This is a genomic window from Mesorhizobium sp. C277A (assembly GCF_040324395.1).
GTDB lineage: Bacteria > Pseudomonadota > Alphaproteobacteria > Rhizobiales > Rhizobiaceae > Mesorhizobium.
The window spans coordinates 4,055,009-4,260,000 of record NZ_JAMYVW010000002.1; the positions used below are offsets into that span (position 1 = coordinate 4,055,009).

The window sequence follows — 204,992 nt, forward strand, 5'->3', positions numbered from 1 at the left end:
AAGGTGACCATCGCCCGCTGGATCGCGGCGGATGCCCGCACCATCCTGTGCTTCGACCCGACGCGCGGCATCGATGTCGGCACCAAGCAGGAGATCTACAAGCTGCTGCGCGAACTCGCCGGCAACGGTAAGTCGGTGCTGTTCTACACCTCGGAGCTGGAGGAGGTGCAGCGCGTCTGCGACCGCGTCATCGTCATCTTCGGCGGCCGCCTCGTCGACATTTTTCCGGTCGAGGAGGCCGACGAGCCGGCGCTGATGCGCGCCGCCTACGGCCTGCCGCGCGGCGCCAAGGCCGATATCGGCATATTGGCTGATCCGACCGCGAACACTTCGGCTTCGCCGGAGGCCGCGCCATGAGCCATTTCCTGCGCCGCCAAGGCTGGGTCGTCGGCCTGTTCGCCCTGCTCATCGTCCTGTTCATCGCCACCAGGATCATCCAGCCGGCCTATGGCAGCAATGATTTCGGCTCGCTCGCCCGAGCCGTTCTGCCCTATGCCTTCGCAGTCGCCGCGCAGACGGTGGTCGTCATCGCCGGCGGCATCGATCTGTCGGTCGCCGCCATGATGGCGCTGACCAGCGTCACCGCGGCGTCGATGATGAATGGCGCGAGCGAGGAATACGCGCTATTCGTGGTGCCCTTCGTGCTCGCCATGGGTTTCGTGCTCGGCGCGCTCAACGGCCTGCTCATCGTCGTCACCCGCGTGCCCGACATTGTCGTCACGCTGGCCATGCTGTTCGTGCTGCAGGGCGCTGCCCTGCTGGTACTCGACGCGCCGGGCGGCGGCATCGCCGAATGGCTGAAGGCGCTGATCTCTGGCACCGTACCGATCCCCGGCCTGCCCGACGCCATAGACGCCTGGCTGCCCAAGGCGCTGCTGGTGCTGATCGTGTGCCTCTGCGTCATCTGGATACCGCTGCGGCGCTCGCGCCTCGGCCTCTCCATCTACGCCATCGGCTCTAGCGAACTGGCGGCGTTCCGCTCCGGCGTGCCGGTCAAGCGCACTCGCATCATCGCCTATGCGCTGTCCGGCCTGTTCGCCGCCTTTGGCGGCCTGGCGCTGACCATGAGCACCGGCATCGGCGCCCCCATCCCCGGCCCCTATCTGCTCGCCAGCGTCGCCGCCGTGGTGCTGGGCGGCGTCGCGCTCGGCGGCGGCAAGGGCGGCCTGCTCGGCCCGATCGTCGCCGTCTTCGTGTTGCGCCTGGTGCGCACGGATTTGACGCTGCTTGCCATCGACCCGAATGTCACCGCCATCATCGAGGGGCTGATCATGGTGGCGGTGGTGATGTTCGGGGCGTTTATCACGATGCGGGGGCGGCAATGATGGGAGGGCTGTCGCAGAGAGACGTCGGCGTTCCTTCGCGCCCCCCTCTGTCCTGCCGGACATCTCCCCCACAAGGGGGGAGATTGGATGTCGCGACGACCTTCGCCAATCTCCAACCTTGCACGAATGAGCGAGGCGCTGAAGCTGCCAATCTCCCCACAAGTGGGGGAGATGGCCGGCAGGCCAGAGGGGGGCGCCGTAGAGCACTGTCCTCGCCAACTTGCCGCACCTTGCAAACCTCATCGCGAGCAAGAGCCGCCCCATGAGCACCACCGCCATCACCCCCGTCCCCTTCGGCCGCCGCATAAAGCGCTTCATGGCCGATCGCCCGCTCATCCCGCTGATCGTCCTGCTCGCCATCTTGGTTATAATCCTGCAGGTCCTGCGCCCCGGCATCGTCAACGAGCGCTGGATCGCCAACACGATTAAATTCGCCATACCGCTGGCGATCCTGGCGGGATGCCAGACCATGACCATGCTGACCGGCGGCATCGACCTGTCGGTCGGCACGGTGGCGACGATGAGCGCCTTCATCATGGCGACGCAAGTGGTCAACCAGGACCCGGCGGTGGCGTTCCTGCTGGCGATGATACCGGCGGTGCTGATCGGCCTCGTCAACGGCATCGGCGTCGGTGTCTTCCGCGTCCACCCGCTGATCATGACGCTGGGCACCAGCCTGATCGGCACCGGCTGCCTGCAGGTCTACCAGCGCACGGTGATCGCGTCGGGCGCAAAAATCCCCGACTTCCTTGCTTGGCTCGGCACCGGCGTGACATGGGGCTTCCCCAACGCGCTGCTTTTGTTCGTGCCGCTCGCCGCCCTCATCGTCTTCACGCTCGCCCGCACCGGCTTCGGCCGCCTGCTCTACGCCGTCGGCGACAATGAGCGCGCGACCCGCCTGTCGGGCGTGCAATACTGGCAGGTCATCACCGCGCTCTACGTCACCTCCAGCGCGCTCGCCGGCATCACCGGCCTGCTCTATATCGGCCTGATCAAGGCGCCGTCGCTGTCGCTCGCCGAACCGCTGGTGCTGCCCTCGGTCGCCGCCGCCGTCATCGGCGGCACCTCCATCTTCGGCGGCCGCGGCGGCTACACCGGCACCATCATCGGCGCGCTGATCCTGACCGTGCTGACAACACTGCTGACCATCCTGCAGATGCCGGAGGGGGCACGGCGGATCTTGTTCGGGCTGATCGTGCTGTTCGTGACGGCGGCGTATTTGCGGATTGTGGAGGAGCGGTAGGGGGCCGAGGCCAGCGCCAGCCCCCACTCCGTCTCGGCTCGCCGAGCCACCTCTACCCCCACGTCCGTGGGGGAGAGGAAATGCCAAGCTTTTCGAGCGAAGAAAAAACTCAACACTGTCGAGGCCGCAACCTCGAAAATTAGCGTTTCCTCTCCCCCACGAATGTGGGGGTAGAGGTGGCTCGGCGAAGCCGAGACGGAGTGGGGGGCACCCTAAGCGATTGCCATCACCCTGGGCGCCTGTGCCCACCCAGAGCTCGCCCGCCCCCCTACTTCAACGAAATCGCCATCCCGCTCAAATCTGCATTCACCTGCAGCCCCACCTGCCGGCCCGTAAGCTCGAGCTGGGCGCCCTTGTCGTTGGTCATGACGATCACCTGCGCGCCCTTGCCGAGCGCGCCGCCACCGCCGGCCGCGCCATAAACCCCGGTCGCATCGCGGACCCTGCGGATGTGCCGCACGGTGCCCCGGAAATACGTCTTGGAAACGCCAAAGGCGAGGCCGCCCGAGACGCCGCCGATCGAGATCGGATAGGTGCGGCCATGTAAGGTCAGCGTGCCCTCGCCGCCCGAGCCGCCGACGAAGAAGGCCGCCTTGTAGACGGCAAAGCGGATCGTGCCGCTATCGGCACGCGCGGCGCTGGCCGCGCTTACGGCAACAGTGGCGATGGCCGCAACCGCAAGCGAACGAAAGCTGGACGAGATGGTCATGGTGGGAGCTCCTCAAGTGCGCCGCTCACCCAACCGGCAGGGCTCGTCGGCGTCGTAACCAACTTGAACAGTTTAGGCTTGGATTTGGTTCCAGGGAGAGCCCTCGGTGGGTCAAGGCGCAAAGCTGGTGGGGAGAGCGGAGGAGCGCTTCATACAGAGCTGGCAATGCCAATGCCTCGGGGCAAGGGCTATCGCATATGAGCTTGTACGAAGAGGACCACCACTCTAACTTGCCGGGGCGAGCCAGGGTTTCGCCCGTCCTTCGGACCCTCACAAGGCGGAGGGAACGCTGCCGCACGCCCAGCCCTTTTTTAAGTCGACTTAGACGGTTTTGCGGAAATCAGCGCCAACCTAGTCTCCCTCCCCCTTGTTGGGAGGGATTGAGGGTGGGGGTATTCGTAGGGCGCAAGCCTCCGCTATTGTCCCTGTGCAAACCAATCCCAGCCCTACGGATATTTCCCCGGCTTTGGTGCGTAGATTTGCGGATCGAAGTCCAAATCCTTCGGCAGCGGCAGGCTTGAGCACTGCAAATGCACCTCGCGCGCCAACAGCCTTCGCTGCTGCTGCTCATGCTCCTTGATCGCCGCCACGAGACCCATGCTGTAGGGCCCCAGCACGACGCCGGCGGCCCATCCCGGATGCTCCTTCTCGCGCGCGTCATAATTCATGGCATCGGTGCGGGCCTGCTGGCATTCCGGCGTCGCCCATTTCGGGTCTTGGGTCGAGAGCGAGGCTCCATACTGGACCGGAGACGATACGCACCCTGCCACTGTCGCAGTCAACGCGACGACCATTGCAATTCTCATCCGCAAGCCCCTCCTAATGTAGGACGCGACTACAAGACGATTCCAGCGGGAAAAAGGCAGCTTCAGGATGCGGATTTTGCAGGGGCCGCTCACCCCAGCAGGTTGCGCGCCGTGCGCATGAAGATCTTCGAACCGATCGGGATCAGATCGTCGGGAAAATCATAATCGGGGTTGTGCAGCGAAGGATGGCGCTCGCCGGCGCCGAGAAAGAACATGGCTGAGCTCGCCTTGTGGCCGAAGATGCCAAAATCTTCCGAAGCGCGCATCGGCAAGGCTTCCTCGCTGCGCGCGACGCCCTCTTCGTCCAGCGCGCGGTTGAGATGTTCCACCGCGTCTGGAGCGTTGACGCTGGCGACGAAGATCTCGTGATAGTCGCAGCGCACGGAAAGGTGATGCTCGGCCGCGATCCTGGTGGCCAACGCTTCCGCCGCCGCGACCAGTTCCGCCATGCGCTCGTCGCGCCTTGTACGCAGCGTCGCCCACACCTCGGCGTGAGCAGGCGCGATGCCGAACACGGCCTCGCCCATCGTCGCATGGGTGACGGTGACCATGCTGAAATCATCGTCGGCAAAGGTGCCGCGGCCGAGCGCCGGCAGCAGCGGCATGAGCTCGCTCACCGCCAGCATCGGCGACACGCCGGTTTCGGGCATGGACGAATGCGCGGTTTTGCCGTCCAGCACGATGCGTATGCCGCGCGAGGCGCAGTTGACCACGCCGGGCTTGAGGCGAACCTCGCCGAACGGCACGCCCGGCAGATTGTGCAGGGAGAAAGCAAAATCCGGCGCGATCTCGTCAAAGCGCGCATCGGCGACGACGCCGGCCGCGCCATTGCCGGTCTCTTCCGCCGGCTGGAACATCAAGACGACGCGGCCGCGCGCCGGCCGTTCTCGTCCGAGCTGGCGGCCGAGTGCGGCCAGGATCGCGGTGTGGCCGTCATGGCCGCACATATGCGATTTTCCCGGCACCTGCGAGGCATGCTCGACGCCCGAAAGCTCCTCGATCGGCAGCGCATCGATCTCCGAGCGGAACAGCACCGTCGGCCCCGCCTGGCCGCTGTCATAGACCGCCGCCACGCCATGACCGCCGAGGCCGGTCAGCACCTTGTCCGGCCCTGTATCGGCGAGGAAGCTGACGACTTCCTTGGCGGTCTGTTCTTCCTCGTTGGAGATTTCAGGCCGCTGGTGCAGCTTGCGGCGCCATGCCGTCAGCTCGATGATATCGCGATTGGTCAGGGTCATGGCTTGGGCTCCGCTTTGGTGCTGCAGGTTACACAAACACGATAGGGTTTTTCTCACGCCGTGCCATACTGATCAATTCCACTAGTCCATCGGCAAATTCCCGAACCCATGGGTCGGTGCTGGATTCGATCAGTCGCAATTCGCGCTCAAGCTCGCCGAAGCTCGGCTCCTCGATGACGTCTCCAACACCGCTGGCTGAAAGGAGGACCATCCGTTCCAGCGCTGACCCTTCGCCGAGAAGACCGGCAATCAGCTCCCCGAGCGCCGCAATGTGGGCTATGTTTCCGACACGCCAGTCACGCGTTGTGACATCGTCCCAGGTGAGAGTCACGTCTTCGGGATGGATCACCTCGCATTCGCCGTTTTCCGGATCCCGCTGAAAGCGATAGCCGGGGAATTCCCGCTCCATGGTCGAAACGCTTTTAAAAACCGCCAAGTCGAGACCCATGCTCCCTCCCGCCTAACCGAAGATCATCCTTACATTCGGCTCCAACAATCGGTCAAAGCTCTTTTGGACCTATTCTCGAAACATTGGAGAAGAGATGGCCGACCGGTTGCACACTAAGGTCGTCAATCTCATCTCCGACATCTGGCGGCCAATCCTGAGGGGCATGGTGCTCGAGTCCGTGCCAATCTTCAGCAACTAGGCTCCATCCACCCGAAGGAACGGTTTCGGAGCAATAATGGCCAGGCGGTTTGCGTTTCTCTTGGTTCGCGACTTCACGCTGTCGCCGCTGTCGCTGTTCATCGACACGCTGCGGCTGGCCGGCGATGAAGGCGACCGCAGCCGCCGGATCGAGTTCGACTGGGAGATCGTCGGCGAGCGTGGCCTGCCGATCCGGGCGAGTTGCGGTGTCGAGTTGCTGCCGACCAAGGCGATCGGCAATCCGCAGGAGTTCGACAATGTCGTCGTGGTCGGCCTGCTCGACACCAACCGCAGCCTCAGCTCCGAAAAGGAGGCCTTCCTGTTGCGGGCGGCCGAAAAGGGCGTGCCGCTGACGGCACTCTGCACCGGCAGCTTCGTGCTCGCGCGCTACGGTCTGCTCGATGGCTACAGTGCTGCCGTCAGCTGGTTTCACATCAAGGATTTCCGCAGCCAATTCCCTGATGTGAACGCCCATGCCGACAGCCTGTTTTCCGTCGATAGGGGCCGCTCGACCTGCGCCGGAGGCACGGGTGCGGCCGACCTTGCCGGCCATTTCGTGTCGCAGTTCATCGGCCGCAAGGCTGCGGAAAAAGCCGCCAAGACCCTCGTGCTCGACCGCATCCGCTCGAGCCTGGATGTGCAGCCCGTCGGCGATCTCTTTCCGGCCGCGTCGAGCCGAGCGGTGAAACGGGCGCTGCTTCTGATGGAAAGCAATCTCCAGGAGACGCTGTCGGTCGCCGAGATCGCGGGCCGGTTGCATTTATCCCGGCGCCAGCTTGAGCGGCTGTTCGGCGCCGAGCTCGGCATCGGCCCGATGGCCGCCTATCTTGCGCTGCGCGTACATCAGGCCAAGTCGCTGCTGGAGGGGAGCGACTTGGCAATCGGCGACATCGCCTACCGCTGCGGTTTTCCCAATGCCGGCCATTTCAGCCGTGTCTTCCGCCAGCAGACCGGCATCACGCCGACCCATCTCAGGCATCCGAACCGAATGTCCGGTGTCTTTGCCGACGCCAAGGGGAGCGGTCCCTAAGCCTATATTGGGGCGTGCGATCTCGCCGTTGGTATGATAATATCATACCAACCTGATAGGAGGGATCCATGTCCGCCACCGAAAAACGCACCTTCAGCCTGCCGGCCGAGCAGGCTGCTTTCATCGACCAGCTCGTTCGGTCCGGCACATACGCGACCAGCAGTGAAGTGATCCGCGCCGGTCTTCGCGCATTGCAGGAACGCGACGCCGCTGTGGAGCGCTGGCTGCGTGAGGAGGTCGCGCCGACCTATGATAGGTGGAAGGCAGACCCCTCCCAGGCCATCCCGGCCGACAAGTCTTTTGACAGCATCCGCGCACATCACGCAGCTCGCCTCAAGGGGAACGTGTGAAGCGCCGGCATGTTGTCCTTTTGCCGGAAAGCCCAGACGGACCTGTTATGGATATACGATACGGTCGCTCACGCATCCGGCAACCTCACCGCCCTTCGCTACATCGAGCGGATCGAGCGATTTTGCCTGGGTCTCGACTATGCCTCGGAACGCGGAACCGTAAGGGATGATGTGCGGCCGGGGCTTCGCATCGTTGGCTTCGAGCGCCGCCTGACTGTGGCCTTCACCGTAGAAGGCGACCAGGTGGTGATTCTCAGGGTGTTCTACGGCGGCGTCAACTGGGAGGACGAGTTGGCGCCTATCGCTCCGTGAACGCCCGCGCGAACGAGTCCAGCATCGGCCGCGCCAGATATTCGAGGAAGGTTCGGTCGCCGGTGCTGATAAACGCCTCGACCGGCGTTCCTGGGTAAAGCTGCTCGGCTTTCACGCCCTGCGGCAGCGTGTCGGTGATCTTCAGCCTGGCGCGGAAATACGCCTCATGCGTGGTTTCATCGATCAGCCGGTCGGCGGAAATTTGCGTCACCGTAGCCGGGACCTCAGGGGTGAGGCGCGCGTTCAGGGCGGACAGCCTGAGCTTCGCCGGCTGGCCGACGCGAACCAGGTCCACGTCTTTCGGCCGCAGCTTCGCGTCGACGATGAGGCCCGACGCGGTCGGCAGGATCTCCATGATCTTCTGCCCCGGCGCAATCACGCTGCCTTTGGAGTTGTAGATCGAGGATACCACGATGCCGGCTGCCGGCGCCTTGATCGTCGTGCGCCCCAGCACCGCCTCGGCTGCGGTGATCTGTTCGCCGATGTCGGCCAGGCTGGTGCGAACCTCGTCGAGCTTGGTCAGCGCGTCCTCGACGCGCTGCGTGGTCGCGCGCTCGACCTGCGCCTGGGCTTCGACGATCTGCGTCTTGGTCGCTGCGATATCCGCCTCCAGCGCGCCGGCCTGGCCGACCAGATCGGCCTCGCTGCGCAGAAGCTGCGAATATTCGCTGCGGTTGGTGAGACCCTTGTCGAGCAGGCCGGTCTTGATGCCGAGTTCCTTCTTCACGATCTCGGCCTGTTGCTGGATGGCGAGTTTCTGCGCCTCCAGTCCCAGCGCCGACTCACGATGCATGGCGACGCGCTGCGCCAGGATCGACTGCTCGGAGCGGAACCGGGCGAGCCTGGCCTCGAACTCCTTCTGCTGTTCGTGCACCAGATTGTCGAAATCGCGCTGGAACGGCGCGGGTGCTGCTTCGGCGATCGGCGCCAGCCTGTCCGATCCGTCGCGCTCGGCCTCAAGTCGCGCGGCACTTGCCCTGAGCGCGATCGTCTGTCTGGTCAGCCGGTTGAGGTCGGTCTCGGCCGCCCTGCGGTCGAGCAGGACCAGCGGTTCGCCTTGTTGCACGCGGTCGCCTTCATGCACCAGCAACTGCTCGATGATGCCGCCCTCGGGGTGCTGGATGAGGATGTTGCCGCCCGTCGCCGAGATCGTGCCGGAGGTGATCACCGCGCCGGAGAGCGGCGCGTTCGCCGCCCAATAGCCGAAGCAGCCGACGAAGAGCGCTATGGCCACGTAGCCGACGACGGCCAGGCGGCGGAAGTCGGTGCGCGGTCGACCTTCGAAGGCGAGGCTCTGCTGCATCATCGTCTATGACCCGAAGCGGACGCTGTGCGGGCGCACGGTCGGCACGAACGAGCCTGTCACCACCGCGCTCCCGGCCTTGCCGGCCGCCGGTTGCCTCAGCACCTCGCTCGCAGGGCCGAAAGCTTCGACCATGCCGTTGCGCAGGACCATGACGCGGTCGCAGGCCGCGGCGATCGAAGGGCGATGCGTGATGACGACTGTCGTGACGCTTACACTTCGCGCGGCCGAAAGCATCCCTTCGAGCGCCGCCTCCCCACTGCCGTCGAGATGGGCGTTGGGCTCGTCCAGCACCAGCATGCGTGGCTTGCCGTAGAAGGCGCGCGCCAGCCCTATCCGCTGGCGCTCGCCGCCCGACAGCACGGTATGCGACGGGCCTATCATGGTCTGATAGCCGTCGCGCAGCGTGAGAATCAGCTCATGCGCCTCGGCGCGCCTGGCCGCTTCGACGATCGCGGCGTCATCGGCATCGGGTTCGAAGCGGGCGACATTTTGCGCGATCGATCCCGGGAAAAGCTCCACCTCCTGCGCGAGATAGCCGATATGCCTGCCAAGCTGGGTTTCGTCCCAGCTCCTCAGGTCGGCGCCGTCGACCCTGACCGCGCCGCCGGTCGGCTGCAGCGCGCCCACAAGCAATTTCGCCAGCGTCGATTTGCCGGCCCCGCTCGGGCCGACGATCGCCACCGCTTCGCCGGCGCCGATGGCAAAATTCAACCGCTTGAGGATGGGCTCCGTGCCGAAAGCCGCAGTCGGCGCGATGAAGAACAGATCCTGCACCGAAATCGCGCCCAATGGATCGGGCAGTGCGAGCTTGCGCCCCTGCGCTGGTTGCGCCGCAAGGGCGGTGTCCAGCCGCTTCCAGCATCGCTTGGCGTCGACGATCTGCCGCCAGGATCCGATCAGCTGGTCGAGCGGCTGCAGCGCGCGCGAGGACACCAGCGACGAAGCGAAGATCATGCCGGCGGTCATCTGCCCCTGCAGCACCAGCCACGCGCCGGCGCCGAGGATCGCCAGTTGCAGCATCATGCGCAGCGCCCGCGACGTCGCGCTGAAGATCGCATTGGCGCTTCCGGAACGGTCATGCAGGGTCAGCGCCTCAGTGACGTGCTGTCCCCAGACCGCGGCGGCATTTTGCACCATGCCCATGGCGCGCAGCGTGTCGGTGTTGCGGGCAAAGGCCTGCTCCGCCTGGCTGGCCACCGCCGAGCGTTCCGCCGACATGGCATCGTTCCTGCCGATGGCAAGCTGGTTGGCCACAACCAGGAGAAACAGCAGCACGGCGCCGGCGAGCGTCAGCCAGAACAGGACGGGATGGATGAAATAGAGCAAGGCCAGGAAGACGGGCGCAAACGGCAGGTCGAACAACACCGCCACGCCGCGCGACCTGATGAAGGCGCAAGTCGTGGCAAGGTCGTTCAGCGGCGACAGCCCGCTGCCGGCATGTCTGGCGCCAAGCGAGGCGGCGAATGTCCGCGCGCCCAGTTTCAGGTCGACGGTGGCCGCAACACGTTGCGCGTAGATGGCGCGGACCGCGTCCAGCAGGCCGAGGAAGGCGAGCGCGAGGACCGCCATGGCCGAGAGATAAAGCAGCGTCTCGACGCTGGAGGACGGCAACACCCGGTCATAGACCTGCAGCAGATAGAGCGGGATCACCAGGAGCAGGATGTTGATCAGCAACGAAAATATGCCGATATCGGCGATGCCGCGCAGGAAAACCGGGCGCAGGCCGATGGCCGCATCCCTGAGTGGCGCGCGGTCCCGTGACATCTAGACCGCGTGCTCGGCTGTCGTGCTCAGATGGCTCTGCTGCAAATCGTTCAGCGTATAGGCGTGGATATAGTCGATCTTCATTTGCGCGGGCGTCGCCAGATGGTCGGGCGGCGCGCCGGCTTGACCGCCGACCGCAAGGTCGACCAGCATATACATGGGCTTGTTCATATCGGACGGCGTCGCCGCTTCCGCGACCTGGACGCCATCATAGGTCCAGACCAGCTTGTCCGGCGTCCACAACAGGCCATAGGTGTGATAGCCGTCGGTGTTGGAGACATTCACCGTCGACCCGACCGTGGTGTGGGTTCCCGTCTCATTTGTGTGCGCGGTCATGAGAAGCGCATTCGGGTTCTGCCCATACATTTCGATCACGTCGAGTTCCGGGGGCCATGAACCGTCTTCGGGCAGAAGCCAGAAGGCCGGCCACGCGCCGGCATTTTCCGGGAGATCGGCCCGCATTTCGAAATAGCCATAGGTCTGCGAGAAGGTGTCGTGCGTCGTCAGTATGCCGGAAGTGTATTCGTAATTGTTGATCAGCGGCTTGATGTCGTCGGGCGCATGCGCCGCGGTTATGGTGAGCACGCCGCTTGCGACGCTGAACGGATGGACCGAGCTGGTCGGCGCATAATTGGCGTCGATATACCATTGCAGCTCGCCGTTCTGGGGCTGCGAGCTGCCGTTCTGCGCCCCCCACCAGAAATTGGAATCCCAGATGCCGCTCTGGCCGTTCCACAGGCTCAGCGTGTTGAAATCGTCGTTGAAGGACAGCGTCATGCCGGTCTTGTCGATCGGCAGCTCGAACTGGCCGGGCTGAAACTTGTCGATCGTGGTGTTGTGGAACACCAGCACCTCGCTCGAGCCGAGGTTCAGCTGCACGTTCGATCCCACCTGGACCATATTGGCGTGGACGGCCTCGAACGAGGTGAAGGCATAGCCGTTGAGGCGCACCGTGTCGGTCGCGCCGAAATCGGAGATAAGGTCGCTGCCATTGCCCTTGGTGATGATGAAGGTGTCGGCGCCGGCGCCGCCGATCAGCACGTCATTGCCCTTGCCGCCGTCCAGCGTCTGGCTGCCAGCGCCGCCCGTTATGATGTTGTCCTGAGCATTGCCGAAGGCATAGTGGCCGTCGCCGGTGACGACGAGGTTCTCGAAATTGGCGGGCAGCTTGTAGCTCATCCAGGTATCGATCGTGTCGACGCCCGCGCCGTAGTTCTCGACCGCTTTGTTGATCGTCGAATAGAGATTGTAATAGTCGTCGCCCGCGCCGCCATACATGGTGACCTTGACGTTGGTGTCGCCCCAGAAGGAATCGTTGCCCGAGGTGCCGTAGCGGTAAGGCGCGCCTCCAGTCGCCGAGAACCAATGGGTGGAAGCGCCGGTATAGGGAAGTGGAATGCCTTTGGCGTTGAGGACTGTGGTCATTCCGACACTCCTTGCGCGTGCTGCCTTGGTCGTTCGACAACCTTCGAGCGACCATTCGGATCAACTCTTAAATTGATCCGTCGTTCCAGGGAATCATTCTATAGTACACCAAGGAGATCGTCGCCCATCATTTAATAGATAATGCCGAAGGCGTTAAGCTGATCCTAATACAACTTTGTAGGAGAGACTTACAATTTTAATAAATTGTGAGATCCGCGCCGAAAGGTTAGGCAATGACGCGACACGACCGCCTGCCTGAGGCGGCGACTCGAAGTCGCGGGCGGATGGCTGCCGGCAAAGGGCTCAAGAAAATTTGACAGGCTATGTCGGACCGGGTGAGGTTCACCCGTCCTTGGGGCATCGAACAACGAACCACAAAGGATACCGAAGAGATGCCAAGCACCGTACGTTTGCACCGCGTTCTGACGACCAGCCCGGAGAAGGTCTACCGCGCATTCACAGAAGCCGACGCGCTGGCGAAATGGCTTCCGCCGAACGGCTTCACTTGCACCGTGCACAGCTTCGACGCGAAAGTCGGTGGCGCCTTCAAGATGTCGTTCCGAAACTTCACGACGGGCGGCAGCCATTCCTTCGGCGGCGAATATCTCGAACTCGTTCCCGGCGAGCGCCTGCGCTACACCGACAGGTTCGACGACCCCAATTTGCCCGGCCAGATCGAAGTGACCGTGCTCCTGAAGAAAGTGTCGGTCGGCACGGAACTCGACATCACGCAGGCCGGCATTCCGGACGTTATTCCGGCCGAAGCCTGCTATCTCGGCTGGCAGGAGTCGCTGCGCAATCTGGCAAAGCTCGTCGAACCCGAGATCAATCAGTAGAGCCCATCGGATCGGCGGCGCCGCCCAGCCAGTCTGCGCCGCCGACAATGCCGAGCCGAGGACTCATCCCTCACGGCCCGGTGCAGATCGGCAACGGTTGTGGCGGCGGTGGCGGGTTGTCCTTGGCGTATTGCGCGATGATCGGCTCAAGGCTCTTTCGCGGCCAGAATTTCGGCTTGCCGATCTCCTTCAGGCAGGACGCATTCCAATAGGCGCCCGATTTACCAACGGCGGTGATGTCGCGCGATTCCGGGTAGATATAGAGCGTCGTCGGATTGCCCTTCACCATCGAAATGATCTGGTCGGCGTCGGACGGCGACCAGCTGGTGCAGCCATTGCTGCGGCCGCCGGCATAATCCACCAGCTTGCCGTATGGCACGAAGCCGTCATGGTCGGCATAGGAGCTGTTCGGGTTCTTGCGCAGGCACATGCCGCGCAACAGCCGCGCCGCGTGGCCACCGATCACCCGCTGCCTGGCATTCGCCGTCTCCCCCTCACCGTCGAACTGGATGAAGGTGCGCAGCAGCGCCTGGTCCTTTTTTGCGCCGATGCGGTAAAAACCCTTGAATGAGATCTTTGCCTCGCCGGTCATATAGGCGCCACCGGTCGTCAAGGACGAGTCCAGGGCATTGCCGAAGTTTTTCGCGCAGCGTTTGCCGTTGGAGAAATCGACCACGCCTTTCAAATTGCGGCCGCCGCCATGGCCCGACGAGATCGCCCTGAACGACTGCTTGGCCTCGCAAATGACGTAGTAGCGCCGCCCTAGCACGCCATTGCCGAGATCGCCGGGGCGAGTCGCATCCATGGCGAAATAGCAGCCATTGTGGACCGCGCCTTGCGCGACCTTCTTCAGGTAAAGCGCGCGCGCCCGCTCCAGCACCACTTGCGAAATCTCGCCGTCGTCATTGCCGACATGGGCCTGCAGCCAGGCCGGTATATCGGAGGACGCGGCAAAAGACCGGGCAGACATCGTCAAGGCGATGCCGGCGACGGCGAGGAGGCCAAAGACAAAGACAGCCAGAGATTTCAACCGCACCGGACAACCCTCCCGCCCGAACCGTTCTGCGATTCTCGGAAACCCATCATAAATCGTCGCGCGCCGATCGGCGAAACACATCTTGTTCAGAACCGCGCAAGCAAGTCAGGTAGCTGCCTGTTCGCCTTTCACAGCGCCAGGCTGCCCTGTTCCGCCTCCGCGGCATTGGGGTCGCCCGGCGCCGTCGCCCAGGCGAGCTCGACCAGCGTCACCGTGCGGCGGCCGGTGCCGTCGAGCTGGCAGACGATGAGGCCCTGCTCCTCGATATAGGTGAGCAGCCGCCGGGCGCGCCGCAGCGAATGCGAGCCGTAGGCGCGCGCGATCGCCGCGTCGCTCGGGCACGGCCAGCCCTCCTTGGCGGCGCGGGCGATCATCATGAACACGCCCTGCATGTCCTCGGGCAGCAGCGAGGCGCGCACGGAAACGTCCTGCCAGGCGTCATCGCCTGCCATGTCGGCGCCGAGCCCGGCGCGGGCACGCGTCAGCATGCGACGGAATTCTGAGAGGTCCGGCACCACCGAAGCGAGGCCTTCGATGCGGCAGCGGACGACGAACTCCTGATAAAGCACGCCGATGACGCGGAAACCCGCATCGGGCTGCGCCAGGATGGCGCGCAGGACACGGTCCACCCGCTCTCGCCGGTCGGCGATATCCTCGGCGCTTACCGCCGGTTCCGCAGGTTCCGGGCGGATCTCCATCGCCGCAGACTTCGCCGCCATCAGCTGGTCGAGCAAATCGGGCGACGCCATCCGGCGCGGCGCGCGCATCGTCTCGGGCGGCGGCGCTGCCAGGATGATGGCCCGTGCGTCCTCGAGCGCTGTTTCCGGCATTGCCATCAGCCGCGGCGTACCGTTGCGCGGGCTGGTCTCGGTCTGGCCGATGCGCACGCCGAGCGGGCGGCGCGACAGCGCCGGTCCCAGCGCCATGAAGTGCCCGCGCTCCAGATCGCGAAACGCCTCCGCCTGGCGCCGTTCCATGCCCAGAAGGTCGGCGGCGCGCGCCATGTCGATATCGAGGAAGGTACGGCCCATGAGGAAGTTGGACGCCTCCGCCGCGACATTCTTGGCGAGCTTTGCCAGCCGCTGCGTGGCGATGATGCCGGCAAGGCCGCGCTTGCGGCCGCGGCACATCAGATTGGTCATGGCGCCGAGCGAGAGCTTTCGCGCCTCGTCGGACACTTCGCCTGCCACGGCGGGCGCGAACAGCTGCGCTTCGTCGACCACCACCAGCATCGGATACCAATGCTCGCGGGCAACCTCGAACAACCCGCCGAGAAAGGCAGCGGCGCGGCGCATCTGGTTCTCGGCATCGAGCCCTTCGAGATTGAGCACGGTGGAGACGCGATGGATGCGCGCCCGCTCGCCGGCTGCTTGCAGGCCACGCTCCGTATGCTCCTCGGCATCGATGACCAGATGGCCGTAATGGTCGCCCAGCGAGACGAAATCGCCTTCCGGGTCGATGATGGTCTGCTGCACCCAGGGCGCGCTCTGCTCCAGTAGCCGGCGCAAAAGGTGCGATTTGCCGGAGCCGGAATTGCCCTGCACCAGAAGCCGGGTGGCCAGCAGCTCCTCAAGGTCGAGCGCCGCCGACGCACCCGCCGTCGTCTGTCCCATCTCGATGGCTACGGTCATGTCACGACTCTCCTTGCGGACAGGGCTTATCAACCCGGCCGCGAGCCGTCGAGCGCGCCATGGCAACTCGCCCGCTGTTCCACACCTATGCTGCCAAAGCGCCACACATCAGCCCATCTGCCCAAAGGGAAGGCACGTCAAGCGGAGTTGACCGGCGGCAGAAGCGGCGCGTCCAGCCCGTCGAAGGGATCGCGCCAGGCATCGATGGCTTCGAGCCGGCGATACCAACCCAGAACATAGGGATAGTCCGCCAGCGGCAGGCCGGCTGCATCGTTGAACGGCAAAAACGTCGCCATGCGGAAATCGGCATAGGAAAGCGACTTGCCCACAAGCCATGGCCGCTTGGCGAGCTCCGCCTCGAGAATCGCTGCCGCGATGCGGAACTCCGCCAGCCCCTCCTCGACCTTGCCCTGGTCGACAGGCCCAATCCCGTAGCGCTGCTTGGTTCCGCGCTCGAAATGCACGGTGTCGCAGGCCCGCACGAAATTTTCCTTGCCCCAGCTCAGCCAGCGGATCATGTCGGGTTGGTCGCCGCCGCCGCGCCAGAAATCCGAACCCGCTTCGCGCGACAGAAGGCAGGCTATGGCGTCGGCTTCCCACAGGCTGCCGCCCGTCCATGCCAATATCGGCAGGGTAAGATTGGGATTGAGCTGACGAAACCGCTCAGCCTGCCCGGGCGCCATGGGTGCCGCGAACTCACACTCGACCTTGGCCTGCAGATGACGTGCCGTTGCTACCGCAAGGCGCGGATTGGGATTGCGGCTGAAGTACAGTTTCATATCCGGTCCTGGACGCTGTGGGCTCGACCTTATCAAACACGCAAACGTGCCCTCCCGGCAATCTGGTCGGACCACGATTCCGCTGGCACACGCCGTTGTTCGGCGTATTATTTCCTTCGGGAGAGGGTTCTTGGCAGGAGGAAGCCATGAACGTAGTGCCGAGCGTACCTGTCATCGACGTGACAACCCAGAACCTTGTTTCCTCTGCGCTTTCCAGATTCCGCGCTGGCGATACCGTCTCGACTAGAGCGGCGCTCGATGCCATCCGCCGCATGGATCCAACCTGTGTCGACAGCGACGACGATCTCGTCGAACTCGTCGTCATGGCGGCAATTGGTAAGACCATGGCGGTCGTGTTCGACCACCGCTCCCGCTAGCCCTGTGGGACGAACCTGTGCCGTTCAACTCGCTTGAGCTCGAGTGGATTCGGTTGGCGAGCTTTTACAACTGCAGCCCGGGAGGCGCACGTCTTCGTGCGCGAAGGCCGGCAATAGCATAAGCGGGCAAGACTCAGATCCCCAAGGGATGCGGCATGTAGCCGACGAAGCCGCCGATCTTCCAGTGGCCCGCCACCTTCCTGCAGAAATACAGCGTCTGCCATTTCAGCTTGTCGACGCTGCCATCGGCCTTGGCCACCGAGCCGTTGAACTTCTTGTGCAGCACGGCGCGGTCGCCATCGACGTCGATGTCGCGCATGTTGGTGACGCGAAACAGCGCCTCGCGCAGCGGCTCGGCGAATCTGGCCGCCGCCGTCTCCTTGGCCTGGCGCAGCCATTCGTCGCGATAGACGGCAAGGCTCGGGAATTGCAGACGCCAGGCGTCGGCATCGCTGAGGAAATGCGCATGCATGCCGAAGAAGCTGTCGGCGAGGAAATCATCCTCGACCATCGACCAGTCCTGACCGATAAAGGCGTCGATGTCGCGCCGCACCAACATTTCCCAGAGCGCGTGGCGATCGGCATCGCCCTCTGGAAACGGGTTCTTGTCGAAGGTCATTGAAATCTCCTGTCGGGAAAATGCGACGCGCAAGATGCTGGCGAGCCTGCGATAAAGCAACACGCGTTTGGAAAAATGTTGCTTTCCAAAAAGCCCCCTATGAGGATCACCGGGACAGGCGTAGAGCGGTCGTCGAAAACGGGGCGCGGCCCGCCATTCTGAACAGGAGTTTCCCTTGCCCAAAGAGTGTTTTGGAACATCCCACGTGCCGCTGTCGCCGGCCGTGCGCGCCGGGGATTTCGTCTACATCTCAGGTCAGGTGCCGGTCGACGGCGACCGCATTGTGGTCAAGGGCGGCATTACCGAGCAGACCGAGCAGGTGCTGCAGAATGTGAAGGCAGCACTCGCGCTGGCCGGCTGCACCATGGACGATGTCGTCAAGACCACGGTCTGGCTCGAGGACGCGCGCGACTTCGGCGCCTTCAATGCCGTCTACGCCAAGCACTTCCCGAAAAATCCGCCGGCCCGCACCACGGTCGAATCGCGGCTGATGATCGACATCAAGATCGAGGTCGAAGCCGTCGCTTACCGGCCGGTTTGACCAGTCGGGGCATGATCCCGAAAAGTGGAAACCGGTTTTCTCGGACAAACGGAAACCGTTTTGTCCAAAGATCATGCCCCGAAACAAAGAGAGAGGCAGGCGCCGATGCAGTTCGATCTCCTGATCAAGGGCGGCCGCCTGATCGATCCGGCCTCGGGCCTGGACGCGCCGCGCGATGTCGCCGTTACGGGCGGACGCATCGTGGCCATCGAGGCGGCGATCGATGCCGAGCACGCCACCAAGATAGTCGACGCTCGTGATTGCATCGTCACGCCCGGCCTCATCGACCTGCACAGCCATGTCTATTGGGGCGGCACCTCGCTGGGCGTCGACGCCGACCGGCTGGCGGCCAAGAGCGGAACCACCACCTTCATCGATGCCGGCAGCGCCGGCGCCGGCAATTTTCTGGGCTTTCGCCGCCATGTCATCGAGCGCTCGAAGGTGCGCATCCTGGCCTATGTCAACATCTCCTTTGCCGGCATATTCGGCTTCTCGCAAAGCGTCTCGGTCGGCGAATGCAGCGATCTCAGGCTCTGCGAGCCACGCGAGACGGTGGCTGCGGTGCGCGAGCACGCCGATGTCGTCGTTGGGGTAAAAGTGCGCTCCGGCAAGCATGCCGGCGGCGCCAGCGGCATCGCGCCGGTCGATCTCGCGCTGGAAGCCGCCGACCAGGCCGGCCTGCCGCTGATGGCGCATATTGACGAGCCGCCGCCCGGCCGCTCCGAAGTGCTGCCACGGCTGCGCCGCGGCGACATCCTCACCCACTGTTTTCGCCCGTTCCCCAACGCGCCGGTGTTCGCCTCCGGCGCGGTGCGGCCGGACATGCGGCTGGCCCGCGAACGCGGCGTCATCTTCGACATCGGCCACGGCATGGGATCGTTCGACTTCGCCGTGGCGAAAGCGATGCTGGCCGAGGGCCTCGCGCCCGACGTCATCTCCAGCGACGTGCATCTCTATTGCGTCGACGGTCCGGCCTTCGACATACTGGTCTGCATGTCGAAGCTAATGGCGCTCGGCATGCCGCTGGTCGAAGTGCTGCGCGCCGCCACGCAAAGGCCAGCCGAGGCGATCGCCAGGCCGGAGCTTGGGACGCTGAAAGTTGGCGGTGTCGGCGATGTCGCGGTGCTGAGACTGCGCCCCGGGCGCTTTACCTTCGTCGATGCGGTCGGTGCGGCGCTGATCGCGGATCAGCGGCTGGTCTCAGAAGGCATTGTTATCGGCGGTGTCTGGTGGCCGAACGAGGCGCCCGACCACAACGAGACCGAGCGCTTCGAGCCGCATGCGGCACATACGCATGTCGAGGTCGCGGCACGGCATTTCGGGCGTGGATAATCTCCCTCCTTGATGGGGAGATGGCCGGCAGGCCAGAGGGGGTCGGTTCGACCGGACGCAAGCTCCTCGCGGCAGCTGGAGGTCAGCGCTCCACGCGCGGCGCCCCCCTCTGTCGCCTTCGGCGACATCTCCCCCACAAGGGGGGAGGAGATCGCTAGCGCCCTGCGTTACTCACCGCCCCAAACACCGGCGTCGCAATCCCTTCCATCCGCGCCTTGATCTGCAGCGCCACATATTTGGAGTAAAACCGCGACAGCGCCAGATTGCCGCCGTGGAACCACAGCGCGTCCTGCGCTGTCGGCTTCCACATGTTGCGCAGCTCGCCTTGCCAAGGACCGGGATCGCCTTTGACGCCGGAGCCGAGGCCCCAGCATGGCCCGACCTTGTCGGCGACCTCACGCGAGACGATGGCTGCCACCGTCTCGTTCATCGACTGGTAGCCGGTGCAGGCGACGATTGCATCGACCGCCAGTTCGCTGCCGTCGTCGAACAGGATGCCGGTCGGCGTCAATGAACTGATGCCGACGCCGCTCCTCACTTTGATCTCGCCATTGATGATCAGTTCGCAGGCGCCGACATCGATGTAGTAGCCGGAGCCGGTGCGGTAGGCCTTCATCAACAGCCCGGTCTCGTCCTCGCCGAAATCGATGGCGAAGCCGGCGGCGCGCAGCCGGTCGTAGAAGGACGCATCGCACGCCTTGATAACTTCGTACAGATCTCGCTGGCCCTTGGGCACCAGCGCGAACGGCGTCGACGCGACGATCAGGTCGGCTCTGTCAGTGGTGATGCCGCGCGCCAGCGCATTCTCTGAAAAGATCTCGAAGCCGACCTCCATCAGCGTGTCGGATTTCACCACTGTCGTCGGCGACCGCTGGATCATGGTGACGTCTGCGCCGCTCTCCCAGAGGTCGACGCTGACATCGTGCCCCGAGCTTGCCGCGCCGATGACAGCGACACGTCTGCCGCGGAATTTCTCGCCGCTTGCATACTGGCTGGAATGCTGGAGTTCGCCCTTGAAGGTCTCGGCGCCGGGCAGCGCGATCTGGCGTGGCGGGCCATAGGCGCCGGTGGCAAAGACAATGTGCTTCGGCTTCAGCGTGATCTGCCGGCCGACGCGGTCGACCACCACAGTCCACACCTTCTCGGTATCGTCATAGCTGGCGCTGACGCATTTGGTGGCGACCCAGTAGTTGAGCTCCATCACCCTGGTGTACATCTCCAGCCAGTCGCCCATCTTGTCCTTGGGCGTGAACACCGGCCAGTTCTCCGGGAACGGAATGTAGGGCAGATGGTCGTACCAGACCGGATCGTGCAGCACGAGCGAGCGATAACGGTTGCGCCAGGAATCGCCGGGGCGCGCATTTTTCTCGATGATGATCGTGGGCACACCGAGTTGCCTCAGCCGCGCGCCGAGCATGATGCCGCCCTGCCCGCCGCCGATCACCAGGCAATAGGGCTGCTCAGTGGCGCCGAGATCGCGCGTCTCGCGCGCCCGCGCCTCCGCCCATGTCTCGCGTGCAGGGTCGGCCTTGTGGCGGATGCCGAGCGGCCGCGCCGGTCCCTTTTTCTCCTCGAACCCTTTGAGCTCCCGCACCGCCGTGAACAAGGTCCGGCAGCGGCCGTCCGTGAGGCGCACAATCCCTTCGCCCCGCGCGACCGACGTTTCGAACGTGAACCAGGCCTCGACGGTGCCCTCATCCGAGGTCGCCTCGCCGGACAGCGTCCAGTGTGAGGGCTTCGCTTCCGCCAGCGTCGCTTGCAGCATGTCGCGGATCGCACCGCGGCCTTCCATCGTGGTGATGTTCCAGGTGAAAGCCAGCAGATCGCGCCAGTAGCAATCCTCGACGAACAGGTTGGCGGCCGCCTCGGCGTCATCAGCTTCCAGCGCCCGTGCAAGCGCGCAAAGCCATGTCGCCGCCTGTTTCGATGGTGCCATGTCGAGCATCTGTTTTTCCCTCGTTTTGCGTTCCCATTGTTTCGAAAGACGGCGGCGCCGCAAGAGGGGTCGCGATATCATGGCCTCGGTTTCTAGCGGCCCGGAACGGAGCCATCTCCCGGAAATCTTTATAGGAATTTTATATCTTTCCTCCCGGCCCCGTCTCGAACCTTTATGGCGATCGGGTCCATATTCCATCTCGAGCAAAACGCTGCGGACGCCGTGACCCCAGAGTTACGGCGGGCCGTTCTCATGGAATTTCTGGCTCGCCAGTCGCTGGCGCCAAATACAAGCAGAAGCAAGGACCAACACACATGGACATTGTCGTCATCGGGATCGAGGTTTTGTTCTTCGGTCTTTCCCTCGCCTACATCAAAGCTTGCGACGCTCTTTAAGCGGAAGGATCGCACCATGCTTGTCGATTACATCCTCGGTGGCGGCGTGACCTTGTTCCTGCTCGTCTACCTGACATACGCCCTCGTTCGCCCAGAACGCTTCTGAAGCAAGGCACGGAAAGCCATGACACTCAACGGATGGATACAGATCCTGGTTTATTGCGGGATCGTCGTTTTGCTGGTGAAGCCGCTCGGCGGCTACATGTACCGCGTCTTCAATGGCGATCGCACCTTTCTCTCGCCCATACTCGGGCCCGTTGAGCGCGGCCTCTACCGCATTTCGGGAACCAGCGAGCGCGAGGAGCAGCACTGGACGACCTACGCGGCAGGAATCATCTTCTTCAGCCTTGCCAGCTTCCTGGTGCTGTACTTTCTGCAACGCCTGCAGGGCGTCCTGCCTTACAATCCGGCCGGGATGGCATCGGTCGAACCCAATCTCGCCTTCAACACTGCCGTCAGCTTCGTCACCAACACCAACTGGCAGAATTACGGCGGCGAAAGCACGTTGTCCTACCTCGTGCAGATGGCCGGCCTGACCGTGCAGAACTTCATGTCGGCCGCCGTGGGCATTGCCATCGCGGTGGCGCTGATCCGCGGCTTCGCCCGCGCCTCGGCCAAATCGATCGGCAATTTCTGGGTCGATATGACCCGCTGCACGCTCTACATCCTGCTGCCGCTCAGCATCGTGCTCACCCTTGTCTATGTCTGGCTCGGCATGCCGCAGACGATGGGGCCGTATGTCGATGCCACCACGCTCGAAGGCGCCAAGCAGACGCTCGCCCTTGGGCCCGTCGCCTCGCAGGTTGCCATCAAGATGCTCGGCACCAATGGCGGCGGCTTCTTCAACGCCAATGCCGCGCATCCTTTCGAAAACCCCGACGCCATCTCCAACATGATCCAGATGGTGACGATCTTCGCGCTGGGTGCTGCACTCACCAACGTCTTCGGCCGCATGGTCGGCAACCAGCGCCAGGGCTGGGCGATCCTGGCCACGATGGGTGTGCTGTTCATCGCTGGTGTCGTTATCTGCTACTGGGCGGAAGCCGCGGGCAATCCGCTGGTCCATGCGTTGGGCGTCGACGGCGCCAACTTGGAAGGCAAGGAGAGCCGCTTCGGCATTGCCGCTTCGGCACTATTCGCCGTCATCACCACGGCTGCGAGCTGCGGTGCGGTGAACGCCATGCATGACTCGTTCACAGCACTTGGCGGCCTGATCCCGATGCTCAACATGCAGCTCGGCGAAGTCATCGTCGGCGGCGTCGGCGCCGGCTTCTACGGCATCGTCATGTTCATCGTCATCACCGTGTTCGTCGCCGGCCTGATGGTTGGCCGCACGCCCGAATATCTCGGCAAGAAGATCGAGGCCAAGGAGGTCAAGATGGCAATGCTCGCCATCCTCGCTCTGCCGTTGGTCATGCTGGTCTTCACGGCAATAGCGGTCGTGCTGCCAAGCGCCGTCGCCTCGATGGCCAATGGCGGTCCGCATGGCTTCTCCGAGGTTCTTTATGCCTACACTTCGGCGGCGGCCAACAACGGCTCGGCCTTTGGCGGCCTTTCCGGCAACACGCCCTGGTACAACATCACGCTCGGCATCTCCATGTGGGTGGGTCGCTTCTTCGTCATCATTCCAGCGCTTGCCATTGCCGGCTCGCTAGCGACGAAGAAGACGGTTCCGGCTTCCGCCGGCACCTTCCCGACCGACGGCCCGCTGTTCGTCGGCCTGCTCGTCGGCGTCATCCTGATCGTCGTCGGCCTGACCTTCTTCCCGGCACTGGCGATCGGACCGATCGTCGAGCACCTGGCTGCCATCAACGGCCAGACATTCTGAGGCTTGTCATGTCCTGGTTCTACCCAAAACGCATGAAGGCCCGGCCGCGAGCCGGCCCACGAGCCGGCAATGAGGGGGAGGAAACGCCCCCTCCCTTCCCCAGCGTATCTACCTTCCTCGGCCTCGCGGCAGTCATGATCGTGATCTGGCTGCTGGCCTATGGTCCGCCGCCCCTCTTTTCGGCATCCGGTCGGTCGGTGCCGGCCAACAGTTCAGATTCTGGAGCCATCAAATGAGCCAGTCCAAATCCGCGGTCATCATGGATGCCCGCATCCTGTGGCCGGCCATCGGCGGCGCCTTCAGGAAACTCGACCCCCGCACGCTGGTCAGGAACCCGGTGATGTTCGTCGTCGGCATCGTCTCGCTTCTTACCACGGTCCTGTTCGTCAAGGATCTCGTCACCGGCGGCGGCGATTTCGGCTTTACGCTGCAGATCATCATCTGGCTGTGGTTCACCGTGCTGTTCGCCAACTTCGCCGAGGCCGTCGCCGAAGGCCGCGGCAAGGCGCAGGCCGATTCGCTGCGCAAGGCGCGCACCGAAACCCAGGCCAAGCTGCTTGCCGGCGAAGACCGCTCCAGGTTCAAGCTGGTGCCCGGCACCAGCCTGAAGGTTGGCGACATCGTGCTGGTCGAAGCCGGCGACATCATCCCGTCCGACGGTGAAGTGATCGAAGGCGTGGCCTCGGTCAACGAGGCGGCAATCACCGGCGAGTCCGCACCCGTCATTCGCGAATCCGGCGGCGACCGTTCGGCGGTCACCGGCGGCACGCAGGTTTTGTCCGACTGGATTCGCGTGCGCATATCAGCCGCCTCCGGCCACACCTTCCTCGACCGCATGATCTCGCTGGTCGAGGGTGCCTCGCGCCAGAAGACGCCCAACGAGATCGCGCTCAACATCCTGCTCGTCGGCATGACGCTGATCTTCGTGCTGGCCACCGCCACGATCCCGAGCTTTGCCTCCTATTCCGGCGGCTATATCCCGGTGACAGTGCTGGTCGCGCTGTTCGTCACCTTGATCCCGACCACCATCGGCGCCCTGCTGTCGGCCATCGGCATTGCCGGCATGGACCGCCTGGTGCGCTTCAACGTGCTGGCCATGTCCGGCCGCGCCGTGGAAGCGGCGGGCGACGTCGATACGCTTTTGCTCGACAAGACCGGCACCATCACGCTCGGCAACCGCCAGGCCACCGAATTTCGGCCGGTCAAGGGTGTGACCGAGCAGGAACTGGCCGATGCGGCACAGCTTGCCTCGCTCGCCGACGAGACGCCCGAGGGACGCTCGATCGTCGTGCTGGCCAAGGAAAAATACGCCATCCGCGCCCGCGACATGGCGACATTGCACGCCAGTTTCGTGCCCTTCACCGCGCAGACCCGGATGAGCGGCGTCGACATCGACGGCTCGTCGGTGCGCAAGGGCGCCGTCGATTCGGTTCTCGCCTATGTCAGCCAGTCGACATCGGCCACCCATGGCGCGCGCCCCGGCAGCGACACCGTCAAGGATCTCCAGGCGATCGCCGACGAGATCGCCAAGGCCGGCGGCACGCCGCTGGCCGTCGAGCGTGACGGCCGCCTGCTCGGCGTCGTCCACCTCAAGGACATCGTCAAGGGTGGCATCCGCGAGCGCTTTGCCGAACTGCGCAAAATGGGCATCCGCACCGTGATGATCACCGGCGACAATCCGATGACTGCGGCGGCGATCGCAGCCGAAGCCGGCGTCGACGATTTCCTCGCCCAGGCCACGCCCGAGGACAAGCTGAAGCTGATCCGCGACGAACAGGCCAAGGGCAAGCTGGTCGCCATGTGCGGTGACGGCACCAACGACGCGCCGGCCTTGGCGCAGGCCGATGTCGGCGTCGCCATGAACACCGGCACGGTTGCCGCCCGCGAGGCCGGCAACATGATCGACCTCGATAGTGACCCGACCAAGCTGATCGAGATCGTCGAGATCGGCAAGGCGCTGCTGATGACGCGCGGTTCGCTGACGACCTTCTCGATCGCCAACGACGTCGCCAAATACTTCGCCATCATCCCGGCCATGTTTGCCGTCTTCTACGTTGCGCCGGGACATACAATCGGCCCCCTGCAAGCGCTCAACATCATGCACTTGGCGACGCCGCAGAGCGCCATCCTGTCGGCCATCATCTTCAACGCGCTGATCATCATCGCTCTGATCCCGCTGTCGCTGAAAGGCGTCAAATACCGCGCCATCGGCGCCGGCGCGCTGCTCAGCCGCAACCTCCTGGTCTACGGCCTCGGCGGCATCATCGTTCCCTTCGCCGGCATCAAGGCGATCGACATGATCGTCACCGGCCTCGGCCTCGCTTAAGGAAATACGTCCATGCTCACTCAGATAAGACCCGCTGTTATCATGATCGTCTTTTTCACCGTTTTGACCGGCCTGATCTATCCCCTGGGCATGACCGGCATCGCCCAGGCGCTGTTTCCGCACCAGGCCAATGGCAGCTTGATCGAGAAAAACGGCACGGTCATCGGCTCCGAACTGATCGGCCAGGGCTTTGCCGACGACAAGTATTTCCATGGCCGCCCCTCGGCTGCCGGCGACGGATACAACGCCGCAGCGTCCAGCGGCTCCAATCTCGGTCCAACCAACCCCAAGCTGATCGACCGCATCAAGGGCGATGTTGCAAAGCTGAAGGCGGAGAACCCGAACCAGCCGGTGCCGATGGATCTGGTGACGACGTCCGGCAGCGGCCTCGACCCCACCATCAGCCCGGACGCCGCCTATTTCCAGGTCGCTCGGGTGGCCAAGGCCAGGGGCTTCGACGAAGCCAAGGTCAAGGCGCTTGTCGACAGCCATGTCGAAGGCCTCGAACTCGGCTTCCTCGGCGAGCCGGTCGTCAATGTGCTGGCGCTCAACCTGGCACTGGACGATACCAAGCAGTGAGAGACAATCTCTGAAGCCAGGGGCCAGGGATCGACACGATCCTCGGCGCCGTTCATGATCGAGCCTGATGCCGGACGCCAGAAGCAACTATACCAGACCCTCTCCGGACGCGCTGCTCGAGCATGCGGAACGGGAAGAGCGCGGCCGCCTGCGGATATTTCTGGGTGCTGCACCCGGTGTCGGCAAGACCTACGAAATGCTGATGGCCGGCCGCGCCATGCTTGCCGACGGCATCGACGTGGTCATCGGCATCGTCGAAACCCACGGCCGCAAGGAAACCCTGGCGCTGGTCGAAGGCTACGAGGTCATCCCGCGCCAGAAGGTCGACTACAAGGACCGCGTGCTGAATGAGATGGACATCGACGCCATCCTCGCCCGCCGGCCGGCGCTGGTGCTCGTCGACGAACTCGCCCACACCAACGCACCCGGCAGCCGCCACCCCAAGCGCTATCTCGACGTCCAGGAAATCCTTGCGCGCGGCATCGACGTCTACACCACGCTCAATATCCAGCATGTCGAGAGCCTGAATGACGTCGTGGCACAGATCACCCGCGTCAGGGTGCGCGAAACGGTCCCGGACTCCATCATCGACCAGGCCGACGACATCGAGATCATCGACCTCACGCCCGACGACCTGATCAAGCGGCTGAAAGAGGGAAAGGTCTATTTCCCCAACACTGCCCAGCGCGCAGTCGAAAACTATTTCTCGCCGGGCAATCTGACCGCGCTTCGGGAATTGGCGCTGCGCCGCACCGCCCAGCGCGTCGACGAGCAGTTGCTCAACCACATGCAGTCGCACGCGATTCCCGGCCCTTGGGCGGCGGGCGAAAGGGTGCTCGTCTGCGTCGATGCGCGTCCGGGCGGAGCGTCTCGTGTCCGCTATGCGCGCCGGCTGGCCGACCGGCTGCGCGCACCGTGGACGGCGCTGCATGTCGACACGCCGCGTTCGGCCGCCATGTCGGAGGAAGACAAGGACCAGCTGGCCACGCTCTTGCGCCTGGCCGAGCAGCTCGGCGCCGAGGTGACGACCATTCCGGGCCAGAACGTCGCCCAGGACATCGTCCGCCACGCCACGGCCAACAACTTCACCCATATCGTCGTCGGCAGGCCGACCCGCTCGCGCTGGCGCGAACTGATCGAGGGTTCGCTCACCTACGATCTGATCCGCAATGCCGGCGATATCAGCGTCCATGTCATTTCAGGAACGGAGCGCGACAACGAGGCCACGTCGAGGGTCAAGGCGGCGGCCGAGCAGACGCCATTTCAAATCTGGCCTTATCTTTTCTCGACGGTCTATGTCGCCGGCGCGCTTGCCGTCAGCGCCGTCCTCGATCAGTTCCTCGACGTTCGCAACCTTGCCAGCGTGCTGCTGCTGGCGGTGCTGACATCGGCAGTGACCTTTGGCCTGTGGCCGGCGCTGTACGCCTGTTTCCTCAGCGCCATTGCCTTCAACTTCTTCTTTCTCGAGCCGCGCTACACGATGACGATCCGCGATCCGGAGAGCATCGTTGCCTTCGCCGTCTTCCTCGTCGTTGCCGTCATCGCTAGCAATCTGACGGCGCGTGTGCAGCGTCAGGCAGCCGCCGCCCGTTCACGCGCCCGGGCCACCGAGGACATCTACCTCTTTTCAAAGAAGCTCGCCGGCGCCGGCACGCTCGACGACGTTTTGTGGGCCACAGCCTTCCAGATCGCCTCGATGCTGAAGCTGCGCGTGGTGCTGCTTTTGCCGGAAGAAGGCACGATCACCGTCAAGGCCGGTTATCCCCCCGATGACACGCTGGCCGAGGCCGACATCGCGGCTGCACGCTGGGCTTGGGAACACAACCGGGCTGCCGGCCGTGGCGCCGATACCCTGCCCGGGGCAAAACGCCTCTACCTCCCCTTGCGCACCGCACGCACGGCCGTCGGCGTCGTCGGCCTCGACAATGACAAGCAAGGCCCGCTGCTGACGCCCGAGCAACAGCGCCTGCTCGACGCGCTGGCCGACCAGGCGGCGGTTGCCATCGAGCGCATCCAGCTGGTCGCCGATGTCGATCGCGCCAGGCTGGCGGCCGAGGCCGACCGCTTGCGCTCGGCACTGCTGACGTCGATCTCGCATGATCTGAAGACGCCGCTGGCGGCCATCATGGGCGCGGCCGGCACGCTCAGGGAATTTGCGCCGGCACTGCCCGAGAACGATCGGGCCGAGCTGCTGACCACCGTGCTCGACGAGTCCGAACGGCTGAACCGCTTCATCGCCAATCTGCTCGACATGACCAAGATTGAATCGGGCGCCATGGAACCGAATTTCGCCCTGCACTATGTCGGCGATGTCGTTGGCTCGGCCTTGCAGCGGGCACGCAAGATCACTGCCGGGCACAAGACCGAGATCGATATTCCGCCCGACCTGCCGATGCTGAAGCTCGATCCGGTGCTGTTCGAGCAGGTGCTGTTCAATCTGTTCGACAATGCCGCGAAATACGCGCCACCGGGATCGACAATCCGGCTGCAGGGCTGGGCCGACAATGGCTCCGTCGTGCTGCAGATCATGGATGAGGGACCGGGCATTCCGCCCGCCGACCTGGAGCGCGTCTTCGACAGCTTTTACCGGGTGCGCAAGCGCGATCAGGTCCAGGCCGGCACCGGGCTCGGCCTGTCGATCTGCCGGGGCTTCATCGAGGCGATGGGCGGCACTATCATGGCGGCGAACCGCAGCGATCGCCAAGGCGCGGTCTTCACCATCCGCATGCCGAAGCCGGCACGATCGCCCGGCCTGGACGAACGGAACGCGGACGGGCAAAACTCTGGTGATCCGGCATGACAAATTCCAACGTCAGCATACTGGTCGTCGACGACGAGCCGCCGATCCGCAAACTGCTGCGCGTCGGCCTCGGCAGCCAGGGTTATGCTGTCAGCGAAGCGCCCAACGCCAACGCTGCGATCGAACTCGTCGATGCACAAAAGCCGGATCTGATCCTGCTCGACCTCGGCCTGCCCGGCATGGGTGGCCTCGATCTCCTGCGCAAATGGCGCGACGACGGCCTCGACGTGCCCGTGGTCATCCTGTCCAGCCGCACCGACGAAGCCGGCATCGTCGCGGCGCTCGAACTCGGCGCTGACGACTACATCACCAAGCCGTTCGGCATGAACGAGCTGGTCGCCCGCATCCGCGTCGCGCTGCGCCACAAATTCCAGCAGCATGGCGAAAAGCCGGTGTTCCACACCGGCGATCTCAGCGTCGACCTGGTCAAGCGCATCGTCAAGGTCGAAGGCAAGGAGATAAAGCTCTCCCCCAAGGAATACGACATATTGCGTATTATGGTGCAGCATGCCGGCAAGGTGCTGACCCACCATTTCCTTCTGAAGCAGGTGTGGGGCGATTCGACCGACGTGCAGTATCTCAGGGTCTATGTCCGCCAGCTCCGGCAGAAGATCGAAAAGTCGCCCGACCAGCCGCGCTACATCACCACCGAAACCGGGGTGGGGTACCGGCTACGCGAGGTTGAGTGACCGCGCGCTTGCTGCTCAGTCGACCGACAATTCCGCCGTCCGTGCCAGTGCGCCGCCGAAGCCGTTGAGCGGGATGGTGAAACTCACCGCTTGACCGGTGTCGGCCGCGAAGGCGTCGATCTTCAGCGTGGTGGCTGCCTTGAGCAGCGGCGTGACGCTGGCATCGAACGCCACCGGCACCAGGCAGCCGACGGCCTGGCAGGTGTTGAACGGCAGGCTGCCTTCCAGCTTCTGGTCGTCGATGGTCAGGCTGACGCCTTTGGCGAGCGCCAGGCCGAACGGCAGCGCCAGCGTTCCGGTGGCATCCTCGCCGCTCTTGCTCGACAGCTCGATGGCCAGCAGGCGCTGGTTGGACTGCTTGTTGAACTGCTGATGCGACAGGCTGCAAACCTTGGCCGTGCCGGTTACCTGGCAATTGACCGTCCAGTCGCCATGTGTCTCGGACAGCGCCGAGGCGCCGCCAGGCAATGTCGGGCCGGCAGCAGGGGCGGGCGCTGCGGCGGCAGGCGCCGCCTTGTCGGTCTTGGTTTGCGCCGCGACTGCCACGGAGCCAAGAATACAGATGCTGCCCAGTAGCGCCGCGAAATATACTTGCCTGCTTTTCATCAATATGCTCCCGATTGTGCCTCGAGTCAGCCGCGATTGAGGCCGAGATCCGCGCCCGATAGAGCGGTCAATCGATCTTTTCTGTCAAGTGCGGCAGGCCGCATCCTCAGGGATTTCGCCAACCCGTGGCAGATCGGCCCATGGCAGACCCGCCCATGGCAGATCGAGACGAACGCCCTATATAGAGAGGAGGTTATATCTGTACGGGAATGAACTGATGTCGACGCTTCGCCTATCGACAGTTCTGATGTCGGCAATGCTGGCGGCGGCAACGCTCGCCGGCATCATGCAATCTGCTGCGGCTCAGTCCGTCAATCCCAGCGCCAACCGGCTGATCCAGCAGAACCAGCTGCAGCAATTGCGCAACAGCCTGCAGCGGCAGCAGTTCCAGCAACAGCAGCAGCAATATCGCGAGCAGGACCGTCGGATCGTGCCGCAGCCGCGCCCCGAAGTGCCCGTCGTCCGGCAAGCTTGTCCGATTCAGATCGTCAACAACCAGATTGTGCGTGTTTGCCGTTGATATCGGTCGCTTGCGATTTACTTAGTCGACTTATTTACTAAAAATGCCTCATTGCCTCGCGGGCATATCAGGGGTTTGCAGGCGGCGTGCGGCGGTGCGCCCGCCGACCGGATTTTCAGCACATGGCGACGACCAAGAAAAAGGCGGTACGCAAGGCAAGGCGAGGCGAACGCATTCGCCAAGTCGCCGCCATTCCCTTTCGCCTGGACGTTTCAGGCAATTTCGAAGTGATGCTGGTGACGTCGCGAGCGACGAAGCGGTTCATCGTGCCCAAGGGCTGGCCCATGAAAGGCAAGAGCGGGCGCAAGGCCGCCACCATCGAGGCGCGCGAAGAAGCCGGCGTGCTCGGCAAGACCCGCAAGGCGCCGGCCGGCAGCTATTCCTACTGGAAACGGCTGGAGCACAATTTCGTGCGCGTCGACGTCGTCGTCTATCTGTTGGAGGTGTCCGAGGAACTGGCCAACTGGCAGGAGGCCAAGAGCCGCCAGCGGGCATGGCTCAAGCCGCAGGACGCGGCGTTGCTCATCGATGAGCCGGATCTCTCGACGCTGATGGCCAACCTGGCGCCGCCTCAGCCGGCAGTGCCGGACCCGGCCTGACCAACCTCACTTGCCCTCGTCCCCTTCAGCGGGACCCTCATCCCCCTCAGCGGGAAATGGTCGCAGCGGCGTGCCCGTATAGGCCCACAGCCATTCGCGCGGCAGCGGCCCTTTGTTGCGCTCGCTTTGCTGCGACTGTTCCCATGCATGCGCCAGGATGCCCACCGAGCGCGAGAGCACGAACAGGCCGCGCGTCAACGGCGGCGGAAAGCCGAGCTCGCCATAGATGACGGCGGTGGCGCCGTCGATGTTGAGCGGTATTTTCTTGCCCTTGCGCCGTGCCACCTCTGCTTCGACGGCCTCGGCGATGTCGGCGAAGCGTCCGCTGACGACGCCGCGCGCGGCAAAATCGCGCGTCACTTCGATCAGGCGCGGCGCGCGCGGATCGACCGGGTGGAAGCGATGGCCAAATCCCGGCACATAGCCTTTCTCCTCGGCGAAGAAACGGTCGAGCCGTGCGGCTACGGCTTGGTCCAGCGCAACACCCTGGTCAAGTGCCACGGCAATGTCGCCATAGAAGGACAGCGCCTGTTCGCCGGCGCCGCCATGCACGTCACCCAGCACGTTGACGGCGGACGCCATGGCGCTGTTGATGCCGACGCCGCAGGTGATGGCCATGCGGGCAATGGCGATCGACGGCGCCTGCGGCCCGTGGTCGACGGCCGCCCCCAGCGCAATGCCGAGCAGCGCCGCCTGCTCCTCGCTCGGCAATTCGCCGCGCAGCATCAGCCAGATCGTGGCCGGAAAGCTGACGCGGCCGATCAGCTCCTGGATTTCATAGCCGCGCAGCCGGATGATGCCGGGGCTCATCTCGATGATGCCGGTCTGCCACCATTCCTCGCCGCGTTCGCGGCCGGTTTTTCTCTCGCTCACGCGCTTCTCCTGGCGCGCGGCGGCAGGGTGGAAAAAACCTCGTCCATATGCTCACCCAGCACCGGTGGCGGCAGGACCGGCAAGGGTGCCGCGCCATCGACCATGAAGCCGCCGCGCACCACGGTCAGCGGCTGCGCCATGCCGGGCAGACCCTGGAAACGCGTGGTCATGTCGCGCTCGACGACCTGACGCTCGCCAAGCACTTGGGGGATCGTCAGCACCCGGCCCGCCGGCACGCCGGCGCGGTTGAATTTTTCCTCCCAGGCTGCGGCCGAGGCGCTCGCCAAGGCCGTCTCGATCAGCACCTTCAGCACAGCGCGGTTCTGCTTGCGCGTCTCGCGCTCGGCAAAGCGCGGATCGTCGGCCAGTTCCGGCTGGCCGATCAGCCGGCAAAGCATGACGAACTGCTCCTGCTTGTTGGCGGCGATGTTGAGCAGGCCGTCGCCGGTGCGAAACGCGCCGGAGGGCGCAGCCGTCATGTTCTCATTGCCCATCGGCTGCGGCTCGACGCCGGCGGTCAGATAGTTGGACACCGGCCAGCCCAGCGCCGACAGCGTGCATTCGAGCATCGAGACATCGAGAAACGCGCCCTCGCCCGAGGTCTTCTGCTTGACCAGCGCCGCGGCGATTGCGAAGGCCCCGACCAGCCCGCCCAGCGTGTCGGCGACGGGATAGCCGACCCGCAAGGGTGCTGTCTCCGGCGTGCCGGTGATGCTCATGATACCGGACAGCCCCTGGATGATCTGGTCGTAGGCCGGATTGTCGCGCATCGGCCCGCTCTGGCCGAAACCGGATATGGCGCAATAGACGAGACCGGGGCGGACCGCTTTCAGCACCTCATAGCCGAGACCCAGCCGCCCCATCACGCCCGGTCGAAAATTCTCGACCAGCGCGTCGGCCGAGGCGACGAGATCGAGGAAGCGTTCGCGGTCGGCTTCGCTTTTGAGATCCAGCACCACCGATCGCTTGCCGGCATTCTGCGCCAGGAACGACGCGCCCATGCCGGCTTTGTTGAGCGCCGGCGAGGCGCCGAGCTGGCGCGCCAGATCGCCGCCTTGCGGCGTCTCGACCTTGATGACATCGGCGCCGAGCAGCGCCAGCTGATAGGCACAATAAGGGCCCGCCAGCACATTGGTCAGATCGAGGATGCGGATGCCGGCAAGCAGATCGGTCATGATGCTCCAGGTTGCTCAGGCATCGCCCGGCACATGCTCCGGTCCGCGACGGCGCCGGTGCTCGATGAAGGCCCAGATATGCGGCCCGGCTAGGCCGATGAAGGCGAGGATCAGCAGCACCAGCGACAGCTTGTGGGTGTAGAACACCGACCAGTCGCCGTTCGAGATCGTCATCGCCCGGCGGAACTGCGTTTCGGCGAGCGGCCCCAGGATCATGCCGATGATGACCGGCGCTGTCGGGAAATCGAAGCGCCGCATCAGGAAGCCGGCGGCCCCCAGGAGATAGAGGATGACGAGGTCGATCGGCGATTGCGAGATGCCGTAGGTGCCGACGGTGGCGAACACCAGGATGCCGGCATAGAGCTGCGGCGCCGGGATTTTCAACAGCCGTACCCACAGCCCGATCAGCGGAAGGTTGAGGACGACCAGGATGACGTTGGCGATGAACAGGCTGGCGATCAGGCCCCAGACCAGATCGCCCTGCGTCGTCAACAGCAGCGGTCCCGGATTGATGCCGTAGCTCTGGAAGGCCGACAGCATGATTGCGGCGGTCGCCGAGGTCGGCAGGCCAAGGGTGAGCATCGGCACCAGCACGCCGGCGGCAGACGCATTGTTGGCGGCTTCCGGTCCGGCAACGCCCTCGATGGCGCCGACCGTGCCGAACTCCTCCTTGTGCTTCGACAGCTTCTTTTCGATGGCATAGGACAGGAAGGTCGGGATCTCGGCGCCGCCGGCAGGCATGGCGCCGATCGGGAAGCCGATAAAAGCGCCGCGCAGCCATGGCTTCCACGATCGTCCCCATTCGGCCGCTGTCATGTAGAGCGATCCCTTGAGCGGCACGATCTCGTCCTTGCCGGCATAGCGGCGCGAGGCCATGTAGAGCGTCTCGCCGACGGCAAACAGGCCGACCGCGGCAATGATGACATCGACGCCATCGAGCAGTTCGTTCATGCCGAAGGTGAAGCGCGGCTGTCCCGTCTGCAGGTCGACGCCGATCATGCCGATGACGAAGCCGATGAACAGGCTGGTGAGGCCGCGCACGGAGGACGAGCCGAGCACCGCCGAAACCGTGATGAAGGCGAGCACCATCAGCGAGAAATATTCAGCCGGCCCGAAGGCCAGCGCGAACTTCACCACCACCGGCGCCAGGAAGGCGACGCCCATCGTGCCGATGGTGCCGGCGACGAAGGAGCCGATCGCCGAGGTCGCCAGTGCCGCGCCGCCGCGACCCGAGCGGGCCATCCTGTTGCCTTCCAGCGCGGTGACGATGGTGGCGCTTTCGCCCGGCGTGTTGAGCAGGATCGAGGTCGTCGAGCCGCCATACATGGCGCCGTAATAGATGCCGGCAAACAGGATGAAGGACGCCTCCGGCGCCACCTGGTAGGTGATCGGCAGCAGCAGCGCGATGGTCAGCGCCGGCCCGAGGCCGGGCAGCACGCCGATGGCCGTGCCGAGCGTGGTGCCGACCAGGCACCACAGCAGGTTCATCGGCGAGAAAGCGACGGAAAATCCGTGGGCGAGATGGCCGAGCGTCTCCATGGCGTCAGCCCCTCGCAGTGGCGATGATCGCGTCGATCACCGTGTTCAGCTGGTTTTCGATGAAGCCGGCGCCAATGTTGACGCCGAGCGCCCTGGCAAAGCCGAAATAGGCGGCAAGCGCCAGGATCAGGCCGGTCAGCGCATCGCGCAGCGTGTGCTTGCTGCCGAAGCCATAACAGACGAGCACGAACATGATGACCGAGGCGGCGGTGAAGCCGAGCGGCTGGATCAGCACCAGATTGGCGACCAGGCCGGCAACGACGATGCCCATGGCCTTCCAGTCGGTCGGCGTTTCCTTTTCCTCCTGCGGCTGCCAGCCGCCGCGCAGCGCGGCGACGATGAGCAGCAGCGAAAGCACGATCATGCCGGTCATGGTGATGTAGGGAAAGACGGTCGGCCCGACCTTGGAATAGAGCGGCGAAACCGGGATCGCCAGGGTCTGCCACGCCACGGCCGCAGCACAGGCGAGAAGCCCGATGCCGATCAACAATTCGGGCATGGCAAGGCGCGGGGGCGCCGGCTGCTGGTCGCTGGTGCTCATCGATGTCCTCCCGAGATGGCCGGCATCCTCCCGCCGGCCGCATCCGCAGTTTCACTCCCAGCGCATGATATGTCCATGCCGCAGGCGAATGTCGGAAGGGGCGGCCGTGGCCGCCCCTGAAGACATCAGGCGAGGCCGAGATCCTTGAGGATCGCGGTGATGCGGGCGGTGTCGTCGACGAGGAATTTCGCATAGTCGTCGCCGGTGAGCAGGATGGGCGTCCAGTTGCGGTTCTTGCATTCGGCTGCCCAGGCATCGCTCTTGGCCATGGTCTCGATCATCGTGACCATCGCCGCCTCATCGGCGTCGGAGACGCCTGGCGGTGCGAAGACGCCGCGCCAGTTGAACAGTTCGACGTCAATGCCGGCTTCCTTCATCGTCGGTGCGTCGATGCCGTCCTGGCGCTTGTCGGCGGAGATCGCCAACAGCCGAAGCGCGCCCGCCTTGACCTGCTCGGAGAACTCGCCGAAGCCAGAAATGCCGGCCGCCACCTGGTTGCCGAGCAGCGCCGACAGCGCCTCGCCGCCGCCGGCGAAAGGCACATAGGAGAGGTTGGTTGCCGGAACGCCGACCGTCTTGGCGATCAGCCCGAACAGGATGTGGTCGGAGCCGCCGGCCGAGCCGCCGGCCACGGGAACCTTGGTCGGATCCGCTTTGAGCGCGGCGACGAAATCGCCGGCCGTCTTGAACGGCGAATCCGCCGGCACCACCAGCGCCTCGAACTCGCCGGTGAGGCGGGCGATGGGCGTCACTTCGGAAAGGTTGTTGGCCGATTTGTTGGCGATGATGGCGCCGACCATGACCATGCCGGCCACCATCAGCGAATTGCCCTTGCCCTTCCACTGGCTGATGAACTGCGGCAGGCCGACAGTGCCGCCGGCGCCGCCGACATTGGTGATCTGCGAGCCGGAGATCAGTTTTTCACTGCGCAGCACCTGGTCGATGGTGCGCCCCGTCTGGTCCCAGCCGCCGCCGGGCGCGGCCGGCACGAAGATCTGGATCTGCGGTGCATCCTGAGCGAAAGCGGGCGTCAAATGCGTTGCGACGAATCCGGCAGCGCCTGCGGCCGCGGTGCTCATCAAAAATCTGCGTCTGTTCAGCATGGGATTCCTCCAAATCACGACACCTCCTCCGGTGCCTGCCAGAAACGTAGCCTGAAAACAGACCCGCTCGGCAAAAATTCATGCCGATTTCGGTACGTTCTGTCAACAGGAACGCTGTTCTACTAGACAGAACCATGGATGTGCGGCACAATCACTTCGGCCGGCCTTTGTCCGAGCAGGTAAACTGGAATGAAACTGTTCGTGAGATGACCGAAGCGCGATCCCAGCCGTTGCCGGCCGATGGCGTTGCCGCGCTCGACCGCGCGATCGCCATTCTCGACGCGTTCGCGACCGCCGACCGCTCGCTCAGCCTGGCCGAGATCGCGGCGCGCACCGGGCTCTACAAAAGCACCATTTTGAGGCTGGCGAACTCATTGCTGCGCGGGCAGTTGCTGGAGCGGCTCGACGATGGCCGCTACCGCATCGGACCCGCCACCTTCCGGCTCGGCGCGCTCTACCAGCGCTCCGTGGTGGCGGTCGACATCCTGCTGCCGATCATGCGCGATCTCGCCGAGCGCAGCTGGGAAAGCGTGGCGTTCTATGTCCGCTCGGGCGACGCCCGCACCTGTCTCTACCGCGTCGAATCCAAGCATCCTATCCGCTACACGATCCGGGAAGGCGACCTGCTGCCGTTGCTCACCGGCTCGGGCGGCCGCGTGCTGGCAGCGTTTTCAGGCCAGCCGGGCGAACCATACGAGACCATCCGCAAGGCCTGCCACTATCTGTCGATCGGCGACCGCGACCCTGAGACGGCGGGCGTCTCGGTGCCGGTGTTCGGACCGGGCCGCGTTCTGCTCGGCGCCTTGACGCTCGCCGGCCCGTCGACACGCGTCGATACGGCGTTCCTGCGCCGCATGACACCGGACCTGCTGGAGGCCGCCGCTCGCGCCACCCGCGCCTTCGGCGAGGATGCCTCGATGCTGGAGCAGGCAGCGCGCCTAGCCGGCGCTGAAACCGTGATCGGCCTCAGTTCGCCTTGACCAGCACCACGCGGCGGTTCTTGGCGCGGCCGGCTTCGTCGTCATTGCTGGCGACGGGCGCCATCATGCCGGCGCCGGCGGCGGTCAGCCGGCCGCCATCGATGCCGTATTTCGAGACCAGCGCCGCCTTCACCGACTGCGCCCGCCGCGACGACAGATCGATATTGTAGTCGAACGCGCCCTGGTTGTCGGTATGACCGACGACGATCACCGCCATGCCGGGCTCGTTGGTCAGAAGCGTCGAGATCTCCTTCAGCGTCGGTTCCGATTCCGGCTTGATGTCGGCCTTGTCGGTGTCGAAGAAGATGCCGTAGAGCGAGATGGAGCCGGTGGCCGACAGCGAATCCGCCATCTTGGCCGCTTCGACCACCACCATCTTCTTGTCGCGCGCCTTGGGCTCCAGCACCTGAACGACGGCAATGGTGCGGCCGTTGAGTTCCTTGCAGTAGAGGTCGTCGATCAGCGAATAGGCCTGAACCGTGACATAGGCGTCGCCGCCGTCCTGCGGCAGCTTGGCGGCGAAGAAGCGCTGGTCGTTGATACCGGTGGTTACCGCACAGGCGCCATTGGAAAAGGCCGCGTCCTGACGTCGCTTTCATGGAAGAAATACATCATCAGGCTCATGTCGCCGCCGCCACCGCTCGACGACCGGTCGGCGGCGCCGCCGCACTCTTCCTTCTTGCATTCGAACAGGACTTCGCCGCCGGCGGCCGCGATCACATCCTGGTAGTTGCGCAGCACTTCGAGCGGGGAGCGCTCGGCCGGCAGCACATAGGCGATGCGGGTCAGCGCGCCTTCGACCTCAGCCTTCTTGTCCGGCGCGAACACACGGTTGTTCATCGTGTCACGGGCCTCCGGATCGGCGCTCGGCTTCAGCGGCGACAGCGGCACTGTAAAATCGGTATAGGCGAATTTTTCGTAGGAGACGATGAACGACCCCTCGTAGCGCTTGGCCAGATGATTGTCGGCACCGCCCTCGATGTCGGCGGTCGGCACCGTCGCATCGGCGCCCGCCAGTTGCACGGCCGCCAGCAGCAGCAGCCCCGCCCAGAAAAGCTTCAGAAATATCGCATTGATCGCACGCATGGTCGGCTCCCCCAAAGAGCAATTCCAGGAAAAGTGTGAGCGGTTTTCCCACAGGAATTGCGTAGCTAGATTAGAATAGCCAACCCTGGCAGAACGTGGAAATTGCGTCGATGAAGCGCTTCACACCCGCCGTTCGAGCAGGATCGTCAGCCCGTCGTGATAGGTGGTTTCCAGGACCTTGGTGTAGCCGCACTTTGCCGCAACGTTCAACGAACCGGTGTTTTCCGGATCGATGATGCAGACGGTTCTCGCGCCGGCAAAGGTGTCGTCGCCCCAGGCCAGGGCCCTTCTGACGACTTCGCTGGCAAGACCCTTGCCATGCGCTTGCGGCGCCAGCGCCCAGCCGGCTTCCGGAATGCCCTCGAGCGACGGCTCGATGTCCCGCTTCAGATCGTGGAATCCGGCCTCGCCGATGAAGCGACCGCTGGCCTTGTCCTCGACCGCCCAGAAGCCGTAGCCGAGCAGCGACCACAGGCCGGCATGCCGCAGGAACCGCATCCAGCTTTCCTCCCGCGTCCGCGGCTTGCCGCCGATGAAACGGGTGGTGACGGGGTCGGCCCACATGACGGCATAGTCGTCGAAATCTTCGATCCGGTGCGCCCGCATGATGGTCCGTTCCGTTTCGAGAACCGGGACGCCGGCTGTTTTTGGACTGCCCATGAAACTCTGCCTCCGTTGACGGTCAGCGCTTAGCAAACCAGCGCGCCCGGACAAGGGCCAAGCCGGATCATCATTCAGCCAGGGAAGCTTCCGAACGGCCTGGCGCGACCAGGCGGTCGAAGCGAACAGCGTCGGCTTACTTTCAGCCGTGCCAGACCATCTTCATGTAGAGCCCACCGCGCCGCAATTCGTCCAGCATCTGGTCGAGCCGCTTCTGCCTGGTGTCGCTGCGTTTGGCGCGGGCGACCCAGCCGAGATAGTCGTTCTTCTGGTAGTCCGGCCGCGCCTCGTAGGCCGCTGTCAGTCCTTTTTCGGTCAGGGCGATGCGGATGTCGTCCGGCATCGGGTTCAGGGCGCGCTTCAGTCCGGTCATTTCAGAAAACCCCAGCTGTCAGGATGGCGACGCCGATGGTCCAACCCAGGTCCGCCTCTGGGAATTCTGCCGAACGATGCTACCTTTCGCAACCGGTCCGGCAAGGGCCGGTCTCGATACCGCCAATGGGAGGAGAACGCCATGGACACCACCGATCTCGTGCTTGCCATTTTCCATCATCTGCTGGTGTTGTCGCTGGCCGGCATCATCGGCGCCGAATTTGTCCTGATCCGCGGCGACCTCTCCGCCGCCACGCTCAAGCGGCTTGCCGGCATCGACCGCCATTATGGCATCATCGCCATGCTGATCATCATCATCGGCATCTGCCGCGTCATCTACGGCCTGAAGGGCTGGGAATTCTACGTCTACAACTGGGTGTTCTGGGCCAAGATGGCGGCATTCGGCATCGTTGGCCTGCTGTCGATCATCCCGACCATCCGCTTCATCTCCTGGAACCGGCAAGCCAGTGCAAATCCCGGCTTTCAGGTGCCGGTTGCGGAACTCGCCTCGGTGAAGACCTATGTGCGCGCCGAAGCCTTCATCTTCCTGCTGATCCCGATCTTCGCGGCGGCGATGGCGCGCGCCTGCGGTTATTGAAGCAACGCCAACACCAAACCCATCTCCTCCGGGCATACTCCCCACTGATCGCCATGGTTGCGCACGACTGTATTTTGCAGTTTGCGTCAGGCGACAATCTGTTAGCTTGCCTTTGTTGCACCCTCGCTGCCTGACCTGCACAGCGATCGGAGATTGATATCCTGGGAGGAGAATTACGATGAGGAAAATTGTAGCCGCCCTGGCCGCCGCCGCGGCCGTCACGCTTTATTCGTTCACCGCCAGCGCACAGACCTATCCCGAGCGCACCATCACCGTCGTCGTGCCGTTTGCGGCCGGCGGTCCGACCGACACGGTTACGCGGCTCGTCGCCGAAGCCATGTCGAAGGATCTCGGCCAGCAGATCATCGTCGAAAATGTCGGCGGCGCCGGCGGCACGCTGGGCGCCGGCCGCGTCGCCAACGCCGACCCGGATGGCTACACGCTGCTCCTCCATCACATCGGCATGGCGACCAGCGCGACCCTCTACAGAAAACTCGCCTACGACACGCTGAACGCCTTCGAGTATGTCGGCCTCGTCACCGAGGTGCCGATGGCCATCGTCGCCCGCAAGGACCTGGAGCCGGCCGACCTGAAAGGGCTGGTCGAATACGCCAAGACCAACAAGGACACCATCACCGTCGCCAATGCCGGCATCGGCGCTGCCTCGCATCTGTGCGGCATGCTGTTCATGAGCGCCATCGGCACGCCGCTGGTCACCGTGCCCTACAAGGGCACCGGTCCGGCCATGACCGACCTTCTCGGCGGCCAGGTCGACATTATGTGCGACCAGACCACCAACACCACCAAGCAGATCCAGGGCGGCACGATCAAGGCCTATGCCGTCACCACGCCGGAGCGCCTCGACGTGCTGAAGGACGTGCCGACGACCATCGAAGCCGGCCTGCCCGCGGTGCAGGTCGGCATCTGGCACGGCCTCTATGCGCCGAAGGGCACGCCGGCCGAGATCACCGGCCGACTGTCGAAATCGCTCCAGGTCGCGCTGAAGGACCCCAACGTCATCGCCCGCTTCGCCGAACTCGGCACCAAGCCGTCGTCCGAGGCCGACGCGACGCCGGCAGCGCTGAAGGCCAAGCTGGAAGGCGAGATCATGCGCTGGAAGCCGATCATCGAAGCCGCCGGCCAATACGCCGACTGAGGCTTGAACGGGGCGCTGCCGGCGCCCCGTTTTCGCTTCGACGTCCGTTTTCACATTTGCAACGGCAAGCCCGTTGCAAGGGTCAGGGGAGGACCGCCATGAAACCTTTCGCCATCGACAGGGCAAACGGCCTGTGCGCCGCGCTGTTCATCTTTTTCGGCGCCTTTTTCGCGATACAATCGCTCGGCCTCGAAATCGGCACCGCCTTCCGCATGGGACCGGGCTATTTCCCGCTGGTGCTGGCGATCGTGCTGATCGTGCTCGGCGCCATCATCCTCGTCCAGGCGGTGCGCGTCGAGGGCGAGCCGATCGGCCCCATTGCGTGGCGCGGCATGCTGTTCATCCTGCCGGCGCCGATCTTTTTCGGCATGACCGTGCGCGGCCTCGGCTTCGTCCCGTCGATCTTCCTGACGGCGCTGATCGCCTCTTTTGCCAGCGCCCGCATGAAGCCGCTGACGGCACTTCTGCTGTCGGCCGGCCTGACGCTGTTTTCGGTGCTGGTCTTCAGCTACGCGCTCGGGCTGCCATTCCAGCGCTTCGGCCCCTGGTTGCCCCAATGGCTGGCATTGTGAGGCGCTGAGATGGACCTCCTCAGGAACCTCGAACTCGGCTTTTCGACGGCCACCACGCCGGCCAATCTGGGTTTTTGCCTCATCGGCGTTCTGCTCGGCACGCTGATCGGCGTCCTGCCCGGCATCGGCGCCACCGCAACCATCGCCATGCTGCTGCCGATCACCTTCCAGATCGGCGACCCGGTCTCGTCCCTCATCATGCTGGCCGGCATCTACTACGGCGCCCAGTATGGCGGTTCGACCACCGCCATTCTCATCAACATGCCCGGCGAATCCTCCTCGGCCGTGACCGCCATCGACGGCTACCAGATGGCCAGGAACGGTCGCGCCGGGGCGGCTCTGGCGATCGCCGCGATCGGCTCGTTCTTCGCCGGCACGGTGTCGACCTTCCTGGTCGCCGTCTTTGCCCCGCCGCTGACGGCAATAGCCCTGCAATTCGGCGCGGCCGAATATTTTTCGCTGATGATCGTCGGCCTCGTCTCGTCCATCGCTCTCGCCCATGGCTCGATCGTCAAGGCGCTGGCGATGGTCGTGCTCGGCCTGCTGCTCGGCATTGTCGGCACCGACATCTACACCGGCACGCCGCGCTTCACGCTCGGCATCCGCGAATATGCCGACGGGCTGAACTTCGTGGCGGTGGCGGTCGGCGTCTTCGGCGTCGCCGAGATCCTGCGCAATCTCGAAAACGAGCACGAGCGCTCGGTGATGATCAAAAAAGTCTCCGGCCTGATGCCGACCCGCGACGACTTCAAGGCGATGGCAGCACCCATCGTGCGCGGCACGATCATCGGTTCGGCGCTCGGCATCCTGCCCGGCGGCGGCGCGGTGCTTGCCGCCTTTGCCTCCTACACGGTCGAAAAGCGCGTGTCGAAACACCCGGAGGAGTTCGGCAAGGGCGCCATCGCCGGCGTCGCCGGACCGGAATCGGCCAACAATGCCGGCGCCCAGACCTCCTTCATTCCGATGCTGACGCTGGGCATTCCGGCCAATCCGGTCATGGCGCTGATGATCGGCGCCATGATAATCCAGGGCATCGTGCCCGGCCCCAATGTCGCGATCGAGCAGCCGGCGCTGTTCTGGGGCATCATCGCCTCGATGTGGATCGGCAATCTGATGCTGATCGTGCTGAACCTGCCGCTGATCGGGCTATGGGTGAAGCTGCTGACGATCCCCTATTATGTGCTCTTCCCGATCATCATGGCGTTCTGCTCGATCGGCGTTTACAGCGTCAACACCAACGCCTTCGATCTCTACGCGGTCGCATTCTTCGGCCTGCTCGGCTACATCCTGACCAAGCTGCGTTGCGAACCCGCACCCCTGCTGCTCGGCTTCGTGCTCGGCCCGCTGCTCGAGGAAAACCTGCGCCGCGCCATGATCCTGTCGCGCGGCGACCCCTCGACCTTCGTGACGCGGCCGATCAGCGCCGGCCTGCTGCTCGTCGCACTGGCCGTGCTCGTCGTCGTCTTCCTGCCGTCGGTCAAGAAGAAGCGCGAAGAGGTGTTCGTGGAGGAAAGCTAGTTGTCGGGACGCCGGGCGCCGCGATTTCCACGAGCGGCGCCGGCACGTCTGTCGTCTTCACCTCGGCCTTGCAGAGATCGGCGATGACGCAGGCCGGGCAATCGGGCTTGCGCGCCTTGCAGACATAGCGGCCATGCAGGATCAGCCAGTGATGCGCATGGCGCATATACTCGTCCGGGATGATCCGCAGCAGCCCTTGCTCGACCTGTTCGGGCGTCTTGCCTGGCGCCAGGCCGAGGCGGTTGCCGATGCGGAAAATATGGGTGTCGACCGCCATCGTGTGCTGGCCGAACGCCATGTTGAGCACGACATTGGCGGTCTTGCGCCCGACCCCCGGCAGCTTGACCAACTCATCGCGCTCGCTGGGCACCTCGCCGCCGTAATCGCGTATCAGCGCCTCCGAGAGCGCCACGACATTCTTGGCCTTGTTGCGCCAGAGTCCGATGGTGCGGATGTACTCGCCAACCCTGGCTCCGCCCAGCGCCAGCATCTTTTCAGGTGTGTCGGCGACCTTGAACAACGCCCGCGTCGCCTTGTTGACGCCGGCATCGGTCGCCTGCGCCGACAGCACCACGGCCACCAGCAGCGTGAAGGCGTTGACGTGCTCGAGCTCGCCCTTCGGCTCGGGCCGCTGCACCGAAAACCGCCGGAAGATCTCATGCACCTCGGCGGCGCTGTAGAGCGAACGGAGCCGCGCCGGCCGCGGTCGCGGCTTGGCATTCGAGCCGTCGCGCCGCCCGGGCGGCAGTTCACTTTTGGATAGGGAAAGATTTTTGGACTTGGGGCTGGCCATTTCCCTCCTATAATATCCTGGGATGAGCGACACAAACGCCTCGTTTCAGGCCGACGAGCCATTCTTCCAGGCGCTGCTGACACCGCACCGCTCGCTGGGCCGCACCGGCTTTGCCGTGCTGATGGGCGCGCTGCTGTTCGGCTGGGTGGTGACCGGGGCGTTTTTCCTGTCGCGCGGCGCCTGGCCGGTGTTCGGCTTCTTCGGCCTCGACGTCATCGCCGTCTACATCGCCTTCCGCGCCAACTATCGTGCCGCCCGTGCCCGCGAGGAAGTGTCGGTGTCGCGCACCAGCCTCGACATCCGCAAGACGGCGCCCTCGGGAAAGTCGGAAGCGCATCGCTTCAACCCGTTCTGGGCGCGCTTTTCCGTCGCTCGCCATGCCGAGATCGGCATCACCAGGATGACGGTGGAAGCACAAGGACAGAATGTGCCGATCGGGTCATTCCTGGACCCTGACTCCCGCGAGAGTTTTGCCACTGCGTTTTCACGTGCTCTGACAAAAGCCAGGACGCGCTAGAGCCGCCGCATTAGAACCGGTAGCGTAAAATCCTGCCGACCTTGCGCAATGCGGGAATGTGTCTCCACAGTCCGATGAACAGTTTCGCGGACCAGCCCATGTGCGCGGTGCGTTCGGCGCTGTAGGCCGAGATGTCATCGACAAAGCGCAGCTTCGGAACGGCACGCTCCAGTACCTGCGGGTCGTCGATCGCCCAGTGAACCTCGGCGCCCGTCGCCCTGATGGTCGGATTGAGGCGCAGCATCTTCAGGCCGAAGTGGCTGTAGGCGTCGAACATCAGCTCGCCGCCGGCAAGATGCGCGACAAGGCGGGACAGCAGCCGTGGCCCCTCCTCTACCGGGAGATAAGGCGTCAACCCCTCCATCACCACGACGGCCGGACGATTGCGCGGCACTTCTGCCAGCCAGTCTGGGTCGGTTACCGAAGAGCCGACGAGGTGGTAGTGGTCCCGGGACGGGTAAAGCTTGCGCCGGAGCGCGATGACATCCGGAAAATCGACATCGAACCACTCCACGCCTTCGGGTGGATCGACACGGAAAATGCGCGTATCGAGCCCGCAGCCGAGATGCAGCACGATGGCGCCGGGATTTCTGGCGATGAAGTCCTGAACGCGGACATCATACGTCTTGGCCCGGATCGCCAGGCCGATGCCGAGATTGGTGTCGACCTTGAGGCGCGAGAAATCATAGTCGATCTTGCGCACGGCCTCGTCGGCGAAGCGATCCCCGAGCAGCGAATGCGGCAGCCGGCTTTCCAGTGCCTTGCCATAAAGCGTCATCAGCAAGGTTTCCCTTGCTCCGCTCAGATTCACCCTTTCGCCGGCCATTGGCATCTCCCGGGGCGCAATCCAGTATTTATCTGGTAACAGGCGGCAACAAGGCAAGTTTCGGGTGGCTGCAAGGGGCGGAAAGACCGATATTCGCGGTCAAGGAGATATTGCCATGAACGCCCAGATGACCATGAATACGCAGATGAAACCGACAGCGATCCTGCAGCACGACATCACCCCCGAGGGCAGCGACTACGAGGTCGTGCGCCGCGCCATCGAGAAGATCAGCCTCGACTATCGCGACCAGCCCTCGCTGGAAGCCCTGGCAGCCGATGTCGGCGAGACACCCACGGGCCTGCAAAAGCTGTTCACCCGCTGGGCCGGCCTGTCGCCAAAAGCCTTCCTGCAGGCGGTCACCCTCGACCATGCCCGCAAACTGCTCGATTCCGGCATGCCGCTCCTCGAAACATCGTTCGAACTCGGCATGTCCGGCCCCGGCCGGCTGCACGATTTGTTCGTCACCCACGAGGCGATGTCGCCGGGCGACTACAAGACGCGCGGCGCTGGCCTGACCATCCGCTACGGCTACCACATCTCGCCCTTCGGCATCGCCCTGATCATGGTCACCGACCGTGGCCTTGCGGGGCTCGCCTTCAACGATCCGGGCGGCGAGCGGGCGGCGTTCGCCGACATGTCGGGCCGCTGGCCGAACGCCACCTATGTCGAGGACATGAGCGCCACCCAGCCCTATGCGGCGCGCATCTTCGATCCGACATTGTGGCGCGCCGACCAGCCGCTGCGCGTGGTGATGATCGGCTCCGACTTCCAGCTGCGCGTCTGGGACGCGCTGCTCAGGATCCCGATGGGCAAGGCCTGCACTTATTCCTCGATCGCCTCCAGGATCGGCGCGCCAAACGCCAGCCGGGCGGTGGGGGCGGCGGTCGGCGCCAACCCATTGTCATTCGTCGTCCCTTGCCATCGGGCGCTGGGCAAGTCCGGCGCACTCACCGGCTACCACTGGGGCCTGACCCGCAAACGCGCCATCCTCGGTTGGGAAGCGGGCCAGACCGCGTCCTGAAGCTGCCCGCATCAAACAACACCGGCGAAATCCCTTCGCCGGTGTTTTTCTTTTTGCGAGCTCCCGGCGCAAAACATCCGCACGCTCTGGCAAGCCGCCGGCTTACAGGTTAGCTTCCCGCGCATTCCGCAGGAGGCTTTCTTGATCATCGTTGTCGGCTCGATCAACCTCGACCTTATCGCCAATGTCGACCGCCTGCCTTCGCCGGGCGAGACGGTCCGCGGCTCCGGCTTCACCACCGCGCCCGGCGGCAAGGGCGCCAACCAGGCGCTGGCTGCGGCGCGCGCCGGCGCCAAGGTGCGCATGGTCGGCGCCGTCGGCAAGGACAATTTCGCAACCGAAGCCCTGGCTTTGCTCGTGGCCGGCAAGGTCGATCTCTCCGGCGTCGGCCAGAGCTTCGCCTCCACCGGCACGGCGCTGATCCTCGTCGGCGCCGATGGCGAGAATGTCATTGCCGTGGTGCCGGGCGCCAATGATTCGGTGCTGCCCGGCGATCTCGCCAAGGCTTTCCTTGCGAAGGGCGACGTCGTCCTGCTGCAGCACGAGATCCCGTTGCAGACTGTCGGTGCAGCGCTTGACGCCGCACGCGCCGCCGCCGCGGTCACCGTGCTCAACACCGCGCCGTTCCGTAGCGAGGCGGCAGCGTTGCTCGGCAAGGCCGACTACGCCGTCGCCAACGAAACCGAATTCGACCTTTACGGCGAGGCGCTGTCGCTGAAAGGCCGAGACCGCCCGGCGCGCATGCGCGACTTCGCCGGCAAGACCGGCCGCACCATCGTCGTCACGCTCGGCGGCGACGGCGTGCTGGCGGCGACCCCGGAGGATTTCCTGACCGTGCCGGCGCTGAAAATCACGCCGGTCGACACGGTCGGGGCCGGCGATACTTTTTGCGGTTATCTCGCTGCCGGGCTGGCGTCCAACCTGCCGCTGGAGCAGGCTCTCACCCGCGCCGCAGCCGCCGGCTCGCTCGCCTGCCTGAAGCCCGGCGCCCAGCCGGCCATCCCGCTGGCCGCGGATGTGGACACCGCCCTGCGCAACAACGCCGGATGACTGCCCTGCGCCCTACAACGAAGCACGCCGTGCCCCCCGCCGGCGACATCTGCCGGATGTCCGCTGTCGACCTGGCCGAGGCGATCCGGCTGCGCCGCCTGTCCGTGCGCGAGTTGGTCGCCGCATTCCTCGACCGCATCGACGCGGTAAACCCGCTGGTCAACGCCATCGTCTCGTTGCGCGAGCGCTCCGACATCCTGCGCGAGGCCGACGCGGCGGACGCGCATCTAGCGCAAGGCGGGCCGGCCGGCTCGCTGTTTGGCCTGCCGATGGCGATAAAAGACCTCGCCATGACGCGCGGCTTGAGGACCAGTTTCGGCTCGCCGATCTTTGCCGATTTCGTGCCGCAGGAGGATGATTTCTTCGTCGAGCGCATCCGCAAGGCCGGCGCCATCATCATCGGCAAGACCAATGTTCCCGAATTCGGGCTGGGATCCAACACCTATAACAACGTGTTCGGCCCGACGCTGAACGCCTTCGATCCGGCGCTCACCGCAGGCGGGTCGAGCGGCGGCGCTGCGGTCGCCCTTGCACTCGACATGGTTCCGGTCGCCGACGGCAGCGATTTCGGCGGCTCGCTGCGCAATCCGGCGGCGTGGAACAATGTCTATGGCTTCCGCCCGTCGCAGGGCCTTGTCCCCGGAGGGCCGGACCTGGAAGTCTTTCATGCTCAGATGGGCATAGACGGGCCGATGGGCCGCAGCATCAGCGACATGGCGCTGCTACTCGATGTGCAGGCGGGCTACCACCCGCACGCGCCGCTGTCTTGGGAGAAACCCGGCTCATTCCTCGAAGGGCTGGCCACGCCGGCAAGCGGCGGCCGCGTCGGCTGGCTCGGTGATCTCGGCCGTCACCTGCCGGTAGAGCCTGGCATCCTCGATCTGTGCGAGGCCGCACTCGGCCGCTTCGCGGAGGCATCCTTCCTGACCGAGCCCTTGCTGCCGGATTTCGATTTCGAGGCACTGTGGCAAGCCTTCGTGACGCTGCGGCAGGCGAGCAGCGGCTCGGCGCTGAAAGTCCATTATGACGACCCGCACAAGCGCGCCCTGCTGAAGCCGGAAGCCGTCTGGGAGGTGGAGAACGCCATGCGGCTGACGGCGCCGCAGATCCGCGCGGCCTCGGTCATCCGCACCTCCTGGCACCGGACGCTGCTGTCGCTGTTCGAGCACTTCGATCTCATCGCGCTGCCGACGGCCCAGGTCTTTCCTTTCGAAGTCGGCACGCATTGGCCAAGTGAGGTCGCCGGACGGACGATGGACAGCTACCATCGCTGGATGCAGGTTTCGGCCTTCGCCACGCTCGGCGGCTGTCCGGCGCTCAACGTGCCCGTCGGCTTCGACGACAAAGGCCGCCCCTTGGGCATGCAACTGATCGGCCGGCCGCGCGGCGACCTCGCCGTGCTCAGGGCCGGAGCGGCCTATGAGGCGACCTTGCCTTGGCAGGCTGGGGCGTCCTGACGCGAGGGGCGGCCGGTCTGCGACCGGCTTGCACCAGCCCCGCCGCCATGCATTGATTGCAGCCAGCCGCCTAAGCGCATCCTCGAGGAAATCCCCATGTCGCTGGAACTCTACGCCGCCTATGTCCTTGCCTGCATCGTCATCATCCTGGTGCCCGGTCCGACTGTGACGCTGATCATCGCCAACAGCATCCGCCATGGCTACCGCGCCGGGCTTGCCAATGTCGCCGGCACGCAGGCCGGGCTTGCCATCATGATCGCCATCGTCGGCATCGGCCTCAACACGCTGATCGCGGGCATGGGCCACTGGTTCGAATGGGTGCGTCTGATCGGCGCCGCCTATCTGATCTGGATGGGCGTGCAGATGTTCCGCGCCAAGGGCACGCTGAACGGCGACGGCACGGCGAGAAAGCCGCGTGGCGGCTTCTTCCTGCAGGGTCTGCTGGTGGCGCTCAGCAACCCCAAGACCCTGGTGTTCTTCGGCGCCTTCTTCCCGCAATTCATCGCCCCGCAGGGCAATTACACCCTGCAGATCGTCGTCATGGGCCTTACCGCCATGATCTTTGCCGCCGTCTCGGACTCGACCTACGCGCTCGCCGCCAGCCGCGCCGGCCGCCTGCTCTCGGCCAGCCGCATCAAGCTGATGTCCAGGATCAGCGGCAGCTTTCTGGTCGGCGGCGGCCTGTGGCTGGCGTTTTCCAAGGCGAAGTGACGACCGCCAACGGTCGTTCCCAACGGAGCCGGTACGTGAAGGCTGATTGAAAGTCAGTCTTCACGCCACCACATGAATCGGCGTGGGGGGATTCACGTCGATGTCATGGACTTACGCTGGCATAAAAAGGGACGCGCCCGGCGTGATCCTGATCGTCGTCCTGTTTGCGGTGATGGTTCCTTCGGCTCTCTACAAATGGACGAATGATGCGAGCCCCATCCGGTCGGTCGAGCCAATCGACGCAACGGTCAAAAGTACCCATTCAGACAACGGCCGCACGCTTTATCTGGTTGCACTCGAAACCGGTTCGTCCATTCTTGTCGAAGACGACCTCCCGCATCTGATCGGCGCGCCGGCAAGATTGGAGCGCGTCACGCGCGAGAATGGATCGACCTTCTACAGGTTCGCAAATTGAACTACCGCCGGTCACGATACCAATGAAACGCAGCGTCCTTGCTGTCAGGTGATACGCATTGGCCAAGGCTCGGCATTCCCTTGCCTGGATGACCCTGCAGGAGAACCTCAGGGGCATCCTCATCACCATCCTCGTCGTGGGCGTTTGCGCCCTTGCAATTGGCATCCCGATTGCGAGGCAAAGCAGCCCCATCGTCAATGTCGAACGCCTGACCGGTACAGTGGTCAACGTTCTCAACGCTCCTGCAAGTCCCGAGGTCGCGATCGGCAGCGGGTTCCGTTACTTGTATGGAATTCGCCTCGATGAAAATGACGGCCTGGTGTTTGCATATGACAACACGACAGTGCCGAGAGCCATTGGCTCCAAGGTTTCGATCGAGCGGCAGCGTCGCCGCAACGATACCGAAACATACCGCCTGCTTCGCGAATAAGTGCACAGGTATCGCCCAGAAGCGCTAAGCCCCTGGGCGAACGATCTGTATCAAGGCAGGCTTAAAGCCGAGCCAACCGCTCCACCAGCAGCGCAAAGAACGCGTCATGGTCGATGTCGCGCATCACCATGGCGTTCTTCGGCCGCTTGGTCACGCCCCACCAGTCGATCACGGTCATGCCCATGGTGAGTTCGGAGGCGGTTTCGACGGTGACGTTGCAGTTGCGGCCCTTGAACAGCTCCGGCTTCAACAGATAGGCGATGACGCAGGGGTCGTGCAGCGGGCCGCCATCGGTGCCGTATTTCTCCTCGTCGAAGCGCTCGAAGAACTCCAGCATCTCGGCCGTCGCGGTGCCGACCCGGGTGCCGAGCTGGCGGATGGCCTGCGTGCGCTTGGCCGTGGTCAGCGCCTTGTGGGTAACGTCGAGCGGCATCATGACGATCGGAATGCCGGATTTGAACACCAGGTCGGCGGCTTGCGGATCGACATAGATGTTGAATTCTGCGGTCGGCGTGACATTGCCGCCTTCGAAGAAACCGCCGCCCATCAGTACGATTTCCTTGATGCGCGGCGCGATCTTCGGCTCACGGATCAGCGCCAGCGCGACATTGGTGAGCGGGCCGAGCGCGCACAGCGTGATCGTGCCGGCCTCTTCCTTCATCAGCGTCTCGACGATGAAGTCGACCGCATACTGGCCCTGCAGCTTCATCTTCGGATCGGGCAGTTGCGGGCCGTTGAGGCCGGTCTTGCCATGCACTTCCTCGGCGGTGACCAGCTCGCGCGCCAACGGGCGGATGGCGCCTGCATAGACCTTGATGTCGGGCCGGCCGGCCAGTTCGCAGATTTTCCTGGCGTTCTTTTCGGTCAATTTCAGCGGCACGTTGCCGGCAACAGCAGAGATGCCGACGATCTCCAGCTCGGCGCTGCCGAGCGCCAGCAATATGGCGACGGCATCGTCCTGGCCGGGATCCGTGTCGATGATGATCTTGCGGGTCTGGGGCATTTCATTTCCTTATGCGGGGGAGTCTTTTTGGCGGGGGTGTTCGGCGGCTTGAACTTGGCCGCGGCGCGGACCATATCAAGACCATCGGGAAAAATGCCATCCGGGTTTTTCCAGTTTATGTCGCTCCAAAGAGGACAGTGTAACATGAGCCGAATGACGCCCTTCTCCAGCCCGCTTCTCCTTGGTTTCGATGCCATGGAAAAGACCCTGGAACGACTGGCGAAATCCGGTGACAGTTATCCTCCCTACAACATCGAGCGCCTCAGCGGTGCTGACGGCAAGGCCGAAAGGCTGCGCATTACGCTGGCTGTCGCGGGTTTCGCCGAAAGCGATCTCGATGTCACCACGGAGGAAAACCAGTTGGTCGTGCGCGGCCGTCAAACCGACGACACCGAGCGCGAATTCCTCCATCGCGGCATCGCCGCGCGCCAATTCCAGCGCTGTTTCGTGCTGGCCGACGGCATGCGGGTGATCGCAGCGGAACTGAAGAACGGCCTTTTGTCGATCGATCTCGATCGGCCGGATACCGAACGGCTGGTACGGAAAATAAATATATCGGTGAAAGACTGATCTTTACCGATGGCTCTCATGCGGGATGGCCTTGAGCGGCGTCCTCGCGCCAAGGAGGCTTGAAATGACCAGAACTGACGAAACCATCACCATGACCAGCGGCGAATTCGCCCATCTCGGCGAAGGCTCGGTCGCTTATCTCCGGAAGGTCTCGAGCGACGAGCTGCTCGGGCGCTTCCCCAACCTCGGCGAAATAGCGCCTGGTATGGTCCTGTGGGCCCTGTTTGCCGCCAACGGCCAGCCGATCCTGCTTTCGGATGCGAAAGACCGGGCTTTGGCCGGCGCCATGGAAAACGACCTGACCACTGTCGCCATTCACTAAGGCGACTGCTGGCGGTTGAAATGGAGAGGGCCGCCTTCGGCGGCCCCTGGAAGACTTAATTCCAAAGAACTTCAGGCGGCGTGCGAGGCTTGCGTGTCCGACAGCAGAGCGTGGATGGCGACCGCGTCGCGCGTGCCCCTGATCTTGGCCACCGTGTCGGCGTCGCGCAAAACCCTGGCGATGCGCGACAGTGCCTTGAGGTGATCGGCGCCGGCGCCTTCCGGGGCCAGCAGCAAGAACACCAGATCGACCGGCTGGTCATCCAGGGCCTCGAAATCGACCGGCGTCTCCAGCCGGGCAAAGACGCCGGCGATGCGCTTCACCCCGGCGAGCTTGCCGTGCGGAATGGCGATGCCGTTGCCGACGCCGGTGGAGCCCAGCCGTTCGCGCTGCAGGATGGTGTCGAACACTTCGCGCTCCGGAATGCCGGAAATCGCCGCCGCTCTCTCGGACAGCAACTGCAAAAGCTGCTTTTTGGAGTTCGCCTTCAACGCCGGCAAGATCGCCGGAACGTTGAGAAGATCGCTCAGATCCATGTTTGAAATCCCTTATTCGCCTGCCGTCGCCAGTCCTCGCCCCTCGCGCGGCTGGCTATTATCCCTGTGCGACCATTGTCGTCACCTGTGCGACCATTGTCGTTGTCGTCACGCCTGTGCGACTTTGGTCGTCGACGGGTCGATCCAGCCGATATTTCCGTCCGGCCGCCGATAGACGATGTTGAGGTGGTCGTTTCCGGCGTTGCGGAAGACGAAAACCGGGCTGTCCTTGGTGTCGAGTTCGATAACCGCCGACGCCACCGACATGGTCTGCAGCGTCATGGTTGATTCGGCGACGATGGCCGGGGCGTAGTCCTCCGGAATGTCCTCATCATCATCGGTCAGCGGCGCCATCACCGTATAGGCGATGTCGGTGATTTCACCATTTCCAGTGCCTGAATTGTGCGATTTCAGACGGCGTTTGTAGCGCCGCAGCCTGGTTTCGAGGCGGTCCGCGGCCGCCTCGAAGGCAAGTGTCGGATCCTGGGAATCGCCGGTTGCCTGCAGCGAAGCGCCGGAATCCAGCCTGATCATGCAATCGGCCGAGTAACGCGACCCCGATTTGATGACCGTGACGTGCCCTGAAAAACCGCGATCGAAATATTTTCCAATCGCCTCGCCGACACGATCGGTAATGCGCGTACGCAACGCATCGCCGATATCCATGTGTTTACCCGATATGCGCAATTTCATCTGAAAACTGACCTTCCTTGCTCAGGCTTCAAACTGGCCAGAGTTTATACTCGTGATCCGTGCGCACAAGCTTTGCGGCGTCAACTCGCGCCGATTTTAGATCCGAACTTTCCGGTTGATCACAATCCGCCTTCTTGGCCGTCCCGTGGCCTTCATCGTGACGGACCATCCGCATGCGGGCCGCGAGCCCGTCTCATGCGGGCGGGCTTCTAGACACTTCATTGCAGCTTGTCAATTAATGCATGTCGCCCAGAAGTGCGCTGCGGTTCTGGGACAACGACATGCATCAAAACAAAGACTTAAAGCGCGTCGTATGAATCCGTTTCAGCGCGATGCGCTTTAAGGTCGGAAAGTTGTGGAATCCAGCCATAGCAAAAGCCTTGCCGGGCAAGCAGACCTAGCGCCCCGCGCTCGCCAGAGCGCGCTTTTCACGCCGCCGCTGCACCGACGAGGGAATATTCATACCCTCCCGGTACTTGGCCACCGTGCGCCGGGCAATATCGACGCCGCTTTCCTTCAACATATCGACGATTGCGTCATCGGACAGCACATCGGCGGGCTTTTCCTCGTCGATCAGCTGCTTGATGCGGTCGCGCACCGCTTCCGAGGAATGCGCATCACCGCCGCCCGACGCCGCGATCGAAGCCGTGAAGAAATAACGCAGCTCGAACACGCCACGCGGCGTCAGCATGTATTTGTTGGCCGTCACCCGGCTGACGGTCGATTCATGCATGCCGATGGCATCGGCCACCGTGCGCAGGTTGAGCGGCCTGAGCTGACGCACGCCATGGACGAGAAAAGCGTCCTGCTGGCGCACGATTTCCGACGCCACTTTCAGGATCGTCTTTGCCCGCTGGTCGAGACTGCGCGTCAGCCAGTTGGCATTCTGCAGGCACTCGGCCAGGAAATCCTTCTCCGCCTGATTCTTCGCATGCGGCGAGACCTGGGCGAAATAGATGTGATCGACAAGCACGCGCGGCAGCGTCTCGGCATTGAGCTCGACCGTCCAGCTGCCGTCATTGGCGGCGCGGACTTCGACATCGGCGACGATGGCGTCGCTGGCGCCGCCCGAAAACGCCATGCCCGGGCGCGGGTCGAGCGCGCGGATTTCGGCCAGCATGTCGAGGAGATCCTCCTCGTCGACCCCGCAAAGCCGCTTCAGCGTCTGGAAATCGCGCCGCGCCAACAGTTCTAGGTTGCCGATCAGCGTCTTCATCGCCGGATCGAGACGATCGCGCATGGCAAGCTGCAGCGACAGGCATTCGGCAAGGTCGCGCGCAAACAGGCCGACCGGCTCGAATGTGTGGCAGGCTGCCAGCACATTGGCCACCATCGCCTGATCGGCGCCGAGCCGTTTGGCGATCTCGGCGGGATCGGCGCGCAGGTAGCCGGCCTCGTCCAGGCCGTCGGCCAGTTCGGCTGCGATCAGCCTTGCGGCCGGATCGGCAAAGGCAAGCGCGATCTGCTCGCCAACATGCTGGCGCAGCGTGATCGCCGCGGCTGCCATGTCGCCGACGTCGAAGCCTTCGGAAGAACCGGACGAACTATTGCCGGTGGCCGACTTCCACTGCGCCGTCAGGTCCGGGCCGAGCCGCTCGCTGGTGCCGGGATCGTCGGGGAACAGATTTTCCAGCGAGCTGTCGAGCTTGTCGGAGATCGCTTCGGCGCTCCACGCCGTCTCGTTTTCGAACCAGTCGCCATCGGCGGCAGGCTCAGGAGCGGCATCGCCCTTCTGCACCTGGTCGCTTGCGGCGTCATCCTGGGGCTCGGCGCGCTCCAGCAGCGGATTGCGCTCGATCTCGTCGTCGATGAAGTGGTCGAGCTCGACATGGGTGAGCTGCAACAGCCTGATCGACTGCATCAGCTGCGGCGTCATCACCAGCGACTGGGATTGTCGTAGCTGTAGTTTCGCCGCCAACGCCATGGTTCGGTTTCAAACGCCCTTCTGCACCCGGAAGCCTACACATCAGAAGCTGCCGGAAAATGAATTTTTCCGACCTTCCATAGAAACTGGCCCGGCTTTTGCTTGTCAAGGCGAACGATGGCAAAAGGCCCCTACCGAAGCATTATCTCACGCAAAATCGGAGAAAAAAGCCCGGCGGGGCGGCAAAAATCACGTCAGGAAACAAATTTCACGCTCAGAGCGTGAAACCTTCGCCGAGGTAGAGCCGGCGCACATCGGGGTTCGCCACCACCTCGTCGGCACGGCCATGAGTCAGCACCTGGCCGGCATGGATGATGTAGGCGCGGTCGATGAGGCCGAGCGTTTCGCGCACATTGTGGTCGGTAATCAGCACGCCGATGCCGCGCGCCGTTAGATGACGAACCAGCTGCTGGATGTCGGCGACGGCAATCGGGTCGATGCCGGCGAACGGCTCGTCGAGCAGCATGTAGGCCGGGCGCGTCGCCAAAGCTCGGGCGATCTCAAGACGCCGCCGCTCGCCACCCGACAGCGACATGGACGGCGACTTCCGCAGGTGGCTGATGTGAAATTCCTCGAGCAGTTCGTCGAGATTGCGCTCGCGCACCTTGCGGTCCTTCTCAACCACTTCGAGCACGGCGCGGATGTTCTGCTCGACATTCAGGCCGCGGAAGATCGAGGCTTCCTGCGGCAAATAGCCGATGCCGAGGCGGGCGCGGCGGTACATCGGCATCGAGGTGACGTCGAAACCGTCGATCTCGATCGTGCCCTCATCGACCGGCACCAAGCCGGTGACCATGTAGAAACAGGTGGTCTTGCCGGCGCCGTTTGGCCCGAGCAGCCCGACAGCCTCGCCGGCGCGCACGCCGATGGTGACACCGCTGACCACCTTGCGGCCCTTGTAGCTCTTGGTCAGACCCTTGGCGATCAGGGTGCCCTTGAACTTCGAGGAATCAACGGTGACTGTGGCCGGTGCTGCAAGTTTACTGGCCGCCCGTCCCGGAAGGCGGGTCAGCAGCGAAGACACGCCAGTCATTCGGGCTTCGGGGCCTCGGATTTCGGTGGCGGCGTCATCGACATGATGACGCGCCCGCCGCAGCCATCGACCTGAGCAAGGCCGCTTTTCATCTGCACGGTGAGCTTGCAGCCCTTGAGGACGTTGGGTCCTTGGGACAAGACGACCTCCTTGCCCGACAGAACTAGCACCTGCGTCTTCATGTCGAACGTGGCGTTGTCGCCGGTGGCGATCTGGTCATTCGACTTGATGTAGACTTTGTTCTTGACCACCAGATGGTCGATATTGGCCGAACCGGTCATCGCCGAAGCGCCGGCGGCAGCACCTTTGGCGGCGTTGGGGTCCTTGACGTAGTAGACCTCCATGCTGCCGGCCTTGAGCAGCGTTGGCCCTTGCGTGACGGTGACGTTGCCGCTGAACAGCGCCATGCTGTCGGCCTGGCGGACCTCAAGTTTGTCGCTCTCGATCTGGATCGGCTGGTCGCCCGACAGTTTGAGCCCGGACTGGCTGCTGGCGCTGGACTGAGCCCAGGACGGCGCCATACCCAGCAACAGCAAGGCCGAAGCTGCGGCGACAAGCCGTGCCGAATTACTGGGACGCATTCGTTTCTCCGCTCTTTGTCTCTGCCGCCTTCATAGTGGCCGGATCGATGTGAACGCTTACCTTGTTCTCGAAAACGATGACCTTGCCATTGTCTTCGACCGACATTGAACCCGCGGTGATCCGCGAGCCGTTACGGCTGACATCGACCGCATCACCTGTCTTCATAGAGCCTTTGCCCATATCGAGGAAGACCGATTTGAAGATGGCAGCGACGCCGTCGGTGGTGGTGACGGTAACGTCGCTGGTCATGTCCATCGTGTTGGCGTTTCTGTTGTAGATCCCGCGCTTGGCGTCGACGGTCGCCACATTGTCGGCCGTCAGCGGCAATTTGGCATGGATGCCTTCGAGTTCGATGATGTCCTGCTTGCCGACATCCTGGATGGCGCGCAAGGCCGTCAGCGAATAGGGCAGCTTGTCCTTGGTGAAGCCGTTGAGCTTCGGATTGGCCATCACCAGCTTGCCATCCGCGAAAGCGGTGCCGTCTGCCTGTATCGAAATGTTGATCGGCGCCGCCAGATAGGAATAGACCGGAAACGCAACCGCGATCCCGGCGGCAAGCACCGGCACGGCAAACTTAAGCACGCGCACGCGGCGCGAGTGGCGCTGGGCGCGGTCGAAGGCGTCGCCGCGCGTGCCCGCTGGCGCCGTGGGCGCCAAGGCCGCATCGGCATTGGTCGGTTCGTTCGATCGCGCAAGCATGACTGACTTCTAATAAACCCTTGTCCGCCAAAACACCTGCTATAGGTGGGTTGCCGGCCCCCGCAAGCAAGCACAAGCGGAGGAAAACCGCAAAAATGTGACGGCCGCTGTTTTACAGACGGAACTCAGGCGACACAATTTCGTCACTTCATAGCAGAAACGAACGCGCCGCGTCATTTTTTCCTGAAATGCCTCCGTCGTGAAGGTCGCTTCGTCGCAGGCTCTTGACGAAGAGGTAGCCGGGCGCGGACGCTTGCTTTAAAAGCATCGCTTCCCACCGACTGTGAGGCAGACCATGGCACTGAGAGCCGACGACCTGATCGACCGCCGCCGCTTGCGGCGCAAGCTGACCTTCTGGCGCGGCGCCGCCATTGCCATCGTGGCCCTTGGGGTGATTGCGCTTGCAAGCTGGTTCTATGGGGGCGACCTCGGCGGTTCTTCCGTCGACCACATCGCCAAGGTCAGGATCGAAGGCACCATCACCGAGGACGAGGAACTGATCAAGCGGCTGGAAACCATCCGCACATCCCCGCAGGTCAAGGGCGTCATCCTGGCGATCGATTCGCCCGGAGGCACCACGGTCGGCGGCGAATCGATCTACGAGGAGGTGCGCAAGCTTGCCGCCGACAAGCCGGTGGTGGCCGAGGTCGGCACGCTGGCCGCATCGGCCGGCTACATGATCGCCAGTGCCAGCGACCATATCGTTGCCCGCAAGACGTCGATCGTCGGCTCGATCGGTGTGCTCATCCAGTATCCCGATCTCAGCGGTCTGATGGACAAGGTCGGCATCAAGCTCGAGGAAGTGAAATCCTCGCCGCTGAAGGCATCGCCCTCGCCCTTCAAGCCGACCAATGAAGACGAGCGAGCCATGGTCCGCAAGCTCATCCTCGACAGCTATGACTGGTTCGTCGGCATCGTCGCCGAGCGCCGCAAAATGACCCGCGATCAGGCACTGGCCCTTGCCGACGGCTCGATCTTCACCGGCCGCCAGGGCCTTGCCAACGGTCTGATCGACGCTGTCGGCGGCGAGAGCGTGGCGATCGACTGGCTGGCGACCAAGGGTGTCGACGCCAAGCTCAAGGTGGTGGAATGGAAGGACACCGAGCGGCGTGGCGGCTTCCTGTTCTCGAAAGCAATAGCGCGCAGCGTCGGCAGCGCGCTCGGCCTGTCGGAGGCCGGCAGCGACGTGCTTCACGAAATTGGCGCGGATCGCTTGTTTCTTGACGGTCTCGTTTCCGTCTGGCACCCTTGATCTGCCGGTTGGGGCGAGTAAAAAAGCAAATAAAATCATCCTGATAATTTGACCGCAGCGCTTTCACGGGGACCTTTCTGATGATCAAATCCGAGCTTGTGCAGATCATTGCCACGCGCAACCCGCATCTTTTCCTGCGCGACGTCGAAAACATCGTGGGAGCGATCTTCGACGAGATCACCGATGCCCTGGCGGAAGGCAATCGGGTCGAGTTGCGTGGCTTCGGCGCTTTTTCGGTGAAGAATCGCCCTGCCCGCACCGGCCGCAACCCGCGCACCGGCGAATCCGTCGAGGTCGAGGAGAAGTGGGTGCCGTTCTTCAAGACCGGCAAGGAATTGCGTGAAAGGCTGAATGGCGGCAAGTAGGCGCGGACCAACGCGCCGGCGTTATCAAGGCCTGCCTTCTCCAGGGAATTTCTATGTTGAACCGCTTCATACTTATCGTGGTCTTCGTGCCGCTCGCCGTCATCCTGATCGCGCTGGCCGTCGCCAACCGCGAGCTGGTCGCCTTCACGCTCGACCCGTTCAACCCCGGCAATCCGAAACTGACGCTGACCTTGCCGCTGTTCATCTTCCTGTTCGTGGCGCTCGCCATCGGCATGGTCGTCGGCAGCCTGGCGACCTGGGTCAAGCAGGGCCGCTACCGCAAGCTGGCGCGCCAGCGCGGGGTCGAGGCCGAGAATTTGCGCCAGGCGGTCAGCCGTATACCCGCCGTGCAGCAGGGCGCGGCCGCCGGGCCGGCGCTGCCGAAGCCAACGGCCTGAAGCCGGCGCTTTTATCTTCGCGGAGTTTGCATGCTGACCATTTCGGCCGACGCTGTCGACCAGGCGCTGACCTTTCCCGGGCTGGTCGAGACATTGCGCGCGGCCTTCCGCGAGGGTGCTGTGCAACCCGTCCGCCATCATCACGGGGTCGAGCGGCCCGACGGTGCCACATCCACGCTGCTTTTGATGCCGGCGTGGACCGACTTCCATGCGGCCGGCACGTCGGTCGGGGGTCATATCGGCGTCAAGATCGTCACCGTATCGCCCGACAACAACGCCATCGGCAAACCGGCGGTAATGGGGCTCTACCTCCTGCTCAACGGCGCCACCGGCGAGCCCGAAGCGCTGATCGACGGCCAACGGCTGACACAGTGGCGCACCGCTTGCGCCTCGGCGGTGGCGGCCTCCTATCTCGCCCGCGAGGACGCATCGCGGCTTCTGGTGGTCGGCGCCGGCGCGCTGTCGCCGTTCCTCGCCAAGGCGCACTCCGCGGTGCGGCCGATCAAGACCATCCGCATCTGGAACCGCACGCCCGCCAATGCCGAAAAGGTCGCGGCTGATTTGCGCGCGGACGGTTTCAACGCCGAGGCCGCAAGCGATCTCGACGCCGAACTCGCCGAGGCCGACATCGTCTCATCGGCGACGATCACGACGACGCCGCTGGTCAAGGGTGCGCTGCTCAAGCCGGGCGCGCATGTCGATCTGGTCGGCGGCTTCACGCCGACCATGCGCGAGAGCGACGACGACGCGATCGCGCGCGCCCGCGTCTATGTCGACACCCGCGCCGGCGCCACCAAGGAAGCCGGCGACATCGTCCAGCCGCTCGCCTCCGGCGTGCTGAAGCCGGAAGCGATCGTCGCCGATCTGCATGAGCTGGCGCGCGGGGAAAAACAGGGCCGGCAGAGCCCGACTGAGGTCACGCTGTTCAAGTCGGTCGGCGCCGCGCTTGAGGACCTTGCCGCCGGCATTGCCGTCTACAACGCGCTCAAGCAGTAGCGTCTGCGCCGGTTCTGCGATCGAACTTCCTGATCGCTTCCGCGCTGACCGGGGTGAAGAAGTTCACCAGATTGCCATCGGGATCGCGCAGCAGCAGCGACCGGTTACCCCATGGCATCGTCGTCGGCGTCTGTACGAAATCGCCGATGATTTTCGCCAGCCTGCTGTGCTCAGCATCAACATCGGCGACGCGAAACTCGATGATCGCTGAGCGATTGGCGGCCGGCTGCGCCACATCAGTTCCGAACAGGGCCAGCGTGCGGGTGCTGCCGATCGCCAGTGTGCAGGACGGCGTTGCCAGTTCGGCGAAATCGTCTGTGAACCAGGTTGCGGTAAGCCCGGTGATCGTCTCGTAGAATGCCACCAAGGGCTTGATCTGGTCGGTAATGATGCGGATCGAGACGAAGTCCATCTTATTCTCCTGGGGCAAGCGCGACGCTATCTGAAGACAATCGCTTGTCGCACAAGGCTGCTGACAACTTGGTGTCAGCAGCCTTGTCACGGTGTGCCTTGCCCATCCGGCGGCTGGATGCTTCAGCCTGCCTTCATGGCCGCGCCATCGCCTCGGCGATCAGCGCGAAATCATGCGCGGTAATTTCGAACAGGCCAAAGCGCAGCTGGTAACCCCAGTTCGATTTGCCCGCGGTGAAGTCGAGCTGCTCGAGCAGCGGCTTGATCGGCGCTTCCTCGGCCTTGGCCCATTCGACATCCCTGCGGAACGGCGTGAAGCCACCGCCCATGTGGCCCTGATAGGGCTCGCCTTCTCGCACGGTGCCGATTGCCGTGAAGGCCTGCAGGCCGTCCTTCTCGCGCAGAATTGTGGTCGGCGAGTAGTAGATGATGCCGTCGCCGGGCTTGATGCGGCGCAAAGGTGCCGCCTTGCCGTGGTTGACCTGCATGAAGCCGGCCTCGCGGCCGCGCCGGACATGTTCGGCGGAAGCGACCGCGATCCAGTGCGCACTCATTTCTGTTCTCCATTGGCCTGTTCCCCATTGGCCTGTTCTCCGTCGTTCAGCCAGTAGACGCGCAGCCGGTGCTTGTCGGGATCGAGCGCAACGAAGGTGCGGCCGAAGTCCATGTCGGTCGGCGTCTGCAGAACGGTCAAGCCGCGTCCTGCCCAGTCCGTGTAGGCGGCGTCCACCGCATCAGGCCGGTCCAACGCGAAGACGAGCTCCGCACCGCCGCCCGCGGCCGCGGCCGACGGCTCCACCGTGTGGCGCGACCACAGGCCGAGCTTGAAGCCATTGTCGAGCACGAACAGCACGAAGGTCGGCGACGTCTCCACCGGCTGGCGTCCCAGCAGCGCACCGTAGAAGGCGCCGCTCCGCTCCGGGCTGTCGACATAAAGGATGACGAAATTGGGGGTGTTCATGTCTGCTCTCCAGGGTTTCGATTGGAGGAGCATAGGTGACCCCACTGTCAGATTCTGGCAGCAGCGTCTTGTGGGCGCGTGGAAAGGAGCATTAAGCGCCAGGCTGGCGCTTCGGTGCGTCCAGCGTCGCGCGCCATTCCTTCAGCAGCGCCTGCCGACGACGCGGATAGCGGATATACGTGGTGTTGAGCCCCGACATCCGGTCGGCGCGAAAATGTCTGAAATCCTGCCGCGTCTCGCACCAGGCCACCACCACCCGCACCTTGTCGAAAAAGCCGAGCGCGAATGGCCAGATCAAGCGCTCGGAGGCGGCGCCGCCGGCATCGCGGTAAAGAAAGCCGAGTTTTCTCTCGTTGCGGATCGCCTGGCGCACCAGGCCAAGGTCGATGCTTTCGACAGCATCGCCGTGCGGCCCGACCAAAAGCGCGGTCGCATCGAGGTCCTCGCGCAGATCATCCGGCAGCACAGCGGCGATCTTGGCCAGCGCGTCGGTGGCGGCGGCCGACAGCCGCTTGTCCGGTTGTCTGGCAACCCAACGCGATCCCAGAACGATGGCCTCGATCTCCTCGTCGGTGAACATCAGTGGCGGCAGCATGAAGCCGGGTTTCAGCACATAGCCCAGCCCAGCCTCGCCCTCGATCGGCGCGCCTTGCCCCTGCAGCGTGGCAATGTCGCGGTAGAGCGTTCGGATCGAAACGTCCATCTCGCCGGCAAGCGTGCGACCGCTCACCGGCCGGCGATGCCGGCGCAGGATCTGGATCAGGTCGAGCAGGCGTTCGGAACGGGACATGATTCGAGATTTGCCTGTTTCCTCAGCGAGGTCCACCACCTCAGACATTCGACGCTGGACCATTTTGTTTGCGCAGCCGGTGACCCTATGCCAAAAGCGGCCTGCCGCCTCCGGAGACGCTCCTGCTTGAAGTCTTTTCGCGACAAACGCCGCGACAACCGTCCGCCCGCAAAGGGCAGGACCGAACATGCGCGGCCGCAGCCGGAGACCGTACCAGTCCGACCCGAAGCCAGACAGCCACGCCACGAAACAAAACCGGACGACCGGTCTGATCCGAAGCCCGCCCCCCGTATCCTGGCGCGTCGCGAAGGCATCCTGCCCACTGAGCGCCTGCCGGTGATCCTCGAAGTGGCGCCCAATCAGGATTATGCACTGCTCGACAGCGGCGCCGGCGAAAAGCTCGAACAATACGGCCCCTACCGCATCGTGCGGCCCGAGGGACAGGCGATCTGGCAAAAGGCCTTACCGGCCAGGGACTGGGACCGCGCCGACGCCATCTTCACCGGCGACACCGACGAGGAAGGCATCGGCCGCTGGCGGTTCCCGAAGGTACCGCTGGGCGAGACCTGGCCGATGAAGCATGACGGCATCGACTATCTCGGCCGCTTCACCTCGTTTCGCCATGTCGGCGTCTTCCCCGAGCAGGCTTCGCACTGGGACCATATGGCCAGCCTGATCGCGGCGGCCAAGCGCCCGGTCAAGGTGCTGAACCTGTTCGGCTATACCGGGCTCGCGTCTCTCGTAGCCGCCCGCGCCGGCGCCGAGGTCACCCATGTCGATGCCTCCAAGAAGGCGGTCGGCTGGGCGCGCGAAAACCAGGAAATGGCTGGTCTCGGCAGCAAGCCGATCCGCTGGATCGTTGACGATGCAGTGAAATTCGCCGAGCGCGAAGAGCGCCGCGGCAGCCGCTACGACATCATCCTGTTCGACCCGCCCGCCTATGGCCGCGGCCCCAAGGGCGAGGTCTGGCAGTTGTTCGAGGACCTGCCCGGCCTGACCGATCTTTGCCGCGCGATCCTGACGCCGAAACCGCTCACCGTGGTGCTGACCGCCTATTCCATCCGCGCCTCCTTCTTCGCCATCCATGCCTTGATGCGCGACACTTTTGCCGGCATGGGCGGCACGGTTGAATCAGGCGAACTGATCATCCGCGAGCAGTCCGCCGGGCGGGCGCTGTCGACATCGCTGTTTTCGCGCTGGGTAGCCTGAATGCCCCGGAGACCTGAATGCCCGGGAGTCCCGAATGAATGAGCGGCACGCCGGCGCGCCCGGGCAGGTCAAGGAAGTCACCAGCCTTGCCAATCCGCTGATCAAGGACATCAAGGCGCTCGCCCAGAAGAAATTCCGCGACCAGCAGAACGCCTTCATGGCCGAAGGGCTGAAGCTGGTCATCGACGCCCTCGACCTCGGCTGGTCGATCAGGACGCTGGTCTTCGCCAAGGCCGGACGCGGCAATGCGGCGGTCGAAAAGGTGGCGGCGCGCACGGTTGCCGCCGGCGGCACCGTGCTCGAAGTGTCCGAAAAAGTGCTGGTCGCCATAACCCGCCGCGACAATCCGCAAATGGTGGTCGGCGTCTTCCGGCAGAAACTGCTGCCGTTAAGAGACATCCGCGCTCACGACGGCGATGTCTGGGTGGCGCTCGACCGGGTGCGCGATCCCGGCAATCTCGGCACCGTCATCCGCACCGTCGATGCCGTCGGCGCCAAGGGCGTCATCCTGGTCGGCGAGACTACCGATCCTTTTTCGGTCGAGACCGTGCGCGCCACCATGGGCTCGATCTTCGCCGTGCCGGTGACCAAGGCGACGCCGGAAGCATTTCTGGCTTGGCGAAACAGCTTCTCGGGCCTGGTGGTCGGCACCCATCTGAAGGGTGCGGTCGACTACCGCTCGGTCGATTTCTCCCGAGGACCGGTGCTCTTGATGATGGGCAATGAGCAGCAGGGCCTGCCCGACAATCTGGCGGAAAGCTGCGACCGGCTGCTGCGGATTCCGCAGGCCGGCCGCGCCGATTCACTCAATTTGGCGGTCGCCACCGGAATCATGCTGTTCGAGATCCGGCGCGGCGCGCTGAAACTTGCCCCCGAGGACGCCACATCGTGAAATCATGGTCTCCCTATGCGCTGCTGGTGATGGTGGCAATCGCGCTCGACCAGTGGATAAAGCATCTGATCGAGACCGGCCTCGTCTTCCAGGAAAAGCTCGACCTGGTGCCATTCCTGGCGCTGTTTCGCACCTACAATACCGGCATCGCCTTCTCGATGTTCTCGTCCTTCGGCGACACCGGCCTGGTCGTCATCGCGGTCGTCGTCGTCGCCTTCGTGCTTTATCTGGCAACGCGTACGCCATCCGGCCATGTGCTGGCCCGCATCGGCTTTGCCCTGATCATCGGTGGCGCGATCGGCAATCTGATCGACCGCGCCGTCTACGGCCACGTCATCGACTATATATTGTTCCACACGCCGGTATGGTCCTTCGCCGTCTTCAACCTCGCCGATGCCTTCATTTCGGTCGGCGCGGCGCTGGTCGTCTTCGACGAATTCATCGGCTGGCGGCGCGAGGCCAAGCCGCAAGGCCCAGAAGCCTGACGGCCCGACTCTTTTGACCAATTGACCTCGCCGGACGGTCGCCGCACAGTTCGGCCAGAGCCAGCCAATGCCGACCGCCAGCCTTTGCGAAGCCGAGGAGAAGAGATGCCTGAAACCTTCAAAGCCATCCTCGTTTCGCGCGACGCCGAAAAGAAGCAGTCGGTCGAGATCGTCGATTTCAGCGAAGCCGATTTGATGGAAGGTGATGTCACCGTCGCGGTCAAGGCGACGACCGTCAACTACAAGGACGGGCTGGCCATCACAGGCAAGGCGCCGGTGATCCGCCGCTGGCCGCTGGTGCCGGGCATCGATTTCGCCGGCACGGTGATTTCTTCCTCGCATGCCGACTGGCGCAAGGGTGATCAGGTGATCCTCAACGGCTGGGGTGTCGGCGAAACGCATTTCGGCGCCTATGCCGGGCGCGCCCGCGTCAACGGCGACTGGCTGGTGCCGTTGCCCGACGGCATCAGCGCCCACGATGCGATGGCGGTCGGCACCGCCGGCTATACGGCGATGCTGTGCGTCATGGCGCTGGAGCGGCACGGCATCCTGCCCGATCGCGGCCCGGTGGTGGTGACGGGTGCCGCCGGCGGCGTCGGTTCGGTCGCGGTCTCGCTCCTGTCCAGCCTCGGCTACCACGTCATTGCCTCGACCGGCCGCAGCGCCGAAAGCTCCTATCTGATCGACCTCGGTGCCGCCGAAGTGATTTCGCGCGAGGAACTCTCCCAGCCGGCCAAGCCGCTGGCCAAGGAGCGCTGGGCCGGCGGCATCGATGCCGTCGGCAGCCACACGCTGGCCAATGTGCTGTCGATGACCGCCTATGGCGGCGCGGTCGCCGCCTGCGGCCTGGCGGGTGGCATGGATCTGCCGTCGAGCGTCGCCCCGTTCATCCTGCGCGGCGTCTCGCTGCTCGGCATCGATTCAGTGATGGCGCCAAAGGCTGTGCGGCTGGAAGCCTGGCGCCGCATCGGCAGCGATCTTGATCTCAAGAAGCTCGCCGGCCTGTCGACGACCATCGGCTTCGACGGCATCATCACCGCCGCCCATGACATCGTCGAGGGCAAGATCAGGGGCCGCGTGGTTGTCGATATGTGAGGCTCCCGAAGCATGATCCCGAAAGGGAATCAGGTTTCGGAAAAGATCAGGCGATGCGGAAAACCGCCAAAAATGCATGACCGCTAAAATTCGAACGATCCGCCGCGCTTTTCCATAATCTCTATCTGCAAGGAGTTCCGCATGATCGCGGAGTCCGCCAGGAAAGAGAAGAGCCGTGCCGAAAGCGTCGACGGGCCGAGTCCGGCGACGGCGAAGCGGCAGCGTGTCGCGCCGCCGCCTCTGGCGCCGGATTTGCCGCGCGCCACGTCCGAGGGCCTGCCGTTCCTGACGGTGGTCGCCAGTGTCGTGCTGGCGGGCCTCTCCCACCTCACCGGTGCGCCGATCTTCATCACCCTCGGCCTGCTGGCGACAGGCCTTGCCGGCGTCGCCATGCACCTGCGCAGCCGCCGCACCGTCCGCCGCGCGGCGGCCTTGCTCGACGAAACCGCGGCCCGTAGCCGCGCCGAAATCGAGACGCTGGCCGACCGTATGTGGGAGATGCAGGAGAGCGAGGAGCGTTTTCGCGGGCTGATCGATGCGCTCGGCGATCTCGTCGTCCACCGCGACCGCGATGGCCACATCGTCTACGCCAACAAGGTTTTCGCCAGCCTCGTCGGAACCGACCAACGCGACCTTGCCGGCAGGACCCTCGCCGAACACGGCATTGATGTCGGCATCGTCCCCGACGCCGCCTTTTCCGATCATGAATGCCTGAGTTCCACCGACGTCTCCATACGCACCCCGAACGGTCCGCGCTGGTTCTCATGGATCGAACTGTCGGTACGCGACAAGGATAGCGGCGCCGTCTCGCACCGGGCGATTGCCCGCGACATCACCGCGCGCAAACGCGCCGAATCCTCGCTGATCACCGCGCGCGAGCGCGCCGAATATGCCAGCCAGGCCAAGTCGCGCTTCCTCGCCACCGTCAGCCATGAGATCCGCACGCCGATGAACGGCATCATGGGCATGGCCAAGCTTCTGGCTGACACCAATCTGTCGCCCGAGCAGCGCACCTATGTCGGCGCTGTCTCGACCTCGGCCAGCGCCCTTTTGGCGCTCATCGAGGATTTGCTCGACTATTCCAAGATAGAGGCCGGCCGTTTCGACCCGGAGCCGCAGCCGACATCGCTGCGCGAAATCGCCGACAACATCGTCGAACTGATGGCAGCGAAAGCCTTCGCCAAGAAAATCGGCCTCGGCTGTCATGTCGAGCCCGACGTGCCGCAGATGATCATGGCCGATCCCGGCAGGGTCAGGCAGGTGCTGCTCAACCTGATCGGCAATGCGATCAAGTTCACCGACACCGGCGGCGTGCTGGTCTCGATTGCGCGCGCCCGCACCGATACCAGCGACCGCATCTGCTTCACCGTTACCGACACCGGCCCCGGCCTGCGCGAAGACGACATGGAGCGCATCTTCGAGGAATTCGAACAGTCCGACGGCACCTCGACCCGCACCCATGGCGGCGCCGGCCTCGGTCTGGCCATATCGAGGCGCCTGGTCGCCGCCATGGGCGGTGCCATTTCGGTGTCGAGCCGACTTGGCGAGGGATCGGAATTCGTCTTCGAGATCCCGGCCGCAGGAGCAACCGAAGCACCGCAGAACCGGCAGAACATCCTGGCCGGCCGGCGCGCCGTGATCGTGTCGAAGAACGCCGTCGAGGCGGACGCCATCGCCCGCACCATCCGCGCCCATGGCGGCGCCGTCGACGTCGCCGCAACCGCTTCCCAGGCGACGCCCTTCGCCGAACATTGCGATGTGCTGTTGATCGACGCGGCCCTGGAGGACGGCGACGGCAGACTGCTCAAGCGCCTGCGCCAGAGTGGCTTTGCCGATTGCGAGGCGATCACGCTGATCGCGCCGACCGACCGCGGCATGCTTGGCGAATTCCGCACCAGCGGCTACGCCACCTTCTTGGCGAGGCCGGTGCGCGGCGAAACCCTGCTGCGCGTGCTGCTGACCAGTCATGCCCCTGCCTTGCCGCCGCCCAAGCCGGAAAAGACCGGCGCGTCCTCTCTTCGTGCCCATGGCGCACGCCAGCAGGGCTTGTCGGTGCTGATCGCCGAAGATAACGACATCAACGCCATGCTTGCCCGCGCCACGCTTTTGAAGGCGGGACATCGCGTGAAAGTGGTCGGCAATGGCAAGGCCGCGGTCGAGGCGGTCACCGAGGCCGGGCTGAAAAATCGCTTCGATGTGGTGCTGATGGATTTGCACATGCCGGTGATGGACGGGCTGGACGCGATCGCCGCCATCCGCCGCCACGAGGAGGAAATGGCTGTGCCGCCGGTACCAATCATGGTGCTTTCGGCCGACAGCCAGGAAAAGACCCGCCACACCGTGCTCGCCCATGGCGCCAGCGGCTTCGTCACCAAGCCGCTCGATCCCGACGCGCTGGTCCATGCCGTCGAGGGCCAGGTGGCCGCCTGAATTCATGTCGCTCGAAAATGGCCCCGGTTTTGAGAAGACGACATGCACAAAACAAAGACTTGAAGCGCGTCGCGTGAATCGTCCCAGCGCGACGCGCTTCATGGCGACGCTGGCGCAATCCTCGCGTCACGTAGGTAGCCGAATGAGGGTTTTCGCCAGCCGACGAAGTATTGCCCGTCGCGCCGTATCACGGTACTGTCACAATCCTGTTGCACCTACACCGTATCCCCGTGCCAAGAGGGATGGCTCGAAGGAGAATCACTCGTGCATACAGTTATGCCGGAATGTGACACTCGGCCCAGCGCAGGCGGCGCTTTGCTCGCCGCGCGGAACGCCGATGCCGTCGCAACAGGCGCACCGCTGGGCCGTATCGGCAATCTCGAAGTGCGGCTTGCCCGCAATGAGGCCGAGATCGCCGCCGCGCAGGAAGTGCGCTACCGGGTGTTTTATGACGAGCTTGGCGCCAGGAAGGACCTGTTCCAGGCGCAGGACCGGCGCGACGCCGACCGCTTCGACCCGCTGTGCGACCATCTCCTCGTGCTGGACACTTCGATCTCCGGCCCCGAGCATCGCCGCATCGTCGGCACTTACCGCCTGCTGCGGCAAGAGATTGCCGCGACCGCCGGCGGCTTCTATTCCGAAGGCGAGTTCGAACTGACCAAGCTGATCGCCCGCCATCCTGGCCAGCGCTTCCTTGAGCTCGGCCGCTCCTGCGTGCTGCCGGAATACCGCTCGAAGCGCACCATCGAGGCGCTGTGGCAAGGCATCTGGGCCTACATCAACCACTATGAGATCGGCGTGATGACCGGTTGTGCCTCGTTCCCTGGCACGGTGCCGGCTGCGCATGCCGAGGCGCTCACCTACCTTGCCCATCACTGCCGGACCAACTCCGCCTGGGATGTGCGGGCGGTCTCCGGGCGCTATTGCTCGATGGACCTGATGCCGATCGAGGCGGTCAACGCCAAGGCGGCGATTGCGGCCATGCCGCCGTTGGTCAAGGGCTATCTGCGCGTCGGCGCCCGCATCGGCGACGGCTGCGTCATCGACCGTGAGTTCTCCACCGTCGATGTGTTCGTGGTGATGCCGGTCAAGGAAATCGGCGCCCGCTACGTCAACTATTATGGCGGGGAAGCGCAGCGCTTTGCGGCGTGAGGTAGTAGGCAGTAGTGAAGGCTGCCGCGAATTGCTGACTACCGACTATTCCCTATTCCCTAATCCCTCTCCCTACGGAATATCCTCCGGTCGCCGTCCCGGGCGGCTCTTGTAGGACGGAAAGGTCCAGCCGAATTTCAGCGCGCCGCCGCGCACCAGGAAAGCCGCGACGAAGCCGGCGATATCCGAGGCGAGCGGCGGCAGGCCGGCAAGATCGCCAAGTGTGTAGAGGCCGGCGCCCGCGAGTGCGGCGGTGACGTAGATTTCGGGCCTGAGCAGCACCGATGGCTCGCCGGCCAGCAGATCGCGCAGGATGCCGCCAAATGTGGCGGTCAACACGCCCATAACAACGGAGACGACCGGCGAGCCGGTGATGGCCAGCCCCTTGGCCGCGCCCATTACGGAAAAGGCCGCCAATCCGATGGCGTCGAGCCAGAGCAGCCATTTCCAGCGGGATTCGACGCGGTGGGCGATGAAGAAGACCAGCACCGCAACCGCCGCGCAAACCAGCACATAGCCGGAGTTGGCGACCCAAAAGACGGGCAGGTTGAGGATGACGTCGCGAAGCGTGCCGCCGCCAATGCCGGTGACGCTGGCCAGAAACAGGAAGCCGATAATGTCGAGCTGCTTGCGCGAAGCCGCCAACGCCCCGGTCGCGGCAAAGACGGCGACGCCGGCATAGTCGAGGAGGTCGATGGGCGTCAGGGACATGAGGCAGTAGGGATTGGGAATTAGGGAAAGTATGAATAACACGAAGCCGCGCGATTGATACGCCTGCCTATTCCCTATTCCCTATTCCCTATTCCCTATTCCCTATTCCCTATTCCCTATTCCCTACTGCCTACCCTACTCACGCATCCTTCTCGGCCTGCTCGTTCACCGGCCCCGGCTCAACCGGCGCTTCGGTGGCCGCGATCTTGGGGCCGCCCTTGGCGACCCCGACCATGGCCGGCCGCAGCACGCGCTCGCCGATCGAATAGCCCGGCTGCACGACCTGGACGACGGTGTTGGCCGGCACATCGGGATTGGGCACTTCGAACATCGCCTGGTGGAAATTCGGGTCGAACTTCTCACCTTCTGGCTCAAGCTTCTTCACCCCATGCCGTTCCAGCGTCGACAGCATGGCGCGCTCGGTGATCTCGACGCCGTCGATCAGCGCCTTGAAGCCGGCATCTCCGGCCGCTTTCGCCTCGGCGGGGATAGCATCGAGCGCGCGGCGCAGATTGTCCGACACCGACAGCATGTCGCGGGCGAAATTGGCCACCGCATAGGCGCGCGCATCATGCACGTCGCGGGCGGTGCGGCGGCGCAGATTCTCCATCTCGGCCGCGACGCGCAGCGCGCGGTCCTTCAGCTCCTCGTTTTCCTTCAGCAGCCGCACCAGCGCTTCATAGTCGCCGTCGATGCCGCCGTGCGTGCGCTCGGCCTCGGCCGTTTCGATATCCTCGGGCGCGCGTTCGTCTTTTGTCTGGTCGCTCATCGCCATTTCCCGTCATTCGAATGGTTTGGATTTGCGCCCGATATCGAGGTTTGGCGGCCAAAAATCAAGGGGGAAGCCCAGGAGGACGCCCAACAGCAGGCAATGTTGCGGGCTGCCCGTCGGACTTGGTGCGGGACGCAAAGACGTTCAAAATTAATTCAAACTTTACCGTAACGGCAGCCTTTGCTTGCCAATACCCCGCTATGGGGAACCATTCAAAGCTTGGAGGAGTTTTGAAACCGACACAGGATTTGAGACAATGGACCGCAATACTGGCAACAGAAGCGAAGAGCTCGCCGCCGACATCAGGCGCCAGTTCGGCACCGAGGCGACGACGCGCTTCTTGCGCACCTTGCCGGCCTTCCGCACCGAGGCCGACATTCCCGCCCGTTTCCGGGACCTGCTCGACCGGCTGGACGGCATAGAAGCCAGCATGGCCGGCGGCCGACGCCGTCAATAGCGATGCTATCGCGCGACAATTACGCGCAGTAATTTTGCGTGAGCTTTTCCTTGCGGCAGCGGGACGCCCCGCCTATGCTTCCTGATGAACATGATTTCCCCCGAGACGGCCGCCAACAGCAAGCGCGCCTGGTTGAAGATCCTGGCGCGCTACAAGAAGCCCGACCGGCGACGCAGCACTCTTGAACTCGCCATCACCCTTATTCCTTTCGTTACGCTGTGGGCGCTGTCTTCGGCAGCCTATTCCTATGGCCACTGGTGGGGCTTGATCCTGATCCTTCCCGCCGCCGGTTTTCTGGTGCGGATCTTCATGATCCAGCACGATTGCGGCCACGGCTCCTTCTTCGCCAACCGCACTGCCGACGACTGGATCGGCCGCGCGCTCGGCGTGCTGACGCTGACCCCTTACGATTGCTGGCGGCGCGCGCACGCCACCCATCACGCCAGCGCCGGCAATCTTGACGAGCGCGGCATGGGCGATATCAGGACGTTGACGGTTGCTGAATACCGGCAGCTGTCTTGGCGGGGACGCCTTGCCTATCGTCTCTACCGCCATCCCCTGGTGATGTTCGGCCTTGGCCCGATCTGGCTGTTCATCTTCGAGCAGAGGCTGCCCGTCGGCATGATGCGCGGCGGCCTGACGCCCTGGGTGTCGTCGATGACCACCAATCTCGGCATCGCGGTCGCGGCAGCGCTGCTTATCTGGCTGGTCGGCCCCGGCGCTTTCCTGATCGTCCATTTGCCGATCGTGATCCTGGCCGGATCGGCCGGAATCTGGCTGTTCTACGTCCAGCACCAGTTCGAGGAGACGGAATGGGCGAAGGACGAAGAGTGGGAATTCCAGCGTGCCGCCCTGCACGGCTCGTCCTATTACGATTTGCCGCCGGTGCTGAACTGGTTCACCGGCAATATCGGCGTCCATCACGTGCACCATCTCTCCGCCAAGGTGCCGGGCTACCGGCTGCAGGAAGTGCTGCGCGACTATCCGGAACTGCGCGGCATCGGCCGCGTCACGCTTCTCGACAGCCTGCGCTGCGTCAAGCTGGCGCTATGGGACGAGAATCGCCGCAAGCTGGTCTCGTTTCGCGAAGCGCGGGCTTTGGCCTGAAAGCATTCCAGCAAAGTGAAGCGGTTTCCCGGGAAGACCGCGCAGCGCTTTCCCTCGGGATCGCATAAAACAAAAAATAAACCGCCGCACCAAAGGCGCGGCTGCATCTCCCAGAAGATCTGCTCAGGTGGCCTTGCGCTCCTCGCGCATCAGGACCTTGCAGCCCTGATCACGTCAGCCGCCTTTTCGGCGATCATGATGGTCGCTGCATTGGTGTTGCCGCCGATCAGCGCGGCTTCCTGCCTGGCGGATACTTCCGTCCGGACAGCCAAGAGATCACAGTCTTTGTAAAGACAGGCGAAATTACCGCTGCGTCAGCTGTTGCGAACGCGCCGCCAGGAGTATTTCGGCCCCTTCGGCTCCGACGCTTCGGTCGGCTGATAATAAAGGCCCAGCCCTCCTGTGCGGCCTTCTTCGAGGCGCTTCAGCAGAACCGGGTTGGATATTTCGAACTCGTCGAAGCCGAGGCGCAGCATATGCGGCAGCTGGTCGACGAGCACCTGGCCAGTGGCGCGGACCGCGCCCTCGAAATCGTAGCGGCTGCGCAGCAATTCGCCCTTGGAAAACGAGCGGCCGTCGCTGAAGGCCGGAAAGGCCAGCGCCACCAGCGACAGCTGGTCGAGCAGATCCACGATCTTTTCCAGCTGGTCGCCCGGCAGCAATGCGACGCCCAGCCGCTCCTTGGCCGAGCGCCGCACCTCGGCATCAAGGCCGAGAAATGCCTGCAACGGCAGGATGAAGCGGCCATTGCCCGCCAGTGCATCCGCACTTTCGGCATGTGTCCACTCGTCTTCGCGAAAACCCGTCCGGGTCCAGAGGCGGGTCTCCGCTGTGGTCTGTTCAGTCATAGAAAATTCCTAAAGCCCTAAAAATCGAAAGTCCGCGAAAGCCGGTCCACACGAAACCGGCGGCCTCCGAGTGGAAGCCGCCGTTGCAGGCCAGCCTCACCTGAATATCACCATAGCTTAAAGGGATGCGTCGGTCAGCGATACTTCCAGTCCCGACAGATGGATGCCGCACTCGGTCTTGGCATGACCGGCCCAGCGTCCGCTTCGCGCATCCTCGCCCGGCTGCACCGGCTGCGTGCATGGGAAGCAGCCGATCGACAGATAGCCGTACGCAACCAGCGGATTTTCGCGCAGCGCATGCGCGCGCATGTAGTCAGCCTGGTCGGATGTCGTCCAGTGCGCCAGCGGATTGACGCGTACGCGCGGGCCGACCGCCTCGAACACCGGCAGCGCGGCTCGCGTCGCCGCCTGGAAGCGCTTCCGGCCGGTCAGCCAGGCGCGGAAGGGGGCGACGCCGCGCGCCAGCGGCTCGACCTTGCGCACGTCGCAGCAGGCATCGGTATTGCTCTGGTGCAGATTGCCGGTCGGATCGACCCGCTCGAGCGCCGCGTCTTCGGGCTTGATCACCCTGATGTTGGTCAGCCCGAAATCGGCGACCAGCGCATCGCGATAGCCCAGCGTCTCTTCGAAATGCTTGCCGGTGTCCAGGAAGATGACCGGCAGCGTGCGGTCGACCTTGGCGATCATATGCAGCAGGACGGCGGAATCCGCGCCGAAGGACGACACGGCGGCGATCTCGTCATGAAACAATTCGCTCGCCGCGCGTTCGATGATGTCGAGCGGGCTCAGATGTCCATACAGCGCGTCGAAGCCCGCCGCTTTGGCGGCGATGCTGTCGTCGACGTCGAGGATGCGGTCAAGCGGCCTTGGTTTCGCCAGCATAGAGCGCCTCCTTGAACGGCGCGGGACCGACACGGCGGTAGGCGTCGATAAAACGTTCACTGGGACCGAGCCGAAGGCCGAGATAGGTGTCGACGATCTGCTCGATGGCGTCGGTGATCTCTTCCGAAGAGAAGCCGCGGCCGATGATTTCGCCAACCGAGGTGTTCTCGTCGGCCGATCCGCCAAGCGTCACCTGGTAGAGCTCGGAGCCCTTCTTCTCGACGCCGAGGATACCGATATGGCCGACATGGTGGTGGCCGCAGGCATTGATGCAGCCGGAAATCTTCAGCTTCAATTCGCCGATCTCGCGCTGCCGCTCCAGCGAGGCGAAGCGAAGCGAAATCTCCTGCGCGATCGGGATCGAGCGCGCCGTCGCCAGCGCGCAATAGTCGAGGCCAGGGCACGCGATAATATCGCTGATCAGGTTGGAATTGGCCGTCGCCAGACCAATATCGACCAGCGCATCATAGACAGCCTTGAGATCGGCGCGCGCCACATGCGGTAGGATCAGGTTCTGCTCATGGCTGACGCGCAGTTCGTCGAACGCGTATTTCTCGGCGATGTCGGCGACCGCTTCCATCTGGCTGTCGGTGGCATCGCCCGGCACCTCGCCGATGCCTTTCAGCGAGATCGTCACCGCGGCATAGTCAGGATGGCGATGCGTCACGACATTCTGGTCGAGCCAATCCGAGAAGCTTTTGGAATCGAGCCGCGCCAGCTTGATCGCCGCGTCGCCTTCCGGCCGGGCGGTCAGTGCCGGCGGCGCGAAATAGGCGTCGATGGCACGGATGTCGGCTTCCGGCAGCTTCAGCTCGGCGTCCTTCAGCTCCTGCCATTCGGCCTCGACCTGGCGGGTGATTTCCTCGACGCCGGTCTCGTGGACGAGGATCTTGATGCGCGCCTTGTACTTGTTGTCGCGGCGGCCATAGAGGTTGTACACGCGCAGGATCGCCGTGCAGTAGGACAGCAGGTCGGCTTCCGGCAGGAAGTCGCGGATCTTGCGCGCCACCATCGGCGTGCGGCCCTGGCCGCCACCGACATAGACGGCAAAGCCGAGCTCGCCGGCGGCGTTCTTCTTCAGATGCAGACCGATATCATGCGTCTGGATGGCGGCGCGGTCGCGCTCGGCCCCGGTCACCGCGATCTTGAACTTGCGCGGCAGGAACGAGAATTCCGGATGCACAGACGACCATTGCCGCAGGATCTCGGCATAGGGGCGCGGATCAGCGACCTCGTCGGCGGCGGCGCCGGCAAAGTGATCGGCGGTGACGTTGCGGATGCAATTGCCGCTGGTCTGGATGGCATGCATCTCGACGCTGGCGAGATCGGCCAGGATCGCCGGAATGTCGGACAGCGCCGGCCAGTTGAACTGGATGTTCTGGCGCGTGGTGAAGTGGCCGTAGCCCTTGTCGTATTTGCGCGCGATGTGGCCGAGCATGCGCAGTTGCGCGCTGTTCAGCGTGCCATAGGGCACCGCGATGCGCAGCATGTAGGCGTGCAGCTGCAGGTAGACGCCGTTCATCAGCCGCAGCGGCCGGAACTGATCCTCGGTGATCTCGCCGGACAGCCGGCGTTCGACCTGGTCGCTGAACTCGGCGACGCGGGCCTGGACAAAATCGTGGTCGAACTCATCGTAGCGGTACATGTTTCGTCTTTCAGGGCGCGTCCGCCCGTATTTTGTTACGCTGCCCGCGCAGCCTGCTTGCCCAGATCTTCCCGGATGGTCGGGCCGGCGGCGCGGATCTTTTCGCGCAAGCGTACCGGCACGACGACGCCATTGATGACTTCAACGTCGATCAGATTGACGTCGACAACCTGATTGTTGGCGTTGGCCTTGGCGCCGATTGCTTCCAGCCTGTCCTCTGCCGCTTGGTCATGGGCAAGGTCGGCATGGTCGACCGTCTCGGCCCAGCCGCCATCGGCGTACCAGACGGCGATGCCGTCGGAGAGGCGGTTTGCGGTCAGTATCTTCATGGCTCGACCTCTGCGTCGGCCGCGTTGGCGGCGCCCTCATAGTTATGGGCCGCGAGCGGCTCGGAACGTTCAAAGTTGGCGCCGGCAACCGCGTCGCCGATGATGGTCATCACCGGACCGGCCAGATCGGCGCGCTCTTCCAGCGACGGCAAATCGGCCAGTGTGCCGTGGAAACGGCGGCGGTTCTGCAAGCTGGCATTCTCGACCACGGCAACCGCCGTGTCCGGCGACAGGCCGGCCTCGATCAGTCGTCCGGCGACTTCGGCGGCGACCGAGCGGCCCATATAGACGGCGACGGTGGCGCCGGAAATGGCGAGCTTGGCCCAATCCGGCAGCGAATTGCCCTTCAGATCATGGCCGGTGGTGAACACCATCGACGAGGAGACGCCGCGCAGCGTCAGCGGCAGCTCGAAGTCGGCGGCGGCGGCAAAGGCGGCGGTGACGCCGGGGACGACATCATAGGCGATGCCGGCATCGCGCAGTGCGGCCATCTCCTCGCCGGCGCGGCCGAACACGAGCGGGTCGCCCGACTTCAGCCGCACGACGCGCTTGCCCTGCCTGCCGAGATCGACCAGCAGCGCATTGATCTCGGCCTGGCTCTTGGTGTGGCATCCCTTGCGTTTTCCGACCGGCAGCCGCTCGGCGTCGCGGCGGCCCATGGCGACGATCGCCTCCGGCACCAGCGCGTCATAGACGATGACGTCGGCTTCCATCAAAAGCCGATGCGCGCGCAGCGTCAGAAGATCCTCAGCACCTGGCCCGGCGCCAACCAACGCGATATGGCCCGAAGCCGGAGCCTTCGACAGCAACAGATCGGCGGCGGCGTCATGCGCCTGCGAAAGCTCGCCGGCTTCGACGGCGCGCGCCGGTGCACCCTGGAAAAAACTGCTCCAGAACTGGCGGCGGGCGTTGCCTTTCGGCAGCAGCTTTTCGGCGGGACCCCGGAACGAGGCGGCAAGCGCTGCCAGCGGCCCGAGCGACGGCGACAGCATGCGGTCGATGCGGCTGCGCAGCATCTGCGCCAGCACCGGACCCGCGCCTTCCGTGCCGATGGCGATGGCGACCGGGGCGCGGTTGACCAGCGCCGGGGTGAAGAAATCGCATAGCTCCGGCCGGTCGACGGCATTGACCGGAATGCCAAGGCGGCGCGCATCGTGGGCGACGCGGCGGTCGAGCGTCTCGTCGCCGCTGGCGGCAAACACCAGGACCGCGCCTTCGAGATGCGCGGCGTCGTAGGGGGCGTCGATACGGATGGCGCCGGTCGTGGCGATGAAGCTCAGCAATTCGGCGTCGGCAACATCGGCAATGATGCGAAGCACAGCACTCGACTGATCAAGTAGCCGCGCCTTGGCCAACGCTTCGCCTCCGCCGCCGACGATGGCCACGGCTTCGCCTTCGACCCGCATGAAGACCGGGAACGCGGTGAGCTTGGGATTGGTGTGCGGCATGACGAACAGATTCCGGAACAATTCGGCAGTTTTAGGCGCGGACGCGAAAAAGCTGAAGGAACCCACTCGCGCATCCCCTGACGGGAGGCAATCGGTTTTCCGCAAGCCAAAGGGCCAAGAGAAAAATATTCCACATCCGCATATCAGGCGGATTCAAGCTGCTGCCGCAGGCTTTGTTCTGCGGCTCTTTTATCCGGCAGTCGGCCAAGCTGCAAAATTATTTTTTCTAAATTCTACCAATTTAGTAGATTAAAGCCGTGACCTCCGGACATTGCTCCGATAGACGATAGATCGGGCTTGATATGGCTGCGTGCGATCTCGGCGAACGAAGTGGAACGTTCCCGCTTCGCCACGCGTTCTGCCCCTGCCGTAACAGACAATCGTCGGCTGGATTTGAACCTTCAAACAGGAGCGCGCAAATGAGCAAGATCAACCTGAAACATGGCCTTCTGGTCATGGTGGCCGATGGCGAGAAAGCGCTGTTCCTGAAGAACGAGGGCGACAATCTCTATCCGAACCTGCAGCTCTTCCAGGAGATGAAACAGGACAATCCGGCAACGCGCGAACAAGGCAGCGACAGTCCCGGCCGCTACAATGACGGCCCCTCCGTGCATCGCAGCGCGGTTGAGGAAACCGACTGGCACCGGCAAGGCAAGGAACGCTTTGCCGAAGAGATCGCGGACCGGCTCTACAAGCTCGCCCATCACGGCATCTTCGACGACATCGTGCTGGTCGCGCCACCGCTGGTGCTCGGCACCATGCGCAAGAAACTGCACAAGGAAGTCACCGACAAGGTGCAGGCGGAGATCCCAAAGACCCTGACCAACCGCCCGCTGATCGATATCGAGGCCATGCTGCAGGCGGCGTGACGCATCGATCATTCGGTATTGGCGCGCGCAGCGGTTTTGCTGCGCGCGCCTTTCGTTTTCGGTGCCTCTGGCCACCAATTTACGTCTTGCGGGTTGCGTCGCCCGCACCCCCTCCACCATATTGAAAAAGGCGGCGGCTTCGGGCGGCGCACACCCGACATTTCCCGAAAGGCGCTCCATAGACAATGCCGCATGACACGCCCCTTATCGCCACCATCGTCGCCGGTCTGGGGCTGGCATTCATCTTCGGGGCGCTCGCCAACCGTTTTCGCATCCCGCCGCTGGTCGGCTACCTCGTCGCCGGCGTACTGGTCGGACCGAACACGCCGGGTTTCGTCGCCGATGCCGGTCTTGCCAATGAGTTGGCCGAAATCGGCGTCATCCTGCTCATGTTCGGCGTCGGCCTGCATTTCTCGCTGAAGGACCTTCTCTCCGTCCGCGCCATCGCCGTACCCGGCGCCATCGTCCAGATCGGCTTTGCCACCGCGCTCGGCGCCGGCCTCGCATGGATGCTCGGCTGGTCGATGGGCGCAGGCCTCGTCTTCGGCCTGGCGCTTTCCGTCGCGTCCACAGTGGTGCTGTTGCGCGCGTTGCAGGAGCGACGGCTGATCGAGACCGAGCGCGGCCGCATCGCCGTCGGCTGGCTGATCGTCGAGGACCTCGCCATGGTGCTGGCGCTGGTGCTTTTGCCGGCGTTGGCCGGCGTGCTCGGCGGCCAGCCGCAGGTCGATGACCATGCGAGCCTTTTGTCGCTGCCGGCCAGCTACGGCATCTGGGGCGTCGTCGGCCTCACGCTGGCCAAGGTCGTCGCCTTCGTCATCGTCATGCTGGTGGTTGGCCGCCGCGTCATTCCGTGGATCCTGCATTACGTCGCCCATACCGGCTCGCGCGAACTGTTCCGGCTGGCGGTGCTGGCGATCGCGCTCGGCGTCGCCTTCGGCGCCGCCAAACTGTTCGGCGTCTCGCTGGCGCTCGGTGCCTTCTTCGCCGGCATGATCATGAGCGAATCCGAGCTCAGCCACCGCGCGGCGGAGGAATCACTGCCGCTGCGCGACGCCTTCTCGGTGCTGTTCTTCGTCTCGGTCGGCATGCTGTTCGATCCGTTCAGCCTGATGAGCAATGGCTGGCCGATCCTGGCGACGCTGGCCATCATCGTCATCGGCAAGTCGCTGGCCGCCTTCGTTATCGTCATCGCCTTCCGCTATCCGCTGGGAACCGCCTTGATGATCTCGGCCAGCCTCGCGCAGATCGGCGAGTTCTCCTTCATCCTGGCGGAGCTCGGCGTCGGGCTGAAGCTGTTGCCGCAACAGGGACGCGACCTGATCCTGGCAGGCGCCATCCTGTCGATCCTGGTCAATCCGCTGATGTTCCTCGCCCTCGACTGGATGAAGCCATGGCTGGACGCGCGCGCCGCCAAGGCAGCACCACCGGAAGAGGCCAAGCCGGTCGGCCCGGCGACGCAGCCCGGACAAGTGGCCTCGGTGGCCGCTGCTGCCAAAGAGGACGGCCCGCCGCCACGCACAACGCTTTCGGGCCACACCATCCTGATCGGCTACGGCCGCGTCGGCAGCCTGGTCGGCGCGGCGCTGAAACAGGCATCGCTGCCCTTCCTGGTCATCGAGGACGCCGACAAGACGCTGGCGAGGCTCAGAGACGACGGCGTCGAAATCGTCTCCGGCAATGCGGCCAGCGCGAGCGTGTTTGCCGCCGCCAATCCGCAGGGGGCCAAACGCTTGATCCTTGCCATCCCCAACGCGTTCGAGGCCGGGCAGATCGTGCTCAGGGCGCGCGCCGCCAACCCCGGCATCAACGTCATCGCGCGGGCCCATTCCGATGCCGAGGTCGAGCACCTGATGGGGCTCGGCGCCGAAACCGTCATCATGGGTGAACGCGAAATCGCCCGCGGCATCGTGCAAGAAGTGCTGGAGCAAAAGCTGATGCCGCGCCCCGAAGCCATTGAGCCCTCCCCGGCCTGAGGCTTGCCCACAGGCGCGTTGATCACGCCACGAAGGCGGAGCCGCCATTGTGCGCGACGCTGGCGAGATACTTTGCCGGCGGCTTGCCGAGCGCTTTCTTGAACATGGTGATGAAGGCGGTGACGGAGGCGTAGCCGAGATCGCCCGAAACCTGCTGGACACTCGCACCGGAGGCCAGCTCCCGTATGGCGACGATCAGGTGCAATTGCTGGCGCCAGCGGCCGAAGCTCAGTCCGGTCTCCTTCACCACAAGACGGGCGAGACTGCTTTCTGAGAGCGCGACGCGGGTGGCCCACTCGGCAAGCGTGCTGCGGTCGGCAGGGTCTTGCGCCAACGCATCGGCGATCCGCCGCAAGCGCGGCTCGGCGGAGATCGGCAAATGCAGCTGCTGGACCGGCATGCGCGGCAGTTCGGAGAGCAGCATCCCAGTCAAAAGCGCGTCCTTCCCGTCGTCTTCCTCCATGCGGTCGGCCAGCTCGATGATCAATTCGCGCAGCAGCGGCGAGATCGACAGCGTGCAGCACCGGTCCGGCAGATCGGCGGCTCCCGGCTCGATATAGACGAAGAAAATCCGCGCATTGGCGGTCGCGATATTGCTGTGTTCCATGCCGCCGGGAATCCACACCCCGCAATGTGGCGGCACCATCCACAGGCCGCTCGGGACGCGGCATGTGACGCCACCGCCGAGCGCGAAGACGAGCTGGCCCTTCCGATGCCAATGGGTCGCCACTTCCGCTTTGGTTTCGGTGACATCGACGCGCACCGCAATTGCAGGAGCGATCACATCATCGACGTCGAAATTGACCCACGGGTAGCGGAGAGGCTGTCTCATGATTGACGGCTTTTAGCGACTATTCGCCATGATAGCTAAATTCTTTGATCCGGGAAGTCGATAGGCTCCGATTCGTGGCTGGCATGTCACAAACCGGCAGGAAGGCTTCCCATGCGCGCCCTCGTCATCTCTCCCGACAGCCCCACCGGACTGACCTTTGCCGAGGCCAACGAACCTCAACCCCTCGCCAACGAAGCGCTTGTCTGCGTCCACGCAACCTCGTTGAACCGCGGCGAACTGCGCCTGCTCACCATACGCCCAAAAGGCTGGATACCCGGCCAGGACATCGCAGGGATTGTCGAACGGGCGGCAGCCGATGGCTCCGGGCCTGCCGTCGGCGCCCGGGTTGTGGCTTTGGTCGACGAGGCCGGCTGGGCGCAACGGGTCGCCGTTCCGACCGACCGCTTCGCCGTCATCCCGGATGAGGTCAGCTTCGTTTCCGCCGCCACGCTTCCCGTGGCGGGCACGACGGCCCTAAGGGTCTTGCGCCATGGCGGCGACCTCGCGGGACAGCAGGTGTTGATCACCGGCGCCAGCGGCGCGGTCGGCCGTTTCCAGATCCAGATCGCCCGCGAGCAAGGCGCCGCGGTGACTGCAATCGCCGCCGCCCGGCACGCCGAGGATCTCCGCGGTCTTGGTGCTCACGAAGTCGTCGAGTCGATCGAACTGGCCGAAGGGCCATTCTCTCTGATCACCGAGTCGGTCGGCGGCCAAAGCCTCGCCCATGCCATCGAACGCGTCGCCCCCGGCGGCACCATCGTCATGTTCGGTTCGAGCAGCGGCGAACTCACGCCGGTTGGCTTCAGACAGTTCGTTCCGGGCCATGAGGGAGCGAGGCTTCAGACTTTCGCCTACTACACATCCGGTCCAGCCATTGGCGCGGACATCGCCTCGCTGCTCGCTCTGGTCGCGGCTGGCCGGCTGGAAACCCGTGTGTCCATGACCGTGCCGTGGACAGACATCGCCCAGGCTCTGGACGCCTTGCGACAGCGCAGCTTCAGCGGCAAGGCTGTTCTCACCATCGCCGAATGAGCAGTCTGTCAGTGCTCAGACGTGCTGGCCGCCATTGATGTGGATTTCCGAGCCCGTCACATAGGACGCCTGCTGCGAGCACAGGAAGAAGATGATGTCGGCGACTTCCGAGGTGGCGCCAAGGCGCCTGAGTGGGATCGTCTCGACGATCTTGTCGGTGCCAGGCGACAGAATCGCGGTGTCGATCTCGCCCGGCGCAATCGCATTGACGCGGATGCCGTGCGGGCCGAAATCATGCGCCATCTCGCGCGTCAGCGAGCCGAGCGCCGCCTTCGAGGTCGCATAGGCGGTGCCGGCGAAAGGATGCACGCGCGTGCCGGCGATCGAGGTGACGTTGACGATCGAGCCTTTTGCTGCAGCAAGCTCCTTGAAGAGGCCCCGCGCGAGCATGATCGGCGCGAAGAAATTGACCTGGAACACGTCGCGCCAGACATGCATCGGCGTGTCGATCGAATCCATGCGGCTGTTGCCGTCCTTGAGCTTCGGCGAAATGCCGGCATTGTTGACCAGCGCGTGCAATTGCCCGCCATGCGCTTCCAGCCGGTGACGGATCTCCGAGACGGCGATGCCGACATCCTCCTGGTCGGCGAGATCGACCTTGATGTGGTCCTCTGGGCCGGCTGGCCACGGGCAATCCTCGGCAAAAGCCTGGCGCGAACAGGTGATGACCCGCCAGCCCTCACGCGAAAAGCGCTTGACCGTGGCATGTCCGATGCCGCGGCTGGCTCCGGTCAGCACGATGGTTTTTCTGGTGTCGGTCTCAGCCATGTCTGTCACTCCGGCCGGAGATGTAGCCGAATGCCGCGAAGGTGGCGAGAGGCCGAATTGTCACCGCAGCTCTCATATGAGGAACGGATTGCCAGCTCGCATTTGGTTCGAAGCTAGAATGACGAGCCACTCAGCCGCCGCCGAGAATATCCAGGATTGAGGTTTTCCGCTTCTTGGTCGGGCCGCCGACGCTGCCCGGCGGTACCGGATGCTTGATCGAGGCCGTGGTGCCGCCGTCGCCCGGCATGTTGAAACCGTCGGCATCGACGGTTTCGGCCGGACGGCGGACCGGTGCTTGTGCGGGTACAGCAGCAGGTGCCGGTGCGGCAGCAGGCTCAGAACGGCTGACGGCCACGGCAGGCAACGGCGCCGCCTGATTGTTATCGACTGACGGAATATCGTCGGGCACGATGGTGTCGGGCGGCGTCGACTTCCAGGTGCCGGGCAGCGGCCGGACCGGCACACCTTCATGCGCGGCCACCATGAACTCGTGCCAGGCCTGTGCCGGCAGCGCGCCACCGGTGACCTTCTTCATCGGCGTGCCGTCATCGTTGCCGAACCACACGCCGGTGGTGAGGTTTGCGGTGTAACCGACGAACCAGGCGTCGCGCGAATTCTGGCTGGTTCCGGTCTTGCCGGCAGACGGCCAGGCGAAGGCCGCCTTCTTCGCCGTGCCGATCTCGACCGTGCCGGTCATCATCGAGTTCATCATGCCGACAATGTTCGGCTTGACGACGCGCGGCGCGCTGCCGCCATTGTCGTCATAGAGCACCTTGCCTTCGGTCGTGGTGATGCGGCGGATGAAATGGATGTCGGGCTTGTAGCCGCCATTGGCGAACGGCACATAGGCCGATGTCAGCTCCAGCGGCGTCACTTCCGAGGTGCCGAGCGCGATCGAGGTGTTGGCGATCAGATCGGATTGGATGCCCATGCGATGCGCCGCCTCGACCACCGCGTCGGGGCCGACCTCCATGGTTAGCTGTGCCGCGACGGAATTCAGCGACTTCGCCAAAGCGGTCGCCAACGTCACCTTGCCGAAATACTTGCCGCCGTAATTGTCCGGTGTCCACTTGCCGATCTTGATCGGTGCGTCGTTGCGCACGCTGTCGGGCGTGCGACCAGCTTCCAGCGCGGCCATATAGACGAACGGCTTGAAGGCCGAGCCCGGTTGACGGCGTGCTTCGGAGGCGCGGTCGAACTGGCTGGTCGAATAGTCGTAGCCGCCGACCATGGCGCGCACGGCGCCGGAATTGTCGATCGAGACCAGCGCGCCCTGGCTGACATTGAGCTTCTTGCCGCTCTCGTCGATCAGCCGGCGGATCGACTCTTCGGCGAGCTTCTGCAGGTTGAGGTCGACGGTGGTGTCGACGACGATGTCGCTGCGCACGTCGCCGATCAAATCGGGCAGCTCTTCCATGATGGTGTCGGCGACGTAGTTTTCCGAACCGGTCCAGTAGGATGGCGCGCGCGTTGCCGGCGCGCTCATCGCCGAGGCCAGTTCCTTGGCGCTGATCTTGCCTTCGTCGCGCATGGCGGCGAGCACCAGCTGCGAACGCTCCTCCGCCGCCTTCGGATCCCGCGCCGGCGACAGTCGCGACGGCGCCTTCAAGAGGCCGGCGAGAAGGGCCGCCTCCGACAGAGTGACGTCGCGCGCGCTCTTGCCGAAATAGCGGCGCGAGGCCGCCTCGACGCCATAGGCGCCGGAGCCGAAATAGACCCGGTTGAGGTACATTTCGAGGATCTGGTCCTTGGTATGCTTGTGCTCCAGCCACAGCGCCAGCAGCACTTCCTGCACCTTGCGCTCCAGCGTGCGGTCGGGCTTCAGGAACAGGTTCTTGGCCAGTTGCTGGGTCAGCGTCGAGCCGCCCTGCGAGAAACGCCGGCCCAGAACATTGGTCACCATGGCGCGTGACAGGCCGATCGGGTCGATGCCGAAATGCGAATAGAAGCGGCGGTCCTCGATGGCGATGACGGCTTCCGGAATGTAGGGCGACATTTCGTGCAGGCCGACCGCCTCGCCGCCGCTCATGCCGCGGTTGGCAAGCAGTTGCCCGTCGACCGAGACGATCTTGATGTTGGGCGCACGGTCGGGGATCGACCAGGTGGTCGCCGCCGGCATCTTGGCGCCGTAATAGACGACGATGCCGGCCACCGCGATGCCGCCCCAGATGCAGAGCACGAAGCACCAGTAGAACATCCGGGCCATCACGCCGAACAGCCCGCGCCGGGGTTTGCCGCGCTTGCCGCGTGACGATGATTTTGCCTTGGAGGTTTTGCGCGCCGAAGATGATTTGCGATTGGCCGGCACGACCCGATCCTCCTCGTTCACCGAAAAACCGGCCGCGGATTTCGCCTTTGGCGATCCCTCGAAGCTGGGTTCGACGCGACTGTCTCTGCGGTTCGCCATGCGTTGCGCTGTCTTCCCGGTATCAATGGCGCTCGGGTTGGAGGGTAGATGCGGCGGTTTAAGGGCGCGTTAAAGCAGGGTTTATGCACCCTTCTGAAATTCCTTAAGAATTTCTAAAATCCGCTGCCGCTGGCTAACAGGCGTCGGCAACGCGGTACTTTGGCGGGTGCCCGAGATCACTGTTCAAACAGTTTGACGGATCTTGTCTCGCAACGCGGCGGCGACAAAGGCCGATCGGGTGACCCCCAACCGATTGGCTGTTTCGTCAGCCTCGGCGAGCAAACCGGCATCCAACGAGATATTGGCCCGGGCCGGACGGCCGGCATCTCGGATCAAGGGCACGGACATCAAGATAGCGCCAGCGGCGAGCGCTGCTCGAACCTCAGCATCTTCTAAAAGCGCCTCGACTTTGCGAGGAGTGGGGATTTTACGGCCGTCCGCGATTTCTTCAGCCACCCATTCGGCCAACGCGGCCATAGCGTCCTTTACAGCCTCGTCCCGGCTTTCCGACTGCGCGACGCAGCCAGGAGCATCGGGAAACGAGACGCCGACAAAGCCGTCGGCAGCATCCACGAGTGCGACATAGCGAGACATATCTAACAGCTTTCCTTATTCCGACTTTATGTCCATTAGGCTTCGGAACGCGATGAGGTCGGTTTATTCCCAGCCTGCCGCCTTGGCTATAGACCGAGCTACCAACGGCGTCAGAGTCTTGTGGCGAGGAACCATGATCGTCGGCATGCCGTCTTTTTTGTACTTGTCATGCTTCGTGCCGCCGACGTTCTTCCAGCCTTCCCTCTCGAGCCGGGCCTTGACTTTGGCGGTGTTGGTTTCGTTCATTTCTCGGCTCAAATCTATGTGCAAATTTTTGCACATAGTGGAAACGAAAGTCAATCACGATGTGCAAATATTTGCACAAGGAAACTCCCAATCGCCGTAAAATGCCTGGATGACAAATCAGCGCCACCCGCAGGCGGACATCATCAATTCTGCTGGATCGAAATGCCTTTGTCGTCGATCTTCAGCTCCACGCCCTTTGGCTTGGTCTGCTCGTGATAGACATAGATACCTAGCGCAATGACCACGACCAAGAGCGCGCCGATGAGGAGATAGAGGGTGTTCTGTTTCATGGCGCGCTCCGTTTCGTATCGAGCGTCACGCTCGCTTCAAGACCTTGACCAGCACCAGCAGGATGACAGCGCCGATCGTGGCGTTGATGATGGCAGCCAGAATGCCGCCGCCGATTGCGAAGCCCAGCCTTGGAAACAGCCAGCCGGCGATCAGGGCGCCGATAATGCCGACGACGATGTTGCCGATGAGGCCGAAGCCGAAGCCCGAGACGATGAGGCCGGCGAGCCAGCCGGCAATGGCGCCGATTATGATGAAGATGAGAAGGCTTTCGATGCCCATGACGCGTTCCTCCAGGAAGAGAGGCTACGGAGCGGAAGGCCCCGAATCGGCCTCGATATCAACGACTTCAGGCTATGCGAAAGCAGTTGCACCCGCCAGCGGCGCTCATTGATCGTCGTCATCGTCGCTGGAGACTGGCCGCCAGCTGGTCGGGTCGACCTTTTTCTGGGTATCGCTGTCGGTGTAGACCCACCAGGCGCCGTCGCGATATTGCCCGACGGATTCGCTGACGACGCCGGCGCCGTCCTTCCACAGAACAGTGACCTTGGATCCATCCGTCGGGGCGGTCGCTATCGGTTTGCGGTCTGCCACGTCATCCCCCTCATTGAGTCGACAGAACGCCACGACGCGTGTCTGGTTGCAAGGCTGCCGGAAGCGTTATCCGAAGGCCATCAGCTGTGGGCAAAAATATCCTCTTCGTCCCAACCCATCAAATCGAGCTTGGCACGCGTCGGCAGGAAGCGGAAGCAGGCGTCGGCTTCCTTGGTGCGCCCGTCCCGCGCCAGGCGTCCAGCCAGCACCTCGCGCAGACGGTGCAGATAGAGAACGTCGGAAGCGGCATATTCGAGCTGTTCGGGCGACAGGGTCTCGGCCGCCCAGTCCGACGATTGCTGCGCCTTCGACAGGCCGACGCCAAGCAGTTCGAAGCAGATGTCCTTCAAGCCGTGCCGGTCGGTATAGGTGCGGGTCAGCCGCGAGGCGATCTTGGTGCAGAACACCGGCTCCGGCATGACGCCGAAGGCATTGTACAGCACGGCGAGGTCGAAACGGCCGTAGTGGAACAGTTTCGATATGCCGCGGTTGCGGAGCAGGCTGACGAGGTTCGGCGCTTTCTTCTGGCCGGGCGCGATCTGGATCACGTCGGCCGAGCCATCGCCGGGCGAGATCTGCACCACGCAAAGCCGGTCGCGGTGCGGGTTCAACCCCAGCGTCTCGGTATCGATGGCCACCGCGTCGACATTGTAGTGGGCGAGGTCGGGCAGATCGTTCTTGTGGAAGCGGATGTCGGGCATAGTTGTCTCCGGATCGCGGCGTAACTCGTCCTCGCCGCGATCCGCTGAAAAATCAACAAGAAAACTTCCCAGCCTCCTCAGCGCGTCAGCGCATCGAGAATGCGCGCCCAGGAGCGCTGGCCCTTGTGGAAGGAGGTCAGCTCGTATTTCTCGTTGGGCGAGTGGATGCGGTCGTCGTCGAGCCCGAACCCGACCAGCAGCGATTCCATGCCGAGATAGGTCTGAAAGTCGCCGACCACCGGAATGGAACCACCACCGCCCGTGGTCACAGCGGGCTTCGGCCATTCATCCGACAGCGCATTCTTGGCCTTGGCCAGGAATGGCGAGTCGTAGGAAAGCTGAATTGCCGGCCCGCCGCCATGCGGGTGGAATTCGACCGAACAGTCCCCGGGAATGCGCGCCTCGACGAATTTCCGGAAAGCGGCGCGGATCTTCTCGGGGTCCTGCTTGTGGACGAGGCGGAAGGAGATTTTCGACGACGCTTCCGCCGCGATCACCGTCTTGAACCCCTTGCCGGTATAGCCGCCGATGATGCCGTTGAACTCGGCCGTCGGCCGCGCCCAGGTCAGTTCCATCACCGAGCGGCCTTTTTCGCCCGACGGGATCGAGAGGCCGATCGGTCCGAGGAAGGTTTCGGCGGTCTCGCCCAGAGTTTCCCATGATTTCAGGATCTGCGACGGCGTTTCCTCAACCCCGTCATAGAAGCCGGGAATGGTGATGTGGCCGTTCTCGTCATGGATGTCGGCGAGGATTTTCGCCAGGATGCGGATCGGGTTGGCGGCGGCGCCGCCATAGAGGCCCGAATGCAGGTCGCGATCGGCAGCCTTGACCGTGACCTCCTCGCCGACCATTCCGCGCAACGAAACGCAGATCGACGGCGTTTCGCGGTCCCACATGCCGGTGTCGCAGACCAGAGCGAAATCGGCCTTGAGCTCATCGGCATTGGCCTCGAGGAACGGCTTGAGCGACGGCGAACCGGACTCCTCCTCGCCCTCGAACAGGATGGTGATGCGGCAGGGCAGATTGCCATGCACCTGCTTCCAGGCGCGGCAGGCCTCGACGAAGGTCATCAGCTGCCCCTTGTCGTCGGCCGAGCCACGGCCGGTGATTACCTTGTGACCGGGCTCGATCTCCTTGACCGCCGGCGCAAACGGGTCGTTCTCCCAAAGCTCGATCGGATCGACCGGCTGCACGTCGTAATGGCCGTAAAACAGCACATGCGGCGAACCGGCGGGGCCTTCATGGTGCGCAACCACCATCGGGTGTCCCGGCGTGTCGCGCACCGAAGCGTCGAAGCCGATCAGCTTGAGGTCCGCCACCAGCCATTCGGCGGCCTTGCGGCAGTCGGCGGCATAGTGGGAATCGGTCGAGATCGACTTGATGCGGAGCAGGCCGAACAGGCGCTCCAGGCTCTGGTAGAGATTTTTGTCGAGACGGTCGAGGACGGAGGAAATGGTGGACATTACTGCGGGCCTTTCTTTTCGGTGCCGGGACCGTAAAGGCAGCGCATCAAAACGAAAAGCCCGCGATCGTTGGACCACGGACCGTAAACACTTGTCAGAAGGCAAAAAAGAACCGCCGGGGTGGAGGGGAACCACGGCGGTCTTTTACTCGAAACGATGCGGCAGCCCGGAGAGGGGGGATAGGCTGCCGCAATTGTCCGGGATAGGCGGGGGACGGGCCTTGCTCCGGACTCGGCGAAAACTGCCGATGACCTTTATTTGTGTCTCGGATCGTGGCGTTTCAAGGGCACAAAAATTACACTTTTGTAACATAGCCGTGAGCGCCGAGGCAAACAGCAGCAGGACCTATCGGCAGGCAGGCTCTGTCAGCATGTCGCCGCAACACCTGTTGGAAGCCCGCCTTTGCCATGGACCGCGCCGTCCTGCCGCGCTATCCCTGCCGGCATGAAAAAAGGCGACCATCTCTTCCTTATCGACGGCTCCGGCTACATCTTTCGCGCCTATCATGCGCTGCCGCCGCTGACCCGCAAATCCGATGGGCTGCCGGTCGGCGCGGTCTCCGGCTTCTGCAACATGTTGTGGAAGCTGATGCAGGACGCCCGCAACACCGATGTAGGCATCGTGCCGACGCATTTAGCGGTCATTTTCGATTATTCGTCGAAAACCTTCCGCAATGATCTTTACCCGGAATACAAGGCCAACCGCAACGCACCGCCCGAAGACCTGATCCCGCAATTCGGTCTGATCCGCCAGGCAACCGTGGCCTTCAACCTGCCTTGCATCGAGATCGAAGGCTACGAGGCCGACGACCTCATCGCCACTTATGCCAGGCTGGCGTGCGAGGCCGGCGGCGACACCACTATCATCTCCTCTGACAAGGATCTGATGCAGCTGGTCGGACCCACGGTCGGCATGTACGACCCGATGAAGGACCGCCAGATCGGCATCCCCGAAGTCATCGAGAAATGGGGCGTGCCGCCGGAAAAGATGATAGACCTGCAGGCGCTGACCGGCGACTCCGTCGACAATGTGCCGGGCGTACCCGGCATCGGGCCGAAAACGGCGGCGCAGCTTCTGGAACAGTTCGGCGACCTTGACGGGCTGCTCGCCCGGGCCAGCGAGATCAAGCAGGACAAGAGGCGCGAATCCATCATCGCCAATGCCGACAAGGCGCGCATATCGCGCCAGCTGGTGACGCTGAAGAACGACGTGCCGGTGACCGACGGGCTCGACGATTTCGTGCTGCATGCGCCGGATGGGCCGAAGCTGATCGGCTTTCTCAAAACCATGGAATTCACCTCGCTGACCCGCCGTGTGGCCGAGGCGACCAGCACCGAAGCCGGCGATGTGCAGGCTGTCGCCGTCACCGTCGAGCGCGCCGACACCGCGCACGGCCCCGATGTCGGCTCCGGCACACCGGTGCCTGCGGCAACACAGGATGAAGCCAAATCCGAAACCGCAAGGGCCGGGGACGCGCCTTCGCTGCTTGCCGCACTTCGCCTGGAAACGGCCGCTGCGGCCAAAATCGATCCCGCCGCCTATGTCGCCATCCGCGACACGGCGACGCTCAAGACCTGGCTGGCCCAAGCCAAGGAGACCGGCATCGTCGCCTTCGACACCGAAACCACGTCTTCCGATCCGATGCTGGCCGACCTCATCGGTTTCTCTCTGGCGATCGGCCCCGGCCGCGCCGCCTATGTGCCGCTCGCCCACAAGAGCGGCGCCGGCGACCTGCTCGGCGGCGGCACGCTGGAGAACCAGATTCCGGTCCGCGAGGCGCTGGCGCTGCTGAAGCCGCTGCTGGAAGACAAATCGGTGCTCAAGATCGCCCAGGACGCCAAATACGACATCGTCGTCATGAGCCGCCACGGCATCGATATCGCACCCTTCGACGACACGATGTTGATTTCCTATGTGCTCGACGCCGGCACCGGCCACCACACTTTGTCCTCGCTCGCCGACAAATGGCTCGGCCATGCCACGACGCCGCTCAAGGATCTCGCCGGTTCCGGCAGAAGCTCGGTCGGCTTCGACCAGGTCGACATCGACCGGGCGACCGCCTACGCCGCCGGCCATGCCGACGTGGCGCTGCGGCTGTGGCAGGTGCTGAAGCCCCGACTTGCCGCCAAGGGCCTGGTCTCGGTCTATGAGCGGCTGGAGCGGCCGCTGGTGCCGGTGCTGGCGCGGATGGAGCAGCGCGGCATCTCGGTCGACCGCCAGATCCTGTCGCGGCTCTCCGGCGAGCTGGCGCAAGGCGCCGCACGCCTGGAAGAGGAAATCTACGGCCTTGTCGGCGAGCGCATCAACATCGGGTCGCCAAAGCAGCTGGGCGACATCCTGTTCGGCCGCATGGGCCTGCCCGGCGGCTCCAAGACCAAGACCGGGCAATGGTCGACCTCCGCGCAGCTTCTGGAAGACCTCGCCGCCGAAGGCCACGAACTGCCGCGCAAGATCGTCGACTGGCGTCAGCTGACCAAGCTGAAATCGACCTACACCGACGCGCTGCCCGGCTTCATCCATCCCGACACCAGGCGCGTGCACACATCGTATGCGCTGGCCGCAACGACGACGGGCCGGCTGTCCTCCTCCGATCCCAATCTGCAGAACATCCCGGTGCGCACCGCGGAGGGACGCAAGATCAGGACGGCCTTCATCGCCGACAAGGGCCAGAAACTGGTCTCGGCCGACTACAGCCAGATCGAACTGCGCGTGCTTGCCCACGTCGCCGAGATCCCGCAGTTGAAGCAGGCCTTCGCCGATGGCGCCGACATCCACGCCATCACCGCCTCGGAAATGTTCAACGTGCCGGTCGAAGGCATGCCTTCCGAAGTGCGCCGCCGCGCCAAGGCAATCAATTTCGGCATCATCTACGGCATCTCGGCCTTTGGGCTGGCCAACCAGCTGTCGATCCCGCGCGAGGAGGCCGGCGCCTACATCAAGAAATACTTCGAGCGTTTCCCCGGCATCCGCGACTATATCGAGGCAACAAAAGCCTATGCCCGCGAGCATGGCTTCGTCGAAACCATCTTCGGCCGCCGCATCCACTATCCTGAGATCCGGTCGTCAAACCCGTCGATCCGTGCCTTCAACGAGCGCGCCTCGATCAACGCCAGGCTGCAAGGCACCGCTGCCGATATCATCCGCCGCGCCATGGTGCATATGGACGAGGCGCTGGAAAAGGCCGGCCTGTCCGCCCGCATGCTCTTGCAGGTGCATGACGAACTGATCTTCGAGACGGTTGAAGCGGAAGTCGAGGCGACGATCCCCGTGGTGCGCAGGGTGATGGAGAACGCGCCGATGCCGGCCATCTCGATGTCGGTGCCGCTGCATGTCGATGCCCGCGCAGCGAACAACTGGGACGAGGCGCATTGAAGGTGCGATGATTGTCTTTGTCACCGGAGACCTGCTGGCCGCCCAGGAAAGCTATATCGCTCAAGGCGTGGCAGAGGGCAATCAAGAGGGCCTTGGCACCGGACTTGCGCTGAAGATTTCGAAAAAGTGGCCGAATGTGCAGGCTGCGTTCAAGAAATATGCTCGGACCGGCAGGTTTATTGGGGGTCATATCTGGACATTGGAGCCAGACGGCAATCAGCCGGGCTTCATTTATCTGGCAACCCAGCCAGATATGTATCACGCCACGCTTCCCTATTTACGGAAAGCAGTTCGCGGGCTTGTGAAATGGGCCGACAAAAACCGGGTAGAATCCATCGCCTTGCCAAAAATCGGGTCTGGGCTTGGCAAATTATCTTGGCTCGACGAGGTGAAACCCCTGCTTATGGAGCAGCTAACACCTGGGCCTACGCGGTACGTCATCTATGAGACATTCTTGAACGAATTCGAGAATAGCGCACCGCCTCGGCTCAAGTAGGAAGCAAGCTAAGCCGCCTCAGCCAGGCACTTGGCACACGTCCCTCGAAACTCGATCACCGCCTTCTTCGCAGCAAACCCGGTCGAGCGCACCCATTCGTCCAGCCGATGGTCGACGTCATGGTCGGACATCTCCATCACCTGCCCGCATGTGTCGCAGATAGCGAAGGCTGTCATCGAATGCGTATGGTCGTGCGGTTCGGCGCAGGCGACGAAGGAGTTGAGGCTTTCCAACCGGTGCACGAAGCCTGACTTCACCAGGCTGTCGAGCGCCCGGTAAACCTGTAGCGGCGCGCGGAAACCGCGCTCGCGCAGCTGGTCGAGAAGCGTATAGGCGCTGAGCGGTCCGCTGGCGGCCTCGAGCTTTTCGAGTACGCTCAGCTGATTCTTCGTCAGCACATCCCTTGCCGCCATGATCCCGTTTTCCGATCGTTTAGAGCATGATGCCGAAAAGTGTGGAGCGGTTCTCGGACGACATCACGTTCCATCTGTTTGATCCAGCGCCGCTCGCAAATCATTTCTGCCATGCGACGGTCTCAATTCCCTTGAGATAGCGACGAAGCAGGCTTTTTGCCACTGTTTCCGTTATCGCCATCGACACCATGACCACCACCGCCGATTGACGGCACCGACCACATTCAAAATACTGACAAAATTCGCGACGAAAGGTGCCGCACTTGCAAATTCGATCGGGCTTGGGGAAGCAATTATGATCAAACTGACACGACGGACGCTGCTCGTCGGCACGTCGGCGCTTGTGGCTGCCGGTACGGTTTCGTTCCGCGCTCTCGCCGCCTCGCGCACCTATCACGCGCTGCTGGTTGCCTGCACCGACTATCCGAACCTGCCGCAGAAGAACTGGCTGATCGGGCCGAAGAACGATGCCGGCCTGGTGCGCGACTATCTCCTGAAGAACACGCCCGATCCGGTGAAGTTCTCGGCCGAGAACGTGATCCTGCTCGCCAAGGACGTCGAAGGCGCCAACGGCCCGCCGACGCATGCGGCGATCAAGGCCGCCCTTGCCGACCTCGCCGGCAAGGTGCAACGCGACGATTTCGTCTATCTGCATCTGTCGGGCCACGGCGCCCAGCAGCCGCAGGCCAAGGCCGGCGACGAGACCGACGGCCTCGACGAGATTTTCCTGCCCTCCGATATCGACAAATGGATCAACCGCGAAGAGGGCGTGCCGAACGCGCTGGTCGACAACGAAGTCGGCGCCGCACTCGACGCCATCCGCGACAAGGGCGCCTTTGTCTGGGTGGTGTTCGACTGCTGCCATTCCGGCACCGCGACGCGCGCCGCGGAAGTCGATGACGAACTGGAGCGCAAGGTCGAGTTCGCCGACCTCGTCGGCGGCGACGACGCGGCGAGAGCAGCCGCGGTGAAGGCCTATGACGACATCTCGGCAAGCGCATCGCGCGGTTTCGACGAGAATGGCGGCCGCAAGCCGGCCTTCAACCTGACGCCGACCGGCGCAGAGCCGATCGCCCGGGGCAAGCTGGTCGCCTTCTATGCCGCGCAGACGGTCGAGACGACGCCGGAAATGCCGCTGCCCAAGGGCACGCCCGACGCGCCGCGCTTCGGCCTGTTCACCTTCACCATCCTGTCGAAATTGGCCGAGAACCCCAACGTCACCTATCGCCAGCTCGGCCAGGCCGTGCTGCAGCAATATTCGGCCGACGGCCGCACAAGGCCGACGCCCCTGTTCGAGGGCGAACTGGACGCCCGCGTGTTCGGCACCGACAAGACCGACGCCGTCATGCAATGGCCGATTGCCGTCAAGGACGGCGATGTCGCGATCGGCGCCGGGCTGCTGCAGGGTCTGACCCCCGGCAGCAAGCTCGCCATTTTGCCTTCGGCGCTGTCGAAGCTCTCCGACGCCGTCGGCTATCTCGAAGTGAAATCGGCAAAAAACCTCGAAAGCCAGCTCGCACCGGTCGAATTCGACGGCAAGCCGGCGCTTGCGCCGACGGCGGTGCCCGCCGGCGCCTATGCGCGCGTTGCCGAACTCGCAGTCGACTACAAGCTGCTGGTGGCAAAGCCGGCGCCGACCGCAGGGCTCGAAAAAGAAACCGGGCTGGTCAATTCGGTTCTGGACGAAATGGTGGCGAAGCCGAAGTCCGGCTTCCACATCGCGCTGGTCGAGCCCGGCAAGAGCGCCGATCTGCGGCTTGCGGTGCTGCGCGAAAAATCCATGGACGGCGCTGCCGCCAACGCCAGCGACGAACCGGCGCTGTGGTTCCTGCCGGCGTCCGGCGACATCAGCTTGAAGGACGGCAGCAAGCCGCCGCGCGTCGTCATCCATCAGGATGGCCGCGACAAGCTTGCGGAAAACACAGCCAAGACCCTGACCACGATCTTCCGCGCCACCGGCCTGTCGCGGCTCGCCGCGGCGTCCGACTACCGGCCGGACGAGGTCAGCGTCCAGTTCCTGATCAAGCGCCAGGACAGCGATGCGCTGGAGCCGATCGAATCGTCAACGGTGCCGCGCGTTTCGCCGGGCGATCAGGTACACATTGCGGCCAAGAACGGGTCCGACGAGTTCGTCGACATCAACGTGCTATATATCGGCAGCGACTATTCGATCACCCACATCGTCGCCGAGCGGCTGGCCCCGATCAATCAGCAGGCCGATCAGGGCCTGAAGGAAGGGCTGCTCGCCTTCACCGACACCAGCTTCGGCATGGAGCGAATGATTGCCGTGCTGACCGAGGCGCCGCCGCAAAGCGAGAAAGAGGATCTGAGCTTTCTTGCCCAGGAAGGCGTGCGCGCCGTGACGCGTGCCGCATCGGGAACGCCTGGTTTTTCCGACATGCTGGCCGACATCGGCATGGCGCCGGCGACGCGCTCGGTGATGCGGCTTGCCGACGAGAGCGGTCCCAAAGGCGCGGTGATGATCTTCCCGATGGAGACGGTGCCCCGCGCCTGACCTGACATCGCTTCGCCGGCTCTTGCCGGCGTGATATATGAACATTCCCGGCTCGCGACACTTCTATGCGCCGCGGCTGGATGCAACAGATGAGGACATCAGTGACTATCCCCGTGCTCTCCTGGCGTGCAGCGACGGTCGGCCTTGCCGGCAGCCTGTTGCTGGTTGCCAGCGCCTCGGCGGACGAGAATTGCGGCCTGTGCGCCAAGCAGATCGTCACAAATTCCGAGCTCGCCACCTGCTTTCTCGACCAGTACGACCAGATCGCCAAGACCGGCAACACGGCCGTTGTCGTCGATCTCTCCAGCTGCGCCTCGCGCGGCGTGGTCGAGCCCTTGCCGTCACCCAGCAACGCGGCTGCCGAACCGGACGTGCAGTTCATGATTTCGCGCACGCAGCTCGATTGCCTGAAAAAGAAGCTAGAGACACCCGGCATCGTGCTCGATCCCACCGCCATTATCCAACTGGACAGCTGCGGATGAAAAAGCCGGGGGGCACTGCAACGCAGAAATCGCCGGTCACATCGGCGCCGGCACCGGCCAAGAAGCCGGCGACCTTGCCCGAAACCACCGAAGGCTTTCCGTGGCCGAGCAGTCACGAGATCAAGAAGGAAGCCAACCCGTTCACCGACCGCGACTGGCGCATGCTGATCTACGCCTGGTCGGGTCTCGCCGTGCGCCTGGCGATCATCTTCACCCTGGGCTTCTCGGTCTTCCAGTTTCTGGCAAACCAGGAACAGAAGCGCGTCGAGCAGACGATGTCGCTGGTCGAGCTCTGGGAAAGCAAGGATTTTCAGCAGGCGCAACGCGCGCTCAAGGAGCGCCTGTCGGCACTCAACGCCAAATACGACAATCTGCTCAGCGCCACGCCGTCGCCGACCGAGGAACAAGTGTTTCGGCAACGCATCGGGATCGAGGCGATGACTGCCGGCGGCGGCACCATGCCGATCGCCGACTTCAACGACAATTTCGATCGCATCGTCTATTTCCTCAATCGTCTCTCGATCTGCGTCGAGGGCAAGCTCTGTTCGCGCGATGTCGCCGATGCCTATTTCCGCGACTATGCGGTGTCGTTCTGGAGCTATTTTGCCGGCTACATCGAAAAAGAACGCAAGGCCGGTTCCGCAAATTATGCCCAGGCGATCGAGAATTATGTGCGCCACGGGTCGCCGCCGCCCGCTGACTCCAAATAGCGGCGCACGAAGGTGCCGGGCAACTCCCATCCCTTGCGTGCTTTCCGGTTGCTGATCATGCTCGGTCTTCTGGCGCTGGCGTCGGTCGCCCGTGCCGAAGATCTCGACTTCCATCTCGATCTCAACACCGGTGGGCACAGCGCCAGGGTCACCGACCTTGCCTTCACGCCGAACGGCGAGGAACTGGTCTCCGCGTCTGACGACAAGACCATCCGCATCTGGGACTGGCAGAGCGGGCTGACGCTGCGCACCATCCGCGGCTATCTCGGCAACGGCAATGACGGCAAGGTCTTTGCGATTGCCGTGTCGCCGGATGGCAAGACGATCGCCGCCGGCGGTTATTTCGGCGCCGGCATCGGCGACAAGCCACCCTATGGCGATGTCAGGCTGTTCGATTTCGCCACCGGCAAGATCAAGGCCGTGCTCAAGGCCGCCGACTTTGCGGTCTATGATGTCGCCTTTGCGCCGGACGGAAACATGCTCGCCGCCGGTGGTGGCGATGGCTTCGTCTACCTCTGGCGGGCGGATGGCAAATCCACATCCGGCTGGACGCTGGCGGCAAAACTCGATGCCGATTCCTGGCGTGTGGAAAAGCTGGCTTTCGCTGCCGCGGGAACCCGGCTGGCAGCGACGACCACCGACAATGGCATAAGGCTCTGGGACGTCGCCAAGTCAGAGGAAATCGCTTTGCCAGCCGAGGCCGAGCCACTGCGTGATGTCGGCGTCGCCGCCCTCGCCGTCTCGCAGGATGGCAAGCTTTTCGCCACCGGCAGCAAGGACGGCGACGTCCAGCTCTGGCAGGCCGGCGACGGCAAGCTCGTCCGTGCCATGCCCAAGCAGGATTTCCAGATCGGTGCGCTAAGTTTTGCAGCCGGATCGCGGCTTGTCGCGTCCTGCAGCTATCGCTGCGCCGACAAGCACCGCTCGGTGGTCTGGAATACCGAAAGCGGCGAGCAGGTGCTCGACTACAACGGCCATGACGGCACGGTGTTTGCCAGTGCCAGCTATGCTGACGGTTCGCTGGTGGCGACAGCCGGTGGCACCCGCAACGCCATCCAGGTCTGGGACCCCCTGACCGGCGAGCGCAAGGCGCTGCTGCAAGGCGTCGGCGAACCGGTGACGGCGATCGGCATCGATGCGGCGAGCGGCTCCGTAGCATGGGGCAATGCCAATCCCTGCCCCGAACGCGTGTCCTGTCCCGAACTTCTGGGCACGTTGGACAAGACCCTGGCGCTACCCACGGCCGAGCGATTCTTCGAGGATCCGGAAGCGTTGGTGAAACAGGGCGCCTACGCCCGCGCCATACTGGCCGACAGTCAATGGTCGCTTCGTGCTGTCCCCGGTGGCAAGGATGGCCTGGAGAATGCCGTGCTGGAAATCTCGAGCAACGGCAAGCTGGTGCACAGCATCGAGAATGCCGCCACCAATGGCTTCGTCCATTCGGCCTATACGCTGATCGGCAGCGGCCTTGGCCTGATCACCGGCGGCAGCGACGGCACGCTGCTGGAGTATAAAACCGCGACCGCCGAGGTATCGGGCGAATTCACCGGCCACACCGGCGAGATCAACGCTGTTGCCGCCTCCGCAAAGGAAGGACTGCTGGTCACCGGCAGCGCCGACCAGACCTTGCGGCTGTGGAATTTGAAGAGCCACAAACTGATCGTATCGATGTTCTTCGCCGGCTCCGAATGGATCGCCTGGATGCCGCAGGGCTATTATTATTCCTCTGCTGATGGCGACAAGCTGATCGGCTGGCACGTCAATCAGGGCCGTGATCATGAGGGGCGCTTCATCAGCGCCGGCCAGCTGAAAAAGTATCTCTGGAGCCCGGAGATGGTGCGCCGGGCCATTGTCCTGCGCAGCGCCGAGCAGGCGGTCCAGGAAATGCGTCCGGGCGTCGACCGCGAACTGGAAAAGCTGCTTCAGCGCAAGCCGCCTGAATTCGGCATCAAGCTTGCCGACGACCAGAGCAATGTCCGCGAGGGCTATGTCGCCGTCGAGATCACTGGCGCTAAGGAAGCCGGCGCCGATGTCGCCGGGTTCTCGATCCTGTCGAACAGCCGCAATGTCGGCGATGTCACGGCACGCTCGGCTGACGGTGGCAAGAGCACGATCGTCGAGGTGCCGGTCGAGAATGGCGAGAACACCATCCGCATCACCGGCACCAATGAATTCGGCTATCTGACCGAGCGCAGCGTTACCGCGCTGGCCAGGAAAACCGAGAAGCCTGCCAACAAGGGCAAGCTCTACGTCGCCGTGATCGGCGTCGACAAATATCCCTTCCTGACCGATGCCTGCGCCGGCCGCGCCTGCGATCTGCGCTACCCCGTCGACGACGCAACCGAATTCCTCAAGGTGATCTCGCAGAAATCCGCGCCCTTGTTCTCGGCGATGGAGACGCTGGTTCTGGTCAACCGCGAAGCACTCGACGAGGCGCCCGACGCCGGCAAGGACGTGTTCAAGGTCGCCAGCGCCGACAGCATCCTGGAGCCGGATTCCGACACCATCGACGACCAGCTGGCCGATTTCCTCGACAGACCCGGCGAGAACGACACCACCATCATCTTCGTCGCTGGCCACGGTATCAACATCGACGAAGACTATTATTTCATTCCCACCGACGGCCGCAAACAGGATGCCGACCGCTGGAAACGCTCCTCGCTTGTCGATTGGGGCGACATCCAGAAATCGGTCGAGCGGGCCAAGGGCATGCGCTTCATGCTGCTCGACACATGCCATGCCGCCAACGCCTTCAACCCGCGCCTGGAAAAGGATGCACAGGACGCGCGCATCGTCGTGTTCTCGGCCACCGCCGCCAACAACACCGCCGCCGAGCTGCCCGAACTCGGCCATGGCGTCTTCACCTATTCGATCCTCGAAGGCCTGCGCGGCCGAGCCAAGACTTCCGACAGCGGCGTGACGCTGTTCGGCCTCGCCGATTACATTTCGCGCGAAGTGATGCGGCTGACCGCGTCGAAGCAGAAGCCGTTCTATTATGTCGGCGGCGTGGAGAACATTGTGCTGGCAGAGCCGTGACGAGGCCAAGTCTGCGCCCAGGCACCCCCCTCTGTCCTGCCGGACATCTCCCCCTCAAGGGGGGAGATTGGCAGCTTCTTTGGCGGCGCTTTTTTCTTCAACGTCGGAGATTAGCGAAAACCGCAAAACAGCTAATCTCCCCCCTTGCGGGGGAGATGTCCGGCAGGACAGAGGGGGGTGCCTGGGCGCAGACCATCATTCTTCTGATCTTTGCAGTCACTCTCCTATTTCCCCTTCACGCATCCGCCGCCCCCGTCGCCTGCCCGCCGGGCGACACAAACTTCCCCTCCTTCTACCCCGACCCCACCCTCTTCACCGACGCCATCGCCGCCGTCACCAAAATCGAGCCCTCCAACCAGCGGCTGACCGGCATCACCGTACCGCACCACCTGCTGGTGGCCGATCTCGTCGCACTCGGTTTCCATGCCGCGTCCGGCTTCCGCTACAATCGCATCGTCATCCTGTCGCCCGACCATTTCCACAAGACGCAGAAGCTGTTCGCCACGACGACGCGCGGTTTTGAAACAGTCCTCGGTTCGGTCTTGGCTGACAAAGATGCCGTGCGCCTTCTCGAGGCGAACAGTGACATGGTCGAAGACTCCTGCCTGTTTGCCAAGGAGCATGGCGTGCAGGCGATGCTGCCTTTCCTGCATCGCTATTTTCCCGAGGCCGAAATCGTGCCGGTGGCGATGTCGGTCAAAGCCAGGCGCAGCGACTGGGACCGGTTGGCGCAGGCGCTGAAAGCGATCGTCGACAAGGATACGCTGATCGTCGAATCCACAGATTTCTCACACTATCTGCCGCAGCACGAAGCCAGGCTTTTCGACCAGCAGACGCTGAACATGCTCGCCGCCGGTTCGCTCGACGGCATCGCGGGACTTCGCCAGCCGGATCACGCCGATTCGGTCGGCGCGCTCTACATCCAGACCAAGCTGCAGCGCGAGCTGTTCGGCGCAGCACCCCTGGTCGTCGCCAACGAGAATTCGCAGGCGCATTCAAGCGACTATGTGGAGCGCACCACCAGCTATGTCGTGGCGCTGTTCGGCGCCTTCGGCCCCGGCTTCAACAACCCGACCCGGCCAAACGACAAGCTCTATTATTTCGCCGGCGACGTGAATTTCGGCCGCGCCATGAAGAAGATCCTGGTGCGTGACGGCGTCGCCGAGAGGATCGTCGACAGCGTGCTTGCCCTGACCAGGTCAAGGCCGCTGATCGTCAACCTCGAAGGCGTCATCCTGCCCAACGTCCCCGAAGCGATCGACGACATGACGTTGGCCATGCCCGCCGATCTCGCCATCGACATGTTGAAGAAATTGCATGTCGCCGCCGTCAGCCTTGCCAACAACCACGCCTACGACCTCGGCCCGTCCGGCTATGCCGAGACGCTGAGCGCGGTCGATGCGGCCGGCATCGCCCATTTCGGCCAGGGGGAGACTGAGGCGCTTGCCGATCTCGACCTTGTCGGGCTGACCGACATCGACACCAATGGTTCGAAAAATACCGACCTTCTGACGCCTGCTCTGCTCGACCGGCTGCTGCACGACAACGCCGAACGGCCGGTGATTGCCTTTGTCCATTGGGGCCGCGAGTACAAGACCGAGCCGTCGCCGCGCGAGGAGATGCTTGCCGACCAGATGCGGCTGCGCGGTGTCACCGCTATTGTCGGCGGCCATCCGCATGTGTCGAGCGAGGCGATCCTGCCGCTCGCCGGCGGCGATGTCGCGGAGATCTATTCGCTCGGCAATTTCCTGTTCGACCAGAAGGCCGAGCGATCGTCCGGCTCGATGCTGGAACTCAGGGTGTTCAGCCAGGGCACGATCTTTGCCCGGCTGATCCCGCTGCCCAACTATTTCGAGATGGGGTCGAAATAGCGCCTGTCCAAAACCAAGAGACGGTTCAGCAGCCTTCCAGATCGGCCGGCAGGTAGCAGAGCGCCGGCTTGGTTTTGGTTTCGAACAGCGATTGCTTCGGCTTGAAATAGAAGAATGTGGTCGGCTTGCTCTCACGTGTGCTGCCGTCGGCGAAATGGGCGGCGATACTGAAACGGTGGATCGACGACATTGACGACCACATTTTCAGCCGTGCCGTGTAGGAGCTGAGATTCTTGTTGCCGCGCACCGGCATAGGGATGCTGTAGTCGCTCTTGCCGATCGGAAATTCGATGTTCTGGTAACGCAGCGCTTCGGGCGAGGCGCCGCCGCCATCGCCGCATTCGGCGAGCGATTCGGGAACCTCGATGCTGACCAGCGAGACGACGACGCGAAACGGCTCGCTCTGCTGGGTGACAGCGCCCTGATCGTCGGCCCAGGAATAATCGAACTTGCCGATCCCGGTCACGCTCATCTTCTCGACGCTGCCGCTGATATAATCGGCTACGTCGCCGAACTTGACCTTGTTGGCCACCTGGGCGCGGCAGACATCCAGGCTGTCCCTTGACGGGCAAGTGAAGCGCTCGGTCTCGAGCGTGGTCGTATCCACGCCGGCTTCAGTCAGCACATTTTTGACCGACACGTCGACGCCATCGCCGAAAGTGCCGATGTCCTTTGTAAACATGCGGCTCGGCTCGCCGGTCGCGTTGTCCTCCTCGTCGGTCCTGGTGAACTGGATCGACATCTTCATGTCCTTGACGTCGCCCCAGCCATTGTTGACGATCGAGAAATCGGGGCGGAAGCCGACGCAGCCATAGTGCTCGCTGATCGACAGCATCGGCTTGCGATAGGCTTCGCTCGAGGCCACCTTCATTTCCAGGCTGTCGAGCTTGACCCGTGACTGATCGGTCGTCTTGAGGTCAACTTCGGCGAAGGCCGGCGCTTGCTCCCAGTCCATGCCGTCATAGACATTGCCGGTACGAACCTGTCCGGTGCCGTTCCAGGCGTCATTGTACTCGTCCGACACCGGATAGATCGCGATGTCTTCGTCGCGCACCAGATGCTGGTACTGCATGTCGGCCTGCTGCGTCATGCGCTGGTCGACGGCAATGCCGATCTCGACCTTGTCGGCGGAACCGCCGCCGGTTTGCGCCTTGAGCAACCCGCCCACCCTGGCATCGGCCAACACGTCGGGGCGTGCGCCGCCGATCTCCTTGCCCATCGCCCATTGCGACCAGTAGACGGTGCCACCGGGCAGCCGGGTGCGGCCCTTGCCGTTCTTCAGCCCATCGGCAAACGGGCCGGTGAATATCTCGCCTGTCTTCGTCTCCAGCCTACCCTCGCCATTCGGCACACCGGCCCTGAATTGCCCTTCATAGCGATTGCCGTCGGCATCGACATGGATCGCATGGCCGTCGAGCTGGCCGGCGACCCAATGGCCGTCGAGCACCTCGCCCGAACGCAACTCCAGCCGACCTTGTCCTTCGGGGCGGCCATTCCTGATCTCGCCGAAATAGCTGGAATAGATCGTCTTGGGGTCGTAGCTCGCTGAGCCGCGCACGCGCCAGACCAGCCTGCCCTTGCCGTTGACGGTGCCGTCGGCTGCGACGGTGCGGTCCGGCGACACGCCGGCTGCCGGCTCCCAGGTGAAATCAAGACCCAATTCCGGGTGGGAATCCCAGACCCGTACATTCTTGCGCAGCACCGAACGTGTTTCGCTTTGATAGAGGATTTGCACCCGCTCGGCCCAGGTGCCATCGGGTGCGGCACCGCCTTGATCGGCCATAGCGGAAAAGCATGTCAGTGCGGCCAGCGTGGATGCAGCCGCGATCGCTTTGACCCCGAAGATCATTCTTGCCCGCGCCATCTTATTACCCAACCCCTTGGATCGCCTAGCGTAAGCACCGCTGTAACACAGTGCAAGAGAGGTGTTTCGATACAAAAAACCGGCGGCGGGAACGTCCCGCCGCCGGTTTGGTATTGCTGGTTTTCGCCGCTGTTTGCCGGCGAAAGATCGGGCCTTATTTGTACAGGCTGTTGATCCACGCCACGTTGGCAGCGTTCAGGCGCACCGCAGTGTTGGCGTTGGGGCTTTCGGCCACGTTCACGCCGGTGACGACGCGCTGCTTGGCGCCATTGTCATAGGCGTAGACCGAGCTGCCGCTCGACCCCGGATAGGTGTCGCAGTCGTACTGGAAATACTCCGCGCCGACGTTTTCGGCTTTCACTTCGCAGGTCGCCTTCCACATCGTTCCCATCGGCTTGTCGCCGGGGTAGCCAACGATGTTTGCGGTGAAATCGCCGAGGTTCTCATAGTTGGCATAACCCAGCCAGCCGAGATTGGTGCCGACATCCTGCTTCAGCGTGATGATGCCGAGGTCCCACGGAATGACCGAGCCGTAGTAACCCTGATAATTGTCGATGAAGCCCTGCAGGATATAGACGCTCTCGTAGCTGAAAGCGCCAAACGGTGCATCGTCGGCGGTGTTGCCGTTGAGCGACGGCACGAAGATGACGTCGTCGAGCCAAGCCTTGTCTTCATTGCTGTAGAGGCAATGCGCGGCGGTGAGCACCGTGCGCGGACCGATCAGGGTTCCCGAGCAGCTGCCATAACCGCTCTTGGCTTTGCCTTCGATATACCCGATCGCGGTGAACGGGTACGTCTTGGTGTTCTTGATCTGCTCGCGGTCGTCGGCCCCGAACACCTGGCGGCCGGCTTCGTCGCCGCCCGTCAGCCCGGTCTTGTTGGCCGCTGGTGCGTTAGCGGGCGCATTCAGTTCCTTGATGACAAGGTCCTTCAGCGTCTCGCCGGCATCGATCTTGATGTCCTTGCCATCGGCGGAACGTCCGACGATGCCATAGGATTTGACCGCCGTGCCCTCGTCGGTCAGCGGCGCTGCCCGGCTGGCTTCATCTTCGGTCAGTTTCGGCGGCGCGATCGGCTTTGCACGGCCGGGCTGGTAGTCGCCCGTTCCGAGATCGCGCATGCTTTCGCCATTGCCGGCATTCGCTGAGCCGGGATCGGCGGCGAAGGCAGGCATCGCCCACAGTGCGGTGGATAGCAGTGCGGACGCAATGATAGTGCTTGTCAGTTTCGTCATGGTGAGACTCTCCCAAAAGTCAGCAAGGAGTGGAGCAAAATACAGAAATATTGTCGAGATCGTGGTGGAGTTAAAAAATTAGTTTGGTTACCCGCCCGTATCGGATCATCGGTCCGGGCGGCCTCGTTAAAGCCCTCCGCCAAACGCACCCGCGTCGATATACTGCCTAAAATAATCCAACATTGGCAATGACAAATCGCTTCCACGTAGCCCGTGGGGGGCTATAGGGTTTGGGTGGGCTCTGCCCGATGGGGCACGATTAGCAAAAGTCGGATTTCGGTTTTATGACCGCGCGGATGTCGTTCGTTCTGGCAGAAGGCGATCGAGGTACCGGTACCGCTTCTGTTGGTTATGCGTCATGGCGGCATGGCTCGGCATTTTTCATCTCAGGAGGGTTTCAAGGTGAACATTATCCATCGGTTCAGGCCGCTTGCCGCTGCATCGCTGCTGGGCATCGCGGCCGCTTTCCCCGCTGTCGACGCGCTCTATGCAGCCGACGACGCCGCCAGGCCGGAAGCGGCGGTCTCGCCGATGCAGCGCGTCGCCGAATCCCGGGACAAGGCCAAGGCCGAGAATCCCGACGGGGCCGACCGCGTCTATGGCGGCAAGGAAGCCGACAAAGGGGCCTATCCGTTCCAGGTGGCGCTGCTGACCAGCGCCCGGCTGGACCCCAGCCCGGCCTCGCAGCCGAACGCGCAATTCTGCGGCGGCAGCCTGATTGCTCCGCAATGGGTGCTGACGGCGGCGCACTGCCTCAACGACAAGGGCCGGCCGATTTCGCCCGACACGGTGACCGTGCTGACCGGCGCCACCGATCTTACCGAAGGCAAGCGCTACAAGGTGGTCGAGGTCATCGTCAACGAGGGCTACAGCGAACAGACGCTGGACAATGATCTCGGCCTGCTCCGGCTGGCGGAGCCCGCCGATGCGCCGGTCATCAAGATCACCAATGAGCCGACGCCAGACAGCGGCAAGACCACGGTCATCGGCTGGGGCAAGATGCAGGACGGCACCTTCCCGACCGCGCTGATGGTGGCCGATCTCGATCTCGAGCCGAGCGCTGCCTGCAACAGCGGCATCAAGTCGATCTATGCGCATGACCTGAAGGCGGCACTTGGCGATCTCTCCCACCGGATGCGTTATTCGGAAAAGGGCATCGATGCCGCCGCCAATGCGATCGCCGCCGATATGTCGGATCCGCTGACCAAGAACATGATCTGCGCCGGCACCGACAGCGGCGAACGCGACGCCTGCAACGGCGACAGCGGCGGTCCGCTGTTCATGACCGGCGCCAACGGTCCGGTCCAGGTCGGCGTCGTCTCCTGGGGCGAAGGTCCGTCCGACGGCACCGCCGCTTGCGGCCACAAGAATGCCTATGGCATCTACACGCGATTGGCCAACTATACGGGTTGGATCGAAGCCAAGATGAAGACCCCGGCTCCGGCAGCCGCGGCGGCGCCCAAGGCCGGTCTCGGCACGGCCAAGAAGCCCTGAACGGGCCCGAAGCTTGATAAACGCAAAACGGCGGGATCTTTCCCGCCGTTTTGTTGTCCGGTGCCGGCTGTTCCGCTTACTTCCGCGGCGGGCCTTTGCGCTCGGCCGACGCCGCCCACAGATTGATGTCGGACTCGCGTGCGTAAGTGTCGATTTCGGCGAGCTCGGCATCGCTGAACTCGAGCACCTTGAGCGCGCCGACGCAGTCCTCGACCTGTTCGGGCCGGCTGGCGCCGATCAGCGCCGAGGTGACCCGGCCCTTGCGCAGCACCCAGGCCAGCGCCATCTGCGCCAGCGTCTGGCCACGCTTGCCGGCGATCGCGTTCAGCGCCTGGATGTTAGCGATGGTCTTTTCGTTGATGAAGGCGGGCCGCAGCGACTTGCCTTGGCTGGCGCGGCTACCCTCGGGGATGCCGCCGAGATATTTGTCGGTCAGCATGCCTTGCGCCAGCGGCGAGAACACGATCGATCCGACACCGAGCCCTTCCAGCGTATCGAGCAGCCCGTCCTCTTCGACCCAGCGGTTGAGCATCGAATAGCTCGGCTGATGGATGATGCAGGGCGTACCGAGCTGCTTCAATATGTCGGCCGCCTCGCGCGTGCGCTGCGAATTGTAGGACGAGATGCCGGCATAGAGCGCCTTGCCAGAACGCACCGCATGGTCGAGCGCGCCCATCGTTTCCTCAAGCGGCGTATCCGGATCGAAGCGGTGCGAATAGAAGATGTCGACATAGTCGAGCCCCATCCGCTTCAGGCTCTGGTCGAGGCTCGCCAGCACATATTTGCGGCTGCCCCATTCGCCGTAAGGCCCTGCCCACATCTCATAGCCGGCCTTGGTCGAGATGATCAGCTCGTCGCGATAGCTGGCGAAGTCGGTGCGCAATATCTCGCCGAAGGCGATCTCGGCCGAGCCCGGCGGCGGACCGTAATTGTTGGCGAGATCGAAATGGGTGATGCCGAGATCGAAGGCCTTGCGCGCGATCGCCTGCTTGGTCTTGTGCGGCGTGTCGTTGCCGAAATTGTGCCACAGGCCGAGCGAGATCGCCGGCAGTTTCAGGCCGGATCGCCCACATCTGTTGTAGAGCATTTTCTCATAGCGGTGTTCAGCCGGCTGCCAGCGCATGGGTACAGATCCTGGATTGTATGGGTGTCGGCGCGAGCGCGCCGACACCCTTCTACCTCATTTCTGCTTCGCCAACAGTTCTTTTGCGTCCTTGACGCCGAGTGCAGCCGGCCGCTCGCAGCTGGTCTGCATGGCGACGAACTTGCCGGTCTCGCCCGACCGCAACAGGCCGGTCATGACGTCGACGGCATGCAGCGCGAGCTCCATCGAGCAACGATGCGGCCGGCCCTCGGCGATCGCCAGCGCCATGTCGGCAAGGCCTGCGGTGCGGTAGTTGGCCATCATGCCCTGGCCGTGCATTTCGTTGGGCACGCCGAACGGATGCTGCCATTTCGGCAGTTTCTTCACCGGTTTTGCCGCCTTGGTTATGCGCACGTCGCCACCGAAGAAATTCGGATCCGGCACGAACACCGTGCCCGTCTCACCATAGAGTTCCATCGGCGCGTGACCATGCGCCCAGACGTCCCAGCTGGTGTTGAGCGTGATCACGGCGCCGTTCTCGAACTCCAGCAGGCCGTGGATCGTTGTCGGCGTGTTGACCGGGATTTTCTCGCCCGCGCGCGGTTTCGACGAGATCGTGCGCTCCTTGGCAGGCGTTGTCGCGAAGGCCGCCACCTGCTTCACCGGCCCGATCAGCTGGATCAGGTTGGTGATGTAGTAGGGCCCGATGTCGAGCACCGGCCCGGCGCCGGGCTGGAAGAAGAAATCGGGATTGGGGTGCCAGTGCTCCATGCCGTGGCCCATCACATGACAGGTGCCGCTGGTGATCTTGCCGAGCGCGCCGGTGTCGATGAGGTTGCGCACCAGCTGGTGCGCGCCGCCCAGGAACGTGTCCGGGGCCGAGCCGATGCGCAGCCCTTTCTTCTCGGCCCGGCTCTTGAGGTCGAGGCCTTCCTTGACCGACAGCACGAACGGCTTTTCCGAATAGACGTGCTTGCCGGCATCGAGGATCTGCTTCGACACCCCGTAGTGCACCGCCGGGATGGTGAGGTTGACGATGATGTCGATCTCGTCATCCTTGAGCAGTTCTTCGACGGTCTCGGCGCGCAGCTTGAACTCCTTCGCCCGTGCCTTGGCCGCGTCCATGTTGATGTCGGCGCAGGCGCGCATCTCGATGCCGCGAAACAGAGGCGCCAGCGAGAAATACGCTTTCGAGATGTTGCCGCAGCCGATGACGCCGATACCCAGTTTCTTTGCCATGATGATTGTTCCTAGTAAGCCTTGACGGATGCGAGCGAGCGGCTGGCGAAGCGCTCGATGTCGTTGGGGTTGTCCTGTTCCATGACGTAATATTTGGCCGCGCTCTTCGCCTGAAGTGTCTTGATCAGGCCGGCCCAGTCGATGGTGCCGTGGCCGACATCCGCCCAGCCGTCCTCGTCAAGGCCTTCGCCTGACTTGGCCATGTCCTTGACATGGACGGCGCTGATGCGCTTGCCGTGCTTTTCGATCCACGGCAGCGGATCAACGCCGCCGCGGATTACCCAGGCGACGTCCATCTCCCAGCCGATGTCGGGCGCAGCCGACAGGATGTGATCCTGCGGCACCGAGCCGTCGGCGAGTGTCTTGAACTCGAAATCATGGTTGTGCCAGGCAAAGCCGTAGCCGGCTTTTTTTGCGGTCTCGCCGACCTTGGCCAGACGCTCGCCAAAGCCGCGCCAGCCGGCAGCGTCGGCCGGCCGCTGCTCGGCCAGCAGATAGGGACAGATGACGAGCGTGATGCCGAGTGCGTCGGCTGTTTTGCGTACGCCGTCGAAATCATTCTCCAGCGCATCGATCGAGAAATGTCCGGTCGGCATCGAAAGCCCGTTCTTGTCGAGTTCGGCGCGGAACGCCTTGGGGTCGTCATAGACGCCGCCGAAACCTTCGACTTCCTTGTAGCCGAGCTTACCAAGCATTTTCAGGATGCCGTCCCACGGCTGGAAATTGCGGGCGCTGTAGAGTTGGAATGACCAGTTCATCGTCTCTGTCCGTTTCTTGGGTGGTTAAGGCTTGGGGATGTTTTCGGGGGATCGTTTTCGCGAGATCGTTTTAGGGGGATCGTTCTTGGGAGGATGGTTTGCGGATGATTCTAGAGGGTCACAGGCGATTGCCGGTCGCAGCGTCGAACAGCGAGGCGCGCGCCGGATCGAAACCGAACTGGATCGGATCGCCGCTGCGCAGCGTCCGTTCCGCCTCGACGCGGAAGGAGAGGTTGCGGCCGGCAAGCTTCGTCCACACCAGCGTGTCGGAACCCATCGGCTCCACGATCTCGACCGAACCGCCGGCGGAAAACGGCATCGACTTAGCCGCGTCACCGAAAGCGATATGTTCAGGCCGGATGCCCAGCACGCAAGCGCCGGCCGGGCGCTCCGTGCCGTCAAAGGTATAGCGATCGAGCGGCACCGAAACACGGTCGGTCCTGAACACTGGAGCAGCACTGGCCTCCAGCTCCCCTTCGAGGAAATTCATCGCCGGCGAGCCGAGGAAGCCGGCGACAAACCGGTTGACCGGCCGGTTATAGATCGTCTGCGGCGCGTCAAGCTGCTGGATGACGCCGCCGCGCATGACCGCGATACGGTCGGCCAGCGTCATCGCCTCGATCTGGTCGTGGGTGACGTAGATCATGGTGTTCTGCAGCTTGCGATGCAGAAGCTTGATTTCGACGCGCAGTTCCGAGCGCAGCTTGGCGTCGAGATTGGATAGTGGCTCGTCGAACAGGAAGACGTCGACGTCGCGCACCAGCGCCCGCCCGATCGCCACGCGCTGGCGTTGGCCGCCGGACAAGGCCGCGGGCTTGCGCTGCAAAAGCGGCTCGATCTGCAGGATCTCGGCGGCGCGGGCGATGCGCTTGGCGATCTCGTCCCTGGGCAGGCCGGCAACGCGCAGGCCGAACGACAGGTTCTTCTCCACCGTCATTTGCGGATAAAGTGCATAGGACTGGAATACCATGCCGATGCCGCGATCCTTGGGCTCTTCCCAGGTGACGTTCTTGCCCTTGATGAAGATGCGGCCTTCGGAAATATCGAGCAGCCCGGCGATGCAGTTGAGCAAGGTCGACTTGCCGCAGCCCGAGGGACCGAGCAGCACGATGAACTCGCCCTCTGCGACCTCGAGATTGAGGGTCTGCAGCACCGATACCGAGCCGAAATTCAGGGACAGGTCCTGGATCGAAACGCTGGTGCCGTTGGCTGCCGTCATCGCCATCACCCTTTCACCGCACCGGCGGCGATGCCGCGCACGAAAAGCTTGCCGGAAATGAAGTAGACGATGAGCGGCACGAGCCCGGTCAGGATGGTGGCGGCCATGTTGACGTTGTACTCCTTCACGCCTTGCACCGAATTGACGATGTTGTTGAGCTGCACCGTCATCGGATAGGTGTCGGGGCGGGTGTAGACGACGCCGAACAGGAAGTCGTTCCATATGCCGGTCACCTGCAGGATGATGGCGACGACGAAGATCGGCAGCGACATCGGCGCCATGATCCGCAGGAAGATGCCCCAGAAGCCGGCGCCGTCGACCCGTGCCGCCCTGAACAGCTCTTCCGGCATCGAGGCAAAATAGTTGCGGAACAAAAGCGTGAGGATCGGCATGCCGAAGATGGAATGGACGATCACCAGGCCGCTGAGGCTGCCGTAGAGGCCGATCTCGCGCAGGATGATGACGATCGGATAGATCATCACCTGATAGGGGATGAAGGCGCCGACGATCAGGATGACGAAGAATGTGTCGGCGCCCTTGAAGCGCCAGTTGGCCAGCGCATAGCCGTTCACCGAGGCGATCGCGATCGACAGCAGCACTGACGGCACAGTGATGCGCACCGAATTCCAGAAGCCGCGCGAAAGCCCGTCGCAATTGAGGCCGGTGCAGGCGGTCGCCCACGCCTTCACCCACGGTTCGAACGTGATTTCGAGCGGCGGCGAGAAGATATTGCCCATCCGTATCTCGGGCATGCCCTTGAGCGAGGTTACGACCATCACGTAGAGCGGCAGCAGATAGTAGACCGCCACAACGATCAGCGTGCCATAGAGGAAGATATTGCGGCGCGAGAAGACATGCCGCGGCTTCGGCCCGCGCGGCCCGGAGGCTTCGCGCTCGGCGGCACCCGCGCTGGCGGGCAAAGGGACGGCCGGGTCAGCCACGCTTCCTGCCTCCAAATTCAAGGTAGGCCCACGGCACGACGACGATCACCACCGAGAGCAGCATCATGGTCGAGGCGGCAAAGCCCTGGCCAAGATTCTGTGCGAAGAACATGTAGTCATAGACATATTTGGCCGGCACTTCGGAGGCGATTCCGGGGCCGCCGCTGGTCTGGGCGACAACGAGGTCGTAGACCTTGACGATGCCCGACGCGATGATGACCAGCGTGGTGATGAAAACCGGCCGCATCATCGGGATGACGATGAACAGATAGGTCTTCCACATCGGGATCCCGTCTACCCGCGCCGCCTTCCAGATGTCCTCGTCGATGCCGCGCAGGCCGGCCAGCATCAGGCACATAATGAGCCCGGTGCCTTGCCACAGCGCCGCAATCGAAATGCCGTAGATGACGATGCTGGAATTGTAGAGCGGGTCGAAGTTGAAGCTCGTCCAGCCGAGGTCCCGCACCACATGTTGGATGCCGAAATCCGGATTGAGCAGCCACTGCCAGACCAGGCCGGTGACGATGAAGGAAAGCGCGAACGGATAGAGGAAGATGGTGCGGAACGTGTCCTCGAAACGGATCTTCTGGTCGAGAAGCGCTGCAAGCAGGAAGCCGATGACCAGTGAGAACACGAGCGAGATCGCGCCGTAGATCAAAAGGTTCTCGATCGAGATCAGCCAGCGCGGCGTCGCCCACAGCCGGTAATACTGGTCGAGCCCGGCGAAATTCAGCCGTGGCAGCAGCTTCGAATTGGTAAAGGAATAGAACACCGTCCAGACGGTGCCGCCGACGAAAACCACCGACGCGGTGAGGATCATCGGGATCGAGGCGACCTTCGCATTGATGTTGCGGAACAGCGGGTTGGGGCGTTCGCTCTTGCTCATCTCGTCAGCCGGCTGGGTAAGGGCGGTGCGATCCCGGCCCTGCTTTCGCAAGGCCGGGATCGAGGTGTATTGCCTCCAACGTCAGTCTGCCGAAGCGATGAGGTCGGCAAAGCGCTTCTGCGCGTCTTCGATGGTCAGGTCCGGCTTGGCGAAGAATTCGGCGAAGAGATCTTCCTTCTGCTTCTGGGTATCCTGCGAAAGCAGTTGGTCCGTCCACGGGATGACGGCGCCCTTGGCGAGGATCGCCAGACCCTTCTTCATGCAGTCGTTCGCCGCATTGAGATCGACGTCACCGCGCACCGGCAGCGAGCCCTTCTTGAGATTGAAGGCGACCTGAGTCTTAGGGTCGAGCAGCGTCTCTGCCAACACCTCCTGCGCCTTGGACTTGTCGGCATCCTTGAGCAGCGGGAAATAGAAGGCGTCGCCGCCGGTGGCGATCACTTCGTTCAGACCGAGGCCCGGCAGGCAGGCATAGTCCTTGCCGGCGACCTTGCCGGCAACCTGGAACTCGCCTTGCGCCCAGTCACCCATGATCTGGCCACCGGCCTTGCCGGTGATGACGAGATTGGTTGCCTGGTTCCAGTCCTGCACATTGGTGTTCTTCGCCATCTTGCGGGCATCGTCGGCGGCCTTGAAGACCTTGGCGATCTCGGGCCCGGCGGCGAACTTGGCATCCTTGTCCTTGTAGACCTTAAGGAACGCGTCGGTGCCGCCGACCGCCGCCAGCAGCACGTCGAAGGCGCCGGAAGATTGCCAGGCCTGTCCGCCGACAGCGAGCGGGATGATGCCCGCCTTTTCCAGGGCGGGCGCTGCCGCCACGAATTCATTCCAGTCCTTCGGCAGCGGCACGCCGGCCTTCTCGAAGGCTTCGTTCGACAGCCACAACCACTGCCAGGAGTGGATATTGACCGGCACGCAATAGATCTTGCCGTCGATGGTGCAGCTGTCGAGCAGGCTCTTCGGCCGCACGATTTCCGTCCACTTGCCCTTGGTGGCGACATCGGTGAGGTCGCGCATCAGGCCGGCCTGCACCAGTTCTTCGGCCTGCCGGCCGTGATTGAACTGGGTGGCGCCCATCGGATCGCCGCCGGTGATGCGGCTGATCATGATCGGCCGTGCCGTGCCGCCGGATCCGGCAATGGCGCCGTCGACCCAGTGATTGCCGGTCGCGTCAAAAGCCTTCGCGAATTCCGCAACCGCCGCCGCCTCGCCGCCCGACGTCCACCAATGGGTGACTTCCAGGTCGGTGGCGGCCGCCGGGCCGGCAAGCTGAAGCGCGGCCGTCGCGGCAAGGGCAGCGGTCAAAAGTCTATAGCGCATTTCGGTTCCTCCCAGAATCTGAAACGTTACAGATTTTCGATACGGCAATTATGCGGAGCGTGCAACCCCTGAGATAAACGCGCTCGAATGTTTTTTCGAGGCGCGAACAAATTCGTTGCGTGCAAACCGGCAAACTCCGCGCAAAACCGGGTGCTGCGCTGCAAAATCATGCTGCAGCGCAAGAAAACCGTCTCGAACCTGATTCTCGCGCAACCTTTCTGGCCGCCAAAACCCTGCCAAAACCATGGCTTGAGAGACCACGCGCTGCGATGTTGGAAATCTGTAACGTTTCAGTATAGTGAGGCCTGACGGCGAAGAACCGTGCCACATCGTCATCGAAGCGATTGTCGGCTGGTCCGCCGGCTGCTATGCGCCTGACGGGGCGGGACGAATGGACAGGGACCAGACGGAGAAGGACGACGAGGCGTCGGCGCATGAGCGGCCGACGCTGAAAACGCTTGCCTTCATGACAGGGCTCGGCGTCACCACCGTCTCGCGCGCGCTCAAGGATGCACCCGAGATCGGCGCCGAGACCAGGCGGCGGGTTCAACTCGTCGCCAGGCAGATCGGCTACCGGCCGAACCGCGCCGGCGTGCGCCTGCGGACTGGCAAGACCAATGTTATCAGCCTCGTGCTCAATACCGAGCGCGAGATCATGAGCTTTGTCTCGGACATCATCTACGGCGTCTCGGAGGTCATTGCCGACACACCCTATCACCTGATCGTCACGCCCTACTCGCGCTCGCAGGATCCGCTGGACCCGGTAAAGTATCTGGTCGAGTCCGGCTCGGCCGATGGCGTCATCATCTCACGCACGCAGCCCAACGATCCGCGCGCCCGCTACATGCTGGAGCGTGGCATACCCTTTGCCACGCATGGCCGCACCGATATGGGGCTTGTCCACCCCTATCACGACTTCGACAATTACGCCTTCGCCGCCGAAGCGGTACGCCATCTGGCCAGCGTCGGCCGGCGCCGGCTGGCGCTGGTAGCGCCGCCGGTCGGGCTCACCTATTACGACCACACGGTCAATGGCTTTGCCGACGCACTGAGCGAGGTCGACGCCAGCGAAGTGCCGTTCAACGCTGTTTCGATCGACCAGTCGATCGATCAGATCAGGACGCGGACCGCGCAGTTGATGCGCCGCGACGTCAGGCCGGACGGTTTCGTCAGCAGCGCCGCCGCAGCGACGCTGGCCATCGTCGCCGGCATCGAGGATGCCGGCCTGAAACTCGGCCGCGACGTCGATGTCGTGTCCAAGCAATCGTCGGAACTGCTGCATCTGTTCCGCCGGGAGTTGCTGATCGTCAACGAAGACTTCCGCCTCGCCGGCACCGAGCTTGCCCGCGCCGTGCTGGGCTGGATAGGCGGCGCGGCACCTGGCTCTTTGCAGACAGTGGTCAAGCCAGGCGACGTCGTCGCGTATCAGGGCTGACTGGCACGACCTGAGAGGCCGCCTCACCTGACCCTAGCCGGCAGCGCCGCTGCCCCATGGGCCATGGAAAGCCCCCTGCTCGCCAATGCGCTCGAAGCCATGCGCGCCGAAGAAATCGCGCTGCGCCTGGATCAGGTTCGAGGTGCCGCGGCCCTGGCGGTAGCTGTCGAAATAGGCAAGTGCCGACGCCAGTGCAGGCACCGGCGAGCCTGCTTCCGATGCCTTGGCAACGGTGCGCCTAAGCGACGGATGCGCCTCCTGCATCATGGTGGTGAAAGCCGGCGCCATCAAAAGGTTGGTGGACGCGCCGCCCGAGCCAAAGGCTTCCGCCATGGTGTCGAGCATCTGCGAGCGGATAATACAGCCGGCACGCCAGATCTTGGCGATGGTCGGCATCGGCAAGTTCCAGTTGAACTCCTTCGAGGCGGCGCTCATCACCGCGAAACCTTGTGCATAGGCGGCGATCTTGCCGGCGAGCAGCGCCAGCTCCAGGTCTTTCAGAAGTGCCGCCTTGTCGCCGGAGATCTTGGTGACGCCGATATTGCCATAGGCTTTTTCGGCCGCCTGCCGCTCATCCTTGATCGAGGACAGCACGCGGGCCGCCACCGCCGCCTCGATGGCCGTCGCCGGAATGCCGAGCTGCTGCGCCTCGATGACAGACCATTTGCCGGTGCCCTTCTGGCCGGCACGGTCGAGGATGATGTCGACCACCGGCTTGCCGGTCTTTGCATCGTCGGCGGCCAGCACCTTGGCGGTGATCTCGATCAGATACGAATCGAGCCGGCCCTTGTTCCAGTCCTCGAAGACCTTGCCGATCTCCTTCGGCCCCATGCCGAGACCGTCACGCAGGATGCCGTAGATCTCGGCGATCATCTGCATGTCGGCATATTCGATGCCGTTGTGGATGGTTTTCACGAAATGCCCGGCGCCGTCTGTGCCAAGCCAGGCAGCGCACGGTTCATCCTTGAACTTGGCCGAGATCGCGGTCAGCACGCGTTCGACGCGCTTCCAGGAGTCTTCGGTGCCGCCGACCATGATCGACGGTCCATGGCGCGCGCCTTCCTCGCCGCCGGATACGCCCATGCCGATGAAGGTGAGACCTGAGCACGACAGTTCCGAAAAGCGCCGCATCGTATCGCGGAAATTGGCGTTGCCGGCATCGATGACGATATCGTTGTCAGACAACACGCCGCGCAGCGCTTCGATCTGTTCGTCGACCGGCTTGCCGGCCAGCACCATGATGATGACCGGGCGCGGCGGCTTGATCGCAGCTGCCAGTTCTTCCAGGCTGTAGCAGGGCACCACCATGTCCCTGAGCGAACCGGCGCCTTCGAGGAAGGCATCGGTGCGCGCTTTGGTGCGGTTGAAGACGGCGATGCGGTGCCCGTGCTCGGCAATGTTGAGCGCGAGGTTGGAGCCCATTGTGCCAAGGCCGATCAGGCCTATTTCGGCTTTTTCCATCGTTTCTTCCCTGCTTTCGGATTTTGTTGAGGCCGCGTTTTTCGGGATGCCCATTTTTCGGCGAGATGATTGACGGGCCTTTCGCGCCACGTCAACCGCCTCGCCGAATTGTGTTGCGTCTGCGTTGTGTCAGACCGAGTCAGGAAGGGTCAGTTGGTGACCAGGCGCCGCCTTGCCGATCGAACATATGACGTTAGGTTGAACTTATGGCAGTCAAACGGATGGACAATGTCGGAATCGTCGTCGATGACCTCGACGAGACGATTGCTTTCTTTCGCGAGCTCGGCCTCGAACTGGAAGGGCGGGCGACGATCGAAGGCGAGTGGGCCGGACGTGTCACCGGGCTCGGCGATCAGCACGTCGAGATTGTCATGATGCGCTCACCGGATGGCCATAGCCGGCTCGAGCTCTCCCGCTTCCTCACGCCGACTGTCGTCGCCGATCACCGCAACGCCCCGGTCAACGCCCTGGGCTACCTGCGCGTCATGTTTACCGTGGACGACATCGACGACACGCTGGAAAGGCTCCGCAAGCGTGGCGCGCAGCTGGTCGGTGAAGTCGTCCGTTACCAGGAGGTGTATCGGCTCTGCTACATCCGCGGGCCGGAAGGGCATCTCATCGGGTTAGCCCAGGAACTCGGCTGAGCGAGTTGAGAGCCCGACGCGGCTTTCCGGGAGCCAAGTTGCGCTCAGGCGTCGGGTACTATTCTCTTACCAGGGACGAGGAGTGCAGCTCTCCGCGCGGTATGTAGCCAGGACTGCGTCCATGGCCGTGCTGTATTCGGGAAAGCTTGGAATGAGCCCCAATTCGATGGCCTGGGCGACGCATAAATCGCCGGCAGCGGAGGAATTTGCCTGAAAGAGGCAATTTTTCAACTTTGTCATTGAAGCCGGAGGAGGAGGGTTGATTGAACTATAAATGATCGAGCCTGAACGAATGGATACAACCTTGACATCGTCCTTATTCCATCGAGCAGGGTCAAAGATATAATTGAGATTGCTTTTGCCGTCAGGGTGTTTTGCCGCACCGTAGATGGCAATGACAGTGACATTGGCATCATGCGCATCGCCTTTCATATCCGAATCCGTGGCCGGCATCTTGAGCCCGAGCTCGAGCTCATAGGCAAGCTCCGACAGGGCTTCGCCATCGCCTTCTCGCGCCAAGGGCCAAAGTACCGCCCATTGCTTTTTACATTGCTCTTTGGCGTAGGAATCTCGGGCAAACTTCAGGCGCTCCTCACGGGTCAAACTCGGCTGCGTCAAGCTTTTTTTACCTGTGAGATCGCACCCGCCGACAAGAAAGAAGACCAGAAGACCGCAACATACTTTCGCTATAGACCGAGCTGATACGACGGCTGATCGAATTGTTTTTTGCCACAAAGAGTGCACCGTCAGAGGCATCGCTCGATCCCGAACATATCAATGCACCAGTAAAAGCCAATGAACCGCACAAGGCGACTCGTAGCTTATGCGGAAAACGAAAGCATAGCCATTTGGTATATTAGTCGGCGCGGATATCGATCGGCGCTTCGATCTTTATCACTTCGAAATCCGAAACCAGAATATCGAGCCGCGCCGTCCAGCGGCCTGGAATCGGAATGACGAGATTATCGACCCGCCAAGTGCCGTCGCCTGGCTTGGTCGCCGGACGCTTGATCGGCTCGATCCCGGAATCGGGCTTGGACAGCACCAGCGACACTTCCTTGGCGTCGAGCGGGCCGAAATCGCCATCCATGATGACGATGGAGGCGGTGACCTCCCCGGTATGGCCGGGCGTGATGTCGATGTCGGCCATCGCCTTCATAGTGTGGATATGGGTCGACGTCGGTTGTGCCGCGGCGATTGCCAGGGCCCGTGGCGGCGGCGTGAAGCGCCAGCCGGCGGCAACGCCGAAGATCAGGAGCACGATCAGCATTTCGACTGAGATCGAGCGGCTAAGCCGTCGCCGCACTTCCGTCGCTCCGGCCTCGGCCAAGGCGGTGAGCCGCCATCGATTGACCGCCGCCAGCGTGAACAGAAACACCAGCAGCGCCAGCTTGATCAGCAGCAGCCGGCCATAGGCGGTGTTGACCAGTGCCGCCGGTGTCTGCACCTGGATGATGGCGAGCACCACACCGGCGGCGGCAAGCACTACCACCACGGGCATGATCGCGCGCGAAAACCGCCGCAGGAACGCCCCGGCTTCCATCGATTGGCTGCTCAACGCCAGGCCGAGCGGCAGCAGTGCTCCAGCCCAGAAAGCGATGCCGGCGCCATGCAGGAACACCATAGGCCGCGTCAGCCATTGCGGTTCGGCTGCACTGGCATGGCCGCTGGCGGCAAGGGCTGCACCCACACCGGCCAGCCCGGCGAGCGCCAACGGCCTGGCGCCAGCACGCGATCCGACCAACGACAGCAGGCCAAGCCCGAGCGCCGCCAGCGAAATCAGCACCGTCCAGCCGAAGCTGGTGCCAAGCGCCGTCCGCCAGACCACCGGTTGCGCCAGCCGGGCGAGTGGCGCGCCCAGCGCGTCCAGCCCCTGGAACCCGAGCGACAGGGGTGCTGCGACCAGCCCGCACAGGATGGCGGCAATGACGAAGCGCTGGCCTGAGCGCTGGCCTTGCGCCAGCCATGTCAGCGCGAAGGCGCCGCCAATGCCGAGGAAAAGCCCGATGTAGAGAAGAACCTTGCCGGTCCAGATCGCTGACCGCAAATCTATATCGACAGCTTCCCCCACCGCCGGCGCCGCACTTGGCGCGCCAACGGAAAACAGCACCGAGCCGCCGACCGGATGGCCATCGGCGGAAATCACCCGCCAGCTCAAGACATGGGTGCCCGGCCCGAGCTTTTGTGGATTGCCGATCTCAACCGTTTGGTCGCTCAACCGAAACGAGGTCAAAGCGACAGGCGTACCGTCGGGCCGCACCAAGGTCAGCACCAGCGGCGACACAGGCTCGCTGAAGGTCAGCGAAAATTGCGTCGGCGCTCGCTCCAGAACCGCGCCGTCGGCAGGCTCGGCCTTGATCAGCGCCGCATGGGCAAAGGCCTGGTTTGGCGTGGCAAGGACGGCAAGCAGCAGGATCGCGGCCAGCAGGCCGAAGCACCTGCCGGCTGTCCGTTCTATCCGCTGAAAACAGGCCACGTTCATGCCATCCACCAAAACAGTGGCGCGCCGCTTCGAAGCAGCGCGCCGCCAATGCATCATTTCTTCGGCAGCAGGTTGAGGCCGGGCGCCGGATCTTCCAGCGCATCCTCATCCTGACCAGCCGCCGGAATCTCTATCCAACGCGTGGTGGCCCCATCGCATTCCTGCACCACCGGAAAATAGAGTTTTTGCCCGGCCGGCAGATCGGCGGCCAACGTGCCGCGGAAGACGAACTCGTCATAAAATTCATCCGGCAGGCTGCCGCCGCTCCAGTCGACTTCCTTGACGCCCGAGGTCACCGCCTCGCCATAGAGCTGGTAGGATTTCTCGTACTTGCCTTTCTTGACCTGCAGCGTCCAGCCGGGCTTGGGCATCGGCTTCACCCCGATCACCCCTTCCGGGATCTGCACGCGCACGGCAATCGTCGCCTTGCCTTCGCAGCCATGCGGCACGCGCAGCACGGCCTTGTAGGTCGAACCGACCGGCGCTTCCTGGGTTTCGAGCGTGATATGGCCGAAGGCAGCGCTTGTCCCCAGGACAAGGAATGCAGCGGCCGGCAAAAGATACTTGTTCATGATGGTCCCTCTCGAAAAATCGGTTGGCAAATTGATTGGTCAGTCGTTGTCTTCGAGGGGTGGCGCGCTGCCTATGGCTTGCACGGCAAACTCGACGGTCACGGTTCCGGCCTTCTCGAAAGTCAGCGTGGCGGCAAACATCTGGCCTTCTTTAGGCGGCTGCTTCAAATCCATGAACATCACGTGGTAGGCGCCAGGACCCAGCGTGATCTTGCCGCCCGCCGGAATGTCCAGGGCGCCACTGACCGGGCGCATGGTCATGACGCCATCCTTCACCCCCATTTCATGCAGTTCGGCCTTGCCCGAAATATCGGAGGCAATCGACAGCAGCCGGTCCGGCGCGCTGCCCTTGTTGACGATGGTGAAATAGCCGCCGGCAACCTTGGCGCCGGCCGGCGTGGCGCGCGACCAGGGATGCTTGATCTCGATGTCACCGGCCTTGAATTCATGCGCAAGGACGGAATGGGAGCCGACGAACAACAGTGCAAAGGCGAACAGGGCGCTGCCGAGACGCTGCTCGATAGTGCTGAATAAACGGGTGCTGCGGTGCAACGCGCCGGCACGAAGAAAACGGAACATGGGTAGGCTCCATGAATATAAGGTCGCGCCGTTGTCGGGCTGCGAACGTGTTTGTCATTGGATGATTATCGCCTGCGCAGGTTACGCAAAGCGAGCGGCGGTTTTCAGCCCGCAAGCGGCGGCGCGCGCGGATTGGCCGGAGAGCGCTCGCGCGTGACGTCGGGATGCCTGACTGCCGGCGGGGCAAAAGCGACTGTTTCCAAGTACTGGCTGACCGGCGCCAGGCCGACGCCTGCCGGCGGCGCATAGGCGACGGAGGCCATGCTGCAGCCGAGCATGCAGCACGCCGGCATATGCTGCTGGTGCGGATCGCCGCCGGGAAGCTGGACCGCCCCCTCATGTGTACAGATGACGTTGCCGAAAACGTCGAGTTGCGAGGCATCCGGCGCAATGCCGAAGGCAAACACGCCGAGCGTCGACTGGAGCAGCAGCACACAGGCCGCGACAAAGGCGGCCGTCATGCTCCATCTCTTACGCCGGAAGTCCAAAGACCTGCCTCTTCACGCAGCAACGCTTGGATATCTAGCACGCGGCATGTCGGCGGAAAATCGCCAAATCATCGCTGCGGCAACGCGGCGCGTTCAATCCATGTCGCCAAAAAGTGCGCTGCGGTTTGGGATAACGACATGCATAGGCAAAGATCTTGTGCGCATAACCTCCCTTCGGACGTCGCGCTCAGGAAGCCGGGCGGCCGCCGATTTCCGGAATCGACGTCAACAGCGTGTGGCGTGCCGACTTCAGATGCTTGCGGCAGGCGGCGTCGACCTTGCCGAGATCGCGCGATTTCAGCGCCGCGATGTAGGCGAGATGCTCGCTCACCGCGACTTCGTTGCGCTCGCGCTCTTGCGCCTTGTTCCACTGGTAGTGGTAGTGAAAGATCATGGCGATGACGTCGTAGAAATCGACGATGAAGCGGTTGTGCGACGCCCGGTGGATCAGCCGGTGGAAGCGCTCGTCTAGCTCAGAGAATTCGTTGAAGCGGACGGCGATTTCGCTGGCCAGAAGCCGGTGCTCGTCTTCCAGCCGGTCGAGATCCGCCCAGACCGGACTGTCCCCAGGCAAGGCGGCAAAGGCCGCCGCCGAGCGTATCTCGAACATCTCGCGGATTTCAGTGAGTTCGAGCGCGAAGGCTCGCGTAAATCCTTTCAGCACCCAGTGGCTGTTGCGCCGCTTCTCGATCAGGCCGAATCGGGAGAAGCGGATGAGGAACTCTCGCACGCTGGTGGTGCCGACGCCGATCTCGCGCGCCAGTTCGAGCTCGTTGATCTGCATGCCGGCCTCGGCGCCGCCGGCCAGCAACCTGCGCATAAACGACCGCTCGATGATCTGGGCCAGTGTGTCTGTCTCCTCCTCGGGGAAGAAATCATCCGGCTTCGGCGTCCTGAGCACTGTCTTGCTGCGTTTGTTCCACGCGATCAGCCCGGTCTCTTCCATGCGCGCCAGAATGGTGCGCACGGTGGTACGGCTGACGCCAAGCAAAGTGCCCAGCTCCGGCTCCGACGGCAGGCTCTGCGTCTCATCGAGCAGCCGCAGACCCCTGTTGTAAGCGTCCTTGTAGACGTTGTTGCTCTTCGACATCCCTGCCCCGTTGCGCGCCGGCGCTTGCTGTGGCTGGCTTGAAGCGCGATATCACATATGTCCTGGCGCTCACCCGGCAAAGCAAAACGCTCTGCGTGTCAGACGCCGCTCCCCACAAGCCAAGCGTCCATCGGACGCATGGTCTCCTCCTGAAAAAACAATTGACGCACAAATGTTTTTTCACGATAAAAGACATTATATGTAAACAGACGCGTGTCAATCCGCGCATCCCCAGGAACAGACCCAGGAAACTGCCCGTGAACGCCTCGAACAGCATTCTTCTGTCCCCCGCCGACAATGTCGCGGTCGCCAATGGCCGCATCGAGATCGGCACCCCTCTGCCCGGCGGCGCCGTCGCCACGGCCTTGATCGAGCCCGGCCACAAGGTGGCGATCAAGCCTATCGCCGCCGGCGAGGCGGTGGTCAAGTATGCCCAGGCCATCGGCCGCGCCACCCAGGACATCGCGCCCGGCGACCACGTCCATTCGCACAATCTGGTTTTTGAATCCGGCCGCCTGCCGGTGGTGCCGCCGAGCGAGGCCGAGCACGCCACCGAAGCTGACCGCGCCCGGACATTCATGGGCTATCGTCGCGCCGATGGCCGTGCCGGCACCCGCAACTTCATCGGCATCATCGCCAGCGTCAATTGCTCGGCCACCGTCTGCCACGCCATCGCCGACGAGGCCAACCGCGTGCTGCTGCCGAAATATCCGGGGATCGACGGCTTCGTCCCGATCGTCCATGGCCAGGGCTGCGGCATGAGCGGCACCGGCGACGGCATGATGGTGCTGCACCGCACGCTCGCCGGCTACACCCGCCACCCGAATTTCGGCGGCGCGCTGATGGTCGGCCTCGGCTGCGAGGTCAACCAGCTTACCCTTTACGGCCAGAAAGGTGCGGCGGCGGGAAAACGCCATTTCAACATCCAGGACGCCGGCGGTTCGCGCAAATCGGTCGAAAAAGCGATGGGCGTGCTCGCCGAAATCGCCGAGGAAGTCGGCCAGTATCAGCGCGAGCCGATCCCGGTCTCGGAGATCGTCGTCGGCCTGCAATGCGGCGGTTCCGACGGCATGTCGGGCATCACCGCCAATCCCGCGCTGGGAGCGGCGGTCGACATCCTGGCCGGCGTCGGCGGCATCGGCATCCTGTCGGAGACGACGGAGATCTATGGCGCCGAACATCTGCTCGCCTATCGCGCGGCAACGCCGGAGATCGCCAAGAAGCTCGACGGTTTCGTCAAATGGTGGGAGGACCATGTCGCCAAGCACGGCGCCTCGATCGACAACAACCCCTCGCCCGGCAACAAGCGCGGTGGCCTGACCACCATCCTGGAAAAGTCGCTGGGCGCCGTGGCCAAAGGCGGCCAGACTCCGCTCAACGGCGTCTTCGGTTATGCCGAAAAGGTCACCGGCAGTGGCTTGGTGTTCATGGACACGCCCGGTTACGACCCGGTCTCGGCGACCGGTCAGGTGGCGGGCGGCGCCAACATCATCGTCTTCACCACCGGCCGCGGCTCCTGCTTCGGCTGCCGGCCCACGCCGTCGATCAAGGTCGCCACCAACTCGACCATGTACCACCAGATGGAAGAGGACATGGACGTCAATTGCGGCGTCATCGCTTCGGGTGAGAAGACCATCGCCGGCATGGGCCGGGAACTCTTCGAACTCATCGTCGAGACGGCATCGGGCCGCAAGACCAAGAGCGAGGCGTTCGGCTACGGCGACAACGAGTTCGTGCCGTGGCACCTCGGCGCGACGCTCTAACCACCGACGAAAAAAGCGGGCTGCAAAGACGGCTCACAAGGGGAGGCTGTGGATGGACAAACGCCGCATCGGCACGACTGCGCTCGAGGTAACCGAGATAAGCTTCGGCGGGGCGGCGATCGGCGGGCTCTACCGGGCCTGTCCGCGCGAAGCGGCGATGGAGACGCTGCAGACAGCCTGGGATGCCGGCCTGCGCTATTTCGACACCGCGCCCTTCTATGGCTTCGGCCTGTCGGAACGGCGGACCGGCGATTTCCTGCGCTACAAGCCGCGGGATTCCTATGTGCTGTCGACCAAGGTCGGACGGTTGTTCCGCCCGGTGCCGGAAGACCAGGTTCCCGATCATTCCTATGTCGACCCGCTGCCCTTCGCGCTCGACTACGACTACTCCTATGACGGCATCATGCGCTCGGTCGAGTTCTCCTATGCCCGGCTCGGGCTGAACCGGATAGACATCCTGTTTGTGCACGACATCGGCACCTACACACATGGCGTCGAGAAGACGAAGCTGCACTTTCGCCAGCTGATGGACGGCGGCTTGAAGGCGCTGGAAGAGCTTAAAACGTCCGGCGTGATTTCCGCCTATGGGCTCGGCGTCAACGAGGTGCAGATCTGCCTCGACGTGCTGCGCGAAGCGCCGCTCGACTGCATCCTGCTGGCCAGCCGCTATTCGCTGCTCGACCGCTCGGCTGAAGCCGAGTTGCTGCCGCTGTGTCGTGAGCGACAGACTTCGCTCATCATCGGCGGCGTTTTCAACTCCGGCATCCTGGCGACCGGGCCGGTGCACGGCGCGCATTTCGATTATCTGCCGGCGACGCAGGACATACTCGAGCGTGTTGGGGCGATGGAGAAAATCGCTGATGAGGGCGGATATCCGCTGGCGGCGGCTGCATTGCAGTTTCCGCTGCAGGAGCCTGTCGTGGCCAGCGTGCTGACCGGAACGGCCAAGCCCGCCAACCTGACGCGCAACCTCGACCTGTTCGACGTCCAGGTGCCGCAAGCGGAATTCGCCCGCTACGCTCCCTACACCATCGTGCAGGAGCTCGGCTGACGAAACGCCACGATCACGGTTCTCAAGAAGGAATGAACATTCCATATTGACTCGACGGTGGAATTAATATTCCATGATGCTCAAGGAGGATCGGGAGCGTCTGGACGTGGCACTGAGGATCGGCAGGGAGGTTTCCCCGCCAAGCCATGCGCAGGCCGATATGAAACACCGCTTGCGTCGGCCGGACCGATGCACTATCAAAAAGCGGCAACTGTTTTTTATTGATAAAGTTCTGTTTGGGCCGCGCCTATCCAAATGGAGCTTCCGTAACCTTCACCGGGCGATCTAGGGAGGATTCCTAATGAAATTCGTGACCAGCATTCTCAACCGCCGCTCACTGATGGCACTAGCTGCCGCCTCGATGCTTGCCGGCACGCTGCACACGGCGCCGGCTTCGGCGGCGGACGTGACCATTCCGATCATCGTCAAGGACACCACGTCCTTCTACTGGCAGATCGTCCTGGCCGGCGCCCGCAAGGCCGGCAAGGATCTCGGCGTCAACGTACCCGAACTCGGCGCCCAGGCTGAAACCGACGTCAACGGCCAGGTCTCGATCCTCGAGAATGCCGTCGCCGGCAACCCGGCCGCGATCGTCATCGCGCCGACCGAATTCAAGGCGCTCGGCAAGCCGATCGATGAAGCGGCCAGCAAGGTCAAGGTCATCGGCATCGACTCCGGCGCCGACTCCAAGGCGTTCACCTCGTTCCTGACCACCGACAATGTGCAGGGCGGACGCGTCGCCGCTGACGGTCTTGCAGCAGCCATCGGCGAAGCCAATGGCGGCAAGATCGAGGGCGACGTCGCCCTGATCACCAACGCGCCGGGCGCCGGTTCGCTGGAGCAGCGTAAGCAGGGCTTCACCGAGCAGCTGGCCGCGAAATATCCGGGGCTCAAGCTCGTCGCCGACAAATATGCCGACGGGCAGGCAACGACCGGTCTCAACATCGCCACCGACCTGATCACCGCCAACCCGAACCTCAAGGGCATCTTCGCGTCCAACCTGATCATGGCGCAGGGCGTCGGTCAGGCTGTCGCCGAGAATAACCTTGGCGGCAAGCTGGCGCTGGTCGGCTTTGACAGCGACGAGAAGCTGATCAAGTTCCTCAATGACGGCGTCATTTCCGCGCTCGTCGTCCAGGATCCGTACCGGATGGGCTATGACGGCATCAAGACCGCGCTCGCCGCCTCGAAGGGCGAGAAGGTCGAGGCCAATGTCGACACCGGCGCCAACCTGGTGACCAAGGCAAACATGAAAGACCCCAAGATCGACGCCCTGCTCAACCCGAAGCTCTGAGCCCGTCAACCAAAAATCCTTTCCGGGGCCTCGCGCCCCGGAAACACCGGATACAAGCTTGAATATCCACAGGCTTGAATCACCTCGACGATGCGGCTTGACTGCATCGCGACGTGCCAATCGTAAGGCCAATCTGGGAGGATTGTCATGACGCCCACGGCGCAGGAACTGCACCCGGCCCCAACGCTAGCGCCCGGCAGGACGATCCTCGAACTGCACGGGCTGGAAAAACGCTATCCCGGCACGCATGCGCTGAAGCCCGTTCACCTTGCCTTCAAGGCAGGTGAGATCCACGCCATCGTCGGCGAGAACGGCGCCGGCAAATCCACCTTGATCAAGCTTCTGACCGGCGTCATGCCGCGCACCTCCGGCGATGTCATCTGGGAGGGCAAGCCGGCAGCGCTGGCAACCCCACACGAGGCGATGGCGCTGGGCATCAACGCCGTGCATCAGGAGGTCGTGCTCTGCCGCCATCTCACCGTCGCCGCCAACATGTTCCTCGGCGAGGAGAATTCGCGCTTCGGCATCCTGCAGCAGCGGGCCATGGTGAAGGAAGCGCAGAAGATCATCGACGGTCTCGGCTTCGATCTGCCGGCGCATGTCATGCTGGGTGACCTCACCATCGGCCAGCAGCAGCTGATCGCCGCCGCCCGCGCCACCGTGCGCGGCACCAAGTTCCTGATTTTCGACGAGCCGACCGCCTATCTCACCCGCAAGGAAGCCGACCAGCTGTTCACGCTGATCCGCAGGCTCAAGGGCGAAGGCGTCACCATCATCTACATCAGCCATCGCATGGAAGAGGTGTTCGAACTCGCCGATCGCGTCTCGGTGCTGCGCGACGGCACGCTGGTCGGCACCCGCAACATTGCCGAGACCAATGACGCCGAGCTGGTCAAGATGATGATCAATCGCTCGATCGAGCAAGTCTACCACAAGGAGCATTTCACCCCCGGTGCCGTGATCGTTGAGGCGAAAAACCTGTCGGGCAAGGGCTTCGAAGACGTCTCGATGACAGTGCGTGCCGGCGAGATCGTCGGGCTCTATGGCCTGATCGGCGCCGGCCGCAGCGAGTTTGTCACCACGCTTTATGGCCGCCACAAGAAGTCGGCCGGCCAGATCCGCTGGCAAGGCAAACCGGTGCTGATCAATTCCGAGCACGACGCGATCAAGCTCGGCATGGCGCTGGCGCCGGAAAGCCGCCGCGACCAGGGCCTGTGCCTGAACCTGCCGGTCGGCCTCAACCTCAACCTGCCGATCTACAAGCGCATCTCCAACAACCTGCTGATTTCGAACACGAAGGAAAAGGCTGAAGCCGATCGCCAGATCGCCGGCCTCCGCATCAAAACGCAAACACGCGGCGCCCTGGCCTCCAGCCTGTCCGGCGGCAACCAGCAGAAGATCGTCATCGGCAAATGGCTGGCGCACGGCGCTAAGCTGTTCATCTTCGACGAGCCTACGGTCGGCGTCGATGTCGGTACCAAGGCCGAGATCTACCGCCTGTTCGGGGAACTGTTGTCCAAGGGCGCCGGCATCATCCTGATCTCGTCCTATCTGCCCGAGGTTTATGAGCTCGCCGATACGCTGCACGTGTTCCGGCGCGGCAAACTGGTCGCCAGCCATGGCTTTCGCGCCGCCAGCCACGAAGACGTGCTGACGCAGGCGATCGGCTGACAAAACAAGAAACGGGAGGAACCATGAGCATCGAAACCGTCGCGATCGAAAAACCGAAACGGAACTACAACGTCCTGTTCGGGCTGACGCTTCTGGCGTTGCTGGTTCTGCTCTGGATCGTGCTGTCGGTGGCGACGCCGAGCTTCGCCTCCTCCAACAACATCGCCAATCTTTTGCGGCAGGGCTCGATGATCGCCATCATGGCGGTCGGCCAGACCTTCGTCATCATCACCGGCGGCATTGACCTCTCGGTCGGCGCCGTGGTCGGCTTCGCCACCGTCATTGTCGCCATGATGATTAATGCCGGCTTCCCGATCTGGGTCGCCATTCTGGTGACGCTGCTGGTCGGTGTTGCCATCGGCCTGTTCCATGGCTTCGGCATCGTCAAGATGGGCCTGCCGCCCTTCATCATCACGCTGGCGACGCTGACCTCGTTGCGCGGCATCGGCCTGTTGATGACCAACGGCAACTCGATCAACATCAACAGCGACAGCTTCACCGCGTTCTCGCGCAGTTCCTTTGTCGGCATCCCCAATCTGTTCTGGATGGTGATCCTGGTCGGTATCCCGGCCTACATCTTCCTGCACCACAGCCGCTGGGGCCGCTATCTCTTCTCTGTGGGATCCAATGCCGAGGCCTCGCGCCTCTCGGGCGTCAATGTCCAGCGCACCATCTACATGGCCTACACGCTGTCGGGCCTATGCGCGGCCTTCGTCGGCGTGCTGCTGGCGGCGCGCATCGGCATCGGCAACCCGACCCAGGCCGAAGGTTGGGAGTTGCAGGCGATCGCCTCATCGGTGATCGGCGGCACCTCGCTGTTCGGCGCCGTCGGCTCGGTGCATGGCCCACTGCTCGGCGCCTTCATCCTGGCCACCATCAACAACGGCGCCAATCTCCTCAACGTCAACTCGTTCTGGCAGCGCATCATCACCGGCGCGCTGATCATAATCATCGTCTATTTCGACGGGCTGCGCCGTCGCGGCAAGTAATTCTCCCTGACCTTCTGCGCCGGCCTGCTTAACAACGGACCGGCGCCTTTTTTGAGAAACACTGGAATTGCCGAATGAAAGCTGTTGTCTGCCGCTCGCCCGGCGAGCTTGTCCTGGAAGACCGGCCGGCGCCAGGAGCGCCGCCTGCCGGCTGGGCGCTGGTCGCCGTCAGCCATGTCGGCATCTGCGGCACCGACTACCACATCTTCGAAGGCAAGCACCCGTTCCTTGCCTATCCCCGCATCATGGGCCATGAAGTGTCGGGCACCGTCGTCGAGACCGGCGAAGATGTCGACCTTGCCGTGGGCGAGCCCGTCATCATCAATCCCTATCTCGCTTGCGGAAAATGCATCGCCTGCCGGCACGGCAAGCCGAATTGCTGCGTCAGGATCGAAGTGCTTGGCGTCCATCGCGACGGCGCCATGGCCGAGCAGATCCTGGTGCCGGCGCAGAATCTTTATCCGGCAAACGGCTTGTCGCTGGCCGATGCGGCGGCGGTGGAATTCCTCGCCATCGGCGCGCATGGCGTGCGGCGCGCTCGCGCCGAACCAGGCGCCCGCACGCTGGTCATCGGCGCCGGGCCGATCGGCCTTGGCGCAGCGCTGTTTGCGCGCATCGCCGGGCTCGATGTCAGCCTGCTCGACATGAGCACGGAGCGGCTGGATTTTGCAAAAGGCGAACTCGGCTTCGCCACGCTCGACGGCTCACAAAAAGCGGCAGCCGAACTGGTGCGCGAGGCAACCGGCGGCGAAGGGTTCGACATCGTCTTCGACGCCACCGGCAACACCGCCTCGGTGCAGTCGGCCTTCGCCCATGTCGCGCATGGCGGCACGCTCGTGCTGGTCAGCGTCGTCAAGGATGACATCGTCTTTTCCGACCCGGAATTCCACAAGCGCGAAATGACATTGATCGGCAGCCGCAACGCGCTGAAAGTCGATTTCGACCACGTCGCCGCCTCGATCCGCAACGGCGCCGTGCCGCTGGCAAAACTCGTCACCCACCGCACCACGCTGGCCGGCACGCCGGATGATCTCACCCGCTGGGCGCATGAGAAATCGGGGTTGATCAAGGCTGTGATCGAGGTGGGGTAAGACATCCGAAAAATTTGGTGGAGCGATAAGTGCCGAGTTAAGGCAGATCGCATACCTCGGCGATTTGCGAAAAGGCCCGTCGCTTCCTCATCCACGGGCGGAGCAAGGAGCGAAGCGACGCGGCGCAGACCCGAGGTTTCATTCGGTGACGTCTGCGCTAGAATCCAGCGGTGCAAAAAGAGGCGTCCATTCGCATCTCCTACCTGCACCGCTGCGGCGCGCGACAGTCGCGGCATGGGTCCTCGAGTCTCCGCGTCCGCTGCGCCCGTGGATGAGGGAAGTGAGCGGCTAAGCCGCCCGCTTCCACCCATCCCTGATATGCCTGTATCCCTCGCGATAAACTGCCTCCGGCGTCTCGGAAAAATCCCGCCACACCTTGGTCGCCGCCGCCAGATCCTTCAGCGACCTGCCAAACGCCTCGATCGTCAGCCAGTCGTCATAGCCGCTCTTGCGGATGGCCGCGAAAGTCTCTTTCCACGGAATGTTCCCGCGCCCCGGCACGCCGCGATCGTTCTCCGAAATGTGGATGTGCACGACATTCCGCCGGTGCTTCATGTAGGCGCCGATCGGGTCGGCTTCCTCGATATTGGCGTGGAAGGTGTCGTACATCGCCTTGATGTGCGGCCGGTCGATGGCATCGACGTGCTCGGACAGATCGGCCATCGTGTTCAGCAGATAGCACTCGAAACGGTTGAGCGCCTCCAACCCGATGGTAACGTTCCGCTTGCCGGCATGATCGCCAATGGCGCGTTGCGAGGCGATCGAGCGCTTCTTCTCGGCAGCGGTCGGCCCGCTGCCGGAGAAGGCGCCGAGCGTCGAATGCAGCGGCCCGCTCAGCGTACTCGCGCCGAGCGCCTGGGCGCAATCGATCGCCCATTTCATGTAGCCGATGCCGGCCTTGCGGGTCGCGGCATCCGGCGAAATCAGATTCATCGCCGGGTCGCCCATCGCCGTAACAGCCGTGCGCTCCAACCCGATGCGGTCGAGCAAATCGCCAAGGTTCTTGTAGTCCTCTGGCGTGCCTGAGAAGATCGGTATCTCGACGCCGTCGAAGCCGGTCGCCTTGATGTCGCGCAGCAACGGCTCGTGTTTCTTAGACACGGAAGTCGTCCACAAAAACATGCACATGCCGATTTTCATCGACAGCCCCTCCCCGTTTGACGGCGCGCGCTGGTTTCTTTCGCACCTCGCACCATGCGCCCTCATTCGGCCGCTTCGCGGCCACCTTCTCCCCGAAGGGAGAAGAGACTTGGCGCCGGCGCTCCCTAAAGTTTCGTCCACGCCCCGTTCTTCTTCGATGACTTCACGCAGGCCTCGATGAACGCCATACCTTCGACGCCGTCCTGGATGGTCGGGAACACCACGTCCTTGCCCGGCTTGCCGCCCTTCTTGCGTGCCGCGCGGATCGCCCGCGCCGCCTCCTGGTAGATGTTGGCGAAGCCTTCGAGATAGCCTTCCGGATGGCCAGACGGAACGCGGCTGACGCGTCCCGCAACTGGCAGCGCGCCGGCGCCGTTGCGGGTGAGCAGCTGCTTGGGCTGGCCAAACGGCGTGTACCAGAGATAGTTCGGATCGGCCTGCACCCATTCCAGCCCGCCTTTAGAGCCATAGATGCGCAGCTTCAGCCCGTTCTCGTGGCCCGGCGCCACCTGGCTCGCCCAGATCATGCCCTTGGCCGGATGCACCTTGCCGACCGGCTTGAAGCGCAGCATGACATTGACATTGTCGTCGAGCAGTCGCCCCGGCACGAAAGCGTCGAGATCGGCCGACAGGGAATCGAGCTCCAGACCCGAGACGAAGCGCGCCAGATTGTAGGCATGCGTGCCGATGTCGCCGAGCGCGCCGCCCGCGCCCGCCTGCTTGGGGTCGGAGCGCCACGCCGCCTGCTTCTGGCCGGTGGCGGCAAGATCCTCGGTCAGCCAGTCCTGTGGGTACTCGGACTGAACGATGCGGATGTCGCCAAGCTGCCCCTTGGCCACCATCTCGCGCGCCTGCCGGATCATCGGATAGGCAGTGTAATTGTGCGTCAGCACGAACACCTTGCCGGTCTTTTCAACCACGGCCGCGAGCTTCTTGGCCTCGGCCAAAGTCGTCGCCAGCGGCTTGTCGCAGATGACGTGGATGCCCGCCTCGAGGAAGACCTTGGCCGCCGGCACGTGCACATTGTTGGGGGTGACGATCGCCACCGCCTCGATGCCGTCCGGGCGCTTGGCCTCGGCCTTGGCCATCTCGGCATAGGAGGCGTAGCTGCGCGCCGGGTCGAGACCGAGTTCGGCGGCGGAAGCCTTGGCGCGCTCGGGATTGGCCGACAGGGCGCCGGCCACCAGCACGAAGTCATTGTCCATGCGCGCCGCGATCCGGTGCACCGCGCCGATGAAGGCGCCTTGGCCGCCGCCGACCATACCATAGCGGATCGGGCCGCCCCCCGCTTCCGACTTCGATGCGCCGACCATGTCTTTCTCCTGCTTGTGTCAAATACCCATCATGGCGCGCAGCATCTTCTTGTCGGTGGTGCCGCCGGCGAAATCATCAAAGGCCTTTTCCGTCACCCGGATAATGTGGTGCTGGATGAAGGGCGCGCCTTCGGCCGCGCCGTCCTCCGGATGCTTGAGGCAACACTCCCATTCCAGCACCGCCCAGGAATCGTAGCCATACTGGGTAAGCTTGGAGAAGATGCCGCCGAAATCGACCTGCCCGTCGCCAAGCGAGCGGAAGCGGCCGGCGCGATTGGTCCAGCTCTGATAGCCGGAATAGACGCCTTGCCGCCCCGTCGGATTGAACTCGGCATCCTTGGCATGGAAGGCCTTGATCCGCTCGTGATAGATGTCGATGAATTCGAGATAGTCGAGCTGCTGCAAAAGGAAATGCGACGGGTCGTAGTTGATGTTGCAGCGCTTGTGACCGCCAACCGCATCTAGGAACATCTCGAAGGTTGCGCCGTCGAAGATGTCCTCGCCGGGATGGATCTCATAGCCGACGTCGACGCCGTTCTCGTCATAGACGTCGAGGATCGGCTTCCAGCGCTTGCCGAGTTCGGCAAAGGCCTCCTCGATCAGCCCGGCCGGCCGCTGTGGCCAGGGATAGAGATACGGGAAGGCCAGAGCGCCGGAAAACGTCACCGAGGTTTTCAGGCCAAGATTCTTCGAGGCCTTGGCGCCGAACTCCATCTGTTCGACCGCCCATTTCTGCCTGGCCTTGGGGTTGTTGTGCACCGCAGGCGGTGCAAAGCCGTCGAACTGGGCATCATAGGCCGGGTGCACCGCCACCAGCTGCCCTTGAAGATGCGTCGACAGCTCGGTGATCTCGACGCCGGCATCAGTGCAGACGCCTTTCACCTCGTCGCAATAGGTCTTGGAAGACGCCGCCTTCTTGAGGTCGAACAGGCGTGCATCCCAGGTCGGGATCTGCACGCCCTTGTAACCGAGACCGGCCGCCCATTTGGTGATCGAGGCCAGCGAATTGAACGGCGCGGTATCCCCCGCGAACTGCGCCAGAAACAGCCCCGGACCCTTCATTGTCGACGGCATCGGCATCCTCCCAATTCATTTTTCCAAGGACCAAGCATAGCGCCTGATGAAAGCAGGGCCAGCCTCTTTGGTCTCTTGTGATGTGCATTCTCGTATGGCATTCTGGTATTACCAAATACCGGAAATGGGTCAAGCCATTTGACTCACGCGCAAAGCTGCCGGGGCATTCCATTTTTGGCGATATATACCAGCATAATCAATACGGTACACAGATGCCGATATCGCATCGCGGCGGTTCTTGCCGCGCGACAAAAATTGCTGTAGACCTCCATTAGGGCCCAATTGGTCGAACCAGTTGCGCAAAAACGCTGGAGCGCCTTGGGGAGGAAACACGCGACGCGCCTTGTGGGGCGCATCGCAGGCGAACTGGCACAGACGAATTCTGGGAAGGATAGACCATGCATCTTTCGACGCACAACTGGATGCGCGCGGAACCGTTGGAGGTGACGCTGAAGCGCATCAAGAAATTCGGCTACGAGTCGATCGAGATTTCCGGCGAGCCCGAGCAATACAAGACCAAGGAGACCCGCGCGCTGCTGAAAGAATACGGCATCCGCTGCTGGGGGTCGGTGACGCTGATGCTGGGCGAACGCAACCTTGCCGCCAGGGACCAGGGCCAGCGCGAACGCTCGGTGCAGTACGTCAAGGACGTGCTGACCATGGTCAGCGAACTTGATGGCGAGATCATAACGCTGGTGCCCGCGACCGTCGGCAAAGTGGTGCCGGACGGCACCGAGGAAGAGGAATGGAAGTGGGTGGTCGACGCCACCCGCGAATGCTTCACCCATGCCAGGAAGGTCGGCGTCAAGATCGCGGTCGAGCCGCTCAACCGCTTCGAGACCTATCTGTTCAACCGCGGCGCGCAGGCGTTGGCCCTGGCCGATGCGGTCAGCCCCGAATGCGGCGTCTGCCTCGACGCCTATCACATCCATATGGAAGAATTTAACGTCCATGACGCGATCCGTCAGGTCGGCAAACGGCTGTTCGACTTCCACGTCGCCGACAACAACCGCTTTGCCGCCGGCCTTGGCCAGATTGATTGGCCACGGATCGTGCAGACGCTGAAGGAAGTCGGCTATGACGGCGCGCTGACGAACGAATTTGTCGCGCCAGTCGACCGCACACCCGCCGCGCCCTATCCCGACATGGTCGAGCGCAATCCGGTCGACATTTCTCCCGAACAGCTGAAGTTCATCCAGGATCACGGCTCCAGCGTGCTGACGGAGAAATTCTACACCGACCAGATGCGCATCACGGCCGAAACGCTGCTGCCGCTAATCAAGTAGCCGATCGGGATGCGCATCAAAACGGTCCAGGCGTGGTGGGTCCGCGTGCCGATTGAGGCCGCGAAGCAGCATCGCAGCGACTTTGGCCAGGTGACGACGTTCGACGCCGCCATCCTGCGCATTGAGACTGACGACGGGCTGATCGGCTGGGGCGAGGGCAAGAACGCCGCCGGCAGCGCCGGCAGCTATGGTGCGCTGGTCTACATGCTGAATCACGAGGTCGGGCCGCAGCTGATCGGCCGCGACCCCGCCGACATCGGCATGATCTGGGAGATGCTCTACAACGGCGTGCGCCATGACAGTGCCGCGCGCGCCGGCCATGCCATGCCGCAGCTGGCGCGGCGCGGCATGAGCATTGCGGCAATCAGCGCCGTCGATATCGCGCTCTGGGATATTCTGGGCAAGTCGTTGGGACAGCCGGTGTGGCGGCTCATCGGCGGCCGCAAGCTCGACCGCATGCCGGCCTACGCCTCCGGCGGCTGGGCTGCCGCCGACGCTATCGGCGAGCAGCTCAAATCCTACATCGCCAAAGGCGGCTTCAAGGCGCTGAAGATGCGCGTCGGCGCCATGGACGGCGCCCCGCACATTTCCGCCGCCCGCGTCCGCGCCGCACGGCAGGCGCTCGGTCCTGACGTCGAGTTGATGGTCGACGCGCACGGCACCTATACGGTGGCCGAGGCCAAGCGCTTCATCAGCCTGGCCAGCGATCTCGACCTCGCCTGGTTCGAGGAGCCTGTTATCGCCGACGACAAGGCTGGTATGGCCGAGGTGCGCGCCTCGGGTTCGATCCCGATCGCCACCGGCGAAAGCGAAGCGACGCGCTACGCCTTCCGCGATCTCGCGGTGCTGAAATCCGCCGACATCTTCCAGCCGGATCCGGCCTTTTGCGGCGGTATCAGCGAGGCGATGAAGATCGGCACCATCGCCAGTGCCTTCAATCTGCGCTTTGCCCCGCATCTGTGGGCCGGCGCGCCATGCTTCTTCGCCGGCCTGCATGTTTGTGCGGCCTCGCCTGCCAGTTTTACCGTCGAATATTCGCTCGGCGCCAACCCGATGATCCACGATCTTATCGAAGAGACTGTCGAAGCAAGGGACGGTATGATAGCGATCCCTGAAAAGCCGGGTCTGGGATTCACCATTTCGGAGCGGTTCCTGGAGGCGCACGCGCAACGCGGTTGACGATGAAAGAAAAGAACCTTCTCGCCGAACTCGCCGCCTATCTGTTCGCCCATTCGGACAAGGAGAGCGGCCGCACGCCCTCGGAGCGCGAGCTGGCGGAGCATTTCGGTGTCAGCCGCGGCCAGATCCGCGAGGCGCTGGCCATTCTGGAGGCCATGCGCATCGTCGAGCGCCGCGCCAAATCCGGCATCTATGTCGACACCAGGCAGGCCAGTGTAGAAGCCTTGGCTCTTTTCGCCCGCGCGGGCCTGCCGCTCGATCCGGTGCAGATCTACGAGACCGTCGAACTGCGCAAGATCCACGAGATCAAGGCCGCCGAACTTGCCTGTTCGCGTGCCACTGAAGAGAATTTCGAACGCCTGCGGGAGATCCTGAAAGCCTCGGAGGAGTGCATCGCCGCCGGCGAAGGCCTCGCCAAGGAAGACCGCGAATTCCACCTCGAAATCGTGCGGGCGACCAAGAACGGCGTCTTCCACAATATCTGCAGCGTCTATTACCTGATGGGCGAGCAGCGGCTGCCGATCTACTTCAACGATCCCGAGCGCTCAGTGCGCTCGCATGCCGAGCATATCCAGATCTACGAGGCGCTGCTGCGTCGCGACGGCAATCTCGCCCAGGCGCTGATGAGCGCCCACCTGCAAGGCGCGGAAAGCTACTGGAAGGGGATCATCGAGGGCCGCGAGGCGCAAGCGCAAAGCCTGGCATTTGAGAAAGCCTAGAGCAATTCCAGGAAAAGTGTGAAACGGTTTTCCCGGGAAGCGCGCAGCGCTTTCCCTTGCGACAAACACGAGAGCCCCATGCCCAGAATCCTGTCGACGCACACGCTGCATCCGCGTGCCTCCGCAATGCTGGCGGGCGCCGGTGAACTCGTCGTCGCCTCAGCGCTCGATGCGGCAACGCTGACCGCCGAGGCGAAGCATGCCGACGTCATCATCGTTCGCGCACCGCTGCCGCCGTCGCTGTTCGAAAACGCCACGAAACTCAGAGCCGCGGTCCGCCACGGCGCCGGGCTCGACATGGTGCCGATGGAGGCCGCGGCCGCGGCCGGCGTGCTGGTCGCCAACGTGCCGGCGGTCAATGCGCGTTCGGTCGCTGAATATGTGATGTTCGCGGCCCTTGCCCTGCTTCGGCGCTTCCGTTCGGTCGACCGCGACTTGCGCGCCAAGGGCTGGAATGCCGGCCGCGACCACGCCAGCCATGCCAGCGAGCTTGCCGGCAAGACCATCGGCATCATCGGCTTCGGCGCCATCGGTCAGGCAGTCGCCCATATCGCCGCGCACGGCTTTGGCCTCGACGTCGTGGCGACGACCCGCAGCATGCAGCCGGCACCCGACAGGATCGGCTTCCTGTCGATCGATGCGCTGATCGAACAGAGCGACATCATCGTGCTCTGCTGCCCGCTGACGCCGGAAACGCGCGGCCTGATCAGCCGCGAACGCATCGCCCGCATGAAGCCGGACGCGCTTTTGATCAACATTTCGCGCGGGCCGGTGATCGATGACGAGGCGCTGATCGAGGCCTTGCGCCAAGACCGGATCGGCGGCGCCGCACTCGACGTCTTTGCCACGCAGCCGCTGCCGGCAAACCATCCCTATTTCGGTTTCGACAATGTCATCGTCACCCCGCATATGGCGGGGATCACCGAGCAATCGATGATGCGCATGGGGGTGGGTGCTGCCGGCGAGACCTTGCTGGTGCTGGCCAACCGGCTGCCTGTCAATCTGCGCAATCCCGACGTGGTCGAGCATTACCGCCGGCGGTTTCCTGCCGACTGACGTTTCTGCGAGCCGCCTCAATTTTCGCGGATTTGCCGTCGACCTTCGCCGACATGGTCAAGAGCGTCGTGAGAGTTCTTCTTCTGATTGCCGGTACAAGCGTGCCGCCAGCCGAGGCTCAGGCCGAAAGCAGCTACGTGCCTTGCGACAACGGCCTGCGCTGCGTGATGGCGCCCTGCCCTTCTACCAGCGCGCTCGACCTCGCCACCGGAAAGGTCGTCAAGGGTGTGTGGGTCGACATCGACGGTTTGCCGCAGCAGGACAAGGCGCTTGACCTTTCCGACAAGCTCTATGCCGGCAAGCTCGTTGTCACAGGAACAATCGAGAACCGGCCACACAGCTTCAACGGCAAGCAGCACGACGTGCCGACATTGTTCGCGACGGGCATCCTGCGCACCGCCAAGGACAGCGAACGCAAGCACTGCTCGTCGGGTTGACTATTACCGACCAAGCAGCCGCTCGATTTCAGCCGCGATGCGCAGCAGATGGTGGTCGTGGCCATTGCGCGCCACCAGCATCAGTCCGGCCGGCAGCGTCATGCCGGGCATCGGCAGCGAGATCGCGCAGAGGTCGAACTGGTTGGCGACCTGGGTATTGCGCAGCAGCAGACCTTCGGTGCGTTCACGCAGAGCCGTATCCTCGGCCATCGAAACGATAGTCGGCGCTGTCACCGGCGTGGTCGGCAGAGCTAGCACATCGACCGAACCCAACCGCTCGTCCATGGCTATGCACAGTGCCGCGCGACGACGCATTGCCCTGATATAAACCGGCGTCGGTATGGCCGCCGCCCGCGACAGCGGCCCGCTGACATGGGGATCGACCGGCACCGATGCGCCCGTCGCCAGCCAGTCGGCATGGATTTCAGAACCTTCCATGGCCGCGATCGAGCCGCGTTTGGTGGCCAGGCGCAGATCGGCAATGAGGTCGTCGATCGAAATGTCCGTGAGCCACGCGCCTGCCTGCTCGATCCCGGCAAGGCTGCGATCGAACGCGGCGGCAATCTCCGTTTCCGTGTCTTCGAAAAGCAGGCCGCGCGGAATGCCGACACGAAGCCCGGCAAGCGCTAACGGCAGGTGCAGTTGCGGCATCTGTTCGCCCGTCATCGCGGCGTCAGCCAGGGCACACGCAGCAACACTCAGCGCCAGCGGCCCGATCGAATCCAGCGTCGCGGAAAGGGGATAGGCACCAGTCAGCGGCACGCGCCGCGCCGTCGGCTTGAAACCGACGACGCCGTTCAGCGATGCCGGGATGCGCACCGAACCGCCGGTGTCGGAGCCGATGGAAATGTCGCTCGTCCCCTCGCCAACGGACACGGCGGCGCCCGACGACGAACCGCCTGGAATGCGGCTGGTGTCGGCGGCATTGCCCGGTGTGCCGTAGTGCATGTTGTCGCCGATAGCGGTGAAGGCGAATTCGGTCATGTTGGTCTTGCCGATGATGACGGCGCCGGCCTGGCGCAGACGGCTGACGACCGCAGCGTCGTGCCGACGGGGCGCGGTGTCCCTCAGCATCAGCGACCCGGCCGTGGTCGGCTCGCCGGCGACATCGAACAGATCCTTGATCGACACGATGGTGCCGTCGAGCGGCCCGAGCGATACGCCGGCCTTCTTGCGCGCATCGGTGGCCTCGGCCGCTGCGCGCGCCGCCTCGGCATAGAGTTTGGTGAACACCTTCTCGCCTGCCGCGCAACTGGCAAGACGTGACAGGATGATCTCGAGACGATCGCGGATTGATTGCATGTCGATGTCGGATTCCGTCAAGGTGGAGCGTCTTTAAGGCAGGCGCCGGTTTGGCCTGCGAAAGGGATACCCCGGCCAGCGTGCCTTTGCACCTGCCAGCGATAGGAAGGGACTGATGCTATACAAAGGCAGCTGCCACTGCGGCAAGGTAGCGTTCGAATTCAAAGCCGAACTGACCGGCGCCGTGCGGTGCAATTGTTCGATGTGCAGGCGCAAGGGCGTGCTGTTATGCGCCATCCCGCATGACAGCCTGAAGGTGCTCGCATGGGGCGATGATCTCGGCACCTATACGTTCAACAATCACGTATTGGCGCATCGCTTCTGCCGGACCTGCGGCATCCATCCCTTCGCCGAGGATGTCAGTCAGGGCAACCAACGCAGCGCCTACGTCAACCTTAACTGCGTTGCGGATATTGATGCTGCCGGTCTGTCGATTTTCGACTTCGATGGCCGCTCGGTCTAAGCTTACCGGTAACCCGCGGCATCGGCAGGTTTGCCGGCGTTCTGTACCTCCGGAACATAGCGCCAGGCGTCCGGGCGTGAGCCGTCGAGATCGGTAAAACCATAAATCTGCGCCAACCCACCGCTGGACAGCGACTGGCCGTTCCAGCGCGCACGATCCGGATCCGCCGCAAGCGACGCGACCGCGCGGCCGACAAAGCGCGGCGTTTCGGAAATGACGAAATGCGGCACGTTGGCGGTGGCGTCGCGCCAATTGTCTTCAGTGACGCCAAACGCCTCCAGCATCATTTCGGAACGAAGCCAGCCGGGCGTCAGCGACACCGAGGTGGCGCCATGCGCAGCAAGATCTTTGGCGTGTGCCCATGCCATGCGGTTCACCGCGACCTTGGCGAGATCGTAGAACGGCGACAGCCGATAGTGATCGGCATTGTACTCGGCGGTGCCGTCAGTGACCTCGACCAGCAGCCCGCCCGGCCGCTCGATCATCAGCGGCAGCGCATGATGCGCGGTGATCAGATGCGTGTCGATGCCGAGCCGCAACAGGCGCAGGCCGTTTTCTAGATTGTGGTCCCAGACCGGCTTATTCCACTCGAACAGCTTTTCGCCGCCCCAGACATCGTTGACCAGAATGTCGAGCCGACCCTGTTCGGCCCGGATGCGCTCGACCAGACTGCGCACATCATCAGTCACCATATGATCGACTTGCACGGCAATGCCCTTGCCGCCATGCGAAGAAACCAGCTCCGCCGTCTCCTCGATGGTTTCGGGCCGGGCATAGTCGGATTGCTGGCTGCGTGTGGTGCGCCCCGTGACATAGACGGTGGCGCCGGCGGCACCGAGCTCAACCGCGATTCCCCGCCCTGCGCCACGCGTGGCGCCGGCGACCAAAGCGACTTTTCCCTGCAATGTCATGGTACGCTCCCAAACTAAACAATGATTAATCCAGCTGGCCTTCGCCGCTCACATCAGATATAAATGATCATTCGGTTATATCTGGATGTCAAGATGACGCGACCAAAAACCACATCCGACGAGCAGGTGCTGGAAGCCGCGCTGCGATTGATTCACGATCAAGGCCCCGAGGCGCTCACCTTCGAGCGGCTGGCAAAGGCCTGCGGCCTCTCGGGCGCGACACTGGTGCAGCGTTTCGGCAACAAGGCGCAGCTGAAGCAGCGCACCTTGCTGCAAGCGTGGGATGGCCTCGATGCCAAGACGAGGGAACTCGCAGCCACCGTTCCCAAAACGCCGGCCGGCGCGATCGAATTGCTGGTGGGGCTGTCGCAGGGCTACGGCGGCATCGAAGCCTACGCCGAGGGCCTGCTCGTCCTGCGCGAGGATCTGCGCGACCCCGTGCTCAGGGCGCGAGGCGCCGCCTGGAAAGCGTTCCTGAGCGAGGCCCTTGCGGCTTGCTTGGCCGGAACGCCCGACACCCCGCGCGACATCGGCCTGCTGATGGCATCGCATTGGCAGGGCTCACTGCTGTGGTGGAGTTTTGACCCGACGATCGAGGTGGCCACCTATGTCGAGGAAAGCCTCAAGTGCTTCGTTGCAGCCATCACCAAGACAGCGGCCCGAAAACCGTGATGGGCCGCTGCGCAAGCTGGGAGTGGATGTAGTCTAAATTAGCTGGCGTGCCGCAAGCTCACGCCGCTGCCCTTGTCGAACAGCACCACCTTGTCCTGATTCCAGGCAAAGCGCACCGGCTGCTCGATCTGGACATCGGTTCTGGCCGGCACCGTGGCGCGCAGCGTCGTGTCGCCGACCCGCAGAGTCAGGATCTTTTCCACGCCATGGTTCTCGACATCGTGGACGCGTGCCTCGACCGGCGCACCGCTTTCAAGATACACATCCTCAGGTCGAATACCGAAGACGAGCGGGCGACCGTCGGTCGCACCGCCCGCCTTGGCACCCCCAGAGAAAGGCAGTTCGAAATTCAGCGGCGCCATCACCGCGCGGCCGTTGACCAGCTTGCCATCGATCAGGTTCATCGGCGGCGAGCCGACGAAGCTCGCCACATAGGTATCGCGCGGATTGTTATAGATCTCGTGCGGCGTGCCGGTCTGGATGATGCGGCCATGGTTGAGCACGCCCACCTTGTCGCCCATCGACATCGCCTCGATCTGGTCGTGGGTGACGAACAGGAAGGTGGCGCCAAGCTGGATCTGCAGGTTCTTCAGTTCCGTGCGCAGCGCCTCGCGCAGTTTGGCGTCGAGCGCCGACAGCGGTTCATCCATCAGGAACACGCGCGGCTTGCGCACGATGGCGCGCCCGATCGAGACGCGCTGCATTTCGCCGCCTGAAAGGCGGTCAGTCTTGCGGTCGAGCAGATGCTCGATCCGCAGTGTCTTGGCCGCCCGCGCAACACGGTCCTTGATCTCGGCATCCGGCAGCCGACGTATCTTCGGCTTCAGGGGAAATTCGAGATTTTCGCGGACCGTATAGCGCGGATAGAGCGAATATTGCTGCAGCACGAGCGCCACGTCGCGCTCGGCCGCACCCCAGTCGGCGACGTCGACGCCGTCGATGAACACCTGACCCTCGGTCGGCTTTTCCAGACCCGCGATCATGCGCAGCGTCGTCGTCTTGCCGGCGCCGGTCTCGCCGAGCAGCACGAAGAACTCGCCATCGGCGATCTCGAGATCGAGCCCGGCCAGTGCGGTGTGGTTGCCGAAGCTCTTGGAAATATTCTTGAGCTGGATATGAGCCATCAGAGCCTCACCTCAAGCGACTTGCCGCTTGCCGTGTCGAAGAAATGTGCCTGCGTCGGATCGATCCTGGCGAAGACCTTTTCGCCCGGGCCGCCGACGAAGCCGCTCTTGGTGCGCGCGCGCAGCATCTTGGAGCCGACCTTGAGATCGACAATGTCGAACGAGCCGAGCGGCTCGACGATCTGTGTCTCGACCGGCAAGAAACCCTCCGCCGCTTCATGGCGCACCAGCACGCCTTCGGGCCGGATGCCGAGCGCCAGCTGGCCGCCGGCATGGCCGTTGAGCTTGGACAAAAGCGTGCGCGGAAATTCGAAGCCGGCGGCAGCGCCACCGACGGTGACCGAGGCCGCCGATGCGGTCTCGGCGATCGCCGCATCGGCGACGTTCATCACCGGGCTGCCGACGAACTGCGCCACGAACAGATTGGCCGGATGCGAATAGACCTCGTCGGGCGAACCGACCTGCTGCAGCACGCCCTCATGCATGATCACGATGCGGTCGGCGAGGCTCATCGCCTCGATCTGGTCGTGCGTGACATAGATGGTGGTCGAGCCCTGTTTGATGTGCAGCCGCTTGATCTCGGCCCGCATCTCTTCGCGCAGCTTGGCGTCGAGGGCGCCGATCGGCTCGTCCATCAGCATCGCCTTCGGCCGCCGCACCAGAGCCCGGCCGATGGCCACACGCTGCATGTCGCCGCCCGACAGCGCCGACGGCTTCTTGGCCAGCAGTTCCGTGATCTGCAGCGTCTTGGCGACCGAGCGCACCTCGCTATCGATCTCGGCCTTGCTCTTGCGCGTCGCGCGCAAGGGAAAAGCAATGTTCTCATAGACGCTCATATGCGGGTAGAGCGAGAACGACTGGAACACCATGGCGATGTCGCGGTCGGCGGCCTTGAGGTGTTGCACCGGCTTGCCGTCGATGAGGATGTCACCGCCGTCGATCGTCTCCAGCCCGGCAACCGCCCTCAATGTCGTCGTCTTGCCGCAACCCGACTGACCGAGCAGCACGATGAACTCGTTGTCGTCGATCTTGAGGTTGAGGTCCTTGATGACCTGGACCGCACCGAAGAATTTCTGGACGCCGCGAAGCTCAATCTGGGTCAATGCTCTGCTCCCGGATTGCGCACCTGGCCGGTACCGGCCTTCTCCGCCGGCGCGATCTTCGAGGTGATGTTGAAGCCGATCAAGCCGATCAGGATGATGGTCACGCCATAGCTGTGCAGCAGCAGGTTCCACGGCTGGCAAAGCGCGTTGATGCCGAGGACCATCAGCACCTGAGACCCCGGTTCGAGATATTTCTGGTTGATGGCTCGAAAGCTCATTTGCGGATCGCTCCGAAGGACATGCCGCGCAGCAAATGGTTGCGGAGCAGGAAGGTGAAGATTGCGACCGGCAGCAGGAACAGGAAGGTTCCGGCGGCGATCACCGTCCAGTCGGGCAGGCCGGCGCCGACCTGGCTGGGGATGAAGGGCGGCGCCGTCTGGGCGCGGCGGTTGGTCATGATCAGCGCGAAGGCATACTCGTTCCACGCCGTGATGAAGCAGAAAACCGCGGTCGCGGCGATGCCGGTGGCGGCCTCCGGCAGCACGATCTTGAAGAAGGCTTCCATGCGGGTGTAGCCGTCGACTAGCGCTGCCTCTTCATACTCCTTCGGGATCTCGTCCATGAACCCCTTCATCAGCCACACCGAAAAGGACAGGTTGAAGGCGGTATAAAGGATGATCAGCCCGATATGGGAATCGTTGAGGCCGACGGCCCGGTACATCAGGAACATCGGGATCGCGACCACCACCGGCGGCAGCATGCGCGTCGACAGGATGAAGAAGAGCAGATCCGCCTCCCCCTTCACCTTGAAGCGCGAGAAGCCGTAGGCGGTGAAGGTACCCATGCCGACAGCCAGCACCGTCGAGGTGATGGCGATGATCAGCGAGTTCATGAAGCGGCTCGGATAGCCGGACCATTGCACCTGGCCCTTGCCGTCGCGCACGATCTTTTCACCGCCGTCAAACACGACACGTTCCCACCAGGGTGCCGCCGCATACTCTTCCGGCGACGGCGGGTTGCGCATCTGCGAGCGCTTGGTGAACAGCTTGACGAACGGCGATATCTCGGGCTGGAACACCACCGTCGGCGGGATGGTCGTGGCAAGATTGCGCGGCTTGAACGCCGTCGAGGCGATCCAGTAGATCGGCGCCAGGAAGATGATCGTCACCAAAAGGACGGCGACGATGGCGACGCGATTGAAGCCTATTTCGGAAGAAGTGCGGACGGCGGCCATCTCAGCGCTCCTTCACCTTGTTGAGGTACTTGACGTAGATGTTGGTGATGGCCAGCACCATGATCAGCACGATGTAGGCGAGCGCGCAGGAGCGCCCGGTCTGCCATTCCTGGAACGCCATCTTGTACAGCCGGATAGAGATCAGCTCGGCCGTCGGCTGGCTGGTCAGGATATAGGCGAGGTCGAAGGTCTTGAACGCTTCCATGGTGCGGAAGATGACCGCGATCATCAGGATCGGCGCGACCAGCGGCAGCGTGATGCGGAAGAAGGTGTAGAACGGTCCGGCGCGGTCAATCGCCGCTGCTTCGTAGAGATGCTTCGGCACCGCCGAAAGGCCGGCCAGCGACAAAAGCATGACGAAGGGCGACCACATCCAGATGTCGGTCAGCGCAACCGCATAGAGCGCCATCTTGGGATCGGCCAGCCACTCGAAATTGCCGAGGCCAAGCGCATAGTTGATGACCCCCCATGACGGATCATAGAGCAGTTTCCAGAACAGACCGACGACGGCCATCGACAGCATCATCGGCAGCAGCAGCAGCGTTGTGATGAGACCCTTGAGGGGAATATCCCGGTTGAGCAGCATGGCCACGCCGAAGCCGACGAGCAGCTGACCCGCGACCGAGATGATGACGTACTTCGCGGTGATGGCGAAGTTGGACCAGACATAGGGATCGTTGAGCAGATCGCGATAATTCTGCAGCCCGACGAAATTCGCCGGCGCGTTGGTCGACGCGCGGAAATCGGTGAAGGAATAGCCCAGCGAATAGATCAGTGGGAAAATATTGAAGACGATCAGGAACAGGATCGTCGGGATTATGAAGAGGTTGCGGATCGACATGTCGCTCAAGCCGCGTGCAGCGGCCCGCGAGGAAGTGTCCAGCGTGGTGATCATCGTGGTCGCCAAGACCCTGCTCCCGTTTCGGAAAAAAAGAACGGAGGAGGCACGGATGCCTCCTCCGCGAGAAAAGCTGCTTATTGGCCGCGGCCGTATTTCTTGAACGTCGCGTTCCAGTCGCCTGCGAGCGCGTCCAGCGTTTCCTTGGCGGTGCCTTCGCCGCCGATCATGTAGGGATAGACGCGCTGGTTGAGCTGCTGCAGCAGCTCGGCATATTCCGGCACCGCCCAGAAGTCCTTCACCTTGAACATGGTCTCGTAGAAGGCCTTGTTGTACGGCGTGGCGTTCTGGAATTCGTCCGACTTGAGCACGGCGGCGCTGCAGGTGTAGCCGCCGAGCGCTGCCCACTTCTTCTGGGTCTCGTCCTTGATGAACCATTCAAGGAACTTCGTCGCCTCTTCCTGCTTCTTGGAGTAGGAGACGATGGAGATGCCCTGACCGCCGAGTGCGGCGAACTGATCGCCGTTCGGGCCTGGAGGATTGGCGAAGAAGCCGGTGTTCTTGGCGTTCGGGTTCGACGCCTCGTTGATCAGCGAGGGGAAGAACGCGAAGTAGTTCATGCTCATCGCGGCCAGGTTTTCGGTGATCGCCTGGTTGTCCTCGACGAAGAACGACTTGGCCCAGCCCGGAGGCGTGAACGTGTAGAGTTCCTTGTAGGCGTCGAGTGCGGCGATTGCCTTGTCGGAGTTGATGAAACCGTCGACCTTGTAGGTCTTGTAGTCACCCAGTTCGCCGCCGAAGGAGAACAGCGCGTTTTCGAAGCCCATCGCCATCGCGTCATAGGAATTGTCGGTGTAGATGGCGATGCCGTATCGCTTCTGATCCGGCCGATAGAAGAACTCCGCGATGTCGCGCAGCGCCTTGAAATCCTTCGGCACGTCGAGATCGTAGCCGTATTTGGCCTTGAAGGCTTCCTTTTCCTTCGGGTCCTCGAACCAGTCCTTGCGATAGGACCAGCCGACAGCGTCGCCTTCGAGCGGGATCGCCCAGTACTTGCTGCTGCCGCCCGGATACTCGGCGTAATATTTCACCGTTGCCGGCGCCATCACTTCGCCAAGCTTGTGCTTGTTGAAGAAGTCGGTCAGGTCGACATAGTGGCCGCCGGTCGAGCCGGCGCCGAGCCATTGCGAGTCGCCGACGACCATATCATAGGCGTCGCCATGGGCGTTGAACTCGGTGAAAGCCTTGGTCTGGAAGTCGGACCAGGGCGTGGTTTCCACCGTGATCTTGACGCCGGTTTCCTTCTCGTACTCGTTGCCGAGTTCCTGCAGGTAGTTGGCCGGATCCCATTCCGCCCAAAAGATGGTGAGCTCCTTGTCCTGCGCGTAGACGGACGTTCCGCAGGCAAGTACTAAGCCGATACCAGCAAGCAGGCTGGTCATTGTCTTGCGCATAATGATTTCCTCCCTTGTGCGCATTCTACCTTGTCATGAGAGCCGGCGGTGAAGCCGGCCCTGGTAGTTCCTCCCGAGATCGCACCTTTCCGGTTCCAAGCCTCCTCGCTTTGCCGGAAAATGGATCGCAGCTCTCACTTTCGATCCGCTTTTTCTGTCCTGATCTGGTATTACCAATTTTGGATAGCCGTCAAGCTCTTTCTTGGATCACCACCGGACCTTGTATAACCGGATTTTTCATGTATCCGACTGTTTTCCCTGAATTTTCCTACTCGTTGATATAGGAGAGCCTTGTTTCGGCACTGCCATCCCGGTTAACATCAATAGTGGGCATCCAAATCTGGTCGAACCAGATTGGCGCTATTTCGCCAATGCCGCCGTCGGGGCCGCATCGATTTCAGCCGTTGATTCCGCCACCGCGGCGCGCACAAGGGCGCCCGCCGCCCATTGCGCGACCGACCGCGTGCCGCGGCTATCGAGCCCCCATATATCCTTCAGCACGATCAGCACTTCGACGCCGAACATCATCGACAGCGCCTGCGCCAGGCGCTTGAACTCGCGCGGCGGCAGCCGGCCCTTGAGCGGTGCGATGGCATCCTTCAGCAGCTGGACGCGATGTCCGCGCGTGAATTGCGGCTCGCCGCCCAACGTGCCCGCCTGCCGCTGCGCCCATTGGTCGAGCGACAGTTTCAGCGCCGCCTTGAAAGTTGCCTCGAAAGCCTCGATGCGCGGCATGGCGGTATCGAACAATTCGGCAACGCGCCGCCCGGCATCGGTGGACGTCGATTGCCAGGTCAGGATCGGCCCAAGCCCCTCGTCAACCACCGCCTGCACCAGGGCTGCCTGGCTGGGGAAATAGCGATAGGCGGTGGCGCGCGACACTTGCGCCGCCTCCGCGACTTCGCTGACCGACGGGGTGACGCCCGCCTGCATCAGCCGCGTCGCCGTCTTCAGCATCAGCCGTTTTGTGCGGGCCCGTGGGCCGCGTTCTGCAGCCTCGTTGGCGTCGTCGTTCCCAGCGGCTTGTTGACGTGAGACTTCCATGTCAATACGATACGCGCGTCTCAAAAAATTGCAATGACCTTTGCCCACCGAAAGGCCGGCAAAGGGCGACAGGCGGCCCGGCGCCGGTCGGCCGGTGACGGGAGAAACGCGATGAAGCGCATCTACGTGGTGGGCACAGCCGACACCAAGGGCGAGGAACTTGCCTTCCTGGCCGATGCTATTGCCGCCACCGGCAGTTCGGTTGCCCGCGTCGACATCGGAACGCGCGGTGCCACGGTGCCGGTCGATATCCCGGCCAGCGAGGTCGCGGCGCATCATCCGGGTGGAGCCAGTGGCGTGCTCGGCATCGATGATCGCGGCACGGCAGTGGCCGGCATGAGCGCCGCCTTCACAAATTTCATTCAGTCGCGCGACGACATATCAGGCGTGATCGGCATTGGCGGCGGCGGCGGCACGTCGATCATCACTGCCGGCATGCGCGCGCTGCCGCTTGGGCTGCCCAAGATCATGGTCTCGACGCTCGCCTCCGGCGACACCGCGCCCTATGTCGACGTCTCCGACATCATCATGATGCCATCGGTCACCGATATGGCGGGACTGAACCGGCTGTCACGCGTCGTGCTGCACAATGCGGCGCAGGCAATCGCCGGCATGGCCGCCAGGCCGGCGCCGACTGCCACCGGCAAGCCGGCACTCGGGCTCACCATGTTCGGCGTCACCACGCCTTGCGTGACCGCCATCGCGGATCAGTTGCGCGCCAACTACGACTGCATGGTCTTCCACGCCACCGGAACCGGCGGCCGCTCGATGGAGAAGCTCGCGGACTCGGGCCTGCTCGCCGGCGTCATCGACATCACCACGACGGAAGTCTGCGACCTGTTGTTCGGCGGCGTGCTGCCGGCGACGGAAGACCGCTTCGGCGCTATCGTCCGCACCAAGCTGCCCTATGTAGGCTCGGTGGGCGCGCTGGACATGGTCAATTTCTGGGCGCCGCCGACCATTCCCGAGAAGTTTAGGGGCCGGCTGTTTTACGAGCACAATCCCAACGTCACGCTTATGCGCACCACGGCGAATGAATGCCGCGGCATAGGCGAGTGGATCGGCACCAGGCTCGCTCGCTGCGAGGGCCCTGTGCATTTCCTGATCCCCGAAAAAGGCGTCTCGGCACTCGACATCGAGGGCGGCGCCTTCTTCGACCTCGAAGCCGACGCCGTGCTGTTCGATGCCATCGAGCGCACCATCAGGCCGAGCGCCACGCGCCGCGTCACACGCCTGCCGTTGCACATCAACGATCCGGAATTTGCCAAAGCCGCAACCGCGGCCTTCCTCGACATCGCCAGATAGTGAGAGTCAACAAATGCCCGCAATACCGCGCAAGGACATATTGAAGAAGTTCAAGGCGATGATCACCGACGGCGTGCCCATCGTCGGCGGCGGCGCCGGCACCGGCTTGTCGGCGAAGGCCGAGGAAGCCGGCGGCATCGACCTCATCATCATCTACAATTCCGGCCGCTACCGCATGGCCGGGCGCGGCTCGGCTGCCGGCCTGCTCGCCTATGGCAACGCCAACGAGATCGTCAAGGAAATGGCCTACGAGGTGCTGCCGGTGGTCAAAAAGACGCCGGTGCTGGCCGGTGTCAACGGCACCGATCCCTTCGTCATCATGCCGCTGCTGCTTGCCGAGCTGAAGACGATGGGCTTTTCCGGCGTGCAGAATTTCCCGACCATCGGCCTGTTCGATGGCAGCATGCGCCAGAGTTTTGAGGAAACCGGCATGGGCTTCGGGCTGGAGGTCGACATGATCGCCGAGGCGCACAAGCTCGATCTTCTGACCACGCCCTATGTCTTCAACCCCGACGAGGCGCGCGCCATGACAAAAGCCGGCGCCGACATCGTCGTTGCCCATATGGGGGTGACGACCGGCGGCTCGATCGGAGCCACGTCGGCCAAGTCGCTCGACGACTGCGTGGTCGAGATCGACGCCATCGCCTACGCGGCGCGCTCGGTGCGCAAGGATGTCATCCTGCTTTGCCATGGCGGGCCGATCTCGATGCCGGATGATGCCCGCTACATCCTCGACCGCTGCAAGGGCCTGCACGGCTTTTATGGCGCGAGTTCGATGGAACGGCTGCCGGCTGAAGCCGCGATCGCCAGGCAGACGGCGGATTTCAAGGCCGTCACGCCGCACGACCAGAAGAAAAAGAAGGGATGAGATCATGACCGACAAGAGCAAGGTGTTCGTATACCCGAAGGACGTGAGCGCCTTCGGCTTTGACTGGGGCAAGCTGTCGCTGACGGTGGCGCCTGAAGTGAATGGCGCTGAGCGCTTTTCCGGCGGTGTCGTCGACCTGCCCTCAGGCAAGGGCCATACGCGCCACAACCATCCCGGCGCGGAAGAGATCATCTTCGTCATCTCAGGCAATGGCGAGCAGATGGTCGAGGACGAGGAGGGCAATCCGGTCGTCGCCAAGGTCGGCCCCGGCTGCACCATCTATGTGCCGGAAAGCCGTTTCCATTCGACGCTGAATACCGGCGATGGGCCGATGCAGCTCTTCGTCGTCTATTCGCCGGCCGGACCGGAACTGGTGCTGCGGGAGCTGCCGGATTTCAGGCTGATCCCGGCGGGGAAGTAATCGCGAAGGCCCCCTTCATCCGGCCGCTTCGCGGCCACCTTCTCCCCGAGGGGGAGAAGAGGCAGAAGCCAGCGCCGGCGCAAACTCCTCTCCCCTCGGGGAGAGGTCGGATAGCCCCGAATTGCCCTTCGCAATTCGGATGGCAATCCGGGTGAGGGGGTAGCGCCGAGCTAGGCTATCCCACCTCTATTCCACCCCCGTGCCCGATCCCCAAACATCACATACCCCGCATCCGTCACCGCCAACGTGTCCTCCAACTTGATGAACCCCCGCGTCGGGTGAAGCATGGTCGTCTCCACCGACAGCACCATGTTTGTCTCCAGCGGCTTGGCGGCATAGGTGCCTTCATAGGTCACCGGATGGTTGGTCATCAGGAACGGCGCCTCATGCGTGATCAGGCCCATGCCGTGGGCGAAGAAATCCGTGTAGGGCGCGACCTTGGAGGCCTTCAGCACACCCTCGGCATGCGAAATCATGTCGCCGCCGATGGTGCCCGCCCTCACCTTCGAGAACGCCGCCTGCTGCACCGTCTCGACCTCGGCCAATAGATCCTCAAGCTCGGCATCCGGTTCGCCCAGAATGCCCATGCGGCAGAGATCGCCAATATAGCCGTGATAATTGCCGCCGGAATCGATCGACAGCACTTCGCCCTTTTTCCACGCCTGCGGTGACGCCGCGCGGTTGTGGCTGGCGCCCAACGTCAGCAGGCAATATTCGAAATGCGCGCCGCGATTGGTTTCTTCGCGCCGCAGATGCTCGATGATCTCCGCCTTGGTCGTGCCTTCATGCGCCCACTGGATGGTCGCCAGCATGGAATCCGTGATTAGCTCGGAGGCAATACGCAGCTTTTCCAGCTCGGCGTCCGTCTTGATGGCGCGCATGCTCTCCAGCATGCCGGTCGCGTCGATCAGCCTGGCATCCGGTAACGCCATGCGGATCAGCGCATAGGCGTCCGACGGCAGGAAGGCCGGCTCGATGCCGATGCGGGCGCCTGCCTTGCCGATTTTGCTGATGTGCTCAACCGCAAGATTGGCAGCATCGAGCGTGCCCCAGCAGGCGGCATGCAGCGTCGGCGTCCAGAATGGGTTGTTCTGGTGCTCGGCGCCTTCCATGCGGTTGCCGATATAGGCGGCATGATCGGGCCCACCCTTTTCATAGACGACGACAGGCAGGTAACGGCTATGGCCGATCGCATCCATGGCGGCAAAGAAGATGAACTTGTAGCCGCCGAGCAGATACTGCGTGTTGTGCTTGGACGTCGCGAGCAGAACATCGATGCCGGCCTCTTCCATCAGCCGGTCGACCCTCGCCTGGTCGAACGGGATATTGCTGACGGCGCTCTTGCCCGGGGCAATGTTCATTGTTCTCTCCCTGATTTCCGTGGGATCGCCGGTCGTGCAGCGGCCGATCCCTTGGCTTTCGATCAAATCTGCACCATTTTGTTCACTCTGGTCCAGCCAGAAACAAGGAAAGTAGCTTCGGCAGGCAGTCACCAAGTCGTCATTGCTGCACATGAAGGCAATCTGGTCCTACCAGAATGTCAAAATGAAAGGCCCACCTCTAAACTGGTCCAGCGGACGAAAATTTCAAAGCCAAGCAAAGATGCGCCAATTCCGTCTCTGGCGAAACCCTTGGCAAGGGCCATAATCGCCGCGAGGATACTGGCGGGTGCGGCCAGCTTCGAGGGATGCGCCCATCTGGTCGCGGAGAGGACGGAGGTTGATCATGTCGGATATTTCCAGACGCACGCTGCTTGGCGGCTCAGTTTTACTGCTGGCCTCCACCGCCATGCCCACATTCAGCTGGGCGCAGACGCCGAAGAAGGGCGGCCGCCTCGTGCTTGCCGCCGATTCCGAGCCGCGCAACCTCAATCCGGCCATCGTCGCCTCCAACGGCGTCTTCTTCATCTCCAGCAAGATCGTCGAAACGCTGGCCGAAGCCTCGTTCGAAGGCAAGGACGGACTGGAACCCCGCCTTGCGCTCTCCTGGGAAGGTGCTGCCGATGGGCTGTCGGTGACCTTCAAACTGCGCGACGGCGTCAAGTGGCATGACGGCGAGCCGTTCACCTCGGCCGACGTCGCCTTCTCCGCGCTGCAGATCTGGAAGCCGCTGCAAAATCTCGGCCGCACCGTGTTCAAGGATCTGGCCAGCGTCGACACCCCTGACGATCTGACCGCCGTCTTCAAATTCGCCAAGCCAACGCCGTTCCAGCTGATCCGCAACGCGCTGCCGGCGCTGTCAAGCGTGGTGCCGAAGCACATCTACGAGGTCGGCAAGATCGAGGACAACCCGGCCAACAATGCACCCATCGGCACCGGGCCGTTCAAGTTCGGCGAATACAAGGCCGGCCAGTATTACAAGCTGACCAGGAATGCGGATTACTGGGCCAAGGACGAGCCGTATCTCGACGAGATCATCTACCAGGTGCTACCCGACCGCACGTCGGCTGCAGCGGCGCTCGAGGCCGAAGAGATCCAGCTCGCCGCCTTCTCCGCCGTGCCCTTGGCCGACCTCGACCGCATCTCCAAGGTGCCGGGCCTGAAGGTGATCTCCAAGGGCTATGAGGGGCTGACCTATCAGCTCGTCGTCGAGATCAACCATCGCCGCAAGGAACTGGCCGACGTGAAGGTCCGCCAGGCGATCGCGCATGCCATCGACAAGGACTTCGTCGTCAAGACGGTGTTCCTCGGCTATGCCGCCACCGCCACCGGCCCGGTGCCGAAGAACGATCCGCAATTCTACACTGCCGACGTGCCGATCTATCCATTCGACGTCGCCAAGGCCAACGCCTTGCTCGACGACGCGGGGTACAAGCGCGCCGATGACGGCAAGCGTTTTGCGCTGAAACTCCTGCCGGCGCCCTATTTCAACGAGACGAAGCAGTTCGGCGACTATCTGCGCCAGGCGCTGGCGGCAATCGGCATCGACGCCGTGATCGTCAACAACGACTCGGCCGCGCACATCAAGGCCGTCTACACCGACCACACCTTCGACCTCGCCGTCGGCCCGCCGGTGTTCCGCGGCGACCCGGCGATCTCGACCACCATCCTGGTGCAGAGCGGCATTCCCGACGGCGTGCCGTTCTCCAACCAGGGCGGCTACAAGAACGCCGCGCTCGACGCGCTGATCGCCAAGGCTTCGGAGACGCTGGATACGTCAGCGCGCACCGACCTCTACAAGGAATTCCAGAAACAGGTCGCGGCGGACCTGCCGCTGATCAACGTCGCCGAATGGAGCTTCATCAGCGTCGCGCGCGATACCGTGGGCAACATCGCCAACAACCCGCGATGGGCGGTGTCGAACTGGGCGGACACCTATCTGGAATCGTGACACATTTGCGCGGATGAAAGTTCGCAAAGAAATTGGTGTGAAGGCATGGCGTAGGGCCGCGTTTCATCACACCCCCCTCTGTCCTGCCGGACATCTCCCCCGCAAGGGGGGAGATCAGCAGCTTCGCTGTCGCGTACATTCGGCATCGAAGATTGGCGAAGGCAGAGGCGACATCCAATCTCCCCCCTTGCGGGGGAGATGTCCGGCAGGACAGAGGGGGGTGCCTAGACACCGCACCTCTCCCGACTGGCGCAGCGCTATGCCTTTCCCATGACCCGCGCCCTCACCCTCATGCGCCGTCGCCTCGTCGGCAGCATCTTCGTGCTGCTGATCGTCATCATCGGCACATTCCTCCTCCTGGAAGCCGCCCCCGGTGACGCGGTCGACGCCTACATCGTCTCGACCGGCGGCGACGCCGGCATGATCGAATTGCTGCGTCATCGCTGGGGCCTCGACCAGTCCGAGCTGACACGGCTCGCGAACTATCTCTGGGCGCTGCTGCATTTCGACCTCGGCCAGTCCGTTACCTTCTCGCGGCCAATTCGCGATGTCATCCTGGAACGCCTGCCGACGACACTGCTCTTGATGGTGACCGCCACCGCGCTCTCCTTCGGTTTGGGCTCGGCGCTCGGCATCTACGCCGGCGCCAGACCCGGCAGCTTTCGCGACTGCTTCCTGTCGATCGGCTCGCTGGCGCTTTATGCCGTGCCGGGTTTCTGGCTTGGCCTGGTGCTGATCGTCGTCTTTGCCGTCGACCTGCGCTGGCTGCCGATCGGCGGCATCGAGAGCCTGGCCTCGGACAAGACCGGTTTTGACCGCGCCACCGACATCGCCGTCCACCTCGTCCTGCCGGTTTCCGCGCTCGGCTTCATCTATCTCGCGCTCTATCTGCGCATGATGCGCGCCGGCATGGCCGAGGCGTGGCGGCAGGATTTTGTGCTCGCCGCCCGCGCCAGGGGGCTGTCACGCCGCCGCATCGTGCTCGCCCATGTCGCCCGCAACGCGCTCTTGCCGCTGGTCACCATGCTCGGCCTGCAATCGGCGCAGATGCTGGGCGGCAGCGTCGTTATCGAAAGCGTCTTTGCCGTGCCCGGGCTCGGCCGGCTGGCGCACGAAGCGGTCGCTTCGCGCGACACGCCGCTGCTGCTCGGCATCATCCTCACCAGCGCCGTCCTCGTCATTGCCGTCAACCTTGCCGTCGACATCGCCTACGCCTTCCTCGACCCGCGCGTCGGCGCCGGCGAGGCCAGCGCGTGAGCGCGCTGCCGCGGTTCCTGCGCCGGCCGGAAGCGGTCGCCGGCGCGATCATCCTGGCGCTTCTGTCCGCCATGGCGCTGTTTGCGTCGCTGCTCTTCCCCGGCGACCCGCAGGCCATTGCCGGACCAGCACTGCTGCCGCCCTTCCAGGACTGGTCGCTGCCGCTCGGCACCGACCGGCTCGGCCGTGACGTGCTGGCCGAACTGTTCCACGGCGCCCGCACCTCGCTGGCGGTCGGCCTGGCGGCGGCAGCGGCGGCACTCTTCATCGGCGCGGTCGTCGGCACGCTGGCCGGCTTTGCCGGCGGCCTTGTGGACGAGGGACTGATGCGCATCACCGATGCCTTCCAGACCGTGCCGAGTTTTCTCCTGGCGCTGGCCTTCGTCAGCGTCGTCGGGCCGTCGCTCGGCGTCGTCGTCACGGCAATAGCGCTTGGCGCCTGGACCGGACCGGCGCGTGTAGCGCGCGCCGAAGTGCTGTCGATCCGCGAACGCGATTACGTCGCCGGCGCTCGCGTCATCGGCATGCATCCGCTTGAGATCGCTTTTCGCGAGGTGTTGCCCAACGCGTTGCCGCCGGTGCTGGCCTTGTCCTCGGTGATCGTGGCCGCCGCGATCCTCACCGAGGCAGCGCTGTCCTTCCTCGGTCTCGGCGACCCCAATCGCGTCACTTGGGGCGGCATGATCGCCGAGGGCCGCACTGTGCTGCGCACCGCGCCCTTTCTGTCGATCGTTCCGGGCATCGCCTTGGTGCTGACCGTGCTTGGCGTCTATCTCACCGGCGAAGGCGTGGTCGAAACGACGGCGGTGCGGAGGAGCCTGTCGTGACCGCACTGGCTGAGATACGCGATCTGTCAGTGCGCTATCGGCGAGATGGCAGCGAGGTGACGGCGCTGAAGGGGGTCAGCCTGGATGTTATTGCCGGCGAGCGGCTGGCGATCATTGGCGAAAGCGGTTCGGGCAAGAGCACGCTGGCGCTGGCGGTGGCTGGACTGCTGCCGGCGAGCGCCAAGATTGAAGGGCATGTCAAGTGGCAATTTCAGGCGCCGCGATCCTTCCCACCCCCCTCTGTCCTGCCGGACATCTCCCCCGCAAGGGGGGAGATCAGCAGCTTTGCCGACGGCTTCCCTTCTGCAACGTTCGTGGTTGGCGAAGGCGAAGATGAGAGAGCAATCTCCCCCCTTGCGGGGGAGATGTCCGGCAGGACAGAGGGGGGTGTGACGGAACGCCGACCTCTCAAATTAACCGAGCCCAGCACGCTCCCCCTTCCCGGCCGCGACATTGGTTTCGTCTTCCAGGACCCCTCCGCCAGCCTCGACCCCGTCATGAACGTCGGCAAACAGATCGCCGAAGTCGCCCGCGCCCATCTCGGACTCGACTGGCCGCAAGCCTACGCCAAGGCAAAGACCCTGCTCGAACGCGTCCGCCTGCCCGACCCACAAACCGCCATGCGTGCTTTCCCGCACCAGCTCTCCGGCGGCCAGAAGCAGCGCGTTGCTGTTGCCGCGGCCATTGCAGCCGGTCCGAAACTGCTGATCGCCGACGAGGCGACCAGCGCGCTGGACACCATTGTGCAAGCGGAAATCGTCAGCCTCATTCGGCAACTGGTGGCGGAGGACGGCATGACGCTGCTGTTCATCAGCCACGACATCGCGCTGGCCGCCGAACTCGCAGAGCGTATCGCTGTATTCCGGAACGCCGAACTGATCGAACTCGGCCCGACGGAGCAAATCATAAACGCCCCGCGCCATGCCTATACGCGAACGCTGCTCGACGCCCATCTCGGCCTCGACGCCGATCCGCTGCTACGACGGGCGCCGGCATGAACTTGCTCACCGTCTCCGGTCTTACCAAGCGATACCGTCGTGGCGGCAAGGCCATCGCGGCCGTCGACGGTGTCTCCTTCGCCATCGAACCCGGCGAGACGCTGGCGCTGGCCGGGCCCTCCGGCAGCGGCAAGTCGACGATCGCGCGGCTGGTGCTTAGGTTGATCGAGCCCGACGCCGGCACCGTCCAGTTCGACGGCGATGACTTTCTGCTCTTGAAGGGTGCGGCCCTGCGCACCAAGCGCGCGCGCCTGCAAATGGTTTTCCAGGATCCGCTCGCCGCGTTCAACCCGCGCGCCACGGTGGCTCGCGTGCTTGACGATCCCTTGCGCATCCATGCCATCGCTTCCCGCGCCGAGAGGCCGGCCCGCATTGCTGCCTTGCTGGAGCGCGTCGGGCTGGCAGCCGATCTCGCCTCGCGTGCCATTCACGAAATCTCCGGCGGCCAGCGCCAGCGCGTCGCCATCGCCCGAGCCATCGCGACCAAACCGTCGCTGATCGTGCTCGACGAAGCGGTGTCGGCGCTCGACGTTTCGGTGCGCGGACAGATCCTCGAGCTGCTGCTCGACCTGCAGGTCAGGGAACGGATCGCCTATCTCTTTATTTCCCATGACCTCGGCGTGGTGCGGGCCATCGCCCACCGCGTCGTTCTTCTCGACGCCGGGCGGATCGCCGAGAGCGGCGACGCCCGCAACGTAATCGACGCGCCGCAATCGGCAATCGGCAAGGCGCTGGTTGCGGCGGCGCCAAGATTGAACAAAAGTAGCAGGCAGGTACCATGACCGAACCAGAAGCCAGAGCCGAAAAACTGTCGCTCGAACTCGATTCCGCCTTCCGCAACCGCGCCGATCTCTACCGTCTGTTTCTCGACGAGCTGACCGGCGAACTCGGCGCGGAAAAGGCCGAGGCGATCATGATCCGCACCATCGAGCAGCGCGGCAAGGAGGTGGCGGCGGCCGCCTTCGCCCGTTTCGGACCTAACGACGCGCCGGCCATCGGCGAGGCATTTTTGGCCGTCAGCCCGGATGGCGGCCTGATGTATCCGACGGATGTCGAGCGCGGGCCGGACCACATCGCTTTCAAGGTGAAGCGTTGTCCGCTGAAGGACGCCTGGGTCGAGGCCGGTGTCGGTGATGAAAAACTCGCCACGCTCTGCCGCATCGCCGGCGCTTTCGACCGTGGTCTGTTCAAGGCAACGGGCGTGCGCTTCGACAATGTCACCTGGACGCCGGGCCACGGCTCCGGCTGCTGCCACATCGCGCTGACCAACCGGGATGCCGCCGGATAGGCAGTTGCTGATCAGCCGGCGGCAAACACATGCAGCTCCGTGCCCGCCTGTTCGGCAGCAGTGCGCAGGTCGGCCTTCGGTTCGCTGTCGGTGACGATATCGGCAATGTCATCGAGCCCGCAGATGCGTTCGAGACTGCTGCGGCCAAACTTGTCGTGGGTCACCACCAGCACCGTCGACAATGAACGCGATATCATCGCGCGTTTAACGGCTGCGGCGCCCGAGATCATGTCGCTCGGACCATCGGCGCTTATCCCCGATGCCCCGATAATGGCGACGTCGGCATTGTAGCGGCGCAGGAACTCGACGGTGTCTTCGCCCAACACGCTGCCTTCCCGGCTATCATAGGTCCCGGGGCAGAGCAGCACCCGAAAGGTCGGATTGGCGCCCGCCACCGAGGCCACGCCGGTGGAATTGGTGATGATAGTCAGGTCGCGCTTCAGCTGCGAAAGGTTGCGCGCCACCTCATAGGTGGTCGAACCGCCATCGATCATCACGATCTGGCCCTTCTCGACAAGGCTTGCCGCGCCGCGGCCGATGCGGGCGCGCTCCTCGATCAGGGTCAGGCCACGCTCCGAAATCACCGGTTCTGATGTCACCAGCGAGATCGTCGCACCGCCATAGGTGCGGTTGATCAGCCCGGCATCGCCGAGTTCGATGAGATCGCGGCGGATGGTCTCGCCGGCGACGCCGATGCGCCGTGCGAGCTTGGAGATGCGTATCGACGCCGACCGGCGCACTTCCGAAAGGATAAGCGCGTGCCGCTCCTTCTTCGTCAGTCGGCCTTGGTCCATGACTATTCCATTCCTTTTGCAGCAATCAGCGCGTCGCCAAACTCGGCAAATCCCTTCGCGCCGCGCCCGCTTGTGACGAAGGCGGGAGACGCCGGAAGCTCGCCGGCGAAGTCCAGCACATTAGCGACGCCGACGCTGTTGGGGAAGAAGCCGAACATTGGTGCATCGTTTGGACTATCGCCGACGAAGACAATGCTGTCCTTGTCATAGTCGATATCTATACCGAAACAGTCCCGCAAGAATAGCCGGCTTGTCGACAGTTTGTCGTATTTGCCGAACCAGCCATTGACGTGGATGGACGAGATTTTCGCCGTCGCGCCATAGCGCTGGAAGATGCCGACGATCTTCAGAACCTCGGTTTTGGGCAGCGGCGCCACGTCCTCGCAAAAATCGATCGCCAGATCGGCCTCGCGATAGGCCTGGTCGGCCGCGACCGCCGCACCCAGAACTTCGCGCAGAACGGTTTGCTCGATCTCCTTGAGGCGCGCGGCATCGGCCTGCCGTTCGGCAGCGCTCTTGGCGTAGTGGCGAACAATCCGCTTTTTGGCGTCGTCGTAGCGGAAATAGAAGGCGCCGTTCTCGCCGATCACGCCGTCCACCGGCCATTGCCGGGCGATCAGGTCGCACCAGCCGGCAGGGCGGCCGGTAACCGGCGCGACAATGAATCCGGCCTGCTTCAGCCGCTCGAGCGCCGCATAGGCTTTTGCCGGCAACCGCCCGTTGTCGGTCAAGGTGTCGTCTATGTCGGTCAGCACGACAGCGATGTTGCGCCGGTCCGGCGCGGTGAAGTCGGTGAGCGGACGCAGCACCCGCTCAGGCTCCCGCCGCAACCGTTTCGAGCGACGCAGCAGCGACGTCGAGCATGGTGAACCTGTCGCGGATCAGCCGCGCATTGGCGACCGCCTCGTCGTAGAAGCCAGCCGGTATGGCGACCTCTTGCGGCGTGGTTGGGGCGCCGGCGGCACGCAGTGCTGCCGCGATCTCGCGCGCCGGGCGTGCCACCCGCAGCAGCCTTTCGCGATGCGAGCGCCACTGCCTGGCCAGCATGGTGTTGACAGCGTCCGCCCGTTCGCGGTCCAGCAGCTTGGGCTTGAATGCCGCCCAGCAGGAACGTCCGAGCGTTTCGCCGAAGATTTCGATGAAGCGGTCTGGCGTATCGGCGGAGGGCGCGAGCTGCAGCTCCCGCAGCGCCAGCACGCGTTCCTGCAGCCGCGCCATCGTCAACGTCGTCACCGCTATGTGCTCGCCGTGATGCGCTTCGGGCAATCCCTGGCCCCGCATGTCGATATAGTGGGCGATCAGATGTTCGCCCTGGCTGGCCGGATAAGAGCCGCCGCACAGTGTCATGCCGAGACCGGACATGACCAGCGTGCGCACCAGCACTTCCATCGCCTCAAGGTCGCCGGTCCCGAGTTCGCCGGCCTTGGCGATGAGCGCCTTCTCGTCCTCGGCCAGAAGCATGAACGGCGCCTGCCTGTAGGGCGTGCCGAGCAACAGATGCGCCATCAGCCAATCGGTCTGCGCGGTCGGCCGCGCCATCGAATCGCCGAAGCCGGCAGCGATCAGCCGGTGCGGCGCCCGCGCCATGACATCGAGATCAAGGAAGACGCCGACCGGCAGGCTCGCCGTCAGCGATTTCTTCAGGCCGTCCTCTGTGATTGCCGCAGACACCGAGGTGTAGCCGTTCATCGACGGCGCGGTGCCGAACACCGCATAGGGCTTTTGGGTCAGATGGGCGGCATATTTGGTGATGTCATTGATCGAGCCCGATCCGACCGCGACCAGACCGCTGGCGTCTTTCGTGCGGGCGATCACCGATCGCACGGTGTCCATGTCGGGATGCGGATGGCGCGGCAGGATGATCTTGTCGACATCGCTGGAGCCGCGCAGCGCAATCGACACTCTCTCGCCGAGAGCCAGCCTTGTGTCGGGATCCATGACAACGGCGAGCCTGCGGCCGAGCGGCAGCGGCTTGACCAGCGCATCGGCTTCATCGCCGAGACCGCGCCCTATGACGATGGTCTTCAGCGGCACCGACAGCATTCCCTGGCTATCCGGGTCAGGCAGCGTGCCGGCAATCAGGCGATCGAGCATTTGTCTGGACATAGGATGCAGTCCGGTCAGTCAGCATGAAGCGGGGTCAGGGCATCGAACAAGGTGCGATACCGGCGGTAACTTCTGTCGTAGGCGGCCTTGGCGGAAGGATCAGGGTCGATCGTCTCGATGTGGCCGGCCAGCCTTTCAGCCGCCTGCTGCACTGAGGAGGTAAGGCCGATGGCTGCGGCGGCAAGGATTGCCGCACCGATCGGCGAGGCATCGGCCGCACCCGCGATCTCGACCGGCCTGCCGCTGACATCGGCACGGATTTGCGCCCATACCCGGCTGCGCGCGCCACCGCCTGAGAGCCGGATGCGATCCGTCGCGATATCGAGATCGTCCAGCCGGTCGACCACGTCGCGCATGGCAAAGGCACAGCCCTCCAGCACGGCACGGGCACAAGCGGCTTTGCCGTGGAAGGATGTCAGGCCGTAGAAAGCGGCACGCGCTTCGGCGATCCAGCGCGGCGCCATGGCACCGGACAACGCGGGCAAGAACAGCAAATCGTCGCTGCCGGCAACCACCGTCGCCGCCAGTTCCGACATCGCCGCCGGCGAATCGACGCCGAAGGTTGTTAGAAACCACGTCACCGCGCCGCCCGAGAGCCATCCGGGATTGGAGATGAAATAGCCGTCGCCGAGAAAGCCATGGGTCTCGACCAGGCCGCCGGGGTCGAGGCGAAGCGTGCCGGACACCGCGCCGACCACTTCGGCCGTGCCGAGATTGCAGGCGACGACACCGGGCACTACAACCCCGGCGCCTATGGCGGCCGAAAAATCATCGCCGGTGCCGACCGCCAGCGGCGTGCCCACAGGAAGACCGGTGAGCTCGGCGCCGGCGTGGGTCAAGGCGCCGGCGATCTCAGATGCATCGTCGATGCCGGGCAATTTGTCTGCATCGATGTCGAAGGCCGCCAGCAGATCGCCGGCATAATTGTGCTCCTTCAGCCCATAGAGCATGGTCGTCGAGGCCAGCGCGTGATCGATGACGGCACGACCGCACAACGCTGCGACCACGAATGATACCGGTTGATGCCAGAGCGCCACTCGGCGCGCTTCGGGCAGGTTGCGCGCGGCCCAGCGGATTTTCGCCGCCATATGGGTGGCGTCCAGAACGAGACCGGTGCGCTCACGGATGAAGTCCGGGTCGATGCCGGCGATCTCTCCTGCCGCCCGCCGGTCCATCCAGATGATGCACGGAGCCAGCGCCTCACCATTGCGATCGACCGCGACGCAGCCGTCGAGCTGGCCGGCAATGGCAATACCCTTGATGTCGGACGGCGCAAGCCCAGCCTTGTCGAGCGCGCCGGCAATGGCCGGCTTGAGCGCCGCCAGCCACAGCGCCGGGTTCTGTTCGGCCCAGCCGGGCGCCGGGAAGGCCGGCTGGTACAACACAGCGGCCTCGCCACGCAGCCGCAATTCGTCATCGACAACGATCGCCTTTAGGCTTTGTGTGCCGAGATCGATGCCGATGACTGGCATTAGACACGCTCGCAATCCGCGAGGACATCCCGCAGTTGCGAGAGGATAGAACCTTTCGTCGGCGAATAGGAGCCATCGAAAACCGCTGTGCCAATGGTAAAAGCGTTGGCGCCGGCCAGCTTGATTGCCTTGATCCGATCGGCTGATGCCACAGCGCCGGCGACGATCAGATGCCGCGACGGACCAAGCCCGCGCCGGGCTGCGCGCACCAGTTCGGCCGGGTCGGCCTCGGTGGCGCGATAGGCGAGGATGTCGCATCCCGCACAACCCTTCTCGGCGAAGGCCCGGCAGTCGGCCTCGACATCCTCGGCCGAACCGCCGAGCTTGGTCGGATGGCCGACCGGCCGCCCGGGAAAAGGGTAGTATTCGGTGCCGCTCCCCTCCAGCAACGCCATGATCTCGTCGACCTGGGTACCACCGAGCAGGCGCTGGATGCCGAGATCCCTGGCGATGCGCGCGGAATTAAGGCAGGCCTCAGCCGTCGTCGAGACAACTTCCATGTAAGTGGTGGCGCCTGTCCGGCCAATGGCGACAGCGAGCTTGCGCAGCACATCCGGCGCGACGCCAATATCCTTGAAGCCGACATGCTTCAGGCCGACCGGCTCAATCAAATCGACCAGGTCGAGACAGTCCTCGACCGTGCGATCGTTGCGCGTCAGCATGAAGATGAAGTCCATCCGAAAGGTCCCTCGCCTGGTCGGGAAAGCCGGTTTGCTGCCGGTCTGTTAACACCTCCCAACCATTTGTTGCAAGGTGCCACATTTTGATTTGCAGTACCACACATTTTATGACAAAACGGGCGCCGGCCCGCCAGGCACGACTTCTAGGGAGAGGGAAGAATGCTCAAGCCGCTGAGACGTACCGCGTCCAGACTGCTCGTCGCAGTCGTATTTGTGTGGCCCCTGACGTGGCAAGTGACACAAGCGGACGCGTGGGATCTGAAAGAGGCATCGAAACCCTATAGCGGCCAGGCCATCCGCATGGTCGGCGAGGCGCTGCCGCCGCTCGAAGCGCTGAAGAAGATGGCGCCGGAGTTTGAAAAACAGACCGGCATCCATGTCGAAGTCGAGATGTACGAGCACTCGGAAGCCGTCAACAAGGTGCAGCTCGATCTCAACTCGCACCGCGGCCGCTACGACGTCATCATCCAGCCGCATCGCGAACTCGGCAAGTTCGCCACCAACAACCATCTGGTCGAAATCGCCAAGATGATGGCCGACCCGGCTTTGCGCGATCCGAGCTTCGAGCCGGAGAAGCAGCTCTACCAGACCGCCTGGCACGAAATCTCCTGGTATGACGGCAAGGAGTACGGCTTCCCCTTCACAGTGCTCAACATGTTCATGTGGTATCGCTCGGACCTGCTCGCCGATCCCAAGGAGCAGGCAGGCTTCAAGGCCAAGTATGGCTACGGCCTCGCTCCCGCCAAGGACTGGAAGCAATACCGCGATATCGCCGAATGGTTCTATCGCCCCGACCAGGGTTTTTACGGCACCGCCCTGCAGGGCAAGCGCCATGAGGCACTGTGGTATGAGTGGCTCAATTTCCTTTATTCCTTCGGCGGCGACGTGCTCGACGTGAAGAGCGGCTCGGCCTGCGGCCCGGTCATCGTCAACAGCCCCAAGGCCGTCGCCTCGCTCGAATATTACAAGAGCCTGCTGCAATTCTCGCCGCCGGACAGCCTCAACTATTTCTGGGATGATGTCATGGCGCTGATGCAGCAAGCCAAGGTCGCCGAGCTGATCATGTGGAACGACGCAACCTATGCCGTGTCGGTCGACACCACGGCCTCCACCGTGGTCGGCAAGGTTGGCTTCGATCTCGTGCCGCAAGGCGACGGCGGGAAGATCGGCCAGGTCGAGGGCTGGACCTATCTCATCCCGGTCTATTCGAAGAACCAGCAGGCCGCCTTCCTCTTCGTCCAGTGGATGATGGGCTATGACCGCCAGCTCGAACAGCATCTCAATGGCGGCGCTTCAGGTCGGCCGGATGTCTATGCCTCCGCCGAGGTGCAGAAGCTGCCCTATGCCAAGGCTTCGATGGAGGCCAACGAGCATGCGGTGCCGAAGGCGACGCTGCCGCAATCGGCCGAGATGACCGACATACTAGTGCGCGAACTGTCATCCTACCTCGCCGGCGAAAAGGAGGCGCAGGCCGCCCTCGACACCGCCGCCACCGACATCTCGACACTGCTCGGTTCTTGCGCACCCATGACCTATCCGGCACGATAGGCCTTGAGATGTCGCGCAGAGGCTACCCGCACAAGCGGGTAGCCGTTCTTGTCCGCAGGAAACGCCCGTGACGAACCGCACTCCATCGCCGCGCGGAATGCCGCTTCTCGACCGTGGGGTGGGGCCGCTCTTGATGCTGCCGGCGACGCTGCTCGTCGTCGTCTTCCTGGTCGGCCCGTTCTACTACATGGTCTACACCGCGCTGACCGACCTCAGCTTCGCCGACGTCAGCCATGCCGGCGCCTTCGTCGGTTTCGACAATTTCCGCAAGCTGATGCGCAACGACCCATTCTTCTGGGCATCGTTCCTGCTGACGCTGAAATTCGTCATCATCGCCGTCGGCCTGGAATTCCTGCTCGGCTTTGCGCTGGCCTTCCTTATCTTCCGCTTCGTCGCCAGCCAGCGGCTTCTCACCACACTGCTGCTCATCCCGATGATGATCGCGCCGGTCGCCGTCGGGCTGATCTGGCGGCTGCTGTTGCAGGGCGATTTCGGCATGCTCACCTTCTACATGCGCAAGGTCGGCCTGCTGGCGCAGAATTCGGCGGTGCTTTCGGCACCCGACCTGGTGTTTCCGACCATCGTCGCCATCGATGTCTGGCAGTGGACGCCTTTCGTCACCCTGATCATGCTCGCCGGGATGATGAGCCTGCCGCGCGCGCCGTTCGAGGCGGCGATGATGGATGGCGCCAAACCGTTCCAGATTTTCCGAGACGTCATGCTGCCGCTGCTGCGGCCGGTCATCGCGCTCGTGCTGCTGCTGCGCGGCATCGACGCCTTCAAGGAGTTCGACAAGGTTTTCCTGATGACCGGCGGCGGACCGGGAACGCTGACCGAGCTGGTCTCGATCTACGCCTACCGCGTCAATTTCCGTAACTGGGACCTCGGCTACGGCGCCGCGGTCGCCTTCATGATCTATCTCGTCGTGCTGATCCTGTGCTCGGTCTTCTACAAGGCCGTCTACTGGTCGAGCCGCAAGCAGGTGGGGGCGTTTTGAGGGCGCTGCGATGATCGATCAGTCCACCAACCGCGCCTGGAAAAGCTTTGCCTGGGCGGTGTTGCCCGTCGCCGTCGTGGTGGCGCTGACGCCTTATGTCTGGATGGTGCTGGCGTCGTTCAAGAACCGCGTCGATCTTCTGTCTTCTGTGCCGAAATGGATTTTTTCGCCGACGCTTGCCAACTATCCCGCCGTCTTCATCGACAAGGGATACTGGCCGCTGGCGATCAATTCGGTGCTGATCTCGGTGTCGTCGACCATACTCTGCATCGTCATCGGCGCGCCAGCGGCCTATGGCTTTGCCCGCTCGGATTTTCCCGGCAAGGAAGACCTGTTCTTCTTCTTCCTGACCACGCGCATGGCGCCGCCGATCTCAATCGCCGTGCCGCTGTTCCTGTTCTTCACCTCGCTGGGCCTGATCGACACCATCTACGCCGTTGTGATCGCCCACACCTCCTTCAACCTGTCGCTCGTCGTCTGGATGATGCGCGGCTTCTTCGCCGAAATCCCCAGGGAGATCGACGAGGCCGCGATGATGGACGGCCGCTCGCGGCTCGGCGCATTCTTCTTCGTCGTCGCGCCGCTGGCCGCACCCGGCATCGGCGCCACAGCGGTGCTCTGCTTCATCCTGTCGTGGAACGAGTTCCTCTATGCCTTCATCCTCGTCGCTTTCGACGGGCGGCCGCTGACCGTCGGCATACCGGGGCTGGTGACGCCGCATGGCACGCTCTGGGGACAGGTCGCGGCAGTCGCGATCGTGGCAACGCTGCCGATCGTGCTTTTCACGTTCCTTGTCCAAAAACAGCTCGTCCGCGGCCTCACCTTCGGCGCGGTCAAGGGTTGAAGGGATCTTGTATGGCAATTGTTTTCGACGGCGTCACCAAGGCCTTCCCGGACGGGACGGTGGCGCTGCAGGCGCTCGATCTTGCTTTCGAGCCCGGCGAATTCCTGGTTCTGCTCGGCCCGTCCGGTTCCGGCAAGACGACAGCCTGCCGGCTGCTCGCCGGGCTGGAGCGGCCGACCGCCGGGCGCATCATGGTCGAGGGCCTCGATGTCACCGACCTGCCGCCGCGCCTGCGCGGCATGGGCATGGTGTTCCAGAACTATGCGCTCTACAGCCATAAGAGCGTCTACGAGAACATCGCCTATCCCTTGCGCATCCGAAAGATGCCGGCCGCCGAGCTTGACCGCTGCGTCCGCGCCATGGCCGAGCTGCTCGAAATCACCCGTTACCTCGACCGCCGCCCTTCGCAATTGTCGGGCGGCCAGGCGCAGCGCGTGGCTGTGGCCCGCGCACTCGTCTGGCAGCCGAGCCTCTGTCTGATGGACGAGCCGCTGTCCAATCTCGACGCCTTGTTGCGGCTCCACATGCGCACCGAGCTGAAGCGTCTGCATCGCGAGCTGAAAAAGACCTTCGTCTTCGTCACCCACGACCAGGAAGAGGCGATGACGCTGGCGACCAGGGTCGCGGTGTTGCGCGAAGGCGCACTGATCCAGTACGACGACCCGCGCGAGATCTATCGGCGGCCTGCCAATCGCTTCATCGCCGAATTCATCGGCCGTCCAGCGATGAACACGTTCGATGGCGATGTCCGCGCCGGCGTCTTCCACGCCAGCGGTTTCACTTGCCCGCTTCCGGGAAAGCCTGATGGTCCCATCGTGCTCGGCATTCGCCCGGAGCAGATCCAGCTTGTCGACGCGACTGCCGGCGACGCCATCCTGTTTGCCGTCGACGTCGTCGAACCGGTCGAGCCGGACGTGCTGATCTTCGCCAATAGCGAGGCCAACGCGCTGATCGTCAGGACTGTGAATGACGATCGCGCTTTCGATCCCGGCCAGCCGCTTTATCTACGCTTTCCGCCGGCAGCGCTGCACACATTCGATGCTGTGTCGGGAGCGCGGCTGCCGTGAGCACGCTGCTCGCTTTGGTGCCGCTGGCCGCCGCAGCCTTGGTCTGGTGGCTGTTCTACAGCTTCAACCGGTCGCGGCGCTGGTTCTCGACAGGCGAACTCATCTTCTGGGACGCCATTGCACTGGTAATCCTGCAGCTTGTCTGGCTGATCTGGTTCTGAATGCGCATTCCAGCAACGCAGATCAGTAGCCCAGCGCACAACCGTCCTTGCGAGGATCGGAGGCACCGGTGAGCGTGCCCTTTTCCCAATCGATCAGCACCAGCTGGCCGCCGCCATGCGGCTCCTCGGCGATCGAAACCTGATGGCCGCGCTGACGCAGGCCGGCGATCGCCTCAGCCGGAATCCCGCGCTCGGCCAGCACGGCATTGTCCTTGTAGAACACCCGTGGCGCATCCAGTGCCTGCTGCGGGTCCATCCCGAAATCGATCATGTTGGTCAACAGATGGACATGGCCGAACGGCTGGTAGCCGCCGCCCATCACCCCGAACGGCATCACCACCTTACCCCCTCGCGTCGCCATGCCAGGCATGATGGTGTGCATCGGTCGCTTTCGCGGCGCGATACGATTTGGATGGCCTTCCGTGAGGCGAAAACTGCTGCCGCGGTTCTGCAGCACGACGCCTGTCTTGGGACCGACGACGCCGCTGCCGAAGGAACCGAAGGTCGAGTTGATGAAGCTGACTGCATTGCGGTCGCGGTCGACCACGGAGATATAGACGGTGTCGCTGCGCGGCAGCTCAAGCCGCGGCAGATGCGTCATGGCGAGGGCCGGATCGATGGCGGCGCGCAGCCGCTCCGCATAAGCTGCCGACAGCAGTTGTTCGACGGGGACCTGGACGAAATCCTGGTCGCCGATGAAAGTATCGCGGTCCTGGTAGGCAAGCCGGCCGGCTTCGATCTCGAGATGCAGCCGCTGGGCACTGTTCGGCTCCAACGAACCAAGGCTGAAGCCCGAAAGCACATTCAGCATGATCAGCGCCGTCATGCCCTGATTGTTCGGTGGCATCTGATGGATATCGTAGCCGCGATAGGACGTATTCACCGACGTGACGTAGTCGCCTTGGGTCTCGGCGAAATCCTCCAATGCATGCAGCCCGCCCAGCGCGCGAAGACGTTCCACCAGATCGTCCGCGACTTCACCTTCATAAAACCCTGCACGGCCTCGGTTGGCGATGATGCGCAAGGTGTCCGCCAAGTGCGGCTGCCGATGCACATCGCCGGCTTGCGGCGCCCTTCCCTCGGGCAGGAATATGCGCGCGGCATGTTCATCGGCTGAGAGCAGGGCGACCTCGTCGGCCCAGTCGAAGGCGACGCGATCATGAACGACATAGCCTTGTTCGGCATAGCGAATGGCTGGCGCCAGCGCGGCGTCGATGCCCTTTTTTCCGTGGTCCTCGAGTAGCCGGCACCATGCATCGATGGCGCCTGGTATGGTCACGGCATGCGGTCCGGTTCCAGGCAGTTCGCTATGGCCCCGCTCCAGATACCAATCGGCATTTGCAGCAGCAGGCGACCGCCCCGAGCCGTTGAAGGCCAGCACCTCGCCCTCGCCTTTGGGGGAGTAGAGCACAAAACAGTCGCCGCCGATGCCGGTCGATTGCGGCTCGACGACGCCTTGCACCGCCGCAGCGCACACAGCGGCATCCATGGCATTGCCGCCGGAGCGCAGCATGTCGATAGCGGCCAGCGTCGCCAGCGGATGCGATGTCGCCGCCATCGCTTCTGTCGCGCGAACCGGCGAGCGGCCGGGGAACTGAAAATCACGCATGCAATCGCCTCCAATGATTTCGCGCCCGCCGGCCGCAGCCTTCAATGCTTGATGCGGTCGCGCATCGCGTACCACAACATCCCCAGCACATAGAGCGGACCGCGTAGCGCGGTTCCACCCGGGAACGGCATCGGCGTCAGCGTCGAGAACAGATCGAGCCGTGAGGCATCACCGGTGATCGCTTCGGCGAGCAGTTTGCCCGACAGCGTCGACAGGATGACGCCCTTGCCGGAATAGCCATGCGCGAAATAGACCTCGCCATAGTGCCCGACATGCGGCAGCCGCGATGTCGTCACCGACACCAGCCCGCCCCAGGCATGGTCGATGCGGCAGCCCTTCAGTTGCGGGAAGGTGGCCTCCATGTGCGGCCGCACGAAGCCGGCGATGTCGGCCGGCGGCGATGGCGTGTAGCGCTCGCCGCCGCCGAACAGCAGCCGACCGTCCGCCGACATGCGGTAGTAGTTGACGACGAAGCGCGTGTCGGACACCGCGACATTGGCCGGGATGACATTGTGTTTGCCCTCCAGCGGTTCGGTGGCGACGATGTAGTTGCCGACCGGCATGATGCGGCTGTTGACGCGCGGCTCCAGCCCATGCAGCAACGCGTCGCCGGCCAGCACGACATGTTTGGCCCTTACCGACCCCTGCGCCGTCGAGACCCGGATCGAAGGCTCGCGCTCCAGCTTTACCGCGACGGAATTTTCATGGATGACGACACCGGCCGCCACGGCGGCACGGGCAAGGCCGAGCGTGTAGTTCAGCGGATGCATATGGCCGCCAAGCGGCTCATACATCGCGCCATGATAGGGCGTGTCCACCTTGCCGCGTGCCTGCGCCGCCGACAGGATCTCGACGTCGCGGAACTTCATCACGCTCTCGAGGCATTTGGCCTCGTCTTCGAGATCCCTGAGGTCGGAGCCATTAACGGCACCGACGAGATGGCCGGTCAGCCGCAGATCGCAATCGATGGCGTGGCGCTCGATGATGTCGAGCACCAGGCCCCGCGCCTCGAAGGCGAGGTCGAACAGCGCCTTCGCCCGCTCGGGGCCGTAAAGCTTGACCAACCCCTTGGCGCCTTTGCGCAGGCCAGGGATCATCTGGCCGCCATTGCGGCCCGACGCGCCCCAGCCGATCTTGCCGCCTTCGAGCAGCACCACCTTCAGGCCGCGCTCGGCGGCATGAAGGGCGGCCGACAGGCCGGTGCAGCCGCCGCCGACCACCACCAGATCGGCGCCGACATCTCCCACCAGCGCCGGATGGTCCGGCGCCGGATTGGCGGTGGCGACATAATAGGAATTGCCGATATCGAGGCTCGAATTGAAACCTGTTGAGCCGGAGGCCATGATCACACCTTCAGCAGCAAATGGTCGCGTTCCCAGCTCGTCACCACGCTCTGGAACAGGTCGAGTTCGACGCTCTTGACGCGCAGATAGGTCTGGAAAAAATCCTCGCCGAGCAATGCCCGCACCGGCTCGCAAGCAATGAAACGATCAAGCGCCTCCTCCATCGTTTTCGGCAGCGTGCTTTTGATCCTGTAGGCATTGCCCGAGGCCTCAGCCGAGCGCGCCAGCTTCTGCTCGACGCCGAGATAGCCGGCAAGCAGCGAACCGGCGATCGCCAGATAGGGATTGCAATCCGCTCCCGGCAAGCGGTTCTCTACCCGCCGGGCGGCGCGGCCACCTGCCGGCACGCGCAGGCCGCAAGAGCGGTTGTCATGCGACCATTCGATGTTGGCCGGTGCGCTGTGGTTCGGCCGGATGCGGCGGAACGAGTTCACGTTGGGTGCGAACAGCGGCATGATCTCGGGCACATATCTCTGCAGGCCGCCGATGAAATGGCCGAACATTTCGGTGTCTGCATCATCTCTGTCGGCAAACAGCGCGGCGCCTGTCGTTTCATCGACGACAGACATGTGCAGATGCATCGAGCTTCCCGCCTGCGCCGCGATCGGCTTGGCCATGAAGGTCGCGTGCATGCCGCTCTGCTGCGCCGCCTGGCGAGTCAGCCGCTTGAACAGCAGCACCTGGTCGGCGAGCGGCACCGCGTCGCCGTGCAAGAGATTGATCTCCAGCTGCGCGGTGCCGGACTCATGGATCAGCGTGTCGAGCGGCAGGCCGGCGGCTGCGGCATAATCATAGACGCGCCTTATCACCGGCTCGAATTCTTCCAGCGCCACCATGTCATAGGGATGCTGCGAGCCCTCGGCGCGGCCATTGGCGCCAACCGGTGCCGTCAGCGGCTGGTCGGGATTCGGATTGGGCGCGGTCAGATAGAATTCGATTTCCGGCGCCACCACCGCGCGCCAACCGCGCTTCCGGTAGAGATCGAGCACGGCGCGCAGCACATGTCGTGGCGAGGCCATCCAGGGCTTGCCTTGCATGTGGAAGGCGTCGGCGAAGACATAGGCTTTGCCGACGCCACCGCCCGGCGCCAGGCACAGCGTCGACATATCAGGCACCATGCGCATATCCGGGTCTTGATAGGCAAAGCCTTCGTCGATGGAACCGGAGTAGCGGCCATCGATGCTGACCAGGAAAGCGCTGCTCGGCAGGTAGAGTGCGCGGTCTTCCAGCGCCTTGAGGAATTTCACCGTCGGCAGCGCCTTGCCGCGCAGCACGCCATTCATGTCGGGCACCAGGCACTCGACCTCCGTGATGCCGTGCTGGGCGAGCCAGGCCTTGGGATCGTTGCCGGTGAAGAGAGCGGTGTTGGTATTTTTGTCCTGCATTTTGGTTCACGTACCTATGAGAGAGAGTATGGCTTGCGCGGCCACATCCGTTCCAGGGGTCAGCGCCATCTTGGCAGCATTGTCCCTGAGGCGGGCGCGCATCGCATCGTCGGCCAGCAGGCCGAGAATGGCTCTCTCCAATCCCCCTTCCGTCCAGGCGTCGCGGCCGATATGGTCGCCGACACCTGTCTCTCCCGCGCGTTGCGCATTGTCGTGACCGTCCCAGCAATAGGGCATGATCAGCGACGGCACGCCGAAGCGCAGCGCCTCGCAAAAGCTGTTGTTGCCGCCATGGTGGATGAACAGGTCCGACTTCGCCACCACCGAAGGCTGCGGAAACCAGGCGTCGAGATAGACATTGTCCGGCACCGCGCGATAGGCGTCGCGCAGGCCGCCGGCATTGACGATGAAGCGCGCCGGCAGCCGGTCGAAGACGGCGAGCATGCGTTCGATCAGCCCGACATCCATCGCGCCGAGACTGCCGAAGCTGACATAGACCAGCGGCCCGCCATTGCGCGGAAACACCGGCACCTCGAACGGCCCTTCCGAGCGCACGCAGCCTTCGAGATAGACGAAGCGTTTGGGGTCGAGCGGCTCGGCCCGCTCACGCCGTACGATCGCTGGCGTCAGCAGCAGATTGAGGTCGGGTGATGTCTCGAGGAACAGGCCCTTGGGCAACGGCGCCAGGCCGGCATCCGCGCGAAAACGGTTGAAGCGCTCATGCGCGGGTGCGGAGGCCGCCAGATAGCGCGCTTCGAACGCCGCACGTTGCGGGTCGTCGGCACCCATCCCCGAGAGATAGGGCGGCACCTCGGCATCCGGCAGTTCCGTCTCGGCACAGGAGACGACGCGCACCCACGGGCAGCCGGCGGCGGCGATCGCCGGGAACATGATGACGTTGTCGAGCACCACCACATCCGGCTTCAGCCGCGCCAGCAATTGGCGCAGCGGCGCCTCGGCGTTGACGGCGGTGTCGACGATCGCTTGCCAGGTCGGCGCGACATAGGTCTCGAGCTGGTCGATCGGGCTCAGCCGGAAATGCGGCAGGTGCCGGCGCACGAAGGCCTGCCAATAGCTCTGCCGCTCGCTGTCGCTCAGCGGCTCATCCGTCGGCAGATGGTATTCCTGGAAGCCATAGTCGGTAAAGACGCCGGAGAAGCCGGCATGGCAGATGAAGACGGGGCGAGCGCCCCGTGCGCGCAATGCCTGTGCGATACCGACGCAATTCAACGCGGCGCCGAAACTGGCTTCGGGAAACAGCGCGATGGTCGGGCTGGCTTTACGCGTCAATTATTCCTCTTCAATCCGGCCGGCTGATCATGCCGAACAGTGCGGGAGCTCCGCGGCTGGCTGCTTGCGGTCGCTGGCTGCGGGAGAGCCGCAGGTGGATGCGAAGCAGATCGGCAGCCACCTCATACTGCCGGCTTTCAAGATAGTCGAGTATGCCCGAGTGTTCGCGCAACGATTGCCGCAGCCGAAACACGTTGACGCCGGAATAGATGCCCGGCAGCCGGCGCAGGCGGAGATGATCGGCCAATGCATCCGACACAAAACGGTTGGCGCAGCCCTCGGCGATCATGCCATGAAAATCCATGTCCAGCCGCTGGAACTCGCGCGTGTCGAATGTCTCGTCCGGCAGCGCTGCAAGCGCTTCCATGCCTTGCCGCAACATTGCTGCCCGCGCCCCGTCCAGCCGAAAGCCTGGCGTCAGGATGGCCGCCGGCTCCAGCACCAGGCGGAACTCGTAGCTTTCGCCTTGCGCCTCCGGATCGTCCGGCGCGCGGCGAAACAACCAGGATTGCCCAGGCGCACGATCCAGAAGATTCTCGTCGGTCAGTTTGTTAAGTGCTTTTAGTACCGTCTTGCGATCAGCGTCGTAGCGTCGCATCAGCCCCGCGATGGTCACCGTCTGGTCCAACCGTCGCGCCGAGCGGTCGCGCAGGATGGCTTCGGCGAGCTCGTCTTCCTCCGCACTGGGTAGTTCGGCGGCAATGGCGGGCTGGGCGGCGAGGTCGACCGTCAGATGATAACCGCTGTCGGCCTCCCAGCGCACCACGCCCCGTTCCGCGAGCAGGCCGAGTGCGGCGCGTACGGGCGTGCGCGAGACATTGCACAGCGAGGCGATCTGCTGTTCGGGCAGGCGGGCGCCAGGCTCGAAGCCACGCTGCCGCGCCACATCCAGGATGCGCTGCGCCAGATCGAGATGGTTGGTGCGAGGTCGTCTGGCTACGGCTTGCATGACTTTTCTCGAATGCGAATGTGGCGCATTGGTCTGGCTGATCGCCGGAACAGGGACAATCGGCCAAATTCCTCCGTCGTTGATAGATTATGGATTGACGTACTTTTTTCTGCAATAGTACTGTCGGCACAATCGGCGAGAAAAGACCGAGGGAACAGGATCAAGGCAGGCGCGCGCGTCGCCGGCCTTGGTCCGGCAAATGATTTCGACGATCAAACCGAATGGGAGACTGCCATGACCGCTACCAGCCTGCGGCGCCGTGCGCTCAATACATCCTCAATCGCTCTCGGTCTCGCCCTGACGCTCTCGGTGCCGGCCGCCGCAGCCGACCTCGTTATTTCGAACTGGGATGGGTACATGGCACCCGACGCCATGGCCGCTTTCAAGACCGCCACCGGCGTTGCCGGCGAAGTGGTGGTGCACGCCACCAATGAAGAGATCATGGGCAAGCTGATTGCCGCCGGCGGCAAGGGCTATGACGTGGTCTTCGTCTCCTCGCCCTTCGCCGAAGTATTAAACAAGCTTGGCCTGACCGAGCCGATCGACCATGCCAAGATCCCCAACCTCGCCAACCTCTATCCCGAAGCGACCAAGCTGCCGCACGATGTCGGCAACGCTTTCTCCGTGCCTTACACCTGGGGCACGACGGGCCTCTGCTACCGCTCTGACCTTGTCAAGACGGCGCCCACGAGCTGGAGCGACCTGCTCGCCCCTTCCGACGAGATGAAGGGCAAGACCACCATGCTGGCGACCGATCGCTGGCTGCTGGCCGCCGGGCAGCTCGACAAGGGCTATTCGGTCAACGAGACCGACCCGGCCAAGATGGCCGAGGTCAAGGACCTCTTGATCTCCGCCAAGAAGACCCTGCTCGCCTATGACGACACCACCTTCTATTCCAAGCTGGTTTCCGGCGAGGCGCTGATGGTGCAGGCCTGGGACGGCTGGTGCAATTACGGCATCGCCGACAAGCCGGAGATCAAATACGTCATCCCTAAAGAAGGTTCGGACCTGTGGGTCGACACGATGGTGGTGATGAAGGCGTCCGAGCACAAGGACGACGCCTTCAAGTTCATCAACTTCATGCTCGACGCCAAGAACCACGCCTGGGCGGCGCAGAACATCGACTACAAGGTGCCGAACAAGCCGGCGATGGAAAGCCTGCCGGCCGACTTCCTGGCCAAATTCCCCAACATGGCGATGCCGGTGGCCGATCTCGTCAAGTTCGAGCAGTTGCGTGACGTCGGCGAAGCCCAGCGCGACTATTCCAAGATCGTCAGCGAGATCAAGGCCGCGCAGTAAGCGGCGCAGACTTCACGGCCGGCAGCACTTCTGCCGCCGGCCCTGAGCGGTACCCGAGAAATTGTCCCAGACCCGACTTCGTTCCTCTCTGCTGATGGCCCCGGCGCTGGTCTGGCTGACCGCGCTGATGGTGGTGCCATGCGCCCTGGTGCTGGCGCTCGCCTTCTTCCGGCGCGGCGTCTATGGCGGCATCGACTACACTTTGACGCTGGAAAATTTCGGGTTGGTCTTCGACCCGCTCTATGCCGGCATCTTCCTCAACTCAGCACGTATCGCCGGCACCGCGACCTTGATTGCGGTGGTGATTGGCTATGCCGCAGCCTATGCGATCGCGGCCGCACCGCGCCGGTGGCAGCCAATTTTCCTGTTCTTCGCCGTGCTGCCGTTCTGGTCCAACTATCTGATCCGCACCTATGCCTGGATCGTGCTGCTGAACCGCGAAGGGCTGATCACCCAGTTGCTGCGCTGGTTCGGCTACACCGGCGAACCGCCCTCGATGCTCTATACCGAAGGCTCGGTCATCGCGGGCCTCGTCTACAACTATCTGCCCTTCGTCATCCTCGCCTGCTACGCGCCGCTGTCGCGCCTCAACCCGGAACTGGCCGAGGCATCGCGCGATCTCGGCGCCTCCGCTGCCACCACTTTCCGACGTGTCATCCTGCCGCTGACCGTGCCCGGCATCGCTGCGGGTGCTGTCTTCGTCTTCGTGCTGTCGATCGGCAATTTCGTCACCCCGGCGCTGCTCGGTGGCGGCCGCTTCCAGATGATCGGCAACCTCGTTTACGACCAGTTCCTGACTGCCAATGACTGGCCGTTCGGCGCAGCGCTCGCCATGGCGCTGATCGCCATCATGCTTCTGGTGCTGATGGCGCAGGCGCTCGCCGCCGACCGCGCCGCGGGGCGTGCGGCTGAGGCAAAGGGTGACGCCGATGGCTGAGCGCTGCGCAATTCTTGCCTTCTCCCCGTTCACCGGGAGAAGGTGCCCCGAAGGGGCGGATGAGGGGCGGCGTCAACCTTTGCGACGCTCAGCGCTGCCCCCCGTCTGCCTGCCGGTATCTTCTACCCGTGAACAGGGAGAAGGACTCTGGTCGTTCGCTTGCCTTCCAATTGTCGGAGGCCGGCGATGACCCATTCCTTCACCCGTACGCTCGGCATGCGGACGATCCTCACCCTCGTCTTCGCCTTCCTCTACATCCCCATCGCCGTGCTGGTGGCGCTGTCCTTCAACGAAGGCGGATTGCCGACGGCATGGTCGGGCTTTTCGCTGAAATGGTATGCCTCGCTGGCCGGCAATTCCGCCATCCTTTCCGCTGCGCTCAACACGCTGATCGTGGCGTTGGTCTCCACGGCCATCGCCACGCTGCTCGGCACGCTGCTGGCCATCGGCATCGAGATGCGCCGGCAATACGGCAGGGGTCTCGAGGCGCTGATCTTCGCACCGATGATCATCCCCGACATCGTCCTGGCGATCGCTCTGCTGTCGTTCTTCTCCATGCTAAACCTGACCATGGGCCTGCACACCATCATCCTCGCCCATGTCGTCTTCAACCTCGCCTTCGTCTGCTCGGTGGTGCGCGCAAGGCTAAAGAGTTTCGACTGGTCGATCGTCGAGGCCTCCGCCGACCTCGGCGCCTCGGCTCTGACCACCTTCCGGCGTGTGACATTGCCGGTCATCGCGCCGGCAGTGATTGCCGGCGCTCTGCTTGCCTTCACGCTCTCGGTCGACGAGTTCATCATCGCCTTCTTCACCGCCGGTGCCGGCCGCGCCTCGACGACGCTGCCTATGCAGATCTACGCCATGATCCGCTTCGGCATCACGCCGGAGATCAACGCGCTGGCGACCATCGTCATGGCGGTATCCATCACCGCGCTGACCCTGTCGCAGCGGCTCAACCGTGGGATCATCGGCCAATGAGCGAACCGCGCACGCTGCTGGCCATTGATAACGTTTCGAAGAAGTTCGGCCGGGTCACCGCCGTCGACGGCATCTCGCTCGACATCCGCGAAAACGAGTTCTTCGCGCTGCTTGGACCCTCCGGCTGCGGCAAGACCACGCTGATGCGCATGCTGGCCGGCTTCGAGACGCCAACCGACGGCCGCATACTGCTCGATGGCAAAGACATCGCCCGGACCCCGCCCAACAAGCGGCCGGTCAATCTGATGTTCCAGTCCTACGCGCTGTTCCCGCATATGAGCGTGCGCGCCAATGTCTCCTACGGGCTGGAGATGGAGCGCTTGCCGAAAGCTGAAATCCGTTCCCGCGTCGAGGCCATTCTGGCCACCACCGAGCTTGTCCCCTTCGCCGACCGTAAGCCTGAGCAATTGTCGGGTGGCCAGAAGCAGCGCGTCGCGCTCGCCCGCGCGCTGGTCAAACGGCCTCGGTTGCTGCTGCTCGACGAACCGCTGGGCGCGCTGGACAAGAAACTGCGCGGCGCCATGCAGATGGAGCTGAAGCGCCTGCAGCACGAAGTCGGCATCACCTTCGTCATCGTCACCCACGACCAGGAAGAGTCACTCGTCATGGCCGACCGCATGGCGGTGCTCAAGGACGGCCAGCTGCTGCAATGCGACACGCCGCACGTGATCTACGAGCATCCCACCGACCGTTTCGTCGCCGACTTCATCGGCGTGATGAATTTCGTACCGGGCAAGATGTCTGCGGATGGCGTGATCGCCGCGAACGGCGCGCGCATCACCGGCAAGGTTCCCGCCAAGCTCACACCCGGCGCTTCCGCTGTCGCTTCGGTGCGACCCGAGCGCATCCGGCTGTTCCCGTCAGCCGAGACCGCCAACCGCATCGCCGGCACGGTTGAGGCGCTGGCCTATCACGGGCTCGACCTGCAGCTGCATGTCCGCACGCCTCTGTCGCCAAAACCATTTCTGGTGCGCGTCACCGCCGATGCCGCCGACCGCCGGCCGGTCTCGTCGGGCGATCAGGTCGAACTCGGCTGGGACGCCGCCGATGTCAGAATTTTTCAGGAATAGGAGAGCTTGATGGCGCAGAAGACGATCGCGTTTTTTCCCGAAGCGGCCTACGGCCCGGCGCTCAATTCGGTCGGCATCGCGCAAGCCGTCGAGGCGCGCGGCCATAAGGCAGTGTTCCTGTCCGACCCCGGCTTTGTCGATGTCTACAAGGGTTACGGCTTCGAAGCGCATCCGGTGAACCTGTCGGAGCCGATGCCGCCCGAGCAGATGGCGAAATTCTGGGAAGACTTCATCAACGGCCACATCCCGAACTTCCGCAAATCGCCCTACGATCAGGTCGACAATTACGTGAAGGATTGCTGGACCGCGATTGTCGACAGCGCCAAATGGGCGCAGAAGGATTTGCCGCGAGTCCTGGCCGCCATCAAGCCTGATGTCATTTGCGTCGACAATGTCATCCTGTTTCCGGCCATCAAACAGTTCGGCAAGCCTTGGGTGCGCGTCATCTCCTGCTCGGAAAACGAGATCGAGGATGAGGACATCCCGCCGCATCTCTCCGGTTGCGGCGAGAACGACCATGTCGGCCACCAGCGCTATCGCGATCATTTCAATGCGGTGATCAAGCCCATCCACGACGACTTCAACGCCTTCCTCACCGCAAACAATGAAGCGCCATACCCGGTCGGTCAGTTCTTCGAGGCCTCGCCCTATCTCAATCTGCTGCTCTATCCCGAAGCGGCAAAGTTCAAACGCCGCCATCCGCTTGATACGACGAAATTCCAGTATCTCGAAGGCTGCGTGCGGCAGGAAAAGCCATACGCCGTGCCGACCTTCGCCGAGAACAATGACGGGCCGCTGCTCTATGTCTCCTTCGGCAGCCTCGGCGCTGGCGATGTCGATTTGTTGAAGCGCATCATCACAACACTGGGCAAGACCCGTTACCGCGCGCTGGTCAATGTCGGCGGCTACAAGGACCTGTACACGGATGTGCCGGACAACGTCATCGTCGAGAGCTGGTTTCCGCAGCCTTCAGTCATCCCGCAGGTCGATGCCGTCATCCACCATGGCGGCAACAACTCGTTCACGGAGTGCCTCTATTTCGGCAAGCCGGCCATCATCATGCCCTATGTCTGGGACGGCCACGACAACGCCACCCGCGTCCAGGAAACCGGCCACGGCTTCGGCATGCCGCGCTACGACTGGAGCGACGCCCAGTTGGTCAGCAGGATCGAGGCTTGCCTGACCGACCCCAAGATGAAGGCCAAGCTGGCGAAGACCTCGTCGCAGATGCGGGCACAGAACGGACCGGAAAAGGCCGCAGGGTTGCTGGAGAAGTTGCTGTGACCTCCTCCGCCCCGCACCTTTACCAAGCCTCCACCCGCACCGACCTCGTCGACTGGGGCGCCCAGTCCGACGCGCTCGACGGCGCGTCGCACTCGACCGGCAGGCTTGTCCACAAAGGACCCAACAACCAGCCGGAATCCGGCATCTGGGTCTGCACGCCCGGCCGCTGGCGGCTCTCGATTCCGCGCGACGAATTGTGCCATTTCGTCGCCGGCCGCGCGACGTACCGGTCGGATGCCGGGGAGGTGGTAGAAGTCGCAGCCGGGACCGTGGTCATGTTCCCTGCCGGCTGGACAGGCGAATGCACCGTGCATGAGACCATGCGCAACGTCTACATGCTGGCTTGAACAGCAACGGAGCTTCCCAATATGCCGACACCGCACTGGCCAAAGGCCTCGACCGTGAAACTGGAGGACTGGGGCGGGGGCAGCAACACGCTTGCCGGCTCGCCGCGCGCCTCGGGCAGGATCCTCTCGCAGAACCCGGACGGCTCAAGCGAATGCGGCCTGTGGTCGTGCACGCCAGGCAGCCGCAAGGTTACCTTTGCCGCCGACGAGTTCTGCCATTTCCTGTCGGGCCGCGGGACCTATGTCCGCGAGAATGGCGAAGAGATCCCGGTCGAGGCCGGCATGCTGGTGTTCTTCCCCGCCGGCTGGGCCGGCACCTCCACCATCACGCAAACACTGACCAAGGCCTTCATGTGCCGCTGAGCACTTTTTTAAAGGAAATCGCCATGACCACGCCCATCATGCAATCCCCGCTTGCCATCACCGACCTCGTCGACTGGGGCGTCATCCCGACCATGATCGAGGGCGTGTCCCACACCTCGGGCAAGCTGCTCTACAAGGGGCCGGAGGGCCGTTCGGAATGCGGCCTGTGGGTCTGCACTCCCGGCAAATGGCACTGCCATGTCACCCGCGACGAGTTCTGCCACTTCCTCGAGGGCCGCTGCACCTATGTGCACGAATCGGGCGAGGTCATCCAGATCGAGCCGGACACGGCGGCGTTCTTTCCTCAGAATTGGAAAGGCGTCTGCACCGTCCATGAGACCATCAAGAAGGTCTACATGATCCGCTGAGCGGACCTGAAAGGACGACCATGCAATTCTCCGCTGAACGGCCGGCTTTCTTCGTCAATCCGGACTACCGGCCGATGACCGGCACGGCAAAACCGGTGATCGATCCGGCGACGCTGGAGACCGTCGGCTCGATCTCCGCCGCAACGGACGGTGAGGTCGATGCGGTGCTGTGTGCCGCAACCACGGCACAAGCCGCCTGGAAGAAGCTCGATGCCAAGAGCCGGGCAAAGCATCTGCATGCGGTCGCCAACGCCATCGAGGCGGCGGACTTCACCCGCTGCGCAGAGCTGATGGTGCGCGAGATGGGCAAGCCTTATCCCGAAGCAATCGGCGAGATCGCCAATTGCGCGCCGATCTTCCGCTACTATGCCGAGATGGCGCGCGACGACGCCGGCAAGATCGCCGGTACGACGCAGGCCGGGTCGTTCCAGTATGCGCGCTACGAGCCGTATGGCGTCTCCGTGCACATCATGCCTTACAACTTCCCGATCCTGCTGATGTGCTGGACCGTTGCGGCCTCGCTTGCCGCCGGCAATGGCTGCGTCATCAAGCCGGCCGAAGCGACGACGCTGTCGACGCTGGACTACATGACGGTGTTCCGTTCACTGCCGGAAGGGCTGGTCGCCTGCCTGCCTGGCACGGCCGCCACCGCGCAGGCGCTGATCGCCTCCGAGCGCACCCACGCTGTCGCCTTCACCGGCTCGGTCGCCGCCGGCAAAGCCGTGGCAGTCGCCTGCGCCGAGCGCATGAAGCCTTGCGTCATCGAAGCCGGCGGCAGCGATCCGCTGATTGTCAGCGAGTACGCTCCGCTGGAGGTGGCCGCTGCCGGCAGCGTCACCGCAGCCTTCCACCTCACCGGCCAGGTGTGCACTTCGGCCGAGCGCTTCTTCGTCGTCGAATCGGTTCACGATCGCTTCGTCGAGCTGTTCGCCGAGAAGACGCGGGCGCTGCGCATCGGCAATGGCATGGACAAGACCGAGATCGGCCCGCTGGTCAGCGAGGCCGCGCGAGCGAAAGTGATGCGGCTGGTCGATGATGCCATCAGCAACGGCGCTATAGCCGTTGCCGGCGGGCGCATTCCGCCGGCGCACAACACTGGCTGGTTCTACGAGCCTACGATCCTGACCGGGGTTACACCCGATATGGCGATCGTGCGCGAAGAGTGTTTCGGGCCGGTCGCCGCCATCTGCCGCGTAAAGGACTTCGACGAAGCGATCCGGCTTGCCAATGACAGCCCGTTCGGGCTTGGCGCCTCGGTGTTCACCACCGACCTCGCCGAGGCGCATGAGGCGGCCGAGCGGCTCGAGGCCGGCATGGTCTGGGTCAACAACCCGCTGATCGACAATGACGCCCTGCCCTTCGGCGGCTGGAAGGCATCAGGCCTTGGCCGCGAGCTGGGACGCCAGGGACTCGACGCCTTCCGACGCTCCAAGATGGTCATCATCGACCACAGACCGGCGATCCAGGACTGGTGGTACCCCTACCCCGACAGCTGGTTCCGCGAGACAGGCGGCCGCAAGCACGTGTGAGCCCGGCCAGTCCACAACGTAAGCTGATGCTTACGCATCTGCCGAGATAGGCCGGCTATTTCAACGCTTGAAGCTTGTCGATCGCGGCAGTGAATCCGGCAAGCGAGACCGGAATGGTCACCGGCTTGCGCGTCACCGACTCCATGCCGATGTTCAGGTTGGTTCCCGATTTCATCGCCTTGACGAGGTCCGCCGACAAAGGGGTCGCGGCATAGGCGCCGTTCTGGTCGCTGGTCTGGATGGCGATGGTCGTCTTCTGCCCCTGGTCGATCTGGTACGAGGCGCCGGAAGGCAGGAACAGCCCGTGCGGCAAGGCCAGCAGCATGGCGAGGTTGCCGTTGCCATTGTCGCGGCGAAGCGTAACGGTAAGAACGCGCTGCCCCGTCTTGGCCTCGGTAAGGTTTTGGGAGACCTGGCATTGAAGCTCGATGCCGGCCGATCCGCTAGCGCAGTTTAGCGACCATGGATTGCCTTCTGCAGGCTTTGTCTCGGCAGATTTGGTTGACTTCGGCTCTTCGGCAAGCGCCGACCCTGCCGACACGACCAGCCATAGCGCGCCGACCCAGGCGGCCCGGCCACAAACGGTTCTCAGCAATGAAGCCACCCGATCCTCGTCGTGTCAGGGTTTCGCCGAGCGCGTTGATACAACAGCCGAGCCTGGCGGGGAAGCCAATACGGTACATGAGCTCGGGCTAAATTACTGTTGCTGAATTATCACAATAAACAACTTTGAAATCTTGTACGTGTAAAGCAAACAATCATGCTCGCTATACACTGGGATTCGGATAGTATTAGCGACGGAGCGTGTACTCGTCGGGGTTCGCAAGGGATGGAGACGACCGAGAAAACTCGGCAGATCAATGACATGGCGACGCACGGAAGAAGCTTCCGGGCGAATAGCAAGTATCGCCGGTCAGGTTTTTCCAGGCATCTCTGGAAGACGACTGCGTTGTCCACTCTGGCACTTGCCCTTTCCGGCATAGCCGCCCATGCCGGCGACACCGGACTGTGGCAGCCGCAGGTCCGCGCCATCATCGGCGCCAACAACAATGGCGGCAACACGGCGATCGAGGGTTTCCTGCCGCTGAAGCAGAACCTCGAATCCGTTCTCTTTCTCGATGTGCGCTCGAAATACGATTTCGACGACGGCTTCGGCCAGGACGTCGGCCTCGGCGTTCGCCGCATCGTGAATCCGGATCTGATGATCGGCGGCTACGCCTATCTCAACATCCAGAACCACGACAGTCACCAGTTCGTCGCCTCGACGCTCGGCCTCGAGGCCATCACCTCAAAATACGATGCGCACGTAAACGTCTATCTGCCGATCAGCGGCGACCGCAGCACGGCCGGGCAAGAGTCGAGCCTGTCGCTGGTCGGTCATCAGCTGATCGAGCAGATATCGGCCATCGCCCACCGCGATTACGCGGCCTGGGGCATCGAGGGCGAGGTCGGCGTTCAGGTGCCGCTCAACCTGCCCGAGAACCATTCACTGCGTTTCGATGTCGGCGCCTACCATTTCGGCGATCCCGACGGCGACGACGGCAGCATCACCGGCGCCAAGGCCGGCCTGGAATATTCGATCGGCGACGTCATCGGCAAAGGCACGTCGCTGACCTTCACCGGCGAGGTGCGCAACGACAACCGCGATGACACCCAGTTCGCCGGCAGCATCCGGCTGACGGTGCCGCTCAACGCTTTCGACAAGGGCTGGTCTTCGGCCGATGACGGCGCCGAGCCGGTCTATCCGGTCAGCCCCGGCCTGCGCAAACGCGTCAACGAGCGCGTACGCGGCGACATCGGCGTTCGCATCGAGAGCCAGGACAAAGTTACCGGCACGTCGACGCGGGTGGCGATCAATGCCGCCACCAACACGGCATTCGGCCAGTTCTTCTTTGCCGATGGTGACAACGACGCGCTCGGCCTCGGCACGATCGGCGACCCGACCACGCTCGACAATGCAGTCGCCGGCGCCGGCGCTAACGGCGTCGTCGTCGCGCTGGGCGGCAAGGGCAACATTACGACAGCCGGCGTGACGCTCGCCAACGGACAGACCGTTATCGGCGGTGGCGGCGGTGTCCAGGCGCGGCTCGCCGACGGCAGCATCGGCACCTACAATTTCGGCGGCTCCAACGGCACCATCCAGGGCACTAACCCCGCCAACAACGTCCTGACGCTCGCCAATGGCAACACGCTGAGCGGTATCACCATCACCGGCGGCAAGGACGGCATCTTCGGCAACAACATCGCCGGCGCCACGCTGACCAACGTCACGGTCACCGGCACCGGCGGCCACGGCGCCGACTTCACCGGCACATCGACCGGCGTCAATGGCTCGAACTTCACCGCGACCGGCAACGGCCTCGACGGACTGCATATCGAAGGCGACGGCACCTATAACTTCACCGGCACGACGCTGCTGCAGGGCAATGGCGACGACGGCCTGGATATAACCGGCCACGGCACCTACACTTTCGCCACCCTCAACGCGCTCGACAACAACGATGCCGGCATTACCGTGAAGGGCACCGGGGTCGCCGGCTCGATCACCATCAACGGCGGCCAGGTGTCGGGCAACAAGGCGCTCGGCGACGACGGGGTCGGTGTCTTCATCGATCCGATCACCGCCCATATCGTGCTGGATTCGATCACCCAGACCGGCGGCGCATCGGGCGTCGTGCTCGAGAATCTTTCGGGCAGCTTCACCGTCAACGGCGCGACGACGATCTCGAACACGACCGGACCGGCCATCGCGATCACGGATTCGCCGGCCGCGATCCGCTTCGGCGACATCAACATCACCAATCCCGGCACCGACGGCATGGTGTTTGCGGGCGCCAACACATCAATAATTGCCGGCAACATCGTCATTGCTGGCCTCGGCTCCGGCGTCGGCCTCGATTTCTCCGGCAGCCAGACGAATTTCACCGCGCAGTCGCTCAACATCACTGGCACAGGCGCCGCCGGCTCGATCGGCATCGATCTGTCTTCCCCGAGCGCGGGCGGGGCTACGATCGTCATCACCGATGGCGGCGCGATCGCCAATGTCGACACCGGCGTGCGCTTCGGCATTTCCGGCTCGCCGGCCAATTCGGCCAATGCCCAATTCAGTTTCGGTGGCGGCTCGATTGCCGGCATCACCGCCTCCCTCGACGCGCGGGGGCTCAACCAGACGCTCGGGCTCTATGCTTTCGGCTCGACGACCTTCAGCGGCCCGCAGCTGTTCGACCAGCAGAATGTGATTTTCGTCGGCGCGACCGCGACCGGTTCGGGCACCGGATCCTCGCTGCTCGATCTGGCGACGGTCGCGACGGCCGATGCCAATACCGACGGCACCGCGATCTTCGTGCTGGTCAATCGCGGCACGGACATAGACGATGCGGACGCCTTCTCGCTGAGCGCCGGCCAGACGCTGGCTTCGTTCGGCAACGGCCGCACGTTCTCGCTCGGCGGCATCCCGATCAATGTGACGGGCGACAATGTCGTGCACAGCAGCACCGTCTCCGACGCCGGCGGCGCAGCCACGCTGACCAATAGCGGTGCCGGCGACACGGTGACGCTCGCCAACAATACCTCGCTGCTCGACTTCAACCTGTCCAATACCGGTGGCGGCAACGCGGTTCACGGCAGCGCCGTCAGCAATGTCACAATGACGGGCCTGGCCGTCAGCGGCGCCGACCTGAACGGCTTGCTGTTCGACGGCACCAATACCGTTACCGCCACCAACCTCAGCTCGACCAACAATGGCGGCGCCGGCTTGTCGATCCAGGGCGACGGAACCTATTCGTTCAACGGCACGACGACGCTGTCGAACAACGGCACCGACGGCCTGTTGATCAACGGCAACGGTACCTACGGCTTCGAGACGCTTGACGCCAAGGTCAATGGCGGCAGTGGCGTCGACGCCAAATCGACGGGCGCCGGCAAGCTGACGACCACTGGCGGAACGATCTCCGGCAATGGCGGCAACGGATTCAGCGCATCCCAGATTGGGCTCGATGTCACGCTGACCAGCCTCAACCAGATTAGTGGCGGGACCGGTGTCGGCCTCACGAACGTCACCGGCAGCTTCGATATCTCCGGCTCGACGACGATTTCGAACGTCGCAAACGGCATTGTCATCCAGAATAGCTCGGCAACGGTAGGCTTTGGCGGCAATGTCACGGTCACCGCTCCTTCTGGCTCTGGTATCATACTGGCTGCCAATTCCGGTGCCATCACTTTCGGCGATGTCGCGATCGACCAGCCGGGCCAAAACGCGATCGACATTTTCGGTACGAACGGCACGATCAGCTTCGCCAACATCGACATCACCGGCCTGCCGCCCGGCAAGACCGGGCTCGACCTGTCGGGCAGCCAGTCGACCTTCACCGCCACCTCGCTCGACATCACCGGCGCCGGCACTTCGACCGGCATCGACCTTTCCGGCACCACCGGCGGCTCGGTGACGATCGGCACCGGCGTCATTTCCGCCGGCACCGGCGTCCAGATGGGCACGCACGGCGCGGCCGGGACCAGCGCCAACACCACCTTCTCGTTCGATGCCGCCGGCGGCGCATCGATCACCGGGACCACCGCCTCGCTCGACATGCGCGGCCTGCTGGCCGGCAACGGCACCTATGCTTTCAATGCCACCCATTTGGTCGGCCCGCAGCTGTTCGACACTGCCAACGTCATCTTCGTCGGCGCAGCAAACACCGGGACCGGCTCCGGCGCGAGCGTTGGCGACCTTATCAACGCCGACGCCGCCGACGGTCTGACGACCGACGCCAACACCATCTTCGTCCTTGTCAACAGCGGCGCTGGAACTATCAACACCGATGCCGACGGCTTCACGCTTGCCGACGGCCAGCAGATCGTCTCCTTCGCCAACGGCAACACCGTCGCTCTCGTCGGGCCGCCGGCCAACGTCACCGGCGCCGAGGTGGTTACTTCGGGCACCCAGGTCGATCCGTTCGGCAATGGCGCCGCCACCCTCAACAACTCGGCCGGCAGCACCATCGATCTCGCCAACGGCAACCGCGTCGCCGACCTCAGCGTCAGCAATGCGGGTTCGGGCTCGGCGATCAACGGATCGAATGTAAACGCGGCCACCATCACCGGGGTGACGATCAGCAGCGCCGTAACCGGCATCGACCTGACCGGCGCAACGGGTGCGATCAACATCACCAACACGACGATGGGCGGCGTCAGCGGCACTGGCCTGCTGGCCAGCAACTTCGGCGGCACCGGCACCTTCAACAATTTGGACATCACCGGCGCCGGTATCGGCGTCAGCGTCACGGGCGGTTCCACGGGCACGCTGACCTTCGACAATGCGAGTTCGATCGCCGGCACGACGGGCACGGCGCTCAGCATTCTTGGAGCAACGCCTAACCTCACCTACAACGGCACCATCAATCAGACGAGTGCCGCGAGCGCGGTCATCATCAGCGGCATGACCGGCGGCTCGGCCACCTTCGCCGGCCAAATCACCGCCAGCACCGGCGCGGCCAACGCCATCGACCTGACCGGCAATGCCGGCGGCACGATCAATTTCACCGGCGGGCTCGACCTCACCACCGACGGCGGCCTTGCCTTCAGCGCCATCAATGGCGGCACGCTCACCGTCACCGGCACTAACACGACCGCATCTGGGCTCGGCCCTGTCGAAAACGGCATCCATCTCGGTGGCGCCGGCGGTTTGACCATCGGCGCAGGCGGCGTCATTTTCGACAGCGTCACCGTCGACGGCTCAGGCGGCGCCGTGCAGACCGGCATCCTCATCGAAAACACCAGCGGCGGCAGCGTCACCTTCGGCGCTGTCGACATCAATCGCGTCACTGGCGACGCCATCCGCCTCACCAACGTGGCCAACGCCGTTACCTTCAATGGCACGACGACGATCGACACGGTTGTTGGCGGTGGCCCCGGCTTCGTGGTGCAAGGCAGCGCCGCGACGGTCAATGTCAACAATCTGGTGACGACGCTGGTTTCGGGCGACGACGTCAGCCTGACCAACAACACCGGCACGATCAACATCGGCGGCACCATCACCAATTCCGGCACCGGCAACGGCGTCGTGGTTTTTGGCGGCAGCGCCGCGATCACGGTCTCGGCCAACATCTCCAGCTCGGCAACAGCACCAGGCACGGCGGTCAAGATCGACGGCACCATCGGCGGCTCGGCCCAGTTCAGCGGCAGCGTCACGTCGACCGGCACCGGAAATCTGTTCGCCATCGGCTCGACATTGCCCCCGGCAGGCGGTGCGTTCAGCTTCACCGGCCCGACCCTGTCGGCGAGCGGTGGCGGCGGCGCGGTGGTCGGTGGCATGATCGGCACCGCAACGTTGAATGTTACCACCCCGCTATCGATCACCAATGCCTTGGGCACCGGCCTGTCCGTCTCCGGTGTCGCGAGCACCGCATCGGCAACCTTCGGGGCGGTGACCGTGACGGGCGCCGGCGGCATCGGCATCAACATTGTCGGCAATGCCGGCCCGGTGACCTTCGGCACGACCCAGGTCACGCTGGGCACCACGAGCGGCACTGCCGGCATCAACTTCGCCGGCACCAACAACGATGTCAGCTTCGGCACGACTACCATCGACGATGTCGGCGCCAACCAGACCGGCATCGACTTCAGCGGCTCCTCGACGACGGCCGATTTCGGCCTGACGACGATCACCGGCCTGGGCGACCTGACCTCGCGCGGCATCGACCTGTCGTCGACCACGGGCAACAAGGTCATCACCTTCCTGCAGGGTTCCAAGATCGACAATGTCGGCGTCGGCGTCGAACTGTCGTCCGGCGGCACCACGGCGACTTCAGCCAATGCCACCTTCACCTTCGGCGACGGCGATTCGACCGACGGCCTGGAATCCTTCATCACCGCGGCCGTTGGCGGCTACACCGTCGACACCGTCGGCCTCGACCCGATATCGGGCAACTACGATTTCGACGACGTGTTCTTCACCGGCAGCGCCAACCTCGCCACCGCGCCCGGTTCGGTCACGCTGGTCTCGCAGTCGGGCGGCTTCATCGCCGCCGGCACGACCGGCAATCTCAGCATGGGCGTCAACACCATTTCGCTCGCCGCCGCCGATGCGCTGACAGGCGCGCAGAACTTCGCCTTCGTCGGCACGATCAATCTCGGCGCCACCGCCTTCACGCTCGATTCCGGCCAGACGATCACCGGCTTCGGCAACAGCAATGTGGTTTCGACCGGCACGATCCAGCCGGCCAACGTCCAAGGTGCTCTTGGCGCCACCGGCGGCAACATCACCGGCGACGAGGCCGTCGTCAGCGGGACGGCCAACTTGATGCAGCTGCTCGGCGACAATGCCGTGCGCCACACCGCATTCGACTTCAGCAGCGCGGCCGGTGCCGCCTTCCTGATCGACCAGAGCGCGGCCGGCTTCAGCAATGCCAGCGGCATCACCATCGAAGGCGTGACGATCTCGAATGTCGCGGCGGGCCAGACCGCCATCCAGGTTACCGGCCTCAATGGCAGTCTGTCGGTCATCAACAACAACATCAACCTTGCCGGCACGCTGCTCGACGTCAATGGCGGCACCAGCACCATCTCGGTGTCGCGCGGCTTCCTGCCCAATGGCGGGCCGGCCGGAACGCTGACCGGTGGCGGCATCAACATCGCCAACCGCACCGGCGGCGCGGTGACCTTCACCGACCAGGTGGCCATCACCGGCGGCAATGGCGTCTCGATTTCGGGCGGCACCGCCGGCGGCGCCGTCAATTTCAATGGCGGCCTCGACATCACGACGTCCCTCGCCACTGGCCTCAGCCTCTCGGGGCTGAATGTCCTGACCGTCGCGAATGCCGGCTCGACGACGATCAACGCTACGGGCCAGACAGCGCTATCGCTGCAAGGCACACTCGGCGCCGGCGGCGTCAATTTCGACAGCATCACCTCGAGCGGCGGCACAAGCGGCATCATCCTCAACGGCGTCACCGGGGCGGTGAATGTCTCCGGCGCGACCAGCATCACCGGCACCAGCAGCTTCGGCATAGACGGCACCGGCGCCAACACCGGCACGTTCACCTTCGGCGCGGTGACGGTCAACAACACCGCCACGGCCGGCGGCGGCATCCATGTGGTATCAGGCACGGTCAACGTCACCGGCCTCGCCAACATCGATACGACGAGCGGCGTCGGCCTGTCGCAGAGCGGCGGCACGACAAGCTTCACCGGCGGTGTGACCATCGACACCACCTCCGGCACGGCCATCGTGGGCACCGGCGGCACGATGGGCATCACCGCCACCGGCGGTGCCGAGACGGTAAACTCGACCCTCGGCCAGGCGATCAACCTCATCAACGTCACCGCCAGCATTGCGCTCGACTCGACCTCGTCGGGCGGCGGCACCAACAATGTTGGCCTGGCCAATGTCACCGGAACAGTCAGCCTCGGATCCGGCGCATTGAGCGGCGCTTCGGGCGTCGCATTCCTGCTCAATGGCGGTGCTGCGACCGTCAGCTATGGCGGCACGGTCACCAAGACCACCGCCGGCAAGATCGTCGACATCTCCGGCGTCACCGGCGGCACGGTCACACTGTCCGGCGCGCTCAGCGCCACCGGCGGTTTCGACAATGGTGTTTATGTCCACGGCAACTCCGGCGGGACCATCACTCTCAGCGGTGGCACGAAGACGCTGACCACTGGCGCCAATACGGCGGTCGACTTGACGACCAACACCGGCGCGACGATCAACTTCGATACGGGTGGCCTGGTGATTACCACCACCTCCGGCACCGGCTTCAACGCCAGCGGCGGTGGCATGGTCAGCGTCGGCGCGCTCCTCAGCGACAACAGCATCACCACGACGGCCGGCGGCACCGCGTTGAACCTCAATGGCGTTACGATTGGCGCTGCGGGCATGAATTTCGACAGTGTTTCGGCCACTGCCGCCGCAACCGGCATCTCGCTGACCAATATCGCCTCGTCGGGCGGCGGGGCCATCATTCTCGGCACGGTCAACCTGCAAGGCATGACCACGCGTGGTGTCGATGTTTCCGGCACGCTTGGCGCGGCGCTGTCCTTCAACGATCTCGACATCGGCCTGAACAGCACCACGGGCGTGGCCTTCGACCTCAACGGTGCCACCATCAATGCGGCGGTGACGGCCAATGACTTCGATGTCACCAATGCCGCCGCCGCCGGCACCTCGATCGCCGTCGACCTGCGCGGCGCCATCGGCGGCCAGACGGTGCGCCTCGGTGATGCCGTGGTCGGCGGCGCCAGTTCGAGCATAGCCGGGGTTAACACCGGCGTGTTCCTCAACAGCGCCACCAACCTCGCTTTCACCTATGGCGACGGCGAATCGGCGACCGACCAGCTCTCGACCATCGGCGCCAATGTAGGCATCGACGCCTCCAGTGCGCCGGTTGCCGGCACCTACAACTTCCAGGACGTGAACTTCCAGTCGACCCCGGGCTTGGGCTTCGGTGTCGGCAAGGTCTATTTCGTCGGCGCTTCCGCGACCGGCGACGGCAGCGGCCGCGACCAGAACAATCTGGCGACGCTGACCACCGCCGAAGCGGCAGCAGTGTCGACGGACATTCTCGTCCTCGTCAACGATGGCGGCGTCATCACCGCGGCAGGCAGCAATGGCAACGATACGCTGGCGCTCGCCATCGGCGAGCAGGTGCGCGGCTTCGGCAACGGCAACATCAACCTGGCGCTGACGGTGCCCTCCACCATCCAGCTGGCCAGCAACAGCATCTCGATCATCGACCAGACGCCCAATGGCGCCGCGACGCTGACGACGAGCGCCGGCAACAATGTCATTACGCTCGGCGCCAGCGGCAACATCATCGACGGCTTCATCCTCGATGGCAGCCCGGCGGGTGCCGCGCGTGGCGTCAAGGACAATGGCGCGGGTGCTGCGAATACCGTCATCAGCAACATGACTATCCGCAATTTTGCCACGCAGGGTATCGAGATCACGCCGTCGAACAGCACGAAGATCAACAACGTTGCTTTCTCCGGCAACGCCAGCGATGTGTGGCTGAACGCGCCCAACAGCACCATCACCAACGTCACCAGCACCGGCGCCACCGGCATTGCTTTCAAACTCGACAACACCGCCGGCACGACGACGCTGACCAACGTCAACATCACCACCGCAGCGACCGGCACCGGCATCGCCTTCGGCGGCGCGTCGGGCGCTGGCGGCACGATTGCCGGTACCAATGTCGATATATCGGGCGGCAGCGGCCTTTCGGTGACCGGCGGCAACGCGGTGATCAGCTTCGACGGCGCTAGCTCCATCATCAGCACGTCGGGCGCGGCGGCCACGATCTCGACCCGCGCTGGCGGCAGCTTCACCTTCGCCGGCTCGGTGATCGCCAACGGCGCTGCGAGCGGCATCAGCATTTCCGGCGCGACGGCGGCCAATACGGTGAGCTTCACCGGTACGGTCGATCTCGGCACCACGACGCCGATGACCGGCACCGCAGTCGCAATCAACAACGGCGCCACGGCCTCGACCGTCAGCTTCGCAAACCTCGACATCGTCACAAACGGCACCACCGGATTCAGCGCCATCAATGGCGGCACGGTCAATGTGACGACCGGCACGGTGAGCTCCACTTCCGCGCAGGCGGTCAACCTCAACGGCATCGCCACCACCGGCATCAATTTCACCTCGACCAATTCGACCGGCGGCACCAACAACGTGTCGCTGACCAATGTCACCGGCGCCGGCACTGTCAGCCTCGGCTCCGGTGCGCTCGGCGGCGCGACCGGCGCGGCCTTCCTGGTCACCGGCGGCTCGGCCAATGTCAGCTATGCCGGCTCGGTCACCAAGACCACGGCCGGAAACGTCGTCAGCATCTCCACCCGCACCGCCGGCACCACGACATTGTCGGGCACTCTCAGCGCCACCGGCGGCGTGGCCAACGGGATCCTCGTCAACGCCAACACCGGCGGCACGATCAACTTCTCCGGCGCCAGCAAGATACTGACCACCGGAGCCAACAATGCCGTCGACCTGACGGCGAACACCAACACCGCGGTCAACTTCACCGGCGGCGGCCTAGCCATCACCACCACCTCCGGCACCGGCTTCAACGCCACGAGCAACGGTACTGGCACCGTGACCGTTATCGGCTCGGGCAACACGATTTCGACCGGCAGCGGCGTCGCGGTCAACCTTGACAGCGTTGCTATCGCGGCGGGCGGCGTGACCTTCGCTTCCACAAACAAAGGCGCCGGCGGCACCAGCGCCGTCATCCTCGATTCCGTCACCGGTTCGGGAGCGATCGACCTCGGCACCGGCGCGCTGGTGGGCGGAACAAGCGCCGTGATCCGTATCGGCGATGGCCTAGGCACCGCCAACAGCGGCGGCACGGCGGCGTTCACCTATGCCGGCGCGATCACCAGCGGCAGCACCGGCCAGGCGGTCAACATCCAGGATCGCGCCCTGACCGCCGGCAACATCACCCTGTCGGGCAACATCACGCATAATGCGGCGGGCCAGATCGGCATCCTGCTGGACGACAATGTCGCCGGCATCATCACCTTCTCCGGCGCGTCGAAATCGATCACCTCGACCACGGCGGCTGGCGTCAGCCTGAGCGACAATGCCGGCGCGACGATCAACTTCACCAATGGCGGGCTGGTCATCGCCACGACCAGCGGCGCCGGTTTCAGCGCCACCGGCCCCGGTCCGGCAGCCACCACCGGCGGCACGATGACGGTGCAGGGCACCGGCAACACCATCGTGTCCGGCACGGGCACGGCCCTTAATGTCGCCAACACGACGATCGGCGCCGGCGACGTGACGTTCAGGAGCATTGCGTCCAATGGTGCAGCCAACGGCATCGTGCTCAACAACACCGGCACCAGCGGCAATCTGGTGGTGACCGGCACCGGCGCGACGGGGGGCAGCGGCGGCACGATCCAGAACTCGACCGGCGATGGCGTCAGCCTGACCGACACTCAGGATGTCAGCCTGAGCAACATGATTATCAGCGACAATGCGGGCAACGGCATAAAGGGCCTGCGCGTCAACGGTGTGGTGCTCAACGGTCTGACCCTGAACAGCAATGCCGATGCCAACACCGAGTCCGGAATCCTGTTCAACGAACTTACCGGCAACGCCTCGCACGTCGCCACGTTCACCAACCTCACGGTCTCCAACTCATTCACCCATAACGTGCAGGTCATCAATTCCGGCGGCACGTTGGCGAACCTGGTGGTGAGCGGCGGCACGTTCTCGAACAACGGCGCCTCAAACAATGCCGGCAGCGACTTCATCTTCGAGGCGGACGGCGCCGGTGTCGCCGGCGCGCCGACGATGACGCTGACCGTCGACGGCGCAACCTTCACCGGCAACAACGCCTATCCCGGACCGGGAGTCATCCCTGGAACCGGTCTGTTCGTCATTGCCAATGACGGCACCGTCAACGCTCACATCGGCGAGACCACGGGAAATCTATTCAACAATCTGAACAACGGCATCAACCTTACCCAGAGCAGCAATTCCGGCGCCGGCACGGGCGGCAATCTGAATTTCACCGTCCGGAACAACACCGTCACCAACAGCGACTCGACGGCCATCAACGTGTTCAGCAGCGGCGACCTCGCACGGACGCTTGACGGCACAATCGCCAACAACGTCATCGGTACGCAAGGCGTAGCAACCTCGGGATCGCGAACCGGCAACGGCATCAGGGTTGGGCATGAAAGCCTCGGCGTCGCCAAGGTGCTGATCGACAACAACATTATCCAGAGCATCGGCGTCAACGGCATAAGCGGTGGCGACAGCGTCTCGATCACGCAGCTCGTGCAGCCGGGCACCGTGCACGCGACGGTCACCAACAACACCATTCGCGACAATGCCGACAGCCGCGGCATCACGGTCACCGCCACATTTGCCGGCGCTATCATCAATGCCGACGTTCATGCCAACACCATCACCAACGTCAACAACGCCAATGCCATCCGCTTCCTCGCGGACGGCCTCGGCGGCGCCGACGGCACGATCAACGTACCGCAGGCGAGCGAGGCCGGTATCGAAACCGTCAATGGCGGGGCAACGGCACTGACGGACACCCGGACGTTCTTCAACCAGCCGCTGCCACTGCTGCCTGCCGCGACACCGTAGTCAGCAACCTTGGATTTCGTCCTAGGAAATATATTTTATGAATTTGATATCGACTTGTTGTCTTACTTAGGCATAATGCAAGAATTCAGACAGTAAGCGGCCAACGGAGGGAACGGGGATGAGTGAGCCTTATTTAGGTGAAGTCAAGATCATTTCCTGGAACTATGCACCGCGCGGCTGGGCATTTTGTAACGGCCAGTTGTTGCCGCTTAACCAGAACCAGCCATTGTTCTCACTTCTTGGCACCAGGTACGGCGGCAACGGCCAGACAAATTTTGCCCTTCCGGATATGAGGGGACGTGCGCCGGTTCATACGGGCGGCCCTATCGGTGCAATTGTCGGCGGCCAGGGCGGCGAAGAGTTTCACACGCTCACGCTCGGCGAAATGCCGACACACAACCATTTCGTCAACGCATCGAACACTGCCGGCAACGTCAACAATCCATCCGGCGCGCTGTTGGGGGCGAACGCCAGCCCGATCTATCAGCCGCCTGGCAGCGCGGTGGCTATGGCGAAGGAAAACATCACTTTCGTCGGTGGCGGCCAGCCGCATGAGAACAGATCGCCCTATCTCGTCTTGAATTTCATCATTGCCCTGCAAGGCATATTCCCGTCGCGAAATTAAGAGGACGCTTCGATGAGCCAACCTTTTGTCGGCGAGATCAGGATGTTCGGTGGCAATTTCCCTCCGAATGGCTGGGCGTTCTGCCAAGGCCAGTTGATGCCGATCTCCGAGAACGAAACCTTGTTCAATCTGATCGGTACGACCTATGGCGGCGACGGGGAGGAAACATTCGCCCTGCCCAACCTCGCATCCCGCATCCCCGTCCATGCTGGCAAGGGCCCGCTGGTCAGCCAGACCTATATCATCGGAGAACTGGGCGGGGTCGAATCCGTCACTGTTTCAACCCAACAAATGCCGAACCATTCCCATACCTGGACCGGTTCGTCGAATATCGCCAAGAATCCGGGTCCGTCCGGCGGTGTCCTGGCGACATCGAGCCTGCTGACGCCCTATGTGGGTATCGCACCTGATGGCAACATGGCCGCCGGAGCCATTTCGCCGGCCGGCGGCAGCCAGCCTCACGACAATATGGTGCCGTTCCTCGCCGTCAGTTTCATCATCTCGCTATTTGGCATCTTCCCCCAGCAAAGCTAGAGACTTGCCATGACCAATCCGTTCGTCGCCGAAATTCGAATTTTTGCCGGAGATTTCGCCCCGACGGGGTGGGCGACCTGCGATGGCCAGCTCCTGCCAATCTCGCAGAATACGGCGCTGTTTTCGCTGCTGGGCACAGTTTACGGCGGCGACGGCAAGTCGACCTTCGCGTTGCCGAATATGGCTGGCTCCGCGCCCATGGGGCAAGGACAGGGCAATGGCTTGTCGGAGCGGTTTCTCGGCGAGACGGGTGGCGAAACGTCCATCACCCTTCTGCAAACGGAAATGCCGCAACATAATCATTTTGTCGCGATGTCCACCGAGAGTGGCGCCCAGGGAACTCTTACCGATGCGGTTGTTCTGGGGAAGTCGGGGGGCGGAACGCTGTATCAGAACAACACTTCGCAAAATCTGGTCCAGATGGACCCCCAGGCACTGAGCATGGCGGGCAGTACGTTGCCTCACAACAACCTGCCTCCCTATCTGGCGATGACGTTCATCATTGCCATGCAAGGCGTTTATCCGGCGCGTCCGTAAGCGCCACTCCATGATCCAGCTTCCGATTGTGGACAACGGGCCTGTTATATTTTGCTGGGTGCGCGCGGCGCGGATTGATCTGACGTTCCGCCCGATGGCGGACGCCGATCTGCCGTTCCTGTCGGCGCTCTACGCCTCGACCCGCGCCGAAGAACTTGCCGTCACGCCGTGGAGCGATGCGCAGAAAACGGCGTTCCTCGACATGCAGTTTCAAGCGCAGCACGCGCATTACCAGAAATACTATCCCAACGCCGACTGGCTGGTGATCGAGCAGGCAAGGCAAGATATCGGTCGCCTGTATATCGAGCGCTCGGCGAGCGAGCATTGCATCATAGATATCGCCTTCCTGCCGGCGCATCGCGGCAAGGGGTCTGGCGGTGCGTTGCTCGCCGATCTCATCGATGAGGCCGCCGCCGTCGGCAAGTCGGTCTCGATCCATGTCGAGAAGAACAATCCAGCGCGGCGGCTCTACAAACGCCTCGGCTTCACCGTTGCCGAGGACAAGGGCCTCTACGACCTGATGATCCGTTCGCCGTAAGGGCCGTGCCGGTCGTCACGTGCCGCGATACCAGGAGACGATGGTGAAACGTTCGTTGCGCGTGACCGGGGTGACTTCATGCGTCGTTTCCGAACGAAAGGCGACGAGAGAGCCCGGCAACGCGGGCATGGCAACGCGCAGGCCCGGGCCGCTGTAAGGCCCATGCAGGACCAGCGAGCCGCCTGCATAGCTTTTTGGCGAAGGGTTGTCCGATTGACGGTTGAGAAAGATCACCACCGAGATCTTTCGGAACCGCGACTCGTCGTGAATGAGCGGCGTGTTGCCATCCTGGTGCGGCACAAAGAAATCGCCTTGCCGATAGTGAAGGAACTGAGGTTTCTCGACCTGGCCGAGCAGCAGCCCGAAATGCCGCTCCAGAGCCGCCTTCTGCTGCGCCAACAGGGCACTCACTCGCTCTTCAGTGGCCTGCGAAACATCGGCGCGCACGGTCTTTCGGATCTCCGGCCATGCCATCTTCTGGTCGGCAGGCCCCAGCAGGCCGGCCGGACGGCCCAAGGCCGCCCGAATTTCCGCGCACAGTGCGCTACACGCCGCTCCGTCAAATACGTCCGCAATCTCGATATAGTCGATCATATGTCGAGCCGCCGCGCTGCCAAATCGCCCTGATGGCCGGAGCGTCCCCGTGGCCGATCCGGTCGAAAAAAATCAGTTGAATACCGCCTCGTAAAGCCGCCCTGCCTCATCGGCAGCGATCGGCACGATGAAGATCTCATGGGCGCCGCTTTTGCCGTTGAACCGATAGATAGCCTGCGGCAGCGCCGCGTCGCGCGGCCCCCTGAACAGCAGCGTGAAGCCACCGCCGTCGCGCGGGCTGTTGGCAATGGGCTGCACCGCGCTCAGTTCCATCGTGAGCGTCTGACCGCCGGCTTCGACGGAAAAGCTCTGCCCCTGCTCGAAATCCGAAAGCGATGCCATGCGCCTGCCCTGGTTCGTCTGTCTTTCAGACGGCTCTCTTGAGATGTCTATCCCGTCAGCCAATCTCGCCGCTTCATGGCGTGCTGTCTATAGAGCTCGATCTCCAGAAGTACAAAAGAGCACGATCAAACAAACAGATAGATTTATCTTGGCCACGTAGGGTGAAGCAGCCGTCAACGCGTTGCGCACCGGCAGCCACTGGCCTAAACCGGAATGGTATAAGAGGAGAACACTAGGGATGACTGACGCGAAAACAGACACGGCCCCGGCCGGAAGCACCGCGACCAACGCGCTGCCGCTGTTCTACAAAAAACCCGAGGCGCTCAATCCGCTGCGGCACGGCTCACTCGGCCTTACGGCGCGGGCCGATTTCTCCTTTGCCCGCACCGCGCACGCCATCCCCGTCGTCGCATCGGAAATGCCGGCGGCGATGCGCTCCTATCCGATCGTTTTCATTGGCGACGCCAAGGCGCCTGTCATCATCACCGGTCTGCGCCAGGACCAGAACCTGTTCGTAGGCGCCGACGGCAAATGGGCGGAGCCGCATTACATTCCCGCCTATGTCCGCCGTTACCCCTTCATCCTCGCCGATGAATCGAAAACGACCGGCCGCCTGACCTTGTGCATCGACCGTGCCAGCGAACGCGTCGTCGAGCAGATGCCTTCGTCCAAGGACAGCGACGAGATCGCGCCCTTCTTCGACGGCAACGAGCCGGCCGAGGCCTCGAAGCAGGCGCTCGCCTTCTGCAGCCAGTTCCAGACCGACTTCAATGCGACTCGCGCCATGATCGACAAGATCGACGCGCACGGCCTGTTCGCGCCGCGGCAGAGCAAGGTGACGCTGGAGGGCGGCGAGACCCTCAACCTCACCGACTTTCAGGTGATCGACGAGCCGGCCTTCAACAAATTGAGCGACGAGGCGTTTCTCGATCTCAGGAAATCCGGCGCGCTTGCGCTGCTCTATTGCCATCTCGCCTCGAGCAACAGCTGGACCTCGCTGGTCTTCCAGGCGTCATTGCGGCGAGCTGGCTGACGCGGCCCGCGACGAAAAGCTTCGGCAAGGCGCGGGTTGTTTAAATCAACGGTTCGCGCCTTCGTACGACGATCTCTCCGCCGCTCGAATCATGCTGTTGTCGTGCAGATCGCTTGCCATGACGGGCTGGCGAACTCCCAATGCTCGACGTGTAGCTCTCGCCGAAATGCGCCGAGGCGGCATCACCCCCCGGTTCGCGGACCTGTCAATAAAGTCGAGCACGCCAGCCTTGCTGCCCTCCTCGATCGTTGAATAGCCGGTCGCGGCCATCGATCACGGTCCGAACGCAAAAAGCCCGCGTGAAGCGGGCTTTTTTTGTTGGTTGCGGGGACAGGATTTGAACCTGTGACCTTCAGGTTATGAGCCTGACGAGCTACCGGGCTGCTCCACCCCGCGTCACCTCCAGGGCAAGCTCTTGCTTGCTCCGGACTCTCCAGGGCAAGCTCTTGCCTGCTCCGGATCTGAAGCAAGCGTTTGCTTGCTTATCTGGACGTAAGCCTGGGCCTATGAACAGGATGGCTTACAGATAGGTATATGGCTGACCAAATGAAAGGGCCGCTTGCGCGGCCCGTGATCCCTTGGCGGGCCTTTTCGTAGAGAGAAGATTCAGTTTCATCCGGTTTGCGGATGAGAGTTCAACGTGCGTTTTGCAGACCTGGCAGCGACCTACTCTCCCGCGTCTTGAGACGAAGTACCATCAGCGCTGGAGCGTTTCACGGCCGAGTTCGGAATGGGATCGGGTGCAGCCGCTCCGCCATAACCACCAGGTCGGCAAAACGCACGTTATATCGAGAAGCTGTTTTTTCGTGCCAAGGCGACGTTTGTGTCTAGCTAACGGACAAAGTCCGCAAGCGCGACTGCGCGTCGCCGGTTTTCCGGCGCCCTCGCGGAGCATAGGCCCTGTTAAGGGCCGCTCATGCGTGAGCGCTGGTCAGATCATCGTGTTCACGATGAGCATAAGGAATGAGAACGATCAAGCCGATCGAACTATTAGTACCGGTAAGCTTCAAGCGTTGCCGCTCTTCCACACCCGGCCTATCAACGTGGTCGTCTTCCACGGTTCTCAGGGAATACTCGTTTTAAGGTGGGTTTCCCGCTTAGATGCCTTCAGCGGTTATCCCGTCCGGATATAGCTACCCTGCTATGCGGCTGGCGCCACAACAGGTCCACCAGAGATCCGTCCATCCCGGTCCTCTCGTACTAGGGACAGATCCTTTCAATATTCCTACACCCACGGCAGATAGGGACCGAACTGTCTCACGACGTTCTGAACCCAACTCACGTACCGCTTTAAATGGCGAACAGCCATACCCTTGGGACCTGCTCCAGCCCCAGGATGCGATGAGTCGACATCGAGGTGCCAAACAACCCCGTCGATATGGACTCTTGGGGGTCATCAGCCTGTTATCCCCGGCGTACCTTTTATCCGTTGAGCGATGGCCCTTCCACGCGGGACCACCGGATCACTATGACCGACTTTCGTCTCTGCTCGACTTGTCAGTCTCGCAGTCAGGCAGGCTTATGCCATTGCACTCAGCGAACGATTTCCGACCGTTCTGAGCCCACCATCGCGCGCCTCCGTTACTCTTTAGGAGGCGACCGCCCCAGTCAAACTACCCACCATACATTGTCCCGGACCCGGATAACGGGCCGCGGTTAGACATCCATAGTAATAAGGGTGGTATTTCAAGGGTGGCTCCACCTGAGCTGGCGCCCAGGTTTCAAAGCCTACCACCTATCCTACACATGCCACTACGAATGCCAATGTAAAGCTATAGTAAAGGTGCACGGGGTCTTTCCGTCTAACCGCAGGAACCCCGCATCTTCACGGGGAATTCAATTTCACTGAGTCTATGCTGGAGACAGCGGGGAAGTCGTTACGCCATTCGTGCAGGTCGGAACTTACCCGACAAGGAATTTCGCTACCTTAGGACCGTTATAGTTACGGCCGCCGTTTACTGGGGCTTCGATTCAGAGCTTGCACCCCTCCTCTTAACCTTCCAGCACCGGGCAGGCGTCAGACCCTATACGTCGTCTTGCGACTTCGCAGAGCCCTGTGTTTTTGATAAACAGTCGCTACCCCCTGGTCTGTGCCACCCTCCTCTACTTGCGTAGAAAAGGGTCACGCTTCTTCCGAAGTTACGCGTGCAATTTGCCGAGTTCCTTCAGCATAGTTCTCTCAAGCGCCTTGGTATACTCTACCTGACCACCAGTGTCGGTTTCGGGTACGGTTTATAAGGAGGAGCTATTTCCTGGAACCGCTCCGCTGCCCGTTCAATCCGATAAGATTGGACAACTTGTGCGATCCGTCACTACCTCCAAGCCCACGAATATTAACGTGGTTCCCATCGACTACGCGTTTCCGCCTCGTCTTAGGGGCCGGCTAACCCTGCT

General features: G+C 63.4%; 196 protein-coding genes, 1 tRNA gene and 2 rRNA genes (2 of these 199 running past the window's edge). 100 read left to right on the top strand and 99 right to left on the bottom strand.

Annotated features, from left to right (window positions below; all coding sequences use genetic code 11):
• The 3 genes from NKK52_RS19965 to NKK52_RS19975 form a co-directional block, all read left to right on the top strand.
• Positions 1–357 carry the 3' portion of a sugar ABC transporter ATP-binding protein gene (locus NKK52_RS19965; RefSeq protein ID WP_023683114.1) on the top strand. Its footprint begins 1,194 nt before the window's first position, so only the last 357 of its 1,551 coding nucleotides appear in the window; its start codon lies off the left edge, out of view; the stop codon is at positions 355–357.
• Positions 354–1,325 carry an ABC transporter permease gene (locus NKK52_RS19970; RefSeq protein WP_023669686.1) on the top strand — a complete coding sequence of 324 codons (972 nt, stop codon included), beginning with the start codon at positions 354–356 and terminating at the stop codon, positions 1,323–1,325. Before NKK52_RS19965 ends, NKK52_RS19970 begins: the two co-directional genes overlap by 4 nt.
• Before the next feature lie 262 nt (positions 1,326–1,587).
• Positions 1,588–2,568 (top strand): ABC transporter permease, encoded by a 981-nt coding sequence (locus NKK52_RS19975; RefSeq protein ID WP_023683113.1) that lies wholly within the window; start codon positions 1,588–1,590, stop codon positions 2,566–2,568.
• 268 nt (positions 2,569–2,836) lie between these two features.
• Here the strand turns inward: NKK52_RS19975 and NKK52_RS19980 are convergent, their stop codons facing one another.
• The 4 genes from NKK52_RS19980 to NKK52_RS19995 form a co-directional block, all read right to left on the bottom strand.
• Complete coding sequence (locus tag NKK52_RS19980; protein WP_023683112.1) at positions 2,837–3,277, bottom strand: lipid-binding SYLF domain-containing protein; 441 nt, start codon at positions 3,275–3,277, stop codon at positions 2,837–2,839.
• A gap of 446 nt (positions 3,278–3,723) precedes the next feature.
• A complete protein-coding gene (locus tag NKK52_RS19985; protein WP_023683111.1) occupies positions 3,724–4,083 on the bottom strand; it encodes a hypothetical protein in 360 nt (119 codons plus the stop codon).
• Positions 4,084–4,172: 89 nt separating this feature from the next.
• On the bottom strand, positions 4,173–5,321 hold the full coding sequence (locus NKK52_RS19990; protein WP_023683110.1) for an amidohydrolase: 1,149 nt from the start codon (positions 5,319–5,321) through the stop codon (positions 4,173–4,175).
• Positions 5,322–5,349: 28 nt separating this feature from the next.
• On the bottom strand, positions 5,350–5,769 hold the full coding sequence (locus NKK52_RS19995) for a hypothetical protein (protein ID WP_023683109.1): 420 nt from the start codon (positions 5,767–5,769) through the stop codon (positions 5,350–5,352).
• A 235-nt stretch (positions 5,770–6,004) separates the two neighbouring features.
• On the opposite strand from NKK52_RS19995, the gene NKK52_RS20000 reads away from it, so the two are divergent.
• The 3 genes from NKK52_RS20000 to NKK52_RS20010 all read left to right on the top strand — a co-directional run bounded on the left by NKK52_RS20000 (position 6,005) and on the right by NKK52_RS20010 (position 7,659).
• Positions 6,005–6,997 carry a GlxA family transcriptional regulator gene (locus tag NKK52_RS20000; protein ID WP_023683107.1) on the top strand — a complete coding sequence of 331 codons (993 nt, stop codon included), beginning with the start codon at positions 6,005–6,007 and terminating at the stop codon, positions 6,995–6,997.
• Positions 6,998–7,065: 68 nt separating this feature from the next.
• On the top strand, positions 7,066–7,347 hold the full coding sequence (locus NKK52_RS20005) for a type II toxin-antitoxin system ParD family antitoxin (RefSeq protein ID WP_023669694.1): 282 nt from the start codon (positions 7,066–7,068) through the stop codon (positions 7,345–7,347).
• 9 nt (positions 7,348–7,356) lie between these two features.
• Entirely contained in the window at positions 7,357–7,659 is a 303-nt protein-coding gene (locus tag NKK52_RS20010; protein WP_031196911.1) for a type II toxin-antitoxin system RelE/ParE family toxin, read from the top strand.
• On the opposite strand, the gene NKK52_RS20015 is transcribed toward NKK52_RS20010, so the two are convergent.
• Genes NKK52_RS20015 through eglC form a run of 3 tightly spaced genes read right to left on the bottom strand, consistent with a single transcriptional unit; the run spans position 7,646 to position 12,154 of the window.
• Positions 7,646–8,965: an HlyD family type I secretion periplasmic adaptor subunit gene (locus NKK52_RS20015; protein WP_023683105.1), complete on the bottom strand. Its 1,320-nt coding sequence runs from the start codon at positions 8,963–8,965 to the stop codon at positions 7,646–7,648. The genes NKK52_RS20010 and NKK52_RS20015 overlap by 14 nt on opposite strands.
• Positions 8,966–8,968: 3 nt before the next feature.
• Positions 8,969–10,729, bottom strand: coding sequence for a type I secretion system permease/ATPase (locus NKK52_RS20020; RefSeq protein ID WP_023683104.1), 1,761 nt, complete (start codon positions 10,727–10,729; stop codon positions 8,969–8,971).
• Positions 10,730–12,154, bottom strand: coding sequence for an endo-1,3-1,4-beta-glycanase EglC (gene eglC / locus NKK52_RS20025; RefSeq protein WP_023683103.1), 1,425 nt, complete (start codon positions 12,152–12,154; stop codon positions 10,730–10,732).
• Between the two features lie 392 nt (positions 12,155–12,546).
• Here eglC and NKK52_RS20030 point away from each other — a divergent pair, with 392 nt between their 5' ends.
• The gene (locus NKK52_RS20030) at positions 12,547–12,990 is read left to right on the top strand and encodes an SRPBCC family protein (protein WP_023683102.1); all 444 of its coding nucleotides are present in this window, start codon (positions 12,547–12,549) and stop codon (positions 12,988–12,990) included.
• A gap of 70 nt (positions 12,991–13,060) precedes the next feature.
• On the opposite strand, the gene NKK52_RS20035 is transcribed toward NKK52_RS20030, so the two are convergent.
• The 3 genes from NKK52_RS20035 to NKK52_RS20045 form a co-directional block, all read right to left on the bottom strand.
• Complete coding sequence (locus tag NKK52_RS20035) at positions 13,061–14,026, bottom strand: hypothetical protein (protein ID WP_023683101.1); 966 nt, start codon at positions 14,024–14,026, stop codon at positions 13,061–13,063.
• A 128-nt stretch (positions 14,027–14,154) separates the two neighbouring features.
• Positions 14,155–15,657, bottom strand: a complete 1,503-nt coding sequence (locus NKK52_RS20040; protein ID WP_023683100.1) for a helicase HerA domain-containing protein — start codon at positions 15,655–15,657, stop codon at positions 14,155–14,157.
• 137 nt (positions 15,658–15,794) lie between these two features.
• Complete coding sequence (locus NKK52_RS20045) at positions 15,795–16,436, bottom strand: glutathione S-transferase family protein (protein ID WP_023683099.1); 642 nt, start codon at positions 16,434–16,436, stop codon at positions 15,795–15,797.
• A 146-nt stretch (positions 16,437–16,582) separates the two neighbouring features.
• On the opposite strand from NKK52_RS20045, the gene NKK52_RS20050 reads away from it, so the two are divergent.
• A complete protein-coding gene (locus NKK52_RS20050; protein WP_023669703.1) occupies positions 16,583–16,813 on the top strand; it encodes a hypothetical protein in 231 nt (76 codons plus the stop codon).
• A gap of 133 nt (positions 16,814–16,946) precedes the next feature.
• On the opposite strand, the gene NKK52_RS20055 is transcribed toward NKK52_RS20050, so the two are convergent.
• A complete protein-coding gene (locus NKK52_RS20055) occupies positions 16,947–17,432 on the bottom strand; it encodes a hypothetical protein (protein ID WP_023669704.1) in 486 nt (161 codons plus the stop codon).
• 175 nt (positions 17,433–17,607) lie between these two features.
• Here NKK52_RS20055 and NKK52_RS20060 point away from each other — a divergent pair, with 175 nt between their 5' ends.
• Positions 17,608–17,973: a RidA family protein gene (locus tag NKK52_RS20060; RefSeq protein WP_023683098.1), complete on the top strand. Its 366-nt coding sequence runs from the start codon at positions 17,608–17,610 to the stop codon at positions 17,971–17,973.
• Positions 17,974–18,078: 105 nt separating this feature from the next.
• Positions 18,079–19,305 (top strand): amidohydrolase/deacetylase family metallohydrolase, encoded by a 1,227-nt coding sequence (locus NKK52_RS20065; RefSeq protein WP_023683097.1) that lies wholly within the window; start codon positions 18,079–18,081, stop codon positions 19,303–19,305.
• Between the two features lie 154 nt (positions 19,306–19,459).
• Here the strand turns inward: NKK52_RS20065 and NKK52_RS20070 are convergent, their stop codons facing one another.
• A complete protein-coding gene (locus tag NKK52_RS20070; protein ID WP_023683096.1) occupies positions 19,460–21,250 on the bottom strand; it encodes a flavin-containing monooxygenase in 1,791 nt (596 codons plus the stop codon).
• 402 nt (positions 21,251–21,652) lie between these two features.
• Between NKK52_RS20070 and NKK52_RS20075 the strand changes: the two genes are divergently transcribed.
• The 6 genes from NKK52_RS20075 to NKK52_RS20100 all read left to right on the top strand — a co-directional run bounded on the left by NKK52_RS20075 (position 21,653) and on the right by NKK52_RS20100 (position 29,858).
• Positions 21,653–21,742: a K(+)-transporting ATPase subunit F gene (locus NKK52_RS20075; RefSeq protein WP_023669708.1), complete on the top strand. Its 90-nt coding sequence runs from the start codon at positions 21,653–21,655 to the stop codon at positions 21,740–21,742.
• An 18-nt stretch (positions 21,743–21,760) separates the two neighbouring features.
• Positions 21,761–23,464, top strand: coding sequence for a potassium-transporting ATPase subunit KdpA (gene kdpA / locus NKK52_RS20080; protein ID WP_023683095.1), 1,704 nt, complete (start codon positions 21,761–21,763; stop codon positions 23,462–23,464).
• A gap of 232 nt (positions 23,465–23,696) precedes the next feature.
• Positions 23,697–25,790, top strand: coding sequence for a potassium-transporting ATPase subunit KdpB (kdpB, locus tag NKK52_RS20085; RefSeq protein WP_352518438.1), 2,094 nt, complete (start codon positions 23,697–23,699; stop codon positions 25,788–25,790).
• Positions 25,791–25,802: 12 nt separating this feature from the next.
• A complete protein-coding gene (gene kdpC, locus NKK52_RS20090; protein ID WP_023683093.1) occupies positions 25,803–26,369 on the top strand; it encodes a potassium-transporting ATPase subunit KdpC in 567 nt (188 codons plus the stop codon).
• Between the two features lie 67 nt (positions 26,370–26,436).
• Positions 26,437–29,169 carry a DUF4118 domain-containing protein gene (locus NKK52_RS20095; RefSeq protein WP_352518439.1) on the top strand — a complete coding sequence of 911 codons (2,733 nt, stop codon included), beginning with the start codon at positions 26,437–26,439 and terminating at the stop codon, positions 29,167–29,169.
• Positions 29,166–29,858, top strand: coding sequence for a response regulator transcription factor (locus NKK52_RS20100; RefSeq protein ID WP_023683092.1), 693 nt, complete (start codon positions 29,166–29,168; stop codon positions 29,856–29,858). Before NKK52_RS20095 ends, NKK52_RS20100 begins: the two co-directional genes overlap by 4 nt.
• A 15-nt stretch (positions 29,859–29,873) precedes the next feature.
• On the opposite strand, the gene NKK52_RS20105 is transcribed toward NKK52_RS20100, so the two are convergent.
• The gene (locus NKK52_RS20105; protein WP_023683091.1) at positions 29,874–30,464 is read right to left on the bottom strand and encodes an invasion associated locus B family protein; all 591 of its coding nucleotides are present in this window, start codon (positions 30,462–30,464) and stop codon (positions 29,874–29,876) included.
• Between the two features lie 247 nt (positions 30,465–30,711).
• Between NKK52_RS20105 and NKK52_RS20110 the strand changes: the two genes are divergently transcribed.
• A complete protein-coding gene (locus NKK52_RS20110) occupies positions 30,712–30,984 on the top strand; it encodes a hypothetical protein (RefSeq protein WP_023669716.1) in 273 nt (90 codons plus the stop codon).
• 122 nt (positions 30,985–31,106) lie between these two features.
• Positions 31,107–31,583, top strand: a complete 477-nt coding sequence (locus tag NKK52_RS20115) for an NUDIX hydrolase (protein WP_023669717.1) — start codon at positions 31,107–31,109, stop codon at positions 31,581–31,583.
• A 6-nt stretch (positions 31,584–31,589) separates the two neighbouring features.
• Here the strand turns inward: NKK52_RS20115 and NKK52_RS20120 are convergent, their stop codons facing one another.
• From NKK52_RS20120 to NKK52_RS20140, 5 genes are all read right to left on the bottom strand, one after another.
• A complete protein-coding gene (locus NKK52_RS20120; RefSeq protein ID WP_031197621.1) occupies positions 31,590–32,456 on the bottom strand; it encodes a citryl-CoA lyase in 867 nt (288 codons plus the stop codon).
• On the bottom strand, positions 32,453–33,631 hold the full coding sequence (locus NKK52_RS20125; protein WP_031192914.1) for a CaiB/BaiF CoA transferase family protein: 1,179 nt from the start codon (positions 33,629–33,631) through the stop codon (positions 32,453–32,455). Before NKK52_RS20125 ends, NKK52_RS20120 begins: the two co-directional genes overlap by 4 nt.
• A 15-nt stretch (positions 33,632–33,646) precedes the next feature.
• Positions 33,647–35,170 carry a tripartite tricarboxylate transporter permease gene (locus NKK52_RS20130; RefSeq protein ID WP_023683088.1) on the bottom strand — a complete coding sequence of 508 codons (1,524 nt, stop codon included), beginning with the start codon at positions 35,168–35,170 and terminating at the stop codon, positions 33,647–33,649.
• A 4-nt stretch (positions 35,171–35,174) separates the two neighbouring features.
• Positions 35,175–35,711 (bottom strand): tripartite tricarboxylate transporter TctB family protein, encoded by a 537-nt coding sequence (locus NKK52_RS20135; protein ID WP_023683087.1) that lies wholly within the window; start codon positions 35,709–35,711, stop codon positions 35,175–35,177.
• A gap of 125 nt (positions 35,712–35,836) precedes the next feature.
• Positions 35,837–36,814 (bottom strand): Bug family tripartite tricarboxylate transporter substrate binding protein, encoded by a 978-nt coding sequence (locus NKK52_RS20140; RefSeq protein ID WP_023683086.1) that lies wholly within the window; start codon positions 36,812–36,814, stop codon positions 35,837–35,839.
• A 206-nt stretch (positions 36,815–37,020) separates the two neighbouring features.
• Between NKK52_RS20140 and NKK52_RS20145 the strand changes: the two genes are divergently transcribed.
• A complete protein-coding gene (locus tag NKK52_RS20145; protein ID WP_023683085.1) occupies positions 37,021–37,794 on the top strand; it encodes an IclR family transcriptional regulator in 774 nt (257 codons plus the stop codon).
• On the opposite strand, the gene NKK52_RS20150 is transcribed toward NKK52_RS20145, so the two are convergent.
• The 4 genes from NKK52_RS20150 to NKK52_RS20165 form a co-directional block, all read right to left on the bottom strand.
• Positions 37,781–38,200 (bottom strand): OmpA family protein, encoded by a 420-nt coding sequence (locus tag NKK52_RS20150; protein WP_050591966.1) that lies wholly within the window; start codon positions 38,198–38,200, stop codon positions 37,781–37,783. The two genes, NKK52_RS20145 and NKK52_RS20150, sit on opposite strands and share 14 nt — an antisense overlap.
• 143 nt (positions 38,201–38,343) lie before the next feature.
• Positions 38,344–38,880: a hypothetical protein gene (locus tag NKK52_RS20155; protein ID WP_031203959.1), complete on the bottom strand. Its 537-nt coding sequence runs from the start codon at positions 38,878–38,880 to the stop codon at positions 38,344–38,346.
• Between the two features lie 120 nt (positions 38,881–39,000).
• Positions 39,001–39,540, bottom strand: coding sequence for a GNAT family N-acetyltransferase (locus NKK52_RS20160; RefSeq protein ID WP_023683084.1), 540 nt, complete (start codon positions 39,538–39,540; stop codon positions 39,001–39,003).
• A gap of 142 nt (positions 39,541–39,682) precedes the next feature.
• Positions 39,683–39,913, bottom strand: coding sequence for a YdeI/OmpD-associated family protein (locus NKK52_RS20165; RefSeq protein WP_023683083.1), 231 nt, complete (start codon positions 39,911–39,913; stop codon positions 39,683–39,685).
• Positions 39,914–40,054: 141 nt separating this feature from the next.
• Here NKK52_RS20165 and NKK52_RS20170 point away from each other — a divergent pair, with 141 nt between their 5' ends.
• From NKK52_RS20170 to NKK52_RS20185, 4 genes are all read left to right on the top strand, one after another.
• Positions 40,055–40,510: a DUF2214 family protein gene (locus NKK52_RS20170; RefSeq protein ID WP_023683082.1), complete on the top strand. Its 456-nt coding sequence runs from the start codon at positions 40,055–40,057 to the stop codon at positions 40,508–40,510.
• A 178-nt stretch (positions 40,511–40,688) separates the two neighbouring features.
• Positions 40,689–41,666: a tripartite tricarboxylate transporter substrate-binding protein gene (locus NKK52_RS20175; RefSeq protein WP_023683081.1), complete on the top strand. Its 978-nt coding sequence runs from the start codon at positions 40,689–40,691 to the stop codon at positions 41,664–41,666.
• 98 nt (positions 41,667–41,764) lie between these two features.
• Positions 41,765–42,238: a tripartite tricarboxylate transporter TctB family protein gene (locus NKK52_RS20180; protein WP_023683080.1), complete on the top strand. Its 474-nt coding sequence runs from the start codon at positions 41,765–41,767 to the stop codon at positions 42,236–42,238.
• A gap of 9 nt (positions 42,239–42,247) precedes the next feature.
• A complete protein-coding gene (locus tag NKK52_RS20185) occupies positions 42,248–43,756 on the top strand; it encodes a tripartite tricarboxylate transporter permease (protein WP_023683079.1) in 1,509 nt (502 codons plus the stop codon).
• On the opposite strand, the gene nth is transcribed toward NKK52_RS20185, so the two are convergent.
• A complete protein-coding gene (gene nth / locus NKK52_RS20190; protein ID WP_023683078.1) occupies positions 43,716–44,549 on the bottom strand; it encodes an endonuclease III in 834 nt (277 codons plus the stop codon). The genes NKK52_RS20185 and nth overlap by 41 nt on opposite strands.
• Positions 44,550–44,571: 22 nt before the next feature.
• Between nth and NKK52_RS20195 the strand changes: the two genes are divergently transcribed.
• A complete protein-coding gene (locus tag NKK52_RS20195; protein WP_023669732.1) occupies positions 44,572–45,066 on the top strand; it encodes a DUF2244 domain-containing protein in 495 nt (164 codons plus the stop codon).
• A gap of 10 nt (positions 45,067–45,076) precedes the next feature.
• Here the strand turns inward: NKK52_RS20195 and NKK52_RS20200 are convergent, their stop codons facing one another.
• Complete coding sequence (locus NKK52_RS20200; protein ID WP_023683077.1) at positions 45,077–45,892, bottom strand: class I SAM-dependent methyltransferase; 816 nt, start codon at positions 45,890–45,892, stop codon at positions 45,077–45,079.
• A gap of 115 nt (positions 45,893–46,007) precedes the next feature.
• On the opposite strand from NKK52_RS20200, the gene NKK52_RS20205 reads away from it, so the two are divergent.
• From NKK52_RS20205 to NKK52_RS20230, 6 genes are all read left to right on the top strand, one after another.
• Entirely contained in the window at positions 46,008–46,913 is a 906-nt protein-coding gene (locus NKK52_RS20205; protein ID WP_023669734.1) for a methylated-DNA--[protein]-cysteine S-methyltransferase, read from the top strand.
• Positions 46,914–47,054: 141 nt separating this feature from the next.
• Positions 47,055–47,963, top strand: a complete 909-nt coding sequence (locus NKK52_RS20210; RefSeq protein ID WP_023683075.1) for a ribokinase — start codon at positions 47,055–47,057, stop codon at positions 47,961–47,963.
• On the top strand, positions 47,960–49,420 hold the full coding sequence (locus tag NKK52_RS20215) for an amidase (RefSeq protein ID WP_031203958.1): 1,461 nt from the start codon (positions 47,960–47,962) through the stop codon (positions 49,418–49,420). The genes NKK52_RS20210 and NKK52_RS20215 overlap by 4 nt, the downstream gene beginning before the upstream one ends.
• A 96-nt stretch (positions 49,421–49,516) precedes the next feature.
• Positions 49,517–50,131, top strand: a complete 615-nt coding sequence (locus tag NKK52_RS20220; RefSeq protein WP_023683073.1) for a LysE family translocator — start codon at positions 49,517–49,519, stop codon at positions 50,129–50,131.
• Between the two features lie 142 nt (positions 50,132–50,273).
• A complete protein-coding gene (locus tag NKK52_RS20225) occupies positions 50,274–50,546 on the top strand; it encodes a hypothetical protein (protein ID WP_023712342.1) in 273 nt (90 codons plus the stop codon).
• A 58-nt stretch (positions 50,547–50,604) separates the two neighbouring features.
• Positions 50,605–50,976, top strand: a complete 372-nt coding sequence (locus NKK52_RS20230) for a hypothetical protein (protein WP_023712341.1) — start codon at positions 50,605–50,607, stop codon at positions 50,974–50,976.
• Positions 50,977–51,037: 61 nt separating this feature from the next.
• Here the strand turns inward: NKK52_RS20230 and NKK52_RS20235 are convergent, their stop codons facing one another.
• A complete protein-coding gene (locus NKK52_RS20235; RefSeq protein ID WP_023669740.1) occupies positions 51,038–51,979 on the bottom strand; it encodes a nucleoside hydrolase in 942 nt (313 codons plus the stop codon).
• A gap of 144 nt (positions 51,980–52,123) precedes the next feature.
• Between NKK52_RS20235 and NKK52_RS20240 the strand changes: the two genes are divergently transcribed.
• Positions 52,124–52,549, top strand: coding sequence for an Hsp20 family protein (locus NKK52_RS20240; RefSeq protein ID WP_023669741.1), 426 nt, complete (start codon positions 52,124–52,126; stop codon positions 52,547–52,549).
• 64 nt (positions 52,550–52,613) lie between these two features.
• On the top strand, positions 52,614–52,871 hold the full coding sequence (locus NKK52_RS20245; RefSeq protein WP_023683072.1) for a BQ00720 family protein: 258 nt from the start codon (positions 52,614–52,616) through the stop codon (positions 52,869–52,871).
• A 71-nt stretch (positions 52,872–52,942) separates the two neighbouring features.
• On the opposite strand, the gene ptsN is transcribed toward NKK52_RS20245, so the two are convergent.
• The 6 genes from ptsN to lptC all read right to left on the bottom strand — a co-directional run bounded on the left by ptsN (position 52,943) and on the right by lptC (position 58,338).
• Positions 52,943–53,407, bottom strand: a complete 465-nt coding sequence (ptsN, locus tag NKK52_RS20250; RefSeq protein WP_023669743.1) for a PTS IIA-like nitrogen regulatory protein PtsN — start codon at positions 53,405–53,407, stop codon at positions 52,943–52,945.
• 108 nt (positions 53,408–53,515) lie between these two features.
• Positions 53,516–54,100, bottom strand: a complete 585-nt coding sequence (gene hpf / locus NKK52_RS20255; RefSeq protein ID WP_023683071.1) for a ribosome hibernation-promoting factor, HPF/YfiA family — start codon at positions 54,098–54,100, stop codon at positions 53,516–53,518.
• 397 nt (positions 54,101–54,497) lie between these two features.
• On the bottom strand, positions 54,498–56,024 hold the full coding sequence (rpoN, locus tag NKK52_RS20260) for an RNA polymerase factor sigma-54 (protein ID WP_023683070.1): 1,527 nt from the start codon (positions 56,022–56,024) through the stop codon (positions 54,498–54,500).
• Positions 56,025–56,238: 214 nt separating this feature from the next.
• Positions 56,239–57,057 carry an LPS export ABC transporter ATP-binding protein gene (gene lptB / locus NKK52_RS20265; protein WP_023669746.1) on the bottom strand — a complete coding sequence of 273 codons (819 nt, stop codon included), beginning with the start codon at positions 57,055–57,057 and terminating at the stop codon, positions 56,239–56,241.
• Complete coding sequence (locus tag NKK52_RS20270) at positions 57,054–57,638, bottom strand: LptA/OstA family protein (RefSeq protein ID WP_023683069.1); 585 nt, start codon at positions 57,636–57,638, stop codon at positions 57,054–57,056. Before NKK52_RS20270 ends, lptB begins: the two co-directional genes overlap by 4 nt.
• Positions 57,625–58,338, bottom strand: coding sequence for an LPS export ABC transporter periplasmic protein LptC (lptC, locus tag NKK52_RS20275; protein WP_352629678.1), 714 nt, complete (start codon positions 58,336–58,338; stop codon positions 57,625–57,627). Before lptC ends, NKK52_RS20270 begins: the two co-directional genes overlap by 14 nt.
• A gap of 295 nt (positions 58,339–58,633) precedes the next feature.
• On the opposite strand from lptC, the gene sppA reads away from it, so the two are divergent.
• The 4 genes from sppA to lhpI all read left to right on the top strand — a co-directional run bounded on the left by sppA (position 58,634) and on the right by lhpI (position 61,349).
• On the top strand, positions 58,634–59,590 hold the full coding sequence (gene sppA, locus NKK52_RS20280; RefSeq protein ID WP_023683068.1) for a signal peptide peptidase SppA: 957 nt from the start codon (positions 58,634–58,636) through the stop codon (positions 59,588–59,590).
• Between the two features lie 80 nt (positions 59,591–59,670).
• A complete protein-coding gene (locus tag NKK52_RS20285) occupies positions 59,671–59,955 on the top strand; it encodes an integration host factor subunit beta (RefSeq protein ID WP_006200394.1) in 285 nt (94 codons plus the stop codon).
• Between the two features lie 53 nt (positions 59,956–60,008).
• Complete coding sequence (locus NKK52_RS20290; protein WP_023669750.1) at positions 60,009–60,353, top strand: lipopolysaccharide assembly protein LapA domain-containing protein; 345 nt, start codon at positions 60,009–60,011, stop codon at positions 60,351–60,353.
• Between the two features lie 30 nt (positions 60,354–60,383).
• Positions 60,384–61,349 carry a bifunctional Delta(1)-pyrroline-2-carboxylate/Delta(1)-piperideine-2-carboxylate reductase gene (gene lhpI / locus NKK52_RS20295; protein ID WP_023683067.1) on the top strand — a complete coding sequence of 322 codons (966 nt, stop codon included), beginning with the start codon at positions 60,384–60,386 and terminating at the stop codon, positions 61,347–61,349.
• On the opposite strand, the gene NKK52_RS20300 is transcribed toward lhpI, so the two are convergent.
• The 4 genes from NKK52_RS20300 to NKK52_RS20315 all read right to left on the bottom strand — a co-directional run bounded on the left by NKK52_RS20300 (position 61,339) and on the right by NKK52_RS20315 (position 63,511).
• Positions 61,339–61,761, bottom strand: a complete 423-nt coding sequence (locus tag NKK52_RS20300) for a VOC family protein (RefSeq protein ID WP_023683066.1) — start codon at positions 61,759–61,761, stop codon at positions 61,339–61,341. The two genes, lhpI and NKK52_RS20300, sit on opposite strands and share 11 nt — an antisense overlap.
• A 133-nt stretch (positions 61,762–61,894) precedes the next feature.
• Positions 61,895–62,314, bottom strand: coding sequence for an EVE domain-containing protein (locus NKK52_RS20305; RefSeq protein ID WP_023683065.1), 420 nt, complete (start codon positions 62,312–62,314; stop codon positions 61,895–61,897).
• Positions 62,311–62,721, bottom strand: a complete 411-nt coding sequence (locus NKK52_RS20310) for a VOC family protein (protein ID WP_023683064.1) — start codon at positions 62,719–62,721, stop codon at positions 62,311–62,313. Before NKK52_RS20310 ends, NKK52_RS20305 begins: the two co-directional genes overlap by 4 nt.
• Before the next feature lie 91 nt (positions 62,722–62,812).
• A complete protein-coding gene (locus tag NKK52_RS20315; RefSeq protein WP_023683063.1) occupies positions 62,813–63,511 on the bottom strand; it encodes a helix-turn-helix transcriptional regulator in 699 nt (232 codons plus the stop codon).
• 126 nt (positions 63,512–63,637) lie between these two features.
• On the opposite strand from NKK52_RS20315, the gene NKK52_RS20320 reads away from it, so the two are divergent.
• The 6 genes from NKK52_RS20320 to olsB all read left to right on the top strand — a co-directional run bounded on the left by NKK52_RS20320 (position 63,638) and on the right by olsB (position 70,774).
• Positions 63,638–64,720, top strand: a complete 1,083-nt coding sequence (locus tag NKK52_RS20320; protein WP_023683062.1) for an RsmD family RNA methyltransferase — start codon at positions 63,638–63,640, stop codon at positions 64,718–64,720.
• 34 nt (positions 64,721–64,754) lie between these two features.
• Positions 64,755–65,612, top strand: a complete 858-nt coding sequence (locus tag NKK52_RS20325) for a TrmH family RNA methyltransferase (RefSeq protein WP_023683061.1) — start codon at positions 64,755–64,757, stop codon at positions 65,610–65,612.
• Positions 65,609–66,097 carry a signal peptidase II gene (gene lspA / locus NKK52_RS20330; RefSeq protein ID WP_023683060.1) on the top strand — a complete coding sequence of 163 codons (489 nt, stop codon included), beginning with the start codon at positions 65,609–65,611 and terminating at the stop codon, positions 66,095–66,097. Before NKK52_RS20325 ends, lspA begins: the two co-directional genes overlap by 4 nt.
• Before the next feature lie 105 nt (positions 66,098–66,202).
• A complete protein-coding gene (acuI, locus tag NKK52_RS20335) occupies positions 66,203–67,192 on the top strand; it encodes an acrylyl-CoA reductase (NADPH) (RefSeq protein WP_023683059.1) in 990 nt (329 codons plus the stop codon).
• A gap of 141 nt (positions 67,193–67,333) precedes the next feature.
• Positions 67,334–69,622, top strand: a complete 2,289-nt coding sequence (locus tag NKK52_RS20340) for a response regulator (RefSeq protein ID WP_023683058.1) — start codon at positions 67,334–67,336, stop codon at positions 69,620–69,622.
• A 276-nt stretch (positions 69,623–69,898) separates the two neighbouring features.
• The gene (gene olsB / locus NKK52_RS20345) at positions 69,899–70,774 is read left to right on the top strand and encodes a l-ornithine N(alpha)-acyltransferase (protein ID WP_023683057.1); all 876 of its coding nucleotides are present in this window, start codon (positions 69,899–69,901) and stop codon (positions 70,772–70,774) included.
• 72 nt (positions 70,775–70,846) lie between these two features.
• Here olsB and NKK52_RS20350 read toward each other — a convergent pair whose 3' ends face one another.
• Both NKK52_RS20350 and grpE read right to left on the bottom strand, forming a co-directional pair.
• Entirely contained in the window at positions 70,847–71,479 is a 633-nt protein-coding gene (locus NKK52_RS20350) for a trimeric intracellular cation channel family protein (RefSeq protein WP_023683056.1), read from the bottom strand.
• 145 nt (positions 71,480–71,624) lie between these two features.
• A complete protein-coding gene (grpE, locus tag NKK52_RS20355; RefSeq protein ID WP_023683055.1) occupies positions 71,625–72,254 on the bottom strand; it encodes a nucleotide exchange factor GrpE in 630 nt (209 codons plus the stop codon).
• A gap of 259 nt (positions 72,255–72,513) precedes the next feature.
• Between grpE and NKK52_RS20360 the strand changes: the two genes are divergently transcribed.
• Together NKK52_RS20360 and NKK52_RS20365 are read left to right on the top strand one after the other, a co-directional pair.
• Positions 72,514–72,714: a hypothetical protein gene (locus tag NKK52_RS20360; protein ID WP_023683054.1), complete on the top strand. Its 201-nt coding sequence runs from the start codon at positions 72,514–72,516 to the stop codon at positions 72,712–72,714.
• Positions 72,715–72,798: 84 nt separating this feature from the next.
• Positions 72,799–73,821, top strand: coding sequence for a fatty acid desaturase (locus NKK52_RS20365; protein ID WP_023669767.1), 1,023 nt, complete (start codon positions 72,799–72,801; stop codon positions 73,819–73,821).
• Between the two features lie 149 nt (positions 73,822–73,970).
• On the opposite strand, the gene NKK52_RS20370 is transcribed toward NKK52_RS20365, so the two are convergent.
• The 6 genes from NKK52_RS20370 to cysG all read right to left on the bottom strand — a co-directional run bounded on the left by NKK52_RS20370 (position 73,971) and on the right by cysG (position 78,973).
• Positions 73,971–74,093: a hypothetical protein gene (locus tag NKK52_RS20370; RefSeq protein WP_023683053.1), complete on the bottom strand. Its 123-nt coding sequence runs from the start codon at positions 74,091–74,093 to the stop codon at positions 73,971–73,973.
• 42 nt (positions 74,094–74,135) lie between these two features.
• Positions 74,136–74,669, bottom strand: a complete 534-nt coding sequence (locus NKK52_RS20375; protein ID WP_023669768.1) for a DUF934 domain-containing protein — start codon at positions 74,667–74,669, stop codon at positions 74,136–74,138.
• Between the two features lie 117 nt (positions 74,670–74,786).
• Entirely contained in the window at positions 74,787–75,551 is a 765-nt protein-coding gene (locus tag NKK52_RS20380) for a phosphoadenylyl-sulfate reductase (protein ID WP_023683052.1), read from the bottom strand.
• Positions 75,526–77,196 (bottom strand): nitrite/sulfite reductase, encoded by a 1,671-nt coding sequence (locus tag NKK52_RS20385; RefSeq protein ID WP_023683051.1) that lies wholly within the window; start codon positions 77,194–77,196, stop codon positions 75,526–75,528. The genes NKK52_RS20380 and NKK52_RS20385 overlap by 26 nt, the downstream gene beginning before the upstream one ends.
• A gap of 35 nt (positions 77,197–77,231) precedes the next feature.
• Complete coding sequence (locus tag NKK52_RS20390; RefSeq protein ID WP_023669771.1) at positions 77,232–77,525, bottom strand: DUF2849 domain-containing protein; 294 nt, start codon at positions 77,523–77,525, stop codon at positions 77,232–77,234.
• Positions 77,522–78,973: a siroheme synthase CysG gene (cysG, locus tag NKK52_RS20395; RefSeq protein WP_023683050.1), complete on the bottom strand. Its 1,452-nt coding sequence runs from the start codon at positions 78,971–78,973 to the stop codon at positions 77,522–77,524. The genes NKK52_RS20390 and cysG overlap by 4 nt, the downstream gene beginning before the upstream one ends.
• Between cysG and NKK52_RS20400 the strand changes: the two genes are divergently transcribed.
• The 3 genes from NKK52_RS20400 to NKK52_RS20410 all read left to right on the top strand — a co-directional run bounded on the left by NKK52_RS20400 (position 78,972) and on the right by NKK52_RS20410 (position 81,818).
• Positions 78,972–79,226 (top strand): hypothetical protein, encoded by a 255-nt coding sequence (locus tag NKK52_RS20400; protein WP_155923978.1) that lies wholly within the window; start codon positions 78,972–78,974, stop codon positions 79,224–79,226. The genes cysG and NKK52_RS20400 overlap by 2 nt on opposite strands.
• 166 nt (positions 79,227–79,392) lie before the next feature.
• The gene (locus NKK52_RS20405; RefSeq protein ID WP_023669773.1) at positions 79,393–79,842 is read left to right on the top strand and encodes a baeRF12 domain-containing protein; all 450 of its coding nucleotides are present in this window, start codon (positions 79,393–79,395) and stop codon (positions 79,840–79,842) included.
• A gap of 185 nt (positions 79,843–80,027) precedes the next feature.
• Entirely contained in the window at positions 80,028–81,818 is a 1,791-nt protein-coding gene (locus NKK52_RS20410; protein ID WP_023683049.1) for a cation:proton antiporter domain-containing protein, read from the top strand.
• A gap of 22 nt (positions 81,819–81,840) precedes the next feature.
• Here NKK52_RS20410 and NKK52_RS20415 read toward each other — a convergent pair whose 3' ends face one another.
• Positions 81,841–82,650 carry an AraC family transcriptional regulator gene (locus NKK52_RS20415; protein WP_023669775.1) on the bottom strand — a complete coding sequence of 270 codons (810 nt, stop codon included), beginning with the start codon at positions 82,648–82,650 and terminating at the stop codon, positions 81,841–81,843.
• A 111-nt stretch (positions 82,651–82,761) separates the two neighbouring features.
• Between NKK52_RS20415 and NKK52_RS20420 the strand changes: the two genes are divergently transcribed.
• Complete coding sequence (locus tag NKK52_RS20420) at positions 82,762–83,682, top strand: zinc-binding dehydrogenase (protein ID WP_023669776.1); 921 nt, start codon at positions 82,762–82,764, stop codon at positions 83,680–83,682.
• Positions 83,683–83,697: 15 nt separating this feature from the next.
• On the opposite strand, the gene NKK52_RS20425 is transcribed toward NKK52_RS20420, so the two are convergent.
• From NKK52_RS20425 to NKK52_RS20465, 9 genes are all read right to left on the bottom strand, one after another.
• The gene (locus tag NKK52_RS20425; protein WP_023669777.1) at positions 83,698–84,450 is read right to left on the bottom strand and encodes an SDR family NAD(P)-dependent oxidoreductase; all 753 of its coding nucleotides are present in this window, start codon (positions 84,448–84,450) and stop codon (positions 83,698–83,700) included.
• A 130-nt stretch (positions 84,451–84,580) separates the two neighbouring features.
• Positions 84,581–86,857, bottom strand: coding sequence for a transglycosylase domain-containing protein (locus NKK52_RS20430; RefSeq protein ID WP_023669778.1), 2,277 nt, complete (start codon positions 86,855–86,857; stop codon positions 84,581–84,583).
• Positions 86,858–87,040: 183 nt separating this feature from the next.
• Positions 87,041–87,451, bottom strand: a complete 411-nt coding sequence (locus tag NKK52_RS20435) for a type II toxin-antitoxin system HicB family antitoxin (RefSeq protein WP_023669779.1) — start codon at positions 87,449–87,451, stop codon at positions 87,041–87,043.
• A 63-nt stretch (positions 87,452–87,514) separates the two neighbouring features.
• Positions 87,515–87,697, bottom strand: coding sequence for a type II toxin-antitoxin system HicA family toxin (locus NKK52_RS20440; protein WP_023669780.1), 183 nt, complete (start codon positions 87,695–87,697; stop codon positions 87,515–87,517).
• A 143-nt stretch (positions 87,698–87,840) separates the two neighbouring features.
• Positions 87,841–87,987 carry a hypothetical protein gene (locus NKK52_RS20445; RefSeq protein WP_023683048.1) on the bottom strand — a complete coding sequence of 49 codons (147 nt, stop codon included), beginning with the start codon at positions 87,985–87,987 and terminating at the stop codon, positions 87,841–87,843.
• A 25-nt stretch (positions 87,988–88,012) separates the two neighbouring features.
• The gene (locus NKK52_RS20450; protein ID WP_023683047.1) at positions 88,013–88,267 is read right to left on the bottom strand and encodes a GlsB/YeaQ/YmgE family stress response membrane protein; all 255 of its coding nucleotides are present in this window, start codon (positions 88,265–88,267) and stop codon (positions 88,013–88,015) included.
• Positions 88,268–88,372: 105 nt separating this feature from the next.
• Positions 88,373–88,579 carry a hypothetical protein gene (locus NKK52_RS20455; protein ID WP_023683046.1) on the bottom strand — a complete coding sequence of 69 codons (207 nt, stop codon included), beginning with the start codon at positions 88,577–88,579 and terminating at the stop codon, positions 88,373–88,375.
• A gap of 80 nt (positions 88,580–88,659) precedes the next feature.
• A complete protein-coding gene (locus NKK52_RS20460; RefSeq protein WP_023698188.1) occupies positions 88,660–89,280 on the bottom strand; it encodes a ribonuclease D in 621 nt (206 codons plus the stop codon).
• A 77-nt stretch (positions 89,281–89,357) separates the two neighbouring features.
• Positions 89,358–90,743 carry a M20/M25/M40 family metallo-hydrolase gene (locus tag NKK52_RS20465; protein WP_023683044.1) on the bottom strand — a complete coding sequence of 462 codons (1,386 nt, stop codon included), beginning with the start codon at positions 90,741–90,743 and terminating at the stop codon, positions 89,358–89,360.
• Positions 90,744–91,187: 444 nt separating this feature from the next.
• On the opposite strand from NKK52_RS20465, the gene polA reads away from it, so the two are divergent.
• Both polA and NKK52_RS20475 read left to right on the top strand, forming a co-directional pair.
• Positions 91,188–94,115 carry a DNA polymerase I gene (gene polA, locus NKK52_RS20470; RefSeq protein ID WP_023683043.1) on the top strand — a complete coding sequence of 976 codons (2,928 nt, stop codon included), beginning with the start codon at positions 91,188–91,190 and terminating at the stop codon, positions 94,113–94,115.
• Positions 94,116–94,122: 7 nt separating this feature from the next.
• A complete protein-coding gene (locus tag NKK52_RS20475) occupies positions 94,123–94,611 on the top strand; it encodes a macro domain-containing protein (protein ID WP_023683042.1) in 489 nt (162 codons plus the stop codon).
• 8 nt (positions 94,612–94,619) lie between these two features.
• Here NKK52_RS20475 and NKK52_RS20480 read toward each other — a convergent pair whose 3' ends face one another.
• Positions 94,620–95,024, bottom strand: coding sequence for a Fur family transcriptional regulator (locus NKK52_RS20480; protein WP_023669789.1), 405 nt, complete (start codon positions 95,022–95,024; stop codon positions 94,620–94,622).
• Positions 95,025–95,319: 295 nt separating this feature from the next.
• Here NKK52_RS20480 and NKK52_RS20485 point away from each other — a divergent pair, with 295 nt between their 5' ends.
• The 5 genes from NKK52_RS20485 to amrB all read left to right on the top strand — a co-directional run bounded on the left by NKK52_RS20485 (position 95,320) and on the right by amrB (position 103,638).
• Entirely contained in the window at positions 95,320–97,539 is a 2,220-nt protein-coding gene (locus NKK52_RS20485; protein WP_023683041.1) for a caspase family protein, read from the top strand.
• A gap of 89 nt (positions 97,540–97,628) precedes the next feature.
• Positions 97,629–98,021 (top strand): hypothetical protein, encoded by a 393-nt coding sequence (locus NKK52_RS20490; RefSeq protein ID WP_031203957.1) that lies wholly within the window; start codon positions 97,629–97,631, stop codon positions 98,019–98,021.
• Positions 98,018–98,731 (top strand): DUF4760 domain-containing protein, encoded by a 714-nt coding sequence (locus NKK52_RS20495; protein WP_023683039.1) that lies wholly within the window; start codon positions 98,018–98,020, stop codon positions 98,729–98,731. Before NKK52_RS20490 ends, NKK52_RS20495 begins: the two co-directional genes overlap by 4 nt.
• A gap of 57 nt (positions 98,732–98,788) precedes the next feature.
• Complete coding sequence (locus tag NKK52_RS20500; RefSeq protein ID WP_050591970.1) at positions 98,789–101,767, top strand: caspase family protein; 2,979 nt, start codon at positions 98,789–98,791, stop codon at positions 101,765–101,767.
• A gap of 155 nt (positions 101,768–101,922) precedes the next feature.
• Positions 101,923–103,638, top strand: a complete 1,716-nt coding sequence (gene amrB / locus NKK52_RS20505) for an AmmeMemoRadiSam system protein B (RefSeq protein WP_033000347.1) — start codon at positions 101,923–101,925, stop codon at positions 103,636–103,638.
• A gap of 25 nt (positions 103,639–103,663) precedes the next feature.
• Here amrB and NKK52_RS20510 read toward each other — a convergent pair whose 3' ends face one another.
• Both NKK52_RS20510 and NKK52_RS20515 read right to left on the bottom strand, forming a co-directional pair.
• Positions 103,664–105,502 (bottom strand): MORN repeat-containing protein, encoded by a 1,839-nt coding sequence (locus NKK52_RS20510; RefSeq protein ID WP_023683036.1) that lies wholly within the window; start codon positions 105,500–105,502, stop codon positions 103,664–103,666.
• Positions 105,503–105,656: 154 nt separating this feature from the next.
• Positions 105,657–106,736, bottom strand: a complete 1,080-nt coding sequence (locus NKK52_RS20515) for a trypsin-like serine peptidase (protein ID WP_023683035.1) — start codon at positions 106,734–106,736, stop codon at positions 105,657–105,659.
• A 402-nt stretch (positions 106,737–107,138) separates the two neighbouring features.
• Here NKK52_RS20515 and NKK52_RS20520 point away from each other — a divergent pair, with 402 nt between their 5' ends.
• Entirely contained in the window at positions 107,139–108,230 is a 1,092-nt protein-coding gene (locus NKK52_RS20520; RefSeq protein WP_023683034.1) for a S1 family serine peptidase, read from the top strand.
• Positions 108,231–108,306: 76 nt separating this feature from the next.
• On the opposite strand, the gene mgrA is transcribed toward NKK52_RS20520, so the two are convergent.
• From mgrA to NKK52_RS20555, 7 genes are all read right to left on the bottom strand, one after another.
• Positions 108,307–109,353, bottom strand: coding sequence for an L-glyceraldehyde 3-phosphate reductase (gene mgrA / locus NKK52_RS20525; RefSeq protein ID WP_023683033.1), 1,047 nt, complete (start codon positions 109,351–109,353; stop codon positions 108,307–108,309).
• 57 nt (positions 109,354–109,410) lie between these two features.
• Complete coding sequence (locus tag NKK52_RS20530; protein ID WP_023683032.1) at positions 109,411–110,553, bottom strand: Gfo/Idh/MocA family protein; 1,143 nt, start codon at positions 110,551–110,553, stop codon at positions 109,411–109,413.
• An 11-nt stretch (positions 110,554–110,564) separates the two neighbouring features.
• The gene (locus NKK52_RS20535; protein WP_023683031.1) at positions 110,565–111,311 is read right to left on the bottom strand and encodes a sugar phosphate isomerase/epimerase family protein; all 747 of its coding nucleotides are present in this window, start codon (positions 111,309–111,311) and stop codon (positions 110,565–110,567) included.
• A 118-nt stretch (positions 111,312–111,429) separates the two neighbouring features.
• Positions 111,430–112,530: an ABC transporter ATP-binding protein gene (locus NKK52_RS20540; protein WP_023683030.1), complete on the bottom strand. Its 1,101-nt coding sequence runs from the start codon at positions 112,528–112,530 to the stop codon at positions 111,430–111,432.
• Between the two features lie 5 nt (positions 112,531–112,535).
• Positions 112,536–113,471, bottom strand: coding sequence for a carbohydrate ABC transporter permease (locus NKK52_RS20545; RefSeq protein ID WP_023669802.1), 936 nt, complete (start codon positions 113,469–113,471; stop codon positions 112,536–112,538).
• Entirely contained in the window at positions 113,464–114,357 is an 894-nt protein-coding gene (locus NKK52_RS20550) for a carbohydrate ABC transporter permease (protein ID WP_023683029.1), read from the bottom strand. Before NKK52_RS20550 ends, NKK52_RS20545 begins: the two co-directional genes overlap by 8 nt.
• 81 nt (positions 114,358–114,438) lie before the next feature.
• Positions 114,439–115,677 carry an ABC transporter substrate-binding protein gene (locus NKK52_RS20555; RefSeq protein ID WP_023683028.1) on the bottom strand — a complete coding sequence of 413 codons (1,239 nt, stop codon included), beginning with the start codon at positions 115,675–115,677 and terminating at the stop codon, positions 114,439–114,441.
• 391 nt (positions 115,678–116,068) lie between these two features.
• Between NKK52_RS20555 and NKK52_RS20560 the strand changes: the two genes are divergently transcribed.
• Positions 116,069–117,112 (top strand): LacI family transcriptional regulator, encoded by a 1,044-nt coding sequence (locus NKK52_RS20560; protein ID WP_023683027.1) that lies wholly within the window; start codon positions 116,069–116,071, stop codon positions 117,110–117,112.
• A 33-nt stretch (positions 117,113–117,145) separates the two neighbouring features.
• Here the strand turns inward: NKK52_RS20560 and gnd are convergent, their stop codons facing one another.
• Positions 117,146–118,573 carry an NADP-dependent phosphogluconate dehydrogenase gene (gene gnd / locus NKK52_RS20565; protein ID WP_023683026.1) on the bottom strand — a complete coding sequence of 476 codons (1,428 nt, stop codon included), beginning with the start codon at positions 118,571–118,573 and terminating at the stop codon, positions 117,146–117,148.
• A 206-nt stretch (positions 118,574–118,779) separates the two neighbouring features.
• Between gnd and NKK52_RS20570 the strand changes: the two genes are divergently transcribed.
• Entirely contained in the window at positions 118,780–119,217 is a 438-nt protein-coding gene (locus NKK52_RS20570; RefSeq protein ID WP_023683025.1) for a VOC family protein, read from the top strand.
• A gap of 66 nt (positions 119,218–119,283) precedes the next feature.
• Here NKK52_RS20570 and NKK52_RS20575 read toward each other — a convergent pair whose 3' ends face one another.
• The 6 genes from NKK52_RS20575 to NKK52_RS20600 form a co-directional block, all read right to left on the bottom strand.
• Positions 119,284–119,973: a hypothetical protein gene (locus tag NKK52_RS20575; RefSeq protein ID WP_155923308.1), complete on the bottom strand. Its 690-nt coding sequence runs from the start codon at positions 119,971–119,973 to the stop codon at positions 119,284–119,286.
• A 100-nt stretch (positions 119,974–120,073) separates the two neighbouring features.
• On the bottom strand, positions 120,074–121,699 hold the full coding sequence (locus tag NKK52_RS20580; protein WP_023683023.1) for a copper resistance CopC/CopD family protein: 1,626 nt from the start codon (positions 121,697–121,699) through the stop codon (positions 120,074–120,076).
• Positions 121,700–121,752: 53 nt separating this feature from the next.
• Complete coding sequence (locus tag NKK52_RS20585; protein WP_023683022.1) at positions 121,753–122,271, bottom strand: YcnI family copper-binding membrane protein; 519 nt, start codon at positions 122,269–122,271, stop codon at positions 121,753–121,755.
• A 39-nt stretch (positions 122,272–122,310) separates the two neighbouring features.
• Positions 122,311–122,850 (bottom strand): copper chaperone PCu(A)C, encoded by a 540-nt coding sequence (locus NKK52_RS20590; RefSeq protein WP_023683021.1) that lies wholly within the window; start codon positions 122,848–122,850, stop codon positions 122,311–122,313.
• A gap of 104 nt (positions 122,851–122,954) precedes the next feature.
• A complete protein-coding gene (locus tag NKK52_RS20595) occupies positions 122,955–123,311 on the bottom strand; it encodes a DUF2946 family protein (RefSeq protein ID WP_023683020.1) in 357 nt (118 codons plus the stop codon).
• Between the two features lie 214 nt (positions 123,312–123,525).
• Entirely contained in the window at positions 123,526–124,428 is a 903-nt protein-coding gene (locus NKK52_RS20600) for a GntR family transcriptional regulator (RefSeq protein WP_023683019.1), read from the bottom strand.
• Between the two features lie 257 nt (positions 124,429–124,685).
• On the opposite strand from NKK52_RS20600, the gene NKK52_RS20605 reads away from it, so the two are divergent.
• The 6 genes from NKK52_RS20605 (at position 124,686) to NKK52_RS20630 (ending at position 132,287) form a co-directional block, all read left to right on the top strand.
• On the top strand, positions 124,686–126,191 hold the full coding sequence (locus tag NKK52_RS20605; RefSeq protein WP_023683018.1) for a UxaA family hydrolase: 1,506 nt from the start codon (positions 124,686–124,688) through the stop codon (positions 126,189–126,191).
• A 52-nt stretch (positions 126,192–126,243) separates the two neighbouring features.
• A complete protein-coding gene (locus NKK52_RS20610; protein WP_023714138.1) occupies positions 126,244–127,242 on the top strand; it encodes an aldo/keto reductase in 999 nt (332 codons plus the stop codon).
• Between the two features lie 301 nt (positions 127,243–127,543).
• Positions 127,544–128,536 carry an ABC transporter substrate-binding protein gene (locus NKK52_RS20615; RefSeq protein ID WP_023669816.1) on the top strand — a complete coding sequence of 331 codons (993 nt, stop codon included), beginning with the start codon at positions 127,544–127,546 and terminating at the stop codon, positions 128,534–128,536.
• Between the two features lie 147 nt (positions 128,537–128,683).
• A complete protein-coding gene (locus NKK52_RS20620; RefSeq protein WP_031197627.1) occupies positions 128,684–130,207 on the top strand; it encodes a sugar ABC transporter ATP-binding protein in 1,524 nt (507 codons plus the stop codon).
• A gap of 23 nt (positions 130,208–130,230) precedes the next feature.
• Positions 130,231–131,196 carry an ABC transporter permease gene (locus NKK52_RS20625; RefSeq protein ID WP_023683015.1) on the top strand — a complete coding sequence of 322 codons (966 nt, stop codon included), beginning with the start codon at positions 130,231–130,233 and terminating at the stop codon, positions 131,194–131,196.
• A 74-nt stretch (positions 131,197–131,270) separates the two neighbouring features.
• Entirely contained in the window at positions 131,271–132,287 is a 1,017-nt protein-coding gene (locus NKK52_RS20630) for a zinc-binding alcohol dehydrogenase family protein (RefSeq protein ID WP_023683014.1), read from the top strand.
• 288 nt (positions 132,288–132,575) lie between these two features.
• Here the strand turns inward: NKK52_RS20630 and NKK52_RS20635 are convergent, their stop codons facing one another.
• The 3 genes from NKK52_RS20635 to NKK52_RS20645 form a co-directional block, all read right to left on the bottom strand.
• Positions 132,576–133,427: a sugar phosphate isomerase/epimerase family protein gene (locus NKK52_RS20635; RefSeq protein ID WP_023683013.1), complete on the bottom strand. Its 852-nt coding sequence runs from the start codon at positions 133,425–133,427 to the stop codon at positions 132,576–132,578.
• Between the two features lie 125 nt (positions 133,428–133,552).
• Positions 133,553–134,740, bottom strand: coding sequence for a Gfo/Idh/MocA family protein (locus tag NKK52_RS20640; protein WP_023683012.1), 1,188 nt, complete (start codon positions 134,738–134,740; stop codon positions 133,553–133,555).
• Positions 134,741–134,758: 18 nt separating this feature from the next.
• Complete coding sequence (locus NKK52_RS20645) at positions 134,759–135,814, bottom strand: sugar phosphate isomerase/epimerase family protein (protein WP_023683011.1); 1,056 nt, start codon at positions 135,812–135,814, stop codon at positions 134,759–134,761.
• A 398-nt stretch (positions 135,815–136,212) separates the two neighbouring features.
• On the opposite strand from NKK52_RS20645, the gene NKK52_RS20650 reads away from it, so the two are divergent.
• From NKK52_RS20650 to NKK52_RS20670, 5 genes are all read left to right on the top strand, one after another.
• Positions 136,213–137,100 (top strand): sugar phosphate isomerase/epimerase family protein, encoded by an 888-nt coding sequence (locus NKK52_RS20650; protein WP_023683010.1) that lies wholly within the window; start codon positions 136,213–136,215, stop codon positions 137,098–137,100.
• A 9-nt stretch (positions 137,101–137,109) separates the two neighbouring features.
• Complete coding sequence (locus tag NKK52_RS20655; protein WP_023683009.1) at positions 137,110–138,279, top strand: mandelate racemase/muconate lactonizing enzyme family protein; 1,170 nt, start codon at positions 137,110–137,112, stop codon at positions 138,277–138,279.
• A 2-nt stretch (positions 138,280–138,281) separates the two neighbouring features.
• Entirely contained in the window at positions 138,282–138,998 is a 717-nt protein-coding gene (locus NKK52_RS20660; RefSeq protein ID WP_023683008.1) for a FadR/GntR family transcriptional regulator, read from the top strand.
• 78 nt (positions 138,999–139,076) lie between these two features.
• Positions 139,077–140,054, top strand: a complete 978-nt coding sequence (locus tag NKK52_RS20665) for an NAD(P)-dependent oxidoreductase (RefSeq protein WP_023683007.1) — start codon at positions 139,077–139,079, stop codon at positions 140,052–140,054.
• Between the two features lie 68 nt (positions 140,055–140,122).
• Positions 140,123–140,491 (top strand): PQQ-binding-like beta-propeller repeat protein, encoded by a 369-nt coding sequence (locus tag NKK52_RS20670; protein ID WP_245263082.1) that lies wholly within the window; start codon positions 140,123–140,125, stop codon positions 140,489–140,491.
• A gap of 3 nt (positions 140,492–140,494) precedes the next feature.
• On the opposite strand, the gene NKK52_RS20675 is transcribed toward NKK52_RS20670, so the two are convergent.
• Positions 140,495–141,793: an amidase gene (locus NKK52_RS20675; protein WP_023683005.1), complete on the bottom strand. Its 1,299-nt coding sequence runs from the start codon at positions 141,791–141,793 to the stop codon at positions 140,495–140,497.
• A gap of 115 nt (positions 141,794–141,908) precedes the next feature.
• On the opposite strand from NKK52_RS20675, the gene NKK52_RS20680 reads away from it, so the two are divergent.
• Positions 141,909–142,256 carry a GFA family protein gene (locus NKK52_RS20680; protein ID WP_023683004.1) on the top strand — a complete coding sequence of 116 codons (348 nt, stop codon included), beginning with the start codon at positions 141,909–141,911 and terminating at the stop codon, positions 142,254–142,256.
• A 2-nt stretch (positions 142,257–142,258) separates the two neighbouring features.
• Here NKK52_RS20680 and NKK52_RS20685 read toward each other — a convergent pair whose 3' ends face one another.
• Entirely contained in the window at positions 142,259–143,167 is a 909-nt protein-coding gene (locus tag NKK52_RS20685; protein WP_023683003.1) for an SDR family oxidoreductase, read from the bottom strand.
• A gap of 93 nt (positions 143,168–143,260) precedes the next feature.
• Between NKK52_RS20685 and NKK52_RS20690 the strand changes: the two genes are divergently transcribed.
• Positions 143,261–143,839 carry a TetR/AcrR family transcriptional regulator gene (locus NKK52_RS20690; protein ID WP_023683002.1) on the top strand — a complete coding sequence of 193 codons (579 nt, stop codon included), beginning with the start codon at positions 143,261–143,263 and terminating at the stop codon, positions 143,837–143,839.
• A 38-nt stretch (positions 143,840–143,877) separates the two neighbouring features.
• Here the strand turns inward: NKK52_RS20690 and NKK52_RS20695 are convergent, their stop codons facing one another.
• From NKK52_RS20695 to NKK52_RS20725, 7 genes are all read right to left on the bottom strand, one after another.
• Positions 143,878–144,963, bottom strand: a complete 1,086-nt coding sequence (locus NKK52_RS20695) for an ABC transporter ATP-binding protein (protein ID WP_023683001.1) — start codon at positions 144,961–144,963, stop codon at positions 143,878–143,880.
• Positions 144,963–146,066 (bottom strand): ABC transporter ATP-binding protein, encoded by a 1,104-nt coding sequence (locus tag NKK52_RS20700; protein WP_023683000.1) that lies wholly within the window; start codon positions 146,064–146,066, stop codon positions 144,963–144,965. Before NKK52_RS20700 ends, NKK52_RS20695 begins: the two co-directional genes overlap by 1 nt.
• Positions 146,063–146,284, bottom strand: a complete 222-nt coding sequence (locus NKK52_RS20705) for a hypothetical protein (RefSeq protein WP_023682999.1) — start codon at positions 146,282–146,284, stop codon at positions 146,063–146,065. Before NKK52_RS20705 ends, NKK52_RS20700 begins: the two co-directional genes overlap by 4 nt.
• Entirely contained in the window at positions 146,281–147,240 is a 960-nt protein-coding gene (locus NKK52_RS20710; protein WP_023682998.1) for a carbohydrate ABC transporter permease, read from the bottom strand. The genes NKK52_RS20705 and NKK52_RS20710 overlap by 4 nt, the downstream gene beginning before the upstream one ends.
• Position 147,241: 1 nt before the next feature.
• A complete protein-coding gene (locus NKK52_RS20715) occupies positions 147,242–148,147 on the bottom strand; it encodes a carbohydrate ABC transporter permease (RefSeq protein ID WP_023682997.1) in 906 nt (301 codons plus the stop codon).
• A gap of 68 nt (positions 148,148–148,215) precedes the next feature.
• A complete protein-coding gene (locus NKK52_RS20720; protein ID WP_023682996.1) occupies positions 148,216–149,532 on the bottom strand; it encodes an ABC transporter substrate-binding protein in 1,317 nt (438 codons plus the stop codon).
• Between the two features lie 360 nt (positions 149,533–149,892).
• Positions 149,893–150,576, bottom strand: coding sequence for a TetR/AcrR family transcriptional regulator (locus NKK52_RS20725; protein WP_023682995.1), 684 nt, complete (start codon positions 150,574–150,576; stop codon positions 149,893–149,895).
• 111 nt (positions 150,577–150,687) lie between these two features.
• Here NKK52_RS20725 and NKK52_RS20730 point away from each other — a divergent pair, with 111 nt between their 5' ends.
• From NKK52_RS20730 to NKK52_RS20740, 3 genes are read left to right on the top strand one after another with little or no spacing between them, the layout of a single operon-like run.
• Positions 150,688–151,881 carry a Tm-1-like ATP-binding domain-containing protein gene (locus tag NKK52_RS20730; RefSeq protein ID WP_023682994.1) on the top strand — a complete coding sequence of 398 codons (1,194 nt, stop codon included), beginning with the start codon at positions 150,688–150,690 and terminating at the stop codon, positions 151,879–151,881.
• 13 nt (positions 151,882–151,894) lie between these two features.
• The gene (locus NKK52_RS20735) at positions 151,895–152,749 is read left to right on the top strand and encodes a phosphoenolpyruvate hydrolase family protein (RefSeq protein WP_023682993.1); all 855 of its coding nucleotides are present in this window, start codon (positions 151,895–151,897) and stop codon (positions 152,747–152,749) included.
• A 4-nt stretch (positions 152,750–152,753) separates the two neighbouring features.
• The gene (locus tag NKK52_RS20740; RefSeq protein WP_023669853.1) at positions 152,754–153,170 is read left to right on the top strand and encodes a cupin domain-containing protein; all 417 of its coding nucleotides are present in this window, start codon (positions 152,754–152,756) and stop codon (positions 153,168–153,170) included.
• Between the two features lie 170 nt (positions 153,171–153,340).
• On the opposite strand, the gene NKK52_RS20745 is transcribed toward NKK52_RS20740, so the two are convergent.
• The gene (locus tag NKK52_RS20745; protein ID WP_023682992.1) at positions 153,341–154,531 is read right to left on the bottom strand and encodes a M24 family metallopeptidase; all 1,191 of its coding nucleotides are present in this window, start codon (positions 154,529–154,531) and stop codon (positions 153,341–153,343) included.
• Between the two features lie 364 nt (positions 154,532–154,895).
• Here NKK52_RS20745 and NKK52_RS20750 point away from each other — a divergent pair, with 364 nt between their 5' ends.
• From NKK52_RS20750 to NKK52_RS20775, 6 genes are all read left to right on the top strand, one after another.
• Positions 154,896–156,500, top strand: coding sequence for an ABC transporter substrate-binding protein (locus NKK52_RS20750; protein ID WP_084633967.1), 1,605 nt, complete (start codon positions 154,896–154,898; stop codon positions 156,498–156,500).
• Between the two features lie 270 nt (positions 156,501–156,770).
• Positions 156,771–157,757, top strand: a complete 987-nt coding sequence (locus NKK52_RS20755) for an ABC transporter permease (protein ID WP_023682990.1) — start codon at positions 156,771–156,773, stop codon at positions 157,755–157,757.
• Positions 157,754–158,584 carry an ABC transporter permease gene (locus NKK52_RS20760; RefSeq protein WP_352629718.1) on the top strand — a complete coding sequence of 277 codons (831 nt, stop codon included), beginning with the start codon at positions 157,754–157,756 and terminating at the stop codon, positions 158,582–158,584. Before NKK52_RS20755 ends, NKK52_RS20760 begins: the two co-directional genes overlap by 4 nt.
• Entirely contained in the window at positions 158,581–159,582 is a 1,002-nt protein-coding gene (locus NKK52_RS20765) for an ABC transporter ATP-binding protein (protein ID WP_023685728.1), read from the top strand. The genes NKK52_RS20760 and NKK52_RS20765 overlap by 4 nt, the downstream gene beginning before the upstream one ends.
• Positions 159,579–160,364, top strand: coding sequence for an ATP-binding cassette domain-containing protein (locus NKK52_RS20770; RefSeq protein ID WP_023685727.1), 786 nt, complete (start codon positions 159,579–159,581; stop codon positions 160,362–160,364). Before NKK52_RS20765 ends, NKK52_RS20770 begins: the two co-directional genes overlap by 4 nt.
• Positions 160,361–160,870 carry an L-2-amino-thiazoline-4-carboxylic acid hydrolase gene (locus tag NKK52_RS20775; RefSeq protein WP_023685726.1) on the top strand — a complete coding sequence of 170 codons (510 nt, stop codon included), beginning with the start codon at positions 160,361–160,363 and terminating at the stop codon, positions 160,868–160,870. Before NKK52_RS20770 ends, NKK52_RS20775 begins: the two co-directional genes overlap by 4 nt.
• 11 nt (positions 160,871–160,881) lie before the next feature.
• On the opposite strand, the gene NKK52_RS20780 is transcribed toward NKK52_RS20775, so the two are convergent.
• Genes NKK52_RS20780 through NKK52_RS20800 form a run of 5 tightly spaced genes read right to left on the bottom strand, consistent with a single transcriptional unit; the run spans position 160,882 to position 165,919 of the window.
• Positions 160,882–161,664: a DeoR/GlpR family DNA-binding transcription regulator gene (locus NKK52_RS20780; RefSeq protein ID WP_023672930.1), complete on the bottom strand. Its 783-nt coding sequence runs from the start codon at positions 161,662–161,664 to the stop codon at positions 160,882–160,884.
• 2 nt (positions 161,665–161,666) lie between these two features.
• Positions 161,667–162,470 (bottom strand): HAD-IIB family hydrolase, encoded by an 804-nt coding sequence (locus NKK52_RS20785; RefSeq protein ID WP_023685724.1) that lies wholly within the window; start codon positions 162,468–162,470, stop codon positions 161,667–161,669.
• Between the two features lie 7 nt (positions 162,471–162,477).
• Complete coding sequence (locus tag NKK52_RS20790; protein WP_084559036.1) at positions 162,478–163,770, bottom strand: iron-containing alcohol dehydrogenase; 1,293 nt, start codon at positions 163,768–163,770, stop codon at positions 162,478–162,480.
• Positions 163,771–163,784: 14 nt separating this feature from the next.
• Positions 163,785–165,242, bottom strand: a complete 1,458-nt coding sequence (locus tag NKK52_RS20795) for a xylulokinase (protein ID WP_023685722.1) — start codon at positions 165,240–165,242, stop codon at positions 163,785–163,787.
• The gene (locus NKK52_RS20800) at positions 165,242–165,919 is read right to left on the bottom strand and encodes a beta/alpha barrel domain-containing protein (RefSeq protein ID WP_023672934.1); all 678 of its coding nucleotides are present in this window, start codon (positions 165,917–165,919) and stop codon (positions 165,242–165,244) included. Before NKK52_RS20800 ends, NKK52_RS20795 begins: the two co-directional genes overlap by 1 nt.
• A 237-nt stretch (positions 165,920–166,156) precedes the next feature.
• Between NKK52_RS20800 and NKK52_RS20805 the strand changes: the two genes are divergently transcribed.
• The 5 genes from NKK52_RS20805 (at position 166,157) to NKK52_RS20825 (ending at position 170,539) form a co-directional block, all read left to right on the top strand.
• Positions 166,157–167,470 carry an ABC transporter substrate-binding protein gene (locus NKK52_RS20805; protein WP_023685721.1) on the top strand — a complete coding sequence of 438 codons (1,314 nt, stop codon included), beginning with the start codon at positions 166,157–166,159 and terminating at the stop codon, positions 167,468–167,470.
• Between the two features lie 67 nt (positions 167,471–167,537).
• Positions 167,538–168,467 (top strand): carbohydrate ABC transporter permease, encoded by a 930-nt coding sequence (locus NKK52_RS20810; protein ID WP_156939316.1) that lies wholly within the window; start codon positions 167,538–167,540, stop codon positions 168,465–168,467.
• Between the two features lie 10 nt (positions 168,468–168,477).
• Positions 168,478–169,311 carry a carbohydrate ABC transporter permease gene (locus tag NKK52_RS20815; RefSeq protein ID WP_352629725.1) on the top strand — a complete coding sequence of 278 codons (834 nt, stop codon included), beginning with the start codon at positions 168,478–168,480 and terminating at the stop codon, positions 169,309–169,311.
• An 11-nt stretch (positions 169,312–169,322) separates the two neighbouring features.
• Positions 169,323–170,378 (top strand): ABC transporter ATP-binding protein, encoded by a 1,056-nt coding sequence (locus NKK52_RS20820; protein ID WP_023685718.1) that lies wholly within the window; start codon positions 169,323–169,325, stop codon positions 170,376–170,378.
• On the top strand, positions 170,375–170,539 hold the full coding sequence (locus NKK52_RS20825) for a hypothetical protein (protein ID WP_023685717.1): 165 nt from the start codon (positions 170,375–170,377) through the stop codon (positions 170,537–170,539). Before NKK52_RS20820 ends, NKK52_RS20825 begins: the two co-directional genes overlap by 4 nt.
• Positions 170,540–170,561: 22 nt before the next feature.
• On the opposite strand, the gene ggt is transcribed toward NKK52_RS20825, so the two are convergent.
• The 5 genes from ggt to NKK52_RS20850 are packed head-to-tail and all read right to left on the bottom strand — an operon-like array spanning position 170,562 to position 177,115.
• Entirely contained in the window at positions 170,562–172,148 is a 1,587-nt protein-coding gene (gene ggt, locus NKK52_RS20830) for a gamma-glutamyltransferase (protein ID WP_023685716.1), read from the bottom strand.
• Positions 172,149–172,189: 41 nt separating this feature from the next.
• A complete protein-coding gene (locus NKK52_RS20835) occupies positions 172,190–173,491 on the bottom strand; it encodes an NAD(P)/FAD-dependent oxidoreductase (protein WP_031201307.1) in 1,302 nt (433 codons plus the stop codon).
• A 2-nt stretch (positions 173,492–173,493) separates the two neighbouring features.
• Entirely contained in the window at positions 173,494–174,876 is a 1,383-nt protein-coding gene (locus tag NKK52_RS20840) for a glutamine synthetase family protein (protein ID WP_023685714.1), read from the bottom strand.
• 6 nt (positions 174,877–174,882) lie between these two features.
• Complete coding sequence (locus tag NKK52_RS20845) at positions 174,883–176,166, bottom strand: glycosyltransferase (protein WP_023685713.1); 1,284 nt, start codon at positions 176,164–176,166, stop codon at positions 174,883–174,885.
• 10 nt (positions 176,167–176,176) lie between these two features.
• A complete protein-coding gene (locus NKK52_RS20850; RefSeq protein ID WP_023685712.1) occupies positions 176,177–177,115 on the bottom strand; it encodes a GntR family transcriptional regulator in 939 nt (312 codons plus the stop codon).
• A gap of 234 nt (positions 177,116–177,349) precedes the next feature.
• Between NKK52_RS20850 and NKK52_RS20855 the strand changes: the two genes are divergently transcribed.
• The 9 genes from NKK52_RS20855 (at position 177,350) to NKK52_RS20895 (ending at position 185,290) form a co-directional block, all read left to right on the top strand.
• On the top strand, positions 177,350–178,414 hold the full coding sequence (locus NKK52_RS20855; RefSeq protein ID WP_023685711.1) for a polyamine ABC transporter substrate-binding protein: 1,065 nt from the start codon (positions 177,350–177,352) through the stop codon (positions 178,412–178,414).
• Positions 178,415–178,508: 94 nt separating this feature from the next.
• Entirely contained in the window at positions 178,509–179,351 is an 843-nt protein-coding gene (locus NKK52_RS20860; protein ID WP_023672945.1) for an ABC transporter permease, read from the top strand.
• Positions 179,352–179,537: 186 nt separating this feature from the next.
• Complete coding sequence (locus NKK52_RS20865; RefSeq protein WP_023672946.1) at positions 179,538–180,329, top strand: ABC transporter permease; 792 nt, start codon at positions 179,538–179,540, stop codon at positions 180,327–180,329.
• Complete coding sequence (locus NKK52_RS20870) at positions 180,326–181,399, top strand: ABC transporter ATP-binding protein (RefSeq protein WP_023685710.1); 1,074 nt, start codon at positions 180,326–180,328, stop codon at positions 181,397–181,399. The genes NKK52_RS20865 and NKK52_RS20870 overlap by 4 nt, the downstream gene beginning before the upstream one ends.
• 9 nt (positions 181,400–181,408) lie before the next feature.
• The gene (locus NKK52_RS20875; RefSeq protein WP_023672948.1) at positions 181,409–182,683 is read left to right on the top strand and encodes a glycosyltransferase; all 1,275 of its coding nucleotides are present in this window, start codon (positions 181,409–181,411) and stop codon (positions 182,681–182,683) included.
• Positions 182,680–183,030: a cupin domain-containing protein gene (locus NKK52_RS20880; RefSeq protein WP_023672949.1), complete on the top strand. Its 351-nt coding sequence runs from the start codon at positions 182,680–182,682 to the stop codon at positions 183,028–183,030. Before NKK52_RS20875 ends, NKK52_RS20880 begins: the two co-directional genes overlap by 4 nt.
• 21 nt (positions 183,031–183,051) lie before the next feature.
• Positions 183,052–183,393 (top strand): cupin domain-containing protein, encoded by a 342-nt coding sequence (locus tag NKK52_RS20885; protein ID WP_023672950.1) that lies wholly within the window; start codon positions 183,052–183,054, stop codon positions 183,391–183,393.
• A 23-nt stretch (positions 183,394–183,416) separates the two neighbouring features.
• The gene (locus NKK52_RS20890; protein ID WP_023672951.1) at positions 183,417–183,761 is read left to right on the top strand and encodes a cupin domain-containing protein; all 345 of its coding nucleotides are present in this window, start codon (positions 183,417–183,419) and stop codon (positions 183,759–183,761) included.
• Between the two features lie 20 nt (positions 183,762–183,781).
• Positions 183,782–185,290 (top strand): aldehyde dehydrogenase family protein, encoded by a 1,509-nt coding sequence (locus tag NKK52_RS20895; protein WP_023685709.1) that lies wholly within the window; start codon positions 183,782–183,784, stop codon positions 185,288–185,290.
• Between the two features lie 55 nt (positions 185,291–185,345).
• On the opposite strand, the gene NKK52_RS20900 is transcribed toward NKK52_RS20895, so the two are convergent.
• On the bottom strand, positions 185,346–185,885 hold the full coding sequence (locus tag NKK52_RS20900; protein ID WP_023714154.1) for an invasion associated locus B family protein: 540 nt from the start codon (positions 185,883–185,885) through the stop codon (positions 185,346–185,348).
• A gap of 354 nt (positions 185,886–186,239) precedes the next feature.
• On the opposite strand from NKK52_RS20900, the gene NKK52_RS20905 reads away from it, so the two are divergent.
• The 5 genes from NKK52_RS20905 to NKK52_RS20925 all read left to right on the top strand — a co-directional run bounded on the left by NKK52_RS20905 (position 186,240) and on the right by NKK52_RS20925 (position 200,629).
• Entirely contained in the window at positions 186,240–198,395 is a 12,156-nt protein-coding gene (locus tag NKK52_RS20905) for an inverse autotransporter beta domain-containing protein (protein WP_156939315.1), read from the top strand.
• A gap of 118 nt (positions 198,396–198,513) precedes the next feature.
• Complete coding sequence (locus tag NKK52_RS20910; protein WP_023672955.1) at positions 198,514–199,020, top strand: phage tail protein; 507 nt, start codon at positions 198,514–198,516, stop codon at positions 199,018–199,020.
• Positions 199,021–199,032: 12 nt separating this feature from the next.
• On the top strand, positions 199,033–199,554 hold the full coding sequence (locus tag NKK52_RS20915) for a phage tail protein (RefSeq protein ID WP_023672956.1): 522 nt from the start codon (positions 199,033–199,035) through the stop codon (positions 199,552–199,554).
• 9 nt (positions 199,555–199,563) lie between these two features.
• Positions 199,564–200,091 (top strand): phage tail protein, encoded by a 528-nt coding sequence (locus NKK52_RS20920; RefSeq protein ID WP_023685706.1) that lies wholly within the window; start codon positions 199,564–199,566, stop codon positions 200,089–200,091.
• A gap of 10 nt (positions 200,092–200,101) precedes the next feature.
• Entirely contained in the window at positions 200,102–200,629 is a 528-nt protein-coding gene (locus NKK52_RS20925; protein ID WP_023835059.1) for a GNAT family N-acetyltransferase, read from the top strand.
• Between the two features lie 15 nt (positions 200,630–200,644).
• Here the strand turns inward: NKK52_RS20925 and NKK52_RS20930 are convergent, their stop codons facing one another.
• Together NKK52_RS20930 and NKK52_RS20935 are read right to left on the bottom strand one after the other, a co-directional pair.
• Positions 200,645–201,223, bottom strand: a complete 579-nt coding sequence (locus tag NKK52_RS20930; RefSeq protein WP_023685705.1) for a 2OG-Fe(II) oxygenase — start codon at positions 201,221–201,223, stop codon at positions 200,645–200,647.
• A 72-nt stretch (positions 201,224–201,295) separates the two neighbouring features.
• Positions 201,296–201,565 (bottom strand): DUF6916 family protein, encoded by a 270-nt coding sequence (locus tag NKK52_RS20935; RefSeq protein ID WP_023672960.1) that lies wholly within the window; start codon positions 201,563–201,565, stop codon positions 201,296–201,298.
• 238 nt (positions 201,566–201,803) lie between these two features.
• Between NKK52_RS20935 and NKK52_RS20940 the strand changes: the two genes are divergently transcribed.
• On the top strand, positions 201,804–202,598 hold the full coding sequence (locus NKK52_RS20940; protein ID WP_023685704.1) for a SapC family protein: 795 nt from the start codon (positions 201,804–201,806) through the stop codon (positions 202,596–202,598).
• A 319-nt stretch (positions 202,599–202,917) separates the two neighbouring features.
• Here NKK52_RS20940 and NKK52_RS20945 read toward each other — a convergent pair.
• The 3 genes from NKK52_RS20945 to NKK52_RS20955 form a co-directional block, all read right to left on the bottom strand.
• Positions 202,918–202,994, bottom strand: a tRNA-Met gene (locus tag NKK52_RS20945).
• A 257-nt stretch (positions 202,995–203,251) separates the two neighbouring features.
• Positions 203,252–203,366, bottom strand: a 5S ribosomal RNA gene (gene rrf / locus NKK52_RS20950).
• A gap of 201 nt (positions 203,367–203,567) precedes the next feature.
• Positions 203,568–204,992 (bottom strand): 23S ribosomal RNA (locus NKK52_RS20955); it runs 1,377 nt beyond the window's last position.

What these genes read in the sequence shown, in the direction of transcription:
- NKK52_RS19970 (WP_023669686.1), top strand. Translation starts at nt 354, where the DNA reads ATGAGCCATTTCCTGCGCCGCCAAGGCTGGGTCGTCGGCCTGTTCGCC.
- NKK52_RS19975 (WP_023683113.1), top strand. Translation starts at nt 1,588, where the DNA reads ATGAGCACCACCGCCATCACCCCCGTCCCCTTCGGCCGCCGCATAAAG.
- NKK52_RS19980 (WP_023683112.1), bottom strand. Translation starts at nt 3,277, where the DNA reads ATGACCATCTCGTCCAGCTTTCGTTCGCTTGCGGTTGCGGCCATCGCC.
- NKK52_RS19985 (WP_023683111.1), bottom strand. Translation starts at nt 4,083, where the DNA reads ATGAGAATTGCAATGGTCGTCGCGTTGACTGCGACAGTGGCAGGGTGC.
- NKK52_RS19990 (WP_023683110.1), bottom strand. Translation starts at nt 5,321, where the DNA reads ATGACCCTGACCAATCGCGATATCATCGAGCTGACGGCATGGCGCCGC.
- NKK52_RS19995 (WP_023683109.1), bottom strand. Translation starts at nt 5,769, where the DNA reads ATGGGTCTCGACTTGGCGGTTTTTAAAAGCGTTTCGACCATGGAGCGG.
- NKK52_RS20000 (WP_023683107.1), top strand. Translation starts at nt 6,005, where the DNA reads ATGGCCAGGCGGTTTGCGTTTCTCTTGGTTCGCGACTTCACGCTGTCG.
- NKK52_RS20005 (WP_023669694.1), top strand. Translation starts at nt 7,066, where the DNA reads ATGTCCGCCACCGAAAAACGCACCTTCAGCCTGCCGGCCGAGCAGGCT.
- NKK52_RS20010 (WP_031196911.1), top strand. Translation starts at nt 7,357, where the DNA reads ATGTTGTCCTTTTGCCGGAAAGCCCAGACGGACCTGTTATGGATATAC.
- NKK52_RS20015 (WP_023683105.1), bottom strand. Translation starts at nt 8,965, where the DNA reads ATGATGCAGCAGAGCCTCGCCTTCGAAGGTCGACCGCGCACCGACTTC.
- NKK52_RS20020 (WP_023683104.1), bottom strand. Translation starts at nt 10,729, where the DNA reads ATGTCACGGGACCGCGCGCCACTCAGGGATGCGGCCATCGGCCTGCGC.
- eglC (WP_023683103.1), bottom strand. Translation starts at nt 12,154, where the DNA reads ATGACCACAGTCCTCAACGCCAAAGGCATTCCACTTCCCTATACCGGC.
- NKK52_RS20030 (WP_023683102.1), top strand. Translation starts at nt 12,547, where the DNA reads ATGCCAAGCACCGTACGTTTGCACCGCGTTCTGACGACCAGCCCGGAG.
- NKK52_RS20040 (WP_023683100.1), bottom strand. Translation starts at nt 15,657, where the DNA reads ATGACCGTAGCCATCGAGATGGGACAGACGACGGCGGGTGCGTCGGCG.
- NKK52_RS20045 (WP_023683099.1), bottom strand. Translation starts at nt 16,436, where the DNA reads ATGAAACTGTACTTCAGCCGCAATCCCAATCCGCGCCTTGCGGTAGCA.
- NKK52_RS20050 (WP_023669703.1), top strand. Translation starts at nt 16,583, where the DNA reads ATGAACGTAGTGCCGAGCGTACCTGTCATCGACGTGACAACCCAGAAC.
- NKK52_RS20055 (WP_023669704.1), bottom strand. Translation starts at nt 17,432, where the DNA reads ATGACCTTCGACAAGAACCCGTTTCCAGAGGGCGATGCCGATCGCCAC.
- NKK52_RS20065 (WP_023683097.1), top strand. Translation starts at nt 18,079, where the DNA reads ATGCAGTTCGATCTCCTGATCAAGGGCGGCCGCCTGATCGATCCGGCC.
- NKK52_RS20070 (WP_023683096.1), bottom strand. Translation starts at nt 21,250, where the DNA reads ATGCTCGACATGGCACCATCGAAACAGGCGGCGACATGGCTTTGCGCG.
- NKK52_RS20075 (WP_023669708.1), top strand. Translation starts at nt 21,653, where the DNA reads ATGCTTGTCGATTACATCCTCGGTGGCGGCGTGACCTTGTTCCTGCTC.
- kdpA (WP_023683095.1), top strand. Translation starts at nt 21,761, where the DNA reads ATGACACTCAACGGATGGATACAGATCCTGGTTTATTGCGGGATCGTC.
- kdpB (WP_352518438.1), top strand. Translation starts at nt 23,697, where the DNA reads ATGAGCCAGTCCAAATCCGCGGTCATCATGGATGCCCGCATCCTGTGG.
- kdpC (WP_023683093.1), top strand. Translation starts at nt 25,803, where the DNA reads ATGCTCACTCAGATAAGACCCGCTGTTATCATGATCGTCTTTTTCACC.
- NKK52_RS20095 (WP_352518439.1), top strand. Translation starts at nt 26,437, where the DNA reads ATGCCGGACGCCAGAAGCAACTATACCAGACCCTCTCCGGACGCGCTG.
- NKK52_RS20100 (WP_023683092.1), top strand. Translation starts at nt 29,166, where the DNA reads ATGACAAATTCCAACGTCAGCATACTGGTCGTCGACGACGAGCCGCCG.
- NKK52_RS20105 (WP_023683091.1), bottom strand. Translation starts at nt 30,464, where the DNA reads ATGAAAAGCAGGCAAGTATATTTCGCGGCGCTACTGGGCAGCATCTGT.
- NKK52_RS20110 (WP_023669716.1), top strand. Translation starts at nt 30,712, where the DNA reads ATGTCGGCAATGCTGGCGGCGGCAACGCTCGCCGGCATCATGCAATCT.
- NKK52_RS20115 (WP_023669717.1), top strand. Translation starts at nt 31,107, where the DNA reads ATGGCGACGACCAAGAAAAAGGCGGTACGCAAGGCAAGGCGAGGCGAA.
- NKK52_RS20125 (WP_031192914.1), bottom strand. Translation starts at nt 33,631, where the DNA reads ATGACCGATCTGCTTGCCGGCATCCGCATCCTCGATCTGACCAATGTG.
- NKK52_RS20130 (WP_023683088.1), bottom strand. Translation starts at nt 35,170, where the DNA reads ATGGAGACGCTCGGCCATCTCGCCCACGGATTTTCCGTCGCTTTCTCG.
- NKK52_RS20135 (WP_023683087.1), bottom strand. Translation starts at nt 35,711, where the DNA reads ATGAGCACCAGCGACCAGCAGCCGGCGCCCCCGCGCCTTGCCATGCCC.
- NKK52_RS20140 (WP_023683086.1), bottom strand. Translation starts at nt 36,814, where the DNA reads ATGCTGAACAGACGCAGATTTTTGATGAGCACCGCGGCCGCAGGCGCT.
- NKK52_RS20145 (WP_023683085.1), top strand. Translation starts at nt 37,021, where the DNA reads ATGACCGAAGCGCGATCCCAGCCGTTGCCGGCCGATGGCGTTGCCGCG.
- NKK52_RS20155 (WP_031203959.1), bottom strand. Translation starts at nt 38,880, where the DNA reads ATGCGTGCGATCAATGCGATATTTCTGAAGCTTTTCTGGGCGGGGCTG.
- NKK52_RS20160 (WP_023683084.1), bottom strand. Translation starts at nt 39,540, where the DNA reads ATGGGCAGTCCAAAAACAGCCGGCGTCCCGGTTCTCGAAACGGAACGG.
- NKK52_RS20165 (WP_023683083.1), bottom strand. Translation starts at nt 39,913, where the DNA reads ATGACCGGACTGAAGCGCGCCCTGAACCCGATGCCGGACGACATCCGC.
- NKK52_RS20170 (WP_023683082.1), top strand. Translation starts at nt 40,055, where the DNA reads ATGGACACCACCGATCTCGTGCTTGCCATTTTCCATCATCTGCTGGTG.
- NKK52_RS20175 (WP_023683081.1), top strand. Translation starts at nt 40,689, where the DNA reads ATGAGGAAAATTGTAGCCGCCCTGGCCGCCGCCGCGGCCGTCACGCTT.
- NKK52_RS20180 (WP_023683080.1), top strand. Translation starts at nt 41,765, where the DNA reads ATGAAACCTTTCGCCATCGACAGGGCAAACGGCCTGTGCGCCGCGCTG.
- NKK52_RS20185 (WP_023683079.1), top strand. Translation starts at nt 42,248, where the DNA reads ATGGACCTCCTCAGGAACCTCGAACTCGGCTTTTCGACGGCCACCACG.
- nth (WP_023683078.1), bottom strand. Translation starts at nt 44,549, where the DNA reads ATGGCCAGCCCCAAGTCCAAAAATCTTTCCCTATCCAAAAGTGAACTG.
- NKK52_RS20195 (WP_023669732.1), top strand. Translation starts at nt 44,572, where the DNA reads ATGAGCGACACAAACGCCTCGTTTCAGGCCGACGAGCCATTCTTCCAG.
- NKK52_RS20200 (WP_023683077.1), bottom strand. Translation starts at nt 45,892, where the DNA reads ATGGCCGGCGAAAGGGTGAATCTGAGCGGAGCAAGGGAAACCTTGCTG.
- NKK52_RS20205 (WP_023669734.1), top strand. Translation starts at nt 46,008, where the DNA reads ATGAACGCCCAGATGACCATGAATACGCAGATGAAACCGACAGCGATC.
- NKK52_RS20215 (WP_031203958.1), top strand. Translation starts at nt 47,960, where the DNA reads ATGACTGCCCTGCGCCCTACAACGAAGCACGCCGTGCCCCCCGCCGGC.
- NKK52_RS20220 (WP_023683073.1), top strand. Translation starts at nt 49,517, where the DNA reads ATGTCGCTGGAACTCTACGCCGCCTATGTCCTTGCCTGCATCGTCATC.
- NKK52_RS20235 (WP_023669740.1), bottom strand. Translation starts at nt 51,979, where the DNA reads ATGCCCCAGACCCGCAAGATCATCATCGACACGGATCCCGGCCAGGAC.
- NKK52_RS20240 (WP_023669741.1), top strand. Translation starts at nt 52,124, where the DNA reads ATGAGCCGAATGACGCCCTTCTCCAGCCCGCTTCTCCTTGGTTTCGAT.
- NKK52_RS20245 (WP_023683072.1), top strand. Translation starts at nt 52,614, where the DNA reads ATGACCAGAACTGACGAAACCATCACCATGACCAGCGGCGAATTCGCC.
- ptsN (WP_023669743.1), bottom strand. Translation starts at nt 53,407, where the DNA reads ATGGATCTGAGCGATCTTCTCAACGTTCCGGCGATCTTGCCGGCGTTG.
- hpf (WP_023683071.1), bottom strand. Translation starts at nt 54,100, where the DNA reads ATGAAATTGCGCATATCGGGTAAACACATGGATATCGGCGATGCGTTG.
- rpoN (WP_023683070.1), bottom strand. Translation starts at nt 56,024, where the DNA reads ATGGCGTTGGCGGCGAAACTACAGCTACGACAATCCCAGTCGCTGGTG.
- lptB (WP_023669746.1), bottom strand. Translation starts at nt 57,057, where the DNA reads ATGACTGGCGTGTCTTCGCTGCTGACCCGCCTTCCGGGACGGGCGGCC.
- NKK52_RS20270 (WP_023683069.1), bottom strand. Translation starts at nt 57,638, where the DNA reads ATGCGTCCCAGTAATTCGGCACGGCTTGTCGCCGCAGCTTCGGCCTTG.
- lptC (WP_352629678.1), bottom strand. Translation starts at nt 58,338, where the DNA reads ATGCTTGCGCGATCGAACGAACCGACCAATGCCGATGCGGCCTTGGCG.
- sppA (WP_023683068.1), top strand. Translation starts at nt 58,634, where the DNA reads ATGGCACTGAGAGCCGACGACCTGATCGACCGCCGCCGCTTGCGGCGC.
- NKK52_RS20285 (WP_006200394.1), top strand. Translation starts at nt 59,671, where the DNA reads ATGATCAAATCCGAGCTTGTGCAGATCATTGCCACGCGCAACCCGCAT.
- NKK52_RS20290 (WP_023669750.1), top strand. Translation starts at nt 60,009, where the DNA reads ATGTTGAACCGCTTCATACTTATCGTGGTCTTCGTGCCGCTCGCCGTC.
- lhpI (WP_023683067.1), top strand. Translation starts at nt 60,384, where the DNA reads ATGCTGACCATTTCGGCCGACGCTGTCGACCAGGCGCTGACCTTTCCC.
- NKK52_RS20300 (WP_023683066.1), bottom strand. Translation starts at nt 61,761, where the DNA reads ATGGACTTCGTCTCGATCCGCATCATTACCGACCAGATCAAGCCCTTG.
- NKK52_RS20305 (WP_023683065.1), bottom strand. Translation starts at nt 62,314, where the DNA reads ATGAGTGCGCACTGGATCGCGGTCGCTTCCGCCGAACATGTCCGGCGC.
- NKK52_RS20310 (WP_023683064.1), bottom strand. Translation starts at nt 62,721, where the DNA reads ATGAACACCCCCAATTTCGTCATCCTTTATGTCGACAGCCCGGAGCGG.
- NKK52_RS20315 (WP_023683063.1), bottom strand. Translation starts at nt 63,511, where the DNA reads ATGTCCCGTTCCGAACGCCTGCTCGACCTGATCCAGATCCTGCGCCGG.
- NKK52_RS20325 (WP_023683061.1), top strand. Translation starts at nt 64,755, where the DNA reads ATGAATGAGCGGCACGCCGGCGCGCCCGGGCAGGTCAAGGAAGTCACC.
- acuI (WP_023683059.1), top strand. Translation starts at nt 66,203, where the DNA reads ATGCCTGAAACCTTCAAAGCCATCCTCGTTTCGCGCGACGCCGAAAAG.
- NKK52_RS20340 (WP_023683058.1), top strand. Translation starts at nt 67,334, where the DNA reads ATGATCGCGGAGTCCGCCAGGAAAGAGAAGAGCCGTGCCGAAAGCGTC.
- olsB (WP_023683057.1), top strand. Translation starts at nt 69,899, where the DNA reads ATGCCGGAATGTGACACTCGGCCCAGCGCAGGCGGCGCTTTGCTCGCC.
- grpE (WP_023683055.1), bottom strand. Translation starts at nt 72,254, where the DNA reads ATGAGCGACCAGACAAAAGACGAACGCGCGCCCGAGGATATCGAAACG.
- NKK52_RS20360 (WP_023683054.1), top strand. Translation starts at nt 72,514, where the DNA reads ATGGACCGCAATACTGGCAACAGAAGCGAAGAGCTCGCCGCCGACATC.
- NKK52_RS20365 (WP_023669767.1), top strand. Translation starts at nt 72,799, where the DNA reads ATGAACATGATTTCCCCCGAGACGGCCGCCAACAGCAAGCGCGCCTGG.
- NKK52_RS20375 (WP_023669768.1), bottom strand. Translation starts at nt 74,669, where the DNA reads ATGACTGAACAGACCACAGCGGAGACCCGCCTCTGGACCCGGACGGGT.
- NKK52_RS20380 (WP_023683052.1), bottom strand. Translation starts at nt 75,551, where the DNA reads ATGCTGGCGAAACCAAGGCCGCTTGACCGCATCCTCGACGTCGACGAC.
- NKK52_RS20385 (WP_023683051.1), bottom strand. Translation starts at nt 77,196, where the DNA reads ATGTACCGCTACGATGAGTTCGACCACGATTTTGTCCAGGCCCGCGTC.
- NKK52_RS20390 (WP_023669771.1), bottom strand. Translation starts at nt 77,525, where the DNA reads ATGAAGATACTGACCGCAAACCGCCTCTCCGACGGCATCGCCGTCTGG.
- NKK52_RS20400 (WP_155923978.1), top strand. Translation starts at nt 78,972, where the DNA reads ATGACGAACAGATTCCGGAACAATTCGGCAGTTTTAGGCGCGGACGCG.
- cysG (WP_023683050.1), bottom strand. Translation starts at nt 78,973, where the DNA reads ATGCCGCACACCAATCCCAAGCTCACCGCGTTCCCGGTCTTCATGCGG.
- NKK52_RS20405 (WP_023669773.1), top strand. Translation starts at nt 79,393, where the DNA reads ATGAGCAAGATCAACCTGAAACATGGCCTTCTGGTCATGGTGGCCGAT.
- NKK52_RS20410 (WP_023683049.1), top strand. Translation starts at nt 80,028, where the DNA reads ATGCCGCATGACACGCCCCTTATCGCCACCATCGTCGCCGGTCTGGGG.
- NKK52_RS20415 (WP_023669775.1), bottom strand. Translation starts at nt 82,650, where the DNA reads ATGAGACAGCCTCTCCGCTACCCGTGGGTCAATTTCGACGTCGATGAT.
- NKK52_RS20420 (WP_023669776.1), top strand. Translation starts at nt 82,762, where the DNA reads ATGCGCGCCCTCGTCATCTCTCCCGACAGCCCCACCGGACTGACCTTT.
- NKK52_RS20425 (WP_023669777.1), bottom strand. Translation starts at nt 84,450, where the DNA reads ATGGCTGAGACCGACACCAGAAAAACCATCGTGCTGACCGGAGCCAGC.
- NKK52_RS20430 (WP_023669778.1), bottom strand. Translation starts at nt 86,857, where the DNA reads ATGGCGAACCGCAGAGACAGTCGCGTCGAACCCAGCTTCGAGGGATCG.
- NKK52_RS20435 (WP_023669779.1), bottom strand. Translation starts at nt 87,451, where the DNA reads ATGTCTCGCTATGTCGCACTCGTGGATGCTGCCGACGGCTTTGTCGGC.
- NKK52_RS20440 (WP_023669780.1), bottom strand. Translation starts at nt 87,697, where the DNA reads ATGAACGAAACCAACACCGCCAAAGTCAAGGCCCGGCTCGAGAGGGAA.
- NKK52_RS20445 (WP_023683048.1), bottom strand. Translation starts at nt 87,987, where the DNA reads ATGAAACAGAACACCCTCTATCTCCTCATCGGCGCGCTCTTGGTCGTG.
- NKK52_RS20450 (WP_023683047.1), bottom strand. Translation starts at nt 88,267, where the DNA reads ATGGGCATCGAAAGCCTTCTCATCTTCATCATAATCGGCGCCATTGCC.
- NKK52_RS20460 (WP_023698188.1), bottom strand. Translation starts at nt 89,280, where the DNA reads ATGCCCGACATCCGCTTCCACAAGAACGATCTGCCCGACCTCGCCCAC.
- NKK52_RS20465 (WP_023683044.1), bottom strand. Translation starts at nt 90,743, where the DNA reads ATGTCCACCATTTCCTCCGTCCTCGACCGTCTCGACAAAAATCTCTAC.
- polA (WP_023683043.1), top strand. Translation starts at nt 91,188, where the DNA reads ATGAAAAAAGGCGACCATCTCTTCCTTATCGACGGCTCCGGCTACATC.
- NKK52_RS20475 (WP_023683042.1), top strand. Translation starts at nt 94,123, where the DNA reads ATGATTGTCTTTGTCACCGGAGACCTGCTGGCCGCCCAGGAAAGCTAT.
- NKK52_RS20480 (WP_023669789.1), bottom strand. Translation starts at nt 95,024, where the DNA reads ATGGCGGCAAGGGATGTGCTGACGAAGAATCAGCTGAGCGTACTCGAA.
- NKK52_RS20485 (WP_023683041.1), top strand. Translation starts at nt 95,320, where the DNA reads ATGATCAAACTGACACGACGGACGCTGCTCGTCGGCACGTCGGCGCTT.
- NKK52_RS20490 (WP_031203957.1), top strand. Translation starts at nt 97,629, where the DNA reads ATGAGGACATCAGTGACTATCCCCGTGCTCTCCTGGCGTGCAGCGACG.
- NKK52_RS20495 (WP_023683039.1), top strand. Translation starts at nt 98,018, where the DNA reads ATGAAAAAGCCGGGGGGCACTGCAACGCAGAAATCGCCGGTCACATCG.
- NKK52_RS20500 (WP_050591970.1), top strand. Translation starts at nt 98,789, where the DNA reads ATGCTCGGTCTTCTGGCGCTGGCGTCGGTCGCCCGTGCCGAAGATCTC.
- amrB (WP_033000347.1), top strand. Translation starts at nt 101,923, where the DNA reads ATGTCCGGCAGGACAGAGGGGGGTGCCTGGGCGCAGACCATCATTCTT.
- NKK52_RS20510 (WP_023683036.1), bottom strand. Translation starts at nt 105,502, where the DNA reads ATGGCGCGGGCAAGAATGATCTTCGGGGTCAAAGCGATCGCGGCTGCA.
- NKK52_RS20515 (WP_023683035.1), bottom strand. Translation starts at nt 106,736, where the DNA reads ATGACGAAACTGACAAGCACTATCATTGCGTCCGCACTGCTATCCACC.
- mgrA (WP_023683033.1), bottom strand. Translation starts at nt 109,353, where the DNA reads ATGCGCTGGCAGCCGGCTGAACACCGCTATGAGAAAATGCTCTACAAC.
- NKK52_RS20530 (WP_023683032.1), bottom strand. Translation starts at nt 110,553, where the DNA reads ATGGCAAAGAAACTGGGTATCGGCGTCATCGGCTGCGGCAACATCTCG.
- NKK52_RS20535 (WP_023683031.1), bottom strand. Translation starts at nt 111,311, where the DNA reads ATGAACTGGTCATTCCAACTCTACAGCGCCCGCAATTTCCAGCCGTGG.
- NKK52_RS20540 (WP_023683030.1), bottom strand. Translation starts at nt 112,530, where the DNA reads ATGACGGCAGCCAACGGCACCAGCGTTTCGATCCAGGACCTGTCCCTG.
- NKK52_RS20550 (WP_023683029.1), bottom strand. Translation starts at nt 114,357, where the DNA reads ATGAGCAAGAGCGAACGCCCCAACCCGCTGTTCCGCAACATCAATGCG.
- NKK52_RS20555 (WP_023683028.1), bottom strand. Translation starts at nt 115,677, where the DNA reads ATGCGCTATAGACTTTTGACCGCTGCCCTTGCCGCGACGGCCGCGCTT.
- NKK52_RS20560 (WP_023683027.1), top strand. Translation starts at nt 116,069, where the DNA reads ATGGACAGGGACCAGACGGAGAAGGACGACGAGGCGTCGGCGCATGAG.
- gnd (WP_023683026.1), bottom strand. Translation starts at nt 118,573, where the DNA reads ATGGAAAAAGCCGAAATAGGCCTGATCGGCCTTGGCACAATGGGCTCC.
- NKK52_RS20570 (WP_023683025.1), top strand. Translation starts at nt 118,780, where the DNA reads ATGGCAGTCAAACGGATGGACAATGTCGGAATCGTCGTCGATGACCTC.
- NKK52_RS20575 (WP_155923308.1), bottom strand. Translation starts at nt 119,973, where the DNA reads ATGCCTCTGACGGTGCACTCTTTGTGGCAAAAAACAATTCGATCAGCC.
- NKK52_RS20580 (WP_023683023.1), bottom strand. Translation starts at nt 121,699, where the DNA reads ATGAACGTGGCCTGTTTTCAGCGGATAGAACGGACAGCCGGCAGGTGC.
- NKK52_RS20585 (WP_023683022.1), bottom strand. Translation starts at nt 122,271, where the DNA reads ATGAACAAGTATCTTTTGCCGGCCGCTGCATTCCTTGTCCTGGGGACA.
- NKK52_RS20590 (WP_023683021.1), bottom strand. Translation starts at nt 122,850, where the DNA reads ATGTTCCGTTTTCTTCGTGCCGGCGCGTTGCACCGCAGCACCCGTTTA.
- NKK52_RS20595 (WP_023683020.1), bottom strand. Translation starts at nt 123,311, where the DNA reads ATGACGGCCGCCTTTGTCGCGGCCTGTGTGCTGCTGCTCCAGTCGACG.
- NKK52_RS20600 (WP_023683019.1), bottom strand. Translation starts at nt 124,428, where the DNA reads ATGTCGAAGAGCAACAACGTCTACAAGGACGCTTACAACAGGGGTCTG.
- NKK52_RS20610 (WP_023714138.1), top strand. Translation starts at nt 126,244, where the DNA reads ATGGACAAACGCCGCATCGGCACGACTGCGCTCGAGGTAACCGAGATA.
- NKK52_RS20615 (WP_023669816.1), top strand. Translation starts at nt 127,544, where the DNA reads ATGAAATTCGTGACCAGCATTCTCAACCGCCGCTCACTGATGGCACTA.
- NKK52_RS20620 (WP_031197627.1), top strand. Translation starts at nt 128,684, where the DNA reads ATGACGCCCACGGCGCAGGAACTGCACCCGGCCCCAACGCTAGCGCCC.
- NKK52_RS20625 (WP_023683015.1), top strand. Translation starts at nt 130,231, where the DNA reads ATGAGCATCGAAACCGTCGCGATCGAAAAACCGAAACGGAACTACAAC.
- NKK52_RS20630 (WP_023683014.1), top strand. Translation starts at nt 131,271, where the DNA reads ATGAAAGCTGTTGTCTGCCGCTCGCCCGGCGAGCTTGTCCTGGAAGAC.
- NKK52_RS20635 (WP_023683013.1), bottom strand. Translation starts at nt 133,427, where the DNA reads ATGAAAATCGGCATGTGCATGTTTTTGTGGACGACTTCCGTGTCTAAG.
- NKK52_RS20640 (WP_023683012.1), bottom strand. Translation starts at nt 134,740, where the DNA reads ATGGTCGGCGCATCGAAGTCGGAAGCGGGGGGCGGCCCGATCCGCTAT.
- NKK52_RS20645 (WP_023683011.1), bottom strand. Translation starts at nt 135,814, where the DNA reads ATGCCGTCGACAATGAAGGGTCCGGGGCTGTTTCTGGCGCAGTTCGCG.
- NKK52_RS20650 (WP_023683010.1), top strand. Translation starts at nt 136,213, where the DNA reads ATGCATCTTTCGACGCACAACTGGATGCGCGCGGAACCGTTGGAGGTG.
- NKK52_RS20655 (WP_023683009.1), top strand. Translation starts at nt 137,110, where the DNA reads ATGCGCATCAAAACGGTCCAGGCGTGGTGGGTCCGCGTGCCGATTGAG.
- NKK52_RS20660 (WP_023683008.1), top strand. Translation starts at nt 138,282, where the DNA reads ATGAAAGAAAAGAACCTTCTCGCCGAACTCGCCGCCTATCTGTTCGCC.
- NKK52_RS20665 (WP_023683007.1), top strand. Translation starts at nt 139,077, where the DNA reads ATGCCCAGAATCCTGTCGACGCACACGCTGCATCCGCGTGCCTCCGCA.
- NKK52_RS20675 (WP_023683005.1), bottom strand. Translation starts at nt 141,793, where the DNA reads ATGCAATCAATCCGCGATCGTCTCGAGATCATCCTGTCACGTCTTGCC.
- NKK52_RS20680 (WP_023683004.1), top strand. Translation starts at nt 141,909, where the DNA reads ATGCTATACAAAGGCAGCTGCCACTGCGGCAAGGTAGCGTTCGAATTC.
- NKK52_RS20685 (WP_023683003.1), bottom strand. Translation starts at nt 143,167, where the DNA reads ATGACATTGCAGGGAAAAGTCGCTTTGGTCGCCGGCGCCACGCGTGGC.
- NKK52_RS20690 (WP_023683002.1), top strand. Translation starts at nt 143,261, where the DNA reads ATGACGCGACCAAAAACCACATCCGACGAGCAGGTGCTGGAAGCCGCG.
- NKK52_RS20695 (WP_023683001.1), bottom strand. Translation starts at nt 144,963, where the DNA reads ATGGCTCATATCCAGCTCAAGAATATTTCCAAGAGCTTCGGCAACCAC.
- NKK52_RS20705 (WP_023682999.1), bottom strand. Translation starts at nt 146,284, where the DNA reads ATGAGCTTTCGAGCCATCAACCAGAAATATCTCGAACCGGGGTCTCAG.
- NKK52_RS20710 (WP_023682998.1), bottom strand. Translation starts at nt 147,240, where the DNA reads ATGGCCGCCGTCCGCACTTCTTCCGAAATAGGCTTCAATCGCGTCGCC.
- NKK52_RS20720 (WP_023682996.1), bottom strand. Translation starts at nt 149,532, where the DNA reads ATGCGCAAGACAATGACCAGCCTGCTTGCTGGTATCGGCTTAGTACTT.
- NKK52_RS20725 (WP_023682995.1), bottom strand. Translation starts at nt 150,576, where the DNA reads ATGGAAGTCTCACGTCAACAAGCCGCTGGGAACGACGACGCCAACGAG.
- NKK52_RS20730 (WP_023682994.1), top strand. Translation starts at nt 150,688, where the DNA reads ATGAAGCGCATCTACGTGGTGGGCACAGCCGACACCAAGGGCGAGGAA.
- NKK52_RS20735 (WP_023682993.1), top strand. Translation starts at nt 151,895, where the DNA reads ATGCCCGCAATACCGCGCAAGGACATATTGAAGAAGTTCAAGGCGATG.
- NKK52_RS20740 (WP_023669853.1), top strand. Translation starts at nt 152,754, where the DNA reads ATGACCGACAAGAGCAAGGTGTTCGTATACCCGAAGGACGTGAGCGCC.
- NKK52_RS20745 (WP_023682992.1), bottom strand. Translation starts at nt 154,531, where the DNA reads ATGAACATTGCCCCGGGCAAGAGCGCCGTCAGCAATATCCCGTTCGAC.
- NKK52_RS20750 (WP_084633967.1), top strand. Translation starts at nt 154,896, where the DNA reads ATGTCGGATATTTCCAGACGCACGCTGCTTGGCGGCTCAGTTTTACTG.
- NKK52_RS20755 (WP_023682990.1), top strand. Translation starts at nt 156,771, where the DNA reads ATGACCCGCGCCCTCACCCTCATGCGCCGTCGCCTCGTCGGCAGCATC.
- NKK52_RS20770 (WP_023685727.1), top strand. Translation starts at nt 159,579, where the DNA reads ATGAACTTGCTCACCGTCTCCGGTCTTACCAAGCGATACCGTCGTGGC.
- NKK52_RS20775 (WP_023685726.1), top strand. Translation starts at nt 160,361, where the DNA reads ATGACCGAACCAGAAGCCAGAGCCGAAAAACTGTCGCTCGAACTCGAT.
- NKK52_RS20780 (WP_023672930.1), bottom strand. Translation starts at nt 161,664, where the DNA reads ATGGACCAAGGCCGACTGACGAAGAAGGAGCGGCACGCGCTTATCCTT.
- NKK52_RS20790 (WP_084559036.1), bottom strand. Translation starts at nt 163,770, where the DNA reads ATGTCCAGACAAATGCTCGATCGCCTGATTGCCGGCACGCTGCCTGAC.
- NKK52_RS20795 (WP_023685722.1), bottom strand. Translation starts at nt 165,242, where the DNA reads ATGCCAGTCATCGGCATCGATCTCGGCACACAAAGCCTAAAGGCGATC.
- NKK52_RS20800 (WP_023672934.1), bottom strand. Translation starts at nt 165,919, where the DNA reads ATGGACTTCATCTTCATGCTGACGCGCAACGATCGCACGGTCGAGGAC.
- NKK52_RS20815 (WP_352629725.1), top strand. Translation starts at nt 168,478, where the DNA reads ATGATCGATCAGTCCACCAACCGCGCCTGGAAAAGCTTTGCCTGGGCG.
- NKK52_RS20820 (WP_023685718.1), top strand. Translation starts at nt 169,323, where the DNA reads ATGGCAATTGTTTTCGACGGCGTCACCAAGGCCTTCCCGGACGGGACG.
- ggt (WP_023685716.1), bottom strand. Translation starts at nt 172,148, where the DNA reads ATGCGTGATTTTCAGTTCCCCGGCCGCTCGCCGGTTCGCGCGACAGAA.
- NKK52_RS20835 (WP_031201307.1), bottom strand. Translation starts at nt 173,491, where the DNA reads ATGGCCTCCGGCTCAACAGGTTTCAATTCGAGCCTCGATATCGGCAAT.
- NKK52_RS20840 (WP_023685714.1), bottom strand. Translation starts at nt 174,876, where the DNA reads ATGCAGGACAAAAATACCAACACCGCTCTCTTCACCGGCAACGATCCC.
- NKK52_RS20850 (WP_023685712.1), bottom strand. Translation starts at nt 177,115, where the DNA reads ATGCAAGCCGTAGCCAGACGACCTCGCACCAACCATCTCGATCTGGCG.
- NKK52_RS20855 (WP_023685711.1), top strand. Translation starts at nt 177,350, where the DNA reads ATGACCGCTACCAGCCTGCGGCGCCGTGCGCTCAATACATCCTCAATC.
- NKK52_RS20860 (WP_023672945.1), top strand. Translation starts at nt 178,509, where the DNA reads ATGGCCCCGGCGCTGGTCTGGCTGACCGCGCTGATGGTGGTGCCATGC.
- NKK52_RS20865 (WP_023672946.1), top strand. Translation starts at nt 179,538, where the DNA reads ATGACCCATTCCTTCACCCGTACGCTCGGCATGCGGACGATCCTCACC.
- NKK52_RS20870 (WP_023685710.1), top strand. Translation starts at nt 180,326, where the DNA reads ATGAGCGAACCGCGCACGCTGCTGGCCATTGATAACGTTTCGAAGAAG.
- NKK52_RS20875 (WP_023672948.1), top strand. Translation starts at nt 181,409, where the DNA reads ATGGCGCAGAAGACGATCGCGTTTTTTCCCGAAGCGGCCTACGGCCCG.
- NKK52_RS20885 (WP_023672950.1), top strand. Translation starts at nt 183,052, where the DNA reads ATGCCGACACCGCACTGGCCAAAGGCCTCGACCGTGAAACTGGAGGAC.
- NKK52_RS20890 (WP_023672951.1), top strand. Translation starts at nt 183,417, where the DNA reads ATGACCACGCCCATCATGCAATCCCCGCTTGCCATCACCGACCTCGTC.
- NKK52_RS20895 (WP_023685709.1), top strand. Translation starts at nt 183,782, where the DNA reads ATGCAATTCTCCGCTGAACGGCCGGCTTTCTTCGTCAATCCGGACTAC.
- NKK52_RS20910 (WP_023672955.1), top strand. Translation starts at nt 198,514, where the DNA reads ATGAGTGAGCCTTATTTAGGTGAAGTCAAGATCATTTCCTGGAACTAT.
- NKK52_RS20915 (WP_023672956.1), top strand. Translation starts at nt 199,033, where the DNA reads ATGAGCCAACCTTTTGTCGGCGAGATCAGGATGTTCGGTGGCAATTTC.
- NKK52_RS20920 (WP_023685706.1), top strand. Translation starts at nt 199,564, where the DNA reads ATGACCAATCCGTTCGTCGCCGAAATTCGAATTTTTGCCGGAGATTTC.
- NKK52_RS20925 (WP_023835059.1), top strand. Translation starts at nt 200,102, where the DNA reads ATGATCCAGCTTCCGATTGTGGACAACGGGCCTGTTATATTTTGCTGG.
- NKK52_RS20930 (WP_023685705.1), bottom strand. Translation starts at nt 201,223, where the DNA reads ATGATCGACTATATCGAGATTGCGGACGTATTTGACGGAGCGGCGTGT.
- NKK52_RS20935 (WP_023672960.1), bottom strand. Translation starts at nt 201,565, where the DNA reads ATGGCATCGCTTTCGGATTTCGAGCAGGGGCAGAGCTTTTCCGTCGAA.
- NKK52_RS20940 (WP_023685704.1), top strand. Translation starts at nt 201,804, where the DNA reads ATGACTGACGCGAAAACAGACACGGCCCCGGCCGGAAGCACCGCGACC.